The sequence below is a fragment of the Mesorhizobium sp. B2-5-13 genome, assembly GCF_006440535.1.
Taxonomy (GTDB): domain Bacteria; phylum Pseudomonadota; class Alphaproteobacteria; order Rhizobiales; family Rhizobiaceae; genus Mesorhizobium; species Mesorhizobium salmacidum.
This window is the reverse complement of record NZ_VFUI01000004.1, coordinates 1-227,356: the sequence shown is the minus strand read 5'-3', so window position 1 is coordinate 227,356 and position 227,356 is coordinate 1. Positions and strand designations below refer to the sequence as shown.

Here is a 227,356-nt window from a genome sequence, read left to right as displayed (position 1 = left end):
CTGGCACCTGCCTCCGCATCGGGTCGCCGTCGTCGATTCGACCGGCGCCGGTGACTGCTTTCATGGCGCGTATGCCCTTGCATTGGAGCGCGGGGCCGACACCGCACGCCGGGTCGCATTCGCGGCCGCGGCGGCGGCCCTTTCGATAACGGGGCGGGGCGGGCGCGAGGCGCTTCCGACCGGCAATCAGGTCATGGAATTCCTGGCATCGGCGAACGCGCCGTCAGCAGTCGAACTGAAATATGCGCAGCTCGATACTGGAACCTGAACTATCGCAGAAAGTATTTCGCAGGTGAACACAAGCCGAGGAGAATTATAAAAAGCGGTGAATTAGACTTGTGGAGGGAGGAAGATGGCAGAAGTCATTCTTGAGAATATCTGCAAAACCTACGGGAACAATTTCAACGCGATCGATCACTTGAACCTATCGGTCGAGGACGGTGAGTTTTTGATTCTCGTCGGGCCGTCCGGTTGCGGCAAATCCACCGCGTTGCGGATGATTGCGGGATTGGAGGACATCACCAGCGGCAGCCTTCGGATCGGCGGGATCGACGTCGTCGACATGCCGCCCAAGGACCGCGACATCGCGATGGTCTTCCAGAGCTACGCGCTCTACCCGCATATGACCGTGTTCGAAAACATCGGCTTTTCGATGCGGCTGGCAGGCAAGCCGAAGGCCGAGCGCAAGAAGCGCGTGGACGAGATCGCCAAAACCCTTCAACTGACATCGCTGCTGGACAGCAAACCCGCGAACCTTTCAGGCGGACAGCGTCAACGGGTTGCCATGGGTCGCGCCATGGTGCGCGAGCCAGCCGCCTTTCTCATGGACGAACCCCTTTCCAATCTGGACGCGAAACTGCGTGTTCAGATGCGCGCCGAAATCACCAGCCTGCAAAAGCAGCTCGGCGTCACGACCATATATGTGACCCACGACCAAACCGAAGCGATGACGATGGGGGACAGGGTCGCGGTGTTGAAAGGCGGCGTGCTGCAGCAGGTCGACACCCCCAAGAGACTCTATGAATCGCCGGTGAACGCCTTCGTTGCCGGCTTCATCGGTTCTCCTTCGATGAACCTTTTCGAGGCGACCCTGACGGGCGACGACCTGATTTCCGGTACCTTCGCCGTCCGGCTGCAGGATGAGGCCTTCATCCGCAGGCCGGCCTTGAGATCCTATGCGGGACGCAAGGTCGTGTTCGGGATCCGACCGGAGCATCTCTATGACAGCAGCCTCGAATCCGGCCGCAAGTACCAGACGATACCGGCAAAGGTGACCTCGATCGAAGAACTCGGGTCCGAGCACATCGTCCATCTGAACATCGACGCGGTCCGGGTGGACTCCGGCGACCCGGACGCGGTGGAGGATTTCGGCCGGGCGTCGAACGCGGTGGCGAAATTCGAACCGGTCAGCACAGTCCGCTCCGGCTCGGAAATCCAGTTGGCTCTGGATGACGTCAAGCTGCATTTCTTCGATCCCGAGACGCATCTGGCGATCTGAAGATCCGTGGCAAGGCCCGCAGGCGAGGGCGAGGCATCTGCGTAAGAAGACTTCTGAATAACCAGACGATCGGCGGCATTGTGCGGTCGATCCCCAGAGAAGGAGGAGAATATGACGTTCCGTATAAAACCCGCGATGCTGAAAATAGCCGCGGCCGCATGGTTGCTTGGCGCAACCGGCGCCATGGCGGACACGACGCTGGAATTCACCCAATGGTGGGAGCCCGAATTGCCGGCTGGCTCTCTCAGGGCGATCATGGATGACTTCGAGGCCGCGAACCCCGGAATCAAGGTGACGCTGGTAAGCGGCCCCTACGCGACCACGCGAGACCAGATCTCGGTTGGTGCCGCAACCGGAACGCTCAGCGACGTCGTCGGTCTCGACGGCGCCTGGGTAAACAATCTGAACGCGCAGAACGCGCTGGCCGACATGAACCCGATGATGGACGCAAGCGGCTTCGACAAGAGCCAGGTCGCGGATATCATCAAGGTGGACGGCAAGGCGGTGATGTTCCCGGTCGCTTCGTTCGTCTATCCGGTCTTCGTGAATTTGGACCTCGCCGCCCAGGCAGGCGTGACCAAGCTGCCGTCGACCCGAGCGGAATTTCTCGAAGCCGCCAAGAAGATGACGCACGCCGACAAGAACCAGTACGGCTGGGTGCTGCCGCTGTCGCTGCAAACGCCGTCCGGTGTCCAGAACGACATGATGTCATGGGTCTGGGCTTCGGGTCAGTCGATGATGGCGAACGGCAAGCCTGACCTCGAGGGCAAACCGGTGGTGGATATGCTCACCTTCGTCAAATCACTCAACGACGCCGGCACCATCTCGCCCGGCATCGCCACCAAGACCGAGCAGGAAAAAGTCGAGGAATTCGTCAACGACCGCGTCGGGATGATGATCGACTCGCTTGCGCATGTGAACCTTATCCGCAAGCGCAATCCCAAGCTGAACTTCGACCTCATCCCGGTCCCGGTCGTGGAAAACTATACCGGAAAGCGCGGCCTTCCCTATGCCTCCTGGGGCATCGGTATCTCCGCGGCCTCGAAACATCAGGAGGAGGCCTGGAAACTCGTCCAGTACTTGATGAGCGAAAAGGTGAACGCCAAGCTCGTTTCGCTTGCAAACGCCTTCCCGGGTAACGTCAACGCCAAGCCTGACTTCGTGACGTCTGACAAGGCTTTCGGCAAGGCTTTCGAGATCTTCAAGACCGGCTATCTCGCCAACGAGTTCACGGGCCTGCCGGTGGCTGAAGACCTGATGACCCAGTTCGACGTGCAGGCTCAAAAGATGCTTGCCGGTGAGCAAAAGCCGGAAGAGGCAGCCGCTGCCGCGCAAAAGGGCTGGATGGCGAAATTCTGATCGGCGGGCTCCGCTCTCGCGGCCCACTTATCGGTTGGCCTGCCATTAGGCGGGCCAACCGGCAGATGGCGAACCTGAATGGTATTTGAAGCTCTTTTCTCTTGTCGCGAGGTTGCCACCATGACCCGGCAGAAGCGCTCCCATCACAAGCTCAAACGAGCTATGGCGCCCTATCTCTATCTGTCGCCCTCGCTGCTCATAGTCGGGCTCCTGATGCTGTTGCCTATGGTCACGGTGATTGCCTATTCCTTTCAGAACAGCGCGGTGCTGCGTCGTGATCCATCCTTTGCCGGGCTAAAGCACTATCAGGCGATCTTTGACGATCCCGTGTTCTGGGCTTCGCTGTGGCATACGCTCTATTTCACATGCATGAGTGTCGTTTTCCATATGACCATCGGTATGGTCTTCGCACTCATGCTGAACAGCGACCGCATCAATCCGACGCTGCGCAATGTGCTGCGCGTGCTCTACATACTGCCTTGGCTGTTCACCGCGGTGATCATCGCCGTGATCTGGCGTCTCTTGCTTGAGCCGAACGGTGTCGTGAACAGCATTCTCATGCAGATGGGCATCATCGGTTCCAAGATCGAGTGGTTTTCCTCGCCCGAGACCGCGCTGCACGCCGTCACTTTCGCCAATATCTGGGCGGGCTACCCGCTTTTCATGGTCAGCCTGCTCGCGGGTCTGCAAGGCATTCCCAAGGATTTCTACGAGGCCGCCGATATCGATGGGGCGAAGGCCTACCAGAAGCTGATCTTCATCACCATCCCGCAACTGATGCCGATCATCATCAGCATCTCGCTGCTCGACTTCATCTGGACCATGCAGGTCTTCCCGTTGATCTGGATAACCACGGGCGGCGGGCCGATATACGCGACCGAGGTCCTCAGCACTTACACCTACAAGCTGGCGTTTTCGAGCTACAACCTGTCCCAGGCGTCGGCGAGCGCTGTGGTAATCCTGCTGATCTCTCTCGGCCTGACGCTGTTCTATATTCGCTATCAGCGGGCCAGGTAGGACGCCATGAGGAAACGGCACTCTGGCAAAGACAAACTGATCACCGTCGCGCTGCATGTTGCTCTTGCGGCAGGGCTGTTCTTCGCAGCCTTCCCGATCTACTGGATGCTCAGCAGCTCGTTCAAGTCGAATACCGAAATCTTTGCCCTGCCACCAACCATCCTGCCGAAGGCCTTCACGCTGGAAGCGTATGCAGCCATCCTCGGCGACCCGGTAAAGCTGCGCTTCTTCTTCAACAGCTACTTCGTGGCGGGAGCGGTGACCGTGCTGACAGTGCTGATCGCCTTGCTGGCGGCCTACGGGTTCAGCCGCTTCAACTTCCGCGGCAAGGGCAGCCTGAACACGCTCATCATCAGCACGCAGACGATCCCGCCGATCACACTTTTGATCCCCTTCTTCGGGCTTGTCGTTTCGTACGGCATCTTCGACACCTATGTGGCGCTGATCCTGACCTACCTGGTGTTTACGTTGCCCTATGCGATCCTGCTGATGACAGGGTACCTCAACACGTTGCCACGCGATCTCGATGAAGCCGTCGCCGTTGACGGCGGCACGAGTTGGACAGCGCTCTGGCGAGTGATCGTCCCGATTTCTCTGCCTGGTATCGTGGCGACGTCGGTCTACACCTTCCTGTTATGCTGGAACGAATTTCTCTTTGCGCTGACGCTGACGAAGTCAACGTCCATGCGCACCGTCCCGATCGGCATACAGCTGTTGATGGGGCAGCACGCCTTCGAATGGAACCAGATGATGGCGATGAGCGTGCTCGGCTCGCTACCGCTCTTGCTCATCTACCTCGTTGCCCAGAGGTTCTTCCTCGCCGGCATGACCGCAGGCTCGGTCAAGTAGGATGTCCATCCAAGGAGAACTGACGGAGCAGGCCCCCGTGTGTTGCAATAGATCATTGGACCCTATCTGCTGGCGGGCGATATCGCCGCGGCCTCGGCCGTCGTCCCGTTCCGCTGATCATGCTCGTGCTGTTCTTCCAGCGCCACATCATCGAAAGCCTGACGCAGCGCCGCCTCAAGGAATAGGCGGAATCAAGGAATGAAAGGATGAACGTGAAAGACCTCAAAGTCGGCTGCCAGACCTTCACCTGGGAAATGCTGGGAGACCGGTTCACCGGTGGCCCCGACGATCTGTTGAAGGCGATCGCGGATGGCGGCTACGCCGGCATCGAGATCACCGACACCATGATCGGCGGCTACGCCGGCAAGCCAGCCGAGTTCGCCGCCGCGCTGAAGTCGTCTGGCCTGGCGCTCATTTCCTTCGCCTTCGGTTCGAAGAGCGGCTTCACGCTGAAGGATGAGATCGGCGCCGACCTCGAAACCGCCAGGCGCTGGATCGATTTCGTGGCAAACTTTCCCGATGCGCTGGTGTCGATGGGCTCGGCGACCGTCGTCTCCAACGGGCCGCGCGACGACAAATTCGCTATCGCGGCCGAGCTGTACAACAAAGCCGGCGAGCTCGGCCGCAAGGCCGGTGTCCAGATCGCGGTGCATCCGAGTTCCCATCACAACACGCTGCTGTTCGACCGCGCCGATTACGACGCGATCTTTGCCTTGCTCGACCCCGATCTGGTCGGCTGGGTGCCGGATACCGGTCACATCCTGCGCGGCCACAAGGATATGGCCGATACGCTCACCACCTACCGCGACCGCATCCGCTACATCCACCTCAAGGACGTCGACGCCAAGGGCACGTGGGCGATGCTAGGCAAAGGTGTTTGCGACACGCCACAAGTCATCGAGATCGCCGGTACCGCGCCGAACTTCAACGGCTGGCTGGTGCTGGAAGAAGAATCCGACACCGCGGCCGCCGATCCGGCCGGTGCGGTCAAGACCAACCGCCAGACGATGCGCGGCTACGGGGCCTGAGACGATGATCAAGAAACACGACAGACGCCTCAGGGTCGGTGTGCTCGGCTGCGGCCCGATCGCGCAGTTCGCGCATCTGGAATCCTGCGTCAAGGCCGGCAATGCCGACCTCTACGCCATCTGCGATGCGGCACCCGATCTGCTCGCCCGCATGGATGCCACCTATGAACCGCAGAAGATGTATGCCGACTATGACGCCATGCTCGCCGATCCCGAACTGGAAGCGGTCATCGTCGCCACGTCGGATGCCTATCACGTGCCGATGTCGATCAAGGCGCTCGATGCCGGCAAGCATGTTCTCTGCGAAAAGCCGATCGGTACCTCGGTCGAGGAAGGCGAGGCCTTGGCGGAGGCGGTCAAGCGCTCCGGCAAGGTGCTGCAGGTCGGCCACATGAAGCGTTTCGACCCGGCGCTGGAGGCCGCGCGCGACTTCGTCCGCGACGAGATCGGCGAGGTTCTGGCGCTGAAGGCCTGGTATTGCGATTCCACCCATCGCTATACCAACACCGATGCGGTGCAGCCGCTGCCCGTCACCAGCAAGCTGGCGAAGAAACCTGCGGGCAATCCGAAGGCTGATCTCAGGCAGTATTTCATGCTGGCGCATGGCTCGCACCTCGTCGACACCGCGCGCTTCCTCTGCGGCGAGATCGTTGCCGTGCGCGCCCGCCTCAACGAGCGCTTCGGCGCCTATTGCTGGTTCGTCGAAACCGAATTCGCCAGCGGCGCGCTTGGCCATCTCGACCTCACCGTCGCCGTGCGCATGGACTGGCACGAAGGGTTTCAGCTTTATGGCGAGAATGGTTCGGTCATCGCCAAGACGTTCAACCCCTGGTATTTCCGCGCCAGCGAGGTCGACATCTTCCACGAGAAGGACGCGACCTCGCGAAAACCGCTCGGCGCCGACGGCCATTTCTTCCGTCGCCAGCTCGAGGGCCTTGCCGACACGGTTCTGAACGGCGCGCCGATGCGCGGCGCCAATGTCGAGGACGGCATCGCCTCGATCCGCGCCATGGTGGCGATTGCCCGTTCTGTCGAGACTGGCGAGCGGATCGAGCTCGCCTCGGTTTCGGGTGCGGTCTGATGCGCCTCGGCATCTTCGCCAAGACTTTTCCGGGCACCGATCCGGCCGCCGTCTTGGCCACGGTCAAGCAGGCCGGATACGAGACGACGCAGTTCAATCTCGCCTGCGCCGGCCTGCCGTCGATGCCGGACGTCGTGCCGGCGGATGCGGTCGCTGCCATCCGCGCCGCCGCGCGATCGTCAGGCGTTTTGCTGGCCGCGCTGTCGGGCACCTACAACATGGCGCATCCCGACAAGGCTGTGCGCGACGACGGACTTCGCCGCCTCGCTATCGTCATCGAAACGGCGGCAGCCCTCGACATCCCGCTGGTGACGCTTTGCACCGGCTCGCGCAACGCAGCCGACCAATGGGCATATCATCCCGACAACGTCACGCCGGCGGCCTGGTCCGACATGGCCGCCGAGATGGAAAAGGCGCTGGCGCTCGCCGAGAACGCCGGCGTCGATCTCGGCATCGAGCCCGAGCAGGCCAACATCGTCACCTCGGCCGGGGATGCGATGCGCCTGATCGCCGCCATGGGCTCCAAACATCTCAAGATAGTGCTCGACCCCGCCAACCTGTTCGAGCATGCAACGCCGGAGGAAGCGCACGTTATCGTCGCCGCCGCGATCGATGAGGCAGCCGGCCACATCGCCATGGCGCATGCCAAGGACCGTTTCGCCGACGGCCGCTTCGCCACATCAGGCCAGGGCGTCGTCGACTTCCCGGACTTCGTCGCGCGCTTGAAGGGCGTGGGTTTCGATGGCGCGCTCGTCACGCACGGCTTGCCCGCCGATGAAGCTCCTGGCGTCGCAATCTTCCTGCGAAGGCTGCTCTGATGGGTGTCGCGCCGACGATCATGCTGCGCGGCGATGCAGCGCTCCGTGTCTTCGACATGGGGCAGGGCCTTCCCATCGTCTTCCAGCATGGCCTCGGCGGCGATGCCGCCCAGGTGGCGCAGAACTTTCCCGACGGCCCGTCGCGCCGCCGGCTGACCGTCGAATGCCGTGCGCAAGGCGGCGCCAGTGCCGGCAGCGAGCGTCCGTTCTCGATCGCGATGTTCGCCGACGATGTGCTGGCTGCCGCCGATGCGGCGGGAATGGAGCGCTTTGTCGCCGGCGGCATCTCGATGGGCGCGGCGATCGCGCTGCGTCTCGCATTGCATCACCCGGATCGCGTCTCTGGCCTCGTGCTGGTGCGTCCGGCCTGGGCTTTCGACGCGGCGCCTCAAAACATGCAGCCTTACGTCGAAGTGGCGGAACTCATCGACCGGCTTCCGCTGGACGAGGCGCGCGATGCCTTCGCGTCCTCCGCGACGGCAACCCGCTTTCGCAGCGAGGCCCCGGACAATCTCGCTTCGTTGCTCGGCTTCTTCGAGCGCGAGAATGCAACCGTCTTCGCCGAGGTAATGCAGTCGATCGCCAATGATGGGCCTGGTGTGACGCGGGCCGAAGCCGCCGGCCTTGCAAGGCCCACGCTGGTCATCGGCAGCGGCATCGATCTCGTCCATCCCGTGGCGACCGCCCGCGAACTGGCGGAAACGATCCCGAACGCGGTCTTCGCCGAGGTGACGCCGAAGGCTATCGACAAGAACAGCCATTTCGCCGAAATCCGTGCCGCCATCGGCAGCTTCCTCGACAGCAATTTCAACAACCAGGAACAATCATGATCTCGAAAGCCCTGTCAGGTCCGGCCGCCATCGCCGCATTGCCGCGCGACCGTCTGATCGCCGAATTCTCATCGTGGTCTGCCAATCTCGCCAATTTCGAGAGCGACCTCAGGCGTATCGAACCCTATGTCGATCTGCACCACATCGATGTCGCGGACGGCCATTTCGCGCCGTCCTTCCTGTTCTTCCCCGATCTCGTCGCCCGCATTGCCAAACTGACGGCCAGGCCCATCCACGTCCATCTGATGGTCGACGGGGCGATCGTCGAGGAACAGACCCGCCAGTTCATCGAGGCTGGCGCCGACATGATCAGCGTCCATGCCGAGAATGGCGAATCGGGTCTGCGCGCGGTGCGGCTAGCGCGTGCACTCGGCGCCGAAGCCGGCGTCGTGTTGAGGCTGGAAACGCCGGTCGAGGCGGTGACGCCTTTCGTTTCCGAGGTGGCTTTCGTCACGCTTCTCGGCACCGCGATCGGGGTCAAGGGCCAGGGCCTGTCGGAGAAAGCCTGCGACAGGCTGGGCGAGGCCCGCGCTATCCTGCGGAACGCCGGCCGCGAGGCGGCTGTGGTGCTCGCCGCCGATGGCGGCATCCGCCACGAAACCGTGCCGCGGCTTCGCGCGGCAGGTGCCGAGACCGTGGTGCTCGGTTCGCTCGCTTTCGGCGACAAGGATCTCGCCGGCCGCATCGGCTGGCTGCATGATTTGAAGGTCGCGGCCTGATGAGCATTGAAGCCGCTCTTGCGATCGACCTTGGCGGCAGCGAGCTTCGTGCCGCTCTGGTTGACCGTGACGGCAAGATACTGGCCTTCGCGGTGGTGCCGACGCAGGCGCAGGCCGGCCCCGATGCAGTGATCGGCCAGATCGAGGCGCTGGCCGCGACCGTCCATGCCGAGGCGCCGGGGCTGTCGATCCTCGGCGTCGGCGTCGGCGCGCCGGGCCCGCTCGATCCGCTGGCCGGCATCGCCGTCGGACCGCCGACGCTGGCCGGCTGGCAGGACGTGCCGCTGGCCGACATCCTCGAGCGGCGGCTCGGCCTGCCGGTGCGGCTGGAGAACGACGCCAATGCGGCCGCACTTGGCGAATGGCGCTTCGGCGCCGGCCATGGCGCGCGCTCACTGGTCTTCGTCACCGTCTCGACCGGGATCGGCGGCGGCGTCGTCGCCGACGGGCGCATCCTGCATGGCCGCCGCGGCCTTGCCGCGGAGATCGGCCACATGACCATCACCAACGAGGGCGAGCGCTGCGTTTGCGGCGTCGTCGGCTGCTTCGAGGCCATCGCCTCGGGAACCGCGCTCGGCCGCCGCGCCAATGCCGCCACGTCAGCCTTCGATGGCTCCACGCTGCGCCGCCTGTCGGCCAACGCTGAGGTGACGGGACGCCACGTGGTCGAGGCCGCGCGGCTGCAGGATGGTCTCGCTGTGGCCCTGCTCGAGGAGGAGGCCCGCTGGCTCGGCGTCGGCTTCACCAATCTCTTGCATCTCTATTCGCCCGACGTGCTGGTCGTCGGCGGCGGCATCGCCAATGGCCTCGACCTGATGGCGCCCGTCATCGGGGCGATCATCCGCCAGCGCGCCATGCTCGCCTATCGCGACGTGCCGGTCGTCCAGGCCCAGCTCGGCCGCCACGCCGGGCTGGTTGGTGCCGCCAGCCTTGTCCTGTTCGACGATTTCGGCACGTTGGCGGCTCCCATGCCTGTCGGCCCAAGCACATATCCGGACACGAGGAGGGACTTCAATGGCTGAGCTCAAGCTGCGCGGCCGGATCGCGATGCAGGTCGATCCGTCGCGCTGCCATTTCTTCGGCGCAAAGGCGAGTCGCCGCTGGGCAAAGCCGTCTGACATCACGGACATAGGCCGATGGCCGCAAGCTGGGTGCCTGCGGCCATCGTCATTTCACGGAACGGCGGATTACTCGGCGGGAACGATGTCCGCCGGCAGGCTGTCGTCGGCCGTACCAGCCAATGCCCTGGCCAGCTTGGCTTCATCGAGCTCGCCCTCCCAGCGCGCCACGACCAGCGTCGCCACCGCATTGCCGACGAAGTTGGTCAGCGCCCGGCATTCCGACATGAAGCGGTCGACGCCAAGGATCAACGCCATGCCAGCTACCGGCACCGAGGGAACCACCGAAAGCGTCGCGGCCAAGGTGATGAAGCCGGCCCCGGTGATGCCGGCGGCACCTTTCGAAGAGAGCATGGCGACCAGCAGCAGCAGGATCTGGTCTGATATCGACAGATGGATGTTCGTCGCCTGGGCGATGAACAGCGCCGCCAGCGTCATGTAGATATTGGTGCCGTCGAGATTGAAGGAATAGCCGGTCGGGATGACCAGCCCGACCACCGAGCGCTTGGCGCCGGCCTTTTCCATCTTCTCCATCAGCGAGGGCAGTGCGGCTTCCGACGACGATGTGCCCAGCACCAGGAGGAGCTCTTCCTTGATGTAGCGGATCAGGGAAAGGATCGAGAAGCCGTTGTAGCGGCAGACCGCACCGAGCACGACGAACACGAACAGGAACGAGGTCGCGTAGAAGGTTCCGACCAGCATGGCGAGGTTGATGACCGAGCCGATGCCGTATTTACCGATGGTGAAGGCCATCGCGCCGAACGCGCCGATCGGCGCTGCCTTCATCAGCACCCCGACCAGCTTGAACATCGGCGCCATCAGCGCCTGCAGGAAGTTGAGCACCGGCGTGCCTTTGTCGCCGACCAGCGCCAGCGCGATGCCGAACAGCACCGAGAAGAACAGCACCTGCAGGATGTCGCCGTCGGCGAAGGCGCCGACGATCGTGCCGGGGATGATGTTCATCAGGAAGCCGGTGACTGACTGGTCATGCGCCTTGGCGGCGTAAGTGTTCACAGTCGATGCGTCGAGCGTTGCCGGGTCGATGTTGAAGCCGGCGCCCGGCTGCACGACATTGGCCACGACAAGGCCGATGATGAGCGCAAGCGTCGAGAAGGTGAGGAAGTATAGCATCGCCTTGCCGGCGACGCGGCCGACCTTCTGCAGGTCGCTCATGCCGGCGATGCCGGTTGCGACCGTCAGGAAGATGACCGGGGCGATGATCATCTTGACCAGCTTGATGAAGGCATCGCCGAGCGGCTTCATGCTCTCGCCGATCGACGGATAGTAATGGCCGAGCAGGATCCCGACGGTGATTGCTACGAGCACCTGCACGTAGAGCTGGGCATAGAGGGGCTTGCGCTGCGCGGCGGGCGCGGCGGATTGGTCTGCGATATGCATCGAACTCTCCCTGGCCGGATGGACGGAACCCGCCCTGCGTGACTTCTCCCATCGCGGCGCTCCGGTTGCCCGCCGCTGCTAGGACTTTTGCAAGCGCTGTGCCAGATGGCGAATAGGCCGAAATCCCTGGGTTTCAGCCGTTCCTGCCCTGCTGTCGACGGAGACTTGTGCGGATTTCCGCACAGGTCTTGTTTGCCCTGGCGGAATTTCGCATTAGACTGGGCCAAAGCCGTGCAGGGAAGGGAGAGGGCCGACGCCGCGACAGCGCATCGATAGCGAAGCCCCAGGGTTAGCCGCCCGCGACCTGTTGCGCGAAGCGGTAGTGCGCCTGCGCGGCGGCCGTTGGCTGCTTGCGGCGATCGCGCTCGCGGTGCTGGTGGGAGCAGTCGCCGTTGCCGGGCGCATCGCCGAGGATCAGGCCGCCGGCAACTTGCGCGACGGGGCACTTGCCGCCTTGCCGCTGGCGGCCGGAACCCTGACCGGCGAAATCGAAAAGCAGCGTCTCGTGCCGCTAGTGCTGGCGCGCGACGATGCGGTGCGCGCCGCGCTGCGCCGTGCCGGGAAAGTCGAGGAAACCGCTCTCGACGCCAAGCTGAAGGCCATAGCCGGCGATGCATCGGCCTCGGCCATCTATGTCATCGACACGGCGGGCATGGCGATATCAGCCAGCAATGCCGGCCAGCCGGACAGCTTTGTCGGCATCGATTATAATTTTCGCCACTATTTCACCGATGCGATGGCCAAGGGCGCAGCCAGCCAGTATGGCCTCGGCACGATCAGCGGCAAGCCGGGTCTCTATCTTGCCGGCCGTGTCGACGATGGTGGCAAACCGCTTGGCGTCGCGGTTCTGAAGGTCGAACTCGGCGGTGTCGAAGCCAATTGGCGCGCCAGCGGCTTTCGCGTTTTCGTCACCGACGAGCGCGGTGTCGTTCTGGCCACCAGCCAGCCCGATTGGCGCTTCCATGCGCTGGCGCCGCTCTGCGCCGCGGACGCCGCCGCGGCGCATGACCGGCTTCAACTGATCGACGCCGCCTTCGAGCCGCTGCCGATACGGCGTGGCGCCGGTGACGGTCTGGCGACAATCGACGAAGCCGGAAAATCGCGCCGGTTCGTCGAGGTGGTGCAGGACTTGCCCGGTGCTGTTCCCGGCTGGCGCCTGTGGCTGCTGACACCCGCCGATGCCGCCATGACCTCCGCCGCCAACACGGCGCGCCTGACGACACTGCTCGGGCTGCTGCTGATGGGGCTGCTTGCCTATGTGTTCACCCGGCGGCGTCGCACACGCCGGCTGCGGCAGGAGGCGCTGGCGCGCATGAACACCGAGCTCGAGAGCCGCGTCAGCACCCGGACCGCCGAATTGACGCGATCGAACACGGCCCTTGCCGGCGAAATCGCCGAGCGCGAAAACGCCGAGGCCAAGGTCCGCCGGCTGCGCGACGATCTCGCCCAGGCCAACCGGCTCTCCATCCTCGGCCAGATCGCCGCCGGCGTAGCGCATGAGATCAACCAGCCGGTCGCCGCGATTCGCACCTATGCGGAGAATGCGGGCCGGTTTCTCGAGGCCGGCAAGACCGAACCGACGAGCGCCAATCTGACCTCGATCGTGTCGATGACCGAACGCATCGGCGCCATCACCGGCACGCTGCGCACCTTTGCCCGCCGGCCCGGCGTCGCGGCATCGCCGTTGCCGGTGCGCGAGGCGATCGAGGGCGCGTTGTCGCTTCTGTCCGGCCGCATCCGCGATTCCGGCGTCACCATCGTCAAGCCGCGCGGTAACGCATCGCCATTGGTGATGGCAAGCCGCATCCGGCTGGAGCAGATTCTCGTCAACCTGTTGCAGAATGCGCTGGACGCCATGAAGGACCGGCCCGATCCCCGTATCGAGATCGACCTCGCCGAACGTGGCGACAGGGTGCTGATTTCGGTGCGCGACAATGGTCCCGGCCTCGGGCCGGAAGCCGCCGGCAATCTGTTCATGCCGTTCCAGACCACCAAGGAAAAGGGGCTTGGCCTCGGCCTGGTGATCTCGCAGGAGATCGCCGAGGAATTGGGCGGCACGCTGCGGCTCGACCCCGACACGGCCAGCGGCGCATCCTTCACCATCGACTTGAGGCGGATCGAATGACGCAGGGATCAGGGTTGGTGGCGCTCGTCGACGACGATGCGGACCTGCTTCACGCCACCACGCAACTGCTTGAACTTGCCGGCTTCACGGTGATCGCGCTCGACGCCGCCGAGGCAGCGCTTGGTGTCGTCGACACGGATTTCGATGGTGTCGTCGTCAGCGATATCCGTATGCCCGGCATGAACGGTCTGCAGCTCTTCGACCGCATCAAGGCTGTTGACCCCGACTTGCCGGTGATCCTGGTCACCGGGCATGGCGATGTCGATCTTGCCGTCGCCGCGCTCAAGGACGGCGTCTATGATTTCATTCCGAAACCCTATGCGGGGGAGCGCCTGGTCGAGGCCCTGACGCGGGCATCGGAGAAGCGGCGGCTGGTGATGGAAAACCGGCGGCTGCGCGAAGCCGCGGCACTTGCCGCCGACGGCATGCCGTTGATCGGCGAGGCGCCCGCCATCCGCCGACTGCGTGAAACCTTGCGCCAGATCGCGGACATGGATGTCGACGTGCTGGTGGAAGGCGAGACGGGAACCGGCAAGGAAGTGGTGGCCGACCTCCTGCACCGGTGGGGCCGCCGCCGCGCAAAGCCCTTCGTCGCATTGAATTGCGGCGCTCTGCCCGAAACCGTCATCGAAAGCGAGCTGTTCGGCCATGAGGCCGGCGCGTTCACCGGCGCGCAGCGGCGGCGGATCGGCCGGATAGAGCACTCCAGCGGCGGTACGCTGTTCCTCGACGAGATCGAATCCATGCCGCCGGCGTTGCAGGTCAAGCTCTTGCGGGTGCTGGAGACGCGCAGCCTCACCCCGCTCGGCTCGAACGAGACGCGGCGCCTCGATCTCAGGGTCGTCGCGGCGACCAAGGTCAACCTCGGCCGGCCCGACCAGCGCGGCGATTTCCGCGAGGACCTCTATTTCCGCCTCAACGTGGTGACGCTGCGCCTTCCGCCCTTGCGCGAGCGGCGCGGCGATATCGCGATGCTGTTCGGCCATTTCCTCGGCAAGGCGGCGGAGCGGTTTGGCCGCCCTGTCGCCAAGGTGAACGCCGCCGTGAGCCATCATCTCCAGGCGCACGACTGGCCGGGCAACGTGCGCGAGCTCGCGCATTTCGCCGATCGCGTCGCGCTCGGACTTGGTGCCGATGACGAAACCAGGGCGGTCGCGCGGCTGCCGGAGCCGGCCGCCGTACTGCCCGAGCGGGTCGGGCAATACGAGGCGCAGCTCATCCGCGACGCGCTGCGCGATCATGGCGGCGACGTGCGCGGCGCCATCGACGCGCTCGGCGTGCCGCGCAAGACGTTCTACGACAAGCTCAAGCGCTACGGCATTGCCGCATCCGACTTCCGCCCTCTTGACGCTTCCAACCGCGCAATCCGGAAAGAGCCATGAACACGACACTTGAAACGACGGCAAATCCCGTGCCGGAAGAACTCGCCTTTCTCAGTGAACGGCTGACGGCGTTCAACGATGGCGATGTCGGCGCGTCCGAAAGGAAGGCGCTGGCCGTATTTGTGCGCGACGAGGACGGCGCTGTCGTCGCCGGCATCTCGGGCTACACCGCCTGGGGCTGGCTCTACGTGCAGTGGCTGTGGGTCGACGAAAGGCTGCGCGGCCAGCATATGGCAGGCCAGATGCTGGACGCAGCCGAACGCGAAGCCGTGGCACGCGGCTGCCAAAATGCCTGGATCGACACTTTTAATCCCAACGCCGCCAAGGTCTATCAGCGGCAAGGTTATCAACCTTTTGGGACGCTGGCCGATTTCCCGGTCGGCCGCAGCCGAATTTTCCTGCAGAAGAATCTATCGCCCGCGTGATCAGTCAGCCAGCTTTCCCCCGCGCATCGGTTCCGGTGCGCCGGTCGTGCTCGGGAAACTGATCGGCAGGCCGCGCAGCACGCGCACCGCGAGGAAGGCAAAGCACTCCGCCTCCACCGCGTCGCCGCTCCAGCCGAGGCTTTCGGCCAGCACCACCTCGACGCCGGCGCGGCTGGCGAGCATGGCCATCATCGTCGGGTTGTGACGGCCGCCGCCGCTGACCACCAGCTTCTTCGGCCGGCTTGGCAGAAGGTCGAGCGCCTTGCCGACTGCGGCGGCAGTAAACGCGGTAAGCAGCGCCGCGCCATCCTCGGCGTTCAGGCCGTCGGCCATGGCCGCGCTGAAGTCGAAACGGTCGAGCGATTTCGGATAGGCCTTGGTCAGATAGGGATGCTGCAACAGCTTGGCGAGCCGGGCTTCGTCCACCTTGCCCGCGCGGCCCAGCGCGCCGTCACGGTCCATTTCGCCGAGCCCTTTCGACTTGATGAAATCGTTGAGCGGCGCATTGGCGGGGCCGGTATCGAAGGCGATGACATTGTCGGCGCCGTCCCACCAGGTGATGTTGGCGACGCCGCCGAGATTGAGCACGGCCACCTCGCCGCTGGCGCCGGCGCTGCGCATCAGCGCGGTGTGATAGGCGGCTGCCAGTGGCGCGCCTTGCCCGCCGGCGCGCATGTCGGCCGAACGGAAATCATAGGCGACCTTGGTGCCGAGGATCTCATGCATCAACTCGCCGTCGCCAAGCTGGCGGGTCTGGCCGAACCGTCCGACCTGCGGCGCGCGATGCAGCACGGTCTGGCCGTGAAAGCCGACGACGCCGATATCGGCCATCGTCATGCCGTACCCTTCGACGAGTTCCTTCACCGCCGCCGACTGCGCACGCGTCAGCGCCTCTTCCGCCTTGCTGAAGATCGCCGGTTCCGGCCCGACAAAATTCCAGGCCCTGGCCGCGGTCAGCGTCTCCTCCAGCAAGGAGCGGATCGACGGGGAATAGGGCATCAGCCGGTAGGTGCCAAAATCCTCGATCCGCTCGCCATCGGTCTTGATCAGCGCCACGTCGATGTTGCCGTCAAGCACGGTGCCGGTCATCAGGCCGGCAGCCCAGATTGGTTCCATGGTCTATCCCTAGCCCCTGTTGATGAGATCGCCGACGGCTTGCCGCAGCGAGACGATGCCGCTGTCGAAATGACGTGTCGGATGGATGCGGTTGGTGAGCAAGGTCCACGCCTTGCTCTTGTCGAAGTCTATCCACAGTCCCGTACCGGTAAAGCCGGTATGGCCGATCGTTCCCGGACTGCATAACGCACCCCCGGACCAGCCTTCGTAAGGTCGTTCCCAACCATGGGTTCGGGTGGCCGACAACGGCGCGCGCATCAGCGCGATCGATTGTTCGGATGCGCCGGTTCCGTCCAACAATCCCTGGGCGAAGTTGAGCACCGAAGCGGCCGTACCGAACAGGCCGGCGTGACCAGCGCCCTGCAACGCCGAGCAATTGTCGTCGTGGACCTCGCCGGACAGCACGCGGTGGCGCCAAGTGCAATCCTCGGTCGCCGCGGCGGCATCGGGTTCCGTGGACCAGGCAAAGCTCGGGCCGGGCTCCATGGCGCGAATGCTCTTGCCCGAAAGCCGCTCCAGCGCAAAGCCGAGCAGGATGAAGTTGATGTCGGAATAGACGGGGTCGCGCGCCCGCCATTCGCGCTGCAGGATGAAGGCGCGCAGCAGCTCGGGATCGCGTCCATAGGTGTAGATCGGCTCGACTGCGGGGAAGGGCGTCTGGTGGCCGAGGCACTGTCGGAAGGTCACCTTCCGCTCCCAGGCGTTGGCGTCATATTGGCGAAGGTCGGGAAGCACCGAGATCAGCGGTGCGTCGAGATCGATGATGCCGTCCTGCGCCAGCGCCAGGATACGCGGCGTTGTGAAGATCACCTTGGTCAGCGACGCCAGGTCGAACCAGGTGTTTTCCCGCATTGGCCGCGGCTTCGGCACGAGCTGCGCCGAGCCGATTGCGCGGACGATGGGCTCGCCATCGCGGCTGACAATGCCGAGCACGCCGCCAGGGATACGTCTGGCGGTCACTGCCGTTGCCAAGGGCGCGAATGCGCGGTCGAAGAGCTGGGAGAGGCTACTCAATGCCGGCCTCCTTCGGAGAGGTAGCGCTGTCCCGCCGACCTTACATATCCCTGGGCCATCACGCCTCCACCCTCGCCATATGATCCCCTCCAAACCGCTCCCATTTCGCCGGAGCCGGCTCAAACCCCTGCGGGCGCACCAGCGACGGCACCTGGCGCGTGTCGATCTCGAAATGCTCGTGCCGCCGGTCGATGGTCGGAACGGCGGCGATCAGCTTCTTCGTATAGGAATGTCTCGGCTTCGACAGCACGGACCGCGCGTCGCCGATCTCGACGATCTGGCCGGCATAGATGACCGCGATGCGGTGCGCGATCCGCTCGACCACGGCCATGTCGTGCGAGATGAACAGATAGGCCAGCGCATATTCGCGCTGCAGGTCGAGCAGCAGCTCCAGCACTTTGGCCTGCACCGAGACATCGAGCGCCGACACCGCTTCGTCGAGAACCACGACGGACGGGTTGAGCATCAGCGCGCGGGCAATGCACAGTCTTTGCCGCTGGCCGCCGGAGAATTCATGCGGGTAGCGCTCCAGGCTGTCCTTGGGCAGGCCGACGCGTTCGAGCAGGCCGGCCATTCTGGCCCGCGTTTGGGCATCCGCCCGCCCGCCGGTGGCGATCACCGGTTCGGCCAGGATGCTTTCGATGGTCAGCCTTGGGTTGAGCGAGGCGTAGGGGTTCTGGAACACCATCTGCACGGGCTTGGCGCCGCGCTCCGACGTGGCCGTTCGCGTGCCGACCGAGAAGCTGCCGCGTGTCGACCGCACCAGCCCCAGCACCGCCTTGGCGGTGGTGGATTTACCCGAGCCGCTCTCGCCGACGATGGCCAGCGTCTCGCCTTGCATCAGGTCGAAATCGACCCCGTCGACGGCATGCACCGCGCCGGTCGCGCGACTGAAGAAGCTGCTCTTGAGCGGAAACCGCACCACGAGACCATCGACCCTCAAGGCCGTTTGCGTGTTCGCGGCCTTGTCGCGCTGTCCGTCCGCGCGTGTCGCCCGGCCACTGGCGAAATGCGGCACGTCCTGCAGCAGGTGCTGGGTGTAGGGATGCTGGGGGCTGTCGAGGATCTGGTTCAGTTCGCCCTGTTCCACGGCCTGGCCGTTTTGCATCACCATCACCTTGTCGGCGATGCCGGCGACCAGGCCGATATCGTGGGTGATGAAGATCATCGACATGCCGCTTTCGCGCTTCAGCTCGGCAAGCAGCGCCATGATCTGTGCCTGCACGGTGACGTCGAGCGCCGTCGTCGGCTCGTCGGCGATCAGCAGGCGCGGATTGCAGGCGAGCGCAATCGCGATCATCACCCGCTGCAGCATGCCGCCGGACAACTGGTTGGGTGTGTATTTCAGCCGTCGCGCGGCATCTGGAATGCGCACGCGGTCGAGCGCGTCCCTGGCTGCCGCCGTGGCTTGCCGGCCCGTCAGTCCGCGATGCAGGCGGAACGATTCCTCGATCTGGGTGCCGATGGTCAGCACCGGGTTGAGCGAGGTCATCGGTTCCTGAAAGATCATGCCGATCTCGGCGCCGCGAATGCCGGTCAGTTGCGGTTCAGTCGCGGCTGCCAACTCGAAGAGGGTCCGATCGACCCGCTTCAGCTTCATGGAACCGCCGGTAATGCGGCCGCCGCCGAAATCGACAAGCCGGTTGATCGACAGCGCCGTCACCGACTTGCCTGAGCCGCTTTCGCCGACAATGGCCAGCGTCTCGCCGTCGGCGAGGTCGAAGCTGACCCCGCGCACCACCTCATTGGCCTTGGGATTGCGGCCGAAGCCGACGCGCAGGTCCGAGACCGACAGCAGCGGGGTCATGCCAACACTCTCCGCATCCTGGGGTCGAGGATGTCGCGCAAGGCGTCGCCCAAAAGGTTGAAGCCCAGAATGCTGATCATGATCGCCAGGCCTGGGAAGATCAGCAGCCAGGGTGCCGTTTCCATCAAATTGCGGCTGTCGCTCAGCATCAGGCCGAGCGACGCGGCGGGCGGCTGCGTGCCAAGGCCGAGAAAGCTCAAGCCGGCTTCGGTCAGCAGCGCCCAGGCGAGCGCCAGCGTCACCTGCACAGTCAACGGCGCCACGAGGTTGAGCAGCAGGTGGCGCGTGACGATATAGCTCGAACTGCTGCCGAAGGTTCGCGCGGCATCGACGAATTCGCGTGTCTTGAGCGACAGCGCGGGGCCCCGCACCACGCGCGTGAAAATCGGCGTGTAGACGATGCCGATGGCCACCACGCTGGTCCATGTGCCCGGTCCGGCGACGGTGACGATAAGCAGCGCCAGAAGGATCGCCGGGAAGGCCAGCAGCACGTCCGTGATCCGCATCACGACGCCGTCCCAGCGGCGCCCGAGCCAGGCGGCGGCAAGCCCCAGGACCGTTCCGGCAAGGGACGCGAAGGCCACCGACAAGAAGGCGACCGTAAAGGACTGGCCGATGCCCGCCATCAGGCGGCTGGCGACGTCGCGGCCGAACAGGTCGGTGCCCATCCAGTAGGCGGCGCCGGGCGCGTGCAGCCGGTCGATACGGTATTGCGTGATCGGATTGTGCGGCGTCAGCCCCAACAGGCCAAGGATGGCGAGCAGCAGATAGACGCACACGATGACGCCGCCGATGCGGCCGCTGCCATGGCCGAAGATGGCACGCAGGATCCGCATCACTGTTCCCCCAGCCGGATGCGCGGATCGAGCGCGACATAGGCGAGGTCGACCAGGAGATTGACGATCATGAAGTTGAAGGCGATGAACAGCACGCTGCCCTGCACCAGCGCGTAGTCGCGCTGCAGGATGGCATCGAGCACCATGCGTCCGAGGCCGGGCAGGGCATAGATTTGCTCGACGATGACGGCGCCGCCCAGGAGGTAGCCGAACTCTATGCCGCTCAGCGTCACCACCGGGATCAGCGCATTGGGCAAAGCGTGGCGCCAGATGACACTGCGCGCCGAAGCGCCCTTGCTGCGGGCCGTGCGGACATAATCGTCGCTCAACACGTCCAGCATCGCCGAGCGCGCGATGCGGGTGACGGACGCCGCGAAGGCGAAGCCGAGCGTGATGGCGGGCAGGATCAGCTGGCTGAGATTGCGCAAGGGATCCTGCCAGAGCGGTGCGAATTCGCCCATCGCCGGCAGCACGCCGAAGCCGGCCGACAGCGTGTAGATGATCAAGAGGCCAAGCACGAAACTCGGCGTCGACTGGCCGATCATGGCGACGATGCGCACCCCAAGGTCGGACGGTTTTTCGTTGTGCGTGGCGGCGTAGATGCCGGCCGGCATGCCGACGAGAAGCGCGATGATCATTGACAGCACTGCCAATTCCAGCGTCAGCGGAAAACGCTCGAGGATGACGTCGAGAACCAGCCGACCATAGGTGACGGAGATGCCGAAATTGCCGTGCAGGATGCCGCCGATCCAACGCCAGAATTGAACGAACCAGGGTTGGTCGATACCGAAATAGGCGGCGAGCGAATCTCGTTGTGCCGGCGTCAGCAGGCCGGCCTCGGTGCCCAGCATCGCCGTGATGGAATCGCCAGGCACCATCCTGATCGCGACGAAGACCAGGATGGACACGCCAAGCAGGACGAGAGGAAACGTCGCCAGCCGTCGCAAGAGATAGTTCACGCCAGGAAGACCTCTCGTCCCGTTGCCGAATCCGGCGCTATTGGATGGTCACCTTGCTCAGGCTGAACAGCGTGCCGGTCGGCGTCGGCACAAAGCCGGCGATGTTCTTCTGCTGCGCCGTGTAGCTGTAGGATGTGTAGAGCCAGATCCACGGCGATACCTCGGCGAGGTGCTTCTCGAACGCCGCGAAGATCGTCTTGCGTTTGGCCGGGTCGGTCTCGGCGCGACCCTGCTGCATCAGGCTGTCGAGTGTATCGTCGATATAGTTCGCCACCTTCTGCAGATTGCCAGCCTTGGTCCAGTAGCGGTTGTACATGGTGTAGGGGTCGGCGCGGCCGCCGTTGAGCGCGATCGCCATGTCGAAATCGCCCTTCAGCCAGGCGTCGACATAGACGTTGAGCTCCATCATCTTGATGTCGAGCTTGACGCCGATCTCGGCGAGCTGCGACTGGATGACCTGGGCTTCCGCCGCCGCCGTCGGCGGCTCGCCGGTGGCGCCGATCACGGTCGCCGAAAAGCCGTCGGCAAAGCCGGCCTCGGCCATCAGCTTCTTGGCCTTTTCGACATCGCGCTTGTAGCAGAACAACTGGCTCGGATCGGTCGCCAGCGCCGGGATGGTCAGCGGCCCGGTGACCTTGCCTTCGCCCAGCGCGGCGGTGTCCAGCACCTCCTGCCGGTCGATGGCGCAGGAGATCGCCTGGCGCACCTTGAGCTCGGTCATCGGCTTGCGCGATGGGTTGAGCTGCAGCACGTTATAGGCAAGCACCGGTACACGGTTCAATTGCAGGTTGGCTTCTTTCGGCACCAGCGTGGCGACGAGCGGGTCGTTGAGCAGGGCGAAGTCGATCTGCTTGGTGCGCATGGCGGCGAGGATCGCCGCCTCGTCGGGCAGCACGCTGATCTCGATGCCGTCGACGCCGGTCGCGCCGCCGGCCCAGTCCTTGTTGGCGCTCAGGACTTCCTTGGCGTTTGGGTCCCATTTGTCGAGCTTGAACGGGCCGGAACCGACCGTCTTCGTGCCGATCGATCCGGCCTTGATTTCAGCCGCCGGAACGATGGCCGCGTTGACGTCGCTCATCGCCGTCAGGATTGGCGCGTCGGGCTGCGAGAGGTGGAACACGACGGTCGCCGCATCAGGCGTGTCAATGCTGGCGATCGACAGGAAGTTGGCGCGGGCGGCGGCACCCGTCTTCTCGTCGAGGATGCGCTCGAACGACGCCTTGACGTCGGCGGAGGTTACCGCCGTGCCGTCCTGGAATTTCGCCTTGGGATCGAGCTTGAAGGTCAGCTCCTTGCCGTCTTTCGAGAATTCCCAGGAGGTGGCGATAGCGGGGATGATCTGCAGGCTGGCGTCGAGCCGCACCAGCGGCTCGTAGATGAGCTCCAAAAGCCGCAGCGACGAGAACGCCGTCTGCTTGTGCGGGTCAAGCCCGGTGGCGTCCTGCGACCAGGCCATGTGCAATGTCGCCGCCTGCGCCGAAACCGTGGCGATGCCGAGCATCGCGGCAAGGGTGATGCCCGAAAGCAGCCTTCCTGTAAGATGAACCATTCTCGTCTCCCATTATTGAACTCGATGCCTTGCAGTTTCCGCGGGCCGCTTCCAAGGCACACATGCTTTGGAGTATCGGCCCAGTCTATGCGGCTTGACGCCGTCTTGTCTAAAGCGGCTTCAGCCGTCTTGTCTAAAGCGGCCTCAGGCCGCTTCGTCGCTGATCGCCTTTCGCAGGAACCCTCCGGCCTTGGCCAAAGCGGCCCGCGCCGCTTCGACGTCGAGGCCGGTGATGGTGACCAGGATCGCCAGCTTGACGTCATTGCCGGTCCGGTCGAGCGCCTGCCGCGCCTGCGGCGCGGTGCAGCCGGTCGCCTGCATGACGATCCTGATCGCCCGGACGACCAGCTTCCTGTTCGACGGGTTCAGGTCGACCATCAGGTTCTGGTAGCTCTTGCCGATGCGGATCATCGAAGCCGTGGTCAGCATGTTGAGCACCAGCTTCTGTGCTGTTCCCGATTTCAGCCGCGTCGAGCCGGTGAGCACCTCGGGACCGACGACCGGCGAGATGGCGATCTCGGCGATGCCGGCAATGGCCGAGGCCGGATTGCAGGACAGCGCGACGGTCGTCGCGCCGATCTTCTTGGCATAGGTCAGCCCGCCGATCACATAAGGCGTGCGCCCGCTGACCGCGATGCCGACCACCACGTCGTCAGGTGTGAGCGTGATGTCCTGCAAGGCCTTGGCGCCCATCTTCGGGTCATCCTCGGCGCCTTCCGTTGAGCGCACCAGGGCGTCGGACCCACCGGCGATCAGGCCGACCACCATGCCTTCGGGCACGCCGAATGTGGGCGGGCACTCCGAAGCGTCGAGCACGCCAAGCCTGCCGCTGGTGCCGGCGCCGATATAGACAAGCCGCGCGCCTTTCTGGAAGGCGAGCACGATCCGATCCACCGCGGTGGCGATTTCCGGCAGCACCTTTTCGACGGCCGCCGGGACAAGCCTGTCCTCGTGATTGATCCTGCGCAGCACGTCGATGGTCGGCAGCAAGTCGATGTCGACGGTCCCTGGATTCCGGCCTTCGGAAACCAGCCGGCCCAGCTCAGACATCAACCGTTGCTCGGTCATCCCAATGCTTTCAAAAAATCTGCTGCGCGGTCCGGCATGGCTCGACCGGCAAACGGTGCAACAGACCGTGGTCCGTCACCGCAGGTTCTCCTGTTAACTTTTTAGAATTTGATATTCACATCGTCAATAGAAATTTGGAATATTTTATTCCTACTCTTGCCACCTATCCCTTGCATGCCGATTTCTTGGCAAGAATGATCGCTCCGGACACGGCGTCGCCGTCCGCGGGTTTCAGGCGGCGCCGGACGTCGGGGGAAAGCCAGGGCTCGAGCGGGCTGGCAAGGCCGCCCAGCAGGGTCACGCGCGGCGCACCTTTTTCGAACAGCACCCGCACCAGCGTGTCGATCTGCTCGGCGGCGCTTTGCACGATGCGGCGTCCGGCGGGGTCGCCTTGGTCGGCATGCCGCATCACCATGGGTGCAAGTGCGGCATAGTCCGTGGCGCTGGCGCGGTCCATCCAGGCGACGGCCTCCATCGGGTCGCCGGCGAAGCGCTGCATGAGTTCCGCCAGCAGCGCCGTCCGTTCGTGGCGGCCGTCATGGGCGCGCAGCGCCAGTTGCACGGCTTTCAGTCCGAGGTCGGCGCCGCTGCCCTCGTCGGAGATCGGAAATCCATAGCCGCCGGCGCGCAGGTCGCGGCCCTCGACAAAGCCAAGGCCGATCGAGCCGGTCCCGGCGATGACGATGGCGCCGTCCTGGCCCGAATGCGCGCCAAGGCAGGCGCCGACGCCGTCGCTGACGAAGTCGATGCTGGCAAAGGGATGCGCGATTGCCCGCAGCGCCTCCAGCGCGCCTTTGCGGCCGATGCCGGCAAGGCCGATGCCGGCATGGATGCGGACGGTCTCGGCGGGCGCGAAACCTGCTTCATCGATCGCCGCGCCGTAGGCTTTGGCAATGGAGCCCCATGCTGCCTCGATGCCGAGCCGCGTCGTCGCCGGGCCGGACAGGCCTTGTCCCAGCACCATGCCTTGCGCGTCCTCAAGACGGGCGCGGCAACCGGTGCCGCCGCCATCGACGCCGAGAAAATAATCCGTGTCGGTATTCATGCGCCCAGCCGCTCGATGTCGGCGCCGCACAGGCGCAGCTTGCGGTCCAGTTGCTCGTAGCCGCGGTCGAGGTGATAGACCCGGTTGATGATGGTCTCGCCTTCGCTGACCAGCGCCGCCAGCACCAGCGACACCGAAGCGCGCAGGTCGGTGGCCATCACTTGCGCCCCGTGCAGTTTCTCGCCGCCGCGCACCAGCGCCATGGTGCCTTGCAGCTTGATGTTGGCGCCGAGCCGCATCAGTTCGGGCACATGCATGAAGCGGTTCTCGAAGATGGTTTCGCGCAGCAGCGAGGCGCCCTGCGCGCAGCACATCAGCGCCATGAACTGCGCCTGCAGGTCGGTCGGGAACCCCGGATAGGGTTCCGTGGTGAGGTCGGCTGCCTTGAGCGGCCGGTCGCGCGAGACGATCAGTCCCCGGTCGCCCGGCCAGACGCTGACGCCGGTCGCCTCCAGCAATTGCACCACCGAGGCCATGTGTTCGAGCCGGGCATGCGTCAGCTCAAGCTGGCCGCCGGTGATGGCGGCGGCGATGGCATAGGTGCCCGCCTCGATGCGGTCCGGGATGATGTCGTGGCTGGCGGCGCGCCAGTTGGTGTCGCCCGCGATCAGGATGCGGTGCGTGCCTGCGCCCTCGATGCGCGCGCCCATGGCGCTGAGGCAAGCGGCGAGGTCAGCCACTTCCGGTTCGCGCGCCGCGTTCAGGATTTCGGTTTCGCCCTTGGCCGTGGTCGCCGCCATCATGGCGGTTTCCGTCGCCCCGACCGATGGCGACGGGAGCACGATGCGGGTGCCGGTCAATCCGTTCGGCGCCGAGGCGACGATCAGGCCGTTCTCTATGGCGATCCTGGCGCCCAGCGCGGCGAGTGCGGCGACATGCATGTCGACCGGCCGCGCGCCGATCGCGCAGCCGCCTGGCAGCGAAACCCGGGCATGGCCGAACCGCGCCAGCAACGGCGCCAGGACGAGCACCGTCGCCCGCATCTTCCGAACCGTGTCGTAGGACGTCTCCTTGGAAACGGCGGCACTGGTGTTAATGAGCGCGGCATGGGCGGACCGGGTGATTTCGGCGCCGTGAAGCCGCACCACGCCGAGCATGTTTTCGACGTCGGTCACATCGGGCAGGTTGGTCAGTTCGAGCGGGTAGGGGCTGAGCAGCGCAGCCGCGATCTGCGGCAAAGCGGCATTCTTGGCGCCTGATATGGTGACCGCGCCTTGCAGTCTCTGTCCGCCGAAGATCCGCAATCTATCCATGGCTGAAACCTTGAGGGTCACCCCGGCGACCTGCCTGGGAATCCCGGGCGGTGGCCCGGGTCGAGCTGAGAATTAATTCTGCGTTCTTGGCTGTCAATCAAAATTGGAATAATTTATTCCTCGTCTTGCAGGTCTGAAGAGCGAGGGGATTTCCGTGTCTATCTTAAGCAGGATCAATGCCAAGCTCGACGGCATGGCGCCCGGCGATCGCGAGATCGGCCGTTACATCGTCGACAACCCCAACCGGATGCTGCGGCTGTCGACGGCCGCACTTGCGGCCGAGATCGGCCGCAGTCAATCGAGCGTCGTCAAGTTCAGCCAGAAGCTCGGCTATGCCAGCTATCAGGAACTCAAGCTCGCCGTCAGCGAGGCCAAGGCGCAGGATTGGCAGGTGCCGGCCGGCGTCATCCACGGCTCGATCGAGGTCGGCGATGGCTTTCCGGTCATCCTGAAGAAGCTGATCGGCAGCAAGCTGCTGTCGATGCAGCAGACCGTCGCCGCCAACAGCGAGCGCATCATCTCCAGGACGCTGGAACTGCTGGATGGCGCGCGGCGCATCCATCTGGTTGGCGTCGGCGCTTCCTCGCTGGTGGCGCGCGATTTCTCCTACAAGCTGATGAAGCTCGGCCGCAATGTGCTGCATGACAGCGACAGCCACATCCAGATGGCCAACGCCTCGACGCTCGGGCCTGACGATGTGCTGTTCGCGCTCTCCTATTCCGGCGCCAGCATCGAAACCTTGCGCATCGCCGAGCTTGCAGCCAAGCGCGGCACGACCGTGATCGCCGTCACCGGCCTGCATGAAAATCCGCTGAGCCGGGTCGCCGACATTCGCCTCTACACCATCGCCGACGAGGAGCGCGCGCGCTCCTCCTCCATCACGGCGCGCGACGCGCAACTGACGCTGACCGACCTTTTGTTCATCCTGCTGGTACAGAAGCAGCCGGATGCCAACGACTATGTCCACAACAGCGAGGCGGCGGTCACTGTACTGAAGGCTGAGCGGTCGACGTAAAGGGCCTCAGACGCTTTCGAGATAGGTCTCGATCTCGAAATCGCTGACATTCAGGGCAAACGTATTCAATTCCTGGCGTTTGCAGGCGATGAAGGAGTCGCGCAGGATCGCCGGGAAGATCTCCGCCACATGCGTCCCGCCTTCAAAGGTCGCGATCGCCGACGCCCAGTCCGGTGGCAGCTTGGCCGGGGCAACGCCTTGCCCGTCCTTCCCCGCCGGCTCGCCCGGTGACATCTGCTTCTCGATGCCGATCAGTGCCGCGCCCAGGATGGCGGCAAGCACCAGGTATGGGTTGGCGTCGGCTCCCGAGACGCGATGTTCGATGCGGCGCGCGCCGGTCGGGCCGCCGGGGATGCGGATCGCGACCATGCGGTTCTCGTACCCCCAGGCGACCGCCGTCGGCGCGTAGGATCGTGGGCGCAGCCTCCGGTAGGAATTGAAGTGCGGCGCGAACACCAGCGTGCTTTCGGCCATCGCCGCCAGCAGCCCGCCGACCGCATGACGCATGATGTCGGAGCCCTGGTCGGTGCCGTCGTCGAACACGTTGCGCCCTTCGCCGTCGACCAGGCTGAAATGGACATGGAAGCCGTTGCCGGCGCGGTCGCCATAGGGCTTGGCCATGAAGCAGGCGGCAAAGCCGTGCTTGCGGGCAATGCCCTTTACCGTGCGCTTGAACAACACCGCATCGTCGGCCGCCCGCAAAGCGTCGGCGACATGGTTCAGGTTGATCTCGAACTGGCCGACGCCGTTTTCGGCGATGGCCGTGTCGACGGGAATGCCTTGTGCGCGGCAGGCTTCGTAGATGTCATGGATGAAGGCTTCGAAATCGTCGATCTCGTCGATCGACAGCGCCGCGTCGGAATCGAGACGCCGCCCGGTGACCGGTGAGACTGGTCCGACAGGCCGCTGCGATTGCGGATCGACCAGGTAGAATTCGAGTTCGGTCGCCGCGACCGGAGTGAGGCCGAGCGCCTTGTAGCGATCGAGGATGCGGGCCAGTGCCCGCCGGGGGTCGCCGAGATAGGGTGCACCGCTTTCATCGGCGAGCCAGAGCGGGACGAGCGCCGTCGGATGCGCCGTCCATTCCACCGGCAGAATGCCGCGTCCCGTCCATTGGCAAAGCCCATCGGCATCGCCGGTCGAGAAGACCAGGCTGTTGCCTTCGATGTCCTCGCCCCAGACATCGAGCCCGATCAGCGAATAGGGCATGCGCAGCTTGCCTTCCAGCGCCTTGCGGGCCTGCTCGACCGGTATGCGCTTTCCCCGCATGATGCCGTTGAGGTCGCACACCGCGGCCCTCAGGCTCTGGATGTCGCTTCGGCTTTCAAGCCAATTCAAAACGTCCGCAATTGCATCGCTCAATTTCCGTTACCTCTGGTTCCCTGCGGTGCCGCGCCTGAGGCGGCCACCCTATTTCACGACAAGACAGCTGATGAGTTCATGAAGGCATCTCCGACATCAGTCGGAAGAGTTTTCTTCATTTTTTCAAATCATTAGCCGGGATGTCGGGAGGCATTTCAGGAACCAATTGCGCGATTTGCGATCGCAACATAGCGACAAGACAGGGCAAAGCCAAGGGGCATCTGGTGACGGATCCAGGAACGTCGGCCTAGCTCCTCGCTTCCGGGAACATACCCTGCCGCAGGATGTGCGCGGCGCCCTCGTCGATATCGCGAACGATGGCTGCCCGCGCTCGCGCGCAGTCCTGTGCCTCGATCGCGGCAACGACTTCCTCGTGATAGTCGATATCCAGAATGGAGGAGAGGTCGTCCTCGAACCCCATGGCGAGGTTTCGGAGAAACGGGCCGACCTGCATCCACACCGTCTCGATCAGGAAGATCATCTGCTCGTTGCCGCAATGGCGATAGATCGAGAATTTGAAGTCGTGGTTCTTCCTGAGATAGTCGCCGATATCGCCCTTGCGGGCCGCCAGGGTCAATTCGGTGCAATGGCGTCGGATCGCCCGCAGATTGTTGCCGTTGATGAGTTTCGTCGCGAGTTCGGTCGCCGGGCCTTCGAGCAGCGTACGCACGGCGGTCAATTGCGAGAACCGCTCGGCCGAGATCACCGGCACCTCGACGCTGCCGTTCGGCATCGGGCTCAGCGCCCGCAATGCCTGCAGCCGCATGAAGGCACTGCGCACCGGCATGTCGCTGGTGCCCAGTTCCCTGGCGAGCTTGCGCGAGGTCAGCTTCTGGCCGGGCAGGAATTGGCCCGACATCAAGGCCCGCACGAGCTCCAGATAGACCTTCTCATGCAGAGGCACGGTATCGACGGCGGTCAAACCGAAATGTGTTCTGTCGGCCATTGGCGAGGGCGCTGCTTCATCCGTTCTGAAAAATGACCTGACGACACGCGCCGCGGACAAACTTTGGGCTAGGCACGGCGGAAACACCCAGGCCGCCGATTGATCAGGCATGATAGACGCTTCGATCGTTGCGCGGCAAGCCAACTGCTAGAGCCGGCGCGGTGCCGCGGGCGCCTACCTTTCCGGGGCTATCGATCCGGGGTCTACCGGCTCGTTTTCGCTGCCAGATGCGCCAGCAAATTCTTGGTGATCCGGCCGACGTCGTTCATGGCATCGCCCGCCGGCAAGGCGCCGCACCAGGCGACGGAACTCGCGCAGAAGATCAGGCCGCCCGAAGGCAGATGGCGCAGCGTCATCTCCGCGCAGCGGCGCCCGTCGCGCTCGCTGTCACCTCCTTCATACCAGCGGGTGGCGTCATGGACGAAGCTGTCCGGGAAACCGGTCGCGCGCGCAATGACCATGGTCTCGGGGGATGTGCCCAGATGCGGATCCGTGGCATCGACCTCGTAGCCGGCGGCGCCTCCGAGCACGATGCCATCGTCGCCGAAGGTCTCGCTGGTGACGCCGTCGAACAACCACGCGGCCGAGGGTTGACGGCTTTCCGGCGTGCGCGTGAAAGGCCGCGCGCCGTCGAACCCCATCAGCGAGATGGCGACGCCGGTCAGCGAGAACTCGCCGCGCCCGCTGGCGCGCAGATAGCCGCCCGGCTGGTTGGTGATCGACAGTGACTGTTCGGCGATGGCGCCGTCCCAGGTCCGGCCCGCCTCGAGCGGCGAGCGGCGCAGTTCCATCAGATCGTCGTGGAACGCGACCTTGCCGGCAAAGCCGTTGCCACCGAAATAGGCGATGCTGCCGCCCGCCGCCGCGAACTGGCGCAGCGCATGCTCCATCTCGACCGACATGTATTCGGGATGGCTGCCGGTGATGACCGCCCGGTAGTCTCTGAGGCCGGCAAGGCCCCGCTCATGCAGCTCGCGGTCGGTGATGAGATCGAAGGCAATGCCATTGCTGTGGCAGAAGCGCAGAAAATGCAGGTCGACCGGCAGATTGTGCGGACAGCCGCACAGCGGATAATTGTAGTCGTCGCGCAGCGTCGCCTTCGGCTTCCTGGTAGAACAGATCGACACGCCGCTGAGGTCGTTGTGGTAGTCGTAGAGCGACTTCAGGTTATTATCGATCGCGAAGCTGTGGCCGCGATCCTCGCACCTCCATTCGTAGAGATGCGCCGGCAGGAATTCATCCGCGTAGGCGAGGTAGGTGGCCGTCGGCACTAGGAACACCAGTGGCGCGCGGCGTGCCGACGAAGTGATGAAGAAGACGATATGCTCCGATCCTTGGTCGTGACCGACCTCGAAGGCATAGACCCCGGGCGGTGCCGCGGCGGGAATCTGCAATTGGCAGGAGGCGGGCCACTGCAACGCGCCCATGTCGTCGTCGTGGCAATGCACGGCGTCATAATGCGACGGCACCAGGCGGGGGTCGAAACTCGACCCATCCCAGCGCCGCGAGGTCATGCAGAAGGCGGGCTGGTTGATCGTTTCCAGGAAGAGGACGCGACCGGTGCCTGTCGAGGCGAGCGGACCGCTCGGCAGCAGGGTCGGAAACGTCCAGGCGACACGACCAGCCGCGGTTTGCAGCGAGATCGCAGAGAACTTCGCGTTGAGCGACCTGACATCGTTTGCCATGCTGGTGCCGAAGACCATGTCACCAGGCAGGGGCCGCCACGGCAGGTCGAATCCGTGATCCAGGTGAAACGGCGACAGGAGATCGTCCGAGTCGATCCGCAGCACGGTCGCGCCGTCGTTCGACGAAATCTCGACCTTGAGCCAGGTGTTTGCCGGCAAGGCTACGCCGCTATCGAGCGACTTGCCGTCGAGGCCAGATGTCAGCCGCCCGTCCTGCAAGCCGAGGCGCAGGTTGCCGCTCTCGAACAGCACGCGGGCGCCATCATTGCGGGTCAAGTACACTTCGAAGGCGACGCCTCCGATCTCGGTGGCCTTGGCCAGTTCGGTCGCCGCAACCCGGAGGAAGGATCCATGATCGAAGTCACGATGCGATACGGCACTTCCTGTCGGCTCGACGCGCCAGTTCATCGGCTCGGCCCCGGGTGTGTCGAGCCGCACGATCCTGATGTCGCGTACCTGCCGCGACGACGAGACATGAAGGCCGACCGATGTTCCGGCCGCCGTATGCCAGGGAACGGTATAGCCAGAGACGGCCATGGCGCCGTGATCGACGGGGCGTTTCATCGCCGCAAAAGTCCGTGCCGCGATCCCGGCGGCCGCAATCTCATGGATGGCAAACTGGACAATTCTTTCATACCTTTTTGGTTCTGGAGGGGGTATATACACCATCGGCTTTGATTGGTGGCGAAGTCCGCAGAGATCTCGCCCTGGCGATCGAAGCATCGGCAAAGGCGGGTTCTGCCCAGCCGTCTCCAGGCATCTGTCGTGGTGTCTGATCTGCGACGACACTATCGCGATCACCCAGGACCGGACAGTCGGTCGCGTGGGGTTCGGCCTCTTCATCACAAATCTTGACCTTCCCGCACTTGCACGTCCGGCCGCTCTCTGGCTTTTTGGGGTATCCATCCGAACGGACTGATTCGCGTCATGCCGCTCGATTGCAATGTCTACGGGCAGTCTGCTTGTGGGCCGTGAAGCGCACGCAGTTGGCGAAGGAGAAGCAGGCATGGCCGAGTTCAAGAAGCCGGAAATCTCCGAGATGAGACCCAAGATCACCGTGATCGGCGTCGGCGGCGGTGGCGGCAACGCGATCAACAACATGATCGTCGAACAGCTTCAGGGAACCGAGTTCATTGCCGCCAACACCGATGCCCAGGCGCTGACCATGTCGAAGGCGACGCGGCTGATCCAGCTTGGCGCGCACGTCACGGAAGGGCTTGGCGCCGGCTCGTTGCCCGAGATCGGCCGTGCCGCTGCCGAAGAATCGCTCGACGAGATCATGGATCATCTGGCCGGCACCCACATGTGCTTCGTCACTGCCGGCATGGGCGGCGGCACCGGAACCGGTGCGGCCCCGATCATCGCCCAGGCGGCGCGTAAGGCCGGCATCCTGACGGTCGGCGTCGTCACCAAACCGTTCACCTTCGAGGGCCGGCGCCGCATGCAGATGGCCGAAGAGGGCATCGAGCGGCTGCGCGAGGCCGCCGACACCGTGATCGTGATCCCCAACCAGAACCTGTTCCGCATCGCCGACGCCAAGACCACCTTCGCCGATGCCTTCGTCATCGCCGACCGGGTGCTCTATTCCGGCGTCAGCTGCATCACCGACCTCATCGTCAAGGAAGGCCTGATCAATCTTGACTTCGCCGACGTCAAATCGGTGATGCGTGGCATGGGCCGCGCCATGATGGGAACCGGCGAGGCGTCCGGCGACGGCCGGGCGATGAAGGCGGCGGAAGCGGCGATCGCCAACCCGCTGCTCGACGAAATGTCCATGAAGGGTGCCAAGGGCGTGCTGGTCTCGATCTCGGGCGGCAGGGACATGACACTGTTCGAGGTCGACGAGGCGGCCACGCGCATCCGCGAAGAAGTCTACGAGGATGCCGACATCATCGTCGGCGCCATCTTCGACAAGAGCATGGAAGGCCGCTTCAGGGTCTCGGTGGTGGCGACGGGGCTCGATCGTTCGCTCGGCGAGGGTGATGCCGATCCCGGCATCGCGCGCGACCACGCCGGCCAACCGCCACAGCGGACGCTGCAGTAGGGCTTGCTTGATCAGGATTGATTGGGCCCGGGACTAATTTAAGTCGGTCCGGCTGCTTTGCGCGGCCATTCTCAGGCTTGCCGCATGGCGACCGCCTGTAGCTTCGTCTCGACCGTGTCTTGGCTGAAGCCGCGCCATGCAGATGGCGGGTTCGTTCGAATCCGTTTCTAGAGCACGTCCGTCTAATCAGGATCACATTCGCTATGCGTCTGGCAGACCTCTCATGGCGACGAGAACGGGTTGGTTGCCATCAGAATTCGCGTCTGTTTACCTGAGCCAGCTATCGAGGTCCGATATTGTCGGCGATTCGCGGAGGGGAACATCAGTACCGGCAAAAATTCAACATCGACCGGCCATGAAGCGAGTGACGCAAGCTGGCTCGATCTTCATTTCGAGTCATCACGGCCGGAATACGAAGACGCACTTACCCAAGTTGGAATGCAACGTGGCTGGGACGTGCTCGATGCGGGATGCGGGGGCGGAAGCTTCCTTCCGCTCATCTGCGAGCTGATTGGCTCCAACGGGTCCGTGACAGCTCTTGATCTTGCGCCTGAGAATATTCAACGCGCCGAGGACTTGACTAAGGATGTCCCGGATCGGCCGAAGGTGCGCACCCGCGTCGGCAGCATTCTGTCGCTTCCTTTCAACCATGCTTCCTTCGATTGCGTGTGGTCCGCCAATGTTATGCAATATCTCACGCCGGCGGAATTTCAGCAGGCCACGGATGAGGTAAGACGCGTATTGAAGCCCGGCGGCATCCTCGCCGTAAAGGACTTCGATTCGACGCTTCTGCAGATGCTGCCTATGGATCACGGGGTATTTACCCGCTTCATGACGGCGCGATTGCAGACGTTCCGCGACAAGGGAGTGCTTGGCACCGATTGTGGTTCCTCGCTCCCCGGACTTTTGCGGGACGCAGGGATGGAGATCGTCTGGCGCAAAGGCTGGCTCGTTGAACGGTGGGCCCCTGCTGGCGAGCACACGCGCGATTATGTACGCGACTTAATCTCCTATTTCACGACTGCAGCGCCGGATTACGCCCTCCCTGAGAGCGATCAGCATTATTGGAAGGAACTGGCAGCAAATCCAGGGAGTCTGCTTGATCAGCCTGATTTCTGCTATCGCGAATTCTTCGTTCTGACGGTTTGCAGGAACGCGGCAATCTAAGAGCATGTCCGTTTTTTAACTAGGGTCATCTCCTGCAGCTGAATAGGGAATCCCAATCCCGATTCCGGTCGCCCGACCGCCACGTCGGCATTACCCAGCCAGCCGTCGCAGGCTTTGCCGTGCGGCGCCTGTTCGACCGCGCCAAGGACAGAAAATTGGCCGCCGAGCGGGCCCGCGCGCTGCTGCCGAAGATCGATGCCTGGCATCGCTGGTTCTACGAAGACCGCGACCCCAGGGAGTGAGGGGCTGGTCGCCATCATCCACCCCTGGGAATCCGGTCGCGACAATTCCATCGATTGGGACGATGCCTTCGAGCGCGTGCCGACCGAAGGCGTCGAGCCCTACACTCGTCGTGATACCTTGCATGCCGATCCGGCACATCGCCCGACCAAGGCGCAGTACGATCGTTATCTCTGGCTGGTGCAGCATTTTCGCGGGCTCGGTTGGGACAACGCGAGACTGCACGATGCCTCACCTTTCCAGATTGTCGATCCCGGCTTCAACGCCATCCTGATCCGCGCCGCCACCGACCTTGCCGATCTTGCCGAAGCGCTTGGCGAGACGGCGATCGCCAAGGCCAACCGCGCCCGCGCGCAAAAGGGCCTGGCGGCCATGGAGCGGCTGTGGAGCGACGCGCACGGCCAATACCTCTGTCTCGACCGTGTCGCCGGCACGCTGGTCGACAGCGCTTCGGTTGGTGGCATCCTGCCGGCCTTTGCCGCGATCCCGAAAGACCGCGCCGCTGCAGTCGCCGCGACCGTCGAACGCCTTGCCGGCACCGCGTTTTACGTCGTGCCGTCACATGATCCCGGTGATCCGCGCTTCGACGCCAAGCGTTACTGGCGCGGCCCGGTCTGGCTGGTGGTCAACTACATGATCGCCGACGGCCTTGCCGCCGCCGGCCACGGTCAGGTCGCATAGCGCATCACGCAATCCAGCCTCGACTTGATCCGGGAGAGCGGATTTGCCGAATACTACGACCCGCTGACCGGTAAGCCGCTCGGCGGCGGCCGTTTCACCTGGACGGCGGCGATGGTGATCGAGTTTTTGCGTGATGCGCAAGTGGGTGGTGCCTAAGCATGTCGGGGCGGGAACGCTTCGTCTCTTCAGGACGCCTTTTCGCCGACTAGATTAAATCGCTCGATCTCGCATTCGCGGCTGACCAGCGTCAGGATTTCCGTTGAAGGTTCGGTCGCATCGGACTGTCTCCATTCGAGATTGAACGAGTACACGAAGCGGTCGCGGCTGATGTCATGCTCCATCTTGGCAAGGCGTGCTCCATAGCCGAGCGGCCGCACCATCTCCTGCAGGTCGGGCGGTGAACTTTTTGGCCAGGAAACCGACAGGATCGCATGGTGGTCGCGCGGAACCTTGAGGTCCACCCATTTCAACACCTGAAGCGTCAGCAGCGTCAGCACTGTTGCAATTGCCGCAAGACCGAACTGCCCGCCGCCAAAGGCAAGCCCGATCATCGTCATGATCCACATGGTGGCCGCGGTGGTGACGCCGGTCACGAGGTCGCCGCGCCGCAGGATGGCGCCGCCGCCGATGAAGCCGACGCCGGTCAGCACGCCGAGCGGCAGACGCAGCACGTCCATGCGGGCGAAGAAATCCATTCCCTTGCCCGTCGTATCAAGCAGCAAGTTGGCCTGGATCATCGCAACAGCGGCCGCAAGGCCGACCAGGATGGTCGTCCGAAGCCCGGCGGTGTGGCCGCGCGCTTGCCGGTTGAGGCCAATGAGGAAACCAGCCAGCACCACAAGCAGCAGCCGTGCGACAAGATCGGGCCATGTCGGATGAAGCGGCATATCGCAGCAAAGCGGCTCGAACATCGTTCTGTCAGGCGGCGCCGGCGCTCCGCCTCTCCTGCTTCCCCGGGGGTTCTCGGCACCGCTCGGCGCCGATGTTCCTTGTGGCTCGCCGGCGCGCCGCGACTTCGGGCCGTCGATGTAAGAACCTCTTCACCCTCCCGAAGTTCCCGCTGGCCAACCGCCACGCCGATTTGAAAGGTGGCGCTTGACTTCGGTTCCGGCATGTGAAAAATTTTGCAGCAACTGATAAAAATATCACCGGGACGGAAACGTGGTTGGTTTTGGAAACGGGCTTTCGCGGGACGATGATGCCAGCATGGCGGCGCGCGCCGCGTGGCTTCATTACGCCGGCGGCCTGACCCAGTCCGAGGTCGCCAAGCGGCTGGGGCTGACCAGCCTCAAGGCCCACCGCCTCATCACCAAGGCCAACCAGGAAGGGCTGGTGAAGGTCTATATCGACGGCGAAGTGTCGGAATGCGTCGAGCTCGAGGACGAATTGTCCCGCCGCTACGGCCTCGATTATTGCGAGGTGGTCCCGGATTTCGATTCCGAGGATCTGCCGCTCAAGGCGCTCGGCATTGCCGGGGCGCAGTTCCTCAAGCGCGAGATCGAACGAGGCGAGCAGGCGCTGATCGGCGTCGGCCATGGCCGCACGCTCGCTGCTTGCGTGGAGTACCTGCCGCGCACCACCACCGACCGGATCCGTTTCGTCTCGCTGCTCGGCGGCCTGACACGGAAGTTCTCGGCCAACCCGCATGACGTCATTCACCGTCTCGCCGAGCGCACCGGAGCCGAAGCCTATGTGATGCCGGTGCCGATGTTCGCCAACACGGCGGAGGACCGCATCGTGCTGCTGGGCCAGAAGGGCATCAGCGAGGTCTTCGATCTCGCCAGATCCGCCGACCTGCTGTTGGCCGGCGTCGGTACCGCCGAGCGCGAGGCTTCGCTGGTTGCCACCGGCATGATCGAGAAAGGCGAGATGGAGGAGATCCGCCGCAATGGCGGCGTCGGCGAATTGCTCGGCCATTTCTTCGACGACGCCGGCAAGGCGGTCGCGACCACCGTTTCCAACCGGGCGCTGGCGTTGGCGCGCGAGGATATCGCCAGCCGCCGGATCGTTGCTGTCGCCGGAGGCAAGATCAAGGTTCGCGCCATCAAGTCGGTGCTGGAGGGGCGCTATTTGAAAGGCCTGATAACAGACGAGCGGACGGCGCGATCGCTCGTGGAAGAGACGCCGGTCGGGTAGCCGGCAACGGTTCAGTTGAAACTACCCTGTGGAGGAGAAGACCAAATGCATGAGAAAGAGAAAGACCTCATAGACGCCTTCCTGCGCGGACAAGTCGACCGTCGCGGATTGATCAAGGGCCTTGGGGCGATGGGCCTCGCCGCCGGCACCGCCGGCACGCTGCTCAACCTGGGCCAGACCCGCGCGCTTGCCGCGGACTTCGACTGGCAGGCGCATAAGGGCAAGACCATCAAGCTCTTGCTCAACAAGCATCCATATGCCGACGCCATGATCGCCAATCTTGAGAACTTCAAGAAACTGACCGGCATGAACGTCGTCTACGACGTATTCCCTGAAGACGTCTATTTCGACAAGGTGACGGCCGCATTGTCGGCGAGCTCGCCCGAATATGATGCCTTCATGACCGGCGCGTACATGACCTGGACCTATGGCCCAGCCGGCTGGATCACCGACCTCAACGAATGGATCAAGGATCCGGCCAAGACCAACCCGAACTATGCCTGGGACGACTTCCTGCCAGGCGTCAGGAATTCCTGCGCCTGGAACGGCAAGCCGGGCGGAGCCCTGGGATCGGAAGATGCCAAGCAATGGTGCATTCCGTGGGGGTTCGAGCAGAACAACATCACCTACAACAAGGCGATGTTCGACAAGGCGGGCGTCAAGGTCCCCGGCAATATGGACGAGATGGTGGCCGCTGCCGCCAAGCTCACCAAGGATGTCGGCGGCGGCGTCTACGGCATTGGTGTGCGCGGCTCGCGCTCCTGGGCGACCATCCATCCGGGATTCCTGTCGGCTTACGCCAATTTCGACCAGAAGGACCTGAATGTGTCGGCCGACGGCAAATTGTCGGCCGCCATGAACACCGCCCAGTCCAAGGCTTTCCACAAGCAGTGGGTGCAGATGATCCAGGAGAGCGGCCCGAAGGACTGGTCGACCTACACCTGGTACCAGGTGGGCACCGATCTGGGCGCCGGCGCCTCGGCGATGATCTTCGACGCCGATATCCTCGGCTACTTCATGAATGGCGGCGACAACAAGATGGCCGGCAAGCTTGCCTTCGCCGCCTTCAAGGCGAATCCGGAGGCCAAGGCACCAACGCCGAACATCTGGATCTGGTCGCTGGCGATGTCCAACTTCTCCAAGGACAAGGACGCCACATGGTACTTCATGCAATGGGCCTCCGGACCCGAGCATGCGCTGTTCGGCGCCACCAAGATGGATTTTGTCAACCCGGTCCGGCAGTCGGTCTGGAAGGATGAAGCTTTCCGCGAGAAGCTGAACAAGAGCTATCCGGGCTATGTCGAGATGTTCGACGCCTCGGCACCCGGCGCCTCGATCAAGTTCACGGCGCAGCCGCTTTTCTTCGATCTCACCACCGAATGGGCGGCGACGCTGCAGAAGATGGTGTCCAAGGAAGTGCCGGTCGACGAAGGCCTCGACAAGCTGGCCGAGAGCATCAATGGCCAGCTCAAGGAAGCCGGTCTCGGTTAAGTCGCAACGAGGGCCGGCCTGCTTGGCGGGGCGGCCCTCGGCATACCTTTTCATGTTTGCGATGCGGTGCCGAAAGGTGACCGCTATTTCGCCCGACCGGCCGCCTTGCTCCCTTGGGCGGCCGGCAGGGGCGAAGCGACAGCAACAACGGAGCAGCTCGATGACTGCGGTGGTATCGCAAAGGCTTAAGCCATCCGGCTTCAGGATCAGCAAGCGGGTGCTGCCCTATGTGCTCAGCCTGCCGGCCCTGCTGGTCTGCATCGGCATCCTGATCCCGTTCCTGACCTCGGTCGTTTACTCGTTCCAGCGCTACCGGCTGAGCCAGCCCTGGGCGCGGCAGTTCAACTGGGGCGACAACTACATCTCCTTCTTCACCGATCCGAAATTCTGGAACACGTTGAAAGTCTCGCTGCTCTATGCCGGCACCACCGTCGTGCTGGAACTGCTTTTGGGCCTTGCCATCGCCTTGCTGCTGCAGAAGCGCTCGACGCTGAACAACTTCATCTCGATCATGCTCCTGATGCCGCTGATGACGGCGCCGGCGCTGGCAGCGCTTATGTGGAAGCTGATGACCAATCCCGGCTTCGGCGTGCTGAGCTATCTCGCCAGCCTCATCGGGCTGCAGGATTTCCGCTGGGCCTCGTCGCCGTCGACGGCGCTGTTAACCGTCGTGCTGGTCGACATCTGGGTCTACACGCCTTTCATCATGATCCTGCTGCTTGCCGGCCTGCGCAGCCTGCCGACGCAGCCCTTCGAGGCGGCGGCACTCGACGGCGTGCCGCGGAGCTTCGTCTTCTTCCGCATCACGTTGCCGATGCTGACACCCTACATCCTGACGGCGACGCTGTTCCGCCTGCTCGATTCCATCCAGCAGTTCGATATCATCTACGCGATGACGCAAGGCGGCCCGGGCGACACGCTGACCGTCTTCCAGGTCGAGGCCTATCTCAACTTCTTCCAGTCGACCAATGTCGGCCGCTCGGCGGCGCTGATGATCATCCTGTGGGCGATCACCTATTTCCTCTCCAACATCTTCATCAAGAACTGGCTCAGGCTGCGCGAACGCGCCCGCGGCCAGGCATAGGAGGCGGCGATGGAACATACCTCGCTTCTCGAACGCATCCTGCGCGGCGTGGCACTGACGCTGGTGGTGATCTTCTTCATGTTCCCGATCGTCTGGATCTTCATGATGTCGTTCCAGACCAACGAGACCATCCTGCGCATCCCGCCGCAGCTCATCTTCGAACCGACGCTGGCCAATTACACCGCGCTGATCACCGGCAAGCTGATGACCGCCGCCGGCACGCTCGACATCGCCTTCATGCGCAACCTCTGGAATTCGGTGTTCCTGTCGGTGACCTCGGTGGCGGTTTCGCTGCTGCTCGGCGTGCCGGCCGCCTACGCCTTCGCGCGCCACAAATTCCGCGGCTCGGAGGACATCGCCTTCACGCTTCTGTCGTTCAGGTTCGCGCCGGCACTTCTGGTGCTGTTGCCGCTCACGCTCTATTTCCAGAAGCTCGGCCTGGCCAACACCTATATCGGGCTGATCTGGGTCTACCAGCTGATCTGCCTGCCGCTGATACTGTGGATCGTGCGCGGCTATTTCGAGGATATCCCGGCTGACATCGAATATGCCTACCGTATCGGCGGTCATTCCTGGTTCGCCACCTTCCGCAAGATCGCGCTGCCGCTCGCCGGCCCTGGCATTGCTGCGGCCGGCCTGCTCGCCTTCATCTTCGCCTGGAACAATTTCGTCTTCGCGCTGGTGCTGGCTTCGGCCGACAAGCAGCCGGTGACGGTCGGCGCGCTCGCCTTCATCACCTCATCCGGCATCCAGTACGGCCAGATTTCGGCGGCCATCGTCTTGTCGATCACGCCGACGCTGGCGCTCGCCCTTTACGCACAGCGCTATCTGGTCGAAGGCCTGTCGCTCGGCGCGGTGAAAGGATAGAAATGGCCAGCCTCGAACTCAGAAATCTCGTCAAGCGCTACAAGAGCCAGACCGTCCTCGACAATTTGTCGCTGACCGTCGCGGATGGCGAAACGCTGGTCCTGTTCGGACCCTCGGGCGCCGGCAAGACGGTGCTGCTGCGCCTGGTCGCCGGCGTCATCGATCCGGACGAAGGCAAGATCCTTATCGGCGGCGAGGACATGACCGATGTCGACGCGGAGTTCCGCGGCGTCGGCATGGCGTTCCAGAATTTCGCGCTGTTTCCGCATATGAGCGCGTTCGACAACATCGCGACGCCGCTCGAGGCCAAGCGCTCGTCGCAGAGCGCGATCAAGGCCGGCGTCGAGAGCGTCGCCAAACTGTTGAAGATCGGCCATGTGCTGAGCCACAAACCACGCGCTCTCTCCAACGGCCAAAAGCAGCGCACGGCCCTTGCCCGCGCTTTGGTCGGTTCACCGCCGCTGCTGCTGCTCGACGATCCCTTGCGCAATGTCGACGCCAAGCTGCGCTTCGAGATGCGGCTCGAACTGCCCAGGCTGCTCGCCGATCGCGGCGCCACCGTCGTCTACGTCACCCAGGATTACAAGGAAGCCATGGCGCTCGGCGACCGTATCGCTGTGATGTCGCAAGGCGTCATCAGGCAGCTCGGCACGCCCGAGCAGATCTATCGCGAGCCGGCCAACATCGAGATCGCGCGGCTGTTCGGCGACCCGACCATCAATCTGCTCGACGTCAAGCCCGCGCGCGATGGCAGGGGGGGCTATGTCGGCCTGTCCAATGTGCAGGTCCATCTCGCCGATGTTCCCGAGATCGCCATCGGTCGCGACTGCATCATCGGGCTGAGGCCGGAGGCACTGCATTTCGTTGGCGAAAACGAGCCCGGCGCCATTCCGGTGACGGTCGAGGCCGAGACGCCGCTCAACGAAAAGATCGTCACCCTGGTGCGCACCGTTCGCGGCCGTGAAATCCTGGTCTCGCGCCCGGCCGGAACGCCGGGCCGCAGCGAAGGCAAGGCCCATATCGTCGTCGACGGCAAGAGCGCCTTGCTGTTCGACAGGGCGAGCGGTGAGCGCATAGGCGCGAAGAACATTGTCAATCTGCGCAGCGGAGAAGCGGCATGAGCGCCAGCGCACTCACCATTTCCGGCGTCGACAAGTTTTATGGCCCGATCGACCGTGGCGTTCACGCCGTCAAGAACCTGACGATGGAAATCGGCAAGGGCGAGATCGTGGCGCTGCTCGGTTCGTCCGGCTGCGGCAAGACCTCGACGCTGCGCATGATCGCCGGTTTCGAGGAGGTCTCGCGCGGCACGATCGCGGTCGCCGGCCGCAAGGTACAGACCTTGCCGCCGGTCAGGCGCAATGTGGCGATGGCCTTCGAGGGCTACTCGCTCTATCCGCCGCTGACCGTGCGCGAGAACATGGCCTTTGCCCTCAAGGCCGCCCGGCTGCCCAGGAGCGAGGTCGATGCCAAGGTCGCCAGCATCGCCAAACTGCTGGAGATCGAGGACATATTGGAGCGCTATCCCGGCTCCATTTCGGGTGGTCAGCAGCAGCGCGCCAGTCTTGGCCGGGCGTTGATCCGGGAAGCCGACCTGCATCTGCTCGACGAGCCGATGGGGCAACTCGAACCGCAGCTTCGCGCGGTGCTGCGCGGCCGCATCAAGCATTTCATCAAGGAGCGCGGCCTGACCGCGATCCTGGTCACCCACGATCAGACCGAGGCCAACGCGCTTGCCGACCGCATCGCGGTGATGGAAGGCGGCGTGCTGCAGCAGTTTGACACGCCGGACCGGCTCAAGGAGCGTCCGGCCAACCTGTTCACCGGAACCTTCGTCGGCGAACCGCCGATGAACGTCTTCGAGGCCTTTGTCGGGACGGTCGGCGGCCGCATCAATCTGCGGCTGCCCGACGGGTTGTCGCTCGACTATGACAAGGACGCCTTCAGCGCTCCGGTTCGCGATCAACTGCTCAGCCGCGAGCGGGTCGTCATCGGCATCAGGCCCTACGCGGTCCGGCGCTCGAAAGAGGGTGTTCCGGCCAGGGTCTCGGCCAACCAATGGCTTGGCGACCAGACCCACATCGCCGCCGATTTCGCCGGCGGTTCGCTGGTGCTGGTCGAGCATGACCGCACCCGGCTCGACCTTGGCGCGCCCATCAACGTCAGCATCGATCCGAAAAACCTGCACGTCTTCGACCAGGCGAGCGGCATGGCCATCTCGCACGGCATGGAGCTCGCGTGATGCGCGACATACTGATCGGCATCGATGCCGGCACCTCCGTCATCAAGTCCATCGCCTTCGACACGAAAGGCCGCCAGATCGCGGCCGCGGCGACGCCGAACCATTATCTGACGCTGCCGGGCGGCGGCGCCGAACAGGATCTGGCGCGCACCTGGGCCGATGCCGCCACGACCCTGCGCCAGCTCGCCGACAAGGTGCCCGATCTCGCCAGCCGGACCGTCGCCATCGCGGTGACCGGGCAGGGCGACGGCACCTGGCTGATCGATGGCAAGGGCGAGCCGGTGGCCAAGGGCTGGCTTTGGCTCGACGCGCGCGCCGCCGGCGTCGTTGAGGAAATCCGCGCGCGGCCCGACGACCGGCTGCGCTTCGAAAAGACCGGCAGCGGGCTTGCCGCCTGCCAGCAGGGCTCGCAGTTTGTCTTCATGAAGCGCACCATGCCCGAAATGCTCGGCAAGGCTGCCACCGCGTTCCACTGCAAGGACTGGCTCTATTTCAAGCTCACCGGCGAACGCGCCACCGATCCGTCCGAAGGGACCTTCACTTTCGGCGACTTCCGCACCCGCGACTATAGCGGCGACGTGCTCGACGTCCTCGGCGTCGCCGATCTCAGGCACCTGCTGCCGCCGATTGTCGACGGCACGAGGCACAGCACCGGACTGTCGCCGGCGGCTGCCGCCATCACCGGCATGCTTGCCGGGACACCCGTTGTGCTCGGTTATGTCGATGTCGTCTGCACCGCGCTCGGCGCCGGCCTCCTCGATCGCGAGCGCAAGCCCGGCTGCTCGATCATCGGCTCCACCGGCATGCACATGCGGCTGGCCGAGACGCCCGACGATGTGCAGCTGAACGAAGCGGCGACCGGTTATACGATGGCGATGCCGGCGCCGGGCGTCTTCGCGCAGATGCAGTCCAATATGGCGGCGACGCTCAACATCGACTGGGTGCTTGGCCTTGCCTCGGGCATTCTCGCCTCGCAAGGCATAACCCGCAGCAATGGCGAGATGATCGCGCTGGTCGATGCCTGGATCGCGGCCTCGCAGCCGGCGTCGCTGCTCTATCAGCCCTACGTGTCTGAAGCGGGTGAGCGCGGACCGTTCGTCGATGCCAATGCCAGGGCGGGCTTCGTCGGCATTTCGTCGCGCCACGGCTACGCCGATCTGGTGCGCGCCGTCTTCGAAGGCTTGGCCTTCGCGGCGCGCGACTGCTACGCCGCCATGGGCCCGCTGCCACGCGAAATCCGCCTGACCGGCGGCGCCGCCAGAAGCCCGGCGCTGCGCAAGATACTGGGTGCGGCCATCGGCGCCGACACGCGCACCAGCGCGCGCGAGGAGGCCGGCGCCGCCGGTGCGGCGATGATCGCCGCGGTCTGCGTCGGCCAATACGCCTCCATGGACGAATGCGTCGGCGAATGGGTGACGCCGTTGCTCGGCGAGGCCGAACCGAGCGACCCGGACCTCGCCGCGATCTACGACAGGATGGCCCCTTCCTACATGCTGGCGCATCAGGCCTTGCGGCCGGTCTGGCGTGCCATGGCGACATCGCAGGAAAATTGAGAAGTCGAGTATGCCCAGGAAAATAGCGATCATTGGCGACAACTTCATGCTGCCGGAGGTGTTTCGCGCCAAAATCGAGAAGGTTGTCAGTGGCGACCTCGACATCAGGACCTTGCAGACGGCCTGGCCCGACGAGCCGATGGAGTTCGGCAATCCGGCGCTCGGCCTCGACAAGGTCAAGGAATATTTCGGCCATCCCGACGAGGTCGTCGACTTCATCGGCGACGCCGAAATCCTCGTCACCCAGCTTGCGCCCCTGTCGGAAGGCATGATGCGGCGCCTGCCGTCGCTCAAGCTGGTCGCGGTGTCGCGCGGCGGCCCGATCAACATCGACATGGCTGCCGCCAAGGCGCACGGCATCACCGTGGTCAACGTGCCCGGCCGTAACGCCACCGCCGTGGCCGAGTTCACCATCGGCGCCATCCTTGCCGAGACGCGGCTGATCCGGGTCGGCCACGAAGCCCTGCGCAAGGGGGAATGGCGCGGCGATCTCTACCGCGCCGACCGCACCGGCCGCGAACTCGGTGAAATGACCGTCGGCGTCGTCGGCTATGGCAATATCGGCACGAAAGTGGTGCGCCTGCTGCGTGCCTTCGGCTGCCATGTCCTGGTCAGCGACCCCTATGTGCAGTTGAGCGCCGAGGACCGCAACGCCGGCGTCGAACTGGTTGCGCTCGACGATCTCCTGTCGCGCGCCGACGTGGTCACGCTGCATTCGCGGGTGACCGGGGAGACACGCGGCCTGATCGGTAAGGAGACCATCGCCCGGATGAAGCCGGGGGTGATCTTCGTCAACACTGCGCGTGGCCCATTGGTCGACTACGACGCGCTCTACGAGGCGCTGGTTTCGGGGCAGATCGCCAGCGCCATGCTGGAGACCTTCGCGGTCGAGCCGGTGCCCTCTGACTGGCCGCTGCTGCAGCTGCCCAACGTGACGCTGACGCCGCATATCGCCGGCGCCTCGGTGCGCACCGTGACCTATGCCGCCGAGCAGGCCGCCGAGGAGGTACGCCGTTACCTGGCCGGCCTGCCTCCGGTCAATCCGTGCTGAGAGCGATGGCCATGATGCGAAAATCCGGCAGCGGGGCGACGGCAAGATGAGCGTCGGCCCTGACATCGTCGATCTCTTCGTCATCGGCGGCGGCGTCAACGGCGCCGGCATCGCGCGCGACGCCGCCGGCCGCGGGCTTTCCGTCATCCTGTGCGAAAAGGACGATCTCGCCGAAGGCACCAGTTCGCGCTCGGGCAAGCTCGTCCATGGCGGTCTGCGCTACCTCGAGTATTATGAGTTCCGCCTGGTGCGCGAGGCGCTGATCGAGCGCGAGGTGCTGCTGGAATCGGCGCCGCACATCATCTGGCCGATGCGCTTCGTGCTGCCGCACAGCCCTGACGACCGGCCGGCATGGCTGGTGCGGCTCGGCCTGTTCCTCTACGACCATCTCGGCGGTCGCAAGCGGCTGCCGGCCACCCGGACGCTTGACCTGCGCACCGCGCCCGAGGGAGCGCCGATCAAGGACAGTTTCAAGCGCGGCTTCGAATATTCCGATTGTTGGGTCGACGATGCCCGCCTCGTCGTCATCAATGCGCTCGACGCCGCCGAACGGGGAGCGAAGGTCTTCACCCGCACTGCCTGCACCGCCGCCCGCCGCGAGGGCGGCCTCTGGGTCGTCGAGATGCGTGACGTCAGGACCGGCATCAAGACCAGTGTGCGGGCCCGCGCGCTGATCAATGCCGCCGGTCCCTGGGTGAATGACATCGTCAATCGCGTTGCCGGCCAGAATTCCAGGCGTAATGTCCGCCTCGTCAAGGGCAGCCATATCGTCGTGCCCAAGTTCTGGGAGGGAAGGCAAGCCTATCTCGTCCAGAACAGCGACAAGCGCGTCATCTTCATCAATCCCTACCAGAACGATCTCGCGCTGATCGGAACCACCGACATTCCCTACGAAGGCCGGCCGGAGGATGTGATCGCGGATGAGAGCGAGATCGACTACCTCATCAAAGTGGTCAACCGCTATTTCAAGCGCGGCCTTGCGCGCAACGATGTGGTCTATTCCTTCTCCGGCGTCAGGCCGCTCTATGACGACAACGCCGACAATCCGAGCGCGGTGACCCGCGACTATATTTTCGAACTCGACGCGCCGGACGCGCAGGCGCCGCTGCTCTCCGTCTTCGGCGGCAAGATCACCACCTTCCGCAAACTGGCCGAGCACGCGCTGGACAGGATCGCGCCATTCTTTCCCCGCCTGGGCAAAGCCTGGACCGCAAAGGCGCATTTGCCCGGCGGCGATATCGCCAATGCCGATTTCGAACAGTTCCTCGGCGACCTCGCGAATGAGTATCCATGGATGCCGGCATCGCTGCTCAAGCATTACGGCCGGCTCTACGGCACCAGGACGCGGTCCGTGGTCGGCGGCGCCCGTTCGCTCGCCGCACTGGGGCGGTGCTTCGGCAAGGATTTCTTCGAGCGCGAGGCGAACTACCTCTTTGAACAGGAATGGGCGGAAGACGCGGCCGACATTCTCGAACGGCGCACCAAGCATGGCCTGCATCTGTCCGCCGAGGAGAAGTCGGCCTTCGAGCATTGGTGCGCGACCCGGCAGGCGAGGGCAGGCTGATGGCGCTCACTGCCCCCTATTCGGCGACAGCGTTGAAGGGATAGCGACCTTGGCCTTCACGCTCTCCCTCAACACCAATCCGCTGGTCAACCGCTTCGCGGAGCCCGACGATCTGATCGACACCATCGCCTATGGCATCGGCATCAGGGATGTTCAACTCACGCACGAATTCGTCAATCCGGGCTGGCCCGCGGCGACGATCGTCAAATTCGTCCGCCTGTTCCGCAACGCCTTGAACCGCACCGGCGTGCGCGTCACCTCCGGCATGACTGGTCCCTACGGCCGGCTCAACCATTTCGGCCATCCCGATGCCGATGTGCGCCGCTACTATGTCGACTGGTTCAAGACCTTTGCCGATATCTCGGCCGAGCTTGGCGCTAGCGGCATGGGCACGCAGTTCGCCATTTTCACGCATCGCGACTTCGACGACGCCGCCCGCCGCGCGCGTCTGTTCGACATCGCGCTGGACTGCTGGCGCGAGGTCGCCGAACACGCCCGGGCGGCAGGCCTGACCTACCTGTTCTGGGAGCCGATGTCGGTCGGCCGCGAGTTCGGCCACACGATCGAGAATTGCCGGATGCTGCAGGATGCGATCGATGCTGCCGGCATGGCCATTCCACTGGAGATGATGGTCGACATCGACCATGGCGACGTGACCTCCTCCAACCCGGCCGATATCGATCCCTATGCCTGGGCCGAGGCGTTCCCCCGCAAATCACCGATCATCCACGTCAAGCAGTCGTCGATGAACAAGGGCGGCCACTGGCCGTTCACGTCAGCCCACAACGAGGACGGCCGCATCACGCCTGAGAAGCTGCTGGAGACGGTGCGCCGCGGCGGCGGCTCCGACAACGAGATCTGCCTCGAACTGTCGTTCCGCGAGCGCGAGCCGGTCGACCATCAGGTGGTCGCCATGATCCGCGAGTCGGTCGACTATTGGGCGCCCTTCATCGAGACCGGCAGGCCTGGCCTGCTGCCGAAAGCCGGATAGAAATCGGACAGGAGCCGATGCGGCTCCTGTCCATGAAATGCAAACCGGATCGAACTCAGGCGAATTTCGGATCGAGGCTGCCCGATTTGTAGCGCTTGGCCATTTCCGAGACCGGCAGCGGCTTGATCTTCGGCGCATTGCCGGCGGTGCCGAATTGCTCGAAGCGCTCCTTGCAGAGCTTCCTCATCGCCGCCATGGCCGGCGTCAGGTATTTGCGCGGATCGAACTCGCTTGGGTTTTCGGTCAGCACCTTGCGGATCGCGCCGGTCAACGCCATGCGGTTGTCGGTGTCGATGTTGATCTTGCGCACGCCATGCTTGATGCCGCGCTGGATCTCTTCCACCGGCACGCCCCAGGTCGGCTTCATCTGGCCGCCATATTTGTTGATGATCTCCTGCAGGTCCTCCGGCACCGAGGATGAGCCGTGCATGACCAGGTGCATGTTCGGCAGCCGGCGGTGGATCTCCTCGATGACATTCATGGCCAGAACCGCGCCGTCGGGCTTGCGCGAGAATTTATAGGCGCCGTGGCTGGTGCCCATGGCCACCGCCAGCGCATCGACATGAGTGTCGCGCACGAACTGCTCGGCCTGCACCGGATCGGTCAAGAGCTGGTCGTGGCTGATCGCGCCTTCGACACCGTGGCCGTCTTCCTGTTCGCCGCCGCCGCTCTCGAGCGAGCCCAGCACGCCGATCTCGCCTTCCACCGACACGCCACCCCAATGCGCCATATCGACCACACGCCGTGTGATACCGGAATTATAGGCATAGTCGGCCGGCGACTTGCCGTCTTCCTTCAGCGAACCGTCCATCATCACCGAGGTGAAGCCGTACTGGATCGCGGTGACGCAGGTAGCTTCGTTGTTGCCGTGGTCGAGATGCATGCAGACCGGGATGTCGGGATGGATTTCGACCAGGGCGTCGATCAGCTTGGCCAGCACCACGTCATTGGCGTAGGCGCGCGCACCGCGGCTCGCCTGCAGGATGACAGGCGACTTGGTCTCCTCCGCGGCCTCCATGATGGCCAGGCCCTGTTCCATGTTGTTCATGTTGAAGGCCGGCACGCCATAGCCGTATTCGGCGGCGTGATCGAGCAATTGTCTCAGTGTGATGCGAGCCAACGATTAGTCTCCCGTATCTGGTTTCAAACCTGTGGTTGCGGGCTGTCCGCGCATCGTTCAGCCCACCGATGCTTCTGGCCGGAATTCCGCGCAACCGCAACCGTGACAGACCGTCCCGGCAGCAATTCTTGTTACAGCGGCGCGATAAAAGCCGGCGAAATATCTCAGTGAAATATCTCATTATCACAAAAATTATGGTACATGCGCGGCAATGTCTGTTATGTCTGAGTTCGATCAAGGAGCCAGGCTTCTGCGTTGGCGGGTCGGCGAGAATGAAGAGCGACAACAGACGGCAAGGCATCATGGACTTCCTGGTGGACGCCGGCGCGGCCAGCGTCGACGACCTCGCCTCGCGTTTTGGCGTCTCCAGGATGACCGTGCACCGCGACTTGGACGAGCTCGAGGAGAGTGGCTTCCTGCGCAAGGTGCGCGGCGGCGCCTCGATACAGCCGAGCAGCCTCTTCGAAAGCGATTTCCGCTACCGGCAGAAGCAGGCGACTGGGGAAAAGCAGCGCCTTGCGGCGGCGGCCGCGGCCATGATCGAACCCGGCCAGACGGTCATCATCGACGACGGCTCGACGGCGGGCGGTATCGCGCGACATCTCGCGGAACTCAGGCCGCTGACGGTGATCACCAACAATCTCGCCGCCATCCAGGATCTGGCCGGTGCCGGAGGCATCAACCTGATCGCGCTCGGCGGCCAATACTCGAAGAAATTCCATGGCTTCTTCGGCCTGCTTGCCGAGGCTTCGCTGCGATCGCTGCGCGCCGATGTCGCCTTCCTGTCCTCATCCGCCATCCACGGCGCCTCCGCCTTCCATCAGGACCAGGAAGTGGTGCAGGCCAAGCGGCTGATGATGGCTGCGGCGACCCGCAAATACCTGCTGGTCGATCACGGCAAGTTTGGCCGTAGCGCGCTGCATTTCCTGACCGATCTCAAGGCATTCGAGGCCGTCTTCACCGGACGCGAGCCGGAGCCCGGGATGCGCGCGACGCTGGATGCGGCCGGGGTTTCGCTGACGGTGGTCGCCGACAAGGATTGAGGATCAAGGAGAGTACGAGTGGTTTACTGGGTCGGTACAAGCTGGAAGATGAACAAGACGCTCGCCGAGGCGCTTGATTTTGCCGGGGCGCTGGCCGGCTTCGTGCCGGGTTTCGACGATCGCATCCAGCCTTTCGTTATTCCGCCTTTCACGGCGGTGCGCGAAGTCAGGCAGGCGCTGTCGGCGACGCGCATCAAGGTCGGCGCGCAGAACATGCATTGGGCCGATGCCGGCGCCTGGACCGGCGAGATCTCGCCGGTGATGCTGAACGATTGCGGCCTCGACCTGGTCGAACTCGGCCATAGCGAGCGGCGCGAGCATTTCGGCGAGACCGATCGCACGGTCGGGCTGAAGACGGCGGCGGCGGTCAAGCATGGATTGATACCGCTGATCTGCGTCGGCGAGACGCTGGCCGAGCGCGAAAGCGGCAAGGCCGATGCGGTGCTCACCAATCAGGTCGAGGGTGCATTGCAATTCCTCGAAGGCGAGGCGAAGGTGGCAAAAATCCTGTTCGCCTACGAGCCGGTCTGGGCGATCGGCGACAAGGGCATTCCAGCCAGTTCCGACTATGCCGACAAGCAGCAGGCGCTGATCAAGAAGGTCGCCGCCGGTCTGCTGCCGTCCGCGCCGCCGGTGCTCTATGGCGGCAGCGTCAACCCTGGCAATGCCGCGGAACTGATCGACCGGCCCAACATCGATGGCCTGTTCATCGGCCGCTCCGCCTGGCAGGCCGAAGGCTACATCGACATCCTGCGCCGCGCATCAGCCGCGATCTGAATCAATCGAACTGGAAAGGACAAAAAATGAAAATAGCCATTGGAGCCGATAGCGCCGGCAAGCCGCTGCTCGACGTCATCGCCGCGCATCTGGCAACCAAGCCCGGCCTCACCGTCAGTGATCTCAGCCAGGCCGGTTATTATGCCGACCTGTCGCAGAAACTTGCCCAGACGATCGTCGACGGCGAAAACGACCGTGGCATCCTGTTCTGCGGCACCGGCATCGGCGTCTCGATCTCGGCCAACAAGGTGCCGGGGATCCGCGCGGCACTTACCCACGACACCTACTCGGCCGAACGCGCGGCGAAATCCAACAACGCCCAGATCATCACCATGGGCGCCCGTGTTATCGGTCCGGAACTGGCCAAGGCCATTGTCGACACGTGGCTGGCCTCGGAGTTCGACGAGAAGGGGCCCTCGGCCGGCAACGTCCAGGCGATCAACAGGCTCGACGCGGCAAAGGGCTAAGAGAGACTGTCGCGCATGGCCCTGATGACGGTGACGGCCGAGGCCGCGCCTGGGTCCATATGCCCGAGCGACCGCTCGCCAAGCCGTGACGAGCGGCCCTTGGCGGCGATCATGTCCTTGGTCGATTCCGCGCCGCGCTTGGCGGCGGCAAGGGCTGCCTGCAGGCTTTCAGCAAGGTCTTTTCCTGCTGCATTGCTGGCGCCGGCCGCTTCCGCCGCCGGTTGCCAGGCGTCGACCATTGTCTTCTCGCCGATCTCGGCCTTGCCGCGATCCTTGATGCCTTGCGCCATGGCCTGCAGCAGCGCGACGAACTCGGCATCCGCGAGCGTCGCCTTGCCCTTGACGGCGGCGGCGGCGCGCATGAAGGCGGTGGCATAGAGCGGACCGCAGGACGCGCCGACGGCATTGAGGAACGATTTCGCCGCCGTGTTGAGGAGCGCGGTCGGCTCGGTCGCCGCAAGGTCGAGCAGTGCCAGCGCATCGCGCACGGCGTTGAACCCGAGCGCCATCGCAATGCCGTGGTCGGCGTCGCCGATGACGCCGTCGAGCTGGCAAAGCCGGTCCCTGTCGGCTTCGATCGCCACCGCGATGGCATCTAACATTCTTTTCAGCTCGGAGGCGGCGATGGTCATGGAGCGCTCCTCAGCCGGCACGGAACATGGCGCAGTCGCAGGGATGGTCGAGCATCGTCTGCAACTCTTCGTCGAGATGGAAAAGCGTCACCGAGGCGCCGGCCATTTCCAGCGACGTGCAATAATTGCCGACCCAGGTCGCGTGGACGGAAACGCCGATTGCATCGAGCCGCTGCTTGACCCGACGGTTCATGATGTAGAGCTCCATCAGCGGCGTCGATCCCAGCGAGTTGACCAGCACCGCGACCTTGTCGCCCCGCTTCGGCGCCATCTCGGCGAAAATCTTGTCGAGCATCTCGTCGGCAATCTCATCGGCGGTCCCGAGCTTGCCGCGCGCGATGCCGGGTTCGCCATGGATGCCCATGCCGATCTCCATCTCGTCGGCGCCGATGTCGAAATTCGGCCGCCGCGTCTGCGGCAGCGAGCAGGGCGACAGCGCCACGCCCATGGTGAAGGTGTGGTCGTTGGCCTTGCGCGCGATGCGTTCGCATTCGTCGAGCGAGAGCATGAGGTCGCAGGCCGCACCGGCGGCCTTGAATATGAAGAAATTGCCGGCGACACCACGCCGCTTCTGCCGCTGGTCGCGTGGTGCCGAGGCGACGTCGTCGGTGGTCAGCACGGTTCGCACCTCGACGACGTCCATGCCGGCCATCTCGGCCGCCATGTCGAAATTCATCACATCGCCGGCATAGTTGCCGTACATGAACAGGACGCCGGCACCGCCGCTGACCGCCTTGGCGCATTCCAGGATCGGATCCGGTGGTGGCGAGGCAAAGACGTTGCCGATCGCCGCCGCGTCCGCCAGCCCCTTGCCGACAAAGCCGAGAAAGGTCGGCTCGTGGCCGGAGCCGCCGCCGATCACCAGCCCGACCTTGCCGGGCCGTGCGCCGTCGCGGGCGATGATCGAGCGCGGGCTGCCGTCCACGCTTGTGAGATGGCGAGGATGCGCGGCCAGGATCCCTTCGAGCATTTCGTCGACGGCGCGGTTGCCGTCGTTGATGATCTTCTTGGTCTGCACCGGCATCCTCCCGAACTCGGCATTTTCCTGGTCTTGTTTATGCACATTGTCGCCCCAAAACCGCTGCGGTTTTTTTTGGGCGACATGCATCCGATACTACCGGCTGTTGCCGGGATTTCCACCCGGCTTCAGTGCTTCAGGCCGCGATCTTTTCCCGCGCGGCGAGGATCTGCACACAGGCGTTGGCCGCCTCTTTGCCCTTGACCGTGAAATGCTCGAAGAAGAAGCGGTGATGCTCGGCGCTGTCGTGAAAATTGTGCGGCGTGAGCACCGCCGACAGGACCGGCACGCCGGTCGACAGCTGCACGTTCATCATGCCGTCGATGACTGCACCGGCGACGAAGTCGTGCCGGTAGATGCCGCCATTGACGACGAACGCCGTGCCGAGGATCGCGGCGTAGCGGCCGGTCCCGGCAAGCGTCTTGGCATGCAGCGGAATCTCGTAGGCGCCGGGCACGTCGAAGACGTCGACGGCAAAGCGTCCGCCGCCGATCTCGGCCAGCTCCGCTTCGAAGGCTTGCACGCACTGGTCGACGATGTCGGCATGCCAGCGCGCCCTGATGACGGCGACGCGGGTTGTTTCATAGTCTTTGTGGGAATGCTGATTCATGGGTCCATCCTTCCGTTTCGAACCAGAATCAGGACGCACGATACGAAATCCGGCCCGCCGAGGCGGTCCGTTTTCCGTTTCGTTCTCTTTCATCCGGACTCTAACCGTCGGCTCCGGAATCACACCGGATCTGCTGACCTTTCCGATGCCGGAAAGCGCTCGCGGGCTTCGGCCGAAGCCGTTACCGCCGGTGGGGACTTTCACCCCGCCCTGAGAACATTAACGCGCTCTGTATGAAGAGCAGGGGTGCCGCTGTCAACCGCGCGACAGGCCGCTGGCCAATCACGTTCTGTCGGCTGGAGCAATGCGATGATGGCTCTACCGGGTGCGCCACGCTGCAGCCGAGGCGGCAACCAGCATCAGCACCGCCGCGACCATCGCGCATGTGGCAAAGCCGAAGCCGGAATAGAGCGGCCCGAAGCCTGTGGTGCCGACGAACACCGCGAGGTAGGTTACCGCGCTGTTCAGGCCCATGATCGTACCCCGCCGTGACGGATCGAGCGCCGACAGGCGCATCACCAGCACGTTCAGGCCGAAATGATTGGCAAGCCCCCAGGCGGCCATCATGGCGAGCGTCAGGCCATAGCTGTCGCTGGTCGCGGCGATCGCCACGTGGATCATGGCGACGAGAAGATAGGCGAAAGGCATGACGCGCCTCGCGCCAAGGCGATCGATGATGCCGTCGAAGAGCGCCGCCGTGCCGAACCCCGTGCCATAGGCGAGGGCCGCCAGACCGTTGGCGCTGACCGCCTGTCCCAGTCCGCTGTGAAGATGATCGCCGAGATAGCCATAGACACCGTAGAAGGCGGTCATGAAGGCGCCGCAGGCGACCAGCAGTGGCACGATGCCGGGAATGCCGAACGCTTCGAACGGCGAGGGCGCCGGCCCGGTCTTCCTGACATCCGGGAGCGACGATGCGCTGAGACCGCCGAGCGCCAGGGTGGCAAGCAGCGCCACGGCGGCGAAGACGGCGCGCCAGTGCACGAGATCGGCAAGCACCGCCGACAACGAAACGCCGGCCACCATGCTGAGTGTCCATCCGGTCAGCACCACGCCGATCGTGCCGCTTTCGCGGCCGGGCGGAGCAATAGCCGCGGCACTGGCGTAGATTGCCGGCATCGCGACGCCGGCGGCAATGCCGGCGACAAGCTGCGCGGCAACCAGTGCGGCCACCGTGGGCGCAGCGGCGCTGGCGACCAGGGCCAATGCCAGCAGCAGCAAGGCTGCCTGCAGCATCCGGCGCGCGCCGACCCGGTCGATATGGCGTGCCAGGAACAGGGCGCTCGCCGATGTGCCGAGGCCGAAGGCGGCCGCCGCCGTCATCACCGTGGGAACGCTGGTCGCGAACGATACGGCCACCGCCGGAGCGATCGGGCCCAGCACCAGCGAATTCGAGCCGATCACGGCGATGCATCCGGTCAGGAGATAGGCAAGGGCCGGAATGGGCGGCCTGGTGTCCGCGTTCAAGGTTGCAGCTTGATCATTGTTCGACATATCATCATAATGGCCGTATTAAATTCCGTGACAATCGGGAATATCGGCATGGATGCAGAAACAGATGGCATTCAGCGGAACAGGCCGGCGGCCCGGGATGTCGACGCGACCGACCGAAAGATATTAGGCGTTCTGGTCGACGACGCGACCGTCAGTTACGCCGAGCTCGGCGAACGTGTCGGCCTGTCGCCGCCGGCAGCGCATGAGCGCGTCAAGCGGCTTCGGCGCAGCGGCGCCATCCGCAACACGGCCGCCATCATTGATCCCAACGCGGTGAGAAAGCCGCTGCTCACCTTCGTCCACATCGACACCAGCGGCTGGGGCAAGACCCCGGAACTGATGGCGATCTCGGAATATCCCGAGGTCGAGGAGATCCACACCGTAGCCGGCGACACATGTGTCCTGCTCAAGGTGCGTACCGAGGACACCAAGGCGCTCGAAGGACTGCTATTGCGTCTCTACGAGACACCCGGCGTCACCTCGACGCGCAGCTACGTGGTTCTGGCGACCTACCTCGAACGGCCGGTGCAGCCCGGCATCACGGCGCAATGGCCGACGCCGAAGCACATGGGCAAGCCGCTCTACTGAAGCAATTCCAGGAAAACTGTGCTGCGGTTTCCGTTGGGGATTGCGTGAAAACAGAGAGTTGGAGCGGCCGGCGATTCCAGCTGGACCGCTCTAACGGATGACGCAGCTCGGTTCTGATTATCCCCGCTCGGGGAACATCGCCTTCAGCCCTTCGCGCGATGCCTTGGCGATGCCGCGCTCGGTGATCAGTCCGGTCACCAGCCGTGCCGGCGTCACGTCGAAGGCGGGGTTCCTTGCCGGCGTCGCTTCGGGCGAGACACGCACCTGGGCGATCTCGCCCGTGGCGGTCTTGCCCCAGACCAGCGATACCTCGTCGCCCGAGCGCTCCTCGATCGGGATTTCGGCGAGGCCGTCGCCCACCGTCCAGTCGATGGTGGGAGAGGGCAGCGCGACGTAGAACGGCACGTCGTTGTCGGCTGCGGCGAGCGCCTTCAGATAGGTGCCGATCTTGTTGCAGACATCGCCGTCGGCTGTCGTGCGGTCGGTGCCGACGATGACCATGTCGATCGCGCCGCGCTGCATCAGATGGCCGCCGGCATTGTCGACGATCAGCGTGTGCGGCACGCCATGGCCGGCCATTTCCCAGGCGGTCAGTTGGGCGCCCTGGTTGCGCGGGCGTGTTTCATCCACATAGACATGGACCGGAATGCCCGCTTCCACAGCGAGATAGATCGGTGAGGTGGCTGTGCCGTAGTCGACAGTCGCCAGCCAGCCGGCATTGCAGTGGGTGAGGATATTGACCGGCTCGCCCGGCTGCTTGCGGGCCGCGATGTCCTTGATGATGGCGAGACCGTTCTCGCCGATGGCGCGGTTGAGCCCGACATCCTCGTCGGCGATTTCACTGGCGCGCCGATAGGCGGCAGCGGCGCGTTGTCCGGCCGGCAACGGCCGCAGGAAACGCCGCATCTCGTCCAGCGCCCAGCGCAGGTTGATCGCCGTCGGTCGTGTCTCGTGCAGTGTTTCCCACACGCTGTCGAGCGCTTCGTCGGACGGATCGTGCGCCATTTGCATGGCGACGCCGTAGGCCGCGGTGACCCCGATCAACGGTGCGCCGCGTACCCACATGTCGCGGATCGCGGTGGCGATGCCGGCGACCGTGCCAAGCTTCTCGATGCGGAATTCATGCGGCAGCCAGCGCTGGTCGATGATCTCCACCGAGCGGCCGTCGTCGCTGAGCCAGATGGTCCGATAGTGGCGGTCGCCGACGTTCAAATGCTGTTCTCCTGTTCGATCAGCGCGGCCAGATTGTTGACCTCGTCGATGCTGTGAATCTGGCGCCGGTTGACGGCGATGTGGCGGCCGAATTTCAGTGCCTTCGCCTCACAACTGGCGCGCAGATCTTCATCGGCAATGGTCTCGAAGTCGGCATTGTGGGCGAGGCCGAGGATGCGCCTGTGCACCTCGATGCCGGCAAAGCCGAGCAGATCGGTCCAGATCTGGTGCAGCACATGATCGAGCGCCTGCTCGGCGCCCAGCCTGTCGCCCTGATCCTCGAACAGGCTCTTCTGGTAGAGCATGCCGGTGCGCTCGGTGCGCCACAGATGCGAGAACTCGGTGCGGAACACCGCCCATGTCTCGACCACGACATTGAGCAGATAGGCACGCATGGCGTCGCGCATGCCCTTCTGCTCATGCCCGCGTTGCGAGAAGAACGACATCCAGAAATTGGCGAGCAGCATGCCGACGTCGAACGCCATCGGACCGTAGAAGGCGAATTCCGGATCGATTATCCGCGTTTCCTGATCGGTGACCATGATCGAGCCGGAATGCAGGTCGCCATGCAGCAGCGTCTCGGCATTGGCGGTGAAGAGATGCTTCAGCCGCTGCGCCTCCACCTTGAGGTCGCGATCGGCCCGCAGTTCGGCCACCAGACCGTCGAGCTGCGGACTGGTGTGGCGGTTCATCTTGGCGTCGAAATACGGGTCTGAGAACACCAGGTTCTCGGTGATGTCGCAAAGCTCGACATTGTCCGCGAACAGCGCCAGGTCCGCCTTGCGCTCCTTGGTCACCATCGACAGGTCGGACCCGCGGAACAGGGTGCGGGCCATGAACAGGCCGATATCCCGGGCAATGTTCGGCAACTGCCGGCCTTCGATCAGCGCCCGCCGCAGGATGATGTGCGGCGACAGATATTCCATGATGATCAACGCCTGGACCTCGTCGAAGTAGTAGATCGCCGGCACCGAGCCCGGCGCGCGCGCCTCCTGCCGGGTCAATGCGTGGTATTCGAAGAAGGAGCGCTTCAAGGGGAGCGGCCAGCTGTCGCCGACGAGCCGGACATAGGGCAGGGCTTGCTTGACGATGGCGCCGCCGCTGGCGCCTTCGATGATGAACACCAGGTTCAGATTGCCGTCCCCGACCTCGCGGACCTTCCAGGCGCTCGCATCCTTGCCGATCTTCGCGCACAGCGCTTCGTTCGTGCTGAGACGTGTTGCGAGCGTCTCCACCGACAATGCTTCGAACGGCAATTTCCCAGTCATCCTTGTCCCTCCCGCCTGTGTGCTCCCATCATAAGGGAGCCTTGACGGCGAGGCCAAGCTAGGAAGCCGTCTGGCAATTGTCAATCGTGTTGACAATTGCCGATATTGACCATAGCGTCATGGTCAGGGAGGAACGCATGGTCGGCAATGCCGTGTTCCGCGTAGAGGGACTGAGGAAATCCTTTGGCCGCAACGAGGTGCTTGGCGGCATCGCGCTGGACCTCCATGCCGGTGAGGTGACCGTGCTGATGGGCGCCAACGGCGCCGGTAAATCCACCCTCGTCAAGATCGTCAGCGGCGTCTACGAGCGTGGCGGCGGCACGATGACGCTTGCCGGGCAGGATTTTGCGCCGAACACGCCGGCGGAAGCGATCCGCGCGGGTGTCGTCACCGTGCACCAGAACATCAATGATGGTGTCGTCGCCGATCTCGACGTCGCCACCAATCTCACCCTCGACAGGCTGAGCGGCAAAGGCTCGCCGACCCTGTTCAATCCCGCTCGCGTGCGCCGCGAAGCCAAGGCGGTCGCCGACCGCATGGGGCTGGATATCGATTTGAAGGCGCGCGTCAGTGACCTTTCGCTCGCCGATCGCCAGATGGTGGCGATTGCCCGGGCGCTGGCACACCAGCCGAAAGTGCTGATCCTCGATGAGCCGACCTCGTCGCTCTCCAGCGCCGAAGCCGACAGGCTGTTCGCGCTGGTCGACCGGCTGCGCGAGCAAGGCGTGGCGATCCTCTATATCTCGCACCGCATGTCGGACATCAGGCAGCTTGCGGACCGCATCGTCTCGATGCGCGACGGTGTCGTCTCGGGCACCTTTGACACCAAGCCGCTCGACTATGAGGGCGCGGTCAACGCCATGCTCGGCCGCAAGATCCATCTCGACCGTGTCGTCGCCAGGAGTTCCGCCAGGGCGGTCCTGACGATCGAAGGCCTGCGGATCGCGCAGGGCGCCCGGCCGATCTCGCTGACGCTTGGCGATGGCGAGGTCGTCGCCGTCACCGGTCTCGTCGGCGTCGGCAAGACCGCTCTTGCCGAGACGCTGTTCGGCGTGCGCCGACCACTCGCCGGCACCATGACGATGAACGGCAAGCCTTACGCGCCGCGCTCGGCGGGCGACGCGATCGCGGCCGGCGTGTTCCTCGTCGCCAAGGATCGCGCCACCAGCGGCATTGTCGGCGGCTTCAACATCGAGCGCAATGTCAGCTTGCCTTTCCTGAAGCGTATGTCGAATTTCAGCGTGCTCAAGCGCCGCCTCGAACGCGCCACCGCGCGCCGGCAGATCGAGCAGCTCGGCATCGTCTGCCGCTCCGAGAAGGATGAGATGTCGGCATTGTCTGGCGGCAACCAGCAGAAGGTGATGGTCGCCCGCTGGATGACCCAGAATGCCGCACTGTTCATCCTCGACGAGCCGTTCCAGGGCGTCGACATTTCGGCCCGGCGCGACATCGCGGCCAAGCTGAGGGCAAGCGCCAATGGCCGCGCCACGCTTTTGTTCGTCACCGAACTCGACGAAGCGCTGGAGACTGCCGACCGCATCCTGGTGATGTCGGAGCACACGATCGTCGGCGAACACCGCAACGTCGATGTCGATCTAGATCGCCTGCTGGCCGAGGTCGCGGGCGGACCGCTGCACAGCGCTGCCTGAGCGTGGCGGCCGATGGAATTGGATTGGAGAAACCATGGATTGGAGTTGGGTAAAAACCGCAGTGGCGCCGGGGTGCGCAGAATGACGCTGCGCGACCACGCCATCCGCTATGGATTCATCGTGCTGTTGTTCGGATTGGTCGCCTATTTCGCGATCGCCGCCGACGGGTTCGTCTCGCCGCAAAGTGCCGTCTTCATCTTCCAGTCGGTCGCCATCACCGGCGTGCTGGCGCTTGGTGTTACTGCCACCCTGGTGGTCGGCGGCTTCGACCTGTCGATCGGTTCGGTCGCGACCTCGGCCATGATGGCGGCGGCCTATGTCATGGTGGTGCTGGAGCAGAACGCGTTCGTGGCGGTCATCGTATGCCTATTGATCGGCGCCATCGTCGGCCTGATCAATGGCTGGCTGATCGTCTACATGCGCGTGCCGGACCTGCTGGCGACGCTCGGCATGATGTTCCTGCTGGTCGGCCTGCAGCGCATCCCGACAGAAGGCCGCTCTATCGCCACCGGCATGACCATGCCCGACGGCTCGGTCGCCAACGGCAAGTTCTCCGATGCCTTCCTGGCGCTTGGCCGCCACCGCTTCGATTTCTTCATCCCGAACCTCATTCCGGTGTCGGTCGTCGTGCTTCTGGTGCTGGCCGTGCTGATCTGGTTCTTCCTCGAATACACCCGCTTCGGCCGCATGATGTACGCCGTCGGCTCCAATGAGCGCGCCGCCGAACTCGCCGGCGCGCCTGTCAAGGCATACAAGATCTGGGCCTACGTTATTTCAGGAGTTTTTGCCTCGATCGGCGGCATTTTGCTCGCCGCGCGGCTTGGACGCGGCGACATCGCCTCGGGTAATAATCTGCTGCTCGATGCGGTTGCCGCGGCGCTGATCGGCTACGCGGTGCTTGGCGCCGCGAAGCCGAACGCCTTCGGCACCGCCATCGGCGCGCTGTTCGTCGGCATCTTGCTGCAGGGCCTGACGATGATGAACGCGCCCTACTACACGCAGGATTTCGTCAAGGGCGTGGTTCTGGTCGTCGCCCTTGTCTTCACCTTTGCCCTTTCGGGCAGGGGCAGGAACTAGCATTCGGCCGGATAGGATTTTGGGTTCAACAAAAGTGGAGGAAAACAAGGTGAACATCACAAGAAGACTTCTGGGGAAAGTGGCGCTCGGGCTCGCCGGCGCAACCATGCTGATGCAGGTCCCGGCATTGGCCGCCGATAAGCCGGCGCCGTTCGACAAGCCCGGCGTCAAGATCGCGCTGGTGCGCTACCTCTCGACCGGCGACTTCTTTCAGGCCTATCTGTCGGGCGTCGAGGCGCAGTCGAAGGCGCTCGGCATCGACCTGCGCGTGCTCGACAGCCGCCAGGACGCCGCCCTTCAGGCCGACATGGTCGATCAGGCCATTGCGCTCGGCGTGCAGGGCATCATCATCCAGCACGGCCTGACGGAATCGATGAAGGACGCCGCCCAGCGTGCCGTCGACGCCGGCATCAAGGTGGTCGCCTTCGACGTCAATGTCGAAAACCCCAAGATCCCGCAGATCGAACAGTCGGACAAGGACTTGGCGCGCCTAGCGCTCGAACAGGCGGTCAAGGACAACGGCGAAAGCTGGAACGCCGGCTATGTCTATGTCGCCGGCATCGCGCCGCTCGACCGCCGCAACGAAACCTGGGTCGACGTGAAGAAGAAATATGCCGGCATCAAGGAAGCCGCCATGTTCGGCACGCTCGACAATCCGATCGCCAACTCCGTCGCCAACCAGGCACGCTCGGTGCTGTCGGCGCACCCCGACATCAACGTGATGTTCGCCCCTTATGACGAATTCGCCAAGGGCGTGAAGATCGCCGTCGACGAAGCGAGCCTGAACAAGAAGATCAAGATCTATTCGGCCGACATTTCGACGTCCGACATCGCGGCGATGCGCGAGCCCGATAGTGCCTGGGCGGCGACCGCCGCGACCAACCCGGCCGTCGTCGGCCAGGTCTCGGTGCGCGCCCTGGCGCAGTTGCTCGCCGGCGAAGATCCCGGCCACAACGTCATCGTGCCGCCGACGCTGATTACCCAGAAAGAGTTGATCGACAAGGACATCAAGAACATGGAAGGCCTGTCGGCCAAGCTGCCGCAGTTCGCCCACGCCGACGTCGCCATGCCTGCCTGGATGCCGAACCCCAACGCGAAGTAGCGTTCGGCACAAATTCTCACTGATTATCGAGTTGAGACGAAATGAAAGCCGCCCTGCAGCAAATCGCTGCGGGCGGCTTTTTCGATGACGTTCACTCGTTGAACAGGTCGGAATGAGAACCGGTACGGGCAAGCTGCAATTCGTCGCCGACAACGCGGTAGATCAGGAGCCAGTCTGGTTCGATATGCGCGTCACGAAAGCCTTTCCAGTCCCCTTTCAGGGGATGATCCTTGTACGCCACCGGCAGTTCTTGTCCGGCGATGAGCCTAACAGATCGCGCAACTTGCCCAGGTCCTTGCCACGCCTTTCCACACGCTTCACATCCCGGCGAAATTGCCCGGAGCGAATGGGGACTGGCACGCTTAGATCCCCAAATCCTTGAACAACTCATCAGCCGAGGCAAGGCGTTTGCCTTTGATTGCTGCGATCGTTCAGCAGCAAGCCTACCGCAGCGCCGCGGCAATGTTGCCGCCGTCGACTGTCGTCACATCCGCGGTCGTCCGGTCGGCCAGGGCGTGATGCAGGAAGGCCTGCGCCACATCCTGCGCCGTCACTTCCTGGCCGAGCAGATTGCCGGACATGTAGTCCTTCTCCGACACGCCGCGCGCGCCCGAGCGGCTGGCGATCATCGCGTCCGTCAAAAGACCCGAGCGGATGCGGTCGGCGTTGACGGCATTCGAACGGATGCCATGGGCGCCGTAGTCGAGCGCGTATTGCCTGGACAGGAACAGCGTCGCTGCTTTCGGCACGCCATAGGCGCCGAACTTCGGGCCGGGGTTGACCGCCTGCTTGGAGGTGTTGAACAAGAGAGCGCCGCCGGTGCCCTGTTCGAGCATGATGCGCACGGCGTTCTGCGCCGCCGACTGGTGGGCGAAGAAATTGAGCTCGAAGCTCTTGCGCAGCAGCGCATCGTCAAGCTCGCCGATGCGGCCCTCCCATGCGGCGCCCGCGTTGGACACCAATATGTCGACGCCGCCGAACACGGCGATCGCCTTGTCGAATGCGGCGCGCATCTGGTCCGGGTCGGTGATGTCGGCGCCAACGCCGATCGAATTGTTGCCGGCTTTCCCAGCGGCATCAGCGGCCTTTTCGGCGTCGAGATCGACGACGACGGCATGAGCGCCATTGTCGGCGAAAAGTTTTGCGGTCGCCGCACCAATCGCACCGGCGCCACCGGTGATCAGCACCACCTGTCCGGTCAGTGGCTTCGGCTTGTTGGAGGCAAGCTTGGCCTGTTCCAGCGACCAGTATTCGAGCGGGAAAAGCTCGGCCTTGGACAATGGGTGGAAACGCCCGACCGCCTCGGCGCCGCGCACGGCCTCGATCCACATCTCGCCGACGTCCGATGCGATCCTGGCGTCCTTCAATGTGCGGCCATGACCGAACATGCCGAGCCCCGGCACCAGCGTCAGCCGCGGCATGGGATCGAGCATGGTGCGCTTGACGTCGTCGAGCGCGTCATTGGTCTCGAAATAGGCACGATAATCCTTGGCGAAGGCATCGACATGGCTCTTGATCACCGCCTTGTAGTCATCGACCTTGTCGGCGTCGGGCGCTGGCACCGCCATCGGTCCGGTCTTGATGCGGATCGACAGATCTGGCGTCGACACGCCACGTTGTGCATAGTCGGCGATCTCTGCCGAATTGATGAAATCGACGATCGCGTCCGAGGTACGGAAATCGCTGATCATGCGGTCGAAGCGGCCCTCGCCGCGTGGCGCCGCGACAGCGCCGCGCAGCATGGGCGCGACCACCGCCGGTGACGCGAGCCTGGCCGGCAATGCCGCCTTGGCCGGCTGCGGCTTGGCGTGCTTGGCCACATAGTCCTCGGCGACGTTCACATAATGGATCATCCGGTCATAGGCCTGCCTGGCATCGTCGCCGAAAGTGAAGATGCCATGCTTGTCGAGGATCAGGCCTTCTACCGTAGGGTCGGCGTCGAAGACGTCGGCAGCCGCCTTGGCGAGGTCGAAGCCTGGCATGATGTAGGGCACGTAGCCCATCTTTGCTCCGAACACCTTCGCCACCAGCGGTTTGCTGTCTTCCTGATCGACAATGGCCAGGATGGCGGTCGAATGGGTGTGGTCGACGAATTTGTGCGGCAGGAAGGCATGCAGCAGGGTCTCGACCGATGGGTTGGGCGAGGCGGGGTCGATCAGGTTTGCCCGCTGCAGGGCGACCATGTCCTCGTCGGAAAGCCTGTCCAGCTTGCGCGCCTTGAGCAGGGCGCCCATCTTGACGGCGGGCAGGCCCTGCGGCTCGATGACGGCCATGTCCCAGCCGCTGCCCTTGACGCACAGAACGTCCCACTCGTCGCCGACGAGGTCGGTCGCCTTGATCTTGCAGGAGGTGTTGCCGCCGCCATGCAGGACCAGCTGTGGCACGCCGCCCAGAAGCCGCGTCGTGTAGACACGCAAGGCCAGGTCGTGGCCGACGCCCTTCTTCGCATAGTCGGCAACGAGTTTTTCAGCCGCGTCGTCGTTCCACAGGTTCTTCATGTTCGCTTCGTCCAGTTGCTGTTTTTGATGGTGAAACAGGAATGCCGCGACGCCTTGATGACAATGCGTCGGCAAAGGGTTGGTTTTCAGGATGCCTTTTCTGCTGACGCTCCGGCATGATCGAGCAGCCGCTGCGCCATATGCGCGCCGACCACCAGATGCGTGCAGAGGCCGCCGGCGATTGCCGCGAGCAGCGGCTCGAACTTGCTGTCTTCCTGCACGACCATCAGCCGCTTCCCGATGACGCGCAGTGAAGCAAGCCCCGCCGAGATGACCCGCCGGTTGTAGCTGCAGTCGAGCAACTCGCCACCGGCATCGATGATCTGCCCGGCAATGACACCGGCGGCACCTTCCTTGCGCAGTGCCGCCATCTCGGCTGCCGTCAGCGCACCGCATTTCACCAGGTGGCTGTCGGCATCGACCGCGCCGATGGAGTAGAGCGCAAGATCGCAGTCGCTGATCCCGGCAAGCTGATCGCGGATCACGGGCTCGGCGCGCAGGCCTTGCGCCAGTTCCTCGGTCGACAGCACCAGAGGCGCGTAGAAATTGAGGCCCTTGGCATTGAGCCGCCGCGCGATTTCCATGGTGCACTGGTCGGGCCGGTAGGAATAGGGCGCGCCGAGATTGCCACAGAGCTGCACCACGGTGACGTCCTGCAGGTCGGCATAGGACATGATGTCGGCGATGGTGTAGACGGTGCGGCCCCAGGCGACGCCGATGCGGTCGCCCTTCCTGACGAGTTCCAGGAAAACGCTTGCCGCCAGCACCGCGATATCGGTCGAGGGATCGGCGAGGTAGGCGTTTTCCGGCGCGATCCAGACGGCGTCGAGCTTCAGGGCATCTTCCAGCCTGCGCGCCATGATGTCGTCGGTGAAGAGCTGCGTCGAGGTCGAGATGTTGACGATGCCTGTCTCGCGCGCCTTGCGCAGATACATGGCGACGGAAGCGCGCGAAATGTTGAGCTGATTGGCCACTTCGTCTTGGCGAAGCCCATGGGCATAGTAAAGCCAGGCCGCCTTGTGGATGAGCTGTTCTGCCGGTCGGATCGCCATGCCGCCTCCTTGCCTGACATTAGTCACGGCTCTCGACAAAAGTCAAATTTGGATGAGCAGGGAGGGATCTTCTGCCGGCGCGGCGCAATCGAGATCACCGTTCCAGCAAGTCGGCGCAGTATAGCATTCTCGGCCCTTCTGGGGGATAGCGTGACGACGAGCGTAAGGTTAGAAAGCTCGAAAAGACTTTGGGGAGAACGGGATGGCCAGTCCCTACGAACAGGATCTCGACAGGAACGCCGCCAACCACCAGCCGCTGACGCCGCTCACCTATCTGGAGCGCGCTGCAAAGACTTATCCCGACCACATCGCCATCATCCATGGCGGCCAGCGCATCAGCTATCGTGATTTCTGGCGCCGCTCGCTGAAGCTCGCTTCGGCGCTGCACAAGCACGGCATCGGCAAGGGCGATACGGTGACGGTCATGCTGTCGAACACGCCGCCGATGCTGGAGGCGCATTTCGGCGTGCCGATGACCAAAGCGGTGCTGCACTCGCTCAATACGCGCCTCGACGCCGCGGTCATCGCCTTCCAGCTCGATCATGCCGAGACCAAGGTGCTGATCGTCGATCGCGAGTTCTCCGGAGTCGTGCGAGAGGCGCTCGATCTGGCCAAGGTCAAGCCGCTGGTCATCGATTACGACGATCCCGATTACGCCGCTGACGCGCCCTATCCGAAAGGCGAGCGGGTCGGCACGGTGGACTATGAGGCCTTTGTCGCCAATGGCGACGAGGAGTTCGCCTGGTCGATGCCGGACGACGAATGGGACGCGATCTCGCTCAACTACACGTCGGGCACGACAGGCAATCCCAAGGGCGTCGTCTACCATCACCGTGGTGCCGCGCTGATGGCCTACACCAACACCATCCATGCCGGCATGGCCAAGCACGCGGTCTATCTCTGGACGCTGCCGATGTTCCATTGCAATGGCTGGTGTTTTCCCTGGACGCTCGCGGTCCAGGCCGGCACGCATGTCTGCCTGCGCTGGGTGCGGCCGAAGCCGATCTATGACGCCATCGCCGACCACGGCGTCACGCATCTGTGCGGGGCGCCGGTCGTCATGTCGGCGCTGATCAATGCCAGGGAGGAGGACAAGCGTGCATTTGCGCAGACCGTCACCTTCAACACGGCTGCCGCGCCGCCGCCCGAAGCCGTGCTGTCGGGGATGGCCGATGCCGGCTTTGCCGTCACCCATCTCTACGGATTGACCGAAACGTATGGTCCGGCTGTCGTCAACGAATGGCATAATGGCTGGGACGCGCTCGACAAAGGGGCGAGGGCGGGCAAGAAGGCACGGCAGGGCGTGCGCTACGCTGCGCTCGAAGGCCTGACGGTGATGGACCCAGAGACCATGGCCGAGACGCCCGCCGACGGCGAGACCATCGGCGAGGTCATGTTCCGGGGCAACATCGTCATGAAGGGCTATCTGAAGAACCGCAAGGCGACCGACGAGGCTTTCGCCGGCGGCTGGTTCCACTCCGGTGATCTCGGCGTCATGCATCCCGACGGCTATATCCAGCTCAAGGACCGCTCCAAGGACATCATCATCTCCGGTGGCGAGAACATTTCCTCGATCGAGGTCGAGGACGCGCTCTACAAGCATCCCGCCGTCGCCTCCTGCGGCGTCGTGGCGCGCCATGACGACAAATGGGGCGAGGTGCCTGTCGCCTATGTCGAGCTGAAACCGGGCAAGGTGGCGAGCGAGGCAGAGATCATCGAGCACTGCCGGACGCTGCTTGCCCGCTTCAAAGTGCCGAAAGCGGTGATCTTCGCCGAGATACCGAAGACCTCGACCGGCAAGATCCAGAAATTCCGGCTGCGGGAAATGGCCAAGGTCGCCTGAAGCCCTCCGGCGGCCTTTCGAGAGAATTATTTTCAGTGGCCCGCATCCTGAGGGCGCCTTGTGACGTCTATGGGATGTCACCATCTGTCACCAATCGTACGCGTACATCGAATCCGCGTTGACACAGCGCTCTTTTCGATTTACGAGTGATGAAAATCGAAATTCGTCACTCGTTATTTGACAGAGAGCTATGTCCGAAGCCGCCAACATCGTCGCCGACGTCGCCCGACAGGAAAATGTGACGCGCATTCTCGATTGCGCCGAGCGCCTGTTCCGCCACTATGGTTACGGCAAGACCAATGTCGCCGACATTGCCCGCGAACTCGGCATGTCGCCAGCCAACATCTACCGTTTCTTTGCCTCCAAAGTCGAAATCCACCAGGCCGTCTGTGGCCGGATGCTCGGCGCCAGCTACAAGATGGCCTACGAGATCATGCACCTGCCGGCCAGCGCCGAGGAGCGGCTGCGGCGTTACGTGCATGCGCAGTACAAGATGACGATGGAGGTCATGCTCGATGACCAGAAGGTCCACGAGATGGTCATCGTCGCCCTCGAGCGCGACTGGGGCGTCATCGACAAGCATGTCGACAGCATCCACGATCTCTTCGCCGAGGTGATCCGCGAGGGCATCGAGGCCGGCGAGTTCAGGAAACAGGACCCGGTGACCGCGTCGCGCTGTTTCGGTGCCGCCACCGTCATCCTGTGCCATCCGCAGATGGTGGCGCAGTGCCTCGCCAAGACCAATCGGGCGATGCCCGACGAACTCATCGATTACGCAATCAGAGCCTTGAAATAGCCGCCGCCAGCCGGTGCCGGTGTCGACAGTCCGTCTCCAGTCGGGAGTATCAAAATGTTTTTGCCCAGTTCCATCCTTCGCAAGCTGCCAGCTGCCGGCCTGATCGTCGCATCGCTTGGGCTCGCCGGCTGCTCGCAGGAAAAAGCGGAGGTGAAGGACATCATTCGCCCGGTCAAGGTCGTCGAGATCGCCCAGGCCCATGACACCCGCACGCTGTCCTATTCCGGATCGGTGCGCGCCCGCACCGAGAGCACACTGGGTTTCCGGGTCAACGGCAAGATCACCGAGCGTCTCGTCGACATCGGCCAGCGCGTGGCGCCTGGCGATGTGCTGGCCCGCATTGATCCCTCCGACTATGACCTGTCGGTCAAGAGCGCGCAGGCCGCGCTGGATGCCTCCGAACGGCAGGTCGAGACCGTCGAACTCGCCCGCAAGCGCGCCGAGCAGCTTTTCGCCAAGAACTTCGCGCCGAAATCGCAGCTCGAACAGGCAACGCTGACCTATGACCAGGCCGTCGCCACGCGCGACTCTGCCCGTTCGACGCTTGCCCAGGCCAGGAACCAGGTCGGCTATACCGACCTAAAGGCCGACAGGGACGGCATCGTCACGGCGGTCAACGCCGATGTCGGCCAGGTGGTCGGGTCGGGCACGCCGGTGGTCACCGTCGCGGTCGATGGCGAAAAGGAAGTGCTGATCGCGGTTCCGGAAATGGAGATCGCGCAGTTCAAGCCGGGCAAGGACGTCAAGGCGGGCTTCTGGTCCGATGCCGCTCTGGCGCTCGACGGCAAGGTTCGCGAGGTCGCCGGCAGCGCGGATCCGCAGTCGCGCACCTTTGCCGTCCGCGTCAGCCTGCCCAACGACCCGCGCGTGCTGCTCGGCATGACCGCCAATATCGAGGCGTCGGCGGCTAATGAAAAGCAGCTCGTGTCCATCCCGCTGAGCGCGCTCGCCGAGAAAGACAGCCAGTCGATCGTCTGGACGGTCGATCGTGGCGCCGACACGGTTCATGCCCGTCCGGTCAAGGTCGCCAAGTTCGCCGCCGATGGCGTGCGTGTCGCGGAGGGATTGAAACCGGGCGATATCGTGGTCGCCGCCGGTACGCAGTTCATGACCGAGGACCTAAAGGTGAAACTCGCCGGCGGCATCACACAGCAGTCCGCCTCGGCCGAGGGCGGGGACGCCAGCCAGCTGCGCTGACGACAGACAGGTCGGCCGCGCGTTCCCGCGGCCGCAGGTTTCCGGGCGGCGTGCCCGAAAGGTCGAGACGTCAAGGCCGATGTACCCCCGCATCGACCCTCGCGTCCCACCGCGATGAGTGTCTCTCCGCTCGAAGAGCGACGCCGCCCGGAAATCAGTATCGAACGCAGATGATTTCGTTTCGCGCGCCGCGCTTCTTCGTAGCACCTTCCTCGAAGCACCAGGGCGCCGGCAACCAAGCAAAGTGGACCACCACCGATGACGACCTCCACTGAAGAAAAGCGGCCCTTCAATCTCTCTCGTTGGGCAATCGGCCATCCTTCGATCGCGCGCTTCCTGTTCGGGCTGATCATCATCGCCGGCGCGCTCGGCCTGATGCGCATGGGCCAGAAGGAAGATCCCGACTTCACCTTCCGCGTCATGGTCGTGCAGGCGATTTGGCCGGGCTCCTCGATCCAGGAGATGGAAGACCAGGTCGTCAACAAGATCGAGCGCAAGCTGCAGGAGACGCCGCATCTCGACTTCGTGCGTTCCTTCACCCGCGCCGGCAGCGCCATCATCACCGTCCAGATCAAGGGTGACGCCAACGCCGCCGAAGTGACCGATGCTTTCTATCAGGTGCGCAAGAAGGTCGGCGACATATCGGGCGACCTGCCGCAGGGTCTGCTCGGCCCCTATTTCAACGACGAATTCGGTGACACCTTCATCACGCTGCATTCGATCAGCGGCGACGGCTTCTCCTATCCCGAGCTGAAGAAGTTCGCCATCCAGGCGCGTGATATGCTGTTGACGACGCCTGGCGTCGAAAAGGCGGTCATCATCGGCGACCAGCCGGAAAAGCTCTACATCGATGTCTCGTCCAAGGCGCTGGCCGAACGCGGCCTGACGCTGACCGACGTGCAGAACGCGATCAAGGGCCAGAACAATGTCGACCCTGCTGGTTCCGTCGACACCGGCGTCAATTCGGTGCGCATTTCGGTCGAAGGCGATGTCGCCAAGGCCGCCGACATCCGTGAACTGCGCCTGCGTGCCGGCGGCCAGGTCACCCGGCTTGGCGACATCGCCACCGTCACTTCGGGGCTGGAAGATCCCTTCCAGCGCAAATACCGCTTCAATGGTCACGACAGCGTGCAGCTTGGCGTCGTCATGGCCAAGGGGTTTAAAGTCACCGACGTCGGCAAGGATGTCGAGGCGACCTACAAGCACTTCGAGGAAGCGCTGCCCTATGGCGTTTCGGTCGACCAGATTTCCGACCAGCCGGGCGTCGTCACGGACGCGGTAGCCGAATTCATGCATGCGCTCGGCGAAGCGCTGCTGATCGTGCTCGTCGTCTCGTTCCTGTCGATCGGCTGGCGCTCGGGCCTGGTGATCGCCATCGCCATACCGCTGGTGCTCGCCGCCACCTTCGCCATCATGTACGAGATCGGCATCGACCTCCAGCGCATTTCGCTGGGCGCGCTGATCATCGCGCTCGGCCTGCTCGTCGACGATGCCATGATCGTCGTCGAGATGATGGAGCGCAAGCTCGAGGAGGGGCTGGTCAAGATCGAGGCGGCGAGCTTCGCCTATTCCTCGACCGCCTTCCCGATGCTGACCGGCACGCTGATCACCACCGCCGGCTTCATCCCTGTCGGCTTTGCCGCTTCGACGGCTGGCGAATATGTGCGCACCCTGTTCTATGTCGTCGGCATCGCGCTGATCGTGTCGTGGTTCGTGGCGGTCTATTTCACGCCGTGGCTCGGCTATATGATCCTCAAGCAGCGCAAGCATGCCGGCAGCCATCACGACGCCTTCGACACCAGCTTCTATCGTCGGCTGCGTGCCACGGTCGGTTGGGCCGTGCGCCATCGCATCATCGTCCTGGTGATGACGCTGGTGACTTTCGGCACCAGCCTGTGGGCGTTCCAGTTCATCCCGCAGAATTTCTTCCCGCAATCGTCGCGGCCGGAAATTCTCGTCGACCTCTGGCTGCCGGAAGGCACCAGCATCAAGGAGGTCGAGACGCAGGCCAAGGCCCTGGAAGCCAAGATGATGGACGACAAGGACAAGCGTTTCATCGCCACCTACATCGGCGAGGGCGCCCCGCGCTTCTTCCTGCCGCTCGACCAGCAACTGCGCAACCCGAACTTCGCCCAGTTGCTTGTCATGGCCAATGACGAGCCGGCGCGCGAGCGGCTGATCGTCAAGCTGCGCACGGTTCTGGCGCAGGATTTCCCATCGATTCGTGCCAAGGTCGACCGCCTGTTCCTCGGACCGCCAACCGGCTGGCCGGTGCAGATGCGTGTCATGGGTCCGGACCGCCAGGAGGTGCGCCGCATCGCCGACCAGGTGAAGGCGAAGTTCCGGCAGGATCCGCTGCTCGGCGCCGTCCATGATGACTGGCTGGAGCCCGTTCCGGCGATGAAACTGGTCATCGACCAGGATCGCGCCCGTGCGCTCGGCGTCACCTCGCAGCGCATCCGCCAAATGCTGCAGGCCGCGATGTCCGGCGCGCCGCTCGACGATTTCCGCGACGGCGAGGAGACGGTATCCATCGTCGCCCGCGAGCCGGATGCCAGCCGCAGCCTGCTGTCCTCGGTCGACTCGGTCTATATCCCGACCGATTTCGGCGGCTTCGTGCCGCTGTCGCAGGTCGCCAAGGTGGTGCCTGTGCTGGAGCAAGGCATAGAGTGGCGCCGCGACCGCCTGCCGACGATCAGCGTTCGCGCCACATTGCCCGACGGCGTGCAGTCCAACGACGTCGTCACCAAGATGTACAAGGACTTGCAGAGCCTGCGCGACGGCCTGGCGCCCGGCTACAAGATCGAGATCCAGGGCGGGGCCGAGGATTCGGCCGAAAGCCAGGCTTCCATCGCCGCCAAGGCGCCGATCATGCTGGCCGTCATCGTCGTGCTCCTGATGATCCAGCTGCAGAACTTCGGCAAGGCGATGCTGGTGCTGGCGACCGGCCCGCTCGGTATCATCGGTGCTGCCGCCGCTCTGCTGATCAGCGGTGCGCCGTTCGGCTTCGTCGCCATCCTCGGCGTCATCGCGCTGCTCGGCATCATCATGCGCAACTCGATCATTCTGGTCGACCAGATCGACCAGGACATCGCCAGGGGCATGGACCGTTCCGAAGCGATCATCGGCTCGGCGGTGCGCCGCTTTAGGCCGATTGTGCTGACGGCGATGACGGCTGTGCTGGCACTGATTCCGATCTCGCGCGGCGTGTTCTGGGGCCCGCTCGCCTATGCCATGATGGGCGGCATTCTCGTCGCCACTGTGCTGACCATCCTGGTGCTGCCGGCGGGGTATGCGCTCTTCTTTGGACGGGAGCCCAAGAAAGCCAGGACCGACGAGCAGGCGCCAGCAGAGATCGAAGGCGTCGAACAGCCGCAACTGGCGTTGGCGGCGGAATAAGACAAAACCGGCCGGTCGAATTTGCGACTGGCCGGTTTTCCCTTAATGCAACAGTGGCTTGGGCCGTTTGGCGGTCAGACCATCAGATGACGAATACCCAATTGGCGATGAGCATGACCGCCACGCCGGCGACCAGCGTCAGATAGGGCAGCATGCCCGCCTTCCTGACCTTTAGATCGGCCGAGCTCATGCCGAGATCGGCCAGCATGTGATCGGGGAATTTGCCCTTGTCCTGGATGTAGTGGCGGAAGCAGAACACCGGGATGATCAGCGCAGCGGTGATCAAGCCGGCCCACAGAGCCATCGGGTTCCAAACCTTGGCGCCTGCGCCCATGAAGATGGCGTTGACATAGGCGAAGATCGCCCCAATCCCCAACAGCCAGCTAGGCGCTTTCCATGGCCGTGCGATATGGCCGTTGTCGATGCGGTGGATCCAGCCGGCGTTGAGGTTGAGGAAGTTGAAGATGATGTAGCCGCAGTTCGACACGGCGAGGATGAAGAAGAAGCTCGTCGCGTCGGCCGAGGCGATAGCCAGCACGATCAGGTTGAAGCAGAGGTCGGTCCACATGGCCCGCGTCGGCGCACCGTGCTCGTTGACGTGGCTGAGATAACGCGGCAGCCAGCCGTCGACCGAGCCTTGATAGAGCGTGCGCGAGGAGCCGGCCATCGCCGTCATGATGCACAGCACCAGCGCCAGGATCATCAGCATCACCAGAAGGCTGTGAATGATCTTGCCGCCGCCGACCATGCCGGCGAGTGCATCCGCCACGCCGGAGCCGTCGACGATCGGCGTTGCCAGCATGCCGTTCAGGCCCAGCACGCCCTGGAAGGTGAAGGGCACCAGGATGAACAAAAGCATGCAGAGCAGGCCGGAATAGAAGATGGCCTTGAACGTATCGGTGCCGGGGTTCTTGAACTCCGACGTGTAGCAGACGGCCGTTTCGAAGCCATAGGTCGACCACGCGGCGATGAACATGCCGCCGAGCGCCAATGTCCAGCCGGCGATGTTCCAAGAGCCGGGTTCGGGCGCGTAGGCGGCGGCCAGCGGCACCAGCGGCGAAAAGTTCGACCAGTCGATCTGGCCGGTGAAGATCGGCACCACGCCGACGATCAGCATCGGGATGATGACCAGCAGGCCGATATATTTCTGCACGCTGGCGGTGCCCAGGATGCCGCGATGCTGGATCGAGAAGATGATCAGCATCAGCACCGCGCCAATGAAGAAGGTGGCGTTGAGCGTGAACGAGACCGGTCCCAGCGTATGGCTCCACAGCGTCCAGTTACGGATCGCTGGTGTCGCGGCGGCCGTCACCGCGGTGATGGCGTCGGCGGGAACCGTTCCGGCATGCGCGGCGATGTAGGCGACGACATCGGGCGAAGTTTCGGTGAACAGCGGCACCGGCGCCAGCGCGTTGAGGATATAGGCGGCGGCGATCGAGCAGCCGAGCGACAGCACCGGCGACCAGGCGAACCAGTTGCACCACACCGACAGCGGCGCGATGAACTTGGAATAGCGCAGCCAGGCGGTGGCGCCATAGATCGAGGCGCCGCCGGATTTGTTCGGGAACAGGCCGGCGATCTCGGCATAGGTGAAGGACTGCAGGAAGCCCATGATCATGGACACCGTCCAGATCAGGAAAGCCAGCTTTCCCGTCGTGCCGGCAATGCCGCCGATCGAGAACAGCACCAGCGCCGGAACGCCACTCGCCACCCAGAAGGCGCCGCGCCAGTCGATATGCCTGAGCAGCTTGCTTTCGGCAGGCTGGTCCAGGACCGTACTTATCGTGCTCATGTCGATGAGTTCCCCTTTTTCGATGTTCCCCGCCAGCGATGCCTCGGCTACGCGAAGCTTGCTCCCCGGCAAATGATCGTTCCGGCCGCAGTGTTTCCACTCAGTCGTATTTTTTTCTTAACAGTGAAGATTGATCCGGCGCGCTTTCACGTCAAGCGATTTGTGAAACCATGCACATCACGCTTGCGCGCGCGGATGAAAAAGCATCCGGCGGGGTGGCCGGCGGGCGCTTTGAGAGCCCAAAAAGGGCAGTCGTCAGGAACGTGGTCTGGTCTTTTGCGGATCGTAGTGGGCAAAGGCGACGACCCGGGCCGGCAGCCGCTTGGCATGACCATCGAGCTTGCCGATCTCGACCTCCGTGCCGATGGCCGCGTGGGTGATGTCGAGCCGCGCCAGCGCGATGTTTTTGTTCAGCACCGGCGAGCGCATGCCCGACGTGACGACGCCGATCTGGGCGCGGCCGATATGGACGCAGTCACCATGGCCGACGGCGACATTGCTGTCTATGTCGAGGCCGACCAGCTTCGTCTGAGGATGGTCCTTGCGCCGGATCAGCGCCTCGCGGCCGATGAAATCGTCGGTCTTGGACTTCAGCGGCACGGTAAAGCCGATGCCCGCCTCGAATGGATCGGTCTGGTCGGAAAACTCGCAACCGGCGAAGATGAGCCCGGCCTCGATGCGCACCATGTCGAGCGCCTGCAGTCCCATCGGCTTCAGCCCATGCGGCTGGCCGGCTTCCCAGATGGCGTCGAACACCTTTTCGGCGTCGCGCGGATGGCACCAGATCTCGTAGCCGAGTTCGCCGGTATAGCCGGTGCGCGAGACGACGATGGGAATGCCATTGCCGCCGCCGATCCTGGCGACCGCGAAGCGGAACCATTCGAGTTCCTCGATCGAGGGCTGCAGCGGGGAGGTCCAGATCACCTGTTTCAGGATGTCGCGGCTCTTTGGCCCTTGCACGGCGATGTTGTGCATCTGGTCGGTGGACGAGCGCACCAACACGTTGAGGCCGAGCTTTGTCGCCGTCTCGCGCAGCCATTCGCCGGAGAGATCGTCGCCGCCGATCCAGCGGAAATTGTCCTTGCCGAGCCTGAGCAGCGTGCCGTCGTCGATCATGCCGCCATGCTCGTAGCACATGGCGGAGTAGACGACTCGGCCGACGCCGAGCTTCTTGACGTCACGCGTCAGCGTGTATTGCAGCAGCGCTTCGGCATCCGGACCGGTGACCTCGAATTTGCGAAGCGGCGACAGGTCCATGATCACCGCATCCTGCCGGCAGGCCCAGTATTCGGCGATAGGCCCTTCTTTGGCGAACGAGTTGGCCAGCCAATAGCCCCTGTACTCGACGAAGTCGCGCGTGTGTTTGGCAAAGCTCGAATGAAAAGCTGTCTCGCGGGTCATTTTGGGTTCCGAATCGGGCGTCATGCGTCTGGCGATCGCTCGCGAGAATCTATGCTGGCCGGAATAGGTCCGCACATGGATGTCGGTCAGGTCCCAGCCATTGGCCGGCGTCGTGTCGTCAGGACATGCGGAGGAGACGCAGACGATGTCGGTGAGCGCCCTGAGCAGAACATAGTCGCCGGCTCGCGACCATGGCTCGTCCGACACCATGACGCCATGAGCGTCGATCGCCGTGTTGAAGAAAAAGTTGATCGCCATCCAGCCGGCGCGGGGATTGACGCCCTTGCCGGTGAGCGCGCGGTTGAAATTCTCCGAGCAGTTGGTGTGGCCGGGATAGCCGATGTCGTCGTAATACTTCGCCGCACAGGCGAGCGCGAAGGCGTCGTGCCGGCCGCACGTGTCCTGCACCACCTCGACCAGCGGCTCCATGTCCTGGTCGTAGTATTTCGAATGCAGGCCGGGCATCGGATAGCTCGCGCCCATCAGCGTGCGCGTTGTCGTGACGTCGAGCGGATGGTCGAGCCCCTTGTCCAGCTTGCGCGCCGAAAAACACTGGAAGTCGGTGCACTGGCGCCCGTCGACATCGATGATCTGCAGATAGTCGCCCGCCTTGACGAAATAGGACTCCGCCGTCGCCGAATGGACGCGCAGATCGAGCACCGGATCGGCCAGTGGATCGGCAAGCCGGGATTCTGTTTTCAGGCGGATTGTGTTGCGCCGCACGATGACGCTGAGCGGCGTCGCCGTGTCATGGCCGTCGACCAGCATCGGCCCGCCGGGCGCGGCAATCAGCATCGCACCATCGCGCGCTATCGCGAATGCCTGCTCGGCACCGGCCGGAGTGGTGCCGCCAAATACGCGCACAGCCTTGGCCTTGTCGAGCTGAACCTGACGGCGTTCGAGGCCGCGGCGCACAGCCGAAAGACTGTCGTCGTCTTCGGTGAGCAGTGCCTTGATGCCGGCGGCACTACTATTGGATTTGTCACCGAGAATGTCGGGGTCGGTGACGCCCGACTTGTCCCAGGCCAGCAACTCGCAGGCCTGGCCGCCCTCGACATTGCGTACCGTGATCGTATCGCCGGCCTCGACCTCGATCAGCACCGCGCCATTGCCCTGTACGGTATAGCGCTCCATGCCGGCCGGCAGCGCGATCTGGCCCGGCCTCAGGATGAGGCTTGGCCTGGGCGGTCCGGCTGTCACGGCGGGGTAGGGCGACTGGCTCATCTCAGCCTTGCGGTTCGAGAAACAAGTTTGCCTGTGCGTGAAATTATTTTAGCAGCAAGAATAGCAGCGGAGCGGAGTTTGGCAAGGCGGAGGGTGGCGCTTCTTCCTTCTCCCGCAAGGGGAGAAGGACAGGTGCGCCATGCTACGCCAAGTCCTCCGAACGCCCGATCTCGACACCATACTCGGCACCCGAGTCCAGCATAGTACGCCACAAGCTCTCGGCGAACGTCGCGAACACCAGGACGTTGAACACCGCCTGTCCGTCCCGCGCATCATTGCCGCGCCACAGCGTGACGCTGGTGTGGTCCATCGAGGTGGCTGCCGCGGTTCCGACCGGGAACGCCGCTGGATATAGATCGATCGACGACAGTTTGGCGAGCAGGGCGCGCGCCTTGTCGCCGGAAATGCGGATCAACACCCGCGCATGCGACTGGTCCGACAGCGAAGCCGAGGCCGCGAAACCTGGAGCCAGCGACTCCACCTGATGTCTGCCGCCTTTCGACAGCACGAAGAACTGATCCGGTCCCGACCAGATGAGCGTGGCTTCGGCTGCTCCAGCCGTCTTCGGTGTTTCCGGAACCGCTACGCCGAAATGCGCGTTAGCGGCGCTCGCCATCTCGGCCGCCTTGCCGCGTCGCGCCATCACCTGGACCAGATCGAAATTGCGAATTTCGGTCAGGGTGACGCCGGCCTCGCCATGCGCGCCATACGGTCCCGAAACCAGCACGCGATCGAGCGGGCTGCGGGTTTCCCAGGAAAACTCAGCCACGCTGGCGCCCTCCATCCGGATCGTAGAACACGGGGTTGCAAATCTCGACGTCATAGTTTTCGCCGCGCAGCGGATCGTGCGCATGCACGATCTCACCGATGCGCTCGCGACCGCGTTCGACAAGCCCAAGCCCGATCCATTGGTTTGATATCGGCGAGAAGCAGACCGAGGTGACGTAGCCCTGGTCGTTATCAGGCCCGGCTGTCTGCCCCTTCGGAATGATGTGCGCGCCGGAGCGTAGCCGTCGCGTTTTGTCGGTCGGCTTGATGCCGACGACGACCTGCCGATCCGCAGCAACCAACGCCTCGCGGCCGGCCATCACGCGGCCGATGAAATCTTTCTTGGTCGACATCATCTTGCCGAGGCCGAGATCGGCCGCGGTGGTCGTGCCGCTGAGTTCCGGTCCCGCGACATGACCTTTTTCGATGCGCATGACGCCGAGCGCCTCGGTGCCGTAAGGCGTCACGCCGAACGGCTGGCCCGCGATCATCAGATTGCGGGCCATCGCCTCGCCGTAGCGCGCCGGCACCGAAATCTCGAACGCCATTTCGCCGGAGAAGGAGATGCGGAACAGCCGCGCCTTGACGCCGCCGCGCAACGCGACTTCGCGTGCGCCCATGAAGGGGAAGCCTTCGTTGGAAAGGTCTTCCGAAGAATCGACGATCTCTTTCAACAGGTCGCGGGTTTTGGGTCCGGCGATCGAAAATTGCGCCCACTGGTCGGAGACCGAAGTCAGCTGGACATCGAGTTCAGGGAACAGCACCTGCCGGCAGAATTCGAGATGCTGCATCACCAGTCCGGCCTTGGCCGTGGTGGTGGTCAGGAAATAGTGGTCCTCGGCCAGACGCGACGTGGTGCCGTCATCGTAGACGATGCCGTCCTCGCGCAGCATCAGTCCGTAGCGCGCTTTTCCCACCGCAAGATTGGAGAAGGTATTGATGTAGACGCGGTCGAGGAAGGCGCCGGCGTCGGCGCCATGCACGTCGATCTTGCCAAGCGTCGAGACATCGCAGAAGCCGACGCCGGAGCGCACTGCCTTGACCTCGCGGGTCACCGATTCCAGCCAGTCCTTCTCGCCGGCGCGCGGATACCATTGCGCGCGTTTCCACAGACCGGTGTCGACGAAGATCGCGCCCTGTTCGGCGGCCCAGTGATGCGACGGCGTCAGCCGCGTCGCGTGAAAAGTCTCGTCGCGATGATGGCCGGCGAAGGCGCCTATGGCGACCGGCACATAGGGCGGCCGGTAGATTGTCGTGCCGGTCTCGGGAATGGATTTGCCTGTGACCGCCGCCATGATGGCGAGGCCGGCGACGTTCGAGGTCTTGCCCTGGTCGGTTGCCATGCCGAGCGTGGTGTAGCGCTTCAGGTGCTCGACCGATTCAAAACCTTCGCGCTGCGCCAGCTCGATATCCGATGCGGTGACATCATGCTGCTGGTCGACAAAGGCTTTGCCCTTGCCCGCGACATGCCACAGCGGCGTGAGCGAAAAGGCTTGGTCGTCGGCCACCGGCGTGGAGCCTGTACCATTGCCGTGTCCGGCATCACGTGCCGCCGCCGCGCCCGCCGCAAATCCTTCGCGCAGGCAGGCGCCAAGTCCGAAGGCGCCGTTGGCGGCACCCGCGGCAACCATGCCGGGCGGCGCGCCGTCGGGCACGAAGGCGGCGATGTCGTCGCGCCATTTCGGTCGTCCGCGATGATAGGAGGTGAGCCCGACCGCCGGGTTCCAGCCGCCGGAAACGGCAAGCCCATCAGCTTCTACTTCGGCACGCGCGCCGCCGGTGAGTGCGACGGAAATCTTGCGCACGCCATTCTTGCCGCCGTCGATGCCGCTGACGGTGCCATGCAGGACGGGAAAGCCGCTCTTGCTGGCCAGCGAGCGCTGCTCGGGCGCGATTTCCGCGCGCGCGTCGATCACGGCGGCGATCTGCAGCCCGGCGCCGAGTGCCGTCTCGACCGTGCGCCAGCCATCCTCATTGTTGGTGAACAGCGCGATGCGCTTGGCCGGCGCCGCGGCGTAACGTGCGATATAGCTGCGCATGGCGGACGCCATCATCACGCCCGGCGTGTCGTTGCCGGCAAAGACGATTGGCCGTTCGAGCGCGCCCGCCGCGACGACGCAGCGCTTGGCCACGATCCGCCATAGCCGCTGGCGCACCTGGTGCTCCGGCGGCGAGGGCAGGTGGTCGTTGACGCGCTCGATCGCGCCGTAGGTGCCGCCATCATAGACGCCGAACAGCGTCGTGCGCGTCATGATGCGCACATCGGGCATGGCGGCAAGCTCACTGAGCGTGCGCGCAATCCATTCGGCGGCAGGCAATCCGTCGATCATGCCGCCATCGGCAAGCAGCCGGCCGCCGAGGACAAAATCCTCTTCGCACAGGATGACGCGGGCGCCGCTGCGGCCTGCTGCGAGGGCGGCCGCGAGGCCAGTCGGGCCAGAGCCGGCGATCAGCACGTCGCAATGCGCCCAGGCCTTGTCGTAATGGTCTGGATCGGCGATGCCCGCGGCGCGGCCAAGACCGGCGGCACGGCGGATCGCCGGCTCATAGATCGCTTCCCAGAACTTCGCCGGCCACATGAAGGTCTTGTAGTAAAAACCGGCGACGAAGATCGGCGCGAACAGCTGGTTGACCGACATCACGTCGAAGTCGAGCGACGGCCAGCGGTTCTGGCTGGCGGCGTCGAGCCCTTCATAGAGCTCCGCCGTCGTCGCCTTGGTGTTCGGCTCGCGCCGTGCACCGCCGCGCAATTCGACCAGCGCGTTGGGCTCTTCCGAGCCAGCGGTCAGAATGCCGCGCGGGCGGTGATACTTGAACGAGCGGCCAACCAGCTTGACGCCGTTGGCAACCAATGCCGAGGCAAGCGTGTCGCCTTTGAAACCGGAGAAGCTCTTGCCGTCGAAACTGAAGTTGAGCGGCGCCGAGCGGTCGACGAGACCGCCGTCGGCGAGGCGATTGGGTTGAAAGGAAGTCACGATGCACGCCTCACAATCGGAAGGTCGGCGCCGCCCTTCATCGCCCTGTCGGGCACTTCGCCCCGTATAGTGACGGGGAGAAGGCGGCTGGCCGCGATGCTGGCTCTCTTCCTGCAACGCTGGCGATTGGCGAAACCGGCGATGGCAGCGCCCCTCTCCCCGTCCCTATACGGGGAGAGGATGCCGGCAGGCAGGTGAGGGGCAGCGCCGAGTTCGATAGGAAACCTCATTTCGCGACCTGCCTAGCGCCGGCACCTGCCGCTGGTTCGACCGCCGAAATCTCGTGCGTCAGCGTGTTGCGGGTGACTTTCAGCCAAGCCCGGCAACCGCCGCCGTGATACCAGTTCTCGTCCATCACGCCGGCGATGTTGTCGCGCAGATAGACGTAATCGTAGACCTCATCTTCCGATGCTCCAGGTGCCGGCCGCACCGGCTTGGCGTCGCCGAGATAGGTGAATTCGCCGAGTTCGCGTTCTCCGCAGAAGGGACAGGTGATGCGCATGGTTCCAGCCGCCTTCAGTGCAGGTTCGGTTGGGCGCCCTGGCCCTTTTCGTCGATGACAGCACCAGACCGGAACCGGTCGAGACGGAAGCGGGCGGCCTCCTCATGCGATTCATCGCGGGCAAGCAGATGGGCGAAGACAAAGCCTGAGCCAGGTGTCGCCTTGAAGCCGCCATAGCACCAGCCGGCGTTGAGATAGAGCCCGTCGACCGGTGTCTTGTCGATGATCGGCGAACCATCCATCGACATGTCCATGATGCCGCCCCATTGGCGCAGCAGGCGCACGCGGCCGATCATCGGCATCAGCGCCATGCCGCCCTCGCAGACATCTTCCATGACAGGCATGTTGCCGCGCTGGGCGTAGGAATTGTAGCCGTCGATGTCGCCGCCGAAGACCAGCCCGCCCTTGTCGGACTGGCTGACATAGAAATGGCCGGCGCCGAAGGTCATGACACCGGGAATGAGAGGCTTGATCGCCTCCGAGACGAAGGCCTGCAGCACATGGCTTTCGATCGGCAGCCGCAGGCCGGCCATTGCCGCGACGCGAGACGAAGAGCCGGCTACTGCCATGCCGACCTTGCCGGCGCCGATCCTGCCGCGCGACGTCTCGACGCCGGTCACCTTGCCGTTGGCGTCCCTAACAAAGCCGGTAACTTCGCAGTTCTGGATGATGTCGACGCCGAGTTCGCTGGCAGCGTGGGCGTAGCCCCAGGCCACGGCGTCGTGCCGCGCCGTGCCGCCGCGCCGTTGCAGCAGCCCGCCCTGCACGGGAAAGCGCGCATTGTCGAAATTCAGGAACGGGATCATCTTCCTGACCGCCGCCAGGTCGAGCAGTTCGGCGTCGATACCGTTGATGCGCATGGTGTTGCCGCGCCGCGCATAGGCGTCGCGCTGCGCGTCGGAATGGTAGAGGTTGATGACGCCGCGCTGGCTGACCATCGCGTTGTAGTTGAGGTCCTGCTCCATCCGCTCCCACAGCTTCATCGACAATTCGTAGAAGCCGGTATTGCCGGGCAGGCCGTAATTGGAGCGAATGATGGTGGTGTTGCGGCCGGCATTGCCGGAGCCGATCCAGCCCTTTTCCAGCACCGCGACATTTTTGATGCCGAACTCGCTGGCCAGGAACCAGGCGGTGGCCAGCCCATGGCCGCCACCGCCGATGATCACGACGTCATAGCGATCCTTCGGCGCGGCGTCGCGCCAGGTGCGTTGCCAGTTCTTGTGGCCGGAAAGAGCGGCGCGGGCGAGCGAGAAGATCGAGTATTTCATAAAATCATTCCAAGGCCGCTCGCCCTACGCGTTGGAGGTCAGATATCCAGCGTGTGGTCGCGCTCCCACTGCGTGAAGTGCGAAGCATAGGAATTCCATTCCTGGTGCTTCAGCTTTAGGTATGCCGACGAAAATTCCTCACCCAGCGCCGCCTTGAGCGATTTGTCGTGGTCGAACTCGCGCAGCGCGTCGAGCAGGTTGAGCGGCAGTTTCGGCGCATCTGTGACGGTATGGCCGAGCTGGTACATGTCGATGTCGTAGCGCTTGCCGGGATCGGCCTTGGAGCGGATGCCGTCGAGGCCGGCGGCGATGATGACGGCCTGCAGCAAATACGGGTTGGCCGCGCCGTCGGGCAGGCGCAGCTCGAAGCGGCCCGGCCCCGGCACGCGCACCATGTGGGTGCGGTTGTTGCCGGTCCAGGTCACCGTGTTCGGCGCCCAGGTCGCGCCCGAAATGGTGCGCGGCGCGTTGATGCGCTTGTAAGAATTCACCGTCGGATTGGTAATCGCGGCAAGCGCCGAAGCGTGCTTCATGATGCCCCCGAGGAAATTCTTGCCCTTGGCCGAGAGGCCGAGTTCCATCGACTTGTCGGCAAACACATTGGTCTTGCCGGTCTCGTCCCACACCGAGATATGGGCATGGCAGCCATTGCCGGTCAGGCCCTGGAAGGGTTTGGGCATGAAAGTCGCGCGCAGCCCATGCTTTTCAGCGATCGACTTGACCATGAACTTGAAGAAGGAGTGCTTGTCGGCGGTCGGCAACGCGTCGTCGAAGGCCCAGTTCATCTCGAACTGGCCGTTGGCGTCCTCGTGATCGTTCTGGTAGGCGCCCCAGCCGAGCGCCAGCATGTGGTCGCAGATCTCGGCGATGACATCGTAACGGCGCATCACCGCCTGCTGGTCGTAGCAAGGCTTCGAAGCCGTGTCGTATTCGTCGGAGATCGCCTTGCCGTCCGGCGAGATCAGGAAGAACTCGGCCTCGACGCCGGTCTTGACATGCATGCCGTCGGCGGCTGCCTCGGCGATCAGCCGCTTCAGCGTGTTGCGCGGCGCCTGGCCGACCTCCTTGTCGTCCATGATGCAGTTGGCGGCGACCCAGGCGACTTCCGGTTTCCATGGCAGCTGGATGACCGAGTCCGGATCCGGCACCGCCAGCATGTCGGGATGCGCCGGCGTCAGATCGAGCCAGGTGGCGAACCCGGCGAAGCCCGCACCGTCCTTCTGCATGTCGGCGATCGCCTGCGCCGGCACCAGCTTGGCGCGCTGGCCACTGAACAGGTCAGTGTAGGAAATCATGAAATATTTTACGCCGTTCTCTTTGGCGAATGCGGCGAGATCGTTCCCCATTATAGTTCCTCGCTTATGTCTTTGGATGTGTTCTAGAAGCCGTTCTTTCCCGGTATCCAGTTGGTGCCGGCCAGCGGCACGCCGGCCATGGCGGCGGCCTCGATCGTCAATGCGACGAGGTCCTCGGGTTCGAGATTGTGCAGGCTGTTCTTGCCGCAGGCGCGGGCGATGGTCTGCGCCTCCAGCGTCATCACCTTCAAATAGTTCGCCAGCCGGCGCCCGGCGGCCACGGGGTCGACCCGCTTCATCAGTTCCGGATCCTGCGTGGTGATGCCGGCAGGGTCTTTGCCCTCATGCCAGTCGTCATAGGCGCCTGAGGTGGTGCCGAGTTCGTTGTACTCCGCCTCCCAGCGGGGATCATTGTCGCCGAGCGCCACGAGTGCCGCCGTGCCGATCGACACCGCGTCGACGCCGAGCGCCAGCGCCTTGGCGACATCGGCGCCGTTGCGGATGCCGCCGGAGACGATCAGCTGCACCTTGCGGTGCATGCCGAGATCCTGCAGCGCCTGCACGGCTGGCCTGATACAGGCGAGCGTCGGCTGGCCGACATTTTCGATGAACACTTCCTGCGTCGCCGCCGTGCCGCCCTGCATGCCGTCGACCACCACGACATCGGCGCCGGCCTTCACCGCGAGTGCCGTATCATAGTAGGGGCGGGCGCCACCGACCTTGACGTAGATCGGCTTTTCCCAGTCGGTGATTTCACGCAATTCGAGGATCTTGATCTCAAGGTCGTCCGGGCCGGTCCAGTCGGGGTGGCGCGAGGCCGAGCGCTGGTCGATGCCTTTCGGCAGCGTCCGCATCTCGGCGACGCGATCGGAAATTTTCTGGCCAAGCAGCATGCCGCCGCCGCCGGGCTTGGCGCCCTGGCCGACGACGACTTCGATGGCATCGGCGCGGCGCAGGTCGCGCAGGTTCATGCCATAGCGCGACGGCAGGTACTGATAGACCAGTTGCTTGGAATGACCGCGTTCTTCCTCGGTCATGCCGCCATCGCCGGTTGTAGTCGATGTGCCCGACAGCGTCGCGCCGCGCCCGAGCGCTTCCTTGGCCGGGCCGGATAGCGAGCCGAAGCTCATGCCGGCGATGGTGATCGGGATCTTTAGTTCGATCGGCTTCTTCGCATGCCGCGACCCCAGTACCACTGACGTGTCGCAGCGCTCGCGGTAGCCTTCTAGCGGATAGCGCGAAATCGAGGCGCCGAGAAACAGAAGATCATCGAAATGCGGCAGCTTGCGTTTGGCGCCGGCACCTCTGATATCGTAGATGCCGGTCGCCGCGGCGCGGCGGATTTCGGAAAGCGTGTAGTCGTCGAAGGTCGCGGATTTGCGCGGCGTCGTCGGCGGGTTGCGATAGGTCATGCTGCCTCAATACGCGTCGGCGTTGTCGATATTGAAATTGTAGAGCGTGCGCGCCGAGCCGTAGCGCTTGAACTCCGACGGCTTGACGCCGGTCACGCCGGCGCGATCCAGCAGATCCTGCAGCAACTCCAGATGCTCGGGCCGCAACTCCTTGGCAATGCAGTCGGCGCCCAGGCTGTCGACCTTGCCGCGTACGAAGAGCCGCGCCTCGTAGATGGAATCGCCCAGCGCGTCGCCGGCATCGCCCAGCACCACGAGATTGCCGGACTGCGCCATGAAGGCCGACATGTGGCCGATATTGCCGTGCACGACGATGTCGATGCCCTTCATTGAGATGCCGCAGCGCGACGACGCATTGCCTTCGATGACCAGCAGCCCACCCTTGCCGGTGGCGCCGGCATACTGGCTGGCGTCGCCCTTGATGACGATGGAACCCGACATCATGTTCTCGCCGACGCCCGGGCCGGCCGAACCATGCACGGTGATCGTGCTGCCCGAATTCATGCCGCCGCAGTAATAGCCGACGCTGCCGCGCACATCGATGCTGACGGGCTGGTCGACGCCGACGGCGACCGAATGGCTGCCTTTCGGGTTGAGCACTTCCCACGCCGTCTCGTTCGAGCCGGGAGCCAGATTGTGCAGCGCCTGGTTGAGTTCGCGCAGCGACAGGACGTCGAGGTCGAAGACGCGCGCATGGCTGTCGCGCATTGCCTTGGAGGTTGCCGGCATGAACTCAATGCTCCCAGAAATAGACGGTTGCGGGCTCCGGTTCCCAGACCCTCGCATTGTCTATGCCGGGCAGTTTGGTCAGCGCGCGATATTCCGAGCCGAAGGCGACATACTGGTCGGTCTCGGCCATCACGGCGGGCTTGCAGGCGATCGGATCGCGCACCACGCCAAAACCGTTCTTGGTGCCGACGACGAAGGTGAAGAAGCCGTCGAGGTCGGAGAGCGTGCCTTCCAGTGCCTCGCCGAGGTTCTTGCCATGGGCCATCTGCGAGGAAAGGTAGGCGGCCGCCACCTCGGTATCGTTCTCGGTCTCGAATTTCATGCCTTCGCGCACCAGCTCGCGGCGGACATTGTTGTGGTTGGACAACGAACCATTGTGCACCAGGCACTGGTCGGCACCCGTCGAGAATGGATGCGCGCCCATCGTCGTCACCGCCGATTCCGTCGCCATGCGGGTGTGGCCGATGCCATGCGTGCCGGTCATCTTGCGGACATCGAAGCGATCGACGACAGCTTCGGGCAGGCCGACTTCCTTGTAGATCTCCACCGCTTCGCCGGCGCCCATGATGCGGATGTCGGGCCTGAGCGACTGGAGGGCTTCACGCGCCGCGTCGACCTTGTCGGGCGTGGTCCTGACCACCGCGTGTGTCGATTTGACCGCAATGCTCACCGGCGCTCCGAGAGCCTTGGCGAGTTCGGCGTCCAGACCGCGGAAATCGCGTTCCGGCTTCGGCGACTGGATGGTGATCTTGGCCTCGTTGCCTGATGTCGCGCCATAGATGGCGATGCCGGCGCTGTCAGGGCCGCGATCGCTGAGCGATACCAGCATCTCCGACAGCATAGCGCCGAGCTTCGGCTCCAGCGCCTTGTCCTTCAGGAAAAGTCCAACGATTCCGCACATGTCAGCCTCCCGACGTTTGTGACTAGAGATGATGTACCGAATGAAATCCTGGAATTCAATGGGATGAAAAAAATTTTCCTCTGATTACGTATGCGGCTCAATGCCACTCTGCGTATTATTGCCCTGCGGTCGGGCATTATGAGCCCATTTGGCGGTACGGATGCGGGCGATCTTGTAGGCGTCGAGGATCGACAGCGCATAGATCAGAAAGCCGCCCGCATGACGGCCGACGAAGCTCGCATCCGGCGGCGAAATCTTGGCGGTCACCCAGGCCAGGATGACCATGAAGAAAAGGAACTGCAGTCCGCGCACGGGTACGCCAAGAATGACATGACCGCTTGCCGGCAGCACGATTGCGGCGCCCATGACGAGATAAGGGCTCACGGGTGCCGGCGATGTGTTTGAAGTGCTCATGCCACCTGCCGTTCGCCTTGGTTGATGGCGTCCCGCAGCTTCGAGAGAGAAACGAGCAGCCGCTCGATCAGCGTCGCATCGATCCGCGTGTCACCGAACGCTGCTTGCCGGAAGACGCCGTAGCGCGCCCGCTCTGCCTCGGCCAGCAGCCACACGATGCGCACTCCGTTTGGCGTGATCAGCAGCTCCTTGGCGCGGCCATCCGCAAAGGTTTCAAGATGACCGGCGATGATGCCTTGCGGGAAACGCGTGCCTCTGCGATCCGTCCGCAGCACCGCTTCGGCTGGAAATCCCGGAGCTTTCGGCAGCGTATGGTCCAGATGATCGAAATTGGAGAAGGTCGTCGGTGAGCCCGGCCGCATCATCATATCGAAAATGGCGGGTACCGCGACCTTCTCGGTGATCGAAACACTAAGCCAGCGCGCCGGCAGCTTCCGCGTCGCCAGCGTGTCGACAATGGTGCGCAACTGGACGCGTTGGCCGTTCCACGAACCTTCCCAGGTGATGACGCCGGCGGTGCCGTCCGAGACATTGGCCGCGTCCGCGACGACGGTGCGAATGCTGGCATCGTCGTCGGCGAGCGCTGCCGAGGCCCTGTCGCGGCTGCGGCGTGCCAGCCACGCAAAATGAAGGACGAGAGCCAGGACAATTGCCCCGGCAAGCAGTGCTGATGTCACTTCGGACATTTTTTCGTGCAAGGCCTGTCCAGATCCTGGGCGGGCCTACTCCCATCAATAGCCCTGCGGCTTCGGCCACGGCATGGTGAACTGGTCGCCCCGCCGCACGAATTTGTAGCGGTAGAAATGGAACCACAGCGAGATCAGGAAATAGAAGGCGACCATGGCGATCAACTGCGAGCCGAAGCCGAGGAAGATGGCGAAGAAGGTCACCACGCACAGGCAGAACAGGACGATTGCCGGCAGCGGATGGAAGGGGTGCGTGTAGCCGCGGCGGATCGAGCCCAGCGGCCACTTCTTCCTGAACATCATGATGTTGATGCTCATGAAAGTGTATTGCAGCACGCCCGACAGGATCGAGAAGGTGATCGCCTGGTTGAGATCGGCGATGAAGGCGAAGGCCAGTGCGATTGGCAGCAGGAACAGGATCGACCGGTAGGGCGTGCGGTATTTCGGATGGACCGCCGAAAACCAGCTCGGCAGATAGCGGTCGCGGCCGAGCGAGAACCAGGCGCGCGCCGCGTCGTTGATGCAGCCATTGGCGGAGGCAAGCGCGGCGAGCAGCGTCGCTATGAACAGAAGGTTCTCCAGCAGCGGGCTGCCGGTCAGCTTGCCGGCGTCCCAGAGCGGATAATAGGTAATGCCGAGATATTCCCAAGGCATCAGCGAGGCGCAGACATACCAGGTCATGGCGGCGGCGATCAGAAGCGTGATCATGCCGGCCATGGTGCCGTAGGGCAGGGAACGTGCCGGCGAGCGCACTTCCTCGGCCGCCTGCGTGGTGCCTTCGATGCCGAGATAATACCAGATGCCGAACTGGAAGGCGGCGATGACGCCGATCCAACCATAAGGCAGCGCGTTGCCTGGAGTGACCAGTTCGTTGAGCTTCAGCACCGCGCCTTGCGTCCACGGGCTGACCGAGAAGAACAGGACGACGATCGAGACATAGGCGATGGCCGTTATGACGAAGTTGACGTTGAGCGTCATCAGCACGCCGCGATAGTTGAGCCAGGCCAGAACCACGATGGTGGCAGCGATGAAGGAATTGTGGGTCAGCCCTTCTACACCCGCCTTGGCGACGATGGTGTCGCCGAGCAGGATGGCGTCGGAGACTTCCAGCATCGTATAGGCAAAGACAAGGAACAGCGCGACGTTGAACGCCATCAGCGGGCCAACGATGTGCTTGGCCTGCGCATATTGGCCGCCGGCGGCGGCCACCGTCGACGTCACCTCGGAATCGATCATGGCCACCGAGGTGTAGAGCAGCCCGACGACCCAGCACACGATCAGGGCCGCCAGCGCGCCGCCCTTGTCGGCCGAGAAATTCCAGCCGGTGAACTCGCCGACCAGAACGATGCCGACACCGAGCGCCCAGACATGGGCCGGGCCAAGCACCCGAAGCAGCGATACCCGATCGCCGTGAATTGTGGTGGTGGTTTCAAGCGCGACCGTCATCGATCAATCCCCACTCAGATCCGGTGTTTTTCGGAAACGGCTTCAAGCTCGCCTTCGCGCGACGAGGTCAGAACGTCCTCGGAGTAGTTCGTATCGACCTTGAACCAGTCGTAGAGCATCCAAAGCGCGAGCACGATCGAGATGCCCCAGCATGCGTAAGAGAGTGCCACCCACATGATCGTGTCCCCAAATTCTTCGTCGTCAAACTCTATTTGTCGTCGAACTTTTCGTTGATGACATCGCGATATTCGCGGTCGGATGCCCGGAACAGGAACACGAAATAACCGATCAGCACGGCCGCCATGATGATCAGCGTCGGCCAGTCGATGATGTAGTGGAACCGGTTCTGGATGACGTCGTGCGCGGTCTCCGGCGTATAGCCGAGCTTTTCCCAGATCGACGCCATGGTCGGATTCTGCCCGAGCGCTTCCCAGGTCTTGGCATCGAGCGCATCGATGGATTTCGCGGCACCGGCAAGACCAAGCTTCAGCGGCAGCCACAGCGCCACGAAGATGGCGACCACGACAATGGCGATATCGAAGACTTGCCCGGCCTTGCTCTGCTCCGGCGGCGTATAGCGGGACATTGTTTCTCCCCTCAGGACTTGCGGTTGCGGGACGCGTCGGCGTTCTTGATGTCGAGCCCGTAGATGAACTCCTTGTCTTCCTTGTAGTGTTTGACCATCGCCAGGATGGCTGCCGTGTTGAAGATGAGCACCGCGGCGGCGGCCAGAGCAACGACGGCCTTGATGCCGCCCTGCGGAATGTATGGCCATGTCATGAAGAGGACGAAGAGGATCGTCGCCCACAGGCAGACGATCAGGAGCGCGGATCCGCGCAAGTCGGAGCGGTACAGCGCCTCGATGCGCTGCTGCAGGTCTGACATCGGTTTTCCCCTTCTTTGCCGACGTCCGGTTCCGAATCCACCGCCCGCCGCTCTCTTTCAAGAGAGTGAAATTTTTTTCATAAGTTCCGCCCGAATCTCGGACTTGTCAAGACCAATTTACGTGGCGTTAACCGCTCGTTTCGAGTGAACAATTTTGCCTGACAATGAAATTATTTGCTTCAAGGGGATTGCAGGCTTCCCGCGTTTGCGGTCAATATTCCATCCAAAGCTCCGGCCTCAGGCAAAGGAGCAGGGAACAGCAGGATTTTCGAACGGAGGACGAGCGGATGACGGCATCCTGGAGATTTTCAACCCTGGCGGATCGCCATCGCGCTCTGGGGTCGAAACTCGAAGACTGGAGCGGTATGGGCACCGCCTGGACCTACGACAAGGATGCCGATGAGGAATATATCGCCATCCGCACCAAGGCCGGGCTCATGGATGTTTCCGGCCTGAAGAAGGTGCACATCACAGGGCCGCACGCCTCGCATCTCATCGACCTCGCCACAACGCGTGACGTCGAAAAAATCTATCCCGGCAAGTCGGCCTATGCCTGCATGCTGAACGAAGCGGGAAAGTTCACCGACGACTGCATCCTCTACCGCACGGGACCGAATTCCTGGATGGTGGTGCACGGCTCGGGCACCGGCCACGAGGAACTGCAGCGGGCGGCGATGGGCCGCGACGTGTCGCTGCGCTTCGACGACAATCTGCACGATTTGTCGCTGCAGGGGCCGGCGGCGGTCGATTATCTGGCCAAGCACGTGTCCGGCATCCGCGACCTCAACTATTTCCATCACATGCAGACGCAGCTGTTCGGCTTCCCCGTCATGATCTCGCGCACCGGCTATACGGGCGAGCGCGGATACGAGATCTTCTGCCGTGGCCAGGATGCCGGCACGATCTGGGACAGGATCCTCGACGAGGGCAAGGGCGCCGGCATCATTCCGTGCCGCTTCACCACCCTCGATATGCTGCGCGTCGAGAGCTACCTCTTGTTCTACCCCTATGACAATTCGCAGAAATACCCGTTCGAGAACGAAGGCCCCGGCGACACGCTTTGGGAACTCGGGCTCGACTTCACCGTCAGCCCCGGCAAGACCGGGTTCCGCGGCGCCGAAGAGCACTATCGCCTGAAAGGCAAGGAGCGCTTCAAGATCTACGGCGTCCTGCTCGACGGCAGGGAACCGGCCGATGAAGGCGCTCCGATCTATCGCGACGGCAAAAAGGTCGGCGTGGTCACCTGCGCCATGTATTCGCCGCTGGTCGAGAAATCGATGGGCATCGCCCGGCTCGACGTCGACTGCGCGGTCAAGGACACCAAGCTCGAAATCCGTAACAAGAGCGGTCCCATCAAGGCGACGGCGCAGCCCTTGCCGTTCGACGATCCCAAGAAGACCAAGCGCACGGCGAAAGGCTGAGGCATAATCGACGAGGGGTTTCGAGGCACAAAGACAGAATGGCAGCCAAGACCATCATCAGCCGGCCGATTTACGGGACCTTGTCTCCGCAGCCCGGCACGCATCATCTTTTCCTAGCGGATGCGGAAGGCGCGCTCGCGATAACGGACATGGCCGCCAGGGCTCCGGGCGGGTTCTTCGACGGGGCCGAAATCGTCTTTATTCCCGGTCCTGACGGCCAATACGTTGCCGCTCTCGAAGCGTTGAAGCCGGCGCAACTGCACATCGCGCCGTCCTTCGCCAGTCTGCTGCCACGTCTGAGGCAGACGCTGACCAACGCGCATATGGGTCTGCGCCTCTATCTCGCCGGCACCGAAGGGCTGATCGGCCAGGCCATGCAGGTGGCGCTCGAAGCCGGCATCGATCACACCTCCATGCAGACCGAGCATCGCGGCTCGCTGGCAAGGCGCATGCAGTGCGTGCACTGCAAGGGCATCACCGAGAATGTCACGACGCAGCCGGCGACCTGTTCGCATTGTGGCCTGCTTCTGTTGGTACGCGATCACTATTCAAGGCGCCTCGCCGCGTTCCAGGGCGTCTGCATCAATGCCGAAGATCGCAGTGAAATTCCTCCCATGGAGGAGATCTTTCGATGAGCACCGGAACCACCAAGCTCGACGTCGTCGTCGGCGATGTCGTCCCGGTCAACGACTTGGTCACCCGTTTCCATTTTCGCCGGCGTGATGGTGAGCTGTTGCCGACCTTTTCCGGCGGCGCCCATGTCGTGGTCGAGATGCGCGATGGCGAGCGCACAAGGCTCAATCCCTATTCGCTGATGGGCTCGCCGCTCGACACGCGCGAATACACCATCTCGGTGCGCCGCGACGATGTCGGTCGTGGCGGCTCGCTGTTCATGCACAGGTCGGTCAAGCCGGGCCTGGAGATGGTGATCAGCTATCCCGTCAATCTGTTCTCACTCGATCTCAGGGCCAAAAAGCACCTGATGCTGGCCGGCGGCATCGGCATCACGCCGTTCATGGCCCAGACCGCGCAACTGGCGGGCGAAGGCGGCAATTTCGAACTGCACTACACCTGCCGCACCGCCTCGCTCGGCACCTATGCCGACGTGCTGCGGGAGCGCTACGGCCGTCGAGTCAGGCTCTATCACGATGACCGCGAGGAGCGCATAGAGCTCGACCGGATGCTGTCCTCGCAGCCGCTCGGCACGCATCTCTATGTCTGCGGCCCCGCCGGCATGATTAACTGGGTGCGCGAGCGGGCTGCCGCGCTCGGCTGGCCGCCGGAGACAGTGCACTACGAGCATTTCGCGGCGCCGCAGCCCGGCCTGCCGTTCGACGTGACGCTTGCCGTCAGCGGCAAGACCATCCGCGTCGGCGAGCAGCAGAGCCTGCTCGAAGCCATCGAAGCCGCCGGCGTCGATCCGCCCTATCTCTGCCGTGGCGGCGTCTGCGGCCAATGCGAGACCAACGTCATCTCTTGTGACGGCAAGTTCATCCACAACGACCATTGGCTGAGTGAGGAAGACCACCGTTCGGGCAGGAAGATCATGCCGTGCGTATCGCGCTTCGAAGGCCGGTCGCTGGTGCTGGAGCGATAGAGCATTTTGCAGCCAAGTTAGTACACTTGGCGTCGCAGAAATGCGGCTAAAACAAAGAGATAGAGCGGGCATCCCCCTCTAGGAGGAAATCATGGGCATCACCTTTCGCAAGGAAACGTTCCGCGACGACTTCACCTTCAGGAACAGCCCTGAGCACATCAGGCGGTTTCCGTTCCCGTTCCACGAAGACAGCTACATGTACGCGGTCAACATCGAGCCGCATGTCGTCGGCCCGAAAGGCTCGGTGCTGGAGAACCTGATCGACGTCGACGAGCACTATGTCGCCGAGATGCAGGACCGCGCACTGGTGCTGGCCGAGGATCCGCTGCGCTGCCAGTCGCTGCCGCACATGACGCTCGCCGGCTGGGACCTGCTGGAACTTTTGATGGAGCAGCAGGCGCTGGGCTATCCCGAGCATTTCACGCTGACGCGCGATGGCGACCGCTGGCGCTGGATCAACCGGCCGCTCGGCATCGACGACACCTTCACCTTCGGCGACACCTCGACCTTGCCTTACGGGCCGATGGAATACATCACCCGCCAGAGCCAGGGCGATTTCTGCATACTCGACCAGCGCGACGGCAATCTGTGGATGGATGCCGGCATGGTCACCACCCAGGCCGACTGGTCGCTCGATTTCGACATCGGCATGAATTTCTTCGAGTGGCACGCCCCGGTGCCGCTGGCGCATGAGAAGGGAATTTTCGTAAGGGCGCTAAAATTCCTCACCAACATCCAGCAGGGCAAACCGGCCAGGCGCCTGAACTGGACGATGACCATCAATCCGCGCCTCGATACCAGCCCCGAAAATTATCACAAATGGGGACCGGACCGCACGACCGTGACGCCCGAGAATGTCGGCGACAAGGTGCATCTGCGGGTCGAACTGCAAAGCTTCTGGCGCCTGCCGCGCTCCAACGGCATCGTCTTCCCGATCCGCTGCTACCTGATCAAGATGGACGAGTTGGTGACGCAACCGAAATGGGCACGGCGCCTGCACCGCGTGATCCGCGATCTGCCCGAGGAACTGGCCAATTACAAAGGCCTGACCCGGTATCGGTCGACGCTTGTCGAGTGGCTGTCGAAGCTGGATGATGGGAGTGCGACGAGCCCGGGGTTTGGGCCGGAATAAATTGCTGGTATTGGCGCTGCTCTCCACGTAACCAATCTCCCCCACGACGAGGGGGGAGATCGGCCACTTACCCCGCACTATTCTGCGGATAGCAAATAATCGACAAATAGCGCATCGGCAGCTTCGTCAGTTGTTCGGGCCCGTGCGGTGCGTCGGCGTCGAAGAACAGGCTGTCGCCAGGTTTCATCGGATAGAGGTTGCTGCCGTGCCGGTAAACGACCTCGCCCTCGAGCATGTAGAGGAACTCCATGCCCTCATGCTGGAAAGTCGGGAACACGTCGGAATCCTCGGTCAGCGTGATCAGATAGGGCTCGACGACGACGCCGCTGGTGTTCGAGCCGATATGGCCGAGCAGATTGTATTGGTGGCCGGCGCGCGTGCCGCGGCGTTCGACATCGAGGCCTTGGCCGGCCTTGACGAAGACAGCACTTCGCTCCTCCTCGAAGCGGCGGAAGAAGGCGGTGACGGGAACGCCGAGCGCCCGCGACAGCGCCTGCAAGGTGGTGAGCGACGGCGAGGTGATGCCATTCTCGATCTTCGACAGCATGCCCAGCGAAATGTCGGTGGCAACCGCGAGATCCGCGACGGTGATGCCGAGCTTCTTGCGGAAGGCCCGCACCTCGCGGCCGATTGCGACCTCCAGCACTTTTTCGCGGGTGTCGCGAATGGCGTGCGGGTTTTGTGTCAGTGGCGCGCGGATGGTCCTGCCGTCCGCCGAGACTTTCGGTGACGGTTTTGCCTTTGCGCTCGCGGGAGCCTTGGTATCCGAAATTGCCTTTGCCATGTGCCCCCCGATCGTCAGGATTTATTTCACTCAAGGTGAACATGTCAGGTGCAGGTACAGAGCGCAACCGCAACGGCAAGTCATCTTATGTCGCACACGGCAGTGCAGCCATCGCGGCTGCCGCAGGTTTTTCGCCAGGAATCCGCTGTGCGCAAATGCCGTTCCCGCAGATGTCTGTTGACAGCACCAAGCGGCCAATTACTGTCACTGCCAGTGAAATTTGTTTCGCTGGGGAAATCAAAAAGAGGAGGCCCGGAATGAACACTCGCGTTGCCGTTATCGGAGCCGGACCGTCCGGTCTGGCCCAGCTCAGGGCCTTCAAGTCGGCCGCCGACAAGGGCGCCGACATTCCCGAGATCGTCTGCTTTGAAAAGCAGTCCGACTGGGGCGGCCTGTGGAACTACACCTGGCGCACCGGCCTCGACGAACATGGCGACCCCGTCCACGGCTCGATGTACCGCTACCTCTGGTCGAACGGTCCGAAGGAATGCCTGGAATTCGCCGACTACACGTTCGAGGAGCATTTCGGCCGGCCGATCGGCTCCTATCCGCCGCGCGCCGTGCTGTGGGATTACATCAAGGGCCGCGTCGAGAAGTCGGGCCTGCGCAAATGGGTGCGCTTCAACAGCCCGGTGCGCATGGTCACCTTCTCCGACGAGACGAAGAAATTCACGGTTACCGCGCATGACCGCACCAATGACGTGACTTACTCCGAGGAGTTCGACAATGTCGTCGTCGCTTCGGGGCATTTCTCCGTGCCCAACGTGCCCTATTTCGAAGGCTTCTCGACCTTCAACGGCCGCATCCTGCACAGCCACGATTTCCGCGACGCCATGGAGTTCAAGGGCAAGGACATCCTGATCATCGGCCGTTCCTATTCGGCCGAGGACATCGGCTCGCAATGCTACAAATACGGCGCGAAATCGATCACCTCCAGCTACCGCTCGAAGCCGATGGGCTTCAAATGGCCCGAGAATTGGAAAGAGGTGCCGCTGTTGCAGAAGGTCGTCGGCAAGACAGCGCATTTCAAGGACGGCACGACCAAGGATGTCGACGCCATCATCCTGTGCACCGGCTACCTCCATTCCTTCCCCTTCCTCACCGACGATCTCAAGCTCAAGACCGCCAACCGCATGTGGCCGCTGGACCTCTATGAGGGCGTCGTCTGGGAGAAGAACCCGAAGCTTTCGTACATCGGCATGCAGGACCAGTTCTACACGTTCAACATGTTCGACGCGCAGGCCTGGTTCGCGCGCGACGTCATCATGGGCCGCATCAAGTTGCCCTCGGCGGAGGCGATGGCGGCGCATGGCGCGAAATGGCGCGCCCGCGAGGAAACGCTCGAGGACGCCGAGCAGATGATCTGGTTCCAGGGCGACTACACCAAGGAGTTGATGGACCAGACCGACTATCCCGGCTTCGACGTCGGGGCGGTCAACCAGACCTTCATGGAATGGGAGCACCACAAGGCGGAAGACATTATGAGCTTCCGCGACCACGCCTACCGCTCGCTGATGACCGGCACCATGGCGCCGCTGCACCACACGCCCTGGCTGCAGGCGCTGGACGATTCCATGGAGAGTTACCTTGAGGTGAAGGGCGTCGCGGCGGAGTAGCCGCGGCGCATCTTCCTGATTATCCGAGCCTTGCCCGCGCCTTCGCCGTCCAGGCATTGAACAGCCGGTCGGCGACGATGCCGATGAAGGCGATGGCCAGGCCCGCGACGATGCCGCGGCCGGAATCGGCTTTCGACAATGCGATGAACACTTCCTGGCCGAGGTCGCGCGTGCCGACCATGGCGCAGATGATGATCATCGCCAGCGCCATCAGGATGGTCTGGTTGACGCCGAGCATGATCTCCGGCAGCGCCAGCGGCAGTTGCACCCGAAAGAAGGTCTGGCGCGGCGTGCAGCCCGAAACCTTCGCGGCCTCGATCAGCGCCGGCGGCACCTGCCTGATGCCGTGGTTGGTGTAGCGGATTGCCGGCACCACGGCGAAGGCAACCGTGGCGATCATCGCGGTGACGTCGCCGACACGGAACAGCATCACCACCGGAATGATGAAGCAGAAGGACGGCAGCACCTGCAGCGTGTCGATGACGGGCGTGACGATCTTTTCGAAGCGGTCGCTGCGCGCCGCCGCAAGCCCGATTGGAATGCCGATCAGGCAGGCGATGAAGGCCGATATGCCGCAGAGATAGACCGTCGCCATGGTCTTTTCCCAAAGGCCTGTGATGGCGCCGAAGGCGGTGAGTGCCGCGACAAGCGCGGCCAGCCGCAAACCTGAGAGCTGGTAGCCGGCAAGGCCGAGCAGGAACACCGCGCCCAGCCACGGAAATCCCTCGCAGAAGGCGCGCACTGGATTGAGCACATTGAGGATCAGCGCCACCCGAAACGCTTCGATGATGTCGAAGAAGTTGATCGTCACCCAGTTCACAGCCGCTTTCCACAGTGGCGCGGTGGTGAAGGTGATCGCCTTCGGCACGGCCGCGAAGGCCGGCACGAACAGGCCGAGCAGCGTCGTGACGACAAGGATGGCGATGGCCAGCGTCAGATTGGGGTAGCGCCGCCAGAAACGCGGGCTCGCGGACGACCGGTGGATATTGCCTGTTGCCTGCTTGTGGGCGATGGCCTGGCTCAGCCGGTCGAGCGCGATGGCGAGCGCGACGATTGCGAGTCCGGCTTCCATCGCTTCGCCGACCTTGAGCGCGCGCAGGGCGAGCAGCACGTCGTAGCCAAGCCCGCCGGCGCCGATCATCGAGGCGATGATCACCATGTTGAGCGCCAGCATGATCACCTGGTTGACGCCCACCATCAGCGTCGGCCGCGCCGACGGCAACAGCACGCGCCACAATTTCTGTCGCGCCGTGCAGCCGGCCATTTCGCTGAAATCGTCGATCTCGGACGGCACCCGCGATAGGCCCAGCATCGTTGCCCGCACCATCGGCGGCGTGGCGAAGATGGCGGTGGCGATCATCGCCGAGACCGGGCTGTTGCCGAACAGCAGCAGCATCGGGATGAGATAGGCGAAGGTCGGGATGGTTTGCATCAGGTCGAGGGCAGGGGAGACGACGAACCGCTCCGCCCACGGCTTGCGCCACGCCCAGATGCCGGCGAATAGCCCGGTGACGATGCAGAACGGCACGGCGATCGAGATCAGCGCCAGGGTCAGCATGGCGCTGGTCCACTGGCCGAACAGCGCGATGTAGAGGAAACAGCCGCCAACCAGCAGGCCGAGTTTTCTGCCGCCGGCCGCATAGCCGGCAAGGAACGCCGCCGCGCAGACGCCAACCCAGGACAAACGCGGCAACGCGAAAGCGTCGGCGCCATGGCCGAACTTGAAATTCTTGGCCAAGAGATTGAGCGCGAAGTCGAGCGGCACGCCGAGCATCGCGGTGACCGAGCGGGTCAGCCAGGACAGGTTCGACTTGATCCAGCCCATCAGCGCGCTGACCCAGTCGGCGACGGGGACGACCGCCTCTAGCGGATAGTTGACGGCCCATGGCAGTTTGTCCTGAAGCAGGAACACCACCAGCACGGCGGCAAGCGCGAGCACCCAGATCACCATCCACCGCTGAATTGGTGGCCTTGTCTGGCTGGCGCTTGCCGTCACCGTCATGCGCCGGCTCGCTCGATGCCGGCCAGCAGATCGATCACCGCTTGCGGCGTCACTTCGCCGATCGGCGTGCCGGTGCCGTTGATCACCGCGAACGGTTTGCCGACGGCAACGATGCTGGCGGAAAAACTCGCTATCTTGGCCCCCGGCGCCACGGTGCCGCCATGCTCGGCGCCGTCGCAAGCGCGCATCAGGCTACGCGCCGAGATCACCTTGGCGCGGTCGACGTCGCGGGTGAACTCGGCGACATAGTCGGTCGCCGGATTGACCACCAGTTCTTCCGGCGTGCCGATCTGGATCACCTCGCCGTCTTTCATGATGGCGATGCGGTCGGCGAGACTGATCGCCTCGTCGAAATCATGGGTGATGAACACAATGGTCTTGTGCAGCATGGTCTGCAGCCGCATCAACTCATCCTGCATTTCGCGGCGGATGAGCGGATCCAATGCAGAGAACGGCTCGTCGAGAAACCATATCTCGGGCTTGGTTGCGAGGCTGCGGGCGATGCCGACGCGCTGCTGCTGGCCGCCCGACAATTCGCGCGGGTAGAAATGTTCGCGCCCGCGCAGGCCGACGAGTTCGATGACCTCGCGGGCGCGCGCCTCGCGTGTCGAACGATCCTGCCCCTGGATGCTGAGCGGGAAGGCGATGTTGTCGAGCACGTTGAGATGCGGCAGCAGGGCGAAGTTCTGGAACACCATGCCCATGCGGTGGCGCCTGAGTTCGATCAGTGCGGCATCGGAAATCTTGAGCAGGTCCTTGCCTTCGAATTCGACCTTGCCATGTGTCGGCTCGACCAGCCGCGACATGCAGCGCACCAGCGTCGATTTGCCGGAGCCCGAAAGCCCCATGATGATGAAGATCTCGCCCTGCCGGATTTCGAGATCGACGGCGCGAACCGCACCCACCAGCCCGGCCGCCGAGACGTCAGCCATGCTGGCCTTGCCGTCGCGCTCGCGGATAAAATCGGCGGCGTTCGAGCCGAACAGTTTCCAGACATTACGGCAGGCAAGTTTTATCGGGCGGGGATTCTTTCCCGCGTTCGATGCCTGTTCACTCGCTTCCGTCATTCAGTCGTCCTTCTGGAGCATCGGGAATTGAGACCCGGCCGATATCAGCCGGGTCTCCCTTTTCCAGTCGGAGCGATCACTGCGCCCAGGCTTTCCAGTCTGCCTCGTGGGCGGCGATCCAGGCGGCGGCAACGTCTTCCGGTGTCTTGCCGTCGAGGTCGATCTCGCCGCTCATCTTGTTCAACTCGTCGGTATCGACCGTGTAGGCCTTGGCCACCTTGTAAGCGACCGGCCATTTGTCCTTCATGCCGTTCCAGGAGTATTTCCAGATCTCGCCATGCGGCTTGCCGCAGTCATATTTGGCGTCCGGGTTCACGCCCCATTTCGGGTCGTTGTAGCATTCGGGCGTGTATTCCGGAAATTGTACCCATTCGCCCTTGTATTTTGCGGGCGCCCAATGCGGCGAATAAATCCACAGCATGATCGGCGCCTTGCGCTGATAGGCGGAATCGAGTTCGGCGAACATCGCCGCATCGGTGCCGGCATGGATGACGGTGAAGGGCAGTTTCAGTGCCGCGACGCGTTCGTCGTCAAAACCTTCCCAGGTCACCGGGCCGCCGAGGTAGCGCCCCTTCGGCGCCGTTTCGGCGGTCGCGAACGATGCCGCGCAGGTGGCGTCGAGCAGCGCGTGCCAATCCGGCAAGGTCGGGCACTTTTCCTTCATGTATTCGGGAAACCACCACTCTTCCTTGGCCTTGGGCCCGAGCTTGCCCAGCCTTTCGGTCTGCCCCGTGGCGTCGGAAGCCTTCATGGCTTCGCCGGCGGTGGTGTCCCAGAACTCCAGGCCGACATCGATATCGCCATTGGTGAGGCCGGTTGTCAGGCTGGAGAGATAGTCGGCGGTCGGGTATTCGACGGTATAGCCGAGCTTTTCCAGGATGCCGCCGAGGATCTTGGCGTTGAGGTTGACGCTGGTCCAGTCGAACAAGGCAATCTTGATCGGGTCGTTGGATTCCGGTGCCGCTGCCTGCGCTGTTGGCGTCAGCACACTTGCCGCGGCAAGTGCAAAAGCTCCCATTGAGAATTTCGAAATCACACTGCGAATTGGCATTGCTTGGTTCTCCTTCAAGCTGTGACGATTGTTGGTGGTTCCCTTTTTGCGTCTTTTCTTGATTGTGTTGGAAAGGCCGGCTGTTGCGCAAGGCCGTTATCGCCGGCGCAGGCGCGGCGATGCTCGATTTCGGTGATGACGGACGCTGCCGAGGCGGGCAGTCTCATGGCCGATCGATCGCCGCGACGGCGATCCGCGGATCAATTGCCAGTCCTGCGGCGCCCTGCAAGGTGCGAGCCATCAAGGTCCCATGATCCCGAGCATTTCCGGCGGAATTGCTCTCGACTATAGCCCTGGCAAGCCCTGTCTCGCCAGCGCTGTTTCATAGGATGAAATTATATATACCAACGTTGATGCCGCGCAACGACTAACGCCACGCTCGCGCCGGAATCTCAGACCGCAGGCGAAGCCGGCGGGACATGGCTCGCATGTCCCGTTACCAGCAGACGTAGCCGCCATCGACGATCAGGTCGAGGCCGGTGACGAAGCTCGACGCCCGGCTGGCCAGGAACACCGTCGGCCCGACCATTTCCTCCGGCGCCGCCATGCGTCCCATCGGCGTGTCGCGTTTGAAGATCTTCACCTGTTCGGCCACCTCCGGCCGTTTGTTCATCGGCGTCAGCGTGTAGCCCGGGCTGACGACATTGACGCGCAGCCCACGATCGGCCCATTCCATGGCGAGGCTCTTCGACAGATGAATGACGGCGGCCTTCGAGGAATTGTAATGCGCCTGCGTCAGCCCGCGATTGACGATGGTGCCCGACATCGAGGCGATGTTGATGATCGAGCCCTTGCCCCGCGCCAGCATCTTGCGCGCTTCGGCCTGGCAGGACAGGAACACACCGGCGACATTGACCTCGTGCACTTTCCGCCACTTTTCCAGCGGCAGTGTCTCCGCTGGTTCCGAGCCGGCAATGCCGGCATTGTTGACGGCGACGGTCAACGCACCGAGTTCGGCTTCGATGCGATCAATGGCCGCCGCGAGATCGCTGTCCGAGGTCACGGTGCCGGTCAGCACCAGCGCCCGGCGGCCGAGCGCGGTGATCCGGTGAGCGGTTTCGTCCAGCCCGCCGTTCGACGTATGGCCGAAACAGGCGACATCGGCGCCTGCCTCGGCCAGCCCGATCGCGATTGCCTGGCCAATGCCGCTGCCGGCACCGGTGACCAGCGCGACATCGCCCTCCAGTTTGAAAAGATCCATTGCCTTGCCTCCCTTATCAAGGGAGGTTATGCGCATTGCCGTCCTTTGATCAATCTCATCAGAAATCGCAAGCCTTTGGGCGCCGGTCACTGGACCAGGCCCTGAGCGGCACGGGCTTGAACTTGCCCTTGATCGGCTTGCCGTCTTCAAGGTCCTTGGAGACGATGCCTACGCCTGTGAGATAGTTGATGTCGCAGCCGCCGAGCGTCGTCTTGACGCCATCCGACGTCTGCTGGTTCCAGTCCCAACTGCGGCTGTAGCCACCGACCAGGAATTGGCCCCGGCGATAGACGATCGTCATGGTTTCTTCTGTCGACTTGCTGGCGCCGCATCCGAAGCAGGACGTTATCGCCAGTGATCCCTTGCCCTTGGTTTCAAGGTCGAGCACCCGATCTTCCGTCAGTCCTTTCCTGACGAAATCGGGGCGACGCGAGGAATCGAGCTTCTCCTCGCCGGTTGCTGCCAGGTAAATATAGAGATCGGCCGGCGCACCAAGCTCCTGCACCACCCTCGCCCGATCCATCTTGCCGTCCTGGTCGATATCGAGCTTGAGCTCGAACGCTGGCGGACTTTCGGCAAATGCCACTGCGGGCAGCGCGACGCCGTTGGGAGAGCACATCATTGATGATGACGGCCGCCGCCGGCGTCGGCGGCGTGGCCTTGATGCTGCAGGTATTCACCGGCCGACCTCGAAAAACGGCTTGCCGAGCAGGTCGGGAACGACGTCGATGCCAAGGCCTGGCCCGGCGGGAATGCCCATGCGGCTGCCGGTGACCGGCGGCGCGTTCGACGCGGTGCGCACCGTCACCCATTCATGAAAGGCAATCGCGTGCAGCCGGCGCTCCTCCGGCGTCGACAGCGACAGATGCGCCATGGCGGATGTGTCGATCTCGGCGCCGCCGGTATCCTCGACCGTGATCATGAAGCCGAGGTCGACGGCGACGTCCCGGATCAGGCGGGTCTTGGTGACGCCGCCGAGCCGCGAGATCTTCAGCGTCAGTCCGTCGGCCGCGCCGAGGCGATGGATTTCTAGCATCGCCTCGAGCGAAGTGACGGATTCGTCGAGCACCATCGGTTTGTCGAGCATGCGGCGCACCGACATGTTCTCGTCGATGGTCGTGCAGGGCTGCTCGAACGTATAGTCGATCGCCCGCGTCGCATCGGCGAACTGCCGCGCCTGGTAAGGTGTCCAACCGGCATTGGCGTCGCAGAAAATGACAGTGCCTTTCGGCACCGAGGCGGCGACCGCGGTGACGCGTTCGATGTCGTCATGGACATTGCCGCCGACCTTGACCTGCAGCCGGCTGAAACCGTCCTCGACGATACGCCCGGCAAGTGCGGCCATTTGATTGACCGTGCCATGGGTAACGACCTTGTAGAGTTCCGCCGTGTCGCTTTCCTTGCCGCCAAGCAGCGTCACCAGCGGCACGCCGGCGGCGCGCGCCGCCAGATCCCAGCAGGCCATGTCGAGCGCTGATTTGATGTAGGGATGGCCCTTGAACACGGTGTCCATCAGCCGGCCGATGCTGGCCAGCCCGCACGGGTCCTGGCCGACAAGATGCGGTGCGATCTCCGGCACGCCGGCCCTTGTGCCGGCGGGGAAGGCGGCCGAGTAGAAATTGCCGAGCGGCGCCATCTCACCCCATCCGGTGATGCCGCTGTCGGAGGTGATGGAGACGATCACGGCGTCGAAGCAGTCGGCCACGCGTCCCTTGGACATGCGATAGGGGCCGTCCACGAAGGGCTGCACGACATGAAAGGCTTTGATGGTTTCGATCTGCACGTGGGGTATCCATTATCCGCGATGAGGGAAGGGGTCAGGCGCCTTTCGACGGACGCCTTTCGAGGCCGCGCGCATAGGCAAGAAGCTCTTCGAAATCGAGGTCGATATGCTCGCGGGCATGGCGCTGGGCGGCACGCATGTCGTCGCCCTTGAGCAGCGCCACATAGGTTTCATGGATATCTTCGGCCGGCACGGGCTCGTTTCGCGCCTGCTGGTGCAGGGCGAAGTACATCTGCAAACGGCTGGTCAGCCTTTGCCAGGTTTCCAGGAGCACCGAATTGTCGGCCCATTCATGGATCAGACCATGCAGTTGCAGCGCGGTTTCGATCTGCCTTGTGGTGTCGCGGTCGCGGGTCGCCTGTTTCACCGCCTCATGCCGCCGGTCAAGCTCTTCGAAGAAACGCTGGTCGCGCTGCTTCCACGTCCGTTCGATGGCGAACTCGTCCAGCACCTTGTTGAGCGAATAGGCGTCGTCGATGTCCTTGGCGGTGACATTGATGACGAAGGTGCCGGCATAGGGGATGCTGGTCAGGATGCCTTCCTGCACCAGCTCGCGCATCGCCTCGCGCAGCGGCGCACGGCTGACCCGCATCTGTTCGGAAATCCTGAGTTCGTTGAGCTTCTGGCCGGGCTCGAGCTGACCAGTCAGGATCGCGCGCCGCAGCAGTGCCACGATTCCGGCGCGGCGCGTCGTGTCGGTAATCGGGCTGAACTCCGTCTTCACCATCCGGTCCACTCCAGCGAGAACAGAAGGCAAGACAATCAGATTGTCGACAATCTAACAAGAGCTCGTGGTCTATTTTTCGGTTTACGGCGTCGCCGACGTGGCGGCTTTGGTCGGCCTGCTCGTGAAAACGGCGCCCGCGACCCTGGGAAAAGGTCGAGGGCGCCGCGGAAACCGGGCCTGCGGGGGAGTCAGGTAGCCGGTTTCTGTGGGAGGGGCGAAATCGGCATTCCGGGGCCGATCTTCTGCAGGTTGCCTGTGATCACCTGGTCGCCTTCGGCGACGCCGCTGAGGATGGCGACCATATCGCCGCTGGTCGGCCCGAGCGAAACCAGCCGCTGGTCGACCGTATTGCCCTTGCCAACGACGTAGAGATATTTGCCGAGCTGGCTTGATCCCAGCGCGACCTGCGGCACCAGCAGCGCATCGGGCTGTTGTTTGACGTGCAGCCGCACGCGAACATACTGGCCAGGCAAGAGCGTGAACTTGGCGTTGCCGATGGTGGCGCGTGCGGTGATCGTGCCGGTCGAGTGATCGATCGTGTTGTCGATAAAGGTGAGCTCGCCCTTCTGGTGGGCTTCGGTCTCGCCCGGCAGCAGGACCTCGACCTCGATCGGGCCGGCAGCACGCGCTTCCTCGATTTGCGCCAGATCCGTCTCGCTCGGATTGAAGGTGACGTAGATTGGATCGAGCTGCACCAGCGTGTTGAGCACGGTGCCGGCAACGCTGACCAGCGTTCCCACGGAAGCCTGGTTGCGGCCCAGGCGTCCGGGGAACGGCGCGTGGATTTCAGCATAGCTCAGATTGAGCTCGGCCGTGCGCACGGCAGCCTGGTTGAGCGCCAGCGACGCCTGCGCCCCGCGCAAGGTGCTGGTGCGCTGGTCGAAGCTGTCCTTGTCCAGGTAACCGCTCTTGGCGAGCTCGGTACCGCGGCCGAGATTGGAACGCGCATAATCGAGCGTCGCCGTATCGCGCTGCACCTGTGCCTTCGCCTGGTCGAGCGCGGCCTGGAAATCGTCAGGCGAGATCTTGTAGAGCAGGTCGCCCTGCCGCACGTCGGCGCCGTCTTGCGCCGTCTGTTCCTGCAGGTAGCCGGGGACGCGCGCCTGCAGCGTGATGCTGCGGATCGGCTCGGTCCGCGCGGCATAGTCGAGATAGATCGGGATCGTCTTCTTGACCACGTTCGCCACCGGCACCGGCATGACGAACGCTGCTGGGGCCGGCGCCGCCCCGGCCGTGCCGGCATTCAGGCTGATATTGCCCATGTCCAGCAGGTGGACGCTGGCAACCGAGATCGCACCCAGCGCGACAGCCGTTCCCAACGCGATTTTCCATTTACGCATGATCATTCTCCAATCTTATTCGGCCGCTTCCGCCAGGGGAGGGAAGGCGGGTTTGGCCGTTGGTTCAGTGTGTTGAGAGGCGGGCTGGTCGCCGCCGCGCCGTTCGCGCAGCTGTTCGATGACCGCGTAGAAGACCGGCACGAACACCAGCGACAGGATGGTCGCCGCGACCATGCCGCCGAACACGGTGGTGCCGATCGACTGACGGCTGGCGGCACCCGCGCCGGTGGCGATCATCAGCGGCACCACGCCGAGAATGAAGGCAAACGCGGTCATCAGGATCGGCCGCAATCTCAGCCGAGCGGCCTCCATCGATGCCTCGACGATGCTGAGGCCTTCCTCGCGCCGCCGTCTTGCGAACTCGACGATCAGGATCGCGTTCTTGGCCGCCAAGCCGATCAGCATGACGAAGCCGATCTGCGAATAGACGTCGATCTGCATGCCGCGCACCCAAAGTGCGGCGAACGCGCCGAACAGGGCGAGCGGCACCGCCAGCAGCACCATGAACGGCATCGCCCAGCTCTCGTACTGCGCCGCCAGGATCAGGAAAACGAAGACGATGGCGAGGGCAAACACAACCGACGCGATCGATCCCGCCTTGAGCTCCTGGAAGGTGATGCCGGTCCATTCGAAACCGAAATCCCTGGGCAGCGCGGTGGCCGCGGCCCGCTCCATGGCGGCGACCGCCTGGCCCGACGAATAGCCGGGCGCGGCGCCGCCGTTGATGGTGGCCGAGGCGTTGTTGTTGTAGTGCGGCACGGTTTCCGGGCCGACGAACGGCACCAGCTTGCCCAGCGTGCTGAGCGGCACCATGCCGCCGGAAGCATTGCGTACATAGAGCCGCGAAATATCTGCGGCACCCGCACGTGAATCCTTGTCGGCCTGGATCGTCACCCGGAAAGTGCGGCCGAACAGGTTGAAGTCGTTCACGTAGAGCGAGCCGAGATAGATCTGCAGCGTGTTGAAGACGTCCGGCAGGTTGAGGCCGAGCAGCTTCGCCTTGGCGCGGTCGAGGTCGTAGTTGAACTGCGGCGTCGAGGTCGAGAACGGCGAGAACAGCTGCTGCGGATTGATTTCCGGCTGCTTGCGCGCCTCGGCGATCACCGCTTGCGTGGCGTCGTTGAGGGCCGTGCTGCCGCGGCCGGTGAGGTCCTCGACGACGAATTCGAAGCCGCCCGTGGTGCCGATGCCGGGGATGGAGGGCGGATCGAAGGAGAGCGCGAAAGCCTCCGGGATCTGCATCAGCTTGCCGCGCACGTCGGCGACGAGCTTGGAGGCGCTCTGGTCGGGGCCACGCTCTTCCCATGGCTTGAGGATGGCGAACTCGACCGCCGAGTTCGACTGCGCCGCGCTGGTCAGGAAGTTCAGGCCGCTGATCGAGCCGACGATGTCGACGCCGGGTGTCGCCTGCAGGATGTCGCGCGCCTTTTGTGCCACCGCATCGGTGCGCTCCAGAGAAGCCCCGTCGGGCAGTTGGATGACGACGAAGAAATAGCCCTGGTCCTCGACCGGAAGGAAGGTCGAGGGCAGCTTCTGCCAGACGAAATAAGTGGCGACCAGACCGGCCGCGAACAGGCCGAGCATGATCCAGCGGAGGCGGATCAGGAAGCGCACGCCATGGGCGTAGGCATGCGACAGTTTGTCGAAACCCGTATTGAACCAGCGGAACAGAACAAACTGCGTCTCGCCGCGATGCCGTAGGAAGGCAGCGCTGAGCGCGGGACTGAGCGTCAGCGAGTTGAAGGCGGAGATGCCGACGGAGATCGCCACCGTCAGCGCGAACTGGTTGTAGAGCTTTCCGGAGACGCCGGGAATGAAGGCAACCGGCACGAACACGGCCATCAGCACGGCGGTTGTCGCGATGATCGGACCCGTGACCTCCGCCATGGCGGCTTTTGTCGCCGCCAGTGGTTTCAGTCCGGCCTCGAGCTGTCGCTCGACATTCTCGACCACGACGATGGCGTCGTCGACGACGAGGCCGATCGCCAGCACCATGCCGAGCAGCGAGAGCATGTTGAGCGAGAAACCCATCATCTCCATGATGACGAGTGTCGCCACCAGCGACACCGGAATGGCGATGGTCGGAATGATCGTCGTGCGCCAGCTCTGCAGGAAGATGAACACCACCGCCACGACGAGCACCAGGGCTTCGCCAAGCGTGATCAGCACGTCATGCATCGAGGCCGAGACGAAGCGCGTCGTATCGTAGTGCATCGCATAGTCGACGCCCTTGGGGAAACGGGCCGACAGTTCCTGCATCTTGTCCTTGACGCGCTGCTGTAGATCGAGCGCGTTGGAGCCGGGCATCTGATAGACGGCGAGCACCACGGTCGGGTCCTTGCCGAAGAAGGCCGAAGACGAATATTGCAGGGCGCCAAGCTCGATACGGGCGACGTCGCGCAGCCGCACCAGCGAACCTGTATCCGTGTTGGCACGCACGACGATGTCGCCGAATTCCTTGGGGTCGCTCAACCGGCCGACGGCGTTGACCTGCATCTCGAAGGCGGTGCCGGCGGGCGCCGGCGACTGGCCGATCTTGCCGGCCGCCACCTGGACGTTTTGTTCGGCGATGGCGTTCTGGACGTCGACGGCGGTGATGCCGAGATTGGCGAGCTTGTCCGGGTCGAGCCAGACGCGCATCGAATAGCGCCGTTCGCCGAAGATCTGCACGTCGCCGACACCCGGCAGCCGCTTCAGCGGATCCACCACCTGCAGATAGGCAAGGTTGGAGAGCGCCACCGGGTCGACGGAATGGTCGGGCGAGGTCAGGTTGACGATCAGGACGAAGTTCGGGTTCTGCTTCTTGATCGTCACGCCGCCCTGGTTGACGATCGCCGGCAGCGACGAGGCCGCCTGAGAGACGCGGTTCTGCACGTCGACGGCTGCAGTGCTTAGGGAATAGCCGACATCGAAGGTGACGGTGATGGTCGACGAGCCGTCATTGGAGCTCGTCGACGACATGTAGGTCATGCCTTGCACGCCGTTGATCTGCTGCTCCAGCGGCGTCGTCACCGTGTCTGCCACCACTTGCGCGCTGGCGCCCGGATAGTGGGCGCTGACCACGACCTGAGGCGGTGTGATGTCGGGAAACTGCGAAACGGGCAGCAGGAAATAACAAATCGTCCCGGCGAGCACCATGATGATGGCGATGGCCGAGGCGAAGATCGGACGATGGATGAAGAAGTTTACCACGACACACACGCCTCTCCGGCCGCTCTTGCCCGCCCGAAGGCGCTGGCGACCCTGGACAATTGGCCGTGCCCGTTACGGGACCCTTCCCGTGAACGCAGCAACGGCACCTCGCGACGCTGCCCATCGGCGAGCGAGCGCAACATGTTCTCGAAGGCGCGGGGGTCGACCCCATCTGCTTTCATCACCAGCCGGATCATCGGATCCCGGACGGCCTCATCTATGGTAAGATCGCGGCGCTGTGGCATTGGCCGGCTCCTTGTCTGTCGATTCGCAGCCTATGCTCGCGAACCGTTTTTCATCTCTTCACCGGCCGAAGCCGCATGATTGGCAGTCTTTTCGTCCATCTCGATCTGGTAGGACCAGTTCACGACCTTGTTATTGACGACGGACATTATAGGTGTTACCAGTAAGTAACATTCTGGAAGTTACAGACCGGTAACACCCTAGTCAAGAGGTGGCCGGGGATTTTTTGGAAACGAAAAGGAGATCATGATGACAGACGGCGTCGTGGAGCGCTCTCGTCCCCGGGATCGGATCCTGGAGACGGCGCGTGACATGTTCCATAAGCACGGCATCAAGGGCGTCGGCGTCGACGCCATCACCGAGGCTGCCGGCACGAACAAGATGACGCTCTATCGTCACTTTGAGTCCAAGGACGAACTGATCGTCGAATGCCTGCGCGCCAATGCGTTGAAAGCCGGCGCGATGTGGGAAACGTTCGAGGCCGAGCATCCGGGCGACAAACTCGCCCAGCTTCATGCCTGGGTTCGCAAGGCCGCTGCTATGCTCAACACCGACGGCCGCGGCTGCGATATGGCCAACGCCGCCGCCGAACTGACCGAGCCCGATCACCCGGCAAGGCGCGTGATCAAGGAACTCAAGGAAGCCCAGCGCGAACGCCTGGTCAGGCTCTGCCGGGATGCCGGCATCGGTCAGGCCGAACTTCTCGCTGATACGCTGTCGCTGCTGTTTGAAGGCGCGCGCGTCAGCGTGCAGACCGTCGGTGCCGAGGGCCCGAGCACGCAGTTCGTGCGTATGGCCGAAGGGTTGATCGTTTCCTTCAGGGGCACTGCGGCAGGCTGACATCTGCCGGACTGCCAACGATCTGTGCGATTCCGTGACCGGACGGACCGGACCGCACGCTTTTGGCGCGGCGGCGTCGTAATTGCTGCGGATCAGAACGAAAAAGCCCGCTGCCGGGAGGAGGTGGCAGCGGGCTCGATTTCGAATGTGGTGCGGGAGGAGGTGCACCCCATTCAGCGTCGGCATCGCATCTGGGAGGAGTAGATGGCCGACAACCAGAAACTACGAGTTGCCCAATGATTCGGCAACAATGAATTGTGCATAGCTGCTGTGCAGATTCGCCGTGGCGCCGCGTGAATTCGAGAAATGCGACCTCACTGCACCGGCACGTTTTCCCTGAAGATCAGTCGCGGCTCGATGAATTTGCGCGTGAGATAGGGCGCCGACGATGCGATCGAGCCGAGCAGCTGGATCACCGACTGCTCCGCGATCAGCCTGGCGTTCTGGTCGATGACGACGTCGGCGAGGTCGTCGACGAGATAGCCGCGTGTCTCCCTTGTCAGGTCGTGGCAGATGAACACCGGCTTGCGGTTGGGCATGGCTTCGCGGATCGCCTTGGCAATGCCGGAGCGCCCGGCGCCGACGCAATAGATGCCGAGCAGTTCCGGCTCGTTGCGCAACGCCTTCATGGTTTCCGCATAGCTGGCATCGGGCTCGTCGTTGATCTCGACGGCGCTGCTGACGGTGAGATTGGGAAACTCCTCGCCAAGCACGGAGCGGAAGCCCATCTCGCGCTCTTCATGGCCGCGATAGGAGCGCGAGCCGACGACCATCGCCAGCTGCCCCTCGCGGCCGCCCAGCAAGCGTCCCATCAAAAGTGCTGCCGTCCGTCCCGCCACGCGGTTGTCGATCCCGACATAGGCCGAGCGGGGTGCGGCCGGAATATCGGACACCAGCGTCACCAGGCGGATGCCGGCCTCGACCATGTCGCGCAGGATGTTGCGTGTCCTGGGGTGATCGACCGCGATGACACCGACGCCGTTGGCGCGCAGCGACAGCTTTTCGACCGCTGCCTGCAGGGCATTGGGCGAGATGCCGGCAAGATTGTGGATCCGGCAGGACGCCACAAGCGGCAGGCGCGATGCGTAGTCCTCGATATGCTTTGCCAGGTCCTGCATGAAGGCATTGCTGCCGATCGGCAGGAAGAATTCGAGGTTTGCGGGTTTCGAGGGAAGCGTCACCTGGCCGGCGGCCGGCAAATAGCCGAGCTGCTTGGCGGCCTCCATGACGCGTTGCCGGTTGGCGGCACTCGCTCCGGGCCGATTGTTGAGCACCCTGTCGACCGTTGCGGTCGACAGCCCGCAGTTCCTGGCGATGTCGGAGACGGTGGCCTTCATGCCGCGACCCTGTGCGTCGATGCCCCCTCAGTGCCCCGGCTTGCCGTCGGCGAGGGCGTCGCGGATGTCTTTGTCCGACATGCCGGTGATGATGCGCTCGACCTCCGTCACGGTTGTCGTCTTCGGATCGATGTCGTCGGCGACCACCTTGCCCCTGCGCATGACGACGATGCGGTCGACTACCTGGAAGACATGGTGGATGTTGTGCGCGATGAAGATGCAGGAGTGGCCGGAATCGCGCGCGTTGCGCACGAAGCTCAGCACGCCTTGCGTCTCGGCGACGCCGAGATTGTTGGTCGGCTCGTCGAGGATGATGAGGTCGCTGTCGAAATGCATGGCGCGCGCGATGGCGACCGCCTGGCGCTCGCCGCCGGAGAGCGAGCCGATCGGCGTCGTCGGCGGGATGTTCTTGGAGATGCCGACCTGTTTGAGCAGGTCGCGGGCGACCGTGTTCATGGCGTCCTGGTCCATGCGGTTGAGGAAGCGCGGCGGCTTGATCGGTTCACGACCCAGGAACAGGTTGCGCGCGATCGACAATTGCGTGACCAGGGCGGAGTCCTGGTAGATGGTCTCGATGCCCTGGGCGATGGCGTCGCTGGTGCTGCGCAAGGTGACCTTCTTGCCGCGGATGAAGATGTCGCCGCTGGTCAGCGGGACCGCGCCGGAGAGAACCTTGATCAGCGTCGATTTGCCGGCGCCATTGTCGCCCAGCAGGCCGACGATCTCACGCTCGTTGACATGGAAATTGGCGTCCACCAGCGCTTGCACGCGGCCATAGGACTTGCGGATGTTCTGCATGCGGATCAGTGGCTCGGCCATGGTTCAAGTCCCCGCCTGGTGCCGGCGTTCCAGCCATGAATGCAACGCCATCATGCCAAGGATGATCGCGCCGATGAAGATGTTGTAGGCAAGGCCGGGCACGCCGATCAGCACGATGCCGTTGCGCATCACGCGCAGGATCAGGATGCCGAGCACGGTGCCTATGATGGTGCCGCGCCCACCGGTCAGCGCCGTGCCGCCGATCACCACCATGGCGATCACCTCGAGCTCATAGCCGGTGCCGCTGTTGGGGTTGGCGGCGGATGTGCGCAGCGAGGAGATGACGCCGGCAAGCGACGCCATGAGCGACGACAGGACGAACAGACCGACCTTGACGCCGTTGACATTGACGCCGCGGGCGCGCGCCGCGTTGGGATTGCCGCCCGCCGCCTGGATCCAGTTGCCGGTCCGGCTTTGCGTCAAGACATAGCCGAGCGCGATCGCCGCGGCGATGAACCAGAACAGCGACATGTAGATGCGGAACGGCCCGATGAAGAAGTCGCCGACCAGCGCCTCCGCCAGCCAGCTGCCCTCGGCGCTCCAGGTGCGCTGCGGAAACCCGTCGGTGATGAAAAGCGCGCTGCCGCGCACCACCAGGAGCATGCCGAGCGTCACCAGGAAGGACGGGATCTTGAGCTGCGTGACGAACCAGCCATTGACCAGGCCGATCAAGGCGGCAACCACCAGCGCCACGATGAAGCCCATCTCCAGAGACGTGACGCCGGCATTGAACAGCGTCCACATCAGCACCGGCGAGAAGCCGAACAGCGACCCGACGGAAAGGTCGAATTCGCCCGACGTCATCAGCAGCGTCATCGCCAGCGCGATCAGGCCGAGTTCGACTGTGAAGGCCAGCGTGTTGGAGATGTTCTGCGGTGACAGGAAGTCGTGGTTGAAACCCCAGAAAACGGCGATCTCGACGATGAGCAGAACGAAGGGTCCGAATTCCGGCCGCGCGATCAGGCGTTGAGGGAGCGAATGATTTTCCACTGGGAACCCGCGACATGGTTGGAACGGGCCGCGACCACCATCGCATCGGGTGGACATGCCGCGGCCATGAAGGTATCTGGCGCCGCACGAGATGCGCGGCGCCAGCGATCGCGGATTATTTGCCGGACAGGATCTTGTCGTAGACCGCCGCGGTGTCCTTCTCGTAGAGCGCGCCGGTGATGACGTTGAAGCCCGGAGGAATGCCGCTGGCCGCCATGTTGGCGAGCGACAGCGCCACATAGCTGGTCGCCTGCGGATCCTGCCACTGGCCGGCGTTGACATAGCCGTTCAGCACTTCCTGCGTGGTGTCGAGCGAGTTGCCCCAGCCGACGACCGGGATTTCGCCCGGCTTGACGCCGACCTGGTCGAACACGCGCTTGATCGAACCGGTGACGAGGTCGCCCAGGCCGATGATGGCTTTGACCTTGCCCTTATGGGCGGTGAGATAGTCGACCATGCGGTTGATCACCTCGGCCTGGTCGAGCGTCGCCTCGGTCACTTCATAGGTGATGCCGAGCGGTCCGAAGACGCTCTTGATGCCTTCCTCTTCCTGCACGCCGTAGGTGGCGCCGGGGATCTCGACCGGCATCCAGACGAAGTCGCCCTTCTTCACCAGGCCCTTGTCGACCAGGTACTGCGCCCAATGCTTGCCGAAGGTGACGTTGTCGCCGCCGACATAGGCGTTGAAATTGGCCTTGGGATCGGGCGTGTTGAAGTTGATGATCGGGACGTTGGCCGCGCGCGCTTCCTTGACGATCTCGACAAGGCTGCCCGGGTCGGGGCTGGTGGTGACGATGCCGTCGGCCTTGGCCGAGAGGGCGGCTCGCACCGCTTCCTGCTGCGAGGCGACGTCTCCATTGTGGAACGAGGTGTTGACGGTGTTGCCGGTGTCCTTGGCCCATTGTTTGGCGCCGGCGAGGAAGTAGGTCCAGACCGGGTCGGCCGGTCCGCCATGTGAAATCCAGTAGAACGTCTTGGCCTGCGCGGCTGCCGGAATGACCGTCAGCGCGATCAGCAGGCCGTAGAGCACAAGTCTTAATCTCGTCAGCATTTGATTTCCTCCCGGTTGAAGATGATCCGTCCCTTGTTCCGGTTTCAGCCGGATTGCGTCTTTTGCCAGCGCCGCTCGGATACCTAAGAGCATTCCCTTTTTCGACGGATGGCAAGCCTCCATCTGCAGATGTAGTCGGCGCCTGACGGGGCGCCATCAACGACCCCATCAGATCGCATCAGTTTGGGATGATTTTTTCCATGCAGCCGAATGATTGTCGCCGAGGCTCAGCCGGACGGATTGTCCTGGCCAGTTTGGGCGGTCACCTGGGGCGAAAGCCTCCGAAGAGCCGGTTAGAGCAGGCCGGCCTTGGCGAGATCGCGCATCAACTGGCTGGCGCCGTAGGTCCAGTGCGGGCAATCGGGCGACAGCCGCACGCGGTTGACCAGCGCGCCGAATTTTTCCGACGAGATGGTGACGATGTCGCCGACCTTGTGCGTGAACCCCTTGCCCTTTTCGCCGCGATCCTTCGACGGCACGAACATCGTGCCGAGATAGAGCGCCAGCCCGTCCGGATACTGGTGGTGCGGCCCCATGGCCGCCGCAACCAGTTCCTCCGGCGAACGGCTGATCTCGGCCATCGAGCTTGCGCCCTCCAGCGAGAATCCATCGTCGCCTTCGACCTTCAGGCGCACGACGGCCTGCTTCACATCGGCGATGGAGAACGTGTCGTCGAACAACCGGATGAAAGGGCCAAGCGAGGCCGAGGCGTTGTTGTCCTTGGCCTTGCCGAGCAGCAGCGCCGAGCGCCCTTCAACGTCGCGCAGATTGACGTCGTTGCCGATGGTAGCGCCGACGATCCTGCCGCTTGAGGCGGCGATCATGGCGATCTCCGGCTCCGGATTGTTCCAGGTCGACACCGGGTGGAGGCCGACATCGGCGCCGAAGCCGACCGAGGCCATGGGCTGGCACTTGGTGAAGATCTCGGCATCGGGCCCAATGCCCACTTCCAGATATTGCGACCAGGCGCCGCGCGAAATCAGCTTGGCCTTGATCTCCATCGCCTCGGGCGAACCGGGCTTGAGCTTCGACAGGTCGTGGCCGATCAGGCCGGCAATGTCGGCGCGGATAGCGTCGGCCTTTTCCGCCGAGCCGCGCGCCTGTTCCTCGATCACTCGTTCGAGCAGGCTGACGACGAAAGTGACACCGGATGCCTTGATCGCCTGCAGGTCGACCGGAGACAGCAGAAAGGGTTTTGCCGGATCGCGCATGGCTTCGAAACTGTTGGCCGCGATGTCGTCGAGCAGGCCGACCGGCCTGCCCTTGGCCGAACGCACATGGCCGGCCGGATCGGCCAATTCGCAAACGTCGCGCACCGTGGGCGCCGCGCTCGACGTGATGTCTAAAACCGTGCCGTCGCGCACGACAACCACCATGGGATGGGAGACGTCGCCGCTCCTGGCGCGCCCGACAAACAGGCCTTCTGCGGGCAGATGTGTCGGGTTGGTCATGCGGGCGGTCCTCGGTCATCGCTGCGGTTTGCCGGATTGGCGCGGCACTTTCACCGGATTCCTGCCAAAGGTCTATCCCCCTTTGGGTGGTCCACTTGCCGTGTTGTCTGTGAGAGACCGATTTGCGACTGCGGTGACGACGCTTCGACGCCTGTGTCATTCCATACTTGAATTTGTTCCTGTTTTGTTCTAGATTGGGCGATCGGATACAAGTGCCGGACGAGATCAGTTGTGAGTGGGCAGCCTGCATTCGGGACAGCAAGGAACGGCCAGACCTTTTTCCGATGGGAGCAGGCCGAGCGACATTTTCATAATCGAATATTCTTCGCTATCCTTGCTGAGAGTGCGACCGCGGCCATGGTCGCGCAAAAGGCTGTCGCCTTGAGTGGAGAGTTCGAACTACAGGGTCGGTTCGTTCCGGAAAAGCACATCCATATCTCGCTCGTCGGTCTCGGCGACCATCATGAATATCCAGAAGAGCTGGTTGTAATCGCCCGGCATATAGGCTCGATGATCGTTGCAAAACCTTTCGAGGTTTCCTTCAATCGGTTGGCGGCTTTTGGTGGTGGTGCTCTGGTTCTGCGTAGCAGCGACGGCAATCCGGCGCTGCAGACGTTCTGGCGTGATCTCACCGCGGTGATTTCCGACAGTCCGCTGAAGCCTTTCATTACGAAATCCATCGAACCGCACGTCACATTGCTTCGCGACGAAGTGCGTGTTCCCAGGATACGCGAACGATCAATCGATCCGGTCGGCTGGACTGTACGGGATTTTGTGCTGGTCCACAGTCTTATTCGGAAGCGTGCCTACAGAGTGCACGGGCGTTGGGAACTGAACGGCCAGGACGATGCCCGGCCAGCGATCTAGAGGTTGGTCATCGTGCCCGCGCCCACCCATCCTGACAGCGCCATGTCAGCTATCGAACGGTCCGGCAATGGTCGGCCAGCAGGCGGTTCCCTATTTGCAATGGGTCTGAACAGGAGGAACACAAATGACCACAGCGGAAATTGCCAAGGATTTCACCGAGCTTCTCAAGCAGGGTGACAATGAAGGCGCTGCCGAGAAGTACAATGCCGACGATATCGCCAGCTACGAAGCCATGGAGGGGCCGATGGCCGTCAGCCACGGCAAAGCGGCTCTCAAGGAGAAGAGCCGGTGGTGGCAAGAGAGCAACGAAGTCCATGGCGGTTCGGTCGAGGGTCCCTATGTCAATGGTGACCAGTTCGCGGTGCGCTTCACGTTTGACATAACGCCCAAGGCCACGGGCCAGCGTGTCACCATGGATGAGGTCGGCCTTTACACGGTCAAGAACGGCAAGATCACCGAAGAGCGATTCTACTATTGAGCTACCGGGCCGGAAAGATCGCTTCCGGCCCACTTCGCGCCTACGATTTGCTGGCAAAGCGGGAAGGGCGGTTTTAGGCTGTGGGCGGATTCGACTGTCAGCCAGAGGACCACGCTTTGACGATCACCATGTACGGCATCACCACCTGCGACACGATCAGGAAGGCGCGCGTCTGGCTGGAGAGCCATGACGTTGCCTATCGGTTCCACGATTATCGCGCGGAAGGGATCGAGGCAGACAGGCTGAATGGCTGGGTCGGCAAGGTCGGCTGGGAAAAGCTGCTCAACAAGGGCAGCACGACGTTTCGCGAACTGCCGGAAGCGGACAGGCAAGGCCTCGACGAGAAGAAGGCGAAAGCGCTGATGCTGGCCAGGCCGACAATAATCAAGCGGCCAGTGCTGGAAGTCGGCGACAGTATCCTCGTCGGGTTCAAGCCGGATGTTTATGAGGAGGCGGTGGACGGGAAGTAGAACCGACTCTCACCCCCGCCGCGATCCTTCGCGCCTTCTTCTGTCCCGCCGGCGCCTCGATGTTATGCGTGGGCTCGCAAATACCCCGCCAGCGCCACGGCGTTGTTATGCGCTTCGTCATGGGCGCCATAGAGCAGCGTCACCTTGCCGTCGCCGAGCAGGGCGCGCAGTTGCGCCACCGCCTTTTCATTCCCATCCAGCTCACCACGATATCGCTTCTGGAATTCCGCCCAGCGCGCCGGCTCATGCCCGAACCATTTGCGCAGTTCGTCACTCGGCGCGATCTCCTTGAGCCACAGCGCCAGCGCCGCATCCTTCTTGGCGACGCCGCGCGGCCATATCCGATCCACCAGCACCCGCTGGCCATCGTCCTTTACGGGTGCTTCATAGACGCGCTTGACCGCGATATCGAAGGCCATCACACCTCCGCTGGCTAGAGCCCCTGGGCCCACTCGCCCTTGCGCATCACCGGCACGCGGCTGCCATCCCTGGCGACGCCGTCAATGTCGATCTTGTCCGACCCGATCATCCAGTCGATGTGGATGAAGCTCTTGTTGCCGCCGCGCGCCGTGATTTCATCCTGGCTGAGCGACGCGCCGTCGACGAAGCACTTCGAATAGCACTGGCCGAGCGCGATATGGCAGGCGGCGTTTTCATCGAACAGTGTGTTGAAGAACAACAGGCCGCTGGCCGAGATCGGCGAGGAATGCGGCACCAGCGCCACCTCGCCGAGGCGGCGCGCGCCTTCGTCGGTGTCGAGCACTTTCTTCAGGACGTCCTCGCCTTTCGAAGCCTTGGCGTCGACGATCCTGCCTTCCTCGAAGCGCACCGAGATGTCGTCTATCAGCGTGCCCTGGTAGGACAGCGGCTTGGTCGAAGAGACATGGCCCTCGACCCGCCTCGCATGCGGCGTGGTGAAGACCTCCTCCGTCGGGATATTGGGATTGCAGGTGATGCCGTTCTTGGCGGTCGAGGCGCCACCCATCCACTCATGGCCATCCGCCAGCCCGACCGTCAGGTCGGTGCCCGGTCCGGCAAAATGCAGCGAATGGAAGTTATGTTCGTTCAGCCATTTGGTGCGCTCGGCTAACGCTGCATTGTGCGCCTTCCAGTTGCCGATCGGATCCTCGACGTCGACGCGCGAAGCGGAAAAGATGGCCTCCGCGAGCTTCGCCACGGCGACATCGTCGGGCTCGCCCGGAAACACCTGTTTTGCCCAGGCCAGATCCGGATAGGCGACGATGTTCCAGTTGATGTCGAAGCCGGTGATCTTCTCCAGCGCCGGCTGGTAGGCCATCGAATTGGCCTTGTTGGCGCGCGCCACCTTCGCCGGGTCCTGCGCCGACAGCAGCGACGGATCCTCGCCGCGCACGGCAAGCCTGGCGGCGTTGTTGGAAAAGGCCTTCGCCATGCCTTCATAGAGCCAGCCGGCGGCGCGGTCGAAGCCGGGGTCGGCGCCAAAACGGTAGCGCGCCAGCGTCATCTCGTCATCGTTGAAGATCGGCGTCACCAGCCCCGCGCCGGCCTTGTAGGCATGCTCGACGATGCGCCTGGACAGCGGCAGCGCCGCGATCGACGATGTCAGCACCAGATCCTGTCCGGGCTGCAATTGCAGCCCGACCTTGATTGCGACCTCCGCCAGCCTGTCGAGCTTCACCGGGTCGATCGTTGCGGAAACGCCGCGCGAATGTGTGGTCATGATCCTGCCTGTCGTAGTGGGATGTCTGATTGAACATAGACCGGTGCCGCGGTGCTTTCCACCGCGATCGCGCCGCTTGGCTCCGCGACCGACGATCCGAACTGCGCCATCGTCGCCGCGATCTCTTCCTTGATCCAGATTTTGAAGTCCCGGACCTTGCGGCTCTCGGCTTTGGTGGTGGAGGTCACCAGCCAGTAGCCGAGTCCGCTCTGGGCGCGGATTCCGAACGGTGCCACCAGCCGCCCGTCGGCCAGCGCATCGGCCGTCAGCAATTGCCAGCCCAGCATCACGCCATGGCCGGCGATTGCTGATTCCAGGCACAGCATCGGGTCGGTGAAGCGCGCGCCTTTCTGGAAGGTGACGGGTTGAACGCCGGCTGCCGCGAACCAGCTTTCCCAGTTGATCATCGCCCGCTCGTCGGTGATGGCGCAGGTCTGGGCGAGGTCGCCGATCGACGTCAGTTTTCTGGCAATCCCGGGCGCGCAGACCGGGAAGACTTCCTGCGCCAAAAGCAGCTCCGCCTTTCCACCCGGCCATTTGCCGTCGCCAAGCCGGATGGCAATGTCGACGTCCGAGTGATCGAGATTGGCCAGCCGCACCGAAGCGTCGATACGCAGCAGCACGTTGGGATGCCGGTCGAAGTGCCGAGACAGCCGTGGCAGCAGCCATTTGGAGGCAAGGGCCGGTGCCGCCGAAACAACCAATGTGCACTGGCTGGCTTCGTCGGCCAGCGCCACGGCCTGGGCAAGCTCGCGAAATCCAGCGCCAAGGCGGGCCGCGAAGACGGCGCCGAATTCGGTCAGCACGAGACCGCTCGTCGTGCGCTCGAACAGTGCCTGGCCGAGCTGTTTTTCGGTGCGGCTGATCTGCTGGCTGACGGCGCTGACGGAAACATTGAGTTCGCCGGCGGCGCTCGCGAGCGAGCCGAGACGGGCGACGGTTTCCACGGCGCGAAGGCCGTTGAGATGAACGCGGTTGAGCATGGCCATTTGAGATTTTCTAAACCGATCCGGCCGAAATCTCAATTGAAAGACTCACCGAAACGGCTGTCTTTATTGATGGGAGAACCTCCCGGGAGCCGGAAATGCTGAGGATATTGTCGTCGCTGAAGGTCCTGTTCGCCGCCAGTTCGTCGGATGACACGCGCTGCGATATCGATACGCTGAGGTGGCTGACCGATCCGCTTGCGCATCCGGCGCTTGACGCTATGTCGGAGCGCGAGCTCGGTGATGTGCCGTTCCGGCTGACGGCGCGCCGGACCGTGCATGAGACCGTTTCACTGAGCGCCGGTTTCAGCGGGCGCTGCTGAGCGTGCGATCAGGGTACTGAACTGGCCCAACATAAGGCGGATTGTTTCACCCGCCCGCACATTTATTGTGCACTGCAATGACTTCGCCCCAATCGACAGCGCTGCGTTACGCCTTCGCCGGCATGATCGCCATGGCCGTCGCCATGGGCATCGGCCGCTTCGTCTACACGCCGATCCTGCCCGGCATGATGGAGGAACTGCATCTGTCGCCGGCCGATGCCGGCTGGATCGCCTCGGCCAACTATCTCGGCTACCTCGTCGGCGCGTTGGCGGCGGCGGGCAACTGGGCGCATGGACGCGAGCGTTTGCTGATGCTCGTCGCCCTCGGTGCCAGCGCCATGCTGGCCGCCCTGATGGGGTTGACCGACACCATGGCCGCCTTTCTCGCCATCCGTTTTCTGGCCGGTCTGGCGAGCGCCTTCGTCATGGTGTTCATGGCCAGCATCGTTTTCAGCCATATCGCCGCGGCCGGGCGCGGCGACTTGCAGGCCTGGCATTTCGGCGGCGTTGGCCTCGGCATCGCGATATCGGCGGCGATGATGGCCGTACTGGTCACGAGTCACGCCGGGTGGGCGCAGGGCTGGCTGTGGTCAGGTGCGATTTCGGCTTGCGGCTTCGTCGCCGTGGGGCTGCTGGCGAACCAGGGTCCGCTCACCAATGGCGAAGCCCTCCCTGAACCGGCGCTGCCGAAAGACCGGTCGCTGATGAAGGTGATCGTCGCCTATGGCCTGTTCGGTTTCGGCTATGTGGTGACGGCGACCTTCCTCGTCGCCATTGTCCGGCAAGGCGGCGGCAGCCGCGTCTTCGAGGCCGTGGTGTGGATGGTTGCCGGCCTTGCCGGTTTCCCTTCGGTCTGGCTGTGGCAGAAGGTAGCGGCGCGGATCGGGCTCTATGCCGCCTATGCCTTGGGATGCTTCGTCGAAGTTGTCGGCGTTACCGCGAGCGTCGCCGCCGGCGGGCGCACGGGGCCGCTGCTTGGGGGCGTGCTGCTTGGCGGCACCTTCATTGCCATCACGGCACTTGGCCTGCAGGCGGCGCGGCAGCAGGCGCCAGGGTCGCCCCGGCGCGTCTTTGCCCTGATGACCGCCTCCTTCGGTCTTGGCCAGATCATCGGCCCGATCGCGGCCGGGCTTCTGGCGCAAGCGTCGGGCGATTTCTTCCTCGCCTCCATCGTCGCCGCGGCCGTCCTGGTCGTCTCCGGCGCCGTCACATGGTCGGCTGCGCCAAAATCGCCATGATTTGCCGTCTTGCTCCGCGCCTGAGATCGGGCAGGCATTTTCTTTCCCCCTAATGTGTGACTTTATGCCCGCCGAACCCACCTGATTTGCGCATAGATCGAGGAATTCGCCACAGTGTTCGTATCCTTCTTCCCGCAGCCGAAGCTCTTCTTCTCTTCGGCCGCCATCTGGAGCCTTGCGGCGATCCTGTTCTGGTTTTTCGGCGGGGAGCAATTGGGGGGGCTTGTGGGTCTTCCGCCGGCAGCCGCCGATGCGGCGCCCATCATCGGCATCGCCGTGCTGGCGTCGAAACCGTTCATCTGGTTTTATATCTATTTCGCGCTGTGCGTGGCCATCTTCTACGCGTTCTGGAGCTGGTATTCGCCGCATCCATGGCAGCGCTGGTCGATCCTGATGACGGCGGTCATCCTGTTCTTCATCTATTTCAATGTGCAGGTCAGCGTGGCCGTCAACGCCTGGTACGGTCCGTTCTTTGACTATGTACAGGGGTTGATGTCGGGGACCGGAAAGTCGACGAACGCGGAGTTCTATATCGGATTGGCCGACTTCTCATGGTTGGCGCTGGTCGGCATGAACGTGCAGGTGGTCAACGCCTTCATTGTCAGCCACTGGATCTTCCGCTGGCGCACGGCCATGAACAATTACTTTATCGAGAACTGGAGCAGGCTGCGCCATATCGAGGGCGCCTCGCAGCGTATTCAGGAAGATACGATGCGGTTCTCCCAGATCATGGAGGATCTCGGTTCCAGCTTCGTTCAGTCGATCATGACCCTGATCGCCTTCCTGCCGGTCATGATCCAGTTGCAGGCCCATATCAGCGAACTGCCGATCGTCGGCGCGATCCCGCAGCCATTGGTGGTCGCGGCACTTGCCTGGTGCCTGTTCGGCACGATTTCGGTGATGATCGCCGGCATGAAGCTTCCGGGGCTGCAGTTCCGCAACCAACGCGTCGAAGCCGCTTACCGCAAGGAACTGGTCTATGGCGAGGATCATGCGGACAGGGCGCAACCCGCCACCACCACCGAGCTGTTCGCCAATGTCCGGCACAATTATTTCAGGCTCTATTTCCACTACATCTATTTCAACGTCGTCCGGTACACCTACCTGCAGGCCGACAATATTTTCTCGCTGTTGATCCTGGGTCCGTCGCTGGTCGCGCACAAGATAACATTCGGTGCGCTGAACCAGATCTCCAACGCCTTCGGCAAGGTGACGGGTTCGCTGCAATTCCTGCTCACCTCCTGGTCGACCATCGTCGAACTTCAGTCCGTGCACAAACGCCTGCGCGCCTTCGAGGCGACGCTGCTGGGTGAGCCGCTGCCGGATATCGATCAGCGTTATCTCGCAAGGCACGGCGCCGAAGATCCGGCTTGAGGAAGCTCTGACGAAAGACGGGTTGGCGGTTTAACCGCCAACCGAGGCCTGCTTTTGGACGCCATCCTGCCGCGAAACATAATCGCGAAAACTGATGCATTCGACATCTGATTTGACGCAGACCTCGCCGGCAAAGCGTTCCAGCGCGTTCCAGTAGGCGCCGTCATTCATCAGCGTGAAGTGGAAGCCGAGTTCCAGCGGAATGCGCTTGCCCTGATATTGCGCATCGAACGCGGCGCGAAACGCCTGATAGGTCCGGTCGGCGAACTCCCCGGCCTTGCTCGGCCGCTCGAAGCCGCCGGAATGCCGGACATAGAGATTGTAGTCCATGGCGATCACCGGCCGCGATGTCGGTCCCTCCGGGATTAGCGGTAGGGAAAAACGGGTGATGCCGCCGACGGTCGGCGGCAGGGCAGGGCCCTTTGAAACGCCGCTGGCGTCGAATTTATAGCCGGCCGCCGGCAGTGCCTCGTAAAGCGCTTTGCCTGTCGACAGATACGGTGCCCGGAAACCCACCACCGCATGCCGCGCGAAATCACGCCAGCCCTCGGGTTCGGGCGCAATGCCGTTGATCGCATAGGCGTTCTCGAGAATGTGCTCGAAGGAGCCGAACTCTTTCAGCCAGTCGGCCTTGGTCCAGTCCTTGCCGTCGAAATGGCCGCAGACGTGGCTGGCGATGTCGTGGCCCTCGTGGGCAGCGAGGCCGATCTGTTCCAGCCGCTCGGCCACTTCCCGCCTGGAAATGGCAAAGCCGATGTTGGATTTGCCCGCGCTCTCGCCCGGCGCGGTATATTGGCCGCGTGTCTCGGGCGACAGGAGGAAGACGCAGGACAGGAAATAAGTAAAATGCGCGCCGGTGCGCTGGGCCAGCGCCCTGCTGCGCTTCCACTGCGAGATATCGCGCGCGCTGTCGAAGGAGATGATGACGACCTGCTTCGGCCTTGCCGGTGCTGGTGGCGCGGGCGGATCGGCCAGGGCCGCGCCGGCGGTGGCGAACGAGGCAAGCGAGAATGCGACAGCGCGGGACAAACAAGGGATCGGCAAATTTACGGGCTCCGGGTGGTCGGCAAGCCGGCTATCGCGCAAATGTGGCGCCGGTGCGATTGGGGTTTTCGTGGGTTTGCCCCGGGGACAAACATTCGTTTGCCCCGGCAATAGCCGATTTTCCGCTCGAACCCCTTCCATGCCGACAAAATTTCGCTAAAACGCGGGCTCATGAACCGCCCCGGCCCGGGGCAGGAATGGTTTGATTGATGTCCGACGACAGTTTTATCCGCGAAGTCAATGACGAGATGCGTCGCGAACAGGCGCAGAAGCTGTGGGACCGTTTCGGCCCGGCCTTGCTTGTGATTGCCATCCTGGTGGTGCTCGGTACCGCCGCCTTCGTGGGCTATCGCTATTGGGACGAGACACGTGCCAACCGCTCCGGCGACGCCTTCTCGCAGGCGCTGAAGCTCGCCAATGACGGCAAGAACGATGACGCGCTGGCCGCGCTCATTCAGCTGGAGAAGGATGGCTACGGCGCCTATCCGCTGCTCGCCCGCATGCGCGCCGCGACCGTCAAGGCCAACAAGGGCGACGTCGATGCCGCCGTCAAGGATTTCGACGATGTCGCCGCCGACACCGCTATTCCCCAGGGTCTGCGCGACATGGCGCGGCTGAGGGCGGCGCTCCTGCTCGTCGATCACGGCTCCTTCGCCGACGTGTCGAGCCGCGTCGAGGCGCTGACATCGGACACCAACACGCTGCGCCACAGCGCACGCGAGGCGCTTGGGCTTGCGGCCTGGAAGGAAGGCAAGACCCAGGACGCCCTGAAACTGTTCGACCAGATCGCCTCCGATGACGGCGCCCCGCGCAACACGCGAGAGCGGGCGACCTTGATGTCCGAGCTGATCCGCGGGTCGGGCAGTGCATCGTGACCCCTTGCCCAAGGCGCGCAGCGGTTTGGGACCACGACATGCATGGAAGATGTAGGGTCGGATGACATTCAAAGTCGCCATCATAGGCAGACCTAACGTCGGCAAATCGACGCTTTTCAATCGGCTGGTCGGAAGGAAGCTGGCGCTTGTCGACGACACGCCGGGCGTTACCCGTGATCGCCGTGTCCATGCCGCCAAGCTTTACGATCTTCATTTCGATGTCATCGACACAGCGGGCTTCGAGGATGCCGGCGCTTCGACCTTGCCGGGACGCATGCGCGCGCAGACCGAAATCGCCATCCGCGAGGCGGATCTGATCTTCTTCACCATCGACGCCAAGTCCGGCCTGTTGCCGGATGATAGGACCTTTGCCGAGGTCGTGCGCAAATCCGGCAAACCGGTTGTGCTGGTCGCCAACAAGGCCGAGGCGCGCGGCGCGCAAGGCGGCATGCTGGAAGCCTGGGAGCTCGGGCTTGGCGAGCCGATCCCGGTTTCGGCCGAGCACGGCCAGGGCATGCCCGACCTGCGCGACGCCGTGATCGAAGCGCTTGGCGAGGCGCGCGCCTTCGGTGAAGACGAGGACGGCGAAGACGAAGAAGCCGCCGCCAACGAAGTGCTGATCGGCGAGGACATCGCCGATCCGGATGCAGAGCCGGCCTATGACGACACCAAGCCGATGCGCATCGCCGTCGTTGGCCGTCCTAACGCCGGAAAGTCGACGCTGATCAATGCACTGATCGGCGAGGAGCGGCTGCTGACCGGACCGGAAGCCGGCATCACCCGCGATTCCATCTCCGTCGACTGGGACTGGCGCGGCCGCCGCATAAAACTGTTCGACACGGCCGGCATGCGCCGCAAGGCCAGGATTCACGAGAAGCTGGAAGTGATGTCGGTGCAGGATGGCTTGCGCGCCATCCGCTTCGCCGAGATCGTCATCATCGTGCTCGACGCCACCATTCCCTTCGAGAAGCAGGATCTGCAGATCGCCGACCTGATCATCCGCGAGGGCCGGGCACCGGTGATCGCCTTCAACAAATGGGACCTCATCGACAACCCGCAGGAGCTGTTGGCCGAACTGCGCGAGAAGACCGAGCGGCTGTTGCCGCAGGCGCGCGGCATCCAGGCCGTGCCGGTCTCGGCCGAGACCGGACGCGGCCTCGACAAGCTGATGGATGCGGTGCTGAAGACGCACAAGGTCTGGAACAGCCGTGTTTCGACCGGCAAGCTCAACCGCTGGCTAGAAGCCATCCTGACGCATCATCCGCCGCCCGCCGTTGCCGGGCGCCGGCTGAAGGTCAAATACGTCACCCAGGCCAAGACGCGGCCGCCGGGCTTCGTGGTCCAGTGCTCGCGGCCGGACGCGATGCCGCAAAGCTATGTCCGCTATCTATCCAACAGCCTGCGCGAAGCCTTCGACATGCCGGGCGTGCCGATCCGCATCGCGCTGCGCACTTCGGACAACCCCTTCGCTGGCAGGGCGAAGAAGCGCTGAGGCTCGGCTCGGCAACAGGTTCTCTTTCGTCTCGGCGCCCTCAGGCAACGCCTCGAACGCCGATTGCAGCAGGATGTCGGCCAGCCGCGCCGCGACCGGATCGAGCTCGGCATCCTTCTGCTGCAGGTGCAGCGCCATCTTCGGCAGCGGCGGCAGCCCGAGCACTCCGGGCGCGAGCGCCCTGACATTTGCGGGCAGGCCGATATCGGTGCGGATCGTCAGCCCGAGGCCTGCTGCCACCGCCGCCCATATGCCGCCAAGGCTAGGGCTGGAGAACGCCATGCGCCAGGGCCGCCCGGCACGATCCAGCGTCTCGGTCGCCACGGTGCGCAGCAGGCAAGGCGCCTCGAACACAACCAGTTGCAGCGTCTCGTCAGTGTGTGGGCCTGCCTCCATCGGTTTTGCCGGGCCGATCCAGCGCGCCTGCACGTCGGCGACATGCCGGCTGTATGGCAGCTTCGTGCCGTCATGCCAGGCGAGTGCGATGTCGAGATTGCCGGAGAGGATACGCTCGGCCAATTCGTGGCTGCGCCCGATCCGTGCTTCGATCCGAACTTTGGGATGGGCACGGGCGAAGCGACCGAGCACTTCCGGCAACACGGCTTCGCCGAAATCCTCCTGCAGGCCGAGCCGCACCCAGCCCTCCAATTCGACGTCACGGATGGCCAATGCTGCCTCGTCATTGAGCTCGATCAGGCGCCGCGCATAGCCGAGCATCGTCTCGCCGGCTTCGGTCAGTGACAGGCCGCGCCCCGCCTTGCGGAAGATCGGCGTATCGGCCTGCTCCTCCAGTTTCTTCAACTGTGCGCTGACGGCGGAGGTCGAGCGGCCAAGCCGCTCGGCTGCCCTGGCGAAACTTCCCAGTTCCATCCCGGTGATGAAAGTTCTCAGCACGTCAAGATCGAATGTGACACGTCGCATTGGATCGTCCTTGTTTTCAGGATTATTAATCAAAAACTTCCTGATTTTATGGATGAAGCTATGACGCTACATCCATCCCGTCAAGGCCGCTCGACCGGCGTCACGGGAATGGAATCATGTCTGCCACCGTCATTCGCAACGATTACCAGCCATCCGGGCGAGGCGCCGCCACCATCCCGGCCGGCCGGACCTTCGGGCCTAATCATCGCTGGAAGGTCCTGGGTATCGGGGTTGCCGCGAACGCCGGTTTCTCGGCCACTTTTTCGGGCATACCGGCCACGGCGGTCGTGCTTCGCCAAGGCTATCACTTGAACAATGCCGAACTCGGCCTGGCGCTCGGCCTTCTCGGGCTGGGGGTTGCGCTCAGCGAACTGCCATGGGGTCTGCTCACCGACCGCTGGGGGGATCGCCGCGTGCTTCTGATCGGGCTTGGCGCGACGGCGGCGTGGCTGCTTGCGATGGCGATGGTCGTGGTGCCGACAAGGGCGGGCATTCCCGATGTCACGCTGCTGGCGGCAAGCCTGCTCGTCACGGGACTGCTCGGCGGCAGTGTCAACGGTTCGAGCGGTCGCGCCATCATGGCCTGGTTCAGCGAGAATGAGCGCGGTTTTGCCATGAGCATCAGGCAGACGGCGGTGCCGCTTGGCGGCGGCCTCGGCGCGCTCGTCCTGCCTTCGCTTGCCCTGGCTTTCGGTTTTGCCGCGGTGTTCGGGCTCCTGGCGGCGGCATCCGCTCTCTCCGCCCTGTTCGCCTGGCGTTGGCTGCACGAACCGCCGGCGGCGAGTGGCGGCCACGCCGTTCCGTCTGGCGTGGCCGGTCCGGCACCGTTGCGCAACACAGAGGTCTGGCGCATCTCGACCGCCATCGGCCTGCTCTGTTTTCCGCAAGTGGCGGTCCTCACTTTCGCATCGGTGTTCCTGCACGACTTTGCCGGACTTGGCACGACGGCGATCAGCACCAGCCTCGCCGCGGTACAGGTCGGTGCCATGGTCATGCGCGTCTGGAGCGGCCGCTTCACCGACCGCCACGGCAACCGCCGTCAGTTTCTTCGCTTGTGCAGTGCGCTGAGCGCCCTGGCCTTCGTGATGCTCTGGGTGCTGGTTCTGGCCGTACCCGCAATGCCTGGCAGCCAATCCTTCCTGATCGCTGTCCTGCCCTTGGTGCTCGTCGTCGCCGGCATCTCGGTCTCTGCCTGGCACGGCGTTGCCTATACCGAGCTTGCCACGCTGGCCGGTGCCGGACATGTCGGAACCGCGCTCAGCCTCGCCAACAGCTTTGTCTTCGTCGGCTTCTTCCTGGTGCCGGTAGCCATTCCGGGGCTGCTGCACCTCTGGTCCTGGCCCGGCGTCTGGCTGTCGGCCGCGGTTTGCGCGCTGATCGCCTGGCCGATCTTCCTGCCGCGGGCCTGAGTTCCCGCCGCAAAACCGCCCGACTTCGAAGCCACGACCTTGAACCGACCGGGAAAACCCGACCGATCCCGTTAACGTCCCATCAAGGTTAATGCATCATTTTGCTCTCCAGTGGGGTCAGTTGCGTTCCTGGAGAGAGTTCCGTGCATCGACGTGTGTTGAAGCGGCTGATGGCCGCCGCCGGTGAGAAACGCAGCCTTGTGTCTCCGTTCATCATCGGTCTCGGTATCTGGATCGGCTTTCCGACCGTCGCCGCCTACCAGGACATGACCAGCCTCGTTTCCGGCCTTGAATCGCCGACCGCGCGCTGGAACGCCTATGTCGAGAAATCCGTCGCCGGTTCGGTCCACGCGGCCGAGATGCCGTTCGTCGAGTCCGACATCACCGGCTCGATCTCGGGTTCCGGCGTTCGCCTTCCCGGCATCGGCTCCGTTTCGTTCCGCGGCAAGGGCGGCAAGGTCAGCGGGTCGCCCGACGAGGATCGCGTCGTGCGCGCCGACAAGAAGGGCCGCATCGTCCAGGTCTCTCCCGTAGCGCCGCCGAAGAACTTCAATGCCGGCTCGATCTTCCAGCGGACCTCCTCGCTGATGCGGCCGAGCATGGACAGCGACCTGAAAATGGCATTCGCCAAGCCTCAGATCAAAGGCAAGGAAATCCAGATCGCCGCGGCCTTCCACGCGCGTGAGGACAGGAAGCCGGATCCCGGCGTGCCGGCCATGCTTGCCGCCCTCGTCAACAACGACCATCCCGATGTGCTGGCGACCGCCTATGCGCAATCCGCGCCGGACTATGCCAAGGCCTCGCCCTTTGAAGCCCTGCTTCAGGACGAGCAGCCCAACAGCGGCCGCTTCATTCCGCCGATGGCCAAGGGCGACCACGCCTGGATCCAGAATCCGCTTCCTGCCGGCGTCTTCTCCAAGCCGGAGCAGAAATGCCTGGCCAACGGCATCTATTTCGAGGCACGCGGCGAAGCCGTGCGCGGCCAGGCCGCCGTCGCCCAGGTGATCCTCAACCGGGTCCGCAATCCCGCCTATCCCAATTCGATCTGCGGCGTCGTCTACCAGAACGACAACTGGTTCAACCGCTGTCAGTTTTCATTCGCTTGCGACGGCAGGAAGAAGCGCATCGACAATCCTGTCGCCTACCAGACCGCACAGGACATCGGCATGGCCGTCACCGCCGGCAAGATCTTCATTCCGGAAGTAGGATCGTCCACCCACTACTATGCCAATTATGTCCATCCCGGCTGGGCGCGCACAATGCAGAAGATGACCAGGATCGGCCTGCATATCTTTTACCGGACCTATGGTGGCGGCTGGAGTTGAGCGCCCGCCGCCCGCCGTTCTTTTCGCGCGGTCGCACGGTCGATCGGAGAGCCGTTGTCTGGGGGATTCGCGCGGCGCATCCCCCAGATCGCCGCGGGCACGATGTCGCACCTTGCTATTACATTGATTTCATTGTCTAAAATACACAGCTCGGAAGTTCCGTCCGTGGCTTGACGGGCGCAAACCCTCTAACTATGTTGCCGGCGACTTTAGAAGCGGACGGACGGTGACGGTCTGCCCGGGCAGGGGGGTTGCGATGGCCGAAAAAAAAGGGCCAGACGGAACCGGAGAAACCGGCCGTGGCAAAGAGCATGACCCCGAAATCCGCGACGACGATCTTGAGCGACGTCGGCGTGAACTTGGAGCATCGCTTGCGACAAGGCTGCCGAACCGGCTCGAGGGGAAAGACGACGCGAAACCAGTGACCGGATACGGTCAGGCGATCAAACTATCCAGCGAGTTTATCGCCGGGGTGGTGGTGGGCGCCGGCATCGGCTGGATCATCGACCGTATGGCGGGGACATCGCCGTGGGGTCTGATCGTTTTCCTGCTGCTTGGTTTTGGCGCCGGCGTGCTCAATGTCATGCGTTCGGCTGGCGTTGTGGCGGAATTCGGACAAGGTGCCAAGCCGCGCCATGACCGGGACGACAGCAAATGACCGCCCTTCAGGCGGCAATGGTAATTTAGCCGTACGCGGCATTGACGGGGTTTGAACGTGGCAGCTGACAAGGTCGATCCGATCCACCAGTTCCATATCAACAAGCTGATACCGATCGAGATCGGCGGCTATGACCTGTCTTTCACCAATTCCGCCCTGTTCATGGTCGCCACCGTCGTCGTTGCCGCGGCGTTCCTGTTCCTGACGACGTCGAGCCGCAGCCTGGTTCCAGGCCGACTGCAGTCGGTCTCCGAAATGGCTTACGAATTCGTCGGCAACATGCTGCGCGACGCCGCCGGCACGCAGGGCATGAAGTTCTTCCCCTTCGTGTTCTCGCTGTTCATGTTCGTGCTGGTCGCCAATCTGCTCGGCCTGTTTCCCTATTTCTTCACTGTCACAAGCCACATCATCGTCACCTTCGGCCTCGCGGCCCTGGTGATCGGAACCGTGGTGGTCTACGGCTTCATGAAGCATGGTCTTGGTTTCCTCAAGCTGTTCGTGCCGCATGGCGTGCCGGTGTTCCTGCTGCCGCTGGTGGTGCTGATCGAGGTCATCTCCTTCGTGTCGCGCCCGGTCAGCCTCTCGGTTCGTCTGTTCGCAAACATGCTTGCCGGCCACATCACGCTCAAAGTGTTCTCTGGGTTCGTCGTCAGCCTCTCCGCGCTGGGCGCGGTCGGTGTGGCGGGTTCGATCCTGCCGTTGGCGATGGCGGTGGCGTTGACGGCGCTTGAACTGCTGGTCGCTTTCTTGCAGGCCTACGTCTTTGCCGTGTTGACCTGCATGTATCTCAACGACGCCCTGCATCCCGGGCACTGAGGCCAAGAGTTCCGGCCCAAGAGTTTCCAACATTGGTGCCGGATGAAATCGCAACGGAATTTTCAGATCCAAAGGAGTTGAACAAATGGACGCAGAAGCAGCAAAGTACATCGGCGCCGGCATCGCTTGCCTGGGCATGGGTGGCGCGGGCATTGGCCTGGGCAACATCTTCGGCAGCTACCTCTCGGGCGCGCTGCGCAACCCGTCGGCTGCCGACGGCCAGTTCGGCCGCCTGATTTTCGGCTTCGCCGTGACCGAGGCTCTGGGCATCTTCTCGCTTCTCATCGCGCTGCTGGCCCTGTTCGGCTGAGTACTGAGAAGATTGGACAGGCCAGCCGCGCTAGCGGCGGGCCTGATATCTGGGGATAGTCCATGTTCGTGACATCTGCCTTCGCGCAAGAGTCCGCGCCATCAGCCGACACCAGCCACGCTGCGACCGGAGGCGACACGCATTCCGGCACCAGCGTGCCTGCCGAAGCGCACGGCACGTTTCCGCCATTCAATCCGGAGACGTTTCCGTCGCAGCTTCTGTGGCTGGCGATCACGTTCGGGCTGTTCTACCTCTTCCTGAAGCGGGTCGTGATGCCGCGCGTCGGGGGCATCATCGACGTCCGCAACGACCGCATCAGCCAGGATCTCGACCAGGCAGCCAAGTTGAAGGGCGAGGCAGACGCCGCCGTTGCCGCTTACGAGCAGGAACTGGCTGAAGCCAAGAAGAACGCCAACTCGATCGGCCAGCAGGCCAACGATGCGGCCAAGGCGGAAGCCGAGACCGCGCGCAAGAAGATCGAGGCCGCGCTCGACGCCAAGCTTGGCGAGGCCGAGGCACGCATTGCTTCCATCAAGGCCAACGCCATGAAGGAAGTCGGCAGCATCGCCGAGGACACCGCTTCGGCGATCGTCGAGGCACTGGTTGGCGGCAAGACCAGCAAGGCCGAGATCGCGGCCGCGGTCAAATCCGTGGCCCGGTGAGGAGCGCATCATGGACGCTACATCTCTCGCAACGCTCTGGGCCACGATTGCCCTGATCATCTTCCTGGGCATCGCCGTCTACATCAAGGTGCCCCGCATGATCGCCAAGGCGCTCGACGCCCGCGCCGCCAGGATCAGCAGTGAACTCGACGAGGCACGTAAGCTGCGCGAAGAAGCCCAGCAACTGCTCGGTCAGTACAAGAAGAAGCGCAAGGAAGCCGAGCAGGAAGCTGCCGACATTGTCGCGGCCGCCAAGCGCGAGGCAGATCTGCTGGCCGCCGATGCCCACAAGAAGACCGAGGATTACGTTGCCAGGCGCACCGCGCTTGCCGAGCAGAAGATCGGCCAGGCCGAACGCGAAGCGATCGGCGAAGTGCGTGCCAGCGTCGTCGACATCGCTGTCGAGGCGGCACGCGCATTGCTCGCCACCAAGGTCGACTCCAAGGCCGGAGCCGACCTGTTCAGGTCCGCGCTGCAGGATGTGAAGGCGAAGCTGAACTGAGCTGAACGACCAATATTGAAGAGCCGCCCGGGCAACCTGGCGGCTTTTTTATGCGGTGCGCCAACGCTGCCAATCTCCCCCACAACGGGGGAGATCGACCGACACCGCTGCCGTCGTTTTACTCCAGCCCGGCGAAGCTTTCTTCTTCTTCTTCCGTCACCTCGGCGCCGCCCAACCGGAACGGCGCAAACGAGGTGCGGTGCAGCCGAGCGACGGGGCCATGCGCCTCGATCGCCGTACGGTGCCGGACCGTGGCGTAGCCCATATGGACTTCGAAGCCGTAGCGATCGTGATGATTGCCGCAGCCGCACATCATGCGGTCGCGCATGACCTTGGCCACGATCGAGGCCGCGGCGATCGACTGCGAGCGCTGGTCGCCCTTGATCAGCGCGCGCCCTTCGCAGGGCAGTCCCGGCGGCACGTCGCGCCCATCCGCCAGCGCGAGCTTTGCCTGGATGGGCAGCCCGACAAGTGCGCGGCGCATCGCTTCGAGGCTCGCCTTGAGGATGTTGCTGCCATCGATGCCTTCGGCGCTGACCGACGCCATCGAGACGCCGAGCGCGGAGCCGATGATGCGCAGAAACAGCGCTTCGCGCTGCAAGTGGCTAAGCCGCTTGGAATCGTCGAGCCCTTCGGGAATGTTGGCGGGGTCGAGTACCACTGCCGCCGCGACCACCGGCCCGGCCAACGGGCCACGGCCGGCCTCGTCCATCCCTGCGACCGGCCACATGCCATCGGCCATCGCCTTCGTCTCGAAGGAGAAATCGGGTTTCTCGACGATTTCGAAGAGAAGCGGAGAATCAGAACGCGCGCGAGCCATGTTGCGGCGAGGTTCGCATCGGCTCTGATTCTCCGCAAGTCCGTCCGGGTCGGGTGGGGCGCCGGACCGGGAGGGCACCGTCTGCAGGCCGGGGCAGGCCGGACGGGATTTTTTTGCCACGGCGGTAATGAACAGCCGCGGTGTTTTTCGGCTTCAGAGCAGCATCAACTGCTCCTGGTCCTTACCGGCCGCGACGAACTGGTCGGTCCGCAGCGTGCGCCGTTCGGCATTGAGGCCGAGCCGCTTGGCGGTGATCTCGAAGCGCCGACCGATCTGCCAGGCATAAGGTCCGGCGCCCTTCATGCGCTTGCCCCACTCCGAATCGTAGTCCTTGCCGTCGCGCATCGAACGGATCAGCGACATGACGTGGCGATAGCGGTCGGGATAGTGGCGCAGCAGCCAGTCCTTGAAAATCGGGCTGACCTCCAGCGGCAGGCGCAGCACCACATAGCCGGCCTCGCGCGCACCGGCATGGTGTGCCGAGTCGAGGATGCGTTCCATCTCCTGGTCGGTCAGGCCCGGAATGATCGGCGCCACCATCACCGAAGCCGGGATACCGGCATCCGAAAGCTGCCTGATCGCTTCCAACCGCTTGGTCGAGGTCGATGCGCGGGGTTCCATCGTCCTGGCCAGCATGCGGTCAAGCGTCGTCACCGACAGCGCCACCTTGGCGAGCCCGCGCTCGGCCATGCGCGACAGAATGTCGATGTCGCGCACCACCAGGGCTGACTTGGTGACGATGCCGACCGGATGACCGCGTGCCTCCAGCACTTCGAGGATTTCGCGCATGATCCGGTACTGCTTCTCGATCGGCTGGTAGGGATCGGTGTTGGTGCCGATGGCGATGGTGCGCGGCTGGTAGCCATCCTTCGACAACTCCTTGTCGAGCAGGCGTGCCGCATCCGGCTTGGCGAACAGCTTGGATTCGAAATCCAGGCCCGGCGACAGGCCCATGAACGAGTGCGTCGGCCGCGCGAAGCAATAGACGCAACCGTGCTCGCAACCGCGATAGGGATTGATCGATCGGTCGAAGGAGATGTCGGGCGATTCGTTGCGGGTGATGATGGTGCGCGGCTTCTCCACCTGCACCTCGGTCTTGAACGGGGGCAACTCCTCCAGCGAACTCCACCCATCGTCGAAGACATGCCGGCTGACAGATTCGAACCGGCCAGACGGATTGATGCCCGCCGATCGGCCACGGTTGCGGTCCGGACGGACCCGCATGCCACTCTGCTCGATCATCGCGTTGGCCATCTCGGCTCGTCCTGCTCCGAAGGCCGCAATATCGGCGCGCATGATCGGTTCCATCTTCGCCCGCTCCCAGGGACTGTCCATGTTGTGTCGAATCGCTCTGCTCATGAAATTATTCCTATTTTATTGATGAGAACAAATCAAGAACTTTTCTATGGCGCGATGCAAAAACTGGCGTCGGTCAGTGGTTTCCGCTATTCGGCTCACGATGCTCAGTGTTCTCATCGAAACGCATAATGACGAGGAGGGTCTCGCCCGCACGCTGGCGACGCTGATTGGCGGCGCGGTCGAGGGCGTGGTGCGAGAGGTCGTCGTCTGCGACACCGGCTCGACCGACCACACGCATCGTGTCGCCGAGCATGCCGGCTGCCACTATGTGGGGAGCGGCGGCATCGCCGCCGGCATCCGCCAGGCCAAGGGTGACTGGCTGCTGTTTCTCGAACCGGGTGCGAGGCTGGTAGAGGGCTGGATCGACGCGGTCGTCGCCCATACGGCCAGGCAGACCATGGCCGCCCGGTTCGCGCGGGCGCGGGGCAGCCGTACGCCGTTCCTGGCTAGGGTCTTTTCCGCAAACCGTGCTCTCGCCGACGGACTGGTGATCAGCAAGCGGCAGGCGGCATCTCTGGCCAAGACTGCCGGCAGCGCCGAGGCGTTGGCGCGCGGTCTGGCGACTAAGAAGCTCGACGCCGAGATCTGGGTGGCGCCACCGAGGCAGGCGCAGCGCTCTCCCAGTTGATTTTTGCAGCTGCTCTGCGTGGCGTTGCTTTTTAAGGGGCCGATTTGCCGCGCCGCAGATGTTCGTCCAGGCGCGGCATGATCTCGACGAAGTTGCAGGGCATGTGCCGGTAGTCGAGCTGTGCCTTGAGGATGCCGTCCCAGGCATCCTTGCAGGCGCCGGGCGAGCCCGGCAGCACGAAGACGAAAGTGGCGTTGACGACGCCGCCGGTCGCCCGGCTCTGGATCGTCGAGGTGCCGATCTTGTCGTAGGAGATGCGGTGGAAAACTTCCGAAAAGCCATCCATGCGCTTTTCGAAAATCGGCTCCAGCGCCTCGGGTGTCACATCGCGGCCGGTGAAACCGGTTCCACCGGTGGTGATCACGACGTCGATGGCCTTGTCCCGCGACCACGCCAGAACGGTGTCACGGATTTTTTCGCGGTCGTCGGTGACGATATCCCGGCCGGCCAGGATGTGGCCGGCCTCGGTGATGCGATCGGCCAGCGTCTGGCCGGATTTGTCGTTGGCGAGGCTGCGTGTGTCGGAAACCGTCAGCACCGCGATGCGCACCGGAATGAAGGCACGGCTCTCGTCAATCCTGGCCATCTCACTCAGCCTCCGATGCAATGCTGCGTGTTGCGGCGACGAACCAGTCGGGCTGGCGGCTGCGGATCTCGGCCGCCGCGCGCTTGGCGACATTGCCGGTCTCGAACAGGCCGAAGCATGTCGCGCCAGATCCGGACATTCGTGAAAAACCCGATCCGGCCTTATCAAGCCATGAAAGCGCCCTGCCTATGGCGGGCCGCATCGCAAGGGCCGCAGGTTCGAGATCGTTGCGGGTGATCTCCAGCCAGTTGCGCAGGCTGTGAAACTCGATGCTGCGCGGCAGCGGCGGCAGTGGCTCATTGTCGCGCCGGGACAGTGCTGCGAAGATTTCCGCCGTCGAGACCGGCGTGCCCGGATTGACCAGCACCAGACCCAGCGCCGAAAAATCCGGCACCATCGACAGCTCCTCACCGATGCCGCGCGCCACCAGCGGCTTTGCCGCCAGGCACATCGGCACATCGGCGCCAAGCGAGAGACCGATCCGCGCCAGCTCGGTGCTATCGATGTCCAGCCCCCAGCTGTCGGCCAGCCCGCGCAGCACGGCCGCCGCGTCGCTCGACCCTCCGCCCACGCCGGACGCGACTGGAAGGTTCTTTTCGAGCCTGATGATCACGGGCGGCGTGCTCCGAAGACCGGCGGCCTGCCGTAACGCGTCGCGTGCCTTGAGCACCAGATTGCCGCCATCGGGCGGAACGTCCGGCGCGTAGCGGCCGGATACGGCGAAGTCGTCGCCTTCAGCCGGCGCGATCTCGATCCTGTCGCCAAAGCGCGTGAACACAGCCAGGCTTTCGATGAGATGATAGCCGTCGGGGCGCCTGCCGGTGACGTGCAGGGCAAGGTTTATCTTGGCCGGCGCTGCCCATGTCCGGACATGCGGGCCGGACTCCACAGTCTCGATTGCGAGTGAAATGAGGGTCAGTCCTTGGCCAGCCGGTATTCGCCGGTCTTCGGATCTTTGACCAGCGTTCCCATCGCGCCGTTGGCCGCCTGCTTTTCGGTCCGCCGTACCTTGGCCGTCACGCGCTCAGCCTCGCGCAGGAAGGTGCGATAGCCGAAATAGGCGGCAATGCCGACGACGGCGAAGAAAATAAGTTGCGGCATGTCGAAACTCCTACCACGCTGGGCCGGTAAGGGCGGCCGGTCGGGTCTTTCGGGCAACCATGCTAGACGCTTTCATGGCTTTTTCAAAGCCCGAAGCGCGCCCACAATGCGCGCTCTTCCGCCGCATCAATGACGCCGCTGGCCGCTGCCGCGGCGATATCGGGCGCTGAAAAGCCCTTGCTCGAGCCGAACAGGCCGAAGCGGCCGAACAGACCGCGCGGCACCGTTATCAGCTTGAGCTGGGTCTTCGGCCCGAAGCGGGTCTTCAGTACCGTGCGCATGTCGCCGAGCGCATCGACGAGGCCGAGTTCCAAGCCTCTCTTGCCGGTCCAGAACAGTCCGGTGAACAGCTCCGGATCGTCCGCCAGCTTCGTGCCGCGCCGCTCCTTGACCAGATCGATGAAGGTCTCGTGCACTTCGAGCTGCAGCACCTTCAGCCGCTCGACGTCTTCCTTTTTCTCAGGCTTGAACGGATCGAGCACTGCTTTGTTCTGGCCGGCGGTGTGGACACGGCGCTCGATGCCGATCTTCTTCATCAGTTCCGGGAAACCGAACGAGGCCGACACCACGCCGATCGATCCGACGATGGAGGAGGGGTCGGCGAAGACCTCGTCGCCGGCGACAGCGATCATGTAGCCGCCAGACGCCGCGACATCCTCGACGAAGACAAGCACCTTTTTGTTCTTCTCGACCGCAAGGTCACGAATTCGCTTGAAGATCAGCCGCGACTGCACCGGGGAGCCGCCGGGGGAGTTGATCGAGATCGCGACTGCCGGCGCGTCGAAGGAAAACGCCTTTTCGATCAGCCCAGCGGTGGAGGCAAGCGACAGGCTCGGCCGGAACGGACCGCCGCCGGCCATGATGGTGCCGTGCAGCCGGATGACCGGAATGGTGTCGACGGTGGAGCGCCAGGACTTCGGCAGCAGACGGTTGAAAAGACGTTTCACGATGAAGTGGTCTCCGGCGATGGTTGCAGGCATGTAGTGATTTCCCGGCCAACGGCAATGTTCAGGCCGCGAACAGCTCAGTCTCCGAACAGCGAGGCGAGCCCGTTGGTTATCATTTCGCTGCGCTCGTCGGGGCCGTTGCCCGATCGCGCGTGAAGCATCAGGGGCGGACGGATGGCGAGCTTTCCCCGCGCCCCAAGCGCCGCCCGCACGACAATGCGGATCGCCGCCGCGTCCGGGCGAGGGTGCACGGCGAGCATCTCGGCTTCACCGAAGCGGCCTGAAATCGCGTCGAGAATGGAGCCGAGCTGTTCGGGGCGGGCGATCACGGCAAGCCCGCCGCGCGGCCTGACAACCGCTGCCGCACTGCGGATCCACTTTTCGAACAGGCCATCCTCCATGACATGGGCCTCTTTTCGCAGGCGGTCCGATGTGGCGCGGTCCCGTGCGGCGTTGAAAGGCGGGTTCATGATGACGAAGTCGAAATCATTGTCGGCAAGGCCGGCGGCGGCCCGGGCCCGGCCCGAAACGGTGACATCGGCGACAAGCACGGCCGCGCGATCGCTGAGATGCGCATTGCCGGGATGGGCAAGCGTGGCCGCCGCGAAGGCAGCCATCTCAGGCGCGCGTTCGACCAGCACAGCCTGGGCGTCCGGACAGCGCGATAGCACTGCCAGACCGGCAGCACCGGCGCCGGCCCCGAAATCGGCGAGCCGCCCGCCAAACGAGGATGGCACCGATGCGGCCAGCATCATCGCATCCATCCCGGCGCGATGGCCGCCATGCTTGGGCTGCACGAGCCAGAACCGGCCGCGGTGGAAGGCATCGACCGTATGGGCCGGCATATCCGTGTCAAGGGTGGCTGGCGCGGCGGACATTATTTCTGGCGGATCTCGTTGGCGATGCCGGCGTCGGTCAGGATGCGTCGCGCTGCGTCGGCCTGGTCGGCGTCGACCATGACGCGCCGCGGCAGGATGCCGAGCGAGCCGTCGAGCACGCTCATATTCTGGTCGGCGACGAAGCAGCCGATGCCGGCGTCGCGCATCAGCGATTCGACAAACGAGATGATGACGGCGTCGTTGGTGCGGATTAGCTCTATCATCGCAAGAAACTCGCAGGTTGCAGCATGCATGTAAACGTGCGGCCGCGCTCCCGCATTGCCGACGTTGACAGGTTGTCGTCGCCGCCGCGCCAATTCGCCACTTGCCGTGGCCGTGCCCGCCGCCCTAGAGTCCGTGCCGGGACTAAGGGTGCCGTCGCACGCGTTATACCAAGACGGGAGTGATTGTCGTGGGTGTCGTTCTCAACATCGAAAACGGGAAGCGGGAGCCCGCCTCCATCCAGGATTTGATCAATCTGACGGCGGCCGACATGGGGCGCGTCAACAAACTGATCCTGTCCAAGGCCGGCTCCGACGTCGAGATGATTCCCGAAGTCGCCAACCATCTGATCTCGTCCGGCGGCAAGCGGCTCAGGCCAATGCTGACGCTGGCTGCGGCGCAGATGTTCGGCTATGCCGGCGAGGGCCACGTCAAGCTCGCCACTTCGGTCGAGTTCATGCATACGGCCACGCTTCTGCATGACGACGTTGTCGATGAAAGCGGCATGCGGCGCGGCAAGAAGACCGCCCGCATGATCTGGGGCAACCAGGCCAGTGTGCTGGTCGGTGACTTCCTGCTCGGCCAGGCCTTCCGCATGATGGTCGATGTCGGCTCGCTCGAAGCGCTCGACATCCTGTCGAGCGCCGCCTCGATCATCGCCGAGGGCGAGGTCATGCAGCTTGCCGCCGCCAAGAACCTCGAAACCACCGAGGACGAGCACTTCGCCGTCATCAAGGCGAAGACCGCAGCGCTGTTTTCGGCCGCCGCCGAGGTTGGCCCGGTTATCGCCCAGGCGACCCGCAACGATCGCGCTGCGCTGCGCTCCTACGGAATGAATCTCGGTCTTGCCTTCCAGCTCATCGACGATGCGCTGGACTATGGCGGCACCAGCAAGGATCTCGGCAAGAATGTCGGCGACGATTTCCGCGAGGGCAAGGTGACCTTGCCGGTCATCCTCGCCTACCGGCGCGGCAGCAAGGCCGAACGCACCTTCTGGAAGCGTGCCATCGAGGACAATGTGGTCGACGACGCCGGGCTGGAAAAGGCGATCGGCCTGATGACCCGCCACGGCGCCATTGCCGACACGATCGGGCGCGCCCGCCATTTCGGCGAGATCGCCCGCGACGCCTTGGCGCCTCTGGAAGAGACGCCGCAGAAATCGGCGCTGATCGACGTCATCGATTTCTGCATCAGCCGGGTGAACTGAGGCGACCGGCTTTCGCTGGGCTTCCCGGGGCTGCGCCAGTGAAAAGACGCCTGTGAATTCGACCTGCCGTCTCGACAAGCCGCCTTGCCGCAAATTATCTATAAATCATGGCAAAGGGCACGGACGACACCATAGCGGTGCGCATCAGCAAGGTATTGGCGGATCGCATCATTTCCGGCGCGATCGAGCCGGGGGCGAGGCTGCGGCAGGATCATGTCGCCGAGGAATTCAACACCAGCCATGTTCCCGTGCGCGAGGCCTTCCGCCGCCTCGAGGCGCAGGGGCTCGCCGTCAGTGAGCCGCGCCGTGGCGTGCGTGTCGCAGCCTTCGATCTGGGCGAGGTCAAGGAGGTCGCCGAAATGCGGGCGGCGCTCGAAGTGCTGGCACTGCGCCACGCCGCGCCGCATCTGACCTCGGCCATTCTCGACCAGGCCGAGGAGGCGACCAAGGCCGGCGACAAATCCCGCGATGTCAGGTCGTGGGAGGAGGCTAATCGTGCCTTTCACCGGCTGATCCTGGCGCCATGCGGCATGCCCCGCCTGCTTGCCACCATAGACGACCTGCACGCGGCCAGCGCCCGCTTCCTGTTCGCAGCCTGGCGCTCGGAGTGGGAGACGCGCACCGATCAGGACCACCGGGCGATCCTCAGCGCCTTGCGGCAGGGAAATACCGAATCGGCCGCGGCAACACTGGGACGGCATGTCCAATGGATTGGCCGCAAGCCGGTCAGGACAGCGTCCGGCGCCACGCGCGAAGCCTTCGCGATCGTGGGTTAAACGCCCTTTTCCCAAGCCTGGGCTTGCTATCGCTCCAAAAATGTGGATTCGATAATAGATCGAAAGCATAAATTATCTATAATTTTGGATTGACCAAAGGGAAGCCTATGACCAACCTCGCATTCTCGTCCGCCAGACCATCCTTCAGCCCGCTGCGCCTCCAGCAGCGATCGCTCGGCTGGCAGGCCGGCGCCGTCGTGCTCGGCACGCTGTTCCTGGCGCTGTCTTCCTACATCGAGGTGCCGATGGTGCCGGTTCCGGTGACCATGCAGACCTTCGCTGTGACGCTGATCGGCGCGCTCTATGGCTGGCGGCTTGGCGCGGTGACGATCGCCGCTTGGCTGGTCGAAGGTGCTGTCGGCTTCCCGGTCCTGGCCGGCGGCGCTGCCGGCATACAGCATTTCGTCGGCCCGACGGGCGGCTATCTCTTTGCCTTCCCCATCACCGGCGCGCTGGTCGGCTGGTTGGCCGAACGCGGCTGGAACGGCAACAGGGTTTTGCTTGCCTTCGCCGCCATGCTGCTCGGCAACGTCGCCTGCCTGGCTCTCGGTACGGCCTGGCTTGCCGTCATGATCGGCGCCGAGAAGGCCATCACCTTCGGCTTCGTGCCGTTTATCGTCGGCGGGTTGCTGAAGTCGGCGCTTGGCTCCGCGACACTGATGGCGCTCCCGCGCGGCAAGATGAACTTGCCGAAGCCGTGACGATCAGGCTTCGCGCCCATCATCTCCTTTGCCTGCTCACCTATGTGGGCAAGGGATACAGCCCCGCCTTCACCGCCAATTATGACGGGATCGCGGAGCGCCTGAGCCGGGGCGAGGACATCCTCCTCGTCTCCGGCCCGGACGACATCTGCGCCCCGTTGCTTGGCGAGCCGGAACCGCACTGCTTGCGCGACAGCGCGGCCGGGCGGGACCGGCAGGCCGGCGATGACGTGGAAGCGCTGCTGGCTCGGCCGATCCGGGACGGCGTCCGCCTCGATCTCGATGCCGCGACCCTGATGCGGCTGCGGCTGGCGTTTTCGGCCGGCCACGTGCGCAAGGCATGCGGGGGCTGCGAATGGAGCGGGCTGTGCGGCACGGTGGCAAGTGGCGGCTATCGCGATACGCGGTTGCAACGGCCCGTTAAGACGCAAAACTGTCCCTTTTAGCCATGGTTTGTTAATCGGGTGACCCGATTGTGAATTTCGGGCGGATTGAAGCGCGACCCCAAAAAGGCCATGCTTTGCCTGGAAGATCGAGTCTGGGTCGATCCCGCTGACGCGGAGATGGCGCCTGGCTGAAAGGGATATGATGCAGCAAGGACGTGCGCGCTGGCTGACAAGGCTGGCAATTGTGACGGGCATGGCGATCTCGGCTTTGCCGGCCTATGCCAAGCAATCCACCGAACCGGTCAAGATCTCGTCGTTCTCGGGCGCTTATCTGGCTGCCCGGATCGCCGAAGGCGACAACGACCTCGACAGCGCTATAGCGTACTACAAGCAGGCCTTGGCCTTCAATCCGAGCGACACCGCACTGCAGCAGAGCCTGATGCTATCGTTGATCGCGCAAGGCCGCTTCGACGAATCGCTGGTCTATGCCGACAAGCTCAAGGAAGTGCCCGATGTGGAGCGCTTCTCGCGCCTGGCGCTGGCCGTCGATTCCTTCCACAAGAAGGATTTCACCAAGGCGCAGTACTGGCTCAAGCTGTCGCTGGAATCCGACCTCGACCGGCTGATTTCCGGCGTCATGTCCGGCTGGGCCGAACAAGGTGCCGGTCAGGCCAGCGAAGCGATGGCTTCGATCGACAAGTTGCAGGGGCCGGATTGGTTCGGCCTGTTCAAATCCTTCCACCGCGCCCTGATCGCCGATGCGTCTGGTATGCCCGAGAAGGCCGAGGCGATCTACGCGGCGACGATGCAGGATACCACGGCCGGCGGTGCGGCACCTGAAACCTGGATGCGCAACGCGCAGGCCTATGCATCGTTCCTGGCCCGCAAGGGTGACAAGGCCAAGGCGATCTCGGTGCTCGACCAGGCAGAGGCGTTCTCGCCGGGCAAGCTGGAAATCGTCGCCTTGCGTGACAGGATCAGCAAGGGCGAGAAAATTGCGCCCTTCGTTTCCGGTCCGTCCGACGGTGCTTCCGAAATCCTGCTCGATCTTGCCACCGCGCTCAACCGTGGCGGCGGCGAGCCATTCGTGCGCCTCTATCTGCAATATGCCTTAGCCCTGAAGCCCGACAGTGACGCGGCCCTCGTACAGCTCGCCGCCGTCGCCGAACAGCTGAAGGACGGGGAAGGCGCCATCGCGCTCTATCGGCGCATCCCGGACTCTTCGCCGCTGAAGGAGATTTCGGACCTGCAGCTTGGCCTCAATCTTGCCGACCTCGACCGCCATGACGAGGCGATCACGCATCTGAAGGCCTTCGTCGAAGCCCATCCCAATGACATGCGCGCCTATCTGGCGCTTGGCGGAGTCTACTCCTCGAAGGATGATTTCCGCTCCGCCGCAAATCTCTACGACAAGGCCGTCGAGGCGCTGAAGACGCCAACCGCCGCCAACTGGAACATCTTCTATCAGCGCGGCATCGCCTATGAGCGGCTGAAGGAATGGCCGAAGGCCGAGCCGAATTTCCGCAAGGCGCTGGAATTGCAGCCGGATCAGCCGCAGGTGCTGAACTATCTCGGCTATTCCTGGGTCGACATGAACACCAACCTGAAGGAAGGCCTGGAGATGATCCAGAAGGCCGTCGATCTCAGGCCAAGCGACGGCTACATCGTCGATTCTCTGGGTTGGGCCTATTTCCGCCTCGGCCGCTTCGATGACGCCGTGCGCGAGATGGAACGCGCGGTCGCACTGAAGCCGGAAGATCCGGTTCTGAACGACCATCTCGGCGACGCCTATTGGCGCGTCGGCCGCAAGCTGGAAGCCACCTTCCAGTGGAACCAGGCCCGCGACCTGAAGCCCGATCCCGACGTGCTGGCCACCCTGCAGCAGAAGCTGATGAAGGGCCTGCCGCCGATCGAATCCAACACGGCGCAGGAGACCCCGAAGGTCAAGCCGGAGCCGGTTCCGGCCCCCAAGGGCTGAGAATCGCCTTTTTTGGAATGCGAACGGGGCTCTCAGGGCCCCGTTTTCGTTGATATCCGTTCCGCTCAAAAATGCCTGCCGGCGCGCCGGAAACGTCCTCAGAACATCTTACGATAGACGACGAAGCCCGAGCGTTCGCCGACCGTGTCATAGAGCTTCATTGCCGTGTGATTGGTTTCATGCGTCAGCCAATATACCCGGCCGGAACCGGCCGCCTGGGCGCGCTCGTAGACGCCTTCGATCAGCGCCCGGCCGATGCCTTTGCCGCGCGAGCCCTCGTTGGTGAAAAGGTCCTGCAGATAGCAGTTCGGCGCGATCGCCGTGGTGCTGCGGTGGAACAGGTAATGGACGAGGCCAAGAAGCTGGCCCCCGCTCTCGGCGACCAGTGCATGGACCGGCTCGTAGGCGTCGAAGAAGCGCGACCATGTCATCGCGGTGATGTCGCTTGCCAGCGCCGTCTCGCCCGAACGGCCATAGAACGCATTGTAGCCGTCCCACAGCGGCATCCATCGGTCGTAATCCTGGCGCGTGACGGGGCGGATGGTGATCGGGTTGGACATGGCTGAACCTGCTGTGCTTGAAGCGGACGCTTTGTTGGATCGCGGAGCGTGGCGGCGAGCAATGGGCCAGTCGCACGCAAAGTTTTCAACATCGCCCGGCATGCTCACGACGGCCCGTATCGGATGCGCCTTGCTTGACGCTTCGCCGCCGTGTCTCTAGGACGTGGCCGCAAGCTAGCCTGTGTCGCCGAGGCCACCGTGACGATTGAAATGTCAGCCCATATGCATCCCAGCCGCTCCTTCCAGGGGCTGATCCTGACCTTGCACAATTACTGGGCGGCTTATGGCTGCGTTATCCTGCAGCCCTATGACATGGAGGTCGGGGCCGGCACGTTTCATCCCGCAACGACGCTGCGCGCGCTCGGGCCCAGGCGCTGGAACGCCGCCTATGTCCAACCATCGCGACGTCCGAAGGACGGCCGCTACGGCGAGAACCCCAACCGGCTGCAGCATTACTATCAGTACCAGGTGATCCTGAAGCCCAACCCGCCGAACCTGCAGGAGCTTTACCTCGGCTCGCTTGCGGCGATCGGCGTCGACCCGTTGCTGCACGACATCCGCTTCGTCGAGGACGACTGGGAAAGCCCGACGTTGGGCGCCTGGGGGCTTGGCTGGGAGTGCTGGTGTGACGGCATGGAAGTGTCGCAGTTCACCTACTTCCAGCAGGTCTGCGGCATCGAATGCGCGCCGGTCGCGGGCGAACTCACCTACGGCCTGGAGCGCCTGGCCATGTATGTGCAGGGCGTCGACAATGTCTACGACCTCAACTTCAACGGCCGCGAGGGCGCCGACAAGGTCACCTATGGCGATGTGTTCCTGCAGGCCGAGCAGGAATATTCGCGCCACAATTTCGAATACGCCAACACGGCGATGCTGCTCAGGCATTTCGAAGACGCCGAGGCCGAGTGCAAGGCGCTGCTCGAGGCCGGCGCGCCGGCCTCAAACGACAATCTGCCGATACACGAGATGGTCTTCCCGGCCTACGACCAGTGCATCAAGGCGAGCCATGTCTTCAACCTGCTCGACGCGCGTGGTGTGATCTCGGTCACCGAACGGCAGAGTTACATCCTGCGGGTGCGCAATCTGGCGAAAGCCTGCGGCGAGGCGTTCTTGAAGACGCAAGCCGGTGGCCTGGCGGCCTGAGTCTCAACCGCCGTTGATCATTTCGAGGGAAGCGTTGATCGGCGGCAGGATCTGGCCGCTCGGACCAGCCATCGTCCGCAGCGCCTGCCGCACGCCCGGCATCGAGAAGGCGCCGTGAGCCTGCGCGGCGAAGCAGGCGCTGAGCGCGAGGATCTGAAGAAGTCTGGATGCCGTTTTCATGATCGTTCAGCCAATAGTTCCCTGCCTGAGCGTGGGTCGCTTCAGCGCTGCGTTCGGTTCATGGAAATCTTTGATCCAAGGACGGGCCGGATCGCCTCATCCCGACAGGAGGGTCAAAATTTCCGGAAAGGGTGACAGCGGCCAGCCGAGTTGCTATGCCCCGCGCGGACCATTTTGCCGCGTGAGCCCCAACCATGCCTGACCTGCTTCTAGAACTTCGCTCGGAAGAGATTCCCGCTCGCATGCAGCGCAAGGCGGCGGTTGATCTGAGGAAGATGCTGGCCGACGGTCTGGTCGAGGCGGGGCTGACCTACGAGGCGGCGCGTGAGTATTGGACGCCACGGCGCCTCACCCTCGATATCCGTGGCCTCAACGCACGCTCGAAGGATATTCACGAGGATATCAAGGGGCCGTCGACATCGGCGCCTGAACAGGCGGTCCAGGGTTTTCTGCGCAAGGCCGGGTTATCTTCTATCACCGAGGCGCATGTCCATTCCGACCCGAAGAAGGGTGACTTCTATGTCGCGCACATTTCGAAGCCGGGCAGGGCGGCCGAAGAGATCATCGCCGGTCTGGTGCCAGATATCATCCGCACTTTCCCCTGGCCGAAATCGATGCGCTGGGGGCCGGCCTCGGCCAAGCCCGGATCACTGCGCTGGGTGCGGCCGCTGCAATCGATCCTGTGCACCTTCGGCCCCGAGACCGAGGAGCCGGTCGTGGTCGATTTCGAGATCGACGGCATTCGCTCGGGCAACATCACCTATGGCCACCGCTTCCATGCGCCGGGCGAAATCACCGTGCGCCGCTTCGACGACTATGTGTCGAAGCTGGAGGCGGCCAAGGTCGTGCTCGATGCAGATCGGCGCAAGGAGATCATCCTCGCCGACGCCCGCAATCTCGCTTTCGCCAACGGGCTCGACCTTGTCGAGGACGAGGGACTGCTTGAAGAAGTGTCGGGGCTGGTCGAATGGCCTGTCGTGCTGATGGGCGAGTTCGAAGAGGCTTTCCTGGCCATTCCGGCGGAGGTGATCCGCCTGACCATCCGCGCCAACCAGAAATGCTTTGTGACGCGGCCGCAGGGCGAAGGCGAGGCGCTCTCCAGCCGTTTCATTCTCACCGCCAACATCGAAGCCAGTGACGGTGGCAAGGAAATCGCGCACGGCAACGGCAAGGTGGTGCGCGCCCGCCTGTCCGACGCGCTCTATTTCTGGAAGACGGACCAGGGCGATCTGCCTGATCTCGTTGAGCTGGAAGCATCGGCTGAAAAGTTCGGGCTCGATCTGAAGAAGCCGCTCGACCAGCGCATGGCTCGGCTCGACCATCTCAATGTGACTTTCCATGCCAAGCTTGGCACGCAGGGCGAGCGGGTGCAGCGCATCAAGCGACTGGCGGAAGAACTGGCGCCGATCGTTGGCGCCGATCGTTTGCCTGCAGGTCGCGCTGCCGTTCTGGCCAAGGCCGATCTCACCACTGAAGTCGTCGGCGAATTTCCCGAGCTGCAGGGCGCCATGGGCCGCAAATACGCGCTGCTGCAAGGCGAGCATTCCTCGGTCGCCGCAGCGATCGAGGAGCATTACAAACCGCAGGGCCCGTCCGATCGTGTGCCGACCGATCCGGTATCGATCGCTGTCGCGCTCGCCGACAAGCTCGACACGCTGGTCGGTTTCTGGACAATCAACGAGAAGCCGACGGGATCCAAGGATCCGTACGCGTTGCGAAGGGCGGCGCTCGGGGTCGTGAGAATTTTGATTGAGAACGGGATTCGGTATCCACTTCTGCAATTGCCGGTGTACGAGATTATAGAGCCCAGCTATCGACCGAAAGTGTCTATAGTTGATGATCTGACTTCCGATGATTTTTACCGCGATGATTTCGACAACATTATCGAATCGATCGAGGACGATCAGGTGGAGCAGGTCGATCGCGAGTTGTTGGAAAGAGCGATCAGATTTGCGCGTAGGCAATTCGATCTTGGGAAGTTCGAAGATTCAAAATCTGAAGAAGATGGCTCACGGTATCACATTGAGATCAAGGGGCCGGTTTTTGATTTTGCCAACCCTCACCGCGACCTCCTCGCCTTCTTCCACGACCGCCTTAAAGTCTATCTCCGCGACCAGGGCGCGCGCCATGATCTGATCGACGCGGTGATCACGCCTCAGTCCGACGACCTGCTGCGGATCGTGCGTCGCGTCGAAGCGCTTGGTTCCTTCCTCGACACCGAGGACGGCAAAAACCTGCTCGCCGGCACCAAGCGTGCGGCCAACATTCTGGCTGCCGAGGAGAAGAAGAAAACGGCGGTCGCCGAAACCGTTGAGCCGGCGTTGTTCCGGCAAGATGCGGAGAAGTCGCTGTTTGCCGCGGTGAATCAGGCCGAGAAGCAAGCCGGCGAAGCGATTCAAAACCAAGACTTTTCGGCTGCCCTGCTGGCGCTTAGCGTGTTGCGTGAACCCGTTGATTCATTCTTCGAGCATGTTCTCGTGAATGATGAGGACTTGTCGGTACGTGCCAACCGTCTTGCGCTGCTCGCCCGCATTCGGACCGCTACCGGCCAGGTCGCCGATTTCTCGAAAATCGCCGGCTGAGAAACATGATCCCGAAAAGTGGGCACCGGTTTTCGGAGAAGATCATGCAGGGATAAACCGGGCTGTAGGCCCACGGAAAATATCTTCCAGCCGGTCGTTCGAGCCGGCTTACAGTCATATGACGATGATCTCTCCGTGGCAAAGGGACATGTTCCCGAACCCAACGGAGGCTTCCATGAATTCCGATCACGAAATCGAAGTGACAGAAGAAATCTCGGCGCCCGCCGAGGCGATTGAATCCGCTTCCGAAACCGCCCTCGATCATGCCGCCGCCGCCACGTTCGAAGCCGCGGATCTGTCTGATGAAGACGAGGATGGCGATGACGAAGATGGCGATGATGAAGACGGCGAAGAGTCTGACGAAGACGACGCCGATGACGCTGTGAAGGCCGAAGGCGACGACGCCGAGGGCGAAGAAGAATCCGACGACGGCGAGTCCGACGAAGAAGACGACGACAAGGAAGAAGCGGCCTGATTTCAGGTGACAGGTTTTCTCGATGAACGGGCGGTGCTTTGGCGCCGCCCTTTTTGTTGTCTTTTCAAACTGATTTGATCAGTTCTCCAGAATGCTGACGCGCACGCTGTGTTCATAGACGTCGACCTGGATCAGCGGCTCGCCGTTAACGATGGCGCGCTTGGTCGAGGAACTCATCGCGCCGGGGCGCTCCAGCATGCGCTGCAGGTCGGCGCGCTGATCGTTGGTCCTGAACCAGGCATCACCCTCGTCGTCGCTGTCGCGGCGATGGAATTTATGCCAGTTGGCGCGGTCCTGCCGCACCATCTGCGCGGCGCCATCCAGCGCATAGCCGTCGCTTGCCTGGTGATCGCGATCGGAAATGCGCGCGACATAGGACCCCAGCATGTCGTCCGCATGAGCCGCGCCGCCAAGCAATGACGCCAGCAGAAGCCCTGCCACTGTAACGGTCTTCGATTTTTTCATGAGCAACCCCCTTGCCTTGAACAATGCAATCCCGTCTGCCGAAGCCGCTACGCCGGACGAAATTCGCCTGACAATGGTGCGCAGCGCGCCAGACCGCCGTCAAGCAGCCGAGCATTTGACTGCCCGGTTTGGCGAGGTCGCTATTTGACCTTGCCGGCTCCCGAAGCGGGCTGTCGGGCTGCCGGCCGTGGTGCGGCTGCCGCCGGTGCCGCTGCTTTCCCTTGCACTGCAGGCGCGGGGGCGGCCGAGGCGGTCGCCGTGGCGGGGACGGTTGCCGCTGCCGGGGTTTTGGCCTGCACCGGTGTCGAGAAGGCGCCGCCGACGACCCCGCCGCGAATGATCATCGGGCTCTGCGGGAAGGCGTGCCTTGCCCCGGCCTTGTCCGGGATTGCCGCCACCTTTTCATCGGTGACGTCAGGCTCGCCGAGCGCAACGACGGACACCACGTCGCTCGCCTTGCCCTCGGCGGCCTTCAGCGCAAGGATGGAGGGCGTCGAGGCAGGCGCGCTGGGAAAGACCAGCGACGAGGCCTGAGCCCCGCCAGCCATAGCAGCCAGACTGATAGCAAGCGTTCCCCAGATACGCATAAACACTGAAATAGCTCCCCATTGCCCAGAAGCCGCACGATAGTGCCCGGCGATTGATACCGGCTTTCATGGAAACATAGCATTTTACGAATTGATGAATTGCCAATGCCCGCTTGCCCCGGCGGCGCTGTCGTACTACGCAGCCGGCATCCGCGAGGTGACGAGAGTGGCTGAAATACTTGCCGTCGGCGAAGCGATGGAACCGGCGCTGGCGCTGCTTGAGGGCGGTGATGTCGTCGCCATTCCGACCGAGACCGTCTATGGGCTGGCCGGCGACGCCACCAACGGCATTGGCGTGGCGCGCATTTTCGAAGCCAAGGGGCGGCCGCGTTTCAATCCGCTGATCGCCCATGTCGCCGACATGGCGATGGCCGAGCGCATTGCCTCGTTCGATCCGCTTTCGAAAAAGCTCGCGCTTGCCTTCTGGCCGGGTCCGCTGACGCTGGTGCTGCCGCAGCGCTCCGGCAACGGCATTCATCCGCTGGTCACCGCCGGGCTCGACACGATCGCCTTGCGCATGCCGAGGGGTTTTGGCGGTGACCTGATCGCCAGGCTTGGCCGACCGCTTGCGGCACCGAGCGCCAATTCATCCGGCAAGATCAGCGCGACGACGGCGCAAGCCGTTGCGGCGGACCTCGGCGCCCGCATCAAGCTGGTGGTCGATGGCGGCGCAACACCGGTCGGGCTGGAATCGACCATCGTCAAGGCCGAAGGCGAGAGGTTGCGCCTGCTTCGGCCCGGTGGCGTTGCCGCAGGGGAAATCGAGGCGGCCACCGGCATCGACCTGCTGCGCGGCGGCGCTGCCGGCGTCGAAGCGCCGGGCATGCTGGCCTCGCACTACGCGCCGGGTGCCGCGGTGCGGCTCAATGCGCGGGCGGTCGGCGAGGGCGAAGCGCTGCTCGGCTTTGGCAGCCAGAGAGCGGAAGGCTGGCGCGGCGCAACCGCTTTCCTCAACCTGTCGGTTTCAGGCGACCTGCGTGAAGCGGCAAGCAATCTCTTCGCCTCCATGCAGGAACTCGACCGCAGCGGCGCGCGCACCATCGCGGTCGAGCCGATTCCCTTTGACGGCCTCGGCGAGGCTATCAACGACCGGCTCTCCCGTGCCGCCGCTCCTCGTGACAATGCATAGCCCTCGACGTAGTTTTGCCAGATGACCGAAACCGCAAAGACACTCGATCCCGCTCTCGTCGATCGTTTCGCGGCGATCGTCGGCGACAAATATGCGCTGCGCGACCAGCAGGACATCGCACCTTATCTGATCGAGCGACGCGGCCTCTGGCATGGCGCGACGTCCCTGGTGCTGCGGCCGGGCAGCGTCGACGAGGTCAGCCGGATCATGCGGCTGGCGACAGAGACCGGAACGCCAATCGTGCCGCAAAGCGGCAACACTGGGCTGGTCGGCGCGCAGGTGCCGGACAAATCCGGCCATGAAATCGTCCTGTCGCTGTCACGGCTGAACCGCATCCGCGAGATCGATGTCTTGTCGAACACGGTCACGGTCGAGGCCGGTGTCATCCTGCAGACCTTGCAGGAAGCGGCCGACGCCGCCGACCGGCTGTTCCCGCTCTCGCTCGCCGCGCAAGGCTCCTGCCAGATCGGCGGCAATCTGTCGTCCAATGCCGGCGGCACCGGCGTGCTTGCCTATGGCAATGCGCGCGAACTCTGCCTCGGCGTCGAGGTGGTGCTGCCGACCGGCGAGGTCTTCGACGATTTGCGCAAGCTGAAGAAGGACAATACCGGCTACGACCTGAAGAACCTGTTCGTCGGCGCCGAGGGCACGCTCGGTATCATCACCGCCGCCGTGCTCAAACTGTTTCCGAAGCCGAAGGGGCGCGACGTCGCCTTCGTCGGCCTGTCGTCGCCCGAGGCCGCTCTTTCCCTGTTCAGCCTGGCCATGGACCGCGCCGGGGCAGCGCTCACTGCCTTCGAACTGATCGGCAAGCGGCCATACGATTTCACGCTGGCGCATGCCCCGGGCGTGACGCGGCCGCTGATGGAGGATTGGCCCTGGTATGTGCTGATGCAGATATCGTCCGGCCGCTCATCGGAGGATTCTCGGGCGCTGATCGAGGACGTGCTTTCCGCGGGCCTCGAGCAGGAATTCGTCGGCGACGCGGTCATCGCCGCCAGCCTCGGGCAGGGCGACGCCTTCTGGGACTTCCGCGAGCTGTTGCCCGAGGCGCAGAAGCCGGAAGGCGCTTCGATCAAGCACGACATTTCAGTGCCGATCGCATCGATACCGCGCTTCATCGCGGAGGCCGCTGGCGCGGTAGCCTCGGTCAGTGCTGGCGCCAGGGTGGTCTGTTTCGGCCATATGGGAGACGGCAACCTCCATTATAACATCTCGCGGCCCATCGACGGCGACGACGAGGCGTTTCTGGCGCTCTATCATGCCATGAACAAGGCCGTGCATGACGTGGTGCGCAGCCTGCATGGTTCGATCTCGGCAGAGCATGGCATCGGTCAGTTGAAGCGCGACGAACTGATCGCCACCGCGCCGCCGATGGCCATCGATCTGATGCGCCGGGTAAAGGCTGCCTTCGATCCGGCCTGCATCATGAATCCTGGTAAGGTTATCTGATCCTTTCAACATCTTGTGGCTGGTGGCATTCCGATAACCATCCCTGAGATCAGCAAAATTTAACCGACTTTCTTAAGCGCGGCGGTAAGGAGCCGGCGCTACTGTTTCTCCATAACGAGGCCGGGAAAACTGGCCCGGAGAGAACCGGACACCGGCTCTCAGGAGACAGACAGGAAGGCGCTCTATGAACGTGAACACTGGACTGAAGCCAGTCTGGGCGGGACGCAACATGCGTCTCGACCCATTCCGCCTGCCGCAGGTGGTGAGCTACGCGACACGCGACGATTACGGCGACGTGACCTTCACCATCGACCAGCGTGGCGCCGTGATCCGCCGCCTGCTCGAGATGAGCGGCCTGCCGGCGATTATTGTGCTGCCCGCCAATGCATTTCGCGGTGTCGCCGCTCGTGCGATGGAGGATCCGGAAGGCAATGTCACGGTGACCCTTGAACTCCTGCACAACGATCCGATGTTGTCGGTGCCGCTGCTGGTGGCTGACGATCTCGAAGACGTCGCCGCCGACTGGCGCGCCTGGGCCGATGCCTACCGCCTGCCGATGCTGTTGATCGAATCCGACGGCGTCGCCCGCACCCTGGAAGAATCGCTCGGCGCCGCCATCAAGACATTGCCGCCGCGGGAGCGCCGCAAGGGCCGCGTTTCCAATATGCGCCGCCCCCGCTTCCTTGCCCGCCGCAGACCCGGTGACCTCGGCCTCAGGCTGGTCATCGGGGGCCAGGAGATCATTGCGCGGGAATAAGCATCTTTACTGTTCCGGATTGCCGACACTGAGGCCGCTACACCAGCGGCTTCAGCGCCACCCACAGCGCGCCGCCGATCAGGCCGAGGAAGATCAGCCAGCCGACCTGGTTGTTCGACCGAAACAGCCGCAGGCACTGGTCTGGATCGTCGATATCCAGAACCGCGATCTGCCGGGCCATGTGGGCGCCGGCGGCGATCAGTCCCGCCAGTGCCACCACCGGGGCCTGTGCCGAGGCGAAGGCGATGGCGAAGCAGATCAGCGTACCGCCATAGAGCCCCGCGAGCCATGCCTTGGTGTTGTCGCCGAACAGCCGCGCGGTCGAACGCACGCCGACAATGGCGTCGTCTTCCTTGTCCTGGTGCGCATAGATCGTGTCGTAGCCGATCACCCACAGGATCGAACCGATATAGAGCATGATGGCGGGGCCATCGAGATCACCGAACTCGACCGCCCATCCCATCAGCGCCCCCCAGGAAAAGGCAAAACCGAGAAACAGTTGCGGCCAGTTGGTTATCCGCTTCATGAATGGGTAGACGGCCACGATCGCGAGCGAGCAGACGCCGAGCAGGATGGCGAAGCTGTTGAACTGCAGGAGAACCGCCAGGCCGACCAGGGCTTGCAGCACAAGAAACAGCCAGGCCCGCCGGCGCGTGGTCTGGCCGGATGGCAGCGGGCGCGAGCGGGTGCGTTCGACCTGGTTGTCGATGTGCTCGTCAACAATGTCGTTATAGGTGCAGCCGGCGCCACGCATGGCAATGGCGCCAATCAGGAACAGCACGAGATAGAGTGGCGCCGGCAGCAGCGAAAGCAGCGGGTCGCCAGGCCGGGGATAGGCGCTCGCCGCCAGTGCGGCCGACCACCAGCATGGCCACAAAAGCAACTGCCAGCCGATCGGCCTGTCCCACCGTGCAAGCTGTGCATAGGGCCAGATCGCGCGCGGCAGCACGCTATAGACCCAATGGCGGTTCGGCGCATCGGCGACGCGGCCCTGGGCCGCTTTCGACTGGACAGGTTCCATTGGCATGGAGTGGCAGCAGCGGCGGAAACCGTCAAGCGGCAACCGGAGGAGCGGCGGCGGCCAACTCGTCACGACGCGAAGATGTCGCGTGTGGAAAACCAGACTTTCGCCACCGCGATGAAAGCCAGCGCCGCATTCGACACGCGCTGATGCGTATCGTGGGTGAGGATGATGCGCTGCATGGGCAGCGGATCCGACAGCGGTTTGCAGACGAGGCGCAAGCCGTCATAGCTGTGGTCGCCATGCGGGCGGGTATAGCTGACTGCGACGCCGAAGCCGTTCGCCACCATGCTGCGCTGGAGTTCGAACGAGCTTGTGCGCATGTCGGCGACGGGTGACAGGCCACGGCTGCGGAACAGGTCAAGCATATGCTGCCAGCTATGCGGCTGGTCGGTCGTGATCAGCGGGTAGGCGGCCAGATCCGCCAGGCTGACCTCCTGGCGGTTCGCCAGCGCGTGGCCCGCCGGCAACAGCGCATGCGGCCGCAGCTCGTGCAGCAGGATGCGGGCGAAATGCGACGGCAGGCCGAGATCGTAGCTGAGGCCGAGATCGACGGCGGCGTCCGCCAAGCGTCGCCCGAGTGTCTCGAACGTCTCGTCGCGGACGATGACGGCCACCGCTGGATGGCGTTCGGAGAAGGCGCGGATGAGACCCGGCGCGAAATAGGGCGCCAGATCCTCGAAGCAGCCGAGCACCAGCTCGCCGCCGATCGCCGAGTTGACCTTTCCCAGGCCCAGGAGTTCGTCTGTCTCGGCAAGAACCTGCTTTGCCTTTGCCACGGCAACACGACCGAAGGAGGTCAGCGAGACACCGCTTCCACGCTGGCGCACGAACAGTTTCTGGCCGAAATCCTGTTCGATGGCGTCGATCGCCACCGAAATAGACGGTTGCGAAATGTTAAGCGCCCGGGCCGCGCCCGTGACGCTGCCATGGCGGGCGACGGCGACGAGATAGCGTAGCTGGGTGAGCGTCAGACTCATAGTTCAAACCTATGTGTCAGATGAGAAGTTATTATTTTACTGAATGAGCCGCCGTTGCGATAGTCGCCTCGATCCTGAAAGGAGGACAACATGGCTTCCCAACCCGCTCCACCGGCAATGGACACCGAAATCATCGATGCGCAGACAATCGCCGACTACCAGCGCGACGGGGCGGTCTGTGTCCGCGGCGCCTTCAAGGGCTGGGTCGACACGATCGCCGCCGGCATCGAGCGCAACATGCAGAACCGCAGCGCCACGGCGTCCGACATTGCCAATGGCCGCGGCAGCTTTTTCGACGATTACTGCAATTGGGAGCGCATTCCCGAATTCGTCAAGGTGGTGCGCGAATCGCCCGCGGCGCGACTGGCAGCCGCGGTGATGCAGTCGCGTACCGCGCAGTTCTTCCACGATCATGTCCTGGTCAAGGAACCTGGCACGCAGAAGCCGACGCCGTGGCACCAGGACATTCCCTATTATTTCGTCGACGGCCAGCAGACGGTGAGCTTCTGGATCCCTATCGATCCGGTGAAGGAGGCGACGCTGCGTCTGATCGCCGGCTCGCACAAATGGGACAAGATGATCCTGCCGGTACGCTGGCTGGACGACGGCAATTTCTACGCCGCCGAGGGTGATTATCGTCCGGTGCCCGATCCCGACAACGATCCATCGATGAAAGTTATCGAGTGGGAGATGGAGCCGGGCGACGCCATCCTGTTCGACTTCAGGACGGCGCACGGCGCGCGCGGTAACATGACCTCGGCCCGGCGCCGGGCGCTGTCGCTGCGCTGGGTCGGCGACGATGCCCATTATGTCGAGCGGCCGGGCCGCACCTCGCCGCCCTATCACGGTCATGGCATGCAGCCGGGGCAGAAGCTGCGCGAGGATTGGTTCCCGATGGTCCATCAGGGCTGAACGAGAGCCAGAATAGGGGGCGCCGGTGGCCTGCGCCCCCTATTCGGCAGGCATAACGTTCCCGTGTGCAATTCCGATCAATCCACCCTGATGCCTTGACCCGTCGCCCAGAGAGCAATAGCGGGTTGTTCTCTCTATGGGATAGTCGGCATCATGAGGTGGCCATGAACGTTCTTCTTCTCGGCTCCGGCGGCCGCGAACATGCGCTGGCCTGGAAGATCGCCGCTTCACCGCTGCTGACCAAGCTCTACGCGGCTCCCGGCAATCCGGGCATCGGCGCCGAGGCCGAACTGGTGAAGCTCGATATCGCCGATCATGCCGCCGTAGCCGCCTTCTGCCGCGAGAAGAAAATCGATCTCGTCGTGGTCGGTCCGGAAGGGCCGCTGGTCGCCGGTATCGCCGATGATCTGCGCGCCGAAAACATCCGCGTCTTCGGGCCTTCGAAGGCCGCCGCGCGGCTGGAAGGCTCGAAGGGTTTCACCAAGGATCTCTGCGCCCGCTACAACATCCCGACCGCCGCCTATGGCCGGTTCGGCGATCTGGCCTCCGCCAAGGCCTATGTCGAGAAGATGGGTGCGCCGATCGTCATCAAGGCCGATGGGCTCGCAGCCGGCAAGGGTGTCACCGTCGCCATGACGATGGATGAAGCGCAGGCGGCACTCGCTTCCTGCTTCGACGGGTCCTTCGGCGCCGCCGGCGCGGAGGTGGTGATCGAGGAATTCATGACCGGCGAGGAGGCGAGTTTCTTCTGCCTCTGCGACGGCACAACGGCGCTTCCCTTCGGCACCGCGCAGGACCACAAGCGCGTCGGCGACGGCGATGTCGGTCCCAACACCGGCGGCATGGGCGCCTATTCGCCGGCCCCGGTGATGACGCCTGACATGATCGAGCGCACCATGCGCGAGATCATCGAGCCGACCATGCGCGGCATGGCCGATCTCGGTGCGCCTTTCGCCGGCATTCTGTTCGCCGGGCTGATGATCACCGAAAACGGACCGAAGCTGATCGAATACAACACCCGCTTCGGCGATCCTGAATGCCAGGTGTTGATGATGCGGCTGAAGGACGATCTTCTGGTGCTGCTCAATGCCGCCGTCGACGGCCAGCTTGCGCATACCTCCGTGCGCTGGCGCGACGAGGCGGCGCTGACCGTTGTGATGGCGGCGAGGGGCTATCCCGGCACACCGGAGAAAGGCTCCGTCATCCGCGGCGTCGAGGACGCCGCGGGGGAAGGCGTCCAGATTTTCCATGCCGGTACAGCCATCAATGGCGGCGCGCTGGTCGCCAATGGCGGCCGTGTGCTCAACGTCACGGCGACCGGCGCCACCGTTGGCGAGGCGCAGGCGCGGGCCTATGCCGCGCTCAACCGGATCGACTGGCCGGACGGGTTCTGCCGCCGCGACATCGGCTGGCAGGCCGTGGCGCGCGAGAAGGCAGGCTGAAGCTCCGACCGGGTGGCGGCTACCGCTGGCCGCGGTCGAGAGTTGTCGAGGCCGTGCTCAGCGGGTCGGCGGCCGCTGCGAAGGCGGCGTCGAGTTGCTCGGGTGAACGCTGCCCGGCCCGCTTCCAGGCGACATATTGGACAATGCCGAAGCCCGACCGTCGCGGCACCGTCTTCACGACAGGCATGCGGAACCCGTCGCGGAATTTCGACCAGCGCGAACCGAGCACGGCGGCCATTTCCTCGAATGTCGGCGGCGTCGCCACATCGGCATAGATGATGGTCGCTTTGCCGGCCAGGGCGGCTTCCCGCGAGAGCGGCACCGGCACGCTGGCAAGATAATCGGGAGGCACGTCAATCAGGCCGCCGAAAGGCCATTGCTGGCGTAGCGTGACGGCATCCGTGGGCGCCACGTTGACGTCGATGTTGTCGGGCGTGCCGGCAACCCTGTAGGGGCAACGGAAGCGCCCGCAATTGGCCTGCGCCGAAAACTGCCAGAGCGCGTAGCCTTGCCAGTTGCCCATCGGAAAATGCACGTCGATGTCGGGCTTGTAGCGCGCGTACCACAGAGGCAGGCGCGACAGGAGCCGGTATTTGTAGCGGTTGTCGGCGATATATTGTGCGGTCTTGCCATTGGTGTAGAGCACCGGGAAGCGGCCGACGCGCCGATGCACCTGGCGCGCGAACTCCTCGGCGTCATCGAGCGACATCCATTGCGAGGGATCGTTGCCCTCGAGGTCGAGAGCCATGAGATCATCCGGCGCGGGGTCGGCGAAATCGAGGAAATTGTTGGCCTGCTCGACCGGATTGCCGGGACGGGCGAGATGATAGGCGCCCCATTTCATGCCGAGCGCCTTGGCCACGACCCTACGTGTCTGGAACAATTCGCGCGTCACCGCGTGGCGTTTCCACAGCGCCTTGCACAGCTTCACGTCGGTGTCGCTGCCGAAACAGAAGTAGGGCGGCGGCATGCCGTCGGACGCCTTGTTGATGAAAGCGACGATGCGTTTGTCGGTGGCAAGCCGGGCCCAGTCGATGGAATTGTACTCGTAGGCATCGACCACCAGGGCACGGTCGGCACTCTTCCACGGCTCGGAAAAGTCCGAAGCCTTTGCCGCCATCGACAGCGCCATTGTCGCCGCAAGAGCGAGAAGCGCTGTGCGGCGAAGGAAACACGCCGTCCTTTTCAAACAGGGAATCCCCGTTGATCAAAGGCAAATCCTGGACCGCTATGGTTAAGGAAATGCTTCGGGAATGGCCAGGATCAACGCGGTCCTTGGCAGATAGCTGGCAAGCGCGAAATTTACCGGGAATCCACGACCAGCCGTTTGTAAGCATTGGCGGCTGCGCGTTGCGCTTCATTCGGTTCGGGCGGATTCACAATGGCCTACGCCAAGGCGATCTGATCCTCGATTGAGAGGCGCATGACTGCGGCCTCGTCAGGGGAGGGCAGCGCTGACCGGGTCCGCGCAATAACGGCCTGCTTGTTTGGCAGCATGTCTCCTCTGGCCCAGCTTTCACCGCTGGCTGAACGGCTGAGATTCGAACGGGTCCGGCGCGGGCTCTTGCTGCAGTGTCCCTTCGGCGGCGCGTTTGCGGTGGTGGGCAAGCGAGCATCGCGGCGAGCACAATATGCCGCGATCCGACCAGTAGGCGGCACCGTTTGCCACGTCGCCGTGATAGTAGGAAAATCCCGCTGCCCGATAGGGTAAGCCGCATTCAATACACCGATAGGCGTCAGGTCTGGCAAGCATTGGAATGTTCCGGTCGGCTGGTTTTCTGTCGCCGTTCGATATAATCCGACATCGGTCGAACTTAATACAGGCCGGCCTAATTGCAAAATCCGCGTGACAAATTTTGACGTTTACGTAAAAAGAAATGGGAGACCGCCCCAAAGGCGGATGGTTTTGCGGCGGCACTGGCTCTAGGGTCGGCGAGGCCGGTGCATCAGGAGGATCGAGCGGCATGTATCGGGCACCGGTCGAGGATATTGCGTTCACCCTGAAGCACGTCGCCGGCATGAAATCGGCCATCGATGCCGGTGCATTCGGCGATCTCGGCGAGGATCTGGTCGATGCCGTCCTTGGCGAAGCTGGCCGCTTCGCCACCGAGGAGGTGGCACCCCTTTATAAGATCGGCGACGAACAAGGCGCCGTGTTGAAGGACGGGGTCGTCACCACGCCGCCGGGCTGGAAGGAACTCTATCGCCGCTGGATCGAAGGCGGCTGGAACGCGCTCTCCGGGCCGGAAGAGTATGGCGGTCAGGCGCTGCCGACCATGATCGGCGTCGCCGCGCTCGAAATGTGGAATTCGGCCGCCATGGCGTTCGGCATCGGCCCGACGCTGACAATGGGCGCGGTCGAAGCGCTGGACAAGCACGCCTCTGAAGACCTCAAAGCGAAATATCTGGCAAAGCTCGTCTCCGGCGAGTGGATGGGCACGATGAACCTGACCGAGCCGCAGGCCGGATCGGATCTCGCCGCCCTGCGCAGCCGCGCCGAGCCGGCCGGCGACGGCACCTACCGCATCTTCGGCCAGAAGATATTCATCACCTATGGCGAGCACGATTTCACCGACAACATCGTCCACCTGGTGCTGGCGCGGCTGCCCGATGCACCGGCCGGAACGCGCGGCATCTCGCTGTTCCTGGTGCCGAAATTCCTGGTCGGCGACGATGGCACGCTGGGTGCGCGCAACGACGTCTTCTGTTCCGGCCTCGAGCACAAGCTCGGCATCCATGCCTCGCCGACCTGCACCATGATTTATGGCGATGGTTTCCAGGGTGCCCAACCCGGCGCCATCGGCTGGCTGATCGGCGAGGAGAACAAGGGCCTCGCCTGCATGTTCACCATGATGAACAATGCGCGGCTTTGCGTCGGCATGCAGGGCGTCGCTGTCGCGGAAGCCGCGACCCAGAAAGCGATCGCCTATGCCAATGACCGGCGTCAGGGCAAGGCGGCAAGTTTTGGTGGCACCGGCATGGCGCCGATCGTCCATCACCCGGACGTGCAGCGCAATCTCCTCACCATGAAGGCGCTGACACAGATCGCCCGCGCGATCAGCTATTCCTGCGCCCACGCCATCGATCTCGCGCGCGTATCGTCTGGTGACGAGGCGGCGCATTGGCGCGACCGTGCCAATCTCTTGACGCCGCTCGCCAAGGCCTTTTCCACTGATGTCGGCGTCGAGGTCGCCTCGCTTGGCGTCCAGGTGCATGGCGGCATGGGCTTCATCGAGGAAACGGGTGCGGCAGCCCTCTACCGCGACGCGCGTATCGCGCCGATCTATGAAGGCACCAACGGCATCCAGGCGATCGATCTGGTGATGCGCAAGCTGCCGCTTGGTGGCGGCGAGCACGTGCATGGCTATATCGACGAACTGGCTGGTATTGCCAATGCGGTGCGAACGTCGAACCTCGAAGGGTTTGGCCGCACCGCTGATGCTCTCGATCAGGCGCTCTTCGATTTGACGCAGGCAACGCGCTTCCTGCAGAAATCGTCGGCCGACGGCCGGACGGAGGAGGCGCTGGCGGGTGCGACGCCTTATCTCAGGCTGATCTCGCTGGCCGCCGGCGGCGCCTATCTGGCGCGGGCCGCTCTTGCCGACGACGGCCGCATCGCGCTTTGCCGCTTCTTCGCCGAAAACCTGCTTGGCGAAGTCAGCGCTTTGAAGGAGCGCGTGATCGGCGGCGCCGAAAGCCTGGCTGCTGCCGGCAAGGCACTGATTTCTGCCTGACCTTCACAAGGAAAAGACCGTGACAGACCACATCCTCGTCGAGCGCCAGGGCGCCATCCAGACCATCCGCATGAACCGCCCGGACAAGAAGAACGCCCTGACGCGCGCCATGTATGCCAAGATGTCGACGGCCCTTGCCGAAGGCGACGCCGATCCGGCGGTCCGCGTTCATGTCTTTCTCGGTGTGCCCGGGGCCTTCTCATCCGGCAACGACCTTGCCGATTTCATGGTTATGGCTACCGGCGGCGATGGTGGCACGGAAGTCTGGGATTTCCTGCTGGCGTTGGCCCGGGTCGAAAAACCCATCGTCTCTGGCGTCGACGGCATCGCGGTCGGCATCGGCACCACGATCAACCTGCATTGCGATCTGACCTTCGCCACGCCACGCACTGTGTTCCGCACGCCCTTCGTCGATCTCGGCCTCGTGCCGGAGGCTGGATCGAGCCTTTTGGCGCCGCGCATCCTGGGTCAGCAAGCTGCGTTTGCGCTGCTTGCCCTCGGCGAAGGCTTCTCGGCCGAGCGCGCGAAGGCCGCTGGAGTGATCTACGAGGTGGTCGAGGAGGGCGCTCTGGAGGCCTCGGTCCTCTCGGCAGCCGGCCAGATCGCGGCCAAGCCCCCGCAGGCTCTCAAGATCGCGCGCGACCTGATGCGCGGCTCACGCGACGATCTGGTTGCCCGCATCGGAGTGGAGAGCGAGTATTTCCGTGAGCGGCTGAAATCCGATGAGGCGCGCGCGGCCCTCACGGCATTCATGACCAGGAAAAAGGGCTGAACCTTACCCTTTCAGGGATAAAGCCTCGTCTTGCTCCAACCACCATCGGCGTCGCGTGAGAAGACCACTCGGTCATGCAGCCGGAACGGCCTGTCGTGCCAGAATTCGATCGTCTTCGGCACGATGCGGAAGCCCGACCAGTGCTTGGGCCGTGGAATCTCGCCGATAGCGTAGCGCGCTGTGTATTCCGCGACGGCCTTTTCCAGGGCAAAGCGGCTTTCCAGCGGCCGCGACTGCTTCGAGGCCCAGGCGCCGATGCGGCTGCCGCGTGGCCGCGTTGCGTAATAGCTGTCGGCCTCGGCGTCGCTGACGATTTCCACCGGACCGCGAATGCGGACCTGGCGGCGCAGCGATTTCCAGTGGAAACACATCGCCGCCTTCATGCTGCCTAGAATCTCCTGGCCCTTGGCGCTCTCGAAATTCGTGTAGAACACAAAGCCGCTTTCATCGAACCCCTTGAGCAGCACCATCCGTACGTCCGGCATGCCCTCGGCATCGACGGTCGCCAGCGCCACGCCGTTGGCATCGTTGATTTCGCTCTTGGTGGCGTCGTCCAGCCATGCGGCAAAGAGACGAAACGGCTCGGCCGCTTCGGTAAAGTCACTGGTTATTAACGCTGTGTCACTCATAGTTTTTCTCAAATTGTCACGAGATCAGGGAGGTTGCCGATTGTCGCGTATCGCGCAAGCTTTTGACAGCAGGCAATGGGGCGTTATCGCTTCAGCCAGCGCGAAAGCGGCGATCGTGGCAATCGCCCTGCCGCTTGCCGGCTGCGGTGCGGGCGGCTTCAGCCTGGACAAAGCCGAAGTCGACCGCTCGATCCTGACCAGCAGCACATCGGCTTCGGCCAAGCCGGCCGATTCGGATCGCGACTCCGACCAGACGACGATCGGCAATGCGGTATCCTCCGCCGACATCGAGCAACTCAGTGGCCAGGCCGTGCCTTGGGCGAATGCCGGCACCGGCTCGCGCGGCTCCATCACGGAACTGGCGGAATTGAAGGACAGCGGCCAGACCTGCCGCCGCTTCAGGGCTTCGCGCGAGAGCTTTGACGGCGTTGCCATGTTCGAGGGCGAACTCTGTCTTGCCAGCGCCGGCGGCTGGCGCATGCAGGGCTTCAAGGCACTCTGATTTTCCGGCCTTGATATGATGCACCGCTACTGGAATTTCTTCCTATGCGAGCGCATATAGGGGGCAAGTATGGACTCACTCCTTTTCCAGGGCAGGAAGCATGCGCGACCCCTATGAGGTGCTGGGCGTTGCAAAGAACGCATCGGCCAAGGACATAAAATCGGCGTACCGGAAACTCGCAAAGAAACATCATCCGGACCAGAATCCGAATGATCCCAAGGCGAAGGACTGTTTTGCCGCGGCCAATCAGGCCTACGAGGTCATCGGCGACGAGAAGAACCGTGCCGCTTTCGATCGTGGCGAGATCGATGCCGACGGCAAGCCGCGTTTCCAGGGTTTTGAGGGTGCGGCCGGCGGCGGTGACCCCTTTGCCGGGTTTCGCCGCCAGCAACAGGGCGCCGGCGGCTCGCGATTCGAGTTCCGCTCGGGCCGCCCCGGTGGCGATCCGTTCGACGGCAACAGCGACATCTTCAGCCAGATTTTCGGCGATGCCTTTTCAGGCGCGCGCGGGCCAGGGGCAGGCGACCGCCGCCAGCCGGCGACATCAGCTGACCTGAACGTCACGCTCGACGTCACCATCGAGGAAGCTGCGAACGCCGAAAAGGTCACGGCGATGTTCCCGGACGGCCGCAAGGTGGCGGTCAAGCTGCCGGCCTATGTCGAGGATGGCCAGACCATCCGGTTGAAAGGCCAGGGCGAGCAGGGACCGGGCCAGCCCGGCGACGCACTGGTCAAGATCCACATCCGCCGCCATCCGCGCTACCGCATCGAGGGTCGCGACCTGCACGCCGATCTGCCGGTTTCGCTGGCCGATGCTGTGCTGGGCGCCAAGGTGCCGGTCGAGACGCCGACCGGCAGGCTCGCTGTCAACGTTCCCGCTTGGTCCAGTTCCGACAAGGTCCTGCGGCTCAAGGGCAGGGGCTTGCCGGAGAAAGCCGGCGGCCATGGCGATCTCTATGCCCATGTGCGCATCATGCTGCCGGAAGGCGGCGACAGCGCGCTGGAATCGCTGTTGCGCGGCCAAAAAGGCTGATCAAGAGCTTTTGTCCCCCGAACTGTCCGGTTTGAACGCTTGAAGGGGCTGTGTGCCTGTGCGATAGGCACTCCACAAAGAGAAACCTTGCGGAGAGCGCTGACATGGCGGGTGGACAGGGCCTAATGGCCGGCAAGCGCGGCCTTATTCTTGGCGTCGCCAATAACAGGTCGATCGCCTATGGCATTGCCAAGGCCTGCGTCGATCACGGCGCCGAGATCGCACTGACCTATCAGGGCGAAGCCTTCAAGAAGCGGGTCGAGCCTCTGGCGGCGGAACTGGGCGCCTTTGTCGCCGGCCATTGCGACGTCACCGATTCCGCGAGCTTGGACGAGGTTTTCGCTAATGTCGCCAAGCATTGGGGCAAGCTCGACTTCCTCGTCCATGCCATCGCTTTTTCCGACAAGGACGAGTTGACCGGCCGTTATGTCGAGACGACGCGCGACAATTTCCTGCGCACCATGGACATTTCGGTCTATTCCTTCACCACCATCGCCAAGCGCGCCGAAGCGCTGATGACCGAGGGCGGTTCGCTGCTGACGCTGACCTATTACGGCGCCGAGAAGGTGATGCCGCACTATAACGTCATGGGCGTCGCCAAGGCGGCACTCGAGGCCAGCGTGCGTTACCTCGCGGTTGATCTTGGCGCCAAGAAGATCCGCGTCAACGCGATTTCCGCCGGCCCGATCAAGACGCTTGCCGCCTCCGGCATTGGCGATTTCCGCTACATCCTGAAGTGGAACGAATACAATTCGCCGCTGAAGCAGACAGTCACGCAGGAAGAAGTCGGCGATTCCGGCGTCTATTTCCTGTCCGACCTGTCGCGTGGCGTCACCGGCGAGGTGCACCATGTGGATTCCGGCTATCACGTCGTCGGCATGAAGGCGGTCGACGCGCCGGACATTTCGACGGTCAAGGATTAGTTCTCTCCGCCTATCCTCCGTCCAGGCCCTGGCCCGATCTCCGGAAGAGCTGATGTACCCGCTGGTTTATATCGCGCGCCACGGCCAGACCGCGTGGAACGCCGAGTTCCGGCTTCAGGGCCAGGCCGACACCGATCTCAATGCCCTCGGCCGCGATCAGGCGACCAGAAACGGCCATCGGCTGGCCGAACTCATCGGCGATCCCAACGAGTTCGACTTCGTCGCCAGCCCAATGAGGCGGACGCGCGAGACGATGGAGCGCATCCGCGCCGCCATGAAGCTCGATCCGCTCGCCTATCGAACCGATATCAGGCTCATTGAAGTCAATTTCGGCGATTGGCAGGGCTTTACCTTTGCCGAGCTCGATACGCGGTTTCCCGGGGCAAGCAGGACGCGTGCTCGCGATAAATGGAATTTTCAGCCGCCGGGCGAAGGTGCCGAGAACTACCAGATGCTGCTTGAGCGGGTGAAGCCATGGTTCGACGAGATCGACCGCAAGACGATCTGTGTCACGCATGGCGGTGTCATGCGCGCCCTGTTTCGCTTCGTGCTTGATAGGCCCGAGGACGAGGCCGCGAACCTGGAGATACCGCACGATCGCGTGCTCAAACTCGAAGGCAACAGCCTGGAATGGCTTTAGGACGCCTGGTAAAGGCCAATTCCTAACGCATGTCGCCCAAAGTGACCTCGGTTTTTGGGAAGACGACATGCACAAAAACAAGACCTAAAGCGTGTCGCATGAATCCGTTTCGACGCGACGCGCTTTAGTTCGTGTCGCTGTCTCCCGGCAACTGCATGTCGGTGACGACGTTTTCGCCATCGGTCACATCGTAAGCGATGACGATGTCCATGCCTGGCTTCAGCGCGTCGAGATCGGTCTCGGCATTCAGCTTGTAGGATTTGCCGTCATCAAGCGTCAGCGTCAACGCGTCCTTGTCGACCTTCTTGATCAGGCCTTCGGTCTGGCCGGCAAAGGCGGCGGTGGAAAGCAGCAGCGTGGCGGCAACAGCGCCAATCAGGGTACGCATCATCGTCCTCTTTGGTCATTGCGCCGGCCTGGGTGGCGGCGGATCCTCAACGGCGAATGGAGCAGAGCAGAAACCAACCGAATGTGTCAAAACTAAATCCGCCAGATCACAGTTTGACCACTGTGGAAAACGCCAATAGAAGGCTGGCTTCAGCCGGTTTCGATGCCGGGCAGGGCACTTTCCATGTCTCACAACACGTTTGGCCATCTTTTCCGCGTCACCACCTGGGGCGAGAGCCATGGCGCGGCGCTCGGCTGCGTGGTCGATGGCTGTCCGCCGGGTATCCGTTTCACGCGCGATGAAATCCAGGCCGAACTCGACAAGCGCCGACCCGGCCAATCGCGCTTCGTCACCCAACGCCGCGAGCCGGACGAGGTGAAGATCCTCTCAGGCTTCGTCCTCGACGAGGACGGCGCGACGATGATCACTACCGGTACGCCAGTCTCGATGCTGATCGAGAATGTCGATCAGCGCTCGAAGGACTATGGTGAGATCGCCCGCCAGTTCCGGCCGGGCCATGCCGACTACACCTACGAGGCCAAATACGGAGTACGGGACTATCGCGGTGGCGGCCGCTCTTCCGCGCGCGAGACCGCGGCCAGGGTCGCCGCCGGCGCGCTCGCCCGCAAGGTGGTGCCGGGCATGGTCGTGCGCGGCGCGTTGGTGTCGATGGGCGAAAAGTCGATCGACCGAGCCAACTGGAACTGGAATTTCATCGGCGACGCGGAAAATCCGTTTTTCACCCCCGATCCCGCTTCCGTTCCTGTTTTCACGCAATATCTCGACGCCATTCGCAAGGCCGGCTCCTCGGTCGGCGCGGTGATCGAGATCGTCGCTGACGGCGTGCCTCCCGGCCTCGGCGCGCCGATCTACGCCAAGCTCGACCAGGACATTGCCTCCGGCCTGATGTCGATCAACGCCGTCAAGGGCGTCGAGATCGGCAACGGCTTCGAGGCCGCCCGCATCACCGGTGAGCAGAATGCCGACGAGATGCGCATGGGCAATGACGGCGAGCCGGTGTTCCTGTCCAACAATGCCGGCGGCATCCTCGGCGGCATCTCCACCGGCCAGGCGATCGTCGCGCGCTTTGCCGTGAAGCCGACGTCGTCGATCCTGACGCCGCGCAAATCGATCGACAAGGACGGCAACGACGTGGAGGTGATGACCAAGGGTCGCCACGACCCTTGCGTCGGCATCCGCGCCGTGCCGATCGGCGAGGCCATGGTTGCCTGCGCCATCGCCGACCACTATCTGCGGCACCGAGGACAGACAGGAAGGGGATAGGGACTAGGGGACTAAGCTTGGCTGCCACGCCGAAACGGCCAAATTTTCCTTTTCCCTACTCCCGCACTACCCTATTCCCCTACTCCCTGCGAGTGAAACGAGCGCTTTATGCCTTACGACCAGAAGAAAATCGTCGAAGCAATTCGGGCCTTCGAACGCGGCGAGATCGTCGTCGTCATGGACGATGACGGGCGTGAGAACGAGGGCGACCTGATCGTCGCCGCCGTCCACTGCACGCCGGAGAAGATGGCCTTCATCGTGCGCAACACGTCGGGCATCGTCTGTACGCCGATGCCGCGCGAGGAGGCCAAGCGGCTGAACCTCGCGCCGATGGTGGCCGACAATGATTCGGCCCACACGACCGCCTTCACCGTCAGCGTCGACTTCAAGCATGGCACCACGACAGGCATTTCAGCCGACGACCGCACGCTGACCGTTCGCAATCTTGCCAACGGCAATGTCGGCGCCTCCGATTTCGTCCGCCCCGGCCACATCTTTCCGCTCATCGCGCGCGAAGGCGGCGTGTTGATGCGCTCGGGTCACACCGAGGCCGCGGTCGACCTCTGCAAGCTCGCCGGCCTGCCGCCGATCGGCGTGATCTCGGAACTGGTCAATGATGACGGCACCGTCAAGCGCGGCCCGCAGGTCGCGGCCTTCGCCGAGGAGCACGGTCTCAAGCAGGTATCGGTCGCCGACCTCATCGCTTACCGGCAGCGCAAGGAAACGCTGGTCGAGCGCGTCGCCTGTTCCGACATCGAGACGCTGGGTGGCAAGGCGCAGGTCTTCACCTACACGCTGCCCTGGGACACGATGCATCACGTCGCCATCGTCTTCGGCGATATCCGCGACGGCGAGGACGTCCCGGTGCGACTGCATTCGGAGGACGTCGTAACCGATGTGTTCGGCACCAGCCACCGCCTCGACGGCATCATGAAGGCGATGGGCGAGCGCAAGCGCGGTGTCATCGTCTATCTGCGCGAGGGCTCGGTCGGCGTTGCCCACCAGGAGCGCAACCGGCCGGCGCCGGGCGATCGCGAGGACCATGAAGAGGCGCGCCGGCGCGAGAGCGAATGGCGCGAGATCGGCCTTGGTGCGCAGATCCTGAAGGATCTCGGCATTTCCTCCATCAACCTGATCGCCTCGCGCGAACGCCATTATGTCGGTCTCGAAGGGTTTGGCATCCACATCGCCAAGACCGAGATTATCTGAGCTCAAGAAATCCTGGCTGTCACTCGGCCGGGATTGCCGCCTCGCATCCTTTCAACTCGCATTCATGGGTGGCGAGGCTGCGCTGGCCGAGCAGCACCGTGACCAGTGCGATAACGCCTGATGCCACCGAAACCCAGAACCCGTTCTGGGCGCCGAACGCATCCACCACGGCGCCGGCAGCGAACGAACCGAGCGCCATGCCGATGCCGATGCCGGTGGTCACCCAGGTGATGCCTTCGGTCAGCATCGTCTCAGGCACATGCCGTTCGATCAGGCCGAAGGCGGTGATGAAGGTCGGGGAGATCGCCACGCCGCTGATGAAGACAGTCAGCGCGAGCACGGGCACGGTGCTGGCGGTAAGCGGCAGCAGTGTGCCGAGCGCAACCAACGCGACCGCGATGGCGAGCTGGCGCTGCAGCGGTGCTTTCAGGTTGAGCGCGCCGATGATGATGCCGAGCACGAAGGAGCCCAGCGCATAGACGCCGATGACGAGACTTGCGGCGCCTGGCTGGCCGAGTTCCTTGGTGATCGCCACTGTGCTCACCTCCGTCGTCGCGAAAGTCGCGCCGATGAAGATCATGGCGAAGGTGATGATTTGAACCGGCCCCAGGCGGATAGCCGAGCCGGTTGAGCCATGGTCCACCGGTCGCACTTGCGGTTCGGTCGAACGCTGCAGGATGAAGGCTATCGAGCCCAGGGCCAGGAACAGCGTGCTGACGAGCACGCCCGCTTCCGGGAATAGCGCGGCGCTCAGACCAACCGACAGCGATGCGCCGGCGATGTAGACCAGTTCGTCGGCCGCCGACTCGAAGGCGAAGGCGGTGTTCATCTCGGGCCGGCCCCGGAAAATCTCGGTCCAGCGCGCGCGTATCATGGCCGGCATGCTTGGCATCGCCGCGGCCAGCAATGCCGACACGAATAGCGTCCATATCGGCCAGTCCTGATTGGCCGATGCGATCAGGGCCGTGAATGCGAGCACGGAGATGATGGTGGTGGGGACGACAACCCGCGTCTGGCCGAGGCGGTCGACCAACCTCGATATTTGCGGCGCCAGGAAAGCATTGGCCAAGGCGAATGTCGCCGAAACCGCACCCGCCAGCCAGTATTCGCCACGCGTCTGCGACAGCATCGCCACGATGCCGATCGGCGCCATGGCGATCGGCAGGCGCGCCATGAAGCCGGCGGCGGCAAAGCCCCTGGCGCCAGGAGCGCAAAAGATTTCCGAGTAGGGGTTTTGCATGATCCTGTTCCTCGACAAGGGGCGATTCGACAATTACATACGAGACGTATAAGTGTCAAATAGACCATACGTCGCGTATGTCAATTGGCATACGGAGCGTATGTAGATAAGGCCAGAGCATGCACCGACCCCGCAAGGAGATGATCGCCGAGACGCGTGCCAAGCTGATCGCCGCGGCGCGCCAAGCCTTTGGCACCATCGGTTATGCCGAAGCGTCGATGGACGATTTCACCGCATCGGCCGGACTGACGCGCGGCGCCCTCTATCATCACTTCGGCGATAAGAAGGGACTGCTGCAGGCGGTTATCGCGCAAATCGATGCGGAAATGGCCGCGCGGGTGAATGAGGTCGCGTCGAGGGCGCCGACCCGCTGGCAGCATTTCGTCGACGAATGCACGACCTACATCGAAATGGCGCTGGAGCCGGAAATCCAGCGCATCATGTTCCGGGACGGTCCGGCCGTGCTGGGCGATCCGGCACAGTGGTCGAATGCCAATGCCTGCGTCGGTTCAATGACCGATCATCTGACCGCGCTGCAAGAGGAGGGGGTGGTCGTGCCGGGCCTCGATCCCGAGACCGCGGCGCGGCTGATCAACGGAGCGAGCAGTCAGGCCGCGCAGCGGATCGCCAATTCGAACGATCCCGAAGCGACGTCGAGGAAGGTGGTGGCAGCGTTCAAGCAATTGCTCGAAGGCCTGCTCGAGAAGCCGGAAGCGCGGCCAAACTGACCGCAATCGGGCTCCGCCACCGCTCGCAATTGACAATAGACGGTTTGGGCGCATCCTCCACAGCCACCTCTGGGGGATTCGGGGCATGTGGGATTTCGATATCGGCAGGTCGGTGTCCATCATGATGCGGACCTGGCCTTTCATCGTCTTTCGCATGATCGTCTATTTCGGCATCACGCTGGCCTATATCATGGCCACCGGCGCGGGCGCCTCCGTCGGCTATGGCGTCGGCCATATCTCCACCGATCCCGATGGGCCGTTGTCCTTTGCCATGTGGGGCGGGATTGTTGGCTTCGGCCTCGTCTCGATCGCCGTCTACTGGATCCGCGAATACATCCTCTACGTCGTCAAGGCAGGCCATATCGCCGTCATGGTGCATCTGATCGACGGCCATGACATACCCGACGGCCAGAACCAGATCGCCTACGCGAAAGAGGTTGTGACCGAGCGTTTTGCCGAAGCGAACATCCTTTTCGTTGTCGACCAGCTGGTCAAGGGCGCCATCCGCGCGATCACCGGCCTGCTGGGCGGAATTGCGGCTTTCCTGCCCATTCCGGGCCTGAGCGGCCTGGTCTCGTTCCTCAACACGGTGATCCGCCTGTCGCTGACCTATGTCGACGAGATCATTCTCGGCTACAACATCCGCATCAATTCGTCCTCACCCTTCGAGACCGCACGGCAAGGCGTCGTGCTCTACGCCCAGAACGGCAAGATCATGGTCAAGAACGCAGTCTGGCTGGCGTTGATCATGTGGGGGGTCTCCTTCGTCATCTTCCTGCTGATGCTGGCTCCGGCGGCCGCCATTCTTTACGTCATGCCCGGACAGCTCGCCGGCTGGGCCTTCGTTCTGGCCATTGTCTTTGCCTGGGCCTTCAAGGCGGCGTTCATCGAACCTTTCGCCATCGCGTCCCTGATGCAGGTCTATTTCAAGACCATCGAGGGCCAGGTGCCCGATGCCGCCTGGGACGCACGGCTGGCCGATGCCTCGTCAAAGTTCCGGGAACTCAAGCGCAAGGCGCTCTCCACCTTCGATGGTTCGCGCTGGGGCACGGCCGGCGCGACGCGCTGATCGGCAGGGTTTGCCGGCGCAGCGACGACGGTGTTGAGGCGGGCCACCGTAGATTTGAGCGAGGCTTCACCCTGGCCACAAAAAGTCTCGCTCATGATCAATTCGGGCAGCGGCAGCCGTCGGCCCCAGCCGTGCGTTTCGAGGTCCGGTTTCGGCGCAAACTCCGAGACACGGCCGACGCAGAGATAGGCGATCGGCGTCACGTGGTCGGGGATAGACAGCAGGCTTTTCAGCGCTTGCGCCTCGATGATGCTGACCCAGCCGACGCCAACACCCTCGGCGCGTGCCGCCAGCCAGAAATTCTGTACCGCGCAGACCGTACTGTAGAGATCCATTTCCGGATTGTGCCAACGTCCCAGCGGCGAGCCTTTCGAGCGCTCGTGGTCGCAGGTGATACAGATGTTGAGCGCGCTTTCGCAAATGCCTTCGAGCTTGAGCTTGCGGTAGAGCGCCCGCCGGTCCGCCTCGATTGCCGGCAGTTCCTGTTCGCGCGCGGCAAGGAACAGGTCGCGCACCTTCGCCCGTCGCGCGGCATCGCGAATGACGATGAAATTCCAAGGCTGCATGAAGCCGACCGATGGCGCGTGATGGGCGGCAAGCAGCAGCCGCGCCAGCACCTCGTCGTCGATCGCTTCCGATGTAAAATGGCTGCGGACGTCGCGTCGCGTGAACATGGCGCGGTAAACCGCGTCGCGCGCGATCTGATCAAATCCATTGGCCGTTGGAGCGGTCATAGCTTCCGGCATCGCTTGTCCCCTTGCGATTGCAGCAGTTCAATTCTCAGAGCGTACTTTGTGCGTCCAGGAGGGCGCACGTCGTTCTGATGCCATCCGCCTGACCATGCGGATGACGATGCCTGCCAGGCCGGTCTTCTGGCTCGGGATCAACCCGCGTCCGGTGCCTTCCCGTCATCGACAGTGGCACTTACCGGCGCGGTCCCCCTCACAGCGTTGGGCACGCCACGGTATCAAACCGTGTTCCCGATTCTCCCGCCAGAGCATTTGCAGCCAAGTGGAATCACTTGGCGTCGCAGAATGCGGCTAAAACAAACAGACCGGCGGGCACCAGGCAGTGGCGGCGACCTTACGCCGAAGCGCCGGCGAGGCCAATGCCCGCAGCGACATGAATGGACGCAGCCGTGATTTTCCCCAGCGATCAAGCCGCAACGCATGGCCATCACGGCGCCGGGGCACTAGATAGGGGACATGGTCACTCGTCTCTACACGCACCCGATCTTCCTCGAACACATCACCCCGCCAGGTCACCCCGAGCGGCCCGACCGCTTGCGCGCCATCGAGCGCGTGCTCGACGACGAAGCTTTTGCCGCGCTTGATCGCGCCGAGGCACCGCAAGGCGACGAGGCGACCATCCTCTATGCGCATCCCGCCGATTTCGTCGCGCGCGTGCGCGCCGCCATTCCCGCTGAAGGCCTCGCCCGCATCGACGCCGACACCAGCGCCAGCCCGAAGAGCTGGCAGGCGGTGATCACCGCGATCGGCGCCGCCAATGCCGCGGTCGACGACGTCTTTGCGGGCCGCGCCGACAATGTCTTCGTCGCCGCCCGGCCGCCTGGCCATCATGCTGAAAAGAACACGGCCATGGGCTTCTGCTTCTTCAACACTGCGGCTATCGCTGCCCGCTATGCGCAGAAGAAGCATGGCGCGGAGCGTGTCGCCGTCGTCGATTGGGACGTGCACCACGGCAACGGCACGCAGGATATTTTCTGGGACGATCCCTCGGTGCTATATTGCTCGACGCACCAGATGCCGCTCTATCCCGGCACCGGCGCGAAGAACGAGACCGGCGCCGGCAACATCGTCAACGCGCCGCTGGCGCCGCAGACCGGCAGCGAGGTGTTTCGCGATGCTTTCCTGTCGCGTGTGCTGCCGGCACTCGACAATTTCGCGCCCGACCTGATCATCATTTCGGCCGGCTTCGACGCGCACCATCGCGACCCGCTGGCGGAGATCAATCTTACCGAGGACGATTTCGACTGGGCGACCGGCCAACTGATGCAGCGCGCCGCACGCCATAGCGGCAACCGGCTCGTCAGCGTGCTCGAGGGCGGCTACGATCTGCAGGGATTGGCATTTTCGGTCGGCGCCCATGTCGGGCGACTGATGAAAGGATGAATGATGACTGGTGAGATCAACGAAGACGTCAAGGCGATGAGCTTCGAGCAGGCACTCGACGCGCTGGAGAAGATCGTCGATGATCTGGAGCGTGGCGACGTGCCGCTCGACCAGTCGATCCGGATCTACGAACGCGGCGAGGCGCTGAAGGTGCATTGCGACCGGTTACTGAAGGCCGCCGAGGACAAGGTCGAGAAGATCAGGCTGTCGCGCGACGGCAAGCCGGTTGGAACCGAGCCGCTCGACGCGGACTGAGGTCCGGAGCAGGCTTACCGACTTTTGAACACGATCATGATTGAGGATACAACTCGTCCCGATTGAAACGGACAAGAGGAGATACGGAAGCGATGTGCAGAAACATCAAGACCCTGTTCAATTTTGATCCGCCGGCAACCAATGACGAAGTCCGCGACGCGGCACTCCAGTTTGTCCGCAAGCTCAGCGGAACGACGCGACCGTCGAAACAGAACCAGCATGCGTTCGATCATGCGGTCGAAGCCATCGCGGCATCCGCACGCGAATTGCTTGATTCCCTCGAAACCCACCAGCATCCGCGCAATCGCGAAGAGGTGGCAGCCAAACTGAGAGCAAAGGCGGCGATCCGGTTCGCCTGACATGTCCAAAGCGGCCACCGAGCGCTGACCAGGAGAGTTCATGAGCTTCTTCCCGGGGAAAGACCCTGAGGCCGGCGATGCCTTCGCCAGCGACCAGATCGAACTGATGGTCATCCCCAACGCCAAGGATATTGGCGGCTTCGAGGTGCGCCGCGCCTTGCCGACCGCCAAGAGAAGGCTGGTCGGGCCGTTCATTTTCTTCGATCGCATGGGCCCCGCGATCATGCGCACCGGCCAGGCGCTCGATGTCCGTCCCCACCCGCATATCGGCCTGTCGACCGTGACCTATCTGTTCGATGGCAAGATCAGGCATCGCGATTCGCTCGGCACCGAAATGGTGATCGAGCCCGGCGACGTGAACCTGATGACTGCGGGCCGCGGCATCGTCCACTCCGAGCGCACGCCGCAGGAATTGCGCGGCGCGCCGATGTCGATCTCCGGCCTGCAGACCTGGCTGGCTCTGCCGGACGGCAAGGAAGAGGTTGCACCGGTGTTCGAGAACACAGCGGCGCTGCGGCTTCCAGAGATCGATGCCGAAGGCGTCAGCGGCCGCGTTGTCATCGGTGACTTCCAAGGATTGCGGTCCCCGGTGCGGGCAGATTCCGACACGCTCTACGCCGATTTGCGGCTGGGGCCCGGTGCCAGCGTCAAAATCCCGGCCGATGCGGAAGAGCGCGCCATCTACACGCTGGAGGGCGAAGTCTCGATTTCGGGCGACGTCTTTCCGGCCGAACGGTTGCTGGTGTTCCGGCCCGGCGACGAGATCGTCATATCGTCGCAAACCGGTGCGCATTTCATGCTGTTCGGCGGCGCCTCGCTCGGTTCGAAGCGCTACATCTGGTGGAATTTCGTCTCTTCGTCGAAGGAGCGCATCGAGCAGGCCAAGCAGGAATGGAAGACCGGCCGCTTCGATATCGTTCCTGGCGATGAGAAAGAGTTCATTCCGCTGCCGGAAGGCTGAGCGGAGCGGTGAGGGGCTGACCGTCCGCGTCACCGACACGCATTTACTTTCGCCGGCCGGCGGCCTATCCCGCCGATGAAAAGAGAGTCTGGGCCCAACGTGAACGCAACGCCGCATACGCCGCTTCTCGACAAGGTTCGCGTCCCGGCCGACCTGCGCACGCTGGCCGAGAGCGAATTGCCGCAACTGGCGTCCGAGCTGCGCGCCGAACTGGTCGATGCTGTCTCCCACACCGGCGGCCACCTTGGTGCCGGCCTTGGCGTGGTCGAACTGACGGTGGCGCTGCATTATGTCTTCAACACACCCGATGACCGGCTGATCTGGGATGTCGGCCATCAGGCCTATCCGCACAAGATCCTGACCGGACGCCGGGACCGCATCCGCACCTTGCGCCAGGAAGGCGGCCTGTCGGGCTTCACCCGCCGAGCCGAGAGCGAGTATGACCCGTTCGGCGCCGCCCACTCCTCGACGTCCATATCGGCTGGTCTCGGCATGGCCGCCGCCCGCGACCTTTCAGGCGGCCGCAACAATGTCATTTCAGTCATCGGCGATGGCGCAATGTCGGCCGGCATGGCCTATGAGGCGATGAACAATGCGGGCGCGCTCGATGCCCGCCTCATCGTCATCCTCAACGACAACGACATGTCGATTGCGCCGCCGACCGGCGCCATGAGCGCCTATCTGGCGCGCCTGGCTTCCGGCAAGGCCTATATCGGCTTGCGCGACTTTGGCAAGAAACTGACCTCCTATCTCGGCAAGCGGGCCGATCGAGCCATCACCCGCGCGGTCGAGCATGCGCGCGGCTATGTCACCGGCGGCACTTTGTTCGAGGAACTCGGCTTCTATCACATCGGCCCGATCGACGGTCACAATCTGGAGCATCTGATCCCGGTCCTGAAAAATGTCCGCGACAACGGCAAGGGTCCGGTGCTGATCCATGTGGTCACCCAGAAGGGCAAGGGTTATGCGCCGGCGGAAGCGGCCGCCGACAAATACCATGGCGTCAATAAATTCGACGTCATCACCGGCGCGCAGGCCAAGGCGCCAGCCAACGCGCCGGCCTACACCAAGGTGTTCGCCGAAAGCCTGATCCAGGAGGGCCGCAAGGACGATCGCATCGTCGCCGTCACCGCCGCCATGCCGAGCGGCACCGGCCTCGATCTGTTCGGCGAGTTGTTCCCGTCGAGGACCTTCGATGTCGGTATCGCCGAGCAGCATGCGGTGACCTTCGCCGCAGGCCTGGCGACGGAAGGCTACAAGCCGTTCGCGGCGATCTATTCGACGTTCCTGCAGCGCGCCTACGATCAGGTCGTCCATGACGTCGCGATCCAGAAACTGCCGGTGCGTTTCCCCATCGATCGCGCCGGCTTTGTCGGCGCCGATGGCGCCACCCATTGCGGCGCGTTCGACACCACCTTCCTGGCAAGCCTGCCCGGCTTTGTCGTGATGGCTGCCGCCGACGAAGCGGAGTTGCGCCACATGGTGCGCACCGCCGCCAGCTATGACGATGGCCCGATCGCCTTCCGCTATCCGCGCGGCAACGGGGTCGGCGTCGACATGCCCGAGCGCGGCTCGGTTCTCGAGATCGGCAAAGGCCGCATCGTCCGGGAAGGCAGCAAGGTTGCCCTGCTGTCCTTCGGCACGCGCTTGCAGGATTGCCTCATCGCCGCCGAGGAACTCGGCGCGGCCGGGCTTTCCACCACCGTTGCCGACGCCCGCTTCGCCAAGCCGCTCGACCAGGATTTGATCCGCCGGCTGGCCCGCTCGCATGAGGTGCTGGTGACGGTGGAGGAGGGCGCTATTGGAGGCTTCGCCAGCCATGTACTGCAGTTCCTTGCCCATGAAGGACTGCTGGAAAATGGCCTGAAGGTACGCCCGCTGGTACTGCCGGACGCCTTCACCGACCACGCCAAGCCGGAGAAGATGTATGCCGACGCCGGCCTCGACGCCGCCGGGATCGTGCGCACTGTTTTCACGGCCCTCGGCCATACGGTCCGCGCCCAGCGCGCCTGAATCAAAACCTGAACAGCTTGGATCAGTTTGCCGGCTTTATTTTGTAACGCATTGTTAACGCTGCCGTTTGGCGTTTCGCTTACTGTGTCCCTTGGCCGTTTTTCAACGGCACCCTGCTAGACCGGCGTCAGGCAGGGAGACAACAACAATGAAGACGGTTCTGTGCGGCGCGGCCTTCTTGGCCGTGATGGTCTTGCCGGCCGCGGCCGAAACACCCTATGACCGCAATCTTGAGAAGGCGGCGCTAGGCATTGTTGCCGGCAAGATTGGCGATATTCGCGGCGGCTTTTCCTACAAGCAGGTACCGCAGCTTGTGGCGCTGCCGGACCCCGCACCTCCGTCCGCTGTTGTGATCGAACATCCACGTGAACAGGCGCCGGGGAACCGGGACGATGGTCTGTCTCCCGCTGTCGAGCGCCAGGTTTTACGGACTATCTTTTAAAACCACATGTCGCGCACACAGCGGCCATCGCGGGGCAGATCGTCGTAAGTGTCGAGGCCATCGAAATGGTCGATCGGCAAGTCGGCGACGGCTTCGGGTGGTGCCAGCCGCACATTGACTGCGATCCGTATTCGGCCAGAATCGCTGGCGCGCAAGCCGCGCCATGCCAGCACGCAGGCGCATATCGGGCAGAACAGGATTTCAAGTGACGGCGTGTCCTTTCCGGCGCGCGTATAGCTGGCCGTCCGCCCTGAAACGCGAATACGTTCGTTGACATAATCATAGGCCCAGAGCGCGCCATAGCGGCGGCAAAGCGTGCAGTTGCAGGCCGTCACCGGGCCGGGATCGCCTTCTAGGGTCCAGTGGGCCGCGCCACAGTGGCAGGTTCCCGTCAGCATTCGTCCTCCGTGTCGCGACAACAGTGGTCCTCCTCGACTAATATTCTGCCGGACCCAATGCGATGCGCGCAAGCCGCGGCTTGGCTCGCCGCACCAGCCGCTCTCGCACGACGTCACCTTGTTCGGTGTAATGTTCTTGCCTTCACCGCAGGCTTTCGTCAGAGAAGGCGATGAATTCGCCTCTGCCAGCCAGCACACGCCAGCGGCTCGACGACCTGCTCGTCCAGCGCGGGCTGTTCGCCAGCCGCTCGCGTGCCCGCGACGCGGTCGAGCGCGGCACGGTGACAGTTGACGGCGCCATTGCCCGCAAGCCCGGTCAGAGCGTTTCGCCGCAATGCCTTGTTGTCATCGATGATCCGGCGCAAGGCTATGTCTCGCGCGCGGCGCTCAAACTTATCGGCGGACTGGACCATTTCGGCCTCGATCCCGCTGGCCGCGAAGCCCTCGACATCGGCGCCTCGACAGGCGGGTTCACCCAGGTGTTGCTCGAACGCGGCGCCCGCCATGTCACGGCAATCGATGTCGGGCACGGCCAGATGCATCCTGATGTCGGCGCTGATCCGCGCGTAACCGTGATCGAAGGCCTGAACGCACGCGATCTCACGGCTGCCGATCTTGCCGGTCGCAGTCCGGATTTCATCGTTTCCGACGTCAGTTTCATCTCGCTGAAACTTGCGCTGCCGCCGGCGCTTGCTCTTGCCAAGTCCGGTGCCGGCGCGGTCTTTCTGGTCAAACCGCAATTCGAGGCGGGCCGCGAGGCGATCGGCAAAGGGGGTCTGTTGAAGGATCCCTTCGATGCGGCCCGTGTCGCGGGCCTGCTGCAGGATTGGCTGGATGCCGTTCCCGGCTGGCGTTCGCTCGGCCTGCATCTGTCGCCGATCGAAGGTGGCGACGGCAATCGCGAATTCCTGCTCGGTGGGGTCAAGGACCAATGAGCGCACGCTTCACAATACGAAAGCTCGGATCGCAGGGCGACGGTATCGCCGAAACCGAAAGCGGCGATCTGTTCATTCCCTTCACGCTGCCGGGCGAGACCGTCACCGCCGCGCGCGAAAGGGATCGTGCGGCGCTGATGGCGGTGCTGGAGGCCTCGCCGCTGCGCATCGAACCCGCCTGCCGCCACTTCACCGAATGCGGCGGTTGTGCCCTCCAGCATCTGGAAGCCGAAGCCTACCGACAGTGGAAGCGTGAAAAGGTGGTGCACGCATTGAAGGGCAAGGGCATCGAGTGCGAAATCGGAGAGTTGGTCGCCTGCGCACCGCAGTCGCGCCGCCGTGTGGTGCTTGCCGCCCGGCGCACCGAAACAGGCATGTTGCTCGGCTTCAATCGCCATCTGTCGCCGGAGATCATCTCCATATCCGAATGCCCGATCTCACTGCCCGAGATCGTCGCGGCACTCGGCCAGCTGAGGGCGCTGGCCGAATTGATATGCGCCACCACCAAATCGTTCCGGATGGCGGTCACCGTTACGGGTTCCGGCCTCGACATCGCGGTGCATGAGTCCGGCAAGTTAGGCGAACACCAGCGCCGTATCGCCGCCAATTTTGTCATTGCACAGGGCTTTGCCAGACTGTCCATCGATGACGAGATCGTCATTGAGCCAAGGAAGCCGGTCGTCATGTTCGGCAGCGTCGCGGTGGCGCTACCGCCGGGCGCCTTCCTGCAGGCGACCGAGGCAGCCGAACGGACCATGGCCGAGATCGTCGGCGGACATCTGAAGCGTGCAAAAAGGGTCGCCGACCTTTTTGCCGGTTGCGGCAGCTTCGCCTTGCGGTTGGCCGCGACGTCGGAAGTGCACGCGGTCGAAGGCGATGCGGCCGCACTTTCGGCGCTCGACCGGGGATCCCGCTTCGCGACAGGCATCAAGCGGGTGACGGGCGAGCGTCGCGACCTGTTTCGCCGGCCACTGACGTTCAAGGAGTTGAACGCCTTCGACGGCTTGGTCTTCGATCCCCCGCGCGCCGGTGCCGAGGACCAGTCGAAGCAGATCGCCCGCTCGGATGTTCCATTCATTGCCGCGGTGTCCTGCAACCCGGTAACGCTGGCTCGCGACCTGCGCATCCTCATCGACGGCGGCTACACCTTGAAAAGCGTGACGCCGATCGACCAGTTCCTGTGGTCGCCCCACGTCGAAGCGGTCGCGCTGCTGGGGAAGCCGAAGCGGCGGCGGTAGTTCACGACCGCCGGTTCGCACGAAATTTCTGAAGCGTCTGTTCTTTCGACGAAATTGCGTCCTAAAGCCGCCTTTGTGCGGGCTCCTAATTTCGCATCTTTGGGAAACATTTCGGCCTATTCGTCGTTACTAATATGAATCGATGGCGATAGCGGACATGCAGGCGCCTCAGAAATTCATCGGCCTCATCGTCGTTCTTATCTTTTTCGCGGTCAGCTCCGCGACCGGAGCCCTCGCGCAAGGTGAAAAGCGCCTGGGGTTCGTCATCGGCAATGGCGCGTATCAGTCCGGCGAGCTCGCCACCGCCGCCAATGATGCGGGCCTGATCGCGCAGACCTTGCAGGCGGCGGGGTTCGATGTGGTGGGGGCGCGCGATGTCGATCAGGAATCGCTGCGCGGCGCATTGCGTGATTTCCTCGGCAAGGTCTCCGCCGCCGGTCCCGACGCGATTGTCTTCGTCTATCTCGCCGGCCACGGCGTGCAGTTCGAAGGCGAGAATTACTACTTGCCGATCGATGCCCAGATTGCCAGTCCAGCCGACGTGCCGCTTCAGGCGATGCGGCTCTCCGATGTCACCAAGTCGCTGGCCGGATTGCCGACGAAGGTCAACATCGTCGTGCTCGACGCGGCGCGGCCAAATCCCTTCCCGAAGTGGAAAGAGCCGCTGGCCGGCGGCCTTGCGTTGGTCGATCCCGATCCGAACATGCTGATTGCCTTCAACGCCGCTCCCGGAACGGTCGCGCCCGAAGGCAAAGGCCCCTACGGCGCTTATGCCCAGGCGCTGGCCGAGATGATACGCGAGGGCGGATTGTCGCTTGACGACGTGTTCGACCGCACACGACTGCGCGTCAACGAGGTGACGCAAGGTGCGGAAGTGCCGTGGAACGTCTCGAAAATCACCACGCCGTTCGTCTTCTTCGACCGTGCCGCGGACGCGCCCGCACCCAAGGTTTCGGAGGCCGAATCCCGGTCCAATCGGACCAGGGCGATCCGCGACTTCAACGCTCATGACGCCTATGTCGCGGCTCTCGACCGCGACACGATGCGCGGCTACGAGGATTTCCTCGGCGCTTATCCACACGATCCGATGGCCAAGCGCGTGCGCGCCATCATCGCCGCGCGGCGCGAGGCGATGACGTGGCGCGAGACCTGGCTGCAGGACACGCCGGAAGCCTATTGGTCTTATCTGCGGCGCTATCCGCATGGTCCGCATGCTTGGGACGCGCGCCGGCGGCTCGAACATTTCGATGCGGCCCTGGAGCCGCCGGAGGAATTCACCGTCTATGAGTATGATTTGCCGCCGCCGCCGGAGGAGGAAATCGTCTACGTCGACAGGCCGGTGCTCTATTTCGACGATCCCGATTTCGACTTCGAACCGCCGCCGCCGATCGCGGTGATCTTCCTGCCGCCGCCGCCGCCGGATTTCGTCGTGCTGGTGGCGCCGCCGCCGCCGGTCGACGTCTTCGTCCTGCCAACGCCGGTGTTCGTGCCGATACCTGCGTTCATCAACCCGCCGCGTCACATCGTGCCGCCGCCGAACGACATCATCTTCAACAACATCCACAACACGACCGTCATCAACAACATCAACACCACGATCAAAAACGAGACCATCAATCACAATGCTCAGGATGGCCTCGCTACAGGCCAGAACACGGCCGGAGGCACGGTTGGGGCCGGCTCGGCTGCACTGGCGGCCAGGGTCGCGCTGCCGCCGCTGCTGAAAAAGAGAGCGGCCATGTCCGGTCAGGCCTCGTCCAGTCAGCAACAGGGTGGCTTGCCGCAGAAGCCTGGCCAGCGTGTGATACAGGGCCAGCAGCCTGGTGCCGCGACTCCGCTGTCGAAGGACTTGTCGACCGGCAAGCTTGAAACCGACCACGCCCTGCCAGGAGCCAACGGTAAAAAGCTGCCGCTCGTCAACGGTAAGCCGGCGCTGAACGGTGAGAATTTGCCCAGCAACAGGTCCAGGCAGCAGCTTGGCAAGCAAGGCATCGTGGGCGGGAACCAAGAGGCGACCGGAAATGCCGGTGCTGCTGTTGCCGGAGAGCAGGGCACGGCTCAGCAGAAGGGCAAGAAGTTCCGCAAGCTGCCGACCGTCAACGGTGCTCCGGCCGAGAACGGGCTGAGTGCCGAGGAGAGGTTCAGGAAAAACAATCCGAACGCCTTCTCCGACCAGAACACCGGCAAACCGAAAAAGCTGACGCGCAGGGACTTGTCCGCCGGCCAGTCCGCTGTCGAATCGAACGATCAGGGCCTGGCCAGTGGAAAGGACAAGGGCAGGAAGTTGCGCAAGGTGCCGACCGTCAACGGTGCGCCGGCCGAAAATCGGCCTGGCGTGCAGGAGCGGCTCAGGAAGAACAATTCGGAGGTGTTCTCCAACCAGGATCAAGGCCCGGCCAGCGGAAACGACAAGAGCAGGAAGTTCCGCAGACTGCCGACCGTCAACGGTGAGCCAACCGACAACGGATCGGGCGTGCAGAAACGGTTCAGGAGGAACAATCCGGCCGTGTTCTCCGACGAGAATCAGGGCTCCGCCAGCAGGAACGACAGGGGCAGGACGTTGCGCCGGCTGCAGAACAGCGAACAGGGCGCCGCCGGCCCGGAGGTTAACGTCCAGCGCAACCTCAGGATCAGGCCGAACGAGAATGCGCAGCGTCAGTTGAGACCGGAAAGGCCTAACGAGCAGGTGCTCCGGCCGCAGAGATCGGAGCCGAAGCCGGAATTCCGCGCGCAGCCGAGACAGCAGATGCAAGAGCGGCGTCTCCCGCAGGAGCAGCCGCCACAGCAGCTCAAGAAGAAGCCGTCTTGCGGACAGCAGGGCGAACCGGCCTGCAACCAGTAAGCTGTCGCGGCCGGTCACCTTCCCGTTCGCGGGGCGCACATCCCGCCCATGACCTTGCGAGAGAGGGGATCGTTGGTTTGTGGCGCGTCAGCCTGTCAAAGGCGGTTCGCTCCGGCCGCTCAAACTACGAGCTTGGCGGCATCCGTCAGGTTTTTGGCGTGCCGCCTCGCTGGTTGAGCGAAACCCAGATGTTCGGGTTCTGTTGCGATTGGCGTTTCAGGAAATAATAGCCGGTTGCATTCCAGGGACGGATTTTGTCGACCATATTGTCTAGGATGAGATCGCCCTTGTCGGTCTTCACCGTCAGGATGGTGTGACCCTCATTGTTCAGGTCGCGCACCACCGTCATCAGCAGCGCCTGCCGGGGAAATCCCGCCTCCCGAAGAAGCTTGCGCTTGTAGAGCGCGTAGATCTTGCAGTCGCCCTTGCCGTCCACCGGATAGTCCCAGTGGTCCATCGTCGTGCCCCAGTGATCGTAGTTGCTGACGGGCTTGATGGAGCGGTTCGCCTTTTGGTTTATCCGTTTGAGGATGCTCAGGTTCTGCGCTGTCAGCCTGACGCTCGTGGCGGGCAGGGCCGGCACCTTGCACTCTTTCGGCCGGCGATGGCAGAAATCGACCCAGCCATACGGAACGCTGGTGCGTCCCCCGACCGCGACTGAGTTTGCACCGGCCGCAGGTTGCGTCGATGTTCGCTTGAACCATGTCGACTGCGCCGCCGCCGGACTGACACAGAGCGACGAAACACCAACCAACGAAACGACGCCAAAGAGGAAAGAAGAGGTCAGGACGTGAGGGAAACGCAGCACTGCCAACACCACCACAACGAGAAGCCTTGCGACAAGCTAATGCGCAAACGCCAGTTCGAGCAATTGAACAATTAATAATATCCTAACACGATTGTGTTTCGCATAAGGCAGAGGTTGCCGCGCCGTAGGTTGGCATCAATCGCCGGCATGGCCCTGCTGCGCTTCAGCACGTACACCCGGGTCCATATCCTTCAATGTTTTTGGCCTGCCGGCGTGCTGCGGGATTCCAAACACGTCCTGCGGCCGCGTCGGAGCAAAGGCCGGCAGCGGTTTCAGATGGACGTCCTCTGGCGCGTTCCCGGATTTGGACACGATGGCTGCACGCCCGGAAAATATCGTTGGCGGCGATGATTCCAGAACGCCCCGACGCCTCAGACCCTCGTGCCGCCGACTGTCATCTGGTTCATCCTCAGATGCGGCTGGCCGACGCCGACGGGTACGCCCTGGCCGGCCTTGCCGCACATGCCGATGCCATTGTCGAGCTTCATGTCGTTGCCGACCATCGTGACGCGGTGCATGGCGTCAGGCCCGTTGCCGATCAGCATGGCGCCCTTGATCGGCTGCGTCACCTTGCCGTTCTCGATCATGTAGGCCTCGGTGCATCCGAACACGAATTTGCCCGACGTGATGTCGACCTGGCCGCCGCCGAAGGAGACGGCATAGATGCCGTTCTTGACGGAAGCGATGATCTCGTCCGGCTCCATGTCGCCTGAGGTCATGTAGGTGTTGGTCATGCGCGGCATCGGCTGGTGCGCATAGCCTTCACGCCGGCCATTGCCGGTGGCTTTCATGCCCATCAGCCGCGCGTTCTGCCGATCCTGCATGTAGCCGACCAGCTTGCCGTTCTCGATCAAAACGTTGCGGGCCGAAGGCGTGCCTTCGTCGTCGACGGTGAGCGAGCCGCGCCGTTCGGGGATGGTGCCGTCGTCAACGACAGTGACGCCCTTGGCGGCCACCTGCTGCCCCATCAGGCCGGCGAAGGCCGAGGTCTTCTTGCGGTTGAAGTCGCCTTCCAGTCCGTGCCCGACTGCTTCGTGAAGCATCACGCCCGGCCAGCCGCTGGAAAGTACGATGTCGAAAGTGCCGGCCGGTGCCGGGATCGCCTCCAAATTGACCAGCGCCTGCCGGAGCGCCTCCCTGGCGGCGTGCTTCCAGCTATCCTCGATCAGGAAGTCGCCGAACGCCTTGCGTCCACCCATGCCATAGGAGCCGCTCTCCTGGCGGTCGCCGTCGCCGACGACAACCGAGACGTTGACGCGGACCAGCGGCCTGATATCGCGTACCATCTGGCCGTCGGCGCGCACTATCTCGACATGCTGCCAGGATGCGGCGATCGAGGCCGTCACCTGGCGCACGCGTGGATCCTCGGCGCGCAGCCAGGCGTCGATTTCCTGCAGCAGCTTCCCCTTGGCCTCGAAGGAAGGCGAGGGGATCGGGTTCTCGTCGCCATAGAGATGGCGGTTGGTGCGGGCGGGGGCTGCGGCAAGCGTACCGGAATAGCCACCCTTGACGGTCGACACGGCTTCGGCCGCGCGCAGCAGCGATGCCTCGGACAGGTCGCTGGAATGGGCGTACCCGCTGGCTTCGCCCGCGACCGCACGCAGGCCAAAGCCCTGGTCGGTGTTGAAATTGGCGGTCTTGAGCCGGCCGTTGTCGAACATCAGCGCTTCGCTTTCGCTGTATTCGAGGAAAAGCTCGCCGTCGTCGGCACCCTTGATGGTGTCGGCGACGATCTGCTTGATGCGGTCGTCTGAAATGTCGAATTGGCCGATCAGGCTCTTCATGGCGCGTCCGTCCGTGGGATGATTGCTTTCCCCCGATGTAGGCGTGAAGCCGCGCCCACACAATCGGCAATGAAGATCAGTGCCGACGAATGACATCGTACGGTTGATGCAAGCCATGCTTCTGGGTCGGCAAAAGCCGCGTCCAGGTCTGATTCAGCGTCCGAGTCTTGTTCAGCGCAGAGCCGCGATCAGGGCAGGGCGGCAAAGCCGTCGGCGAAGCCCTTGAGGTCGACCGGGATGCCGATGCCTTCCTCAGGCGTCTGGAACACGATGAACGTTGCCGACGTGCCGGTCTTCAGCGTGTCGAGCAGCGGCTTTTCGAGAATGACCTCGGCGTAGCAGCCGTCCTGGAAGCAGCGCACGAAATAGGCGCGGCCGATGTCCTTGCCGTCGACGTTGAGGCCGAGCCCGTTCGGCAACAGCACGCCGAGCGGCGCCAGCACGCGCAGGATCTCGGCCTTGTTGTCGGCGGTGCGCAGCACGACGACCGAAAGCCCCATCTCCGGACGGTCCTCGGCGACGACGTTCTGCATCATCACGCATTGTTCCGCGGTGGCGCCGGCCGGCGTGTCGCAGATGATCGACCACGCGCCATGCGTCGAGCGCACCGTGCCGCTCGGCTGGGCGGCATTGGCCTGACCGGCGACGAACAGGCCGACCGCGGACAGGACGGCGAGAAACACGGCGTTCGCCAGGGTTCTCGAAAGTCCCGGTCGCGTATGCCTCAGTCTCGAAAGCCAAGAGTTCATGACGGCTCCATTGCGAATCACGGCACTTTAAGCCGCGCCAATACCAAGTAAAGGACGAGACCGCGGCCGGACTGTCCCGAAACAGGCAATACAGCGCTTTTCCCTGCCAAATTCGCCTGAATTACGACGCTTTGCGGGCGCCGCCAGCATAGGGCGGACAGACCGCCGAACATACTCGATTCGCTACCATGGCCATTGCCCTGGAAGAGCCATGTGAGCTTGCGCGCAAAAATGCCGCACGGTTTCGACCGCTCCTTTCTTGCGGAGGGAAAAAGAGTATGGTTTGAACCAGCTTGAGACTGTCGGGATTCCCGTCCCGGCATTGTTCGTTATTCTCGTTGGCACCGCCGCGAGGAACTGGGAGACGAAGAGGGCGATGAGAAATTTCCTAGCTAGCGCCAGGTTTCTAGCAAGTGCCAAGTTTCTGAGTGCTTGTGCCGCTGCCACGATTTTTGCAGGCACATCCGCCCATGCCGATCAGCCCGTGGAGTGGGAGACCACCTTCCAGGCGCCGGCGACCGACATGATGCGGCAGATCGAGTGGTTCGGAAACTACACGATGTGGTTCATCGTTCCGATCACCATTCTGGTGCTGCTTCTCCTTGCCTACTGCATCGTGAGGTTCCGCGCGAGCGCCAACCCGGTTCCCTCCAACACCAGCCACAACACGCTGATCGAGGTGATTTGGACCGTCGGCCCGGTCGTCGTCCTGCTCTGTCTCGCCATTCCCTCGTTCCAGCTCTTGACCGCGCAATACACTCCGCCGGAAGAGGCCAAGCTGACGGTCAAGGCGACCGGCAACCAGTGGAACTGGGATTACGAATACCAGACCGACAACACGCTCGCCTTCAACTCCGCTATCCTCCAGGACGGTGACCGCGCCGCCGCCGGCAAAGAGGACCGCAAGGCCTATCCGCGCCTGCTCGCTGTCGACAATGAGCTGGTGGTGCCGGTCAACACCATGACCCGCGTGCTCGTCACCGCGACCGATGTGATCCACTCTTTCGCCATGCCGTCCTTCGGCATCAAGATCGACGCCGTTCCGGGGCGCACCAACGAGACCTGGTTCAAGGCGGAGAAGGAAGGCCTGTATTATGGTCAGTGCTCGCAACTCTGCGGCAAGGACCACGCCTTCATGCCGATCGCCATCCGTGTCGTCTCGGATGCGCAATTCAAGACCTGGCTGGCGGCAGCCAAGACCAATCTGCCGGGCGCCAACAAGACGCTCATGGCCGAGGTCGATGGCCAGAACAAGGTAGCGGCCGCCGGCAATTGATGTCGCGGGTTAGCAAGATTTAGGGAACGGAGCGGAACATGGCAGACGCTGCAGCTCACGAGGGGCACGACCATAAGCCGTATCATGGCTGGGTGCGGTGGGTTTATTCGACCAACCACAAGGACATCGGTACGCTCTACCTGATCTTTGCGATCATGGCCGGCATCATCGGCGGCGCGCTTTCGGTCGCCATCCGCATGGAGCTGCAGGAGCCTGGTATCCAGATCTTCAGCGGCCTGGCGCAGATGGTCTATGGCATGAACGGTGACGCCGCGATCGACGGCGGCAAGAGCATGTACAATGCCTTCGCAACCGCGCACGCCCTGATCATGATCTTCTTCATGGTCATGCCGGCGCTTATCGGCGGTTTTGCCAACTGGATGGTGCCGATCATGATTGGCGCTCCCGACATGGCGTTCCCGCGCATGAACAACATTTCGTTCTGGCTGCTGCCGCCGGCGTTCATCCTGCTGCTCACCTCGATGTTCGTTCCGAGTGCGCCTGGCGCCTTTGGCGTGGGCGGCGGCTGGACGCTCTATCCGCCGCTGTCGACTTCGGGCCAGCCCGGACCGGCCATGGATCTGGCGATTCTGTCGATCCACATCGCCGGCGCCTCGTCGATCCTCGGCGCCATCAACTTTATCACCACCATCTTCAACATGCGCGCGCCCGGCATGACCCTGCACAAGATGCCGCTGTTTGCATGGTCGGTGCTGATCACCGCATTCCTGCTGCTGTTGTCCTTGCCGGTTCTGGCCGGTGGCATCACCATGCTGCTCACCGACCGCAACTTCGGCACGACGTTCTTCGCGCCTGATGGCGGTGGTGACCCGATCCTGTTCCAGCATCTGTTCTGGTTCTTCGGTCACCCGGAAGTCTACATCCTGATCCTGCCGGGCTTCGGCATCATCAGCCACGTCATCTCGACCTTTTCGCGCAAGCCGGTGTTCGGTTATCTCGGCATGGCTTACGCGATGGTCGCGATCGGCGCCGTCGGCTTCATCGTCTGGGCGCACCACATGTACACGACCGGCCTGTCGCTCGACACGCAGCGCTATTTCGTCTTCGCCACCATGGTCATCGCGGTGCCGACGGGCGTGAAGATCTTCTCCTGGATCGCAACGATGTGGGGCGGGTCGATCTCGTTCAAGACGCCGATGCTGTGGGCGCTGGGCTTCATCTTCCTGTTCACCATCGGCGGTGTCACCGGCGTCCAGCTGGCCAATGCCGGCCTCGACCGGTCGCTGCATGACACCTATTTCGTCATTGCCCACTTTCACTACGTGCTGTCGCTGGGCGCGGTGTTCGCCATCTTCGCGGGCTGGTATTACTGGTTTCCGAAGATGACCGGCTACATGTATTCGCCTGTCATCGCCAACACCCACTTCTGGGTCACCTTCGTCGGCGTCAACCTGATCTTCTTCCCGCAGCATTTCCTCGGCCTCGCCGGCATGCCGCGCCGCACCATCGACTATCCCGACGCGTTTGCGGGCTGGAACTATGTGTCGTCCATCGGTTCTTATATCTCGGCCGTCGGCGTCCTGATCTTCCTCTACTGCGTGTTCGAAGCGTTCCAGAAGAAGCGGGTGGCCGGAGCCAACCCATGGGGCGAGGGCGCAACGACTCTCGAATGGCAGCTGCCTTCGCCGCCGCCCTTCCACCAGTGGGAGCAGCTGCCGAAGATCAGGTAAGGCGGCTCCCCTCGAACGCAAAACCGCCGGTCCGCCGGCGGTTTTGGCCAACGGAATAATGGACTTAAGTACGCATGGCCCTAGTCGACAAAACCAGCATTGACGAAGCGGGCTTCCGCATGTCGGAAGCGACGGCGGGCGATTTCTTCGCCCTCCTGAAGCCGCGCGTCATGTCGCTGGTGGTGTTCACCGCCTTTGTCGGGCTAGTCGCGGCACCGGTGACCATCAACCCGCTGCTGGCGGTGATAGCCATCCTGGCTATTGCGATTGGGGCCGGCGCCTCGGGTGCTCTCAACATGTGGTACGACGCCGACATCGACGCGGTGATGACCAGGACCGCCAGCCGCCCAATCCCGTCCGGTCGTATCCAGCCGCACGAGGCGCTCAGCTTCGGCCTGGTCCTTTCGGTCCTGTCGGTGATGACGCTCGGCGTGCTGGTCAACTGGCTGGCCGCGACGCTGCTGGCCTTCACCATCTTCTTCTATGCCGTCGTGTACACGATGTGGCTGAAACGCTCGACGCCGCAGAACATTGTCATCGGCGGTGCCGCGGGCGCCATCCCGCCGGTTATCGGCTGGGCCGCGGCGACCGGATCGGTCAGCCTCGAAAGCATCATCCTGTTCCTGATCATTTTCCTGTGGACGCCGCCGCATTTCTGGGCGCTCGCGCTGTTCAAGTCCGAGGACTATGGCCGCGCCGGCATCCCGATGATGCCGAACGTTGCCGGCCATGCATCGACCCGCCGTCAGATTTTCGCCTACGCAGTGGTGCTGGCCCCGGTCGGCGTGCTGCCCTGGCTGCTCGGCTACACGACGCCATTCTATGGCGTGGCCGCTCTGCTGCTGGGCGTTGGTTTCGTCTGGTATGCCTGGAAAGTGCTTGGCATGGCCGACGACGACCGCGCCATGAAGCCGGCCAAGGCCCTGTTCGCCTATTCGCTGCTCTATCTCTTCGCCATCTTCGCCGCCTATCTGGCCGACTGTGTCGTCGAACGCGCGCTTGCCATGGGTGGGGCATGACTATGGTCGAGAAAGAACTCGAGATGGTCACCTTGACCGATCGCCAGAAGAAGGCCCAGCGCAGCCGTTCCATTGCGATAGGCGTAGCGCTGGCTCTGCTGGTCGTGATTTTCTACATCGCCACGATCGTGAAGTTCGGCCACAATTTGTCGGGCAAGATGTGATGAGCGTCGAGACGCCCAGAAAGACGGCCGGCAAGACCAGCAACCGCGCCGTCGCGGCCGTCTGCCTCGCCTTCTTCACCGGCATGATCGGCATGGCCTATGCAGCCGTGCCGCTCTACAAGATGTTCTGCCAGGCGACCGGTTACGGTGGTACCACGCAGCGTGTCGAGAGGCAGTATGCCGGCCGCGTGCTTGACCGCGAGGTCACCGTCCGCTTCGACGCCAACATTGCCGGCGTGCCTTGGGAGTTCCAGCCGGTCCAGCGCTCGATGACCATGAAGATCGGGCAGACCGTGCAGGCGCACTATCAGGCGACCAACAAGTTCAATCGCCCCGTCACAGGCCGCGCCACCTTCAACGTGCAGCCGGAACTTGCCGGTCCGTACTTCAACAAGGTCGAATGCTTCTGCTTTACCGACACGACGCTGAAGCCCGGCGAGACGCTGGACATGCCGGTCCTGTTCTATGTGGACCCCGACATCGTGAATGTGCCGGAACTGAAGGACATCAAGACGATCACCCTGTCCTATACGATGTTCCCGGTCGAGAAGAACAAGCCGGTCGCCTCCTCGGAGCCGGCCAAGGGCAACAGCAAGACAGTTTCAGATGCCGAAGGAAATCTCGGGGGTTGATATGGCAGACGCTCACGCAAAACCACACCATGACTACCATCTCGTCGACCCTAGCCCGTGGCCCTTCGTGGGATCGGTCGGAGCGCTTGTCACCGCTTTTGGCGGTGTCTGCCTCATGGAATACCTGAAGGGCGGCTCCTTCCCGATCTTTGGCTTCAACATCGCCAATCCGTGGCTGTTCTTCATCGGCATCGTGATCGTCCTGTACACCATGTTCGCCTGGTGGTCTGACACGATCAAGGAAGCGCATGAGGGCCACCACACGCGCGTCGTGTCGCTCCACCTGCGCTACGGCATGATCATGTTCATCGCCTCGGAGGTGATGTTCTTCGTCGCCTGGTTCTGGGCCTATTTCGATGCCAGCCTTTTTGCCGGGGAGGTGCAGAACTACGCGCGCCACACGTTTACCGGTGGTGTCTGGCCGCCGAAGGGCATGGAGGTTCTCGATCCCTTCCATCTGCCGCTTTACAACACCGTCATCCTGCTGCTGTCGGGCACCACGGTCACCTGGGCGCATCACTCGCTCCTCCATGGCGACCGCAAGGGGCTGGTCAACGGCCTGGTGCTGACCGTCGGCCTCGGTATGCTGTTCACCATGGTGCAGGCCTACGAGTACATGCACGCGCCGTTCGGCTTCAAGGATTCCATCTACGGCGCCACCTTTTTCATGGCGACCGGCTTCCATGGCTTCCATGTCATCATCGGCACCATCTTCCTGCTGGTCTGCCTGATCCGCGCGATGAAGGGCGACTTCACCCCCAAGCAGCATTTCGGCTTCGAGGCGGCCGCCTGGTACTGGCACTTCGTCGACGTGGTCTGGCTGTTCCTGTTTGCCTCGATCTACGTCTGGGGATCGGTCGGCGCGGTGATCGAAGGTCACTGATCCCGCCTTTGGGATTCGATTAGGTAGGCGGCCGCGGCGACGTGGCCGCCTTCTTCTTTTCGGTGCTATGATCGCCGATCGATGGAAGATGCGGCTGATCTCGGTAATTTTCGCGTTTATCGTCTTGGCATTCCCGGCTCTTGCCGGTGACAGGTCGATCTGAGAAGGCACGCAATGTCGATCCCGGCGGCATGATCATGATCCACGGCCAGCCGAACGGCTTCGGCCGGTGGGGCTGGCTGCTTCAATTGGTCGACTGGACCGATGGCTGCATTGGGGTTACGGACTTCGACATGGACGAAATCTGGGCAATGGTGGCCGATGGGACGCCGATCGATATCGGGCAATGACCGTGAATGAAGACAACCATGAGTGAAGATAGGGCGATCTGGCCTCCGATCGATCCGATCTCGGCCGGCCTGCACGGCCGTTGCCCGCGTTGCGGCGAGGGGCGGCTGTTCTCCGGCTTTCTCACCGTCGGCAAGCGCTGCGTCAATTGCGGCCTCGACTATTCCTACGCCGATGCCGGCGACGGGCCGGCGGTCTTCGTCATCCTGATCATCGGCTTCATCATCGTCGGCCTGGCGCTCTGGGTCGAGGTGACGCTGAGCCCGCCGCTCTGGCTGCATCTACTGATATGGATCCCACTGGCCCTGGTGCTGTGCCTGACGGCGCTCCGGTTGATCAAGGGCGTGCTGCTCACCCTGCAATACCGCAACAAAGCGGCCGAGGGTCGGCTGGACCGCGGCGAATGAGCGAGGCTTCCGTCAACGTCGGCGGCCGTTCGCGGCCGAGATCGGCACTGTTGTTCGCCCTTGGCCTTGTGCTGTTCTTGGTCTTGCTGGCGCTCGGCACATGGCAGGTCCAGCGCCTGCACTGGAAGGAAGGCCTGCTGCAGACCATCGACCAGCGCACGCATTCGGCGCCGCTGCCGCTGGCCGAGGTCGAGAAGGAATTCGCCTCGACCGGCGACGTCGACTACACGCCGGTCACTGTCACCGGCACTTTCCTGCATTCCGGCGAACGGCATTTCTACGCGACCTGGCAAGGGGATGCCGGCTTCAATGTCTACACGCCGCTGGCCCTTGACGATGGCCGTTTCGTCCTGATCAACCGTGGCTTTGTGCCCTACGACCTCAAGGACGCCGCCAAGCGCGCCAAGGGACAGGTGGCGGGCAAGGTCACGGTCACCGGGCTTGCCCGCAACCCGCTTCCGGCAAAGCCCTCCATGATGCTTCCCGACAATAACGTGGCCAAGAACATCTTCTACTGGAAGGACCGCGACGTCATGGCCGCGAGCGCCGGCCTGCCTGCCGGCTTCACGCTGGTGCCGATCTTCATCGATGCCGACAAGACGCCAAATCCAGGCGGCCTGCCGGTCGGAGGCGTCACCATCATCGATCTGCCGAACAGCCATCTGCAATATGCTGTCACCTGGTACGGGCTTGCCGCGGCGCTTGCCGCCGTACTCATCCTACGGCTTCGCCGGCCGGCGAAAGAGGACTGAATACGAGCGATACCCTTGACAGGGCAGGGGTGGGCACCTCATTTCGGCGCTGACGAACCGGCAGGATTTAATGCTTCACACAATCGCCAAGCCTCCTCTGACGATCCGGCTCTGCCAGCCGCGCGGTTTTTGCGCGGGCGTCGACCGTGCCATCCAGATTGTCGTGCTGGCACTGAAGAAATATGGCGCGCCGGTCTATGTCCGCCACGAGATCGTGCACAACCGCTATGTTGTCGAGGGGCTGCAAAGCCTCGGCGCCGTCTTCATCGAGGAACTTTCCGAAATTCCGGCCGAACACCGGCAGTCGCCGGTCGTCTTTTCGGCGCACGGCGTGCCCAAGTCGGTGCCGGCGGACGCGCAGGCGCGCAACCTGTTCTATCTCGACGCAACCTGTCCGCTGGTCTCCAAGGTCCACAAACAGGCGATGCGTCACCAGCGGCTTGGCCGCCACGTTCTGCTGATCGGCCATGCCGGGCACCCCGAGGTGATCGGCACCATGGGGCAGTTGCCGGAAGGCGCGGTAACGCTGATCGAGACCGAAGCCGATGCCGCCCGGCTTGTGCCGGCCGATCCCAAGGCACTCGGTTTCGTCACCCAGACCACGCTCTCGGTCGAGGATACCGCCGGCATCATCCGCGCACTGCAGGAGCGCTTTCCGGACATTCAGGCGCCGGCGGCGGAATCGATCTGCTACGCCACCACCAACCGCCAGGAGGCGGTCAAGGACACCGCCCCGGGTGCTGACCTCTATCTGATCGTCGGCGCTCCCAATTCCTCGAATTCGCGCCGCCTCGTCGAAGTTGCGGAACGCGCCGGCGCCGCCATGTCGCTTCTCGTGCAGCGCGCCGCTGAAATTCCGTGGAATGAGATCGGCGGCATTTCGACGCTTGGCCTGTCGGCCGGGGCATCGGCGCCGGAGATCATCGTCGACGAGATCATCGACGCGTTCCGCCAGCGTTTCGATGTGACCATCGACCTGGCCATCACGGCCACCGAAACAGAGGATTTTCCGGTCATGCGGGTATTGCGCGATGTCGAACTGACGCCGGCCGACATGGCTTTCGTCAATGGGGCCGCGTGAACGGCCATGGCGGTCTATACAGACGTTGCGGAGGGCGAACTCGGCGCTTTCCTGAAGCACTACCCGGTCGGCGATCTCCTGTCCTACAAGGGCATCGCCGAGGGCACCGAGAATTCGAACTTCCTGCTGCACACCTCCAGCGGCTCCTACATCCTGACGCTCTATGAAAAGCGGGTCGAGAAGAAGGATCTGCCGTTCTTCCTCGGGTTGATGGGCCACCTCGCAAACAAGGGGGTGTCCTGCCCGCTGCCGGTGACCGCGCATGACGGCAGCGTCATCGGCACGCTGGCCGGCCGGCCGGCGGTCATCATCACCTTTCTCGAAGGGCTTTCGCTGCGGCGACCGGCCGCGACGCATTGCGCCGAGGTTGGCAAGGCGCTGGCCGCGCTGCATCTGGCTGGCGCCGATTTTTCCATGAGGCGCCCGAACGCGCTCGCTCTCGATGGCTGGCGCAAGCTTTGGGATGCGTCTCGCGAGCGCGCCGACGAGGTCGAGCCGGGCCTTGCGGCCGAGGTCGATGCCGACTTCGCCGATTTCGAGCAGAACTGGCCCAAGGGCCTTCCCGAGGGCATCATCCATGCCGATCTTTTCCCGGACAATGTCTTTTTCCTGGGCGAGAAGTTATCGGGTCTGATCGATTTCTATTTCGCCTGTGACGATCTCTACGCCTACGATGTCGCCACCTGCCTCAATGCCTGGTGCTTCGAGAAGGATTTTTCCTTCAATCTCACCAAGGGCAAGGCATTGCTTGCCGGTTATCAGAGCGTGCGCCCCCTGAGCGCGGAGGAGAAGGCGGCGCTGCCGATGCTGGCGCGCGGCTCGGCGCTACGCTTCATGCTGACCCGGCTTTACGATTGGCTGACCGTCCCCGATGGCGGGCTGGTGATGAAACGCGATCCGACCGAATACATCAGAAGAATGCGGTTCCATCGGGCGATCAGGTCTCCTTCGGAATATGGATTGGCATGAGCAAGCAGGTTGAAATCTTTACCGATGGCGCCTGTTCAGGCAATCCCGGCCCCGGCGGCTGGGGCGCCATCCTGCGCTTCAACGGCACCACCAAGGAGCTTTTCGGCGGCGAGGCCGAGACCACCAACAACCGCATGGAATTGCTGGCGGCCATTTCAGCGCTGAACGCCTTGAAGGAGCCTTGCACGGTCGAGCTTCATACCGACAGCAAATACGTCATGGACGGCATTTCCAAATGGATCCATGGCTGGAAGAGGAATGGCTGGAAGACCGCAGACAAGAGGCCTGTCAAGAACGGCGAGCTCTGGCAGGCGCTGGACGAGGCCAACCGGCGCCACAAGGTCACCTGGAACTGGGTGAAGGGCCATGCCGGCCATACCGAGAACGAGCGTGCCGATGAACTGGCAAGGGAAGGCATGGCGCCGTTCAAGAAGGGACCTTTCAGGCCGGCGGTGTCGGCACCGAAGCCCGATGCCCAGGCAAAGCAGCCGCTGGTCACGAAAGCACGTCGTTCGACCCAGAGCTATTGAGCTTCTGTTCGCGGCGGCTGACCGGCCGGAGAGTTTCTGTCATGCCGATCGCCTACTACATCACCCATCCTCAGGTTCAGATCGACGCCACCATTCCGGTACCGGATTGGGGCCTGTCCGACATCGGCCGGGCCAGGGCGCACGCAATGCTGAACCAGCCGTGGATCGCATCAATCGGACATGTGGTGTCGTCGGCCGAACGCAAGGCCATCGAAACCGCCGAAGTGCTCGGGCGGCATCTAAATCTTGCCGTAGAGGTGAGGCAGCGGATGCATGAGAACGACCGGTCGGCGACGGGTTTCCTGCCGTCTCCGGAGTTCGAGGCGGTCGCCGATCAGTTCTTCGCCAATCCGCACGAAAGCATCCGTGGCTGGGAGCGGGCCATCGACGCGCAGCAGCGCATCGTGAGCGAGGTCGAGGCCGTGCTCGATGCCGGCGGCGCCGGCAACATTGCTTTTGTGGGCCATGGAGGCGTGGGAACACTCCTGCTGCTGTCGCTGAGTGGCAGGCAGATCAGCCGCGAAGCGGATCAGCCGGCGGGCGGCGGCAATTATTTTGCTTACAATATCGGTGCGCGCCACGTTATCGATGGATGGCAGCCGATCGACAGGCTGGAACAGCCCTGATTTTAGCGGATCAGCAACGCCGTAACCCAAAGGCCGAGCGCGAACACCGTGTGCGAGACCAGATTGAGGGCGCGGATCTGCATCGGGTTCGGCCGCTTTGAAGCCGCCCAGCCGGCGCCCATGCCTGGCGCCAGCAGGAACCACCCGGCGCCGACGGTGACGATGCCGAGGATGAAGGCCGGCAGGAAGGTCGGGGAGGCCAGCCAGCCTGCGCCCGCCAGCACCACCAGGATAATGCCGTAGACGATGCCGACGAAGTAATGGAAAGCCCAGCCTAGCGCCTTCTCATGAGCGTAGGGCGCCGCATCACCGATATCGTCATGAAACACCTTGTCGCCGAGGTGCCAGACCCAGCGCCCGACCGGCCCCCAGTTCGGCCGTGGCTGGCCAAACGCCTTGTGCAGGAAAAAGGCCCAGACGTCCATCAGAACGGTGGCGCCGACGCCGATCGCGATAGCGCGCCAGAAGATATCAAACATCGTTGATCCCCCGAAAATCGGCAGTCCTGGAGCGCAGCCGCATGTCGGGCGAGGCCAGCCGTTGCGGCCTCGCCTGACCGGCCGTCGAAGCTCAGAGCTGGCCGAGAATATGAGCCGCGCCTGACTCATCGACACCGGGTTTGATCTCGACATTGAGCGCGGTGACCTTGCCGTCGTCGATAATCATCGAAAAACGCTTTGAGCGCAGGCCCATGCCGCCACCGGAGTAGTCCGCGTCAAGACCGACCGCCTTGGCGAAATCGCCATTGCCGTCGGCGAGGAACAGGATCTTGCCTTCGCCGCCGGTGAAGCGCGCCCACGCGCCCATGACGTGGACGTCGTTGACTGAAACGACTGCGATAGTGTCGACGCCACGCGCCAGGATCGCATCATGGTTCTCGAGATAGCCGGGCAGATGGTTATTGCTGCAGGTCGGCGTGAAGGCGCCGGGAACGCCGAACAGCACCACTTTCTTGCCCGGAAAAATCTCGGCCGACGTGATCGGCTTCGCGCCGTCGGCCGTCATGGTCTTGAAGGTCGCCTCGGGCAGCTTGTCGCCAACGGAGATGGTCATGAGTTCCTCGCTTGGGGAATGGGGAAGGACGCGTGCTTGCCTAGCGAACTCGGTGGCTTCCTGCAACCATCGCGGCAGTAGCTTCAGTACATGTCGCCCAAAGTGCGCAGCGGTCTTGGGCTGACGACATGTACAAGAAGATGACCTTGGAGCGCATCGTACGGGTTCGTTTCAATACGACGCGCTTTAAGGGAAAGGCAGCAGCCCTTCGACCGCGCCCGCCGAACTCGTCAGCGTGTAGTGGAGCCCGCCGTCCGTCGGCGTCGTCGAGGGGCGATCGAGGATCGGCACGGTGAAGATCAACTTGCCATCTTTTTCCACGCGGGAGGAGGTGCCGAACATATAATCGCGCTCGCCGGCGACGAAGAAATCCGCTGCCTGCGGATCGCCAGGGAAGCTCGCCTCGACAACCAGCGTTTCGTGATCGCCCGGCAGCACCTTGACGCCAAAATCGGGTTTTGCAGGTGCCGGCAATGCCGTGAAACTCGCCTTTACCAATGCCGCGTCGTCGGCATTGTCGGGATCGGAAGCTGGGTCGACGCTCAGCCGCGTCTGCACCGGGATGCAGATGGTTTCACAAATGCCGAGAAAAATGTCGGCATCGATGACGGCCGGCTGGTCCGGCGTCGCCAGCGTGAACGTCACCGGCAGCGAAACCGGATAGTTGTAGCCGGCCCATTTGCCATAACCATCGTCGTGGCGCTGCGGTGCGGGAAACGACAGTGTCGCATCGGCGATATTGGTGCTGGCCGAAATGTCCAGCTGCGGCGGCACACCTGCGTCACCCGGGTCGCGCCAGTAAGTCTTCCAGCCGGGTTTGAGCGCGATATCGAGAACACCCTGGATGCGGCCGGCGTCGTCCGGCTTGCCGCTGGTCACCAGCCGCACCTTGCCGCCCTCGCTGTTGTACCAGGCTGATGAGGAGGCGGTGGCGGGGAGGGCGACCGCCAATCCGATGGCAGTACCGAGCAACAGGATTTTCAAGCTTTGCATGGCGATGATTTGAGCGTCCCTTCGTGGCCACGCAATGATTTCATGGCCCTTGCCGATATCATATTTGCGTGACCTGCGCGGACAAGCCAAGGCCGGCCCCGCAATGTGGGCTTTGGTCGAATCCGGTACTGCGCATCTTTTCGGCGCCCGGGAAACGCGTTACGCTCCCTGGCATGGATTTGTTGCGCCACAAGAAGACAGTCGCCGGACGCGGCTTTCTCGACGATCAGTTCCTGATTGCCATGCCCGGCATGAAGGACGACCGTTTCACGCGCTCGGTCATCTACATCTGCGCCCACAGCGATGAAGGCGCGATGGGCCTGATCATCAACCAGACGCAGCAGATGCTGTTTCCGGACCTTTTGGTGCAGCTCGGCATCATGAACGAGCTGGAGGCGATCCGCCTTCCGGCGCAGGCGCGCGATTTCGTCGTGCGCAATGGCGGGCCTGTCGACCGCAGCCGGGGCTTCGTCCTGCATTCGGGCGACTACCGCGTGGACTCCTCGCTCACCGTTTCCGACGACATCTGCCTGACCGCGACCGTCGACATATTGCGGGCGATATCGTCAGGGCGAGGGCCGCGCCGCGCGCTGATGGCGCTCGGCTATTCGGGTTGGGGCGCCGGCCAACTGGAAACCGAGATCGCCGAGAATGGCTGGTTGACCTGCCCGGCGACGCCGGAATTGCTGTTCGACGCCGATATCGAGCGCAAATACGATCGCATACTCGCGTCGATCGGCATCGATCTCGCCCATCTCAGCCTGGCCGCCGGACACGCCTGAGATTCTCTCAGGCCTGGGTCAGCGGATACTGCTCCTTCAGTGTCTTCAGCACCTGGTCGCCCGGCATCGGCGCGCCGAACATGAAGCTCTGCACATATTCGCAGCCCATCTGACGCAGCTCCAACGCATCGCGCTCGTCTGATATGCCTTCGGCGACCACCGACAGGCCGAGCTCATGCGCCATGTTGACCATGGATTTGAGCAGCACCGCGCGTTTTGGCGTGCTGTCGTCGACGAAGCTCTTGTCGATCTTGATGGTGTCGAACGGGAACCGCGTCAGATAGGCGAGCGATGAATAGCCGGTGCCGAAATCGTCCAGCGACAGGCCGATGCCGAGCTGCTTCAGCTTGGTCAGTACGTGGGCCGTCTGCTCGGGATTGTCCATGACCAGGGATTCGGTGAGTTCGAGCCGGAAGCAGCGCGGCTTCAAATTGGCGCGCGCGATCACGGAACGCACATCGCTGACGAGGTCGCGGCGGATGAGCTGGCGGCTGGACAGGTTGACTGAGACCGACAGCGGCGCGTCGCCGATCTGCTTTTGCCATCCTGCGAGATCCTCGGCTGCCTGCTGCATGGCAAACAGCCCAAGCTGCACGATCAGCCCGCAGCTTTCGGCGACCGGGATGAAATCGGCCGGCGGGATCATGCCGCGGCGTGGATGGTCCCAGCGCAGCAACGCTTCGAAGCCGGCGACGCTGCCGTCTTCCAGGCGCACGATCGGCTGATAGGCCAGCGTGAATTCGCGCCGTTCGATGGCGCGACGCAGGTCGGATTCGAACTGCAGACGGTCGGTGCCGACTGTGCGGAAAGCCGGCCGGAACGGCTCGATCCTGTCGCCGCCGAAACGCTTGGCCTGATGCATGGCGAGCTCCGCATCCTTGACCATGTCTTCGGCCGAGGTCTGCGCCGAGGTCCAGGTGATCAGGCCGATCGAGGCGGTCAGCACGATCTCGCGCTTGGCAAAGGTGATCGGATTGTTGATCGCATGCTTGATCGCATCGGCCACGCCGGCGATGCGGGCGGGATCCTGCTCGGACAGCAGCATCAGCGCGAACTGGTCGCCGGCGAAGCGCGACAGCGAATCCTTCGGCTTCAACAGCCGGTGCAGGCGCCGCGCTATGGTGAGCAGGATGGTGTCGCCGGCCGAGATGCCGAGCCCATCATTGACCTGCTTGAAGCGGTCGATGTCGATCACGAAGACGGTCGGCCGAACCTTCTCTTCGGTGCGGGCGATCGAGATGATCGCCTCCAGCCGGTTCATGAACAATTCGCGGTTCGGCAGGCCGGTCAGATTGTCGTGCACGGCGTCGTGCAGCAGCCGCTCCTCGGATTTCTTTTGTTCGGTTACGTCGACCATGGTGCCGACGCAGCGGATCACCTCGCCGTCCGACCCGATCACCGGGCGCGCGCGCAGGGCAAACCAGTGATAGTGCCCGTCGGCGCCGCGCAGGCGGAAATTCTGCGCCACCTTGCCGCGGCGATGCTCCAGAACGACGTCGAGCGTCGTGCGGAACGTGTCGCGGTCATCGGCATGCAGCACCGGCAGCCAGTTGCGCGCGGCACCGCCCAGGCTGTTGGGGGCAAGGCCGAGCTGGATGCTGACATCGGGTTTGGTCACCACGCGGTCGCGCAGCACGTCCCAGTCCCACACCGTATCGCCCGACCCGGCGACGGCCAGCGCCTGTCGCTCGAGATCGGAGAACAGCCCCTGATGCAGCGCACCGCCTGCAAAGGCGTGCTGCATGACGGTGAAGCCGATCAGCAGGATGATCAGGATCAGCCCACCGCCGAGCGCCGGCTGGGCGATGTCGTTGTCGAGCATGCCGGTGATCGCCATCCACGATCCGCATAGCCATAACAGCACCATGACCCAACTGGGCACCAGCATGATCGCTCGGTCATAACCACGAATACCGAGGAAGATGATCAGGCCGAGCCCGGTCAGCGCCGTGGCGGCAAACGAGATGCGGGCGATGCCGGCGGCAACCGCCGGATCGACAATGGCGACGCCGGCGATCAGCAGCAGTCCCAGAATCCAGACCAGGGCGCCATAGCTGAAATGGCCATGCCATCGGTTGAGGTTGAGATAAGCGAACAGGAAGACCACGAAGGTGGCCGCCAGCGCCACCTCCGTTCCGGCCCGCCACATTTGCTCGTTGCCGGGCGAAATCTCGATGACCTTGTTGAGGAAGCCGAAATCAACGCAGATATAGGCAAGCACCGCCCAGGCAAGGGCCGCCGTCGCCGGGAACATCGACGTGCCCTTGACGACGAACAATATGGTCAGGAACAACGCCAGAAGGCCTGCGATGCCGATGACGATGCCACGAAACAGCGTGTAGGAATTGACCGAGTCCTTGTAGGATTCCGGATCCCAGAGGTAGACCTGCGGCAGCTTCGGCGAGGCAAGCTCAGCGATGAAGGTGATCACCGTGCCGGGGTTCAGCGTCACCCGGAACACGTCGGCGTCGGGGCTGGTCTGGCGGTCGAGCGCGAAGCCTTCGCTGGGCGTGATGGCCGCGATGCGCGTCGAGCCCAGATCCGGCCAGAAGATGCCGGAATTGACCAGCCGGAAATGCGGCGCGACGATCAGCCTATCGAGTTGCTGGTCGGTGGTGTTGGCGAGCGCGAAAACCGCCCAGTCACCGGTCGAGCGGGCATCGTTGGCCTCGACCTCGATGCGCCGCACGATGCCGTCCGGCCCGGGCGCGGTCGACACCTGGAAGTTCTCACCCTGGTTGCGGTAGATCTCGACAGCGCGCGAAAGGTCGAGCGCGACATCGTCGCGCGCAATCTTGATGGGTTCGACGGCAAAGGCCGATGAGGCGGCGCACAGCGTCAGCATCGTCGCCAGCAGAACGGCGATCAGCGGCCCGTTTCGCAGGAAATTCGTCAAAATCAGTCCTTCGTTCCAGCGCCCGGCGGATCGTCGGCGATCCGGGCGTAGAGGTAGTGGTCCTGCCAGAGGCCGTTGATCCTGAGATAGGATCGCAGAAGTCCTTCGCGCCGGAATCCGGCTTTTTCAAGCACGCGGATCGACCTGATATTGTCGGGAATACAGGCGGCTTCGATCCGGTGCAATCTCAGCGTATCGAAGGCGAAGCGGGCCACCACCTTGACCGCATCGGTCATCAGGCCGCGGCCGCCGAACCGCTCGCCGATCCAGTAGCCGACATGGCCACTTTGCGAGACGCCGTGGCGTATGTTGCCGAGCGTGATGCCGCCCGCGAGCTTGCCGCTCGACTTCTCGAAGATGAAGAAAGCGATCGCGGTTCCCTGCGCATAGTCCTCGCGATAGCGGCTGATGCGCAGGCGCCATGCCGTGCGATCGAGTTCGTCCGGGGTCCAGCGCGGTTCCCATGGCTCCAGGAACGCCCGGCTTTCGCCGCGCACCGTCGACCACTCGCGGTAGTCGTTGGTGAACGGCACGCGCAGCGTGACCAGGTTGCCCTTCAGTGCCGGCAGGTCACGGCGAAAGAAAGGGAGCGCGAACACGGCGCTGGGGACTTAGACGGCGAGCCTGCGGGCCGTGGTCTGCGTGCCCGGAAGCGAATCAAGGATCGCCTCGTATGGCGCCAGCGTACCCACGGGCCCGACAGCGGTAAGCGTCGGCTTGGTCGAGAACATCCGCGACGACAGATCGGTCAGGCGCTCGACCGTCAGCGCCGCTAGCCGCTCCATCAGCTCTTCCTTTGCGATCGGCCTGCCGAAAAGGAGCAGTTGCCGCGCGATCTGCGAGGCGCGGCTGGCCGGGCTTTCGGCGGACATAATCAGCCCGGCGCGATACTGCGCGCGTGCACGGTCGAGCTCTTCCTGCAGGATGCTGTCGCCGACCTTCTGCAACTCGTCGACGATGACGGGCACCAGTTTGGCGATGTCGCTTTGCCCCGTGGCGGCATGGACGCCGAATATGCCCGTGTCGGAAAAGCCCCAGTGAAAGGCATAGACCGAGTAGCAGAGACCGCGTTTCTCGCGAACTTCCTGGAACAGACGCGATGACATGCCGCCGCCGAGAATCATCGACAATACCTGCGATGCGTAGAAATCGCGCACATGGTAGGCGCGGCCCTCGAAGCCCAGCACGATCTGCGCGTCCATCAGGTCGCGGTCCTCGCGGAAATCCCCGCCCACATATTGCGCGTATTGCGGAATGGTGCTGTCGGCTTTGCTGCGGAAACCGCCGAGCCGGTTTTCGACCTCGCGCACGAACTTGTCGTGCTTGATGTCGCCCGCGGCCACGATCACCATCCGCTCGGCGCCATACTGGCGTTCGATGAAATCGTGCAACTGCTTGGAAGTGAAGGATTTTACGGTTTCGGGCGTGCCCAGGATCGAGCGGCCAATGGTCTGGTGGCGGAAGGCCGTCTCGGTGAAACGGTCAAAGACGATGTCGTCTGGCGTGTCGTGCGCGGCGCCGATCTCCTGCAGGATGACATGCTGCTCGCGCTCGAGTTCCTGCGGGTCGAATTCGGACTCCTGCAGGATGTCGGACAGGATGTCGACGGCCAGCGGCACATCGTCGGAGAGCACCCTGGCGTAGTAGGATGTGGTCTCGACGCTGGTGGCGGCATTGATCTCGCCGCCGACGTCCTCGATTTCCGAGGCGATCTCGAAGGCGCTCCGCCGCTTCGTCCCCTTGAACGCCATGTGCTCGAGCAGATGGGCCATGCCATGCTCTTCTTCGCGTTCATTGCGGGCACCCGATTTGACCCAGGCACCCAATGCAACCGATTCGATACTTGGAAGGGTTTCGGTGGCGACTGTCAGGCCGTTCGACAGACGGCTTACCTCAACACCCATATGGCTCGTACTCCTTAACGCGCCGCCCGCGCGCGGCGGCTGACGTAATCTTCCACCATTTTGAGGTCGGATGGAAGTACCGTGTATTTTTCCTCAAATGTCATCAATCCCCCTAGCCATGCGGGCAGGGCGGGCGAGACGCCGCTGGCGGCCTCGACGGCGGCCGGGAATTTCGCCGGATGGGCGGTGCCCAGCACCACCATCGGCACCGCGCCAGCCTTGTCCGCCGCCACGTGCATGGCTGCCGCCGTATGCGGATCGAGCAGGTAGTTGCTGTTTGCCAGCGTCGAGCGAATGGTGGCGGCGACCTCGTCCATGTCAGCGCGGCCGGCATCGAATTCGGACCGCATCCCAGCGATTTCCGCGGCTTCGATGGTGAAGGCGCCCGACTGTTTGAGGCCTGCCATGTAGCGTCGAACGGTCGCCGCGTCGCGGTTCGACGCCTCGAACAGCAGGCGTTCGAAATTCGACGAAACCTGGATGTCCATCGACGGCGAGGTGGTCGCAAAGACCCCCTTGGTCCGGTATTCGCCGGTCGCGAAGGTGCGTGCCAATATGTCGTTGTCGTTGGTGGCGATGACCAGCCGTTCGATCGGCAGGCCCATCTTCTTGGCGGCGTAGCCGGCGAAGATATCGCCGAAATTGCCGGTCGGCACCGTGAACGACACCGGCCTGTCCGGCGCGCCGAGCGACAGCGCCGAAGAGAAATAATAGACGATCTGGGCCATGATGCGCGCCCAGTTGATCGAATTGACCCCCGACAGCGACACCCGGTCGCGGAAGCCGTGATCGTTGAACATATCCTTCAGCAGGCCCTGACAATCGTCGAAATTGCCCTCGATCGCCAGCGCATGGACATTTTCAGCCGTCGACGTTGTCATCTGCCGCTGCTGCACCGGCGAGACGCGGCCATGCGGAAAAAGGATGAAGATGTCGGTGCGGCTGCGCCCGGCAAAGGCATCGATGGCCGCGCCGCCGGTATCGCCCGACGTGGCGCCGACGATGGTCGCATGCTGGCCGCGTTCGGCGAGCACATGATCCATCAACCGGGCAAGCAACTGCATCGCTACGTCCTTGAACGCCAGTGTCGGCCCATGAAAGAGTTCGAGGACAAAAGTGTTGGCGCCGGTCTGCACCAATGGGCAGACAGCCTCATGGCGGAAGGTGGCATAGGCTTCGCGGACGAGGCGCTCGAAGACCGGCGCGGCGATCTCGCCGCCCAGAAATGGCGTCAACACGCGGATGGCGAGGTCGGGATAGGCAAGGCCGCGCATGGCGCGGATGTCGGCTGCCGAGAAGCGCGGCCATTCGCGCGGCACATAGAGCCCGCCATCGCGCGCCAGCCCAGCCAGGATGGCGTCGGAAAATCCAAGCGCGGGCGCTTCCCCGCGGGTACTCACATAATGCATGTCACAGATCCGTTTGCCGCCTGGTTTTTCCGTTCACCACAAGGTGGTTAATTTCTGCACCGGCTCTAGTCGCATTTTTGCCGCGCGGTTGATATACGTCACCAGCTTTGCGAGAGGGAAGTGCAGTTTCATGGCGTTTCGTATATCAAGTAGTCGCTTTTTGGCGGGTCTTGCGCTCACGGGCTTTATGCTTGCCGCCGCCGGCTGCCAATCAGGCGACAATGGCATCCTGAACCTCGGTTTCGGCAAGAAGGACCCGACGGCGCCTCCGCCGCCACAGGATCCCAAGGTGCTGGCCAGCCAGCTGAACGCCTATTGCCCGAGGGTGACGGTGCGCGATGGCACGGCGTTCTTCAATACCTATGTCAACGAGGTCCAGAAGCCCAAGCCGAAGCTCAAGAAGACCGGCGACGCGGCTGCGGATGCCGCGGCCCAGGCCGCGGCCGATGCCGCTGCTGCTACGCCGCCCGACGATTCGGCGAGGATCATTTATCAGGCGTCGATCAGCGACGTGACCCGCGACTGCAGCCGTGCCGACGGGCAACTGACGATGAAAATCGCGGTCGCCGGCAAGATCGTACCCGGACCGAAGTTCACGCCGGGCACCATCACCATGCCGATCCGCACGGCGGTCATGCATGGCACCGACGTACTTTATTCGCAGATCCACCAGTATCAGGTTCAGGTGACCGATCCCTCGGTCGCCACCCAGTTTGTCTTCACCGATTCCAATGTCGTCGTACCGGCGCCGACGGCCGCGGACTATCAGGCTTATGCCGGTTATGATGAAACCGCGCCCAAGGCAACGACCGACAAGCCGAAGCGCAAGAGGAAGAAAGCCACGGCAACGAACTGAACGAAGCCCAGGCGCTCGCGGCAAGTTTGCCGAGGCGCATCGTCACATGCAGGGGACAACGGCCGCGTCGCTGGCGAACCCCACGCAGTCCGTCGAGTTACTCGGGCAGTCCTGCGCGCCGTAGTGCGCTTCCGAGAGCCTCCGCGAGTGCCGGCGCGCAGTTCACGCCTGCGAACTGGCGGCTGTAGCGAAAGCCAGGCTGAAGCTCGAGCACGCGAGTGGCGGCCACCTTCGCTTCATCCAACCGGTCCAGGTTGGCCAGCGCGGCGGCCAGTTGCACATAAGTGATACTGTGCGCCGGGTTGGCTTGAACGGACTTGTAGGCCGCACGGCAAGCTTCTTCGTAACGACCGCGCAGCAAATGGCTCATTGCTTGAGCGTCAAATGCCGCCCAAGTCCACGAATCGAACGGACTAAGCCGCATACCCTGCTCGCTCCATTCTATCGCGCGCTCAGCTTCGCCGCTCCATCCGAGGATGACGCTGCCAAGAATGTAGGTCAGCGCCGATGACGGGCTGATGGCGAGGGCGGCTTCCAATGCGGCGAATGCAGCGGCGCGATCGTGCGCATCCATTCCGATGGAAAAGCCGGCCCAGGTCAGCGCGAGCGCATCGTCCTGGCCATGGACAATGGCAGACCGGGCGTGCCGGATCGAAGACGCACGGTGGATCTCCTGCAGCCCGGCGCGAAGAAACAGGCAATGGTGGCACATCGAGGCATTGCCATGTGCCAGCGCATAAGTCGGTTCGAGCGCGATAGCGCGGTCAAGAAGCAGCAGCGCTCTGGTCACCTGCCTCGGCATGCCTGAATCGACGTCGGGCTGGGCTTGCAGCACGAGATCGTAGGCATCGAGACTGTCAGGCCGCTTCCGCCTGACACGTTCGATTTCGGCTTTCCGCACGCTGGGCGCAATTGCGCCCACCGCCGACAGCGCGATCTCGTCTTGAAGCGCAAAGATGTCTTCGGAGCTGCGGTCGTAGCGCTCGGCCCATACATGCGCACCGGTCGATGCATCGATCATCTGCCCGGTAACGCGCACATTACCGCCGGCCTTGCGCACACTGCCTTCGAGGACATAGCGAACGCCAAGCTCGCGACCGACCTGCTTCACGTCCACGACGCGACCCTTGTAGGTGAAGGTCGAATTTCGGGCGATGACGAACAACCACTTGATGCGTGCCAGGCCTGTGATGATGTCGTCCACCATTCCATCGGCAAAGTATTCCTGCTGCGGATCGCCGGTCAAGTTGGAGAACGGCAGGACCGCGATGGAAGGCTTTTCAGGCAAAGTCGGTGCCGACGCGGCACGGACGGCGGCCGAAGTATCAGGAACATTCGTGGTGACAGCCGGGCCGACATAGCGATAGCCGCGGCGCGGCAATGTTTCGATCCAGCTCTCGACATTCGCTGTGTCGGCCAGGACGCGACGCAAGGCTGCGATCTGAACCGTCAAATTGTTATCGGCAACCGCCAGTCCGCCCCAGCCGGCCTCGATCAGCGCGTCCTTGGATACGGGAACGCCCGCATTCTGGATCAGCAGGCGCAGCAGCGCGACGGCGCGTTGCCCAAGTATGGTCGGCTCACCCCAGCAAAAAAGAATGCCCACCTCCGGATCGAGGCGGAACGGGCCGAACTGGTAGAGGTCGCCCCTTACGGTCATCAGAGTCTTTTAGCAAATTTTTGGGAACGGATTCATGACTTTCCGCCGCGACCAGCCGATCATGGCCAAATGCTTGTTAAAAGCATGCGCCCAGCCAAAGGAGGGTCATATGAGCGCCAATGCCTTCATCCGCAGGCCCGATGAGAAGAAGGGCCTCATGCTGCGTGGTCATCCCATGGCTTTCCTCGTAACTGGCGAGAATACCAGGCACACCAGCATGTTCGATTGGACGATCCCGCCGCAGTTCGCCACCGGGCGGCATGTGCACCGGGTGCAGGAGGAGACCTTCTACCTGCTCGACGGCGAGTGTGAATGGCATTTCGGCGACGAGACGATCCGCGCGACGCCTGGAACCTTTCTGTTCATCCCGCCGGGGGTGCCGCACAACATCACCAATATCAGCGAGAAACCGGCTCGCGTGCTGATGACCGTTTCTCCGCCTGGCCATGAGCATTATTTCGAAGAGCTCGCCAGCCTCGCGGCGCGGGGGGCGCCGGATCCAAAAGCGCTCGCCGATCTGCGAAATCGCTATGACACTGACCAACTCTCGACTCTGACGACGCGCGCGTAGGCTCGTCACCAAACTTCGATGGCCACTCCGGGTTTTTCTGAGTTCGGACCTTTCTACCGCGAGCCGCCGGACACGGGAACGACACCGGCTAAGCGGATGCGCTGGAAAATCTTCGCGAGCAGAGTTTCCGGCAGCCGCCCTAAGCGTCTTCCGACCATTCCGACAGCGCCGCGATCACGCTTTTCAACTCCGCCCAGCGGCGGATCACCGTTTCGGCACCGGCCTCCGTCAGGGCATCGGCATGGCCGGGATAGCTGTGGCTGGCGCCCGTAAAACCGATCACGCGCATGCCGGCGGCCTTGGCGCCGGTGACGCCGTGCACGGAATCCTCGATGACAAAGGTGTTCGCCGGGTTGGCGGCGAGCTTTTCGGCGGCATGCAGGAACACGTCCGGAGCCGGCTTGGTCTTTCCGGTCGGCGTCTCCATCGCCGAGAAGATGCGCCCGGCGAAGAATGGCAGCAGATGCACCTTCTCCAGCATGAACTCGATCCGCTCCGAACGTGAATTGGAGCAGATGCAGCGCTGCGCCGTGACCGAGGCGACCGCTTCGCGCACGCCCTCGATGGCACGCACGTCGCTGCGCAGTTTGCGGTCGACCAGTTCCTCGGCGCGATCGATCAGCGACACCTGAAACGGGATTTTGGACTTCTCCTCGATCCGGATCAGGATGTCCTTGAAGGTCAGGCCCGCATAGGTCTCGGCAATCTCCTCCGCCGAGATTTCATATCCGGCCAAGGTGATCAATTCGGCCTCGACCCGCGCGGCGATGATTTCGGAATCGACGAGCACGCCGTCGCAATCGAAGATGACAAGATCTGGCTGGGGCATGGTGATCCGGACGATGGAGGATGGAGGGATGGCCACTCAGGGCTCAAGCGGCGCGGCATACACCAACGGCCGGACCTTCGCAAATCTGGTGGCCATCCGCGCGCCTTCACCGAATATTTACGCTGATCGGTAACCATAACGGGGAGTAAACAGTAACGCGTGCCTTGGGTGTAAAAATGTCAGCCGTGCGTCTTCTCGACGAGCTCTCCCACGCTCCCCAGCAGTCCGAATGGCTGGACACGATCCTGAAAGGCGATTGCGTCGCGGCCCTTGACCGCCTGCCGGAAAAGTCGATCGACGTCATCTTTGCCGATCCGCCCTACAATCTGCAGTTGGACGGCGATCTGCACCGTCCCGACCAGTCCAAGGTCAACGCGGTCGACGACGACTGGGACCAGTTCGAGAGTTTTGAGGCCTATGACGCCTTCACGCGCGCCTGGCTGCTGGCAGCGCGCCGCGTGCTGAAGCCCAACGGCACGATCTGGGTCATCGGCTCCTACCACAACATCTTCCGGGTTGGCGCCAAGATGCAGGATCTCGGCTTCTGGATCCTCAATGACGTGGTCTGGCGCAAGACCAATCCGATGCCGAATTTTCGCGGCCGCCGCTTCCAGAACGCGCATGAGACGATGATCTGGGCCTCGCGCGATCAGAAGGGCAAGGGCTATACCTTCAATTATGAAGCGCTGAAGGCGTCGAACGACGATATCCAGATGCGTTCCGACTGGCTGTTCCCGATCTGCACCGGGGGCGAGCGCCTGAAGAACGACAATGGCGACAAACTGCATCCGACGCAGAAGCCCGAGGCGCTGCTTGCCCGTATCATGATGGCCTCGACCAAGCCGGGTGACGTCGTGCTCGACCCGTTCTTCGGCTCCGGTACGACGGGTGCCGTGGCCAAGCGCCTCGGACGCCACTTCGTCGGCATCGAGCGCGAGCAGGCCTATATCGACGCCGCCAATGAGCGCATCGATGCCGTGCTGCCATTCGACGAAGCGGATCTTACCGTGCTTACCGGCAAACGCGCCGAGCCGCGCGTCGCCTTCGTCAGCCTGATCGACACTGGGCTGATGACGCCCGGCGCCACGCTCTACGACGCCAAGAAGCGCTGGGCTGCCAAGGTTCGCGCCGATGGCACGGTGGCGATCGGCGACAGCGCCGGCTCGATCCACAAGATCGGCGCCGAGGTGCAGGGGCTGGACGCCTGCAACGGCTGGACCTTCTGGCATTATGAGCGCAGCGGCGGATTGACCCCGATCGACGAACTGCGTCGCATCGCCCGCCTCGGCATGGAACGGGCAGGGGGCTGACCCCCTGCTGCTTGCATCATATTCGTTGATTCAAATTCTCGACGGATCGCCGCAAGCGATAGAGATCACGCCTTGATTCCAAAGCGTTCAAGATCTGCCTGAAGCGTACTGGCATCGGTGAACAGCACCGCTTGCCAGCCGGCGGCCTTGGCGCCGTCGACATTTTTCTGGCTGTCGTCGATGAACAGCGTCGCCGACGGCTCGAGGCCGAACGCAGCCACGTGATGGTCGTAAATGCCGCGGTCCGGCTTGATCTTGCCGATCTCGCCCGAGATGGTGACGCCACGCGGGCGATCGAGGAAATCGAAGCGTTCACGCGCTTCTGCCAGCGTGTCGGAGGCAAAGTTGGTCAGCATCGTCACATCGTGGCCGCTGTCGATCAGCCCGAGCATGATGGCGACGCTGTCGTCATAGGCATGCGGAACCATCTCGTGCCAGTGGCGGCGGAAATTGCGGATGTTTTCGGCGTGCTCGGGATGCTCCGCGATCAGCAGCGCTTCGGCCTCTTCCCACGTCCGCCCGCGATCCTGTTCGATGTTCCAGTCATGCGTGCAGACATTGTCGAAGAACCACTTTCGCTCTTCGACATCGGGAATGAGGCGGCTGAACGGAATGTTCGGATCGTAATGGATCAGCACGCGGCCGATGTCGAAAACGATGTGGCGGATTTCAGTCATGGGGCCTCTTTGCACTCAATGGCGACGGCTTTTTCGTCGCGCCGGGTATCGCAGCCTCGATTGCCTTTTTCATGACAGTGGGCAGCGCCTCGCCTGAAATGTCATGGGCCGGCGACCAGAAATACCCTGCCGGTGCATCACCTTTGATGTGAGCGCGAAAGACTTCGAGTTCGAGCGCGAAATGGGTGAAGACATGCGTGATTTTTCCGGCGCGCAGCCAGTTGCCGGGAAAAGGCGCCGCCGCTTGCGTGGTGGCTCCGTCCGCCCGCGCCGTCCAGGCGGTGGTAGGCACTTCCGTCATGCCGCCAAGCAGGCCCTTTTCCGGCCGCTTGCGCAAAAGAATGGCGCCGTCCTCACGTGTGGCCACGAAAGCCGCGCCGCGCCGCAGCGGTTTGTCGGCTTTTGGCAGCCGCACCGGGAAATTCTCGGGGTCGCCTGCAATGACGGCGCTGCAGTCCTCGCGCAGCGGGCACAGCATGCAGCGCGGTCGGCGCGGCGTGCAGATCGTCGCGCCGAGATCCATCATTGCCTGGGCGAAGTCGCCGGGCCTTGTCGCCGGCACCATGCGCTCGACATGGGCTCGTATCTCGGTCTTGGCTTCGCTCAGCGGCGTCGTGATCGAAAACAGCCTTGAGATGACGCGTTCGACATTGCCGTCGACAACGGCCGCGGGACGGTCGAAGGCGATTGCCGTGATGGCAGCCGACGTATAGGCGCCGATCCCCGGCAATTCTCGAAGTTCGGTCTCGGTATCTGGAAACCGGCCGCCGCGTGCCACCACCAGATCGGCACAGGCCTTGAGATTGCGGGCGCGGGAGTAATAGCCGAGCCCCGCCCAGGTTTTCATCACATCCTCGGTCGGCGCCGCTGCCAGCGCTTCGACGTCGGGCCATTTCTCGACAAAGGTGCGGAAATAGGATTTCACCGCTTCGACGGTGGTCTGCTGCAGCATCACTTCGGACAGCCAGATGCGGTAGGGGTCGGGCCGCACACCGCGTGCATGCTCGCGCGGCGTCACGCGCCACGGCAATTCGCGATGATGCGCGTCGTACCAGGCGAGCAGGCGCGACGCCCTATCGTCTGAGATGGCCATGCTGGTCAGGGCCTTGCGGGTCTGGTCTGCTGGTGCCATTGATCTTGCGTTGGCCTGGCCGGTATCTGCTGGGTCGTGGCTGGAGAACGCACATGGCAGGGAAAAGGCCCTTCGGCAATCCCGTTCCGGTGAGCGACCTCGCCACCGAGATCCTCGACCCGGTGCTGCGCAAGCGGGCAGGCATATCGATCGGTCTTGTCCAGTCCTGGGAAGAGATTGCCGGACCGCGCCTGGCCATCCACTCGCGGCCCGAAAAGATCCAGTGGCCCCGCCGCCTGCACGAAGACGATCCGTTCGAGCCGGCCGTGCTGGTCATCGCCTGCGAAGGCATGGCCGCGCTTCATCTGCAGCATGAGACCGGCGAGATCATCAACCGGGTGAACGCCTTCCTGGGTTTCAGGGCGATAGGCCGGATCAGGATCGTGCAGAAGCCGGTAAGCTCGGGAAGAGCCCGGCCCAAACCTGCCCTCAGGCCACTGAGCGCGGCGGAAAAGGCGAAATTGGCCGATACTGTCGGCTTGATCGAGGATGACGGGCTGCGCGCCTCGCTGGAACGGCTGGGTGCGACCATTCTGGGCGCAAGGAAAGCCTAGTTATAACTGGCAACGGTCATAGGTTTGTCGTTAATCTCTCGCATTCGTGATCACCCTCGTCAGGTTTCGCGATTGGATTGGGGACAGGGATGCCTTAATTCGCGCCAACTCTCGCTTTTTCGTGCCATTGCATTGCAAAATCCAAACCCTTATCAGGTGATTCGTATGAGCCGTACCCCGTTTGGCCAAAGCTTCTCTCGCAGAAACGTCCTGACTTCGCTGGCCGCCATCCCGGCGGTGGCCCTGCTCGCCGCCTGCAGCGATTCCGGCGAACAGGCCAAGGCTGCGGATGTGAAGCCCGCGGACCCTGCGGCGCCCGCAAAGCCGGCCACGCCCGCCGCGGTCCAGGTGCCGGAAGCGCAGGGCACCGTCGACATGACCGAACTGATGAAGCCGGGTGCGCTGCCCGACAAGCAGCTCGGCAAGGATGACGCCAAGGTCACCATCGTCGAATATGCCTCGATGACCTGCCCGCACTGCGCGCATTTCGCCGAGACCACCTTTCCGGATTTGAAGACCAAGTATATCGATACCGGCAAGGCCCGTTACATCCTGCGCGAATTCCCGTTCGATCCGAGCGCCGAAGCAGGTTTCATGCTGGCGCGCTGCGCCAAGGACAACTATTTCCCGATGGTCGATGTCCTGTTCAGGCAGCAGGCGAACTGGGTCGGCGTGTCCAACACAAAGGATGCGCTGCTGCAAATCTCCAAGCTTGCCGGTTTTACACAGGAGTCCTTCGAGGCCTGCTTGACGGACCAGAAACTTCTGGACGATGTGAGATCGGTCCAGAAGCGTGGCGCCAATGAATTCAAGGTCGACTCGACACCGACCTTCTTCATCAACGGTAAGACCTACAAAGGGGCGATGTCGATTGAGGAAATGTCGGCCATCATCGACCCTCTGCTCTGACATCAGCTCAGCGCCGAAGCGGCAGCGCTCCGGCGCTGCTTGCCTGTCTATCTGTTCGCGCGCTATGCGCCCTGTCGCAAAACCTCGGTACAGTTTTGCGGAACCGGTGTATGAGGCGCGTGAATGAAGTTTTCGCGCCTCCGGCTCCTTGGTTTCAAGTCCTTCGTCGAACCTGGCGAGTTCGTCATCGAACGCGGCCTGACCGGCATTGTCGGGCCGAACGGGTGCGGCAAGTCGAACCTCGTCGAGGCGCTGCGCTGGGTGATGGGCGAAAGCTCCTACAAGAACATGCGCGCGTCCGGCATGGACGACGTGATCTTTTCCGGCTCGGGCACGCGCCCCGCCCGCAACACCGCAGAAGTCACGCTGTTCCTCGACAACAGCGACCGCTCGGCTCCATCAGCCTTCAACGATGCCGACGAACTGCAGGTGTCCCGCCGTATCGAGCGCGAGGCCGGCTCGCTCTACCGCATCAACGGCAAGGAAGCGCGCGCCAAGGACGTGCAGCTTCTGTTCGCCGATCAGTCGACCGGCGCGCGCTCGCCCTCGATGGTCGGGCAGGGCCGTATCGGCGAACTGATCCAGGCCAAGCCGCAGGCGCGCCGCGCGCTGCTCGAAGAGGCAGCCGGCATTTCCGGCCTGCACACCCGCCGCCATGAGGCGGAGCTGCGGCTTAAGGCGGCCGAGCAGAACCTCGAACGCCTGGACGATGTCGTCGGCGAACTGGAAAGCCAGATCGAAAGCCTGAAGCGCCAGGCGCGCCAGGCTTCCCGCTTCAAGAACCTGTCGGCCGACATTCGCAAGGCCGAAGCAACGCTCTTGCATCTGCGCTGGACGTTGGCCAAGACGCAGGAAGGCGAGGCGCGTTCTGCACTGGCGACGGCCACGGCGCTCGTCGGCGACCGCGCCGCCACGCAGATGAACGCGGCCAAGGAGCAGGGCATCTCCGCCCATCGCTTGCCCGACCTGCGCGACGCGGAAGCCGCGGCTGCCGCGGCCTTCCAGCGGCTGTCGATCGCCAGGTCGCAGATCGAGGAAGAAGCCGGCCGCATCCGCACCCGTCAGGCCGAACTCGAGCGCCGGTTGCAGCAACTCGACGGTGACATCGCCCGCGAAGAGCGGATGGTGCGCGACAATGCCGACGTACTCGAGCGCCTGCGCGCGGAAGAGGCCGCGCTGAACTCCGAAAACGCCGGCGCCGCGGAGCGCGAGGCCACTACCCGCGCGGCATTCGAACAAGCCGCCTCGACGCTTGCGCAAACCGAAGCCAAGCTCGCCGCGCTGACCGCCGAGCGCGCCGAGGCCGCCGCCTCGCGCCATCAGATCGAACGGACTTTGCGCAAAACCGCCGAGCGGCGCGATCGCTTCGCCCGTCAGCTCGCCGATGTCGATCGGGAGTTATCGGACATCCTCGCCAAGGTGGCCGGCCTGCCCGATCCGGCCGAGAAACGGATCCTGGTCGAACAGGCGATGGCATTGCTGGAAGAGTCCGAGGCCTCGGTGGCACAGGCCGAGCAGTCGGTCATCGACGCTCGTGGCGCCGAAAGTGCCGCTCGGCCCCCGCTTCAGGACGCCAGGGCGGAACTGGCCGGGATCGAGACCGAAGCGCGTACGCTGGCCAAGATCCTGAACGCGGCCAGCGGCGATCTCTTCCCTTCCGTGCTGGAGCAGATCAGCGTCGAGCGCGGCTTCGAGACGGCCCTGGGCGCGGCCTTGGGCGAAGACCTGGACGTGCCGCTCGACCGTAGCGCACCGGCGCATTGGGGCGAAAGCGAAATCCAGCCCGGCGACGCCGCGCTTCCGGAAGGGATCAAGAGCCTTGCCAGCGTGGTTCGCGCGCCGGCACAACTTGCCCGCCGCCTGGCGCAGATCGGCATCGTCGAGGCCGCTGACGGGCGCCGGTTGCAGGGGCTTCTGGCTCCCGGCCAGCGCCTGGTCAGCCGCGAGGGCGCGTTGTGGCGCTGGGACGGTCTGACCGCCAGCGCCGATGCACCGACCGCCGCGGCACAAAGGCTGGCGCAGAAGAACCGGCTTGCCGAACTCGATGCCGAAGCGGTGCAGGCGACGCTCGTCCTGCGCCAGGCCGAGGGCACGCTGGCACAGGCCGAGCAGACGCTGCGCCAGGCAAGCGAAGCGGAGCGAACCACACGCCAGGCCGGACGCGAAGCCCAGCACCGGCTGGACGCCGCCCGCAATGCGCTGGCCGAGGCCGAAAAGGCCGGCGGTGAACTGTCGAGCCGGCGTGCCGCGCTGGACGAAGCGCGCGCCCGCATCGTCGACAGCCACGAGGAGACATCGGCGGCTTTCGTCGAGGCCGAGATGCTGCTGCAGGACGCGCCGGATCTCGGCGACCTGCAATTGCAGCTCGAACAGTCCTCGGCCAATGTCTCTCGCGACCGCGCCACGCTTGCCGACGCGCGTGCCGTCCATGAGGGGTTGCGGCGCGAAGCCGAGGCCCGTACGCGACGGCTGGACGCCATCGGCGCCGAGCGCAGCAACTGGCTGGTGCGTGCCGAAAACGCCTCGACACAGATCGCCTCGCTCGGCGAACGCAAGGCCGAGGCCGAGGCCGAGCGCGAACGGCTGGCCGATGCGCCCGACGAGATCGACGTCAAGCGCCGTGCGCTGCTGTCGCAACTCACCGAGGTCGAGACCTTGCGCAAGGCGGCCGCCGACCGGCTGCAGGAAGCGGAGAACAGGCAGGCCGAACTGGACAAGGCGGCCACATCAGCCATCCAGTCGCTGGCCGAAGCGCGCGAAACCCGCGCCCGTGCCGAGGAGAGGCTGACGGCGGCGGACGAACGCCGGCTGGAGGTCGAGGCGCGTATCCAGGAAACGCTGAACACGCCGCCGCATCTGGTCATCCGCCACACCGGCCTGGAAGCCGGCGACCCGATGCCCGAGATGCCCGAGATCGAACGCCAGCTCGACCGGTTGAAGATCGAGCGCGAACGGCTCGGCGCCGTCAATTTGCGCGCCGAGGAAGAGCAGAAGGAGCTTTCCGATCGCCTGGAGGCAATCGTGTCCGAGCGCGAGGACATCATCGAAGCGATCCGCAAGCTCAGGCAAGCAATCCAGAGCCTGAACCGTGAAGGCCGCGAGCGGCTGCTGGCCGCCTTCGATGTGGTGAACAGCCATTTCCAGCGGTTGTTCTCGCATCTGTTCGGTGGCGGCACGGCAGAATTGCAACTGATCGAATCCGAGGATCCGCTGGAGGCGGGACTTGAGATCCTGGCCCGCCCGCCCGGCAAGAAGCCGCAGACCATGACACTGCTGTCGGGCGGCGAGCAGGCGCTGACGGCGATGTCGCTGATCTTTGCCGTGTTCCTGACCAATCCGGCGCCGATCTGCGTGCTCGACGAAGTCGATGCGCCGCTTGACGATCACAACGTCGAGCGCTTTTGCAATCTCATGGACGAGATGGCCAACACCACCGAGACACGTTTCGTCATCATCACCCACAATCCCATCACCATGGCCCGCATGGACCGGCTGTTCGGCGTGACCATGGCCGAGCAGGGCGTCAGCCAGTTGGTCTCCGTCGACTTGCAGGCCGCCGAAGCGATGCGCGAGGCGAGCTGACGCCGCGGGATCTGCGCGTTCGCCCTCAGCCAAGGATCGTAGCGAAGGGATCGCGGGCGGTAAGCCACGCATTCTGGCATCGACTTTCCCGATTATCGCAAAAGTCGCGGCAAAACCGAACAAGTCTTGGAGGGCGTCAGGCTGAAGCGGGTTGAATGCGCGACAGTGCAAAACCGCCTTTGCCCGACAGGCTCTCTTCCGCCGGCCGGAACATGTCCTCGAAGTCCAGGTCCTGCTCGAAAACCACGCCTCCGACGGTGACGGCCAGGATCTCCTCGGCGCCTTGAGGGGCAAAATAGACCTGCGAGACACTGGCGCGGATACGCTCGCCAACCGTCCTGGCTTCGGCCTCGCTCGTTCCAGGAAGGAAGACGCCGAACATGGACGCGCCTATGCGGCCGACGACGTCTTGCGAGCGCACGCAAGAGCGGATGGTCGAGGCTATGAGGCGCAAGGCTTCGTCGCCCCAGCTCAGGCCGAAGCGCAGATTGATGGCGTTCAGATGTTCAGGATGAACGACTAGGAAGGCGCCCGATCGCTCGCCAGGTGGCGAAGACCTGATTGCCCGTCTCTCGATCAGCGACGTGAAAACCTTGCCGTTCAGGCAACCGGTCAGCGTATCGAAGGTAGCGGCCCTGTTGAGTTCCCGCCTATAGCGACGGATCTCGGCCAGTTTCAGGCCTATGAACACAAAAAGCGGCAGGCAGATCACCAAAGGCAAAAGCGTTGCGGTGATCATGCCGCGCCCGAAAGGCGTCAGCGTCTCGCTGAACAACAGCAGATAATTCAGGATCAGGGAGACGCACAGGCTGCCGATGGTTCCAAGGAAAGCCAACCAGGCGACATTCTTCCATTCGTGATGGGCCGGGACATCAGCTGCTGCGTTGCTCATCGTCGATCTCCGTTCGAACGCCAAGCATAAGACCGGCAAGTTACGATTTCGGTCTCGAAGAACAATACAATTTGAGACGTATCGCCAGCTTTCTGAACAGACGATGCGGCCCTTTGTGGCGAATCCGGTTGCTGCCGCCTACGGGGGGCTGAAGATTCCCATCTCCGCCGTCCGGGCTGCTGCTTCGGCCTTGCCATAGATGCCGCTCGGCAAGGCCAGCGCCCAGCCATTCGATACGAGCCAGGCGCCGACATCCTGTTTGCCCAGCCTGCATGTCGCCGCGACAGGGAAGCGGTCGACCGTCGGAGGCACGAAACAGCTCAGCGCCCGCCCGCGCATCCAGTTGTTGAAAGCCGCGCGCGCCCGCTGCCCGCAAGGCCAGGCACTCTCGTGAAACAGGCAGACCCTGTCGATCGCAACGCTTTGGGTTCCGCTGATGAACAATTTCCGCCCCATGGAGTCGAAACCGGCCGACGACGTGGCCACCGGACGGTACAGCGGTGTTTCCAGCCAATCCTTGGGCATCGATGGCTTGGGTTGTGGGGCGAGGCCGAGGTCGCCAAGGGGCAAGCGAGGTTCCACCCGCTCCATGTCGGTCCCCTCGATCTGCGGCGGTGCGATGAGATCCTCGGCAATCTTGCGGGCTGAATTGACGATCGATCGAACCGGGTGCTGCGCGACTTCATCGCTGACTTCCGGGGCCGGGTTGGTGACGGTCCGTTCGACAGGGAACAGGGTCGCTGCCCTGATCAGCAGCAGGATGCCGACGAGAAGCTCGAGGCTTGCGACCGCGATCGTCATGCGAAGGCGTCCGACTTGTGCCATCAGGCCGCCGCGCCCAATTCGCTAGAAGCTGGACGTCGATTTGGCAACCGGTTTGAGCGCGCCTTTTTCAATCCGGTAAAACGGCATCGAGCGTTCGCTGGATCCATCCGCGCGGAACCTGAACAAGCCGGTCGATCCGCGAAATCCACTCCGGTTCTCGAAAACGTGCCTGTTGAAACCGTTAGGTCCGGCAGCGCTCGCGATCCCCGCGGTCAGGGCAACCATGTCATAGGCATAAGCGACATTGACGTCGGCCTGGTAGTTGAAGGTTGCCTTGAAACGATCCGAGATCGGACCTGTTTCGTGTTGATCGAGCGTCGCGATATAGGCGCCTTCGAAAAGTGGACTGGTCGGGTGCTCCAGCCAGCGGTTCGTGCCAATCACGGAGGTCGATTTTCCAGGAATGCCCTTTGCCTTCAGGGCGATCAGGATTGGCGACGGATTGCTGTCGCCGCTGGCAACGATCACGGCATCGGGAACGTCCACCAGCGAGCCCATGTCCGTCACCGCCTTTGCCGCGCTGTCGGCGCTCGTATAGGGTATGGTGATTGCAAGGGCGGCTCCATACACGCTGAGGCTGTTGGCGACCCGCTTCTCCATGATGTCGGCACTCGCGCCCGCCGGCACCAGCAGAACGAACTTCTTGCCGCCCTTGGCCGCGATCGCGCCAGCTCCCGCGGCCGCGCTGTCCGCCTCGCTGAGGCATACCGCATAGACGCCCGGGCCACCGGCAAAATTGTCCGCAAGAGCCAGAACCACCGGCCGGTTTGAGCCCGACAGTTTTGCGACATGCTGCGCCGCCGCCAGTTCGGTCGGACCGATGACCACTTTCGCTCCCGAAGTAATGGCTTTAACCGCCAGTTGCTGGGAGTAGGTCGCGTCTCCCCTTGTGTCCTCGATGGTAAGCGTCAGCAGCGGGTTGCCGAGGTCCGTCATGGCGAGCTTGGCGGCGTCGAGCATCTTTCTGCCGTTTTCGCCCGCGGATCCGGAAGCGGACAGCGGCAGCAGCATGGCGACTTTGGTGGGTCCCGTGCCGAGGGACTGCGTCGCCTGGCTTGCGTTTGCCACAGCAACAACAGCAGCCGGCTGATTGGCGACCTGGATGGCGGCGGGATCGAGCGCGTCGGACACCGCGCCTTTCGATTGGCAGCCGAGCAACGACATAGCCAGCATGGAAGCGACCACCCATGTCCGCGGGCCGTGGACCGGCCGGTCAAATTCCATTTTCTGCTCCCACCCTGTCTGCCGCGCATGGCGACAGGTCTTTCCCGATCTCGTCCGCACGATATATCATGGCGGCTCCATTCGACCGAAGTGCTCAGTCACGGAACAGCTCGGCCCTGAGCGCTTTGATGCGTCTGGCCTGCTCCACGGTTCGATAGTCGGCACATCTCATGTAGCGTGGGCCGGGCACGAAAAACCTGCGCACACAGACACGCTTTGCCCCTGTCGGCATGCCTTCCTGCGAAAGGGCGGAAAACCCGAATGTCGCCACAGGCAACGGCCCGGCTACCTCCAGGCCATCCCTTGCCAGTATGGCTCTCGCACGCTCGCAATAGCGAACGGAAAGTGCCGAGAACCGGGTCTCGTTGTGGCCAGCGCGATATTTCATCACGGTCGTGCACAGATCGCCGCCGGCGAGCTTGTTCGCGAGCGCCAGATACTCGACGCCAAACGCGATATTGGTCGCGGGCGCGCTGAGATTCTCGAGCGAACCGCGAAAGCCGAGCATGCGCGCGGTCGCCGGCATGACTTGCATCAGTCCGATTTCTCCAGCACCCCCGCGTGCGTCAGGATCGAAGCCGCTTTCGATCTCGATCACGGCATGCGCCAGTGCCGGTTGAAGACCGTAGATCGATGCCTGACAGGTCGCGAACGCCTTATAGGTCTCGCGCGACCACTGGGATGCGGCGCTGCAGTGCGTCCGCCGCGTTGCGATGGCTGATGTTGCCTGGTCGACGGAAGACGGCTCGAATTCCCTGGCTGGCGCCGCCGGCATCAGCCAACCGGTCAGCGCAATCGCCCCGGCGATCACGGCGAGCGATGCGCGATCGCCAATCATCGGACCCGCTGGCGCGCTCTCGCTGCGGTTAGTTCATGTACTCGACCATGCGATCGTGAAAACACTCGCACTTGTTGAGCGTGTCTTCGTCCTTATAGTTGGTCTTCAGGTAGCCGTAAGCCATGCCGCAGGCGACCTTGGCTTCCGATGCCCAGACGAAGACCGGCCGGGATGAATGGATCCATTCCGGGCTGTTGGCGACGGCGACCGACTCGTCCATCAGCTTCACGACCTGTTTCGTGAGGTCGACCGTGTTGTCGGTCAGCACGAGATTGGACGTTCCAACGGTGCGGCAATAATCGGCCGTCGGGCCTTCGATGATGTCGGCGGCAAAGCCGGCCGACCCAGCCGTCAACAACAGCGCCGCCGCCGAAGCCAGCAGTCTCGAAACAGTCTTCATGATGAACTCCCCTCCATGATCTGAAGATATACCATAGTCGTTTGGCCACGCACTATGGCCTTAAACCACATTTGCCGTGGTCGTGTGTGTGTTAGCGCCATCGTCATACAGCAGTGTGATCGTGCTGGCCACGGGCGCGACCGCGTTGGTCAGTTGCGCCACGTCGATGAAGTTGGCGCCACCGGCGAGACCATTGGCATCGACACTCAGTGTGTGTGTTGCCGAATCGTAGTTCACGAAGTCGGCAACGTTGCCGGCTCCAGTCTTGAAAAGGGACGTCAGGTCGATCACGTCGCCATCGCCGCCGACGCCGCTATAATCGCTGATGAGATCCTTGATATCTAGATGCTCAAGCTTGAAGGTGTCGGCGCCGGTGCCCCCGATGAGCGTATCTTGGCCCGAACCGCCGATCAGCAGATCATTGCCTCCACCGCCGTTAAGCGTGTCGTTGCCTGAGCCCCCGTAAAGCGTGTCGTTTCCGGTGTCGCCAAACAGGGTGTCGATTCCGCGCCCGCCGGCCAGGAGATCGGCCTGTCCCGGAAGGCCGCTAAGGATGTCATTGCCATCTTCGCCGAATAGGGCGGTTTCCGTGATCGTCGTCGTGTGCGTATCGGCGCCGGGCGTTCCTTGCCACGTGCTGGTATCAGGCGAAAGGTGCGCCGTCACCGAGCCCGCGATCAGGTCGCCGTCACCGTCGGTTGCATTGACCGGGATCGAGATATCGAACGGCGTGACGGCGTTCGCGGTCGTATAGGTGACCGGGCCTAGTTTGAAGTCATTCGAGCCAATGTTGGCCGAAATCTCGATCGCGCTGAACGGGTCGGAGTTTGCAACCACCGTAAAAGTGTCGCCTTGCGCCAAACCGGTGATGGTCCAAGTTCCATGCACGGCGTCATAGGCTGTAGTCGGAACTGCTCCACCGGAACCGTTAATCACCGTGATCAGGCTGCCAAATGCTGTGCTTTCGCCAGATACATCGCCTATGTAGGAAGCATCGTTGTCAGCATTGACCGGGCGTATGGTTATCGAAACCAGGCCAGGCCCAGATACATTGCCAATCTGCTGACTGTAGCTCGCTACCTCGTAGTGGCCGGTATAGGAAGTCCCGGCAATGGTGCCATTGGTTGTCGCGCTACTAACGAAATCGAAGCGGATCTCCTCGCCAGGTCCGATGCTGTTTCCGCCATCGACGCCCCAACTGCCCGTGCTCGTATTGACGAAATTAGGGCTATTGCCGGTCGCGAGCAGGTCACTGGTTGAGTTGGCCGAGTCCAGAACAATTGCCTGATTGTTGCCGCCGCTAGGCGAGAAGTTCGCCGTATTGAACTGGTTGCCGGCAAACATAGTCGCTGCCTGCGTGTAGGTCCAGGTGTCGGTCGTGGGATCCAAGGTCGCCGTGAAGGCGAGGTCGCTGCCGTTCGCGGCCGAGGTTCGTCCCTCTACCGTGTGCGTATCCACGACGTGGAAGAAGACCTGCTCGCCATTCAGGAAGATGTTTGCGCTGCCTGATGTGACGGCCGCGCCCTCGTTCACGTTGAACACCACGTTGCCAACGCCGTCGGCGCCGGCACTTGCGGCGAAGTTGATGCTTTCCGTTAGTACAGTATGCGGGACGTTTTCGACGAAGATGCCGTCAGGATTGAACGGCAGCGGAGCGTCATCGAGAACCGTCAGGTTGACCGCGCCGGAAACGTGATCGCCGCTGGTGTCGGTTGCCACCACCTGGAGGCCGTTGATGGTGATGTTGCCGGAGCCCGCAGCATGCTGAAGCTGATCGGTCAACGTTGCGGTCACCACCGGAGTGAGTGAACTGTTGGCGCCTGCGGTTGTATTCGACAAGGCCAGATAGACGAATGCGCCAAGGTCCACGCTGCCAACCGTCTGGATTAAGTGTCCGACCAGTTCCCCGCCGACCAAACTCCAGGACAGCGTGTAACCGGAAGCCAGGCCCGAAACCGTCGGTGCCACCCAGTTTGAAGCGTCGGTCGGGTTGGCGAAGGCGACGGAAATCGCTTCGCCTGATGAGGTGAAGGTGATCCCGCTGTTTGCCTGCGCCGTCTCGCCACGGCTGCCTGGGTTGGTGCCGGTCACGACACCAGCATGAAGATCCGCCGGCAACGAGGCATCCTGCGTCGTGTCGAGCGCGGCCTCGTTCAATGTAAGCGAGGCGGTGCCGCCGCCTGACGGGACCGTATTGGTCTGGACATTCAGCGTTACCGTTGCCGTCGACGTGTCGCCGTCGCCGTCCTTGATCGTGTAGGTGAACGAGTCCGATCCAACGTAGACGCCCGTTGGCGTATAGGTGAACGTTCCATCATTGTTGTAGACCACCGTGCCGTGGGCGCCGTTTGTGGTGACTGTGACTTGGCCACTGAGCGGACTGTTGTCGGTATCCACGCCATCGGCACCGAAGACGTCGTTGCCGAGCAGGCCGGTAAGAGTGGTGGGTCCAGTAATGGTCGAACCCCACGTGTCGTCATGGGCTGTCGGTACGTCATCGACGATGGCGATGTTGATGGTGCCGGTCGTGGTGTTCCCGTTTGCGTCGGTGACCTGATAGGTGAAGCTCTCGGCGGCATTGACGGTATCGGTGCCGGCGGTTGCCGGTCCGTGCACGGGTGCGGTCAGCGTATAGACATAGCTGCCGTCGGTGTGGACCTGGATGGTGCCGTAGGTTCCGGCTGTGGCGGCATTGCCGCCGCCGGCCAGCTGATAGGTGAGCGGTGCGAAACCGCCGGTGGCATTGAGCTGGTTTGCGGCATCGGTCTCGGCGGTCGAGCCCGGCAGCGAGCCGGTGACAGTGCCGGCGGCGAGATCGGCGCCATCCTTGTTGGGGTCGAGGGCCGCCTCGTTGACGATGACGTCACTGTCGGCGGGAGCGACGAGCCCGGCATCGCTGAGGTTGATGGTCAGCGTCGTGGTCGACAGGTCGCCGTCACCATCCTTGAGGGTGTAGACGAAGACGTCGGTGGTGTCGGCGGTGATGTTGTTGGCGGTCGACTGGTAGGTGTAGGAGCCGTCTGCATTGAGATGCAGCGTGCCGTGCAGGCCGACGATGTCGGTGTTGACGCCACCCGATACGGCGGTGGTTGTGTTGCCGCCTGCGGCGCGCACGCCGTCGATGGTGGCGCCATCGGCGCCGGCGACGTCATTGACCAGCACGCCGGCAACGGCGGCAACGCTGAGCAACGCGCCTTCATTGACATTGCCGCTGTCGACATGGGCTGTCGGTACGTCATCGACGATGGCGATGTTGATGGTGCCGGTCGTGGTGTTCCCGTTTGCGTCGGTGACC

General features: G+C 63.4%; 214 protein-coding genes, 2 pseudogenes and 2 riboswitches (1 of these 218 cut by a window edge). Of the genes and pseudogenes, 114 read left to right on the top strand and 102 right to left on the bottom strand.

Features of this window, described 5'->3' with window-relative positions:
- The 11 genes from FJ434_RS09555 to FJ434_RS09500 all read left to right on the top strand — a co-directional run.
- Positions 1–268 carry the final stretch of a PfkB family carbohydrate kinase gene (locus tag FJ434_RS09555; protein ID WP_140745874.1) on the top strand. Its footprint begins 683 nt before the window's first position, so 268 of the gene's 951 nt are visible here — the last part of the coding sequence; the start codon falls outside the window, past its left edge; it ends in the stop codon at positions 266–268.
- Positions 269–352: 84 nt separating this feature from the next.
- A complete protein-coding gene (locus FJ434_RS09550) occupies positions 353–1,498 on the top strand; it encodes an ABC transporter ATP-binding protein (protein WP_140745871.1) in 1,146 nt (381 codons plus the stop codon).
- Between the two features lie 111 nt (positions 1,499–1,609).
- A complete protein-coding gene (locus FJ434_RS09545) occupies positions 1,610–2,857 on the top strand; it encodes a sugar ABC transporter substrate-binding protein (RefSeq protein ID WP_140505644.1) in 1,248 nt (415 codons plus the stop codon).
- 120 nt (positions 2,858–2,977) lie between these two features.
- Positions 2,978–3,874: a sugar ABC transporter permease gene (locus FJ434_RS09540; RefSeq protein ID WP_140505642.1), complete on the top strand. Its 897-nt coding sequence runs from the start codon at positions 2,978–2,980 to the stop codon at positions 3,872–3,874.
- Between the two features lie 6 nt (positions 3,875–3,880).
- The gene (locus FJ434_RS09535; RefSeq protein ID WP_140745869.1) at positions 3,881–4,723 is read left to right on the top strand and encodes a carbohydrate ABC transporter permease; all 843 of its coding nucleotides are present in this window, start codon (positions 3,881–3,883) and stop codon (positions 4,721–4,723) included.
- 206 nt (positions 4,724–4,929) lie between these two features.
- Positions 4,930–5,751: a sugar phosphate isomerase/epimerase gene (locus tag FJ434_RS09525; RefSeq protein ID WP_140745867.1), complete on the top strand. Its 822-nt coding sequence runs from the start codon at positions 4,930–4,932 to the stop codon at positions 5,749–5,751.
- Positions 5,752–5,755: 4 nt separating this feature from the next.
- Positions 5,756–6,832 (top strand): Gfo/Idh/MocA family oxidoreductase, encoded by a 1,077-nt coding sequence (locus tag FJ434_RS09520; RefSeq protein WP_140745865.1) that lies wholly within the window; start codon positions 5,756–5,758, stop codon positions 6,830–6,832.
- Positions 6,832–7,650, top strand: a complete 819-nt coding sequence (locus FJ434_RS09515; protein WP_140745863.1) for a sugar phosphate isomerase/epimerase — start codon at positions 6,832–6,834, stop codon at positions 7,648–7,650. The genes FJ434_RS09520 and FJ434_RS09515 overlap by 1 nt, the downstream gene beginning before the upstream one ends.
- Positions 7,650–8,480: an alpha/beta hydrolase gene (locus FJ434_RS09510; protein ID WP_140745861.1), complete on the top strand. Its 831-nt coding sequence runs from the start codon at positions 7,650–7,652 to the stop codon at positions 8,478–8,480. Before FJ434_RS09515 ends, FJ434_RS09510 begins: the two co-directional genes overlap by 1 nt.
- Positions 8,477–9,199: a ribulose-phosphate 3-epimerase gene (locus FJ434_RS09505; protein WP_140714758.1), complete on the top strand. Its 723-nt coding sequence runs from the start codon at positions 8,477–8,479 to the stop codon at positions 9,197–9,199. Before FJ434_RS09510 ends, FJ434_RS09505 begins: the two co-directional genes overlap by 4 nt.
- Positions 9,199–10,221 (top strand): ROK family protein, encoded by a 1,023-nt coding sequence (locus tag FJ434_RS09500; RefSeq protein ID WP_140745859.1) that lies wholly within the window; start codon positions 9,199–9,201, stop codon positions 10,219–10,221. The genes FJ434_RS09505 and FJ434_RS09500 overlap by 1 nt, the downstream gene beginning before the upstream one ends.
- Before the next feature lie 165 nt (positions 10,222–10,386).
- On the opposite strand, the gene FJ434_RS09495 is transcribed toward FJ434_RS09500, so the two are convergent.
- Complete coding sequence (locus tag FJ434_RS09495; RefSeq protein ID WP_140505625.1) at positions 10,387–11,715, bottom strand: dicarboxylate/amino acid:cation symporter; 1,329 nt, start codon at positions 11,713–11,715, stop codon at positions 10,387–10,389.
- A gap of 304 nt (positions 11,716–12,019) precedes the next feature.
- On the opposite strand from FJ434_RS09495, the gene FJ434_RS09490 reads away from it, so the two are divergent.
- The 3 genes from FJ434_RS09490 to FJ434_RS09480 are packed head-to-tail and all read left to right on the top strand — an operon-like array spanning position 12,020 to position 15,647.
- Entirely contained in the window at positions 12,020–13,840 is a 1,821-nt protein-coding gene (locus FJ434_RS09490) for a sensor histidine kinase (RefSeq protein WP_140745857.1), read from the top strand.
- Positions 13,837–15,222 (top strand): sigma-54 dependent transcriptional regulator, encoded by a 1,386-nt coding sequence (locus FJ434_RS09485; protein ID WP_140745855.1) that lies wholly within the window; start codon positions 13,837–13,839, stop codon positions 15,220–15,222. The genes FJ434_RS09490 and FJ434_RS09485 overlap by 4 nt, the downstream gene beginning before the upstream one ends.
- Positions 15,219–15,647, top strand: coding sequence for a GNAT family N-acetyltransferase (locus tag FJ434_RS09480; RefSeq protein WP_140505619.1), 429 nt, complete (start codon positions 15,219–15,221; stop codon positions 15,645–15,647). Before FJ434_RS09485 ends, FJ434_RS09480 begins: the two co-directional genes overlap by 4 nt.
- On the opposite strand, the gene FJ434_RS09475 is transcribed toward FJ434_RS09480, so the two are convergent.
- The 9 genes from FJ434_RS09475 to murA all read right to left on the bottom strand — a co-directional run bounded on the left by FJ434_RS09475 (position 15,648) and on the right by murA (position 26,294).
- On the bottom strand, positions 15,648–16,763 hold the full coding sequence (locus tag FJ434_RS09475; protein ID WP_140505617.1) for an anhydro-N-acetylmuramic acid kinase: 1,116 nt from the start codon (positions 16,761–16,763) through the stop codon (positions 15,648–15,650). It abuts the gene before it with no gap.
- 9 nt (positions 16,764–16,772) lie between these two features.
- Complete coding sequence (locus tag FJ434_RS09470) at positions 16,773–17,777, bottom strand: serine hydrolase domain-containing protein (protein WP_140745853.1); 1,005 nt, start codon at positions 17,775–17,777, stop codon at positions 16,773–16,775.
- A gap of 58 nt (positions 17,778–17,835) precedes the next feature.
- Positions 17,836–19,584: an ABC transporter ATP-binding protein gene (locus FJ434_RS09465; protein WP_140745851.1), complete on the bottom strand. Its 1,749-nt coding sequence runs from the start codon at positions 19,582–19,584 to the stop codon at positions 17,836–17,838.
- Entirely contained in the window at positions 19,581–20,420 is an 840-nt protein-coding gene (locus FJ434_RS09460) for an ABC transporter permease (RefSeq protein WP_140745849.1), read from the bottom strand. Before FJ434_RS09460 ends, FJ434_RS09465 begins: the two co-directional genes overlap by 4 nt.
- A complete protein-coding gene (locus FJ434_RS09455; RefSeq protein ID WP_140745847.1) occupies positions 20,420–21,379 on the bottom strand; it encodes an ABC transporter permease in 960 nt (319 codons plus the stop codon). Before FJ434_RS09455 ends, FJ434_RS09460 begins: the two co-directional genes overlap by 1 nt.
- Before the next feature lie 37 nt (positions 21,380–21,416).
- Positions 21,417–22,928, bottom strand: a complete 1,512-nt coding sequence (locus tag FJ434_RS09450; protein WP_140714742.1) for an ABC transporter substrate-binding protein — start codon at positions 22,926–22,928, stop codon at positions 21,417–21,419.
- 144 nt (positions 22,929–23,072) lie between these two features.
- Positions 23,073–23,996, bottom strand: a complete 924-nt coding sequence (gene murQ, locus FJ434_RS09445) for an N-acetylmuramic acid 6-phosphate etherase (protein ID WP_140745845.1) — start codon at positions 23,994–23,996, stop codon at positions 23,073–23,075.
- A gap of 163 nt (positions 23,997–24,159) precedes the next feature.
- Positions 24,160–25,041 carry an N-acetylglucosamine kinase gene (locus tag FJ434_RS09440; RefSeq protein ID WP_140505602.1) on the bottom strand — a complete coding sequence of 294 codons (882 nt, stop codon included), beginning with the start codon at positions 25,039–25,041 and terminating at the stop codon, positions 24,160–24,162.
- On the bottom strand, positions 25,038–26,294 hold the full coding sequence (gene murA, locus FJ434_RS09435) for a UDP-N-acetylglucosamine 1-carboxyvinyltransferase (protein ID WP_140745843.1): 1,257 nt from the start codon (positions 26,292–26,294) through the stop codon (positions 25,038–25,040). The genes FJ434_RS09440 and murA overlap by 4 nt, the downstream gene beginning before the upstream one ends.
- Before the next feature lie 154 nt (positions 26,295–26,448).
- Between murA and FJ434_RS09430 the strand changes: the two genes are divergently transcribed.
- Positions 26,449–27,309: a MurR/RpiR family transcriptional regulator gene (locus FJ434_RS09430; protein WP_140745841.1), complete on the top strand. Its 861-nt coding sequence runs from the start codon at positions 26,449–26,451 to the stop codon at positions 27,307–27,309.
- 6 nt (positions 27,310–27,315) lie between these two features.
- Here FJ434_RS09430 and FJ434_RS09425 read toward each other — a convergent pair whose 3' ends face one another.
- From FJ434_RS09425 to FJ434_RS09415, 3 genes are all read right to left on the bottom strand, one after another.
- On the bottom strand, positions 27,316–28,671 hold the full coding sequence (locus FJ434_RS09425) for a glutamine synthetase family protein (protein WP_140714734.1): 1,356 nt from the start codon (positions 28,669–28,671) through the stop codon (positions 27,316–27,318).
- A 247-nt stretch (positions 28,672–28,918) separates the two neighbouring features.
- Complete coding sequence (locus FJ434_RS09420; RefSeq protein ID WP_140745839.1) at positions 28,919–29,617, bottom strand: GntR family transcriptional regulator; 699 nt, start codon at positions 29,615–29,617, stop codon at positions 28,919–28,921.
- Positions 29,618–29,820: 203 nt separating this feature from the next.
- Positions 29,821–31,866 carry a N,N-dimethylformamidase beta subunit family domain-containing protein gene (locus FJ434_RS09415; protein WP_140745837.1) on the bottom strand — a complete coding sequence of 682 codons (2,046 nt, stop codon included), beginning with the start codon at positions 31,864–31,866 and terminating at the stop codon, positions 29,821–29,823.
- Between the two features lie 442 nt (positions 31,867–32,308).
- Here FJ434_RS09415 and ftsZ point away from each other — a divergent pair, with 442 nt between their 5' ends.
- Both ftsZ and FJ434_RS09405 read left to right on the top strand, forming a co-directional pair.
- The gene (gene ftsZ, locus FJ434_RS09410; protein ID WP_027142209.1) at positions 32,309–33,346 is read left to right on the top strand and encodes a cell division protein FtsZ; all 1,038 of its coding nucleotides are present in this window, start codon (positions 32,309–32,311) and stop codon (positions 33,344–33,346) included.
- A gap of 240 nt (positions 33,347–33,586) precedes the next feature.
- Complete coding sequence (locus tag FJ434_RS09405; protein WP_246678253.1) at positions 33,587–34,513, top strand: class I SAM-dependent methyltransferase; 927 nt, start codon at positions 33,587–33,589, stop codon at positions 34,511–34,513.
- Here FJ434_RS09405 and FJ434_RS29705 read toward each other — a convergent pair.
- On the bottom strand, positions 34,510–34,719 hold the full coding sequence (locus tag FJ434_RS29705) for a hypothetical protein (protein WP_181165845.1): 210 nt from the start codon (positions 34,717–34,719) through the stop codon (positions 34,510–34,512). The two genes, FJ434_RS09405 and FJ434_RS29705, sit on opposite strands and share 4 nt — an antisense overlap.
- On the opposite strand from FJ434_RS29705, the gene FJ434_RS09400 reads away from it, so the two are divergent.
- Together FJ434_RS09400 and FJ434_RS30455 are read left to right on the top strand one after the other, a co-directional pair.
- Positions 34,709–35,434 carry a trehalase family glycosidase gene (locus FJ434_RS09400; protein WP_181165844.1) on the top strand — a complete coding sequence of 242 codons (726 nt, stop codon included), beginning with the start codon at positions 34,709–34,711 and terminating at the stop codon, positions 35,432–35,434. The genes FJ434_RS29705 and FJ434_RS09400 overlap by 11 nt on opposite strands.
- A gap of 24 nt (positions 35,435–35,458) precedes the next feature.
- Positions 35,459–35,590 carry a hypothetical protein gene (locus tag FJ434_RS30455; protein ID WP_281406438.1) on the top strand — a complete coding sequence of 44 codons (132 nt, stop codon included), beginning with the start codon at positions 35,459–35,461 and terminating at the stop codon, positions 35,588–35,590.
- 29 nt (positions 35,591–35,619) lie between these two features.
- On the opposite strand, the gene FJ434_RS09395 is transcribed toward FJ434_RS30455, so the two are convergent.
- The gene (locus FJ434_RS09395; RefSeq protein ID WP_140745835.1) at positions 35,620–36,345 is read right to left on the bottom strand and encodes an MgtC/SapB family protein; all 726 of its coding nucleotides are present in this window, start codon (positions 36,343–36,345) and stop codon (positions 35,620–35,622) included.
- 250 nt (positions 36,346–36,595) lie between these two features.
- Between FJ434_RS09395 and FJ434_RS09390 the strand changes: the two genes are divergently transcribed.
- From FJ434_RS09390 to FJ434_RS09345, 10 genes are all read left to right on the top strand, one after another.
- The gene (locus FJ434_RS09390) at positions 36,596–37,570 is read left to right on the top strand and encodes a sugar-binding transcriptional regulator (RefSeq protein ID WP_027142217.1); all 975 of its coding nucleotides are present in this window, start codon (positions 36,596–36,598) and stop codon (positions 37,568–37,570) included.
- 45 nt (positions 37,571–37,615) lie between these two features.
- Positions 37,616–39,061, top strand: coding sequence for an extracellular solute-binding protein (locus FJ434_RS09385; protein WP_140745833.1), 1,446 nt, complete (start codon positions 37,616–37,618; stop codon positions 39,059–39,061).
- Positions 39,062–39,221: 160 nt separating this feature from the next.
- Positions 39,222–40,145, top strand: a complete 924-nt coding sequence (locus FJ434_RS09380; protein WP_140505586.1) for a sugar ABC transporter permease — start codon at positions 39,222–39,224, stop codon at positions 40,143–40,145.
- A 9-nt stretch (positions 40,146–40,154) separates the two neighbouring features.
- On the top strand, positions 40,155–41,012 hold the full coding sequence (locus FJ434_RS09375; protein ID WP_027142220.1) for a carbohydrate ABC transporter permease: 858 nt from the start codon (positions 40,155–40,157) through the stop codon (positions 41,010–41,012).
- Between the two features lie 2 nt (positions 41,013–41,014).
- The gene (locus FJ434_RS09370) at positions 41,015–42,133 is read left to right on the top strand and encodes an ABC transporter ATP-binding protein (protein WP_140745831.1); all 1,119 of its coding nucleotides are present in this window, start codon (positions 41,015–41,017) and stop codon (positions 42,131–42,133) included.
- On the top strand, positions 42,130–43,254 hold the full coding sequence (locus FJ434_RS09365; protein ID WP_140745829.1) for an ABC transporter ATP-binding protein: 1,125 nt from the start codon (positions 42,130–42,132) through the stop codon (positions 43,252–43,254). The genes FJ434_RS09370 and FJ434_RS09365 overlap by 4 nt, the downstream gene beginning before the upstream one ends.
- Entirely contained in the window at positions 43,254–44,807 is a 1,554-nt protein-coding gene (locus FJ434_RS09360; protein ID WP_140745827.1) for an FGGY-family carbohydrate kinase, read from the top strand. Before FJ434_RS09365 ends, FJ434_RS09360 begins: the two co-directional genes overlap by 1 nt.
- A gap of 10 nt (positions 44,808–44,817) precedes the next feature.
- Positions 44,818–45,858 (top strand): 2-hydroxyacid dehydrogenase, encoded by a 1,041-nt coding sequence (locus FJ434_RS09355; protein ID WP_140745825.1) that lies wholly within the window; start codon positions 44,818–44,820, stop codon positions 45,856–45,858.
- A gap of 46 nt (positions 45,859–45,904) precedes the next feature.
- The gene (locus FJ434_RS09350; protein ID WP_140745823.1) at positions 45,905–47,422 is read left to right on the top strand and encodes a glycerol-3-phosphate dehydrogenase; all 1,518 of its coding nucleotides are present in this window, start codon (positions 45,905–45,907) and stop codon (positions 47,420–47,422) included.
- Between the two features lie 49 nt (positions 47,423–47,471).
- A complete protein-coding gene (locus tag FJ434_RS09345) occupies positions 47,472–48,413 on the top strand; it encodes a TIM barrel protein (protein WP_140745820.1) in 942 nt (313 codons plus the stop codon).
- A gap of 55 nt (positions 48,414–48,468) precedes the next feature.
- Here FJ434_RS09345 and fba read toward each other — a convergent pair whose 3' ends face one another.
- On the bottom strand, positions 48,469–49,533 hold the full coding sequence (gene fba, locus FJ434_RS09340) for a class II fructose-bisphosphate aldolase (RefSeq protein WP_027142227.1): 1,065 nt from the start codon (positions 49,531–49,533) through the stop codon (positions 48,469–48,471).
- Between the two features lie 272 nt (positions 49,534–49,805).
- On the opposite strand from fba, the gene FJ434_RS09335 reads away from it, so the two are divergent.
- Genes FJ434_RS09335 through FJ434_RS09325 form a run of 3 tightly spaced genes read left to right on the top strand, consistent with a single transcriptional unit; the run spans position 49,806 to position 51,820 of the window.
- Positions 49,806–50,576, top strand: a complete 771-nt coding sequence (locus FJ434_RS09335; RefSeq protein WP_140505572.1) for a DeoR/GlpR family DNA-binding transcription regulator — start codon at positions 49,806–49,808, stop codon at positions 50,574–50,576.
- 18 nt (positions 50,577–50,594) lie between these two features.
- Positions 50,595–51,353, top strand: a complete 759-nt coding sequence (locus FJ434_RS09330; RefSeq protein ID WP_140745818.1) for a triose-phosphate isomerase — start codon at positions 50,595–50,597, stop codon at positions 51,351–51,353.
- A 26-nt stretch (positions 51,354–51,379) separates the two neighbouring features.
- Positions 51,380–51,820, top strand: a complete 441-nt coding sequence (locus tag FJ434_RS09325; protein WP_140505568.1) for an RpiB/LacA/LacB family sugar-phosphate isomerase — start codon at positions 51,380–51,382, stop codon at positions 51,818–51,820.
- On the opposite strand, the gene dhaL is transcribed toward FJ434_RS09325, so the two are convergent.
- The 4 genes from dhaL to FJ434_RS09305 all read right to left on the bottom strand — a co-directional run bounded on the left by dhaL (position 51,817) and on the right by FJ434_RS09305 (position 55,574).
- The gene (gene dhaL, locus FJ434_RS09320; protein ID WP_140745816.1) at positions 51,817–52,452 is read right to left on the bottom strand and encodes a dihydroxyacetone kinase subunit DhaL; all 636 of its coding nucleotides are present in this window, start codon (positions 52,450–52,452) and stop codon (positions 51,817–51,819) included. The genes FJ434_RS09325 and dhaL overlap by 4 nt on opposite strands.
- A gap of 10 nt (positions 52,453–52,462) precedes the next feature.
- Entirely contained in the window at positions 52,463–53,476 is a 1,014-nt protein-coding gene (locus tag FJ434_RS09315) for a dihydroxyacetone kinase subunit DhaK (RefSeq protein WP_181165855.1), read from the bottom strand.
- A gap of 130 nt (positions 53,477–53,606) precedes the next feature.
- The gene (locus FJ434_RS09310) at positions 53,607–54,080 is read right to left on the bottom strand and encodes a 6,7-dimethyl-8-ribityllumazine synthase (protein ID WP_027142233.1); all 474 of its coding nucleotides are present in this window, start codon (positions 54,078–54,080) and stop codon (positions 53,607–53,609) included.
- A gap of 77 nt (positions 54,081–54,157) precedes the next feature.
- Positions 54,158–54,302, bottom strand: a riboswitch (FMN riboswitch).
- Positions 54,303–54,398: 96 nt separating this feature from the next.
- Positions 54,399–55,574 (bottom strand): MFS transporter, encoded by a 1,176-nt coding sequence (locus tag FJ434_RS09305; RefSeq protein WP_140745812.1) that lies wholly within the window; start codon positions 55,572–55,574, stop codon positions 54,399–54,401.
- Between the two features lie 48 nt (positions 55,575–55,622).
- Between FJ434_RS09305 and FJ434_RS09300 the strand changes: the two genes are divergently transcribed.
- A complete protein-coding gene (locus FJ434_RS09300; protein ID WP_140745810.1) occupies positions 55,623–56,162 on the top strand; it encodes an Lrp/AsnC family transcriptional regulator in 540 nt (179 codons plus the stop codon).
- Positions 56,163–56,279: 117 nt separating this feature from the next.
- Here the strand turns inward: FJ434_RS09300 and mtnA are convergent, their stop codons facing one another.
- Both mtnA and mtnK read right to left on the bottom strand, forming a co-directional pair.
- Positions 56,280–57,374 carry an S-methyl-5-thioribose-1-phosphate isomerase gene (gene mtnA / locus FJ434_RS09295; RefSeq protein WP_140714694.1) on the bottom strand — a complete coding sequence of 365 codons (1,095 nt, stop codon included), beginning with the start codon at positions 57,372–57,374 and terminating at the stop codon, positions 56,280–56,282.
- Positions 57,371–58,642, bottom strand: coding sequence for an S-methyl-5-thioribose kinase (gene mtnK, locus FJ434_RS09290; RefSeq protein WP_140745807.1), 1,272 nt, complete (start codon positions 58,640–58,642; stop codon positions 57,371–57,373). Before mtnK ends, mtnA begins: the two co-directional genes overlap by 4 nt.
- Before the next feature lie 137 nt (positions 58,643–58,779).
- Between mtnK and FJ434_RS09285 the strand changes: the two genes are divergently transcribed.
- From FJ434_RS09285 to FJ434_RS09275, 3 genes are all read left to right on the top strand, one after another.
- Positions 58,780–60,291, top strand: a complete 1,512-nt coding sequence (locus FJ434_RS09285) for a sugar ABC transporter ATP-binding protein (protein WP_140746075.1) — start codon at positions 58,780–58,782, stop codon at positions 60,289–60,291.
- A gap of 81 nt (positions 60,292–60,372) precedes the next feature.
- Entirely contained in the window at positions 60,373–61,368 is a 996-nt protein-coding gene (locus FJ434_RS09280) for an ABC transporter permease (protein ID WP_140505557.1), read from the top strand.
- A gap of 49 nt (positions 61,369–61,417) precedes the next feature.
- On the top strand, positions 61,418–62,470 hold the full coding sequence (locus tag FJ434_RS09275; protein ID WP_140745805.1) for a substrate-binding domain-containing protein: 1,053 nt from the start codon (positions 61,418–61,420) through the stop codon (positions 62,468–62,470).
- Between the two features lie 91 nt (positions 62,471–62,561).
- On the opposite strand, the gene FJ434_RS30570 is transcribed toward FJ434_RS09275, so the two are convergent.
- From FJ434_RS30570 to FJ434_RS09260, 3 genes are all read right to left on the bottom strand, one after another.
- Positions 62,562–62,711 carry a type II toxin-antitoxin system YafQ family toxin gene (locus FJ434_RS30570; protein ID WP_348640742.1) on the bottom strand — a complete coding sequence of 50 codons (150 nt, stop codon included), beginning with the start codon at positions 62,709–62,711 and terminating at the stop codon, positions 62,562–62,564.
- A gap of 202 nt (positions 62,712–62,913) precedes the next feature.
- Entirely contained in the window at positions 62,914–64,968 is a 2,055-nt protein-coding gene (locus tag FJ434_RS09265) for a bifunctional aldolase/short-chain dehydrogenase (protein ID WP_140745803.1), read from the bottom strand.
- 86 nt (positions 64,969–65,054) lie between these two features.
- Positions 65,055–66,020, bottom strand: a complete 966-nt coding sequence (locus FJ434_RS09260) for a sugar-binding transcriptional regulator (protein WP_140714682.1) — start codon at positions 66,018–66,020, stop codon at positions 65,055–65,057.
- Positions 66,021–66,222: 202 nt separating this feature from the next.
- Here FJ434_RS09260 and FJ434_RS09255 point away from each other — a divergent pair, with 202 nt between their 5' ends.
- The 4 genes from FJ434_RS09255 (at position 66,223) to FJ434_RS09240 (ending at position 73,255) form a co-directional block, all read left to right on the top strand.
- On the top strand, positions 66,223–67,863 hold the full coding sequence (locus FJ434_RS09255) for an acyl-CoA synthetase (protein ID WP_140745801.1): 1,641 nt from the start codon (positions 66,223–66,225) through the stop codon (positions 67,861–67,863).
- Between the two features lie 190 nt (positions 67,864–68,053).
- On the top strand, positions 68,054–68,659 hold the full coding sequence (locus FJ434_RS09250) for a TetR family transcriptional regulator (protein WP_140505548.1): 606 nt from the start codon (positions 68,054–68,056) through the stop codon (positions 68,657–68,659).
- Between the two features lie 54 nt (positions 68,660–68,713).
- A complete protein-coding gene (locus FJ434_RS09245) occupies positions 68,714–69,856 on the top strand; it encodes an efflux RND transporter periplasmic adaptor subunit (RefSeq protein WP_027142247.1) in 1,143 nt (380 codons plus the stop codon).
- Positions 69,857–70,114: 258 nt separating this feature from the next.
- Complete coding sequence (locus FJ434_RS09240; protein ID WP_140745799.1) at positions 70,115–73,255, top strand: efflux RND transporter permease subunit; 3,141 nt, start codon at positions 70,115–70,117, stop codon at positions 73,253–73,255.
- An 82-nt stretch (positions 73,256–73,337) separates the two neighbouring features.
- Here the strand turns inward: FJ434_RS09240 and FJ434_RS09235 are convergent, their stop codons facing one another.
- The 16 genes from FJ434_RS09235 to FJ434_RS09155 all read right to left on the bottom strand — a co-directional run bounded on the left by FJ434_RS09235 (position 73,338) and on the right by FJ434_RS09155 (position 90,953).
- Complete coding sequence (locus FJ434_RS09235) at positions 73,338–75,047, bottom strand: APC family permease (RefSeq protein WP_140745797.1); 1,710 nt, start codon at positions 75,045–75,047, stop codon at positions 73,338–73,340.
- Positions 75,048–75,302: 255 nt separating this feature from the next.
- Positions 75,303–77,672: an aminomethyltransferase family protein gene (locus tag FJ434_RS09230; protein WP_140745795.1), complete on the bottom strand. Its 2,370-nt coding sequence runs from the start codon at positions 77,670–77,672 to the stop codon at positions 75,303–75,305.
- A gap of 142 nt (positions 77,673–77,814) precedes the next feature.
- Positions 77,815–78,441: a sarcosine oxidase subunit gamma gene (locus FJ434_RS09225; RefSeq protein WP_140745793.1), complete on the bottom strand. Its 627-nt coding sequence runs from the start codon at positions 78,439–78,441 to the stop codon at positions 77,815–77,817.
- Positions 78,434–81,415, bottom strand: coding sequence for a sarcosine oxidase subunit alpha (locus FJ434_RS09220; protein ID WP_140745791.1), 2,982 nt, complete (start codon positions 81,413–81,415; stop codon positions 78,434–78,436). Before FJ434_RS09220 ends, FJ434_RS09225 begins: the two co-directional genes overlap by 8 nt.
- A gap of 226 nt (positions 81,416–81,641) precedes the next feature.
- Positions 81,642–81,917, bottom strand: coding sequence for a sarcosine oxidase subunit delta (locus tag FJ434_RS09210; RefSeq protein ID WP_140507961.1), 276 nt, complete (start codon positions 81,915–81,917; stop codon positions 81,642–81,644).
- Between the two features lie 14 nt (positions 81,918–81,931).
- Positions 81,932–83,185, bottom strand: a complete 1,254-nt coding sequence (locus FJ434_RS09205) for a sarcosine oxidase subunit beta family protein (protein ID WP_027142254.1) — start codon at positions 83,183–83,185, stop codon at positions 81,932–81,934.
- Positions 83,186–83,223: 38 nt separating this feature from the next.
- A complete protein-coding gene (glnT, locus tag FJ434_RS09200) occupies positions 83,224–84,531 on the bottom strand; it encodes a type III glutamate--ammonia ligase (protein ID WP_140507959.1) in 1,308 nt (435 codons plus the stop codon).
- Between the two features lie 32 nt (positions 84,532–84,563).
- A complete protein-coding gene (locus FJ434_RS09195) occupies positions 84,564–85,892 on the bottom strand; it encodes an FMN-binding glutamate synthase family protein (protein ID WP_015318914.1) in 1,329 nt (442 codons plus the stop codon).
- 6 nt (positions 85,893–85,898) lie between these two features.
- On the bottom strand, positions 85,899–86,600 hold the full coding sequence (locus tag FJ434_RS09190) for a GXGXG domain-containing protein (protein WP_246678259.1): 702 nt from the start codon (positions 86,598–86,600) through the stop codon (positions 85,899–85,901).
- A 25-nt stretch (positions 86,601–86,625) separates the two neighbouring features.
- A complete protein-coding gene (locus FJ434_RS09185; protein ID WP_140716964.1) occupies positions 86,626–87,522 on the bottom strand; it encodes a glutamine amidotransferase family protein in 897 nt (298 codons plus the stop codon).
- Positions 87,523–87,606: 84 nt separating this feature from the next.
- On the bottom strand, positions 87,607–87,936 hold the full coding sequence (locus FJ434_RS09180; RefSeq protein WP_140745785.1) for a hypothetical protein: 330 nt from the start codon (positions 87,934–87,936) through the stop codon (positions 87,607–87,609).
- The gene (locus FJ434_RS09175; protein WP_181165843.1) at positions 87,933–88,622 is read right to left on the bottom strand and encodes a hypothetical protein; all 690 of its coding nucleotides are present in this window, start codon (positions 88,620–88,622) and stop codon (positions 87,933–87,935) included. The genes FJ434_RS09180 and FJ434_RS09175 overlap by 4 nt, the downstream gene beginning before the upstream one ends.
- A gap of 45 nt (positions 88,623–88,667) precedes the next feature.
- On the bottom strand, positions 88,668–90,068 hold the full coding sequence (locus tag FJ434_RS09170; RefSeq protein WP_140716960.1) for an APC family permease: 1,401 nt from the start codon (positions 90,066–90,068) through the stop codon (positions 88,668–88,670).
- A gap of 14 nt (positions 90,069–90,082) precedes the next feature.
- Positions 90,083–90,244: a hypothetical protein gene (locus FJ434_RS09165; RefSeq protein ID WP_027142261.1), complete on the bottom strand. Its 162-nt coding sequence runs from the start codon at positions 90,242–90,244 to the stop codon at positions 90,083–90,085.
- A gap of 32 nt (positions 90,245–90,276) precedes the next feature.
- Positions 90,277–90,654 carry a hypothetical protein gene (locus FJ434_RS09160; RefSeq protein ID WP_140507946.1) on the bottom strand — a complete coding sequence of 126 codons (378 nt, stop codon included), beginning with the start codon at positions 90,652–90,654 and terminating at the stop codon, positions 90,277–90,279.
- An 11-nt stretch (positions 90,655–90,665) separates the two neighbouring features.
- A complete protein-coding gene (locus FJ434_RS09155; RefSeq protein WP_140507945.1) occupies positions 90,666–90,953 on the bottom strand; it encodes a hypothetical protein in 288 nt (95 codons plus the stop codon).
- A gap of 287 nt (positions 90,954–91,240) precedes the next feature.
- On the opposite strand from FJ434_RS09155, the gene FJ434_RS09150 reads away from it, so the two are divergent.
- The 4 genes from FJ434_RS09150 to FJ434_RS09135 all read left to right on the top strand — a co-directional run bounded on the left by FJ434_RS09150 (position 91,241) and on the right by FJ434_RS09135 (position 95,103).
- Complete coding sequence (locus FJ434_RS09150) at positions 91,241–92,374, top strand: aminomethyltransferase family protein (protein WP_140716958.1); 1,134 nt, start codon at positions 91,241–91,243, stop codon at positions 92,372–92,374.
- A gap of 38 nt (positions 92,375–92,412) precedes the next feature.
- Positions 92,413–93,009, top strand: a complete 597-nt coding sequence (locus tag FJ434_RS09145) for a dimethylamine monooxygenase subunit DmmA family protein (protein WP_027142264.1) — start codon at positions 92,413–92,415, stop codon at positions 93,007–93,009.
- Positions 93,006–93,971, top strand: coding sequence for a PDR/VanB family oxidoreductase (locus tag FJ434_RS09140; RefSeq protein WP_140507939.1), 966 nt, complete (start codon positions 93,006–93,008; stop codon positions 93,969–93,971). Before FJ434_RS09145 ends, FJ434_RS09140 begins: the two co-directional genes overlap by 4 nt.
- 91 nt (positions 93,972–94,062) lie before the next feature.
- Positions 94,063–95,103, top strand: a complete 1,041-nt coding sequence (locus tag FJ434_RS09135) for a DUF3445 domain-containing protein (RefSeq protein ID WP_140507937.1) — start codon at positions 94,063–94,065, stop codon at positions 95,101–95,103.
- A gap of 67 nt (positions 95,104–95,170) precedes the next feature.
- Here the strand turns inward: FJ434_RS09135 and FJ434_RS09130 are convergent, their stop codons facing one another.
- Positions 95,171–95,887 carry an XRE family transcriptional regulator gene (locus FJ434_RS09130; protein WP_140507935.1) on the bottom strand — a complete coding sequence of 239 codons (717 nt, stop codon included), beginning with the start codon at positions 95,885–95,887 and terminating at the stop codon, positions 95,171–95,173.
- A gap of 257 nt (positions 95,888–96,144) precedes the next feature.
- Here FJ434_RS09130 and FJ434_RS09125 point away from each other — a divergent pair, with 257 nt between their 5' ends.
- Positions 96,145–97,503 (top strand): NAD(P)/FAD-dependent oxidoreductase, encoded by a 1,359-nt coding sequence (locus FJ434_RS09125; RefSeq protein ID WP_140745783.1) that lies wholly within the window; start codon positions 96,145–96,147, stop codon positions 97,501–97,503.
- A 19-nt stretch (positions 97,504–97,522) separates the two neighbouring features.
- Here the strand turns inward: FJ434_RS09125 and FJ434_RS09120 are convergent, their stop codons facing one another.
- From FJ434_RS09120 to FJ434_RS09080, 9 genes are all read right to left on the bottom strand, one after another.
- A complete protein-coding gene (locus FJ434_RS09120) occupies positions 97,523–99,505 on the bottom strand; it encodes an ABC transporter permease subunit (protein ID WP_140745781.1) in 1,983 nt (660 codons plus the stop codon).
- The gene (locus tag FJ434_RS09115) at positions 99,502–100,572 is read right to left on the bottom strand and encodes a glycine betaine/L-proline ABC transporter ATP-binding protein (protein ID WP_140745779.1); all 1,071 of its coding nucleotides are present in this window, start codon (positions 100,570–100,572) and stop codon (positions 99,502–99,504) included. The genes FJ434_RS09120 and FJ434_RS09115 overlap by 4 nt, the downstream gene beginning before the upstream one ends.
- Before the next feature lie 76 nt (positions 100,573–100,648).
- Positions 100,649–101,623 carry an ABC transporter substrate-binding protein gene (locus FJ434_RS09110; RefSeq protein ID WP_140745777.1) on the bottom strand — a complete coding sequence of 325 codons (975 nt, stop codon included), beginning with the start codon at positions 101,621–101,623 and terminating at the stop codon, positions 100,649–100,651.
- Positions 101,624–102,059: 436 nt separating this feature from the next.
- Entirely contained in the window at positions 102,060–102,824 is a 765-nt protein-coding gene (locus FJ434_RS09105; protein WP_140507925.1) for an SDR family oxidoreductase, read from the bottom strand.
- 58 nt (positions 102,825–102,882) lie between these two features.
- Positions 102,883–103,446: a hypothetical protein gene (locus FJ434_RS09100; protein ID WP_140796810.1), complete on the bottom strand. Its 564-nt coding sequence runs from the start codon at positions 103,444–103,446 to the stop codon at positions 102,883–102,885.
- Positions 103,447–103,500: 54 nt separating this feature from the next.
- A complete protein-coding gene (locus tag FJ434_RS09095) occupies positions 103,501–104,607 on the bottom strand; it encodes a mandelate racemase/muconate lactonizing enzyme family protein (protein ID WP_140507921.1) in 1,107 nt (368 codons plus the stop codon).
- A 34-nt stretch (positions 104,608–104,641) separates the two neighbouring features.
- The gene (locus tag FJ434_RS09090; protein ID WP_140745773.1) at positions 104,642–105,334 is read right to left on the bottom strand and encodes a GntR family transcriptional regulator; all 693 of its coding nucleotides are present in this window, start codon (positions 105,332–105,334) and stop codon (positions 104,642–104,644) included.
- Positions 105,335–105,522: 188 nt separating this feature from the next.
- Positions 105,523–106,674 (bottom strand): efflux RND transporter periplasmic adaptor subunit, encoded by a 1,152-nt coding sequence (locus FJ434_RS09085; RefSeq protein ID WP_027142277.1) that lies wholly within the window; start codon positions 106,672–106,674, stop codon positions 105,523–105,525.
- 15 nt (positions 106,675–106,689) lie between these two features.
- Complete coding sequence (locus FJ434_RS09080; RefSeq protein WP_140716944.1) at positions 106,690–109,866, bottom strand: multidrug efflux RND transporter permease subunit; 3,177 nt, start codon at positions 109,864–109,866, stop codon at positions 106,690–106,692.
- A gap of 492 nt (positions 109,867–110,358) precedes the next feature.
- On the opposite strand from FJ434_RS09080, the gene FJ434_RS09070 reads away from it, so the two are divergent.
- Positions 110,359–110,949, top strand: a complete 591-nt coding sequence (locus FJ434_RS09070; RefSeq protein ID WP_140745771.1) for a TetR/AcrR family transcriptional regulator — start codon at positions 110,359–110,361, stop codon at positions 110,947–110,949.
- Positions 110,950–111,263: 314 nt separating this feature from the next.
- On the opposite strand, the gene FJ434_RS09060 is transcribed toward FJ434_RS09070, so the two are convergent.
- From FJ434_RS09060 to FJ434_RS09040, 5 genes are all read right to left on the bottom strand, one after another.
- Complete coding sequence (locus FJ434_RS09060; protein WP_140745769.1) at positions 111,264–112,286, bottom strand: LacI family DNA-binding transcriptional regulator; 1,023 nt, start codon at positions 112,284–112,286, stop codon at positions 111,264–111,266.
- A gap of 27 nt (positions 112,287–112,313) precedes the next feature.
- Entirely contained in the window at positions 112,314–113,105 is a 792-nt protein-coding gene (locus tag FJ434_RS09055) for an ATP-binding cassette domain-containing protein (RefSeq protein WP_027142281.1), read from the bottom strand.
- Positions 113,106–113,108: 3 nt separating this feature from the next.
- Entirely contained in the window at positions 113,109–114,095 is a 987-nt protein-coding gene (locus tag FJ434_RS09050) for an ABC transporter permease (protein WP_140507909.1), read from the bottom strand.
- Positions 114,096–114,210: 115 nt separating this feature from the next.
- A complete protein-coding gene (locus FJ434_RS09045) occupies positions 114,211–115,146 on the bottom strand; it encodes a substrate-binding domain-containing protein (protein WP_023794606.1) in 936 nt (311 codons plus the stop codon).
- Positions 115,147–115,439: 293 nt separating this feature from the next.
- A complete protein-coding gene (locus FJ434_RS09040; RefSeq protein WP_140745767.1) occupies positions 115,440–116,597 on the bottom strand; it encodes a fumarylacetoacetate hydrolase family protein in 1,158 nt (385 codons plus the stop codon).
- A 357-nt stretch (positions 116,598–116,954) separates the two neighbouring features.
- On the opposite strand from FJ434_RS09040, the gene FJ434_RS09035 reads away from it, so the two are divergent.
- From FJ434_RS09035 to FJ434_RS09025, 3 genes are all read left to right on the top strand, one after another.
- Positions 116,955–117,464 (top strand): 2'-5' RNA ligase family protein, encoded by a 510-nt coding sequence (locus tag FJ434_RS09035; RefSeq protein ID WP_246678252.1) that lies wholly within the window; start codon positions 116,955–116,957, stop codon positions 117,462–117,464.
- Between the two features lie 124 nt (positions 117,465–117,588).
- Positions 117,589–117,942: a nuclear transport factor 2 family protein gene (locus FJ434_RS09030; RefSeq protein ID WP_140716934.1), complete on the top strand. Its 354-nt coding sequence runs from the start codon at positions 117,589–117,591 to the stop codon at positions 117,940–117,942.
- A gap of 116 nt (positions 117,943–118,058) precedes the next feature.
- Entirely contained in the window at positions 118,059–118,412 is a 354-nt protein-coding gene (locus tag FJ434_RS09025) for an ArsC family reductase (RefSeq protein ID WP_140745763.1), read from the top strand.
- Positions 118,413–118,474: 62 nt separating this feature from the next.
- Here the strand turns inward: FJ434_RS09025 and FJ434_RS09020 are convergent, their stop codons facing one another.
- Genes FJ434_RS09020 through FJ434_RS09010 form a run of 3 tightly spaced genes read right to left on the bottom strand, consistent with a single transcriptional unit; the run spans position 118,475 to position 121,100 of the window.
- Positions 118,475–118,831, bottom strand: a complete 357-nt coding sequence (locus FJ434_RS09020; RefSeq protein WP_140716930.1) for a DUF488 domain-containing protein — start codon at positions 118,829–118,831, stop codon at positions 118,475–118,477.
- Between the two features lie 14 nt (positions 118,832–118,845).
- Positions 118,846–120,111, bottom strand: coding sequence for an aminopeptidase (locus tag FJ434_RS09015; RefSeq protein WP_140716928.1), 1,266 nt, complete (start codon positions 120,109–120,111; stop codon positions 118,846–118,848).
- The gene (locus tag FJ434_RS09010) at positions 120,108–121,100 is read right to left on the bottom strand and encodes a LysR substrate-binding domain-containing protein (protein ID WP_140745761.1); all 993 of its coding nucleotides are present in this window, start codon (positions 121,098–121,100) and stop codon (positions 120,108–120,110) included. Before FJ434_RS09010 ends, FJ434_RS09015 begins: the two co-directional genes overlap by 4 nt.
- A gap of 95 nt (positions 121,101–121,195) precedes the next feature.
- Here FJ434_RS09010 and FJ434_RS09005 point away from each other — a divergent pair, with 95 nt between their 5' ends.
- The 3 genes from FJ434_RS09005 (at position 121,196) to sbmA (ending at position 124,032) form a co-directional block, all read left to right on the top strand.
- On the top strand, positions 121,196–121,420 hold the full coding sequence (locus tag FJ434_RS09005; protein ID WP_140745759.1) for a propionyl-CoA synthetase: 225 nt from the start codon (positions 121,196–121,198) through the stop codon (positions 121,418–121,420).
- Between the two features lie 77 nt (positions 121,421–121,497).
- On the top strand, positions 121,498–122,658 hold the full coding sequence (locus tag FJ434_RS09000; protein WP_140745757.1) for a YbfB/YjiJ family MFS transporter: 1,161 nt from the start codon (positions 121,498–121,500) through the stop codon (positions 122,656–122,658).
- A gap of 114 nt (positions 122,659–122,772) precedes the next feature.
- Positions 122,773–124,032: a peptide antibiotic transporter SbmA gene (gene sbmA / locus FJ434_RS08995; protein WP_140507891.1), complete on the top strand. Its 1,260-nt coding sequence runs from the start codon at positions 122,773–122,775 to the stop codon at positions 124,030–124,032.
- Between the two features lie 30 nt (positions 124,033–124,062).
- Here sbmA and FJ434_RS08990 read toward each other — a convergent pair whose 3' ends face one another.
- Entirely contained in the window at positions 124,063–125,070 is a 1,008-nt protein-coding gene (locus FJ434_RS08990; RefSeq protein WP_140746071.1) for a polysaccharide deacetylase, read from the bottom strand.
- Between the two features lie 215 nt (positions 125,071–125,285).
- Here FJ434_RS08990 and FJ434_RS08985 point away from each other — a divergent pair, with 215 nt between their 5' ends.
- Together FJ434_RS08985 and der are read left to right on the top strand one after the other, a co-directional pair.
- A complete protein-coding gene (locus FJ434_RS08985) occupies positions 125,286–125,951 on the top strand; it encodes a tetratricopeptide repeat protein (RefSeq protein WP_140745755.1) in 666 nt (221 codons plus the stop codon).
- Positions 125,952–126,012: 61 nt separating this feature from the next.
- The gene (gene der / locus FJ434_RS08980; protein ID WP_140745753.1) at positions 126,013–127,443 is read left to right on the top strand and encodes a ribosome biogenesis GTPase Der; all 1,431 of its coding nucleotides are present in this window, start codon (positions 126,013–126,015) and stop codon (positions 127,441–127,443) included.
- On the opposite strand, the gene FJ434_RS08975 is transcribed toward der, so the two are convergent.
- Positions 127,339–128,364 (bottom strand): LysR substrate-binding domain-containing protein, encoded by a 1,026-nt coding sequence (locus FJ434_RS08975; RefSeq protein WP_246678251.1) that lies wholly within the window; start codon positions 128,362–128,364, stop codon positions 127,339–127,341. The genes der and FJ434_RS08975 overlap by 105 nt on opposite strands.
- Positions 128,365–128,480: 116 nt before the next feature.
- Here FJ434_RS08975 and FJ434_RS08970 point away from each other — a divergent pair, with 116 nt between their 5' ends.
- From FJ434_RS08970 to FJ434_RS08940, 7 genes are all read left to right on the top strand, one after another.
- Positions 128,481–129,773, top strand: coding sequence for an MFS transporter (locus FJ434_RS08970; RefSeq protein WP_140745751.1), 1,293 nt, complete (start codon positions 128,481–128,483; stop codon positions 129,771–129,773).
- 143 nt (positions 129,774–129,916) lie between these two features.
- The gene (locus FJ434_RS08965; RefSeq protein ID WP_140745749.1) at positions 129,917–131,098 is read left to right on the top strand and encodes a cell wall hydrolase; all 1,182 of its coding nucleotides are present in this window, start codon (positions 129,917–129,919) and stop codon (positions 131,096–131,098) included.
- Between the two features lie 256 nt (positions 131,099–131,354).
- Positions 131,355–131,756, top strand: a complete 402-nt coding sequence (locus tag FJ434_RS08960; RefSeq protein ID WP_027142300.1) for an AtpZ/AtpI family protein — start codon at positions 131,355–131,357, stop codon at positions 131,754–131,756.
- Between the two features lie 57 nt (positions 131,757–131,813).
- Positions 131,814–132,572, top strand: coding sequence for a F0F1 ATP synthase subunit A (locus FJ434_RS08955; RefSeq protein ID WP_027142301.1), 759 nt, complete (start codon positions 131,814–131,816; stop codon positions 132,570–132,572).
- Positions 132,573–132,657: 85 nt separating this feature from the next.
- The gene (locus FJ434_RS08950; protein WP_013896722.1) at positions 132,658–132,882 is read left to right on the top strand and encodes a F0F1 ATP synthase subunit C; all 225 of its coding nucleotides are present in this window, start codon (positions 132,658–132,660) and stop codon (positions 132,880–132,882) included.
- Positions 132,883–132,944: 62 nt separating this feature from the next.
- Positions 132,945–133,544 carry a F0F1 ATP synthase subunit B gene (locus FJ434_RS08945; RefSeq protein WP_140507881.1) on the top strand — a complete coding sequence of 200 codons (600 nt, stop codon included), beginning with the start codon at positions 132,945–132,947 and terminating at the stop codon, positions 133,542–133,544.
- Between the two features lie 10 nt (positions 133,545–133,554).
- Entirely contained in the window at positions 133,555–134,046 is a 492-nt protein-coding gene (locus FJ434_RS08940) for a F0F1 ATP synthase subunit B (protein ID WP_140745747.1), read from the top strand.
- 118 nt (positions 134,047–134,164) lie between these two features.
- Here FJ434_RS08940 and FJ434_RS08935 read toward each other — a convergent pair whose 3' ends face one another.
- On the bottom strand, positions 134,165–134,866 hold the full coding sequence (locus FJ434_RS08935) for a ribonuclease HII (protein ID WP_140745745.1): 702 nt from the start codon (positions 134,864–134,866) through the stop codon (positions 134,165–134,167).
- Positions 134,867–135,019: 153 nt separating this feature from the next.
- Complete coding sequence (locus tag FJ434_RS08930) at positions 135,020–136,174, bottom strand: PA0069 family radical SAM protein (RefSeq protein ID WP_140746069.1); 1,155 nt, start codon at positions 136,172–136,174, stop codon at positions 135,020–135,022.
- 151 nt (positions 136,175–136,325) lie between these two features.
- Here FJ434_RS08930 and FJ434_RS08925 point away from each other — a divergent pair, with 151 nt between their 5' ends.
- Positions 136,326–136,853 (top strand): glycosyltransferase, encoded by a 528-nt coding sequence (locus FJ434_RS08925; protein WP_140716907.1) that lies wholly within the window; start codon positions 136,326–136,328, stop codon positions 136,851–136,853.
- 31 nt (positions 136,854–136,884) lie between these two features.
- On the opposite strand, the gene moaB is transcribed toward FJ434_RS08925, so the two are convergent.
- The 6 genes from moaB to FJ434_RS08895 all read right to left on the bottom strand — a co-directional run bounded on the left by moaB (position 136,885) and on the right by FJ434_RS08895 (position 140,589).
- The gene (gene moaB, locus FJ434_RS08920) at positions 136,885–137,439 is read right to left on the bottom strand and encodes a molybdenum cofactor biosynthesis protein B (protein WP_027142307.1); all 555 of its coding nucleotides are present in this window, start codon (positions 137,437–137,439) and stop codon (positions 136,885–136,887) included.
- A gap of 1 nt (position 137,440) precedes the next feature.
- A complete protein-coding gene (locus FJ434_RS08915; protein ID WP_140745743.1) occupies positions 137,441–138,328 on the bottom strand; it encodes a 4-(cytidine 5'-diphospho)-2-C-methyl-D-erythritol kinase in 888 nt (295 codons plus the stop codon).
- A 26-nt stretch (positions 138,329–138,354) separates the two neighbouring features.
- The gene (locus tag FJ434_RS08910; protein ID WP_027142309.1) at positions 138,355–138,540 is read right to left on the bottom strand and encodes a membrane protein; all 186 of its coding nucleotides are present in this window, start codon (positions 138,538–138,540) and stop codon (positions 138,355–138,357) included.
- Positions 138,541–138,623: 83 nt separating this feature from the next.
- Complete coding sequence (locus FJ434_RS08905) at positions 138,624–139,487, bottom strand: S49 family peptidase (protein ID WP_140746067.1); 864 nt, start codon at positions 139,485–139,487, stop codon at positions 138,624–138,626.
- Positions 139,488–139,564: 77 nt separating this feature from the next.
- Positions 139,565–140,365, bottom strand: a complete 801-nt coding sequence (locus FJ434_RS08900; protein ID WP_140745741.1) for a methyltransferase — start codon at positions 140,363–140,365, stop codon at positions 139,565–139,567.
- On the bottom strand, positions 140,365–140,589 hold the full coding sequence (locus FJ434_RS08895) for a DUF2007 domain-containing protein (RefSeq protein WP_027142312.1): 225 nt from the start codon (positions 140,587–140,589) through the stop codon (positions 140,365–140,367). The genes FJ434_RS08900 and FJ434_RS08895 overlap by 1 nt, the downstream gene beginning before the upstream one ends.
- Positions 140,590–140,777: 188 nt before the next feature.
- On the opposite strand from FJ434_RS08895, the gene FJ434_RS08890 reads away from it, so the two are divergent.
- The 5 genes from FJ434_RS08890 to FJ434_RS08870 all read left to right on the top strand — a co-directional run bounded on the left by FJ434_RS08890 (position 140,778) and on the right by FJ434_RS08870 (position 145,635).
- A complete protein-coding gene (locus tag FJ434_RS08890; RefSeq protein ID WP_140745739.1) occupies positions 140,778–141,794 on the top strand; it encodes a polyprenyl synthetase family protein in 1,017 nt (338 codons plus the stop codon).
- Between the two features lie 107 nt (positions 141,795–141,901).
- On the top strand, positions 141,902–142,570 hold the full coding sequence (locus FJ434_RS08885) for a GntR family transcriptional regulator (RefSeq protein WP_140507868.1): 669 nt from the start codon (positions 141,902–141,904) through the stop codon (positions 142,568–142,570).
- Between the two features lie 107 nt (positions 142,571–142,677).
- Positions 142,678–143,271: a biotin transporter BioY gene (locus FJ434_RS08880; RefSeq protein ID WP_140716897.1), complete on the top strand. Its 594-nt coding sequence runs from the start codon at positions 142,678–142,680 to the stop codon at positions 143,269–143,271.
- Complete coding sequence (locus FJ434_RS08875; RefSeq protein WP_140507865.1) at positions 143,268–143,717, top strand: DUF1284 domain-containing protein; 450 nt, start codon at positions 143,268–143,270, stop codon at positions 143,715–143,717. The genes FJ434_RS08880 and FJ434_RS08875 overlap by 4 nt, the downstream gene beginning before the upstream one ends.
- A gap of 142 nt (positions 143,718–143,859) precedes the next feature.
- Entirely contained in the window at positions 143,860–145,635 is a 1,776-nt protein-coding gene (locus FJ434_RS08870) for a tetratricopeptide repeat protein (protein ID WP_140507973.1), read from the top strand.
- Between the two features lie 98 nt (positions 145,636–145,733).
- Here FJ434_RS08870 and FJ434_RS08865 read toward each other — a convergent pair whose 3' ends face one another.
- On the bottom strand, positions 145,734–146,195 hold the full coding sequence (locus FJ434_RS08865) for a GNAT family N-acetyltransferase (protein WP_140716893.1): 462 nt from the start codon (positions 146,193–146,195) through the stop codon (positions 145,734–145,736).
- Between the two features lie 210 nt (positions 146,196–146,405).
- On the opposite strand from FJ434_RS08865, the gene FJ434_RS08860 reads away from it, so the two are divergent.
- Positions 146,406–147,338 carry a glycine--tRNA ligase subunit alpha gene (locus FJ434_RS08860; protein WP_181165853.1) on the top strand — a complete coding sequence of 311 codons (933 nt, stop codon included), beginning with the start codon at positions 146,406–146,408 and terminating at the stop codon, positions 147,336–147,338.
- A 3-nt stretch (positions 147,339–147,341) separates the two neighbouring features.
- On the opposite strand, the gene FJ434_RS29700 is transcribed toward FJ434_RS08860, so the two are convergent.
- Complete coding sequence (locus FJ434_RS29700) at positions 147,342–147,518, bottom strand: hypothetical protein (protein ID WP_181165842.1); 177 nt, start codon at positions 147,516–147,518, stop codon at positions 147,342–147,344.
- A 194-nt stretch (positions 147,519–147,712) separates the two neighbouring features.
- Here FJ434_RS29700 and glyS point away from each other — a divergent pair, with 194 nt between their 5' ends.
- Entirely contained in the window at positions 147,713–150,100 is a 2,388-nt protein-coding gene (glyS, locus tag FJ434_RS08855) for a glycine--tRNA ligase subunit beta (RefSeq protein WP_140745735.1), read from the top strand.
- Between the two features lie 175 nt (positions 150,101–150,275).
- Positions 150,276–150,575, top strand: coding sequence for an ATPase (locus FJ434_RS08850; RefSeq protein WP_140745733.1), 300 nt, complete (start codon positions 150,276–150,278; stop codon positions 150,573–150,575).
- 78 nt (positions 150,576–150,653) lie between these two features.
- Here the strand turns inward: FJ434_RS08850 and FJ434_RS08845 are convergent, their stop codons facing one another.
- Together FJ434_RS08845 and FJ434_RS08840 are read right to left on the bottom strand one after the other, a co-directional pair.
- Complete coding sequence (locus tag FJ434_RS08845) at positions 150,654–151,040, bottom strand: hypothetical protein (RefSeq protein ID WP_140745731.1); 387 nt, start codon at positions 151,038–151,040, stop codon at positions 150,654–150,656.
- A gap of 140 nt (positions 151,041–151,180) precedes the next feature.
- The gene (locus FJ434_RS08840; RefSeq protein ID WP_140746065.1) at positions 151,181–151,588 is read right to left on the bottom strand and encodes a hypothetical protein; all 408 of its coding nucleotides are present in this window, start codon (positions 151,586–151,588) and stop codon (positions 151,181–151,183) included.
- Between the two features lie 205 nt (positions 151,589–151,793).
- Between FJ434_RS08840 and FJ434_RS08835 the strand changes: the two genes are divergently transcribed.
- The 3 genes from FJ434_RS08835 to FJ434_RS08825 all read left to right on the top strand — a co-directional run bounded on the left by FJ434_RS08835 (position 151,794) and on the right by FJ434_RS08825 (position 154,965).
- Positions 151,794–152,756, top strand: coding sequence for an L-threonylcarbamoyladenylate synthase (locus tag FJ434_RS08835; protein ID WP_181165841.1), 963 nt, complete (start codon positions 151,794–151,796; stop codon positions 152,754–152,756).
- A 21-nt stretch (positions 152,757–152,777) separates the two neighbouring features.
- Complete coding sequence (locus FJ434_RS08830; protein ID WP_140745727.1) at positions 152,778–154,208, top strand: FAD-binding oxidoreductase; 1,431 nt, start codon at positions 152,778–152,780, stop codon at positions 154,206–154,208.
- Between the two features lie 190 nt (positions 154,209–154,398).
- Positions 154,399–154,965, top strand: coding sequence for a DUF6101 family protein (locus FJ434_RS08825; protein WP_140507971.1), 567 nt, complete (start codon positions 154,399–154,401; stop codon positions 154,963–154,965).
- A 37-nt stretch (positions 154,966–155,002) separates the two neighbouring features.
- Here FJ434_RS08825 and ubiA read toward each other — a convergent pair whose 3' ends face one another.
- Positions 155,003–155,986 carry a 4-hydroxybenzoate octaprenyltransferase gene (gene ubiA, locus FJ434_RS08820; protein WP_181165852.1) on the bottom strand — a complete coding sequence of 328 codons (984 nt, stop codon included), beginning with the start codon at positions 155,984–155,986 and terminating at the stop codon, positions 155,003–155,005.
- Between the two features lie 68 nt (positions 155,987–156,054).
- On the bottom strand, positions 156,055–156,966 hold the full coding sequence (locus FJ434_RS08815; RefSeq protein ID WP_140745721.1) for a LysR family transcriptional regulator: 912 nt from the start codon (positions 156,964–156,966) through the stop codon (positions 156,055–156,057).
- A 90-nt stretch (positions 156,967–157,056) separates the two neighbouring features.
- On the opposite strand from FJ434_RS08815, the gene FJ434_RS08810 reads away from it, so the two are divergent.
- Positions 157,057–157,878, top strand: a complete 822-nt coding sequence (locus FJ434_RS08810) for a phytanoyl-CoA dioxygenase family protein (RefSeq protein ID WP_181165840.1) — start codon at positions 157,057–157,059, stop codon at positions 157,876–157,878.
- A 164-nt stretch (positions 157,879–158,042) separates the two neighbouring features.
- The gene (purD, locus tag FJ434_RS08805) at positions 158,043–159,320 is read left to right on the top strand and encodes a phosphoribosylamine--glycine ligase (protein WP_140745717.1); all 1,278 of its coding nucleotides are present in this window, start codon (positions 158,043–158,045) and stop codon (positions 159,318–159,320) included.
- A gap of 19 nt (positions 159,321–159,339) precedes the next feature.
- Here purD and FJ434_RS08800 read toward each other — a convergent pair whose 3' ends face one another.
- The gene (locus FJ434_RS08800; protein WP_140745715.1) at positions 159,340–160,452 is read right to left on the bottom strand and encodes a glycoside hydrolase family 25 protein; all 1,113 of its coding nucleotides are present in this window, start codon (positions 160,450–160,452) and stop codon (positions 159,340–159,342) included.
- Positions 160,453–160,836: 384 nt separating this feature from the next.
- Positions 160,837–161,073, bottom strand: coding sequence for a hypothetical protein (locus FJ434_RS30120; protein WP_140745713.1), 237 nt, complete (start codon positions 161,071–161,073; stop codon positions 160,837–160,839).
- A gap of 211 nt (positions 161,074–161,284) precedes the next feature.
- Here FJ434_RS30120 and FJ434_RS08790 point away from each other — a divergent pair, with 211 nt between their 5' ends.
- Positions 161,285–163,054, top strand: a complete 1,770-nt coding sequence (locus tag FJ434_RS08790; RefSeq protein ID WP_140745711.1) for an acyl-CoA dehydrogenase — start codon at positions 161,285–161,287, stop codon at positions 163,052–163,054.
- Positions 163,055–163,073: 19 nt separating this feature from the next.
- Positions 163,074–163,826, top strand: a complete 753-nt coding sequence (locus FJ434_RS08785; RefSeq protein ID WP_140745709.1) for a crotonase/enoyl-CoA hydratase family protein — start codon at positions 163,074–163,076, stop codon at positions 163,824–163,826.
- An 11-nt stretch (positions 163,827–163,837) separates the two neighbouring features.
- Here FJ434_RS08785 and pdxH read toward each other — a convergent pair whose 3' ends face one another.
- Positions 163,838–164,455: a pyridoxamine 5'-phosphate oxidase gene (pdxH, locus tag FJ434_RS08780; protein ID WP_140745707.1), complete on the bottom strand. Its 618-nt coding sequence runs from the start codon at positions 164,453–164,455 to the stop codon at positions 163,838–163,840.
- 40 nt (positions 164,456–164,495) lie between these two features.
- On the opposite strand from pdxH, the gene FJ434_RS08775 reads away from it, so the two are divergent.
- From FJ434_RS08775 to FJ434_RS08760, 4 genes are all read left to right on the top strand, one after another.
- Entirely contained in the window at positions 164,496–164,957 is a 462-nt protein-coding gene (locus FJ434_RS08775) for an RT0821/Lpp0805 family surface protein (protein WP_140507832.1), read from the top strand.
- A 100-nt stretch (positions 164,958–165,057) separates the two neighbouring features.
- Positions 165,058–165,990 carry a J domain-containing protein gene (locus FJ434_RS08770; protein WP_140745705.1) on the top strand — a complete coding sequence of 311 codons (933 nt, stop codon included), beginning with the start codon at positions 165,058–165,060 and terminating at the stop codon, positions 165,988–165,990.
- Positions 165,991–166,094: 104 nt separating this feature from the next.
- On the top strand, positions 166,095–166,913 hold the full coding sequence (fabI, locus tag FJ434_RS08765; protein WP_140507828.1) for an enoyl-ACP reductase FabI: 819 nt from the start codon (positions 166,095–166,097) through the stop codon (positions 166,911–166,913).
- A gap of 52 nt (positions 166,914–166,965) precedes the next feature.
- Positions 166,966–167,553, top strand: a complete 588-nt coding sequence (locus FJ434_RS08760; RefSeq protein WP_140745703.1) for a histidine phosphatase family protein — start codon at positions 166,966–166,968, stop codon at positions 167,551–167,553.
- A gap of 124 nt (positions 167,554–167,677) precedes the next feature.
- On the opposite strand, the gene FJ434_RS08755 is transcribed toward FJ434_RS08760, so the two are convergent.
- Positions 167,678–167,941, bottom strand: coding sequence for a DUF1344 domain-containing protein (locus tag FJ434_RS08755; RefSeq protein ID WP_023783490.1), 264 nt, complete (start codon positions 167,939–167,941; stop codon positions 167,678–167,680).
- Positions 167,942–168,124: 183 nt separating this feature from the next.
- Between FJ434_RS08755 and aroC the strand changes: the two genes are divergently transcribed.
- Both aroC and ribB read left to right on the top strand, forming a co-directional pair.
- Entirely contained in the window at positions 168,125–169,225 is a 1,101-nt protein-coding gene (aroC, locus tag FJ434_RS08750; RefSeq protein WP_140716861.1) for a chorismate synthase, read from the top strand.
- A gap of 108 nt (positions 169,226–169,333) precedes the next feature.
- Positions 169,334–170,434: a 3,4-dihydroxy-2-butanone-4-phosphate synthase gene (gene ribB / locus FJ434_RS08745; protein ID WP_027142339.1), complete on the top strand. Its 1,101-nt coding sequence runs from the start codon at positions 169,334–169,336 to the stop codon at positions 170,432–170,434.
- Between the two features lie 19 nt (positions 170,435–170,453).
- Here ribB and FJ434_RS08740 read toward each other — a convergent pair whose 3' ends face one another.
- Positions 170,454–171,674, bottom strand: a complete 1,221-nt coding sequence (locus tag FJ434_RS08740; protein ID WP_140745700.1) for an MFS transporter — start codon at positions 171,672–171,674, stop codon at positions 170,454–170,456.
- Between the two features lie 119 nt (positions 171,675–171,793).
- Here FJ434_RS08740 and FJ434_RS08735 point away from each other — a divergent pair, with 119 nt between their 5' ends.
- Complete coding sequence (locus FJ434_RS08735; RefSeq protein ID WP_140507820.1) at positions 171,794–172,402, top strand: TetR/AcrR family transcriptional regulator; 609 nt, start codon at positions 171,794–171,796, stop codon at positions 172,400–172,402.
- Positions 172,403–172,487: 85 nt separating this feature from the next.
- Positions 172,488–173,471: a hypothetical protein gene (locus FJ434_RS08730; protein WP_246678250.1), complete on the top strand. Its 984-nt coding sequence runs from the start codon at positions 172,488–172,490 to the stop codon at positions 173,469–173,471.
- A gap of 116 nt (positions 173,472–173,587) precedes the next feature.
- Here the strand turns inward: FJ434_RS08730 and bluB are convergent.
- Positions 173,588–174,205, bottom strand: a pseudogene (bluB, locus tag FJ434_RS30115) (5,6-dimethylbenzimidazole synthase); the annotation flags it as partial.
- A 110-nt stretch (positions 174,206–174,315) separates the two neighbouring features.
- Positions 174,316–174,498, bottom strand: a riboswitch (cobalamin riboswitch).
- A 178-nt stretch (positions 174,499–174,676) separates the two neighbouring features.
- Between bluB and FJ434_RS08720 the strand changes: the two are divergent.
- The 6 genes from FJ434_RS08720 (at position 174,677) to FJ434_RS29695 (ending at position 179,633) form a co-directional block, all read left to right on the top strand.
- Positions 174,677–175,603 carry a histone deacetylase family protein gene (locus FJ434_RS08720; RefSeq protein ID WP_140745696.1) on the top strand — a complete coding sequence of 309 codons (927 nt, stop codon included), beginning with the start codon at positions 174,677–174,679 and terminating at the stop codon, positions 175,601–175,603.
- Between the two features lie 3 nt (positions 175,604–175,606).
- On the top strand, positions 175,607–175,858 hold the full coding sequence (locus FJ434_RS08715) for an exodeoxyribonuclease VII small subunit (protein WP_015318808.1): 252 nt from the start codon (positions 175,607–175,609) through the stop codon (positions 175,856–175,858).
- A gap of 92 nt (positions 175,859–175,950) precedes the next feature.
- Positions 175,951–176,217, top strand: coding sequence for a DUF2277 domain-containing protein (locus FJ434_RS08710; RefSeq protein ID WP_027035955.1), 267 nt, complete (start codon positions 175,951–175,953; stop codon positions 176,215–176,217).
- Between the two features lie 40 nt (positions 176,218–176,257).
- A complete protein-coding gene (locus tag FJ434_RS08705; RefSeq protein ID WP_140507812.1) occupies positions 176,258–177,178 on the top strand; it encodes a pirin family protein in 921 nt (306 codons plus the stop codon).
- Positions 177,179–177,253: 75 nt separating this feature from the next.
- Positions 177,254–179,191: a 1-deoxy-D-xylulose-5-phosphate synthase gene (dxs, locus tag FJ434_RS08700; protein ID WP_181165839.1), complete on the top strand. Its 1,938-nt coding sequence runs from the start codon at positions 177,254–177,256 to the stop codon at positions 179,189–179,191.
- Positions 179,192–179,339: 148 nt separating this feature from the next.
- The gene (locus FJ434_RS29695) at positions 179,340–179,633 is read left to right on the top strand and encodes a hypothetical protein (protein WP_181165838.1); all 294 of its coding nucleotides are present in this window, start codon (positions 179,340–179,342) and stop codon (positions 179,631–179,633) included.
- Here the strand turns inward: FJ434_RS29695 and FJ434_RS08690 are convergent.
- Entirely contained in the window at positions 179,630–180,031 is a 402-nt protein-coding gene (locus tag FJ434_RS08690) for a GFA family protein (protein WP_140745692.1), read from the bottom strand. The two genes, FJ434_RS29695 and FJ434_RS08690, sit on opposite strands and share 4 nt — an antisense overlap.
- Positions 180,032–180,201: 170 nt before the next feature.
- On the opposite strand from FJ434_RS08690, the gene FJ434_RS08685 reads away from it, so the two are divergent.
- The 3 genes from FJ434_RS08685 to FJ434_RS08675 all read left to right on the top strand — a co-directional run bounded on the left by FJ434_RS08685 (position 180,202) and on the right by FJ434_RS08675 (position 185,046).
- The gene (locus FJ434_RS08685) at positions 180,202–180,966 is read left to right on the top strand and encodes a TlyA family RNA methyltransferase (protein WP_140745690.1); all 765 of its coding nucleotides are present in this window, start codon (positions 180,202–180,204) and stop codon (positions 180,964–180,966) included.
- Complete coding sequence (locus FJ434_RS08680) at positions 180,963–182,204, top strand: class I SAM-dependent RNA methyltransferase (RefSeq protein WP_140745688.1); 1,242 nt, start codon at positions 180,963–180,965, stop codon at positions 182,202–182,204. Before FJ434_RS08685 ends, FJ434_RS08680 begins: the two co-directional genes overlap by 4 nt.
- 157 nt (positions 182,205–182,361) lie before the next feature.
- Complete coding sequence (locus FJ434_RS08675) at positions 182,362–185,046, top strand: caspase domain-containing protein (protein WP_140745686.1); 2,685 nt, start codon at positions 182,362–182,364, stop codon at positions 185,044–185,046.
- Positions 185,047–185,191: 145 nt separating this feature from the next.
- Here FJ434_RS08675 and FJ434_RS08670 read toward each other — a convergent pair whose 3' ends face one another.
- From FJ434_RS08670 to FJ434_RS08660, 3 genes are all read right to left on the bottom strand, one after another.
- Entirely contained in the window at positions 185,192–185,854 is a 663-nt protein-coding gene (locus FJ434_RS08670) for a transglutaminase-like cysteine peptidase (RefSeq protein ID WP_181165851.1), read from the bottom strand.
- Between the two features lie 371 nt (positions 185,855–186,225).
- Entirely contained in the window at positions 186,226–187,638 is a 1,413-nt protein-coding gene (gene tldD / locus FJ434_RS08665; RefSeq protein WP_140745684.1) for a metalloprotease TldD, read from the bottom strand.
- A 188-nt stretch (positions 187,639–187,826) separates the two neighbouring features.
- Complete coding sequence (locus tag FJ434_RS08660; RefSeq protein WP_181165837.1) at positions 187,827–188,387, bottom strand: invasion associated locus B family protein; 561 nt, start codon at positions 188,385–188,387, stop codon at positions 187,827–187,829.
- Positions 188,388–188,646: 259 nt separating this feature from the next.
- On the opposite strand from FJ434_RS08660, the gene coxB reads away from it, so the two are divergent.
- From coxB to FJ434_RS08595, 13 genes and pseudogenes are all read left to right on the top strand, one after another.
- Complete coding sequence (gene coxB, locus FJ434_RS08655; RefSeq protein WP_181165836.1) at positions 188,647–189,663, top strand: cytochrome c oxidase subunit II; 1,017 nt, start codon at positions 188,647–188,649, stop codon at positions 189,661–189,663.
- 38 nt (positions 189,664–189,701) lie between these two features.
- Entirely contained in the window at positions 189,702–191,354 is a 1,653-nt protein-coding gene (ctaD, locus tag FJ434_RS08650; RefSeq protein WP_140745682.1) for a cytochrome c oxidase subunit I, read from the top strand.
- Between the two features lie 74 nt (positions 191,355–191,428).
- Positions 191,429–192,373 carry a heme o synthase gene (locus tag FJ434_RS08645; RefSeq protein ID WP_140507795.1) on the top strand — a complete coding sequence of 315 codons (945 nt, stop codon included), beginning with the start codon at positions 191,429–191,431 and terminating at the stop codon, positions 192,371–192,373.
- 2 nt (positions 192,374–192,375) lie between these two features.
- On the top strand, positions 192,376–192,537 hold the full coding sequence (locus FJ434_RS08640) for a hypothetical protein (protein ID WP_084636429.1): 162 nt from the start codon (positions 192,376–192,378) through the stop codon (positions 192,535–192,537).
- On the top strand, positions 192,537–193,169 hold the full coding sequence (locus FJ434_RS08635) for a cytochrome c oxidase assembly protein (RefSeq protein WP_140745680.1): 633 nt from the start codon (positions 192,537–192,539) through the stop codon (positions 193,167–193,169). The genes FJ434_RS08640 and FJ434_RS08635 overlap by 1 nt, the downstream gene beginning before the upstream one ends.
- A 1-nt stretch (position 193,170) precedes the next feature.
- On the top strand, positions 193,171–194,052 hold the full coding sequence (locus tag FJ434_RS08630) for a cytochrome c oxidase subunit 3 (RefSeq protein WP_027142360.1): 882 nt from the start codon (positions 193,171–193,173) through the stop codon (positions 194,050–194,052).
- A gap of 158 nt (positions 194,053–194,210) precedes the next feature.
- Positions 194,211–194,402 (top strand): annotated as a pseudogene (locus FJ434_RS08625) (L,D-transpeptidase family protein); the annotation flags it as partial.
- A gap of 18 nt (positions 194,403–194,420) precedes the next feature.
- On the top strand, positions 194,421–194,807 hold the full coding sequence (locus FJ434_RS08620) for a DUF983 domain-containing protein (protein WP_027142361.1): 387 nt from the start codon (positions 194,421–194,423) through the stop codon (positions 194,805–194,807).
- Positions 194,804–195,559: an SURF1 family protein gene (locus FJ434_RS08615; protein WP_181165835.1), complete on the top strand. Its 756-nt coding sequence runs from the start codon at positions 194,804–194,806 to the stop codon at positions 195,557–195,559. Before FJ434_RS08620 ends, FJ434_RS08615 begins: the two co-directional genes overlap by 4 nt.
- 70 nt (positions 195,560–195,629) lie before the next feature.
- Positions 195,630–196,640 (top strand): 4-hydroxy-3-methylbut-2-enyl diphosphate reductase, encoded by a 1,011-nt coding sequence (gene ispH / locus FJ434_RS08610; protein WP_140745678.1) that lies wholly within the window; start codon positions 195,630–195,632, stop codon positions 196,638–196,640.
- Between the two features lie 6 nt (positions 196,641–196,646).
- Entirely contained in the window at positions 196,647–197,609 is a 963-nt protein-coding gene (locus tag FJ434_RS08605; RefSeq protein WP_140507787.1) for a homoserine kinase, read from the top strand.
- Positions 197,606–198,139 carry a ribonuclease HI gene (gene rnhA, locus FJ434_RS08600; protein WP_140745676.1) on the top strand — a complete coding sequence of 178 codons (534 nt, stop codon included), beginning with the start codon at positions 197,606–197,608 and terminating at the stop codon, positions 198,137–198,139. Before FJ434_RS08605 ends, rnhA begins: the two co-directional genes overlap by 4 nt.
- Positions 198,140–198,180: 41 nt before the next feature.
- A complete protein-coding gene (locus FJ434_RS08595; RefSeq protein ID WP_140745674.1) occupies positions 198,181–198,765 on the top strand; it encodes a histidine phosphatase family protein in 585 nt (194 codons plus the stop codon).
- A 2-nt stretch (positions 198,766–198,767) separates the two neighbouring features.
- Here the strand turns inward: FJ434_RS08595 and FJ434_RS08590 are convergent, their stop codons facing one another.
- From FJ434_RS08590 to FJ434_RS08580, 3 genes are all read right to left on the bottom strand, one after another.
- On the bottom strand, positions 198,768–199,244 hold the full coding sequence (locus FJ434_RS08590; RefSeq protein ID WP_140716829.1) for a DUF2938 domain-containing protein: 477 nt from the start codon (positions 199,242–199,244) through the stop codon (positions 198,768–198,770).
- 91 nt (positions 199,245–199,335) lie between these two features.
- Entirely contained in the window at positions 199,336–199,818 is a 483-nt protein-coding gene (locus FJ434_RS08585; RefSeq protein WP_140745672.1) for a peroxiredoxin, read from the bottom strand.
- A 186-nt stretch (positions 199,819–200,004) separates the two neighbouring features.
- Complete coding sequence (locus tag FJ434_RS08580) at positions 200,005–200,811, bottom strand: protein-disulfide reductase DsbD domain-containing protein (protein WP_140745667.1); 807 nt, start codon at positions 200,809–200,811, stop codon at positions 200,005–200,007.
- 173 nt (positions 200,812–200,984) lie between these two features.
- On the opposite strand from FJ434_RS08580, the gene FJ434_RS08575 reads away from it, so the two are divergent.
- Positions 200,985–201,593: a YqgE/AlgH family protein gene (locus tag FJ434_RS08575; protein WP_140745665.1), complete on the top strand. Its 609-nt coding sequence runs from the start codon at positions 200,985–200,987 to the stop codon at positions 201,591–201,593.
- Positions 201,594–201,600: 7 nt separating this feature from the next.
- On the opposite strand, the gene FJ434_RS08570 is transcribed toward FJ434_RS08575, so the two are convergent.
- The 4 genes from FJ434_RS08570 to thrC are packed head-to-tail and all read right to left on the bottom strand — an operon-like array spanning position 201,601 to position 207,802.
- Complete coding sequence (locus FJ434_RS08570; protein ID WP_140507778.1) at positions 201,601–204,489, bottom strand: EAL domain-containing protein; 2,889 nt, start codon at positions 204,487–204,489, stop codon at positions 201,601–201,603.
- Positions 204,490–204,491: 2 nt separating this feature from the next.
- Positions 204,492–205,088: a GNAT family protein gene (locus FJ434_RS08565; RefSeq protein ID WP_027142372.1), complete on the bottom strand. Its 597-nt coding sequence runs from the start codon at positions 205,086–205,088 to the stop codon at positions 204,492–204,494.
- Between the two features lie 12 nt (positions 205,089–205,100).
- Positions 205,101–206,393, bottom strand: coding sequence for a pitrilysin family protein (locus tag FJ434_RS08560; protein ID WP_140507776.1), 1,293 nt, complete (start codon positions 206,391–206,393; stop codon positions 205,101–205,103).
- A 14-nt stretch (positions 206,394–206,407) separates the two neighbouring features.
- Positions 206,408–207,802 carry a threonine synthase gene (thrC, locus tag FJ434_RS08555; RefSeq protein WP_140745663.1) on the bottom strand — a complete coding sequence of 465 codons (1,395 nt, stop codon included), beginning with the start codon at positions 207,800–207,802 and terminating at the stop codon, positions 206,408–206,410.
- Between the two features lie 130 nt (positions 207,803–207,932).
- On the opposite strand from thrC, the gene FJ434_RS08550 reads away from it, so the two are divergent.
- Positions 207,933–208,658, top strand: a complete 726-nt coding sequence (locus FJ434_RS08550; RefSeq protein ID WP_140745661.1) for a hypothetical protein — start codon at positions 207,933–207,935, stop codon at positions 208,656–208,658.
- Positions 208,659–208,755: 97 nt separating this feature from the next.
- Here FJ434_RS08550 and FJ434_RS08545 read toward each other — a convergent pair whose 3' ends face one another.
- A complete protein-coding gene (locus FJ434_RS08545) occupies positions 208,756–210,318 on the bottom strand; it encodes a winged helix-turn-helix domain-containing tetratricopeptide repeat protein (RefSeq protein WP_140507771.1) in 1,563 nt (520 codons plus the stop codon).
- Positions 210,319–210,427: 109 nt separating this feature from the next.
- Between FJ434_RS08545 and FJ434_RS08540 the strand changes: the two genes are divergently transcribed.
- A complete protein-coding gene (locus FJ434_RS08540) occupies positions 210,428–210,889 on the top strand; it encodes a cupin domain-containing protein (protein ID WP_140745659.1) in 462 nt (153 codons plus the stop codon).
- 139 nt (positions 210,890–211,028) lie between these two features.
- Here FJ434_RS08540 and FJ434_RS08535 read toward each other — a convergent pair whose 3' ends face one another.
- Positions 211,029–211,718, bottom strand: a complete 690-nt coding sequence (locus FJ434_RS08535) for an HAD family phosphatase (RefSeq protein WP_027142378.1) — start codon at positions 211,716–211,718, stop codon at positions 211,029–211,031.
- A 176-nt stretch (positions 211,719–211,894) separates the two neighbouring features.
- Between FJ434_RS08535 and FJ434_RS08530 the strand changes: the two genes are divergently transcribed.
- Positions 211,895–213,028, top strand: a complete 1,134-nt coding sequence (locus FJ434_RS08530) for a site-specific DNA-methyltransferase (protein WP_140745657.1) — start codon at positions 211,895–211,897, stop codon at positions 213,026–213,028.
- 65 nt (positions 213,029–213,093) lie between these two features.
- On the opposite strand, the gene FJ434_RS08525 is transcribed toward FJ434_RS08530, so the two are convergent.
- Together FJ434_RS08525 and mutY are read right to left on the bottom strand one after the other, a co-directional pair.
- Complete coding sequence (locus tag FJ434_RS08525) at positions 213,094–213,705, bottom strand: HAD family phosphatase (RefSeq protein WP_140507767.1); 612 nt, start codon at positions 213,703–213,705, stop codon at positions 213,094–213,096.
- Positions 213,698–214,837 carry an A/G-specific adenine glycosylase gene (mutY, locus tag FJ434_RS08520; RefSeq protein WP_140745655.1) on the bottom strand — a complete coding sequence of 380 codons (1,140 nt, stop codon included), beginning with the start codon at positions 214,835–214,837 and terminating at the stop codon, positions 213,698–213,700. Before mutY ends, FJ434_RS08525 begins: the two co-directional genes overlap by 8 nt.
- A 53-nt stretch (positions 214,838–214,890) precedes the next feature.
- Here mutY and FJ434_RS08515 point away from each other — a divergent pair, with 53 nt between their 5' ends.
- The 3 genes from FJ434_RS08515 to smc all read left to right on the top strand — a co-directional run bounded on the left by FJ434_RS08515 (position 214,891) and on the right by smc (position 219,882).
- Entirely contained in the window at positions 214,891–215,391 is a 501-nt protein-coding gene (locus tag FJ434_RS08515) for a DUF721 domain-containing protein (RefSeq protein WP_027142382.1), read from the top strand.
- Positions 215,392–215,556: 165 nt separating this feature from the next.
- Positions 215,557–216,300 (top strand): DsbA family protein, encoded by a 744-nt coding sequence (locus FJ434_RS08510; RefSeq protein ID WP_140507764.1) that lies wholly within the window; start codon positions 215,557–215,559, stop codon positions 216,298–216,300.
- A gap of 123 nt (positions 216,301–216,423) precedes the next feature.
- Positions 216,424–219,882, top strand: coding sequence for a chromosome segregation protein SMC (smc, locus tag FJ434_RS08505; RefSeq protein ID WP_140745653.1), 3,459 nt, complete (start codon positions 216,424–216,426; stop codon positions 219,880–219,882).
- A gap of 136 nt (positions 219,883–220,018) precedes the next feature.
- On the opposite strand, the gene FJ434_RS08500 is transcribed toward smc, so the two are convergent.
- The 6 genes from FJ434_RS08500 to FJ434_RS30450 all read right to left on the bottom strand — a co-directional run.
- Entirely contained in the window at positions 220,019–220,774 is a 756-nt protein-coding gene (locus tag FJ434_RS08500; RefSeq protein ID WP_140745651.1) for a GGDEF domain-containing protein, read from the bottom strand.
- 138 nt (positions 220,775–220,912) lie between these two features.
- Positions 220,913–221,575, bottom strand: a complete 663-nt coding sequence (locus FJ434_RS08495; protein WP_140745649.1) for a thermonuclease family protein — start codon at positions 221,573–221,575, stop codon at positions 220,913–220,915.
- Between the two features lie 45 nt (positions 221,576–221,620).
- Positions 221,621–222,823 carry an ABC transporter substrate-binding protein gene (locus FJ434_RS08490; RefSeq protein ID WP_140745647.1) on the bottom strand — a complete coding sequence of 401 codons (1,203 nt, stop codon included), beginning with the start codon at positions 222,821–222,823 and terminating at the stop codon, positions 221,621–221,623.
- A 94-nt stretch (positions 222,824–222,917) separates the two neighbouring features.
- The gene (locus tag FJ434_RS08485) at positions 222,918–223,661 is read right to left on the bottom strand and encodes a transglycosylase SLT domain-containing protein (protein WP_140745645.1); all 744 of its coding nucleotides are present in this window, start codon (positions 223,659–223,661) and stop codon (positions 222,918–222,920) included.
- Between the two features lie 28 nt (positions 223,662–223,689).
- Complete coding sequence (locus tag FJ434_RS08480) at positions 223,690–224,061, bottom strand: hypothetical protein (protein ID WP_140745642.1); 372 nt, start codon at positions 224,059–224,061, stop codon at positions 223,690–223,692.
- Between the two features lie 60 nt (positions 224,062–224,121).
- Positions 224,122–227,356: Ig-like domain-containing protein (locus FJ434_RS30450; RefSeq protein WP_140745639.1), on the bottom strand; the 3,235-nt coding region annotated here is incomplete at its 5' end.

Bases quoted from the DNA above. Each gene is read 5' to 3' on its own strand.
- FJ434_RS09550 (WP_140745871.1), top strand. From the start codon at position 353: ATGGCAGAAGTCATTCTTGAGAATATCTGCAAAACCTACGGGAACAAT.
- FJ434_RS09545 (WP_140505644.1), top strand. From the start codon at position 1,610: ATGACGTTCCGTATAAAACCCGCGATGCTGAAAATAGCCGCGGCCGCA.
- FJ434_RS09540 (WP_140505642.1), top strand. From the start codon at position 2,978: ATGACCCGGCAGAAGCGCTCCCATCACAAGCTCAAACGAGCTATGGCG.
- FJ434_RS09535 (WP_140745869.1), top strand. From the start codon at position 3,881: ATGAGGAAACGGCACTCTGGCAAAGACAAACTGATCACCGTCGCGCTG.
- FJ434_RS09525 (WP_140745867.1), top strand. From the start codon at position 4,930: ATGAACGTGAAAGACCTCAAAGTCGGCTGCCAGACCTTCACCTGGGAA.
- FJ434_RS09520 (WP_140745865.1), top strand. From the start codon at position 5,756: ATGATCAAGAAACACGACAGACGCCTCAGGGTCGGTGTGCTCGGCTGC.
- FJ434_RS09515 (WP_140745863.1), top strand. From the start codon at position 6,832: ATGCGCCTCGGCATCTTCGCCAAGACTTTTCCGGGCACCGATCCGGCC.
- FJ434_RS09510 (WP_140745861.1), top strand. From the start codon at position 7,650: ATGGGTGTCGCGCCGACGATCATGCTGCGCGGCGATGCAGCGCTCCGT.
- FJ434_RS09505 (WP_140714758.1), top strand. From the start codon at position 8,477: ATGATCTCGAAAGCCCTGTCAGGTCCGGCCGCCATCGCCGCATTGCCG.
- FJ434_RS09500 (WP_140745859.1), top strand. From the start codon at position 9,199: ATGAGCATTGAAGCCGCTCTTGCGATCGACCTTGGCGGCAGCGAGCTT.
- FJ434_RS09495 (WP_140505625.1), bottom strand. From the start codon at position 11,715: ATGCATATCGCAGACCAATCCGCCGCGCCCGCCGCGCAGCGCAAGCCC.
- FJ434_RS09485 (WP_140745855.1), top strand. From the start codon at position 13,837: ATGACGCAGGGATCAGGGTTGGTGGCGCTCGTCGACGACGATGCGGAC.
- FJ434_RS09480 (WP_140505619.1), top strand. From the start codon at position 15,219: ATGAACACGACACTTGAAACGACGGCAAATCCCGTGCCGGAAGAACTC.
- FJ434_RS09475 (WP_140505617.1), bottom strand. From the start codon at position 16,763: ATGGAACCAATCTGGGCTGCCGGCCTGATGACCGGCACCGTGCTTGAC.
- FJ434_RS09465 (WP_140745851.1), bottom strand. From the start codon at position 19,584: ATGACCCCGCTGCTGTCGGTCTCGGACCTGCGCGTCGGCTTCGGCCGC.
- FJ434_RS09460 (WP_140745849.1), bottom strand. From the start codon at position 20,420: ATGCGGATCCTGCGTGCCATCTTCGGCCATGGCAGCGGCCGCATCGGC.
- FJ434_RS09450 (WP_140714742.1), bottom strand. From the start codon at position 22,928: ATGGTTCATCTTACAGGAAGGCTGCTTTCGGGCATCACCCTTGCCGCG.
- murQ (WP_140745845.1), bottom strand. From the start codon at position 23,996: ATGACCGAGCAACGGTTGATGTCTGAGCTGGGCCGGCTGGTTTCCGAA.
- FJ434_RS09440 (WP_140505602.1), bottom strand. From the start codon at position 25,041: ATGAATACCGACACGGATTATTTTCTCGGCGTCGATGGCGGCGGCACC.
- murA (WP_140745843.1), bottom strand. From the start codon at position 26,294: ATGGATAGATTGCGGATCTTCGGCGGACAGAGACTGCAAGGCGCGGTC.
- FJ434_RS09420 (WP_140745839.1), bottom strand. From the start codon at position 29,617: ATGGCCGACAGAACACATTTCGGTTTGACCGCCGTCGATACCGTGCCT.
- FJ434_RS09415 (WP_140745837.1), bottom strand. From the start codon at position 31,866: ATGAAACGCCCCGTCGATCACGGCGCCATGGCCGTCTCTGGCTATACC.
- ftsZ (WP_027142209.1), top strand. From the start codon at position 32,309: ATGGCCGAGTTCAAGAAGCCGGAAATCTCCGAGATGAGACCCAAGATC.
- FJ434_RS09400 (WP_181165844.1), top strand. From the start codon at position 34,709: ATGCCTGGCATCGCTGGTTCTACGAAGACCGCGACCCCAGGGAGTGAG.
- FJ434_RS29705 (WP_181165845.1), bottom strand. From the start codon at position 34,719: ATGCCAGGCATCGATCTTCGGCAGCAGCGCGCGGGCCCGCTCGGCGGC.
- FJ434_RS09395 (WP_140745835.1), bottom strand. From the start codon at position 36,345: ATGTTCGAGCCGCTTTGCTGCGATATGCCGCTTCATCCGACATGGCCC.
- FJ434_RS09385 (WP_140745833.1), top strand. From the start codon at position 37,616: ATGCATGAGAAAGAGAAAGACCTCATAGACGCCTTCCTGCGCGGACAA.
- FJ434_RS09380 (WP_140505586.1), top strand. From the start codon at position 39,222: ATGACTGCGGTGGTATCGCAAAGGCTTAAGCCATCCGGCTTCAGGATC.
- FJ434_RS09375 (WP_027142220.1), top strand. From the start codon at position 40,155: ATGGAACATACCTCGCTTCTCGAACGCATCCTGCGCGGCGTGGCACTG.
- FJ434_RS09370 (WP_140745831.1), top strand. From the start codon at position 41,015: ATGGCCAGCCTCGAACTCAGAAATCTCGTCAAGCGCTACAAGAGCCAG.
- FJ434_RS09365 (WP_140745829.1), top strand. From the start codon at position 42,130: ATGAGCGCCAGCGCACTCACCATTTCCGGCGTCGACAAGTTTTATGGC.
- FJ434_RS09360 (WP_140745827.1), top strand. From the start codon at position 43,254: ATGCGCGACATACTGATCGGCATCGATGCCGGCACCTCCGTCATCAAG.
- FJ434_RS09355 (WP_140745825.1), top strand. From the start codon at position 44,818: ATGCCCAGGAAAATAGCGATCATTGGCGACAACTTCATGCTGCCGGAG.
- FJ434_RS09350 (WP_140745823.1), top strand. From the start codon at position 45,905: ATGAGCGTCGGCCCTGACATCGTCGATCTCTTCGTCATCGGCGGCGGC.
- FJ434_RS09335 (WP_140505572.1), top strand. From the start codon at position 49,806: ATGAAGAGCGACAACAGACGGCAAGGCATCATGGACTTCCTGGTGGAC.
- FJ434_RS09325 (WP_140505568.1), top strand. From the start codon at position 51,380: ATGAAAATAGCCATTGGAGCCGATAGCGCCGGCAAGCCGCTGCTCGAC.
- dhaL (WP_140745816.1), bottom strand. From the start codon at position 52,452: ATGACCATCGCCGCCTCCGAGCTGAAAAGAATGTTAGATGCCATCGCG.
- FJ434_RS09315 (WP_181165855.1), bottom strand. From the start codon at position 53,476: ATGCCGGTGCAGACCAAGAAGATCATCAACGACGGCAACCGCGCCGTC.
- FJ434_RS09310 (WP_027142233.1), bottom strand. From the start codon at position 54,080: ATGAATCAGCATTCCCACAAAGACTATGAAACAACCCGCGTCGCCGTC.
- FJ434_RS09305 (WP_140745812.1), bottom strand. From the start codon at position 55,574: ATGTCGAACAATGATCAAGCTGCAACCTTGAACGCGGACACCAGGCCG.
- FJ434_RS09300 (WP_140745810.1), top strand. From the start codon at position 55,623: ATGGATGCAGAAACAGATGGCATTCAGCGGAACAGGCCGGCGGCCCGG.
- mtnK (WP_140745807.1), bottom strand. From the start codon at position 58,642: ATGACTGGGAAATTGCCGTTCGAAGCATTGTCGGTGGAGACGCTCGCA.
- FJ434_RS09285 (WP_140746075.1), top strand. From the start codon at position 58,780: ATGGTCGGCAATGCCGTGTTCCGCGTAGAGGGACTGAGGAAATCCTTT.
- FJ434_RS09280 (WP_140505557.1), top strand. From the start codon at position 60,373: ATGACGCTGCGCGACCACGCCATCCGCTATGGATTCATCGTGCTGTTG.
- FJ434_RS09265 (WP_140745803.1), bottom strand. From the start codon at position 64,968: ATGAAGAACCTGTGGAACGACGACGCGGCTGAAAAACTCGTTGCCGAC.
- FJ434_RS09260 (WP_140714682.1), bottom strand. From the start codon at position 66,020: ATGGCGATCCGACCGGCAGAACAGCTCATCCACAAGGCGGCCTGGCTT.
- FJ434_RS09255 (WP_140745801.1), top strand. From the start codon at position 66,223: ATGGCCAGTCCCTACGAACAGGATCTCGACAGGAACGCCGCCAACCAC.
- FJ434_RS09250 (WP_140505548.1), top strand. From the start codon at position 68,054: ATGTCCGAAGCCGCCAACATCGTCGCCGACGTCGCCCGACAGGAAAAT.
- FJ434_RS09245 (WP_027142247.1), top strand. From the start codon at position 68,714: ATGTTTTTGCCCAGTTCCATCCTTCGCAAGCTGCCAGCTGCCGGCCTG.
- FJ434_RS09240 (WP_140745799.1), top strand. From the start codon at position 70,115: ATGACGACCTCCACTGAAGAAAAGCGGCCCTTCAATCTCTCTCGTTGG.
- FJ434_RS09235 (WP_140745797.1), bottom strand. From the start codon at position 75,047: ATGAGCACGATAAGTACGGTCCTGGACCAGCCTGCCGAAAGCAAGCTG.
- FJ434_RS09230 (WP_140745795.1), bottom strand. From the start codon at position 77,672: ATGAGCCAGTCGCCCTACCCCGCCGTGACAGCCGGACCGCCCAGGCCA.
- FJ434_RS09210 (WP_140507961.1), bottom strand. From the start codon at position 81,917: ATGCGCATCACCTGTCCCTTCTGCGGAGAACGCGAACTCGGCGAATTC.
- FJ434_RS09205 (WP_027142254.1), bottom strand. From the start codon at position 83,185: ATGAAATACTCGATCTTCTCGCTCGCCCGCGCCGCTCTTTCCGGCCAC.
- glnT (WP_140507959.1), bottom strand. From the start codon at position 84,531: ATGGGGAACGATCTCGCCGCATTCGCCAAAGAGAACGGCGTAAAATAT.
- FJ434_RS09195 (WP_015318914.1), bottom strand. From the start codon at position 85,892: ATGACCTATCGCAACCCGCCGACGACGCCGCGCAAATCCGCGACCTTC.
- FJ434_RS09190 (WP_246678259.1), bottom strand. From the start codon at position 86,600: ATGCGCGACAGCCATGCGCGCGTCTTCGACCTCGACGTCCTGTCGCTG.
- FJ434_RS09185 (WP_140716964.1), bottom strand. From the start codon at position 87,522: ATGTGCGGAATCGTTGGACTTTTCCTGAAGGACAAGGCGCTGGAGCCG.
- FJ434_RS09180 (WP_140745785.1), bottom strand. From the start codon at position 87,936: ATGAGCACTTCAAACACATCGCCGGCACCCGTGAGCCCTTATCTCGTC.
- FJ434_RS09175 (WP_181165843.1), bottom strand. From the start codon at position 88,622: ATGTCCGAAGTGACATCAGCACTGCTTGCCGGGGCAATTGTCCTGGCT.
- FJ434_RS09170 (WP_140716960.1), bottom strand. From the start codon at position 90,068: ATGACGGTCGCGCTTGAAACCACCACCACAATTCACGGCGATCGGGTA.
- FJ434_RS09165 (WP_027142261.1), bottom strand. From the start codon at position 90,244: ATGTGGGTGGCACTCTCTTACGCATGCTGGGGCATCTCGATCGTGCTC.
- FJ434_RS09160 (WP_140507946.1), bottom strand. From the start codon at position 90,654: ATGTCCCGCTATACGCCGCCGGAGCAGAGCAAGGCCGGGCAAGTCTTC.
- FJ434_RS09155 (WP_140507945.1), bottom strand. From the start codon at position 90,953: ATGTCAGACCTGCAGCAGCGCATCGAGGCGCTGTACCGCTCCGACTTG.
- FJ434_RS09150 (WP_140716958.1), top strand. From the start codon at position 91,241: ATGACGGCATCCTGGAGATTTTCAACCCTGGCGGATCGCCATCGCGCT.
- FJ434_RS09145 (WP_027142264.1), top strand. From the start codon at position 92,413: ATGGCAGCCAAGACCATCATCAGCCGGCCGATTTACGGGACCTTGTCT.
- FJ434_RS09140 (WP_140507939.1), top strand. From the start codon at position 93,006: ATGAGCACCGGAACCACCAAGCTCGACGTCGTCGTCGGCGATGTCGTC.
- FJ434_RS09135 (WP_140507937.1), top strand. From the start codon at position 94,063: ATGGGCATCACCTTTCGCAAGGAAACGTTCCGCGACGACTTCACCTTC.
- FJ434_RS09130 (WP_140507935.1), bottom strand. From the start codon at position 95,887: ATGGCAAAGGCAATTTCGGATACCAAGGCTCCCGCGAGCGCAAAGGCA.
- FJ434_RS09125 (WP_140745783.1), top strand. From the start codon at position 96,145: ATGAACACTCGCGTTGCCGTTATCGGAGCCGGACCGTCCGGTCTGGCC.
- FJ434_RS09120 (WP_140745781.1), bottom strand. From the start codon at position 99,505: ATGACGGTGACGGCAAGCGCCAGCCAGACAAGGCCACCAATTCAGCGG.
- FJ434_RS09115 (WP_140745779.1), bottom strand. From the start codon at position 100,572: ATGACGGAAGCGAGTGAACAGGCATCGAACGCGGGAAAGAATCCCCGC.
- FJ434_RS09110 (WP_140745777.1), bottom strand. From the start codon at position 101,623: ATGCCAATTCGCAGTGTGATTTCGAAATTCTCAATGGGAGCTTTTGCA.
- FJ434_RS09105 (WP_140507925.1), bottom strand. From the start codon at position 102,824: ATGGATCTTTTCAAACTGGAGGGCGATGTCGCGCTGGTCACCGGTGCC.
- FJ434_RS09100 (WP_140796810.1), bottom strand. From the start codon at position 103,446: ATGATGTGCTCTCCCAACGGCGTCGCGCTGCCCGCAGTGGCATTTGCC.
- FJ434_RS09090 (WP_140745773.1), bottom strand. From the start codon at position 105,334: ATGGTGAAGACGGAGTTCAGCCCGATTACCGACACGACGCGCCGCGCC.
- FJ434_RS09085 (WP_027142277.1), bottom strand. From the start codon at position 106,674: ATGCGTAAATGGAAAATCGCGTTGGGAACGGCTGTCGCGCTGGGTGCG.
- FJ434_RS09070 (WP_140745771.1), top strand. From the start codon at position 110,359: ATGACAGACGGCGTCGTGGAGCGCTCTCGTCCCCGGGATCGGATCCTG.
- FJ434_RS09060 (WP_140745769.1), bottom strand. From the start codon at position 112,286: ATGAAGGCCACCGTCTCCGACATCGCCAGGAACTGCGGGCTGTCGACC.
- FJ434_RS09055 (WP_027142281.1), bottom strand. From the start codon at position 113,105: ATGGCCGAGCCACTGATCCGCATGCAGAACATCCGCAAGTCCTATGGC.
- FJ434_RS09045 (WP_023794606.1), bottom strand. From the start codon at position 115,146: ATGCTGACGAGATTAAGACTTGTGCTCTACGGCCTGCTGATCGCGCTG.
- FJ434_RS09040 (WP_140745767.1), bottom strand. From the start codon at position 116,597: ATGACCAACCCGACACATCTGCCCGCAGAAGGCCTGTTTGTCGGGCGC.
- FJ434_RS09035 (WP_246678252.1), top strand. From the start codon at position 116,955: ATGGTCGCGCAAAAGGCTGTCGCCTTGAGTGGAGAGTTCGAACTACAG.
- FJ434_RS09030 (WP_140716934.1), top strand. From the start codon at position 117,589: ATGACCACAGCGGAAATTGCCAAGGATTTCACCGAGCTTCTCAAGCAG.
- FJ434_RS09020 (WP_140716930.1), bottom strand. From the start codon at position 118,831: ATGGCCTTCGATATCGCGGTCAAGCGCGTCTATGAAGCACCCGTAAAG.
- FJ434_RS09015 (WP_140716928.1), bottom strand. From the start codon at position 120,111: ATGACCACACATTCGCGCGGCGTTTCCGCAACGATCGACCCGGTGAAG.
- FJ434_RS09010 (WP_140745761.1), bottom strand. From the start codon at position 121,100: ATGGCCATGCTCAACCGCGTTCATCTCAACGGCCTTCGCGCCGTGGAA.
- FJ434_RS09005 (WP_140745759.1), top strand. From the start codon at position 121,196: ATGCTGAGGATATTGTCGTCGCTGAAGGTCCTGTTCGCCGCCAGTTCG.
- FJ434_RS09000 (WP_140745757.1), top strand. From the start codon at position 121,498: ATGACTTCGCCCCAATCGACAGCGCTGCGTTACGCCTTCGCCGGCATG.
- FJ434_RS08985 (WP_140745755.1), top strand. From the start codon at position 125,286: ATGTCCGACGACAGTTTTATCCGCGAAGTCAATGACGAGATGCGTCGC.
- der (WP_140745753.1), top strand. From the start codon at position 126,013: ATGACATTCAAAGTCGCCATCATAGGCAGACCTAACGTCGGCAAATCG.
- FJ434_RS08975 (WP_246678251.1), bottom strand. From the start codon at position 128,364: ATGCGACGTGTCACATTCGATCTTGACGTGCTGAGAACTTTCATCACC.
- FJ434_RS08970 (WP_140745751.1), top strand. From the start codon at position 128,481: ATGTCTGCCACCGTCATTCGCAACGATTACCAGCCATCCGGGCGAGGC.
- FJ434_RS08960 (WP_027142300.1), top strand. From the start codon at position 131,355: ATGGCCGAAAAAAAAGGGCCAGACGGAACCGGAGAAACCGGCCGTGGC.
- FJ434_RS08950 (WP_013896722.1), top strand. From the start codon at position 132,658: ATGGACGCAGAAGCAGCAAAGTACATCGGCGCCGGCATCGCTTGCCTG.
- FJ434_RS08945 (WP_140507881.1), top strand. From the start codon at position 132,945: ATGTTCGTGACATCTGCCTTCGCGCAAGAGTCCGCGCCATCAGCCGAC.
- FJ434_RS08940 (WP_140745747.1), top strand. From the start codon at position 133,555: ATGGACGCTACATCTCTCGCAACGCTCTGGGCCACGATTGCCCTGATC.
- FJ434_RS08935 (WP_140745745.1), bottom strand. From the start codon at position 134,866: ATGGCTCGCGCGCGTTCTGATTCTCCGCTTCTCTTCGAAATCGTCGAG.
- FJ434_RS08930 (WP_140746069.1), bottom strand. From the start codon at position 136,174: ATGGAACCGATCATGCGCGCCGATATTGCGGCCTTCGGAGCAGGACGA.
- FJ434_RS08925 (WP_140716907.1), top strand. From the start codon at position 136,326: ATGCTCAGTGTTCTCATCGAAACGCATAATGACGAGGAGGGTCTCGCC.
- moaB (WP_027142307.1), bottom strand. From the start codon at position 137,439: ATGGCCAGGATTGACGAGAGCCGTGCCTTCATTCCGGTGCGCATCGCG.
- FJ434_RS08910 (WP_027142309.1), bottom strand. From the start codon at position 138,540: ATGCCGCAACTTATTTTCTTCGCCGTCGTCGGCATTGCCGCCTATTTC.
- FJ434_RS08900 (WP_140745741.1), bottom strand. From the start codon at position 140,365: ATGTCCGCCGCGCCAGCCACCCTTGACACGGATATGCCGGCCCATACG.
- FJ434_RS08895 (WP_027142312.1), bottom strand. From the start codon at position 140,589: ATGATAGAGCTAATCCGCACCAACGACGCCGTCATCATCTCGTTTGTC.
- FJ434_RS08885 (WP_140507868.1), top strand. From the start codon at position 141,902: ATGGCAAAGGGCACGGACGACACCATAGCGGTGCGCATCAGCAAGGTA.
- FJ434_RS08880 (WP_140716897.1), top strand. From the start codon at position 142,678: ATGACCAACCTCGCATTCTCGTCCGCCAGACCATCCTTCAGCCCGCTG.
- FJ434_RS08870 (WP_140507973.1), top strand. From the start codon at position 143,860: ATGCAGCAAGGACGTGCGCGCTGGCTGACAAGGCTGGCAATTGTGACG.
- FJ434_RS08865 (WP_140716893.1), bottom strand. From the start codon at position 146,195: ATGTCCAACCCGATCACCATCCGCCCCGTCACGCGCCAGGATTACGAC.
- FJ434_RS08860 (WP_181165853.1), top strand. From the start codon at position 146,406: ATGTCAGCCCATATGCATCCCAGCCGCTCCTTCCAGGGGCTGATCCTG.
- FJ434_RS29700 (WP_181165842.1), bottom strand. From the start codon at position 147,518: ATGAAAACGGCATCCAGACTTCTTCAGATCCTCGCGCTCAGCGCCTGC.
- glyS (WP_140745735.1), top strand. From the start codon at position 147,713: ATGCCTGACCTGCTTCTAGAACTTCGCTCGGAAGAGATTCCCGCTCGC.
- FJ434_RS08850 (WP_140745733.1), top strand. From the start codon at position 150,276: ATGAATTCCGATCACGAAATCGAAGTGACAGAAGAAATCTCGGCGCCC.
- FJ434_RS08845 (WP_140745731.1), bottom strand. From the start codon at position 151,040: ATGAAAAAATCGAAGACCGTTACAGTGGCAGGGCTTCTGCTGGCGTCA.
- FJ434_RS08840 (WP_140746065.1), bottom strand. From the start codon at position 151,588: ATGGCTGGCGGGGCTCAGGCCTCGTCGCTGGTCTTTCCCAGCGCGCCT.
- FJ434_RS08830 (WP_140745727.1), top strand. From the start codon at position 152,778: ATGACCGAAACCGCAAAGACACTCGATCCCGCTCTCGTCGATCGTTTC.
- ubiA (WP_181165852.1), bottom strand. From the start codon at position 155,986: ATGGAACCTGTCCAGTCGAAAGCGGCCCAGGGCCGCGTCGCCGATGCG.
- FJ434_RS08815 (WP_140745721.1), bottom strand. From the start codon at position 156,966: ATGAGTCTGACGCTCACCCAGCTACGCTATCTCGTCGCCGTCGCCCGC.
- FJ434_RS08810 (WP_181165840.1), top strand. From the start codon at position 157,057: ATGGCTTCCCAACCCGCTCCACCGGCAATGGACACCGAAATCATCGAT.
- purD (WP_140745717.1), top strand. From the start codon at position 158,043: ATGAACGTTCTTCTTCTCGGCTCCGGCGGCCGCGAACATGCGCTGGCC.
- FJ434_RS08800 (WP_140745715.1), bottom strand. From the start codon at position 160,452: ATGGCGCTGTCGATGGCGGCAAAGGCTTCGGACTTTTCCGAGCCGTGG.
- FJ434_RS30120 (WP_140745713.1), bottom strand. From the start codon at position 161,073: ATGCTTGCCAGACCTGACGCCTATCGGTGTATTGAATGCGGCTTACCC.
- FJ434_RS08790 (WP_140745711.1), top strand. From the start codon at position 161,285: ATGTATCGGGCACCGGTCGAGGATATTGCGTTCACCCTGAAGCACGTC.
- pdxH (WP_140745707.1), bottom strand. From the start codon at position 164,455: ATGAGTGACACAGCGTTAATAACCAGTGACTTTACCGAAGCGGCCGAG.
- FJ434_RS08770 (WP_140745705.1), top strand. From the start codon at position 165,058: ATGCGCGACCCCTATGAGGTGCTGGGCGTTGCAAAGAACGCATCGGCC.
- fabI (WP_140507828.1), top strand. From the start codon at position 166,095: ATGGCGGGTGGACAGGGCCTAATGGCCGGCAAGCGCGGCCTTATTCTT.
- FJ434_RS08760 (WP_140745703.1), top strand. From the start codon at position 166,966: ATGTACCCGCTGGTTTATATCGCGCGCCACGGCCAGACCGCGTGGAAC.
- FJ434_RS08755 (WP_023783490.1), bottom strand. From the start codon at position 167,941: ATGCGTACCCTGATTGGCGCTGTTGCCGCCACGCTGCTGCTTTCCACC.
- aroC (WP_140716861.1), top strand. From the start codon at position 168,125: ATGTCTCACAACACGTTTGGCCATCTTTTCCGCGTCACCACCTGGGGC.
- ribB (WP_027142339.1), top strand. From the start codon at position 169,334: ATGCCTTACGACCAGAAGAAAATCGTCGAAGCAATTCGGGCCTTCGAA.
- FJ434_RS08740 (WP_140745700.1), bottom strand. From the start codon at position 171,674: ATGCAAAACCCCTACTCGGAAATCTTTTGCGCTCCTGGCGCCAGGGGC.
- FJ434_RS08735 (WP_140507820.1), top strand. From the start codon at position 171,794: ATGCACCGACCCCGCAAGGAGATGATCGCCGAGACGCGTGCCAAGCTG.
- FJ434_RS08730 (WP_246678250.1), top strand. From the start codon at position 172,488: ATGTGGGATTTCGATATCGGCAGGTCGGTGTCCATCATGATGCGGACC.
- FJ434_RS08720 (WP_140745696.1), top strand. From the start codon at position 174,677: ATGGTCACTCGTCTCTACACGCACCCGATCTTCCTCGAACACATCACC.
- FJ434_RS08715 (WP_015318808.1), top strand. From the start codon at position 175,607: ATGACTGGTGAGATCAACGAAGACGTCAAGGCGATGAGCTTCGAGCAG.
- FJ434_RS08710 (WP_027035955.1), top strand. From the start codon at position 175,951: ATGTGCAGAAACATCAAGACCCTGTTCAATTTTGATCCGCCGGCAACC.
- FJ434_RS08705 (WP_140507812.1), top strand. From the start codon at position 176,258: ATGAGCTTCTTCCCGGGGAAAGACCCTGAGGCCGGCGATGCCTTCGCC.
- dxs (WP_181165839.1), top strand. From the start codon at position 177,254: ATGAAAAGAGAGTCTGGGCCCAACGTGAACGCAACGCCGCATACGCCG.
- FJ434_RS29695 (WP_181165838.1), top strand. From the start codon at position 179,340: ATGAAGACGGTTCTGTGCGGCGCGGCCTTCTTGGCCGTGATGGTCTTG.
- FJ434_RS08690 (WP_140745692.1), bottom strand. From the start codon at position 180,031: ATGCTGACGGGAACCTGCCACTGTGGCGCGGCCCACTGGACCCTAGAA.
- FJ434_RS08685 (WP_140745690.1), top strand. From the start codon at position 180,202: ATGAATTCGCCTCTGCCAGCCAGCACACGCCAGCGGCTCGACGACCTG.
- FJ434_RS08680 (WP_140745688.1), top strand. From the start codon at position 180,963: ATGAGCGCACGCTTCACAATACGAAAGCTCGGATCGCAGGGCGACGGT.
- FJ434_RS08675 (WP_140745686.1), top strand. From the start codon at position 182,362: ATGCAGGCGCCTCAGAAATTCATCGGCCTCATCGTCGTTCTTATCTTT.
- tldD (WP_140745684.1), bottom strand. From the start codon at position 187,638: ATGAAGAGCCTGATCGGCCAATTCGACATTTCAGACGACCGCATCAAG.
- FJ434_RS08660 (WP_181165837.1), bottom strand. From the start codon at position 188,387: ATGAACTCTTGGCTTTCGAGACTGAGGCATACGCGACCGGGACTTTCG.
- ctaD (WP_140745682.1), top strand. From the start codon at position 189,702: ATGGCAGACGCTGCAGCTCACGAGGGGCACGACCATAAGCCGTATCAT.
- FJ434_RS08645 (WP_140507795.1), top strand. From the start codon at position 191,429: ATGGCCCTAGTCGACAAAACCAGCATTGACGAAGCGGGCTTCCGCATG.
- FJ434_RS08640 (WP_084636429.1), top strand. From the start codon at position 192,376: ATGGTCGAGAAAGAACTCGAGATGGTCACCTTGACCGATCGCCAGAAG.
- FJ434_RS08635 (WP_140745680.1), top strand. From the start codon at position 192,537: ATGAGCGTCGAGACGCCCAGAAAGACGGCCGGCAAGACCAGCAACCGC.
- FJ434_RS08630 (WP_027142360.1), top strand. From the start codon at position 193,171: ATGGCAGACGCTCACGCAAAACCACACCATGACTACCATCTCGTCGAC.
- FJ434_RS08620 (WP_027142361.1), top strand. From the start codon at position 194,421: ATGAGTGAAGATAGGGCGATCTGGCCTCCGATCGATCCGATCTCGGCC.
- FJ434_RS08615 (WP_181165835.1), top strand. From the start codon at position 194,804: ATGAGCGAGGCTTCCGTCAACGTCGGCGGCCGTTCGCGGCCGAGATCG.
- ispH (WP_140745678.1), top strand. From the start codon at position 195,630: ATGCTTCACACAATCGCCAAGCCTCCTCTGACGATCCGGCTCTGCCAG.
- FJ434_RS08605 (WP_140507787.1), top strand. From the start codon at position 196,647: ATGGCGGTCTATACAGACGTTGCGGAGGGCGAACTCGGCGCTTTCCTG.
- rnhA (WP_140745676.1), top strand. From the start codon at position 197,606: ATGAGCAAGCAGGTTGAAATCTTTACCGATGGCGCCTGTTCAGGCAAT.
- FJ434_RS08595 (WP_140745674.1), top strand. From the start codon at position 198,181: ATGCCGATCGCCTACTACATCACCCATCCTCAGGTTCAGATCGACGCC.
- FJ434_RS08590 (WP_140716829.1), bottom strand. From the start codon at position 199,244: ATGTTTGATATCTTCTGGCGCGCTATCGCGATCGGCGTCGGCGCCACC.
- FJ434_RS08585 (WP_140745672.1), bottom strand. From the start codon at position 199,818: ATGACCATCTCCGTTGGCGACAAGCTGCCCGAGGCGACCTTCAAGACC.
- FJ434_RS08580 (WP_140745667.1), bottom strand. From the start codon at position 200,811: ATGCAAAGCTTGAAAATCCTGTTGCTCGGTACTGCCATCGGATTGGCG.
- FJ434_RS08575 (WP_140745665.1), top strand. From the start codon at position 200,985: ATGGATTTGTTGCGCCACAAGAAGACAGTCGCCGGACGCGGCTTTCTC.
- FJ434_RS08560 (WP_140507776.1), bottom strand. From the start codon at position 206,393: ATGGGTGTTGAGGTAAGCCGTCTGTCGAACGGCCTGACAGTCGCCACC.
- thrC (WP_140745663.1), bottom strand. From the start codon at position 207,802: ATGCATTATGTGAGTACCCGCGGGGAAGCGCCCGCGCTTGGATTTTCC.
- FJ434_RS08550 (WP_140745661.1), top strand. From the start codon at position 207,933: ATGGCGTTTCGTATATCAAGTAGTCGCTTTTTGGCGGGTCTTGCGCTC.
- FJ434_RS08545 (WP_140507771.1), bottom strand. From the start codon at position 210,318: ATGACCGTAAGGGGCGACCTCTACCAGTTCGGCCCGTTCCGCCTCGAT.
- FJ434_RS08540 (WP_140745659.1), top strand. From the start codon at position 210,428: ATGAGCGCCAATGCCTTCATCCGCAGGCCCGATGAGAAGAAGGGCCTC.
- FJ434_RS08535 (WP_027142378.1), bottom strand. From the start codon at position 211,718: ATGCCCCAGCCAGATCTTGTCATCTTCGATTGCGACGGCGTGCTCGTC.
- FJ434_RS08530 (WP_140745657.1), top strand. From the start codon at position 211,895: ATGTCAGCCGTGCGTCTTCTCGACGAGCTCTCCCACGCTCCCCAGCAG.
- FJ434_RS08525 (WP_140507767.1), bottom strand. From the start codon at position 213,705: ATGACTGAAATCCGCCACATCGTTTTCGACATCGGCCGCGTGCTGATC.
- mutY (WP_140745655.1), bottom strand. From the start codon at position 214,837: ATGGCACCAGCAGACCAGACCCGCAAGGCCCTGACCAGCATGGCCATC.
- FJ434_RS08515 (WP_027142382.1), top strand. From the start codon at position 214,891: ATGGCAGGGAAAAGGCCCTTCGGCAATCCCGTTCCGGTGAGCGACCTC.
- FJ434_RS08510 (WP_140507764.1), top strand. From the start codon at position 215,557: ATGAGCCGTACCCCGTTTGGCCAAAGCTTCTCTCGCAGAAACGTCCTG.
- smc (WP_140745653.1), top strand. From the start codon at position 216,424: ATGAAGTTTTCGCGCCTCCGGCTCCTTGGTTTCAAGTCCTTCGTCGAA.
- FJ434_RS08500 (WP_140745651.1), bottom strand. From the start codon at position 220,774: ATGAGCAACGCAGCAGCTGATGTCCCGGCCCATCACGAATGGAAGAAT.
- FJ434_RS08495 (WP_140745649.1), bottom strand. From the start codon at position 221,575: ATGACGATCGCGGTCGCAAGCCTCGAGCTTCTCGTCGGCATCCTGCTG.
- FJ434_RS08490 (WP_140745647.1), bottom strand. From the start codon at position 222,823: ATGGAATTTGACCGGCCGGTCCACGGCCCGCGGACATGGGTGGTCGCT.
- FJ434_RS08485 (WP_140745645.1), bottom strand. From the start codon at position 223,661: ATGATTGGCGATCGCGCATCGCTCGCCGTGATCGCCGGGGCGATTGCG.
- FJ434_RS08480 (WP_140745642.1), bottom strand. From the start codon at position 224,061: ATGAAGACTGTTTCGAGACTGCTGGCTTCGGCGGCGGCGCTGTTGTTG.